The following is a 230686-nucleotide window of genomic DNA, read 5'->3' on the forward strand; positions in this document are numbered from 1 at the left end:
AAGGGCAGCGCAATGTCTGCCTGATCCCGACCTCGGCCCATGGCACCAACCCGGCCTCGGCCCAGATGGTGGGCTGGCAGGTTGTGCCGGTGCAGGCGGATGAGAACGGCAATATCGATGTGGCCGATTTCCGTGAAAAGGCGGAAAAGCATTCCGATCATCTGGCCGCCTGCATGATCACCTATCCGTCCACCCATGGCGTCTTTGAGACCACCGTGCAGGAGGTCTGCCAGATCACCCATGACCATGGCGGTCAGGTCTATATCGACGGGGCCAACATGAATGCCATGGTCGGTCTGTCGCGTCCGGGAGACATTGGCGGCGATGTCAGCCACCTGAACCTGCACAAGACCTTCTGCATCCCCCATGGCGGCGGCGGCCCCGGCATGGGTCCGATCGGCGTCAAGGCGCATTTGACCGAACACCTGCCCGGCCACCCGGAATACGGCACCGCCGTGGGCCCGGTCTCGGCGGCCCCCTTTGGCTCGCCGTCCATTCTGCCGGTCTCGTGGGCCTATGTGCTGTTGATGGGCGGTGCCGGTCTGACGCAGGCGACCAAAGTGGCGATCCTGAACGCCAACTATATCGCCGCACGGCTTAGCGAGGCCTATCCGATCCTCTACACCTCGGAAACAGGCCGGGTGGCGCATGAATGCATCCTGGACACCCGTCCCCTGGACGAGGCGGCGCATGTCAGCGTCGACGACATCGCCAAGCGTCTGGTCGATTCAGGCTTCCACGCCCCCACCATGAGCTGGCCGGTGGCCGGAACCCTGATGGTGGAACCCACGGAATCGGAACCCATGGCCGAGCTCGACCGCTTCTGCGACGCTATGCTCTCGATCCGAGCGGAAGCGCAGGACATCATCGACGGCAAGATCGACGCGGACAACAACCCGCTGAAAAACGCCCCCCACACGGTGCGCGATCTGGTCGGAGACTGGGACCGGCCCTATAGCCGCGAACAGGCCTGCTTCCCCCCGGGCTCCATGGGCGTCGACAAATACTGGTCCCCCGTCAACCGCGTCGACAACGCATACGGTGACAGAAACCTCGTCTGCACATGCCCCCCAATGGACGCATACAAAGACGCAGCTGAATAACAACACAAACACAACCCCCCGCCACAAAAAGGCGGGGGGGTCCACGAACCGCCCCGAGCATTTAGAAATAGCACGTTCCACTGGCAGAAAGGCATCGCAATGAAACATTACGTCCCTAACGATGCGTGCCTGGAACTGGCTGGATCAGTGTCGCCGCAGCCCCAAAAGCAGCGCGACGTTGACGTGTTTGTGGCAACCGATATTGCAGTCGCATCTACCGGAATGATTGCGGAATTCTTCCAGGCCCTCAACGCGTTTTCCGAAGACTATTCCTATCAGGTAAACATCCGCCAGATTGCACAGGAAAAACCGGGGAACCCGATCTTCTGGCACGGGCGGACCGCTATCTTCTGGGGGGATCTGGAAAATCACTGGACCTTGTCCCCCATGGAAAGAGCATGGACCGCGCAGGTGATCAGCCTGGCCCCCCGCACCATCCTTGTTGGAAGCGCCGTGTTGTTGCTGGCCGAAATCGGGCGTACGCACAAGAAATCCGTGGCGGTGCACCCGAACTTTGCCGCCGCCGCGCAGGAAAGTGGGTTGTGTATCTGTGGCCGCGACAGGCACCTGACTGCCGAGGGGCGCACGCATAGCGCCTCGACCCGGCTTGGTGCGTTGCGGTTGCTGGCTGATCTGGCGTCGCTGGATCACGGGGCCTATATCGCGGACACGCTGCGCGCGTATATTGGCCTGACCGAGCCGGAAGCGCAGCACAAAAGCACCTTGGCCACACGGTTGATCCAACGATCCGGCGCGGATCCGATGGTTTTGCACGCCGTTGATGCCATGCTGGCGCATATCGAGGACCCGCTGAAAATCCCCGATATTTCGCGCATTCTGGGAACCTCGACCCGACAGTTGCAGCGGCGGTTTCTGGAAAAAACCGGAACCAAACTGTTGTCGACCTACAAGGCCCTGCGGTTGGAACGGGCGCATGAATTGCTGCGCCACACCGATCTGTCACAGCGCGAGATTTCGGCGGCGACCGGGTTTTCGTCGGTCACAACGCTGACCCGGTCGTTTCGCGACCGCTATCGCCTGACCCCGGACGCGATCCGCAACCAGCGCTTTAGTGGCTGCCTCTAGCTGGGACATCCGAACCTGCCAGCAGATCGGCGGCGGCGCGGGCGATGACCAGTTCCTCATTCGTGGGGATCACCATTGTCACCACGCGGGACAGGTTGGTCGAGATGATCCGGTTGTTGTCTGCATTTGCGTCGGGATCAAGCTCGATCCCCAGCCAGCCCATCCCGGTACAGACCCGGTCGCGCACAAGGCGTGAGTTTTCACCGATGCCACCGGTGAAGACCAGCGCATCGATACCGCCCAGAACCGCCGCCATCGCACCAAGTTCGCGCCGCAGACGGAAGGTGAAATAGCTGATCGCCTGTCGGCTTTCATGAGTGTCGGCCTTTTCCAGCGTGCGCATATCATTGGACAGACCCGACAGGCCCAGCAGGCCGGATTTTCGGAACAGCAGATCCGAGATTTCTGTGGCGCTCAGCCCCTCTTGCTCCATCAGGTACAGCACGACACCGGGATCAAGCTGACCGCAGCGGGTGCCCATCGGCAGCCCGTCCAAGGCCGAGAACCCCATGGTCGATCCGACTGAGCGCCCGCCGATCATCGCGCACATTGATGCCCCGTTGCCCAGATGCGCGACAACGACCCGGCCTTCATGCAGCAATGGCGCGGTATCCGCCATATGGCCCGAGATGTAGTCATAGCTGAGGCCGTGAAACCCGTAGCGACGTACACCTTTGTCATAATACTCGCGCGGCAGGGCGAAGACGTCATTCTCCCACGGGTGGTTGCGGTGAAAGGCGGTGTCGAAACAGGCGATCTGCGCCGCGTCGGGAAACCGTTCCATCGCCGCCCGCACCCCGGCCAGGTTATGCGGCTGGTGCAGCGGCGCGAAGGGCGAGAGTTTGTCCAGCGCCGCGATCGAGTCTGCGGTCAATGGCAAGGGCGTGTCGATATCCGGGCCACCATGGACGACACGGTGCCCGACCGCCGACACCTGCGCGGACGGATAGGTTCGGCTGAGAAAGCCCAGAACCCAATCCAGCGCTGCTGCATGGTCCGGCGTCTCGCCCGGGCTGCCATTGGCCAGCGCCCTGCCGCTGGCCGATTTTGCCGTGACCGAGACGCTCGCCTCGCCGATGCGCTCGACGGTGCCGGTGCATTTCTCGACCGGGTCGCCGGGGGCAAGTTCGTAGAACCCGAACTTCAGCGACGATGACCCGGCATTCAGCGTCACAACATGGGTCATGCCCGCCCCTTCCCAACTGCTGAGATGCGCGCCTGATGCAGCGCCGCCACTGCGCAAGACGCAAGCCGCGCCTTGTCGTCATCCGCACGGCTGGTCAGGATGATCGGCACTTTGGCCCCCATGACCACCCCTGCCCCTTCGGCATTGGCGATATAGGTCAGTTGCTTGGCCATCATGTTGCCCGCATCCAGATTGGGCACGACCAGAATATCGGTGCGGCCCGCAACCTCGGACACGATGCCTTTGGTGCGTGCGGCGGCAAGGCTGACCGCATTGTCCATCGCCAGCGGCCCATCGACCAAGCCGCCTTTGATCTGGCCACGCTCGGCCATCTTGGACAGAAGTGCCGCATCGACCGAAGACCGGATCGCCGGGTTCACCGTCTCAATAGCCGACAACACCCCGGCGCGGGGCTGTTCGATGCCCAGCGACAGCGCCAGATCGATGGCGTTCTGGGTGATGTCGATCTTGGTCTCAAGATCCGGTTCAATGTTGATCGCCGCATCGGTCACAAGCAAAGGCCGCGGCTGGCCGGGTACATCCATGACAAAGACATGGGTAAAGCGCCGACCGGTCCGCAGCCCCTGATCCCGGCGCAACGCTGCCTTGAGCAGCTCATCCGTGTGCAAATGCCCTTTCATCACGGCCTGCGCCCGCCCTTCGGCAACCAGATCAACGGCGGTGTGTGCCGCGCCAAGGTGATCCATCACCGGCAGAATCTCGAACGCGTCCAGCGACTGACCGATCTCACGCGCAGCGGCGTAGATTTTGTCCGGGTCACCGATCAGGATCGGTTGAATAATGGTCTCACGCGCCGCCAGCAGGGCCCCACCCAATGAGTTCGCCTCTTCCGGGGCGACAATTGCGGTTGGCATCGGGTCCAATGGGCGCACCCGTTCCAGAAGGGCGTCGAAATGGCGATGACGTTTGACCACCAGGCCGGGCAGATCAACCTCGGCAAAGGTCATCTGTTTTTCAGGCGCAATCACGACGGCCTGCCCGCGCAGGATCACGGCCCCATCCGATGCCCGCGTGACGCTGGTGTCAAACACAACCTCGCGGTTGTCGCGCTTTTCCACAACGGTGACTTTCGAGGTCAATTCGTCACCCGCATAGGCTTGCGCGACAAACTCGAAACTCTGGGATTTATACAGGGTGCCAGCGCCCGGCAGAACATTGCCCAGCACCGCCGAGACCAGCGCGCCGACAAAGATCGCGGGGGCCAGCGCCTCGGGCTCATTGTCGCCGTCACCGTCTTCATGCGCCAGATGCAGCGGGTTGTGATTGCCCGAATTGTTGGCGAAGACATAGAAATCGTCGACCGAGCAGCTGCGCGTGATTTCGCCGCTGTCCCCCACCCTGAGCTGATCGTATGGTTTGTTGTGATATTGCATGTTTTTCAGTTACCTACGACCCCAAGGCCGCCCATTTCCAAACAATCCGACCCGAGCGTCTTGCATTGTGTCAGCCAAGTCCAGCCGGAAGCAACCCGGTCGCCGGCAGCGTAGCATTGGCTGCTTAACGAATTTGCGACGTGTCTGCCCTTTGTTCACGCCCTGCGCCGCGTGTCGCCGCCCTTCTTGCGCATGGTCAGGCCGATGCGTTTGCGCGGCACATCCACTTCGACCACACGCACTTTGACAACCTGCCCGGTCTTGACCACCTCATGCGGGTCCTTGACGAAACGGTCCGCCAGTTGGCTGACATGCACCAGCCCGTCCTGATGCACACCGATATCAACAAACGCCCCGAAGGCCGCGACGTTGGTGACGGTGCCCTCCAGCATCATGCCGGGTTTCAGATCAGTGATCTCTTCCACCCCGTCCGTGAACGAGGCCGTGACGAAACTGGGGCGCGGGTCGCGGCCGGGTTTTTCCAATTCGGCAAAAATATCGCGCACGGTGGGCAGGCCGAACCTGTCATCCACGAATTGTTCCGCCCGCAGGCGTTTCAGGGCACCCTCATGCCCCATGATCTGCCGGATGTCCCGGCCACAGGCGGCGACCACACGGCGCGCGACGTCATACGCCTCGGGGTGAACCGAGGAGGCGTCCAGCGGCTCAGCCCCGTCCCGGATCCGCAGGAACCCGGCGCATTGTTCAAAGGCGCGGGGGCCAAGGCGGGCGACGTCCAGCAGATCCTTGCGCGACCGAAATGGTCCATTGATGTCCCGGTGGCTGACGATGGCCTCGGCCTGCGCCGGACCCAGACCCGACACATGCGACAGCAGCGGGGCCGAGGCGGTGTTCAGATCAACCCCAACCGCGTTCACCACATCCTCGATCACGGTTGCAAGCGACTGCGACAGGCGGTGCTGATCCACGTCGTGCTGATACTGCCCGACGCCGATGGATTTCGGTTCGATCTTCACAAGTTCGGCCAGCGGGTCCTGCAACCGGCGGGCAATCGACACAGCCCCACGCAGCGAGACGTCCAGATCGGGAAATTCGCGCGCCGCCAGTTCCGAGGCGGAATAGACCGAAGCCCCGGCCTCGGACACCACAACCTTGGTGGGTGCTTTCACGCTCTTGGGCAACAGGCTGATCGCGTCGGCCACCATCCGTTCGGTTTCGCGGCTGGCGGTGCCATTGCCGATGGCAATCAGTTCGATCTGATGGGCCGAGATCAGGTTCACGATCGCCGCTTGCGCCCCGCGCAAATCGTTCTTGGGCTGAAACGGATAGAGCGTGTCCGTTGCCACAACCTTACCCGTTGCATCTACCACAGCCGCCTTAACCCCGGTTCGAATGCCGGGGTCCAGACCCAATGTAGGCCGCGCACCGGCTGGCGCTGCAAACAGCACATCCTTGAGGTTGCGGGAAAAGACCTGAATGGCCTCGTCCTGCGCCCGACTGCGCAGGTCGGCCATCAGTTCGACCATCATGCTGAGCGACAGCTTGACCCGCCAGGTCCAGCCCGCCACCTTGCGCAGCCACTTGTCGCCCGGCCCGTCGCCGCGCGTCTGCAAATGGGCGGCCACAATCGTCTCGGCCCGCCCTGCCCCAAATTCCGGTTCCGGCGCGATATCCAGCGTCACGATCCCCTCTTTCGAGGCGCGCAGCATCGCCAGCGCCCGGTGCGAGGGGACGTCTGCCCACAACTCGGAATGGTCGAAATAGTCGCTGAACTTGGCGCCTTCGTTTTCCTTGCCCTCAATGACCTTGGCACTCAGATACGCCTCGCGCTGCATGAAACTGCGTAACTCGCCCAAAAGGGCGGCGTTTTCGGTCAAACGCTCGGTCAGAATATCCCGCGCCCCGTTTAGCGCGTCGCGTTGCGTAGGCACGGCGTCAGTAATATACCCGTTTGCCAGCGCCTCGGGATCAGCGAACCGATCCGCAAGGATGGCATCAGCCAGAGGCTCCAACCCGTTTTCGCGGGCGATCATCGCCTTGGTGCGGCGTTTGGGTTTATAGGGCAGATAGATGTCTTCAAGCTGTGCCTTGGTGTCGGCCTGTGCGATGGATTTGGCCAGATCGTCGCTCAGCTTGCCCTGATCCTTGATCGATTTCAGAATCGTGTCACGCCGCGCCTCAAGTTCGCGCAGATAGGTCAGGCGGTCGGACAAGGTGCGCAACTGGCTGTCATCCAGCCCGCCTGTCGCCTCTTTCCGATACCGCGCCACAAACGGCACCGTCGCCCCGTCATCCAGCAGTTTGACGGCTGCATTCACCTGTTCGGGGCGGGCTTGAATCTCGGTGGCGATGGTGCGGGCGATACGGTCCAATGGGGCCTCCTGAAATCAAGTTGGACGCACTTCTTAGACAGCCCGTCCCACAAGGGAAAGAGGCCCCGAAACTTTTATCAGGAGCCCGCCTTCTGTGCTGCCTCGCGCATTTGGCTGAGGGTCTGGCGCGGGGTCAGCGCCTCAGCTGAGATGTTCAGATCCAAAACCGCCCCGCTGTCCGACGCCAGCGCCCGTTCGAACGCGGCCTCAAACTCCTCGGTCCGCTCGACCCGCTCAGCATGGTAGCCGTAGGACCGCGCGAGTGCCGCGAAATCCGGGTTCTCCAACGTCGTGCCCGAGACGCGGGCGGGATAGGCTTTTTCCTGATGCATCCGAATGGTGCCGTATGTGCCGTTGTTGAGGATCAAAACGATAGGCTGGGCCCCGGCCTGCATGGCGGTTCCAAGCTCTTGACAGTTCATCTGAAAATCACCATCCCCGGCAAAACAGACAACAGTCCGGTCGGGATGCGCGACCTTGGCGGCAACGGCAGCCGGAAGCCCATAGCCCATCGCCCCGGATTGCGGAGCCAGCAGCCGCTGGTTCGGGCCGTACTTGAAGAACTTGTTCGGCCAGACGGTAAAGTTGCCTGCGCCATTGGTCAGGATCGCATCCTCGGGCAAACGGTCGCGCAGATAAGCCGAGACCTTGCCCATATCCACGGGGCTGGGCAGGTCGGGCAGATCGAAAAACGCCTCATAATCCGCGCGGGCTCTGGCCCGCCAGTCCGCCCAGCTGCCTTGCACATCCTGTTGCGACATGGCCTGAGCAAAGGCATTCGGGCCGGATTGGACACCTAGGTCAGCAATGTAGACCTTTCCGATCTCGCGGTCCGAGGCGTGCACATGGATCAGCGTCTGATCCGGTTTGGGCACGTTTAGCAAGGTGTAGCCATCGGTTGTCATCTCTCCGAACCGCACGCCAATGGCCAGAATCACATCGGCACCCTGGATCTGTGCTCGGGTCGCCGGTGTCATGCCGGTCCCGGCGTCACCCACATAGCTGGGCGAGTGGTTGTCCAGGATGTCCTGAAACCGGAAGGCGGCGATCACCGGAATATCGGCGGCTTCGGCAAATCGCTGCAAAGCCGCGCTGCCCTCGGCCCGCCAGCCACCACCACCAATCAGGATCAGCGGGCTTTTTGCGGTCGAGAGTTTGGACACAACCGCCGCAATCGCGTCGGGCGTTGGGCCGGGTTCGTGAACCGGCGCAGGGCCCGTCAACGCGGGGACGTCTGTTACATCGGTCAGCATATCCTCGGGCAAGGCGACAACCACTGGGCCGGGGCGGCCTGATATTGCGGTGGTCCAGGCGCGGGCGATGATCTCGGGGATGCGGTCCACCGCCTCAATCTCGGTTACCCATTTGGCGACAGTGCCGAAATAGGCGCGATAGTCGATCTCCTGAAACGCCTCGCGCCCTTTCATATCCGTACCGACCTGCCCCACGAACAGGATCATCGGGGCGCTATCCTGCATCGCCGTGTGCACCCCGATCGAGGCATTGGTCGCGCCCGGTCCGCGGGTCACAAAGCAGATACCGGGCTGACCGGTCAGCTTGCCGTAAGCCGAAGCCATAAACGCAGCACCACCTTCATTCCGGCATAAGGTGAAATCCAGCGCGCCGTTTGTATCCCGCCTTGTGCTGCTTGTGTCATGCAGCGCATCCAGAACTGCCAGATAGCTTTCACCGGGAACGCCAAAACTGTGCCGCGCCCCAAGCGCCTGCAGGCATTCCACCAGTACCACACCGCCATTTCTTTGCGTCATCTCGGATCTGTCCCTCGAACCTGTCTGCGGCATTGCGCAGTCTCTGACGGGCAACTTGACCTAAGGACGCGGCATACGCAAACGGGGAAATTCCTGATTTTGCGGTTTTGATATTTGGGGTCGCATTGCGCGCGAGGGTTTCATCCTAAGGATCAAAAGGACTTAGAGCTATTTGGTTATTAATAATCATTATTTCGGATTTTTGCGCGCTACATTGGGCGGGTGTGTTGGACAGGCAAACCGGATGCAGGCGATTTACTCAAAGGCCTCTGGCTCCAGGTCCTGCCAAAAGGCAAAGATTGCCGCCGCGTTCAGACCAGAACGCCACCCATGTGCGCGGAAATGCTCTCGGTCCAGGTCATTGTCCAGGCCGGCCAGAAACAAACGCTTGTCGGCATCTCTCTGCGTGGGGTTTCGCCGCGAAACCAGCTCCTCGACGATCGAGAGTTTTCGCGCCCTTTCGGATCGCTCAGCCACCCGCGCGGCATAGGCGCGATCTTCCTCAGCCCGTTCTTCCTGACGCTGTTCCGCCGCGGCCAGAGCCTCAGGGCTTGGCTCTGGTTTCGGGTCCGGATCGGGTGGCTGGTAATCATCGCGCAGCGCAGCCGATAGGTAGCCCAGCGTTGATTTCACGCCCCCCTGCCCGCTTACATAGTCCAGCTTTTGCCGCACATAGTCTTCCCCATGTTCTGCAATCCATTGCCGCGCCAACCTGTCCGAGACCCCCTGATCGCGCAGTGTCTTGTAGATCGGCAGGTTGCGAACGCCGTCGCTGTCATCAATCTCGAACATCGCTTTCTGTGGATTGCCCTTGATACGGAATCGGATGTCCGTGACGGTGCGACCCTTCTTCTTGAATTCCGGTTCAATCAGAATGTCCGAGCTTTTGTTCACCTCGGCCACCGCCGGTTTGATGATCTTGGCGTTCAGATGCTTGAAGCTGCTGTAATAGTCGCTGCCATCCACGCCCATCAACTTGCGGAACACGTCCAGCGCCCACCACCCTGTCGAGCCCGTTCTGACGAAGCGATAGCAATTCTCATACAATGCCAGGCCATGGCCTGAGCTGAAATTCCTCTGAATCTGCACATTGATGAGGGCATAGATCTTGGGGTCATAAAGCTTCTGCGCCAACGCCGGGGAATAGGCATATTCGCACACCCCGTTCTTCAGCTTGGCAAAACTCAGCAAGGACGAGACGCCCCATTCCTGACGGCCCTGTTCATCCAGCATATCCCACTCGGCTACGGTTTCAGCCAAAGCGCGCAGGCTGGCGCGCAGTGTATCGAAGTCGTTGGAATTGTAGCCGACCATCATGGCCAGGGTTCTGGCATCGATCGTATGGGTGGGGGCTGAGGTCAGCGCATCATAGGCATTCAGCAACAACACGTTGGACAGCTTACGCTGCAACAGCGTTAGCTTGCCGCTGATATGAATCGCGGCGACATTCTTTTTAACCGTCTCGCGGCGCAGCGCACCAGAGAGGGTATCCATGTCCAATAATGTATCCGGCATGATTCTGCCTGACTGCTCGTTTTGATATTTGTGCCATGAAAGGTACCCAATGATCAATCTTCTTTGGGTGCCCAAATACAGGATGAAAGGAATCCCGTAGACAGGTACCTAATGACTCTGCACCGAGAGTTATCCCCAGGGCAGGGACTCGGCGAAGACTGGATGCCGCTCAAAACGACTCGTCAACCTGTTCCGAGGGGCAGGATTAGGCTCTGATTTCGCCTGTTTTTTCGAATACCGCGAATCGGGCCCCCTCTTCCCGGATTCTGGCGCTTTTCGTCCTGCAAACAGGAACCTATTGTCCTGAAAACGGGTTCCTTTCGTACCGTATTGAGGTCCGGTAGTACATTCATCTCATTGTTATTATTAGTAGTTTTGGGCCCAAAGAATCTAAAACTTCTAAATAGAATAAACTCTTTGTTGCGCCTTTTTCTGTTTTAAGAATTGGTTTCGCGACGAAACTCGGTCAATTGATGTATTTCTGTGGAAAAAAACGCAATCAAGGATAGCCGCCAGACAAAATGTTCGCTACATTTTGGAATATACGCTGGTAAGGCGAACATTATCCGAGGCATCGACAGTGAACAAATCCAACCAACCTCCCGTGCCGCCCTATTTGAATCTTGATCCAGAGGTCGCGGCAACCAAGTTGCCTGATCCTATCGGGACATCTCGATTCGCAAAAGCGGCCACATTCTGCGCCAAGGGACGAGAAGACCTTGCCCGCCGTGGCTATGCCCCTGACGGAGAGAAACGGCTGCGGCGGTTTTCCATTTGGGAAATCACCAAGTATCTTATTCCAGTCGCCCCCGCCCATCTGAGACGGGTTCTGAAGGCCAATCCCGACCTGCCCCAGGGTGAGGGTGAGGCCGGATCCAAATGGTTCACTTTGGAAGAGGTTCTGACCCTGCGCCAGCATTTCGCTGCTGAAGGCGTCAGCACAAAGGAATATCTGCCGTATCGTCCGGAGGGCCTTCCGGCAAAGGTTGTCGCCGTCGCCAACTTCAAGGGTGGTGTTGGAAAGACCTCGACCGCCGCTCATCTGGCAATGTCCGCCGCGCTGGACGGCTACAAGGTTCTCGTGATTGATTTGGACAGCCAGGGGTCCATGACCTCGATCCTTGGTGGTCGCGTCGCGGATGAGTGGCAAACGGTTTTTCCATTGATCGCCAAAGACTATGCGCGCGCCGTGCAAGAGGAAAACAGGGTTCGCAGCGCGGCGGGTCAACCCGAAATCCCCTTGGACGAAACGCTACAAGAGGCCCTGACCACCCTGCCCCGCGATGTCATTCAACAGACGCACTGGCCCAATATCGATCTGATCGGCGCGCAGCTGAACCTGTATTGGGCCGAGTTCCAGATTCCCGTCTGGCGCATGGGCCTGCGCAGCTGGCCTCTTTGGGATGGGTTGACGAACTTCCTGCAGGACGAGGGCGTTCTGAGTGATTACGACATCGTATTCCTCGATACCCCTCCTGCACTTGGGTACCTAACGATCAATGCGCTGGCCGCGGCGGATATTCTGCTGGTGCCCCTTGGGGCGTCATTCCTGGAGTTTGATTCGACGGGCCGGTTCTTCGACATGCTGTATACGACTTTTGCCAGCATCGAAGATGGCGAGAATGCCGCGCAACGGGCGGCAGGTTTACCCGAACTTAAGTTCGAGTGGGATGTAGTCCGGGCAATCATCACACGCTTTGACGCCAGTCAGCAGACCGACATGGCAAATGTCATACAAGCATATTTCGGGGACTTCATGAATGCCTACCGTCAGGATTATACCGCTTTGGTCGGGCAGGCGGGAGAGCAAGTGAACGGGATTTACGAAGCGGATTACCGCGATTTCAACCGCGACACCTATGTGCGAGGCCGCGAGACCTTTGACCGGACCTATGCGGAATTCAAAGAGGTTCTGATCGGGTGCTGGTGGCGCGATGCTCAGATGGGAGGAGAGGCAGATGGCTAAACGCAGAAGACTGACCGCCCCGGACACGGCGGAATTGGAACAGCTCGAGGCTGGTTTCGTTGCGAAACCTTCGATCAGCCCGTTTGATACAAAATCCCCGGCACCGCCGATTGCACAGGTTGCGGCCGAGGCTGCGTCTTTGAACGGGATGGCTGCGGTGACGGACCGGGTTGCACTGGCGCAGGACCAAACCGATGCCGCCGCCTGGCGCGATGCAAAAGACGCTGGTCTGGTGGCGCAAAAGCTGCCCTTGGACGATATTGATGCCGACTACATCCGACGGGACCGCATGGTCGAGGATGAAGAGGCGATGGCCGAGTTGCTGGAGTCCTTGCGCGTCCACGGCCTGCGCACACCGATCGAGGTTACACCGGACGGTGAGGGGTATGGCCTTATTTCCGGGTTTAGGCGCCTGGATGCCTTTCGGCGTCTGGCCAAAACCGATCCGAGATTTGCGGCGATCCCGGCCTTTGTGCGCAACGCCGAGACAGGGCAGGGTGCCTATGTTTCAATGGTCGAAGAGAACGAACTGCGCGCCAACCTGAGCCCGTATGAGCGCGGTCGGATCGCTGTTCTGGCCGCAGGGCAGGGGGTTTTCGACTCCACCGAAGCCGCAGTGGACGTCTTGTTTGCAGCGGCGTCCAAGGCCAAACGTTCCAAGGTGCGCAGCTTTGCCAGTGTTCACGAGGCGCTGGGGGATTTGCTGCAGCATCCCATCGCCTTGACCGAGAAGGCCGGTCTGAAGCTCGCGGCCGCATTGCGGGACGGGGCACAAGCCAAACTGCGGCAGGCCCTGGCAGGTGCAGATGTTCTGGATGCCAAGGCGGAATGGTTCTTGCTGGAAAATGCGCTCAGGGACGCGCCCGAGCCGTCCAGAGACAAAACGCGTGGCGGACGACCGCAGCAGGTTGAGCGTTTGGCACCGGTCAGTCTTCCGGGTGGTGGCGAAATTCAGGCAGAGGTCTCGGCAGGCGAACTGCGCCTTCGCATTCGCGGGCGCAACCTGTCTGCAGATGATGCGGCGCGGATCGTCGAGCAGATTGCAGAGCACATGCTCTGACCTCGGTTTCGCAACGAAACCAAGGGGCAATCTAGGCGACTAGTTCCAACCTGGTTTGGGCCCTTCATTGAAGGTTTCAAGTTGTGCGCATTAATGTCAGAAAAAGAGCATTATGTGCAGCGCCTCATTGTTTGAGAATGCGTCCCTAATGCCGGCGAAAGTTCAGCTCAAACCCTGTCGCGAAGCAAAAAAATGGAAAGCGCGGGGTGTGCTGCGCTGACTATCGACGCGACCATTCAATAAGGTCGTCGATACAAGTTTGAGCAAAAACTGGGCGAGTTGCCGCCATTCGCCCAGAATTTAAGCAGTTAGACATGAGAATCGGCAGGTCCAGGTCGTAGTTCATAGAGTTCACTGCGACAGGCGGCGACAAATTTCCCGCAGCCTTGAAGCATGAGCCGTTCCCATCACCCAGACCATCCCGATATCGCCCCCCAATATGGCCAATCCGCCCCGCGCCGTGGGCAGGGTCTTTTTGTCCAGCAAGGCACTGGGCCGCAAAACAGTCATCGACGGGTTCCAGCAGTCGGGCTCGTACAAGTGCATGTTCCCGCGTGCGCAGGATCTGGGTCTGGAGGCCGTTTTGCTCAACACGGCCGGTGGGATCACCGGAGGCGATCAGTTCCGCTTTACCGGGCAGATAGCCCCTGACACGACAGTGACTTTGACAACCCAAGCGTGTGAGCGGGTTTACAAGGCGCAGCCCGGACAAGTTGGTACAGTCAGAAACACGATCAAGGTGGGCGGGGGGGCGCGCCTGAACTGGCTGCCGCAAGAGACGATCCTCTATGACAACAGCGCTCTGAATCGGCGTCTGATCGTCGATCTCGATCCCGGCGCGCAGGCGCTGGTGGTCGAGCCGCTGATCTTCGGGCGGCAGGCCATGGGCGAAACCCTCGGCGATATACGCTTGTGGGACCACATCGAACTCCGCCTCGGCAATCAGCCACTGTTTCTGGACGCAATCCGGTTTGAAGGTGATCTGAATGCGCATCTTGGCAGGCCCGACATTGGGGGCGGGGCAGGGGCTATGGCGTTGGTCATTCTGGCCTCGACCTCGGCAGGCGGACTTCTGCAAGCAGTGCGGGAAATACTGCCGGACACCGGAGGTGCCAGCCTTATCCGCGAAGACCTGATGGTGATTCGGATACTGGCACCCAGCGGGTTCGCGTTGCGCCGCATTTTGCTGCCGGTCCTGCGACGGCTGAATTCCGAAACTCTCCCACGATGCTGGATGCTGTGACATGAATCTGACCCCGCGTGAAAAAGACAAACTGTTGATCGCCATGGCCGCCGAGGTCGCCCGCAAGCGTTTGGTGCGGGGCGTCAAGCTGAACCACCCCGAGGCGATTGCTCTGATCACCGATGCGGTGGTCGAGGGCGCGCGGGATGGGCGCTCGGTCGCTGACATGATGCAGGCCGGGGCCGAAGTCATCACACGCGATCAATGCATGGAGGGCGTGCCCGAGATGATCCACGACGTTCAGGTCGAGGCCACGTTTCCGGACGGAACCAAGCTTGTAACCGTCCACAACCCTATTCGCTAACCCATACAGGAGGTCCAAATGAACCGCATGCTGTTTCCCGCCCTTGTCCTGTCCGGCCCGGCGCTGGCCCACTCGGACACCCATATTCACGCTCATGGCAGCGATTACGTCGCGCTGGGTGTTGGGCTGGCCCTGATCGCGCTGGTCGCCATCACTCTGATATCCAAACTGCCCAAATGATCCCGGGCGAGGTCATTCCGGCGAAGGGGTCGCTGACGCTCAATGCCGGGCGCAGCAGTCGTTTGATTGCGGTTGCAAATACCGGTGATCGCCCGGTTCAGGTCGGCAGCCATTATCACTTTGCCGAGGCGAACTCGGCGCTTGATTTTGATCGCTATGCCGCATTGGGGATGCGGCTTGATATTCCGGCCGGGACAGCCGTGCGGTTCGAGCCGGGGCAAACGCGCGAGGTCATGCTGGTTCCGTACGAGGGGCGTCGGCACATTTACGGTTTCAACATGCATATCATGGGGGCTTTGAGAGATGCCGGGCAAGATCAGCCGCAGTGATTATGCCGCCATGTTCGGGCCAACGGTGGGCGACAGGGTGCGTCTGGCCGATACCGATCTGATTATCGAGGTTGAAAAGGACCTGATCGTGGATCGCGCGACAGCGGCCCGGTTCACCGAAACCGGGCATCGCGACGCGGTCTATGGCGAAGAGGTCAAGTTTGGTGGCGGCAAGGTCATCCGCGACGGGATGGGGCAGTCTCAGGTCACGCGCGCCGAGGGGGCCGTGGATACAGTCATCACCAATGCGCTGATCGTCGATCACTCGGGCATATACAAGGCGGATGTGGGCCTGAAAGACGGGCGTATTACGAAGATCGGCAAGGCCGGAAACCCGGACACGCAGCCCGGTGTCGACATCGTCATCGGACCGGGGACCGAGGTTATAGCGGGCGAGGGGCGCATTCTGACCGCCGGTGGATTCGACAGCCATATCCACTTCATTTGCCCGCAACAGATTGAAGACGCGCTGCATTCCGGTCTGACGACCATGTTAGGCGGCGGCACCGGCCCGGCTCATGGCACTTTGGCCACCACATGCACGCCCGGCCCCTGGCATATCGGGCGGATGTTGCAGACGGCGGACGCCTTTCCGATGAACCTGGCCTTTGCGGGCAAGGGCAACGCCTCGCTGCCCGCCGCGCTTGAGGAACAAGTCAAGGGCGGGGCCTGCGCGTTGAAACTGCACGAAGATTGGGGGACGACGCCCGCCGCCATCGACTGTTGCCTGTCTGTGGCGGATGCGATGGACGTGCAGGTGATGATCCACACCGATACGCTGAACGAATCCGGTTTCGTGGAAAACACGGTGGCTGCGATGAAAGGCCGGACGATCCACGCCTTCCACACCGAAGGCGCGGGTGGCGGCCACGCGCCGGACATCATCAAGATCTGCGGCGAGAATCACGTTCTACCCTCATCCACCAACCCGACGCGACCCTTCACGGTGAACACGGTCGAAGAGCATCTGGATATGTTGATGGTCTGCCACCACCTCGACAAATCCATCCCCGAGGATGTGGCCTTTGCCGAAAGCCGCATCCGTCGCGAGACCATCGCGGCCGAGGATATCCTGCACGACATGGGCGCGTTCAGCATCATTGCGTCCGACAGTCAGGCCATGGGCCGGGTGGGGGAGGTGCTGATCCGCACCTGGCAAACCGCCGACAAGATGAAGAAGCAACGCGGACGCCTGCCCGAGGAAACCGGCGAGAACGACAACCTGCGCGTCCGCCGCTACATTGCGAAATACACCATCAATCCGGCCATCGCACATGGCCTGAGCCATGAAATTGGCAGTATCGAAGAAGGCAAACGCGCCGATCTGGTGCTGTGGAACCCAGCGTTTTTCGGGGTAAAGCCCGAGATGGTCTTGCTGGGCGGCACCATCGCCTGTGCACAGATGGGGGACCCGAACGCCTCGATCCCGACGCCGCAGCCGGTCTATAGCCGTCCGATGTTCGGGGCCTATGGCCGCTCGGTCGAGCATTCGGCGATCACCTTTGTCTCGGCAGCGGCACAGGCCGACGGGATTGGTGACGCGCTTGGTTTGGCCAAACAAACGGTTGCCGTGCGAAACACACGAAACATCGACAAGCGGGACCTGTTGCTGAACGATGCAACCCCGCATGTCGAGGTCGATCCCGAAACCTATGAGGTCCGCGCAGATGGTGAATTGCTGACCTGCCAACCGGCCGAGGTTTTACCGATGGCGCAACGCTATTTCATGTTCTGAGATTGGAAGAGGCCCGATGACACCCGATATAAAAACCGCCCGCATCTATCACGATCACACCCATGCCCTTGCCCATGCGCAGGTTTCGCTGGACTATGACGGCAGGTTCCTGCGCCGCAAGATGCTGGCCACCGATGATGGTGAGGCGTTTCTGGTCGATCTGGCGCAGACACTGTCGCTGGATCACGGCGGCGTTCTTGTTCTGGAGGATGGGCGCGAGATCGAAGTGGTCGCTGCGCCCGAAGATCTGCTGGAAGTCAGCGGCGACAACCTGCTGCGCCTGGCCTGGCATATCGGCAACCGCCACACGCCCTGTCAGATCGAACCGGGCCGTTTGCTGATCCAGCGCGATCATGTGATCCGGGACATGCTGGACAAGCTGGGTGCCACCACGCGCGAGGTTGTGGAACCCTTCACCCCGGAAGGCGGGGCTTACGGGCACGGCAGGACCCATGGCCACGCCCATTGACGCCGATATCCTGACGCTGAACCAGTGGCTGTCACCCGCCTATCCGGTGGGCGGGTTCGCCTATTCGCACGGGCTGGAATGGGCCATCGATAGTGGGGGCGTGACGAATGCCAACAGCGCGGGCGCGTGGATTTCCGATGTGCTGAACCATGGCTCGGGCCGGAATGACGCTTTGTTTCTTGTGGCGGCTTATAATGCCAACTCGAAGAAGGAACTGACCGAGATCGACGCAACGGCACGCGCCTTCTGCGCCTCGTCCGAGCGGTTGATGGAAACGCGGCTTTTGGGTGAGGCGTTCTGTGGTGTCACTTCACAGGTTTGGGAGGTGGATCTGGCCGACCTGACCTATCCGGTTGCGGTCGGACGTGCCGCGCGTCTGCATGGTTTGCCTCTGCTCCTGACCACACAGATGTTCGTGCAATCCTTCATGTCGAACCTTGTGGCATGTGCCACGCGGCTGGTTCCGCTGGGCCAGACCGAGGCGCAGCGGCTGATCCGAGACCTGACACCGCTATGCTCCGGACTGGCGACCGAAGCGCAGGATCAAGGGCTGGAGGCGCTTAGCTCGACCGCGTTTCTGTCCGATATCGCGTCAATGAAACATGAGACCCAATATTCAAGGATGTTCCGAACATGACCCAGATGAATGGCCCTTTGCGGGTCGGAATCGGCGGCCCGGTTGGGGCTGGAAAGACAACGCTGACAGCCGCCTTGTCCGAGGCGTTGCGCGATACGCATTCGGTTGGTGTGATCACTAATGATATCTACACACAGGAAGACGCCGAGGCCCTGATGCGGATGCAAATCCTGCCGCAGGACCGGATTATCGGCGTGGAAACAGGCGGTTGCCCCCACACTGCGATCCGCGAGGATGCTTCGATCAATCTGGCAGCAGTGGCCGAGATGCAAATGCGCCACCCGGATGTTGAACTTGTGCTGATCGAAAGCGGTGGCGACAACCTGTCGGCGACCTTCAGCCCTGAACTGGCGGATGTGACGCTTTACGTGATCGACGTGGCGGCGGGTGAGGAGATCCCGCGCAAAGGTGGGCCAGCGATCACGAAATCTGACGTTCTGATCATCAACAAAACCGATCTGGCCCCGCATGTGGGCGCGTCGCTTGAGGTGATGGAACGCGACGCGACCAGAATGCGCAATGGCCGCCCGTTTGTGTTCTCATCATTGCGGCAAAGGGAAGGAATCGGTGCGATTGTCGAACTTCTTACGTCGATCGGCGGGCTCAGGGCGCCCGACGCGGCGTGATGGTCTGACCGTCGTGCTGACAGCGGGCCTGCAATAACTCTACAGCCAGATCAAAAGGCGCGACGTTGTTTTCCGCGCGGGCTGTCAAATGCGCGCCTTCCAGCAAGGCAAGGGTCGCGCGGGCCTCGGCCGGGGGGCGGTCCAAATTGCGGATGCTGTTGTCCTTCTGCGCAAGCTCAAAAATTCCCGTCAGACGGGCCACCATCATGGCGCGGAAGTCGTTGATTTTCTGGACGACCTCGTCTGACAGGCTTTCACGACTGCTGATCAGCGCGACACACAGGCAGAGCGTTTTGCCATCGTTCAACGCATCCCGGTACAATGCGATAACGGATAGCAGACGTTGCGCGGCAGTGGGGCAGGTTTCGTCGATCCGGTCGCATTCGTCTTGCAAGGTTGCGTGATAGCGCTCCATCAGGGCAACCGAGAGGGCGGCCTTGGTCGGAAAGTGATAGTGGATCGACGCCTTGCGGATACCGACTGCATTGGCCAGATCGGCATAGCTGAACCCATCGAAACCGCGCGCGCGGGCGGCGTGTTCGGCGACATCCAGAAGGGCGGTTTTGGTGTCTGGTCTCATAGTGTCTCAAACCTTTTCCTGCAAAAGCCGCGCGGCAACATGGTCTGCCGCTTCCAATGCGCCTTCCAGATAGCCGCCAAACTGCGGGGCCACTTCGGTTCCGGCAAAGATCAGACGGTTGTCCCAAAGCCGCTCCAGCGCATGGGGCAGACCATAGGTGGGGTGGCTGAACAGCGGGTGTTGATCCTCTTCCACGGCGGTAAACGGGTCGGCGGACCAGTCTTTGATCTGCACATCCAGCGGCTGCGCGGCCTCAGTCCCGAACAAGCGGGTCAGTTGTTCCGTTATCATCTTGCGCAGACGCTGTTGATCTGTGCGCGCATGCGACGGCGTTCCGATGAAGCCGAACACCGCATAAGGGCCGGTTTCAGCGGGCGAGGCATCGTGGATCTCGACCATCGGGCCCCGGCGGCTCATGGCATCACCCGACAGCCCGGCCTTGCGCCAAAACGGCGTGTCATAGATCGCAAGGGCCTTGGCTTGACCGGCCATCCACGTGGGGACGGCTGCCATTGCATTTGTGGCGGCTTCTGGCAGGGCTGGCGTGAAGGACATGCGCATCGCGACCCGAGGGGGCAGGGCCAGCACAACTTGCCTCGCGCCGAAGGTCAGACCGTTCCGGCTGGTGGCGATCACACCATCATCGGTGCGCTGCAATGTCTGGATTGGGGTCGCGCGATATATGCGGTCGGGATCAACCTGCTTCGCCAAGCCATCGATCAGTGCGCCGAACCCTCGGTCCACCCGCAAAGACCCCTGCATCGACGAAAACCCGCGCCCACGCAGGACACGGCCCTGCTCGTCCTCATAAGTCAGCTCGCCCGCGGAATACTGTTCGAATGCGACTAACCCCAACCGAGCGATCAGCGCTGCGATCCGGGGCTGCCCGGGCCAAAACCATGCTGGGCCAAGGTCAAACCCCGCGCTGCCGTTGTGGTGGGTCAGGATACGGCCTCCCAAACGGTCGCGCCCCTCGACCAGTGCAAAATCCTGCCCTTGCCGCGCCAGTTGCGCGGCAAGGCTGAGACCTGACAAACCTGCGCCGATGATCAGTGTCTGGGTGTCCAGCGTAAGGTTGTGCCTCACGGTTTCGGCCCCCGATCACACTGCAGGAGGTTGCGCAAAGGGCAAATGCCCGGTTTTCATCCAGACCTTCGCGCCGTCTGGGCCAGCAACCGCCGACAGGGTTTCACCTTCAGGCAAACGCAACCAGGCGTTTTTGGCCAGTTGGTCCCCACCCGCTGTAATCTGTCCATCGATCACCAGCACCTCATGCCCGCCGCTGGCGTCCGAGATCAATTCAGCGCCCGGATCAAGATGGCTATAGGTGACAACCTCGCGCGCGTCCTCATGCAGGGTTGCGGTTGCCACACCGTTGACGGGCGTTCCAAGCTCATCCGCCATGGTTTTGCGAAACTGCGTGCGGTCATCCATATCGAATTGCCAGAGTTTGACGAAGATCGTGCAGCCGGGGGCAGAGCCGGGCGTGTGGGATGAGGTCGGCGGGTTGCGCACATAGGTCCCTGCCGGGAAGTCGCCATGTTCATCCTGAAACACGCCGTCCAGCACGATGAATTCCTCTCCGCCCGTATGGGTATGGGCCGAGAACGAACTGCCGGGGGCATAGCGCACGATTGTGGTGGCGCGTGCCACTTCTCCGCCAATCCGGTCCAGCATACGGCGATCAACGCCTTTCATCGGCGAAGGCTGCCAGTCCAATTGATCAGAATGAACGACAACGCGGGCAGAGAAATCTGAGTTCAGTTCCATAACGGTTTTCCCTTTTTTGGACGGACCACGGCTGTGGGATATGTCTGAGATAAATTATCTACTACTAGGTAGGGAAATTTCAAGTATCAGTTCCAAAGCCTCACTTCCGACTTCAAAAACCTGTGGGATTGATCTCAGATCACCCGTGCGCGAGGGCTGCCGCCAGATGATCGATCAAAGCCCGAATGCGGGCCGTCAGGTGCCGGTTGGGCGGGTAGGTGGCATAGAGGCCCAAGACTGCGGTCTCCTGCGCCTCAAGGATAAGCTGCAACCGACCGTCCGCCAGAAAGGGCCGGGCAGTATAAAGTGGGACGCGACCGATACCCAGCCCGTCCGCCGCCATATTGGCCACTGCGCGCGGCGAGTTGGCGCGGAAATTGCCGGATACCGGCACCATGATGTCCCCGTCCGGCCCTTTGAACGCCCAGCTGTCGATCACATTGCCGGTCGTTTGCAACAGGCAATTATGCTCTGACAGATCCTCGGGTACATCCGGCGCGCCGAACCGGGCCAGATAATCGGGCGCGGCGCAGCAGACGATCCGCATATCTGTCAGTTTGCGCGCGACCAGGGTTGAATCCTTCAGCCCACCGAAACGGATGGCCAGGTCAAAGCCTTCATCCACCAATGAGACGTGGTGATCGGACAGGTGCAGCTCGATCACGACATTCGGATGTGCGTCCTGAAACGGTTTCAGAAGATGGACCAGTTCCGCCGACCCATAGCCGGTCGGGGCCGTGATACGGATGCGGCCTGCCAGCTCGGTCTGGCGTTGCTGCACCAGCCCCTCCAGCTCCTCAAACTGTTCCAACAAAGGCAGGCACCGTTCGAAATAGGCTTTGCCGGTGTCGGTCAGGGTCACGCTGCGGGTGGTGCGGTGGAACAGTTGCGCGTTCAGGCGCTGTTCCAGCTGGCCGACATATTTGCTGGCCAGTTTGGTGCTGATCCCAACCTGCCGCGCACCGTCGGTGAACGAGTTGTGGCTGGCCACGGCCACAAAGGTGCGCATTCCGATGATCGTGTCCATTGTCTACAAAACGTTCATAGTTATTCACCAGTTGAGTATATTATAGTTTAGATGCGGGCAAGTTAGCTTGGGGTTCAGTGACAATCGCCAAAATAAGGAATCCCCCATGTCCCAGACCCTCCGCATTCACAGCTTTCCGCTTTCGGGCCACGCGCACCGGGCCGTTTTGTTCGCAAATCTCGCCGGCCTGCCGCATCGGGTGATTGATGTGGACCTGCCGGGCGGGGCGCATAAACAGGATGACTTTCTGGCCATGAACCCGGCAGGGCAGGTGCCGGTTCTGGAAGATGGTGAGGTGATCATCTGCGACAGCAACGCCATCCTCGTGTATCTGGCGCGCAAATATGCGCCTGACTACCTGCCCAATGACCCCGTGCTTGAGGCCGAGGTGCAGAAGTTCCTGACCCTCGCCGCTGGTGAGATCGCCTTTGGCCCCGCAGCGGCCCGGTTGATCAACGTGTTCAACGCACCGCTGGACAAGGCGTTCACCCACGCGACGGCGGCCAGGGTTCTGGGCAAGCTGGACGCGCATCTGCAAGGGCGCGACTGGCTGGTGGGCGACCGCCCGACCATCGCCGACGTGGCGATCTACAGCTATACCGCCCATGCGCCCGAGGGTGACGTCTCGTTGGATCCATACCCGAATGTCCGCCGTCTTTTGGCGAATATTGAGGCGCTGGACGGCTTTGTCCCGATGCCCAAGACCGCAGCCGGTCTGAACGCCGCCTGATGCGGTTCGGACCCATGACAAAACCGGCCGTGCGATGCCACGGCCGGGCCCTCAAACCCATGCGAGGCCCCCGATGAATGCCACCGGACAAACCGCCAAATCCCCGTTTCACCGCGGCGAACGCGAGATGCAGACACGTATTGGCAAGCGCGAGCGGATGGAGAAAATCGGCCGCACCGTCATACGCCCCTACATGCCGGATCAGCATCGTGAGTTCTTCGGCAAACTGCCCTTTGTCGTGCTGGGCAGCGTTGATCCGCAGGGCTGGCCCTGGGCCTCGGTCCTGTCGGGGCGGCCCGGGTTTCTGTCCACGCCAACCGAAACTTTGCTGGACGTTCAGGCCCAACCGCATCCGGATGATCCGCTTAAAGCGGCCCTTGAAACCGCAGCACCGATCGGAGTGGTCGGGGTCGAGTTGTCGACCCGTCGGCGTAACCGGATGAATGCGACGGTGCAAGAGGTGTCGGAAATCGGCTTTTCGCTAGACGTGCTGCAATCCTTCGGGAATTGTCCGAAATACATCCAGACCCATGATGTCGATTTTATCCGCGACCCCGCGCCCGAGGGGGCACAGATCAAAAGCGAGCGGTTTGAAACTCTGGACAAGGCGGCGCGCGAGTTCATCGCCTCGGCCAACTCGTTCTTCGTGGCCAGTTATGCTGACACCGAAGGTGAGCGCAGCGTTGACGTCTCGCATCGCGGCGGGCGGTCGGGGTTTGTGAAAGTGCAAGGCAACAGCCTTGTTGTGCCCGATTTCCTTGGAAACAACTTCTTCAATACGTTGGGGAATTTCCTTGTCACACCGCGCGCGGGCCTGTTGTTCCCGGACTACCAGAACGGCGATCTGCTGATGCTGACCGGAACGGTCGAGGTGCTGGACACACATCACCCCGACATCGCCGGGTTCCAAGGGGCCGAACGGGGATGGCGGTTTGACATGGTTCAAGGCCTTCGGTTTTGTGACGCCTTACCCTTCCGGGGCGCGTTGACCGAGTTCTCGCCCAACAGCCTGAATACCGGCGACTGGAAAACAGTGACGCAGCAATAGCGGGACCCGACCCGCCCGACGTTGTTTGACCGCTGAATTGTCGCAAATGTGTTAGTGTCGCCGGGCAAACCACGGGACAAACAGGTATGAACCGCGTGTGTATCCTCAACCCTCTGGATCGTCGGGCCACGGGCTGCGACCTCGTTGCGATGTGTCAGTAATCGCCCTTTTGGGCATTTGACTGGCAGGATTGCAAACGAGGACGGACCACCACATGACACACGCGCTGCGATTGGCCATCGACATTGGCGGCACGTTTACCGACACGGTTCTGGTTGAAGGCGAAGACAGGATTCTGGCCTCGACCAAAACCCTGACCACCCATCAAAACCCGGCGGATGGCGCGATGGAGGGCGCGCGGCGGGTCATGGCCGCAACCGGGCGGTCGCTGTCGCAAGTGACGGGTTTCATCCATGGCACCACGCTGGCCACCAATGCTCTGATCGAACGGCGCGGGGCCGTGGTGGCGACGATCTGCACCGAGGGGTTCCGCGATATCCTCGATATCGGATATGAGCGGCGCTATTCCCAATACGATATCAATCTGGAAAAACCCGATCTTCTGGTCCCGCGCGAGCGGTCCTTTGTGATCCGCGAACGTATATCCGCCGAGGGTGCTGTGCTGATCCCGCTGGACGAGGCGCAGATCGATGACCTTCTAGCTGAACTTGACGCAAGTGGGGCCGGGGCAGTGGCGATCTGCCTGATGCATGCCTATGCCAACCCCGCGCATGAGCGGCGATTGCGTGACCTGCTGACCCGGCACCGCCCCGGCCTGACCGTCTCGATCTCATCCGATGTCAGCCCCGAAGCGCGGGAATTTGACCGGCTCTGCACCACAGTGGCGAACGCCTATATCCAGCCCCTGATGCAAAGCTATCTGGCCCGGTTCGTAGATCAGTTCGAGGCCGAAGGCGTGACATGCCCGATCTTGATGATGACCGCAGGGGGTGGCATGTGCACGGTCGAAACCGCCGCCCGTTTTCCGATCCGTCTGGTTGAATCCGGTCCGGCGGGCGGGGCCATTCTGGCTGCACGTATCGCGGCGCGGGCCGGTCTGGATCAGGTGCTGTCATTCGATGTGGGGGGCACCACTGCCAAGCTGTGCCTGATTGATGGGGCTCGCCCGCAGACCTCGCGCGCGTTTGAGATCGCCCGGGCGGCGCGGTTCATCAAAGGCTCGGGCATGCCGGTGCGTATTCCGGTGATCGAGATGATCGAGATCGGCGCCGGCGGCGGCTCGATTGCCGGGGTGGACCGTCTGGGCCGCTTGACCGTCGGGCCACAATCTGCAGGGTCCGAGCCGGGGCCAGTGGCGTTCATGCGCGGCGGCACCGAACCCACCGTGACCGACAGCGACATCACGCTGGGTTACATCGTCCCGGACACCTTTGCCGAAGGACATATCCGGCTGGACCCCGAAGGATCCAAAGCGGCGCTGGCCCGCGTGGTTGGTGAACGGCTGCAACTTGACGCCGTGGGCGCGGCAGATGGCGTCAGTCGGATTGTGGATGAAAGCATGGCCAGCGCGGGGCGGATGCATGCGGTGGAATCGGGCAAGGATCTGGGCCCGCGCACGATGATCGCCTTTGGCGGCAATGGTCCGTTGCATGCCAGCCGTGTCGCGCGCTCTGCTGGCGTGTCGCGCATCGTGATCCCACCCAATCCGGGTGTTGGGTCGGCGGTGGGCTTCCTGTTCGCGCCGGTTTCGTTTGAGATCGTCCGCTCGCGCTATTCGCTGCTGGACAGCATGGATTTGGACGGGGTGAATGCCTTGTTCGATACAATGATTGCCGAGGCGAAAGAGGTCGTGGCCCAAGGGGCGGGTGATGCGCAAACCCAGACCCTGCGCACCGCGTTTATGCGCTATAACGGGCAGGGGCATGAGATCGAAATCCCCCTGCCGGATCGTGCGCTGACGCCCGAAGACATTGCCCCGCTGACCGCAGCATTCGAAGAAGAATACCGCAAGCAATTTTCACGCCCCGTGCCGGGGATGCAGATCGAGATATTGAACTGGGCCGTGCGGGTGGCGACGCTGGACAACTCTGTTCCTTCGGTGCCTGATGCACCCGATCGCACCCTGTCCACCGCAACCGAGACGCGCCCGATCACCTGCGATGTGGATGGAACTGCGAAAAACGCCGCTTTCATTGCGCGCGCCGATCTGAAACCCGGTGATCACGTGTCGGGTCCGGCATTGATCCACGAACCGCAGACCACCACGCTCGTATCCGCCGATTTCTCGGCCCATATGGATGCAATTGGTAATTTGGTTCTGATCCAAGACCAGAAAGGAGGCGCGAGATGAACTCCGACCTTTCCCCCGCCCGCCTGCAAGTGATGTGGAACCGCCTGCTGGCGGTGGTTGAGGAACAGGGCCAGACCCTGATCCGCGCCGCCTTTTCCCCCATCGTGAGGGAATGCGGCGATATCTCTGCCGGAATCTTCGACGTCGATGGCCGGATGCTGGCACAGGCTGTGACCGGAACGCCGGGCCATATCAACACCATGGCCGAGGCCGTGTTGCATCTGCGCCAGCGCTTTGCCGTTCAGGACATGAAGCCCGGCGACATTTACATGACCAATGACCCGTGGCTGGCCTCGGGACACCTTAACGACTTCCTCCTGATGATGCCCGCGTTCAAGGATGGCAGGGTGGTTGGGTTTACCTCCTGCACCTCGCATCTGGTGGATCTGGGGGGCTTGGGCATGGGGCCGGAAGGATCGGATATTTACGACGAGGGCCTGCTGATCCCCCCTTGCAAACTGGTCGAGGAAGGCACGCCAAACGCGCTGCTGATGGACATTATCCGCGCCAACTCACGCGAGCCGATTGCTAATGAGGGGGACATCTACGCCCTGATCGCCTGTTGTGAGGCTGGGGTGAACCGGCTGGTGGCGATGATGGATGAGTTCGGGATCGACGATCTGGACTGTTTGGGCAATTACATTATCGACACCTCGCGTAAAGGCGCGCTGGAGGCCATCGCCGAGGTGCCCGAAGGCGTCTACAAGAACGTGTTGCGCATGGACGGGTACGAGAATGAGCTGGAGCTACACGCCACACTGACCGTTACCAAGTACGGGATGCATGTGGATTTCACCGGCACGTCGGGCTGTTCAAGAAAAGGCATCAACGTGCCGCTGAACTATGCCACGGCCTATACCGTGTTCGCCCTGCGCTGTATCGTCGGGCCGGATATTCCCAACAACGCCGGCTCGCTGGAACCGTTCACGGTGGACGGCCCCAAAGGCTGTATCCTGAACGCTCAACGCCCGGTTCCGGTGGCGATGCGCCACACGCTGGGGCAGGTGACACCCGATCTGGTGCTCGGCTGCCTGCATCAGGCGCTGCCTGACAAGGTTCCGGCCGAGGGTGCCTCGTGCATGTTCGACCTGCCCATGCGCCACGCGCCCGAGGTTGCGGCCAATGGCGGGCGCGAGTTTGCCATTGAACCCGTGCACAATGGTGGCACTGGCGCGCGGCCTCATGCGGATGGGCTGTCGGCCACGGCTTACCCGTCAGGCGTCTTTGGCTCTCAGGTCGAGATTACCGAAAGCGTGGCCCCGGTGATCATGTGGCGGCGCGAGTTGCTGCCGGATTCGGGCGGTGCGGGCAAATATCGCGGCGGGTTGGGGCAGAGGATCGAGATGACCTCGTCCAACAACGCGCCGTTCATCGTGTTCCTGTCGGTCGAGCGGCTGAAATTCCCCGCTTTGGGCCGGATGGGCGGGCAGCCCGGCGCGCCGGGACGGATCCGGTTTCGAGACGGGGTCAGCGACATCCCCGGCAAGGGCGAGCTACGGGTCGAGGACGGGGACTACCTGATCTTCGACACGCCCGGCGGTGGCGGGTTTGGTGACCCGGCAGATCGGGACCCGGATGCGCTGGCGCTGGATCTGAGGCGCGGGTTGGTGACGCCCGAAGGGGCCAGGGCCTATGGGGGCAAACCATGATCCGGGCGGTCGATCACATCCGTTCCATGGCCGCCTATGCGCTGGCCGATCTTGGGGATGCGGGCACCGTTTCGCTGGCTCAGAACGAAAGTGCCTTTCCAGCCAGCCCAAAGGCGATTGCGGCGGGTCAGGCGGTGATGGGTCAGATGCCGCTTTATCCTGACCCCGATTGGCCCGAGTTGCGCGCGGCAATTGCCGAGGTCCACAAGCTTGACCCCAACACGGTCCTGTGCGGTGCAGGCTCGATGGAGTTGATCGGTTGCCTAATCCGCACCTTTGCGGGGCCAGGGGACCGGGTGCTGGGTACGGATTATGGCTATGCCTATTTGGCGTCAGCCACGGTGCAGGTGCAGGCGGATTACGTGCGGGCGCGAGAGGTCGATCTGACCGTTTCGGTCGATGATATTCTGGCCGCCGTCACGCCCCAAACGAGGATCGTTTTTGTCTGCAATCCGGGAAATCCGACGGGGACGCTGATCCCTAATGCCGAGATCATCCGTCTTCGTGACGACTTGCCCAAGGATGTGCTGCTGGTTGTCGATCAGGCCTATGCGGAATTTGCGGATGAGGACCAGAACCCGGCCGAGGTTTTTGATTTGATCGAACGTGGAGATACGGTTGTGATGCGCACCTTCTCCAAGGCCTACGGGCTGGCGGGTGCGCGCGTGGGGTGGGGCGTGTTCCGGCCCGCGATTGCGGCTGAGATGCGGAAAGTGCTGAATCCGAACAACGTGTCGATCCCCTCGCAAGCCATGGCAACGGCGGCGATGCGGGATCAGGCGCATATGCGGGAAACGGTGAGCCAAACGGCTGTGATCCGGGATCGCTTTGCCGAAGGGTGCCGGGCGCTGGGTCTGTCGGTTCCGCCCAGCCATACCAACTTTGTGCTGATCCGGTTTGCAGATGTTGAAATCGCCCGGAAAGCCGATCAGGCCCTGCGGGCCGAGGGCTTGCTGATGCGCGGTATGGGCGGCTATGGGTTGGCCGATTGCCTGCGGGCCACGATCTGCCGAGAAGCGATCATGGATCGCTGTCTGGCCGTGCTCAGAAAGGTGATGTCATGAGCTATGAAACCCGCAGGCGCGCGAAAATCGGCGTTTTGGTGCCTTTCACCAACACCAACCTCGAAGCCGACATGATGCTGATGCGCTGCCCGGATACGACGGTGCATTTCCAGCGCATGGGGGGCTATGACGTGGATGAGATTCCGGGCTCGGACCAGATGGCCGGGCTGGGGGCCTCGGATATCAGCCATGATTTGCGGATGATCGCGGGTGTGCGGCCCGATGTGGTTCTGTACGGCTGCACCTCGGCCACGCTGACCCATGGCCCCGGTTTCGACGCGCAACTGGCGCAGGATATCAAGGCCGCCTCGGGTGCCATCACCTTCACCGCCGCTGGAGCACTGGTACAGGCGATCAAGGCGTTGGGTGTGTCGAATGTGGGTTTCTCTTCGCCCTATCTGGGGGAAATCAACGCGCAGGCAATGGGTTTTCTGGCTCAGAACGGGATCGAGACGGTGCGCTGCGCAGACATAGGGCGCGAACTGGGCAATTTCGGTCAGGGAGAGCTGACGCCAGAGGAGGTTTTTGACCTTGCCTGCCGGGCCGACGATCCCAAGGCCGAAGCCATTGTCCTCAGCTGCACCGATATGCGCGCGGTCGAGGCGGTTGAACGGATCGAGGACGCGCTTGGCAAACCGGTCGTGACCTCGAACCAGGCGATGATGTTTGCGTTGGTCCGGCAGCTTGGGCTGCCACCACATCCCGGGCTTCCGGGTCGGCTGTTCGACCGATTGTAAGGAAGGTTCTGATTTGTCGACATACAGATGCCCACAAAACCCCTTTTGCAGAAGGATTGCCGCGAAATGACCTGATGGATCAGCCCCTTGCCGCCATCGCTGACATTGGCGATGGTTTCCTTTGAGACACCGATCCCACATGGGCGCAGGCCATCGCGGCCCCGACACTTGGACGCAGTGACAGGAAGTACAACATGATCAAAGACAACCCCGGTCTGATCGCGGCGATCCGCGACCGTTTTGCCCATGTGGATAGCTGCCCGTTTCAGGGCGAGCGTGTTTTCTTTGAAAACGCAGGCGGCGCGCTGACGCTGAAGAAGGTGGCCGAGACCTCGGCTTTCTATGCAGCGATCCCGGATAATCCGGGGCGGATCAATCCGGCGGGGCAGGGCACACAAAACGTGATCAACAAGGCCAAGGCTGATCTGGGCGTGTTCATGAACGCCTCATCGGGCCAGTTCTTTGCCGGGGAAAGCGGGACTGAGTTGCTGTTCCGGCTGATCCGCACGGCCTGTCTGGTTGCGCCGAAAGGGGCGAAGGTGATCGGGTCCTCAATCGAACACCCGGCGACCCGCAGTGCTGCGCGTCGCTGGGCTGGGATTGCCGGGCTGGACTACGTGAACGTACAGCATGACGACGAAACCGGGCTGGTCACGGCTGAGGATTATGCCGCGCGGATGACTCCGGACGTGGCGGTGGCGACAATCCTGCATGCCTCACCCGTGACGGGGATGGGTATGGATGTGGCCGCGATCTCAGCCGCGATCCGGGCCGTTTCGCCCGACTGTCTGATCATCGTTGACGGTATTCAGCACGCAGCACACGGGCAGTTGGATCTGGATGCCTACAACGTCGATGGCTATGCGATCTCACCTTACAAAGTGTTCTCGCGCCATGGCTATGGCATCGCATGGATTTCCGACAAGCTGAGCGCGCTGCCCCATGACATGCTGATCGACGCGCCTGCAACAGGGTGGGAGTTCGGAACCCGCGACACCGGGTCCTACGCCACCATGTCCGACGTGATCGACTATTTCATCTGGCTGGGCGGCGAAGTGTCCGACGAAACTGAACCGCGCAAACGGATTGAGGCTGCGGGTCGCGCCATCCACGGCTACGAGACGCACCTGACGAACGCGATGATCAACGGGGTCGGAAACCTGCCGGGGCTGCGGGATATGGACCACATTCGCATTCTGGCCGGGGCGGACAACGCTGCGCGTGAGGGGTTGGTGTCGATTGTGGTAGATGGCATCCCGTCGGAACAGGTGGTCGAAACGCTCAATCAGCAGGGTATCCGCACCCATACCCGCAAGGCAGATCATTACTCGGGCAATGTGCTGACGCCGCTGGGCCTGTCGGATTGCATCCGCATTTCGCTGTGCCACTACAATACCGAGCAGGAGGTGGCGCAGTTGCTTACTGCTCTGAAAGATATGACCGCCTGAACAAAAAAGCCCGGCCAGAGGGCCGGGCTTTTGGTTTGATCGGATCGCGGCTTTAGAAGTGGGCCGATTTCGTTCCGGCGGGCGCTTGCACCGGCGGGGCGAATTTGGTCAGGTCGATGCCTTCGACAGCGGCCTTGTATTCGTCCAGCGTCGGGGTCCGGCCAAGGATGGCGGACAGTACTACAACCGGAGTCGAGCCCAGCAATGACTCACCCTTCTTGTCGGGCGCATCTGCCACGACGCGGCCCTGGAACAGGCGGGTCGAGGTGGCCAGAACCGTGTCACCCTTGGCCGCTTTCTCCTGGTTGCCCATGCAGAGGTTACAGCCCGGACGTTCGAGATAAAGGATGTTCTCGTACTCAGTACGGGCCTTTTCCTTCGGGAACAGGTCGTCGAATTCAAAGCCCGAGTATTTTTCGAGCACTTCCCAATCGCCCTCTTCCTTCAGTTCGTCGATGATGTTGTAGGTTGGGGCTGCAACCACAAGCGGTGCCTTGAATTCGACCTTGCCGGTTTCCTTCTCAAGGTTCTTCAGCATCTGGGCCACGATCTTGATGTCACCCTTGTGCACCATGCACGAGCCGACAAAACCCAGATCCACATGCTTTTCGGCGTTGTAGTACGAGATCGGGCGGATCGTGTCGTGGGTGTAGCGCTTGGAAACATCGGCGTTGTTGACATCCGGGTCGGCGATCATCGGCTCGACGATCTGGTCCAGATCGACGACAACTTCGGCGAAGTATTTCGCATTGTCATCGGGGCGCAGGGCAGGCTTTTCACCCGACCTGATCTGAGCAATGCGCGCATCGGCGATGTTGACCAGCTTTTGCAGCATGCCGTTTTCATGCTCCATGCCTTTTTCGATCATGATCTGAATGCGCGACTTGGCCAGTTCCAGCGAGCCGATCAGCGTCTCATCATCCGAGATACAGACCGAGGCTTTGGCCTTCATCTCGGCGGTCCAGTCGGTGAAGGTAAAGGCCTGATCCGCCAGCAGCGTGCCGATATGCACTTCGATCACACGGCCTTGGAAGACGTTGTCGCCATGCTGTTCCAGCATCTGCGCTTGGGTTGCGTGAACCACGTCGCGGAAATCCATGTGCTCGGCCATTTGGCCCTTGAAGGTCACTTTGACCGATTCCGGGATCGGCATTGAGGCTTCACCGGTGGCCAGCGCCAGCGCCACTGTGCCCGAGTCCGCGCCGAAGGCGACGCCTTTGGACATACGGGTGTGGCTGTCGCCGCCGATAATGACCGACCAGTCATCCACGGTGATGTCGTTCAGCACCTTGTGGATCACGTCGGTCATCGAATGATAGACGCCTTTCGGGTCACGCCCGGTGACGAGGCCGAAATCATTCATGAACTTCATCAGACGTGGCGTGTTGGCCTGTGCCTTGGCGTCCCAGACCGATGCGGTGTGACAGCCCGACTGATAGGCACCATCGACGCTGGGGGCCACGACGGTTGCGGCCATCGCCTCAAGTTCCTGCATGGTCATCAGACCGGTGGTGTCCTGAGAACCCACGATGTTGACCTTGACCCGCACATCCGATCCGGCATGCAGGGTCTTGCCCGGCGTGGCGCCCACGGCGTTTTTGTTGAAGATCTTCTCAACCGCGGTCAGGCCCTGACCCTCGTGGCTGATTTCCTTGGACAGGGCGAAGACCAAGGGTGCTTCGACGCCCAGTGTCTCGGCTGCAAATGTCTGCAGTTTCTTGCCGAAGACAATGGCGTATGAACCGCCCGCCTTCATGAATTCCATCTTTTGTGGTGTGAAGGACGACGAGACGTCGACCAGTTCGTCACCATCCTCACTCAGCAGCTTGTGGCTTTTGGTGTCGATTTTCAGAACCGTACCGGTCGCAACCGAATATTTCTGTTCCAGAACCGGGTTGCCGTCGTTGTTGAGGATGGCGTTGCCGTCCTCGTCCACCTTCTTGACCCAGTTTTTCAGGTCGATCCCGATGCCGCCGGTGACGCCAACGGTGGTCAAAAAGATCGGCGAGATGCCATTGGTGCCCGCCACGATCGGGGCGAAGTTGACGAAGGGCACGTAGGGGCTGGCCTGCTTGCCAGTCCACAGCGCCACGTTGTTGACGCCAGACATGCGGGACGAGCCCACGCCCATGGTGCCTTTCTCGGCAATCAGCATCACGCGCGCGTCGGGGTGCTGGAGTTTCAGCGCCTCGATCTCTTGCTGCGCCTTCTCGGAAATCAGGCATTTGCCGTGCAATTCCCGGTCAGCTCGCGAATGCGCCTGATTGCCCGGCGACAGCAGGTCGGTCGAGATATCGCCTTCGGCAGCGACATAGGTGACGACCTTGATCTCTTCGTCGATGTCGGGAAGCTTGGTGAAGAACTCGGCCTTGGCATAGCTTTCCAGGATGTCCTTCGCGACCGGGTTGCCAGCCTCGAACGCGGCTTTCAGACGGTCGGTGTCGGCATCATACAGGAAGACTTGTGTTTTCAGCACCTCAGCCGCTTTGCCAGCGATCGAAGCGTCCTGACCCAGGGCCAGATCCAGCAGAACCTTGACCGAGGGGCCGCCTTTCATGTGCGACAACAGCTCGAACGCAAAATCCTGCGAAATCTCTTCGACGGCGGCTTCGCCCAAAATGATCTCTTTCAGAAAGCCTGCCTTTTCACCGGCGGCGCTGGTTGTGCCCGGCAGGGTATTGTAGATGAAATAGTGCAGCGAATCCGCGCGATATTCGTTCTGCGGATCGCGGATCTGATCAATGATTTCTTTCGTCAAAGCCCCATCATCGATGGGTTTGGGGCTGAGGCCCTGTTCTTTGCGGGTTTCGATTTCGGCAAGATAATCTGTATAAAGGCTCATGGCGTGTTCCGACGGTTTGGGCGAGAGCGCGAGGTGCGTTTGGCACCTGGCCATTTAGTTTGTATGCCGCGGTATACGAAATGCCAGCCGGTTGCAAGCACTACAGCTGTGGCGCGTTGTCTCTACCCTGTAATCAGCGGATGATCGAAATCCAGACATCGCCAACGCGGAACCGGCTGTTCATGCCCAAACGCGTCGGTTTTTCCGGCCTGATCTGCCGTCCACCAATGAATGTTCCGTTCGACGAGCCCAGATCGCGCAGGTAGAGTTGGTTGCCCTTGGCGATCTGGATCACGCAATGTTGCCCGGACGCCTTCTTGCTACGCTCCAGCGACAGGTCGGCCCAGCCGGAATCGCGCCCAATCTTGATCTGGTGGGTGGACGCGATTCCCGGCACATCGCGGAAGACGATGGATTTGCCCTGATCCGGGCCGGACGAAACCGCCAGACGCCACATCTTGATCGGGCGCGGCGCCATGGGGCTGAACCATCGCACCTCGGCGGCCCGGTCATAGCGCGCGGCCGAGTTCGGGTTCAGGCCAGTCAGGCCAAGGGTCATGATCTTTTTCATCGCCCGCGACGACCGGCGCATTGCCGAAACCGGCTTGCCGCTTTTGTCACGCATGTTCAGGCGCATGACAAACCGACCGATGGTTGCGCCGCTCAGGATGCCTTCGCAGATCAGCCAGTAGATCAGCACCAGCGCCAGAAACAGGCCAATCGGCAGGGCAAGGCCCGCCTGATGCAACCGAAGCTCTTGCCGCAGTACGGGTTCAAGCGTGGCGACGACAAAACCCAGGAACATGAAATCCAGCAGGGCCGCCGCGCTAAGCAGGCGCGCGGCGTTCTTGTCGTCCAAAGGTCCGCCGATCATCATTATCGTGTCCCCAGCAATGTCAGAACCAGAAACAGGGCCGCGCCGATTGAAAACAACAGCAGCGCGTCACAACGCAACCTCAGCGCATGTCTGCCCCCGGCGTTGGAACTGCGAAAATGGAAACCCGCCACCCAAAGCGCCAGACCCATGCCCGCGACGGTGAACAGCAGGGTCTCGGACAGGATCTGCTGTCTGAGCGATACCGCCAGCCACTCGGCCGCGCCGACGATCATTCCGCCCCACAGAATGGCCACGACATAGGCCGCGAAGCTGAGGGATTCATTGTTGGACCGGCTTAGCCACGCGACCAGAGCGCCCAGCCCCCAGCCCAGTGCCGCCGCAATCAGAATCAGCAGCGTCATGCGAACCGGCAACGAGAGGCTGGCAACTTCAACATTAAAGACCACACTGGTGGTATTGTTCGCGAAATTCGAGCTAATGCCCAAAAGCGCAAACAGCGCGCCAATTCCTGCGGCAATGTGTCCGGCAAATGCAAAAATCTCGTTTGCCAGATTCATCTTGTCCCGAATACCAAGGGGTATTTTCATCTTTAAACTCTACCTATGAACGAATCTTCGAAAGTGTTTGGTCGAAAGTGTCCCGAATCAGTATCCTGTAATCACAAGACATTCGCGAATCGTTGATTGAAAATAAAAAACATGTGAGTTCATAATCAACTACGAAGAAAAATTTGTATTACGGAGTAACGAGATGCGTACAGCCGCAGTGTCCCTTTTTGCTGCTATTTCCCTTTTCATTTCAGCCTGTACCGAAGAGACGATCCAATCCGCGTCATCATCGTCGGTGGCTGGCAAGACCCAGCAGGAAAAGCAACTTGAAAAGCAAGTTCGCAGCCTGGATCAGGTCTCGAAGGACATCATTGTGAACAACACGGTTCAGGGTGCCGTTGCGGGTGCCATTGTCGGCTGCGGACTTGGACTGCTGCTGGGTGGTGACGCCGGTGATTGCGCTGCGGGTGCCGCTGCCGGTGGCCTGATCGGCGGTGTTGGCGGCAATCAGGTCGGCAAGCAGGCCGCAGCCAAAAACGTCGAGATTGTAAACAGTAAGGCGGTTCTGGCCAATCTGTCGAATGTCAGCAAACAGCTGAACTCGGTCGAAGCGAACCTGCGGTCGGTTCTGGCCTCGCAGAACGCAGAACTGAAGTCGCTGCGTCGTCAACTGGATGGCGGGCAGCTGTCGCAATCCGCGTATAACCAGCGGGTCAAGGCGATCAAATCCAACCGTCAGGTTGTCTCGACCGAGCTCAAGCGCAGCGAACAGAATATGGACAACACCATTTCCGAGCTTCGGACGGCCTCAAGCAAAGGTCAGCCCGGTCTGGGCGGTGCGACCAATGCGGCGGTCAGCAATAAAAACCGTCTGGCCCGGACCCGCGCATCCATTAATCTGCTTTAATTTCCTTTGACCCGCGTCTGTCTTTCAGGCGCGGGTTTTCCAATAGTAAGTGTGGTAAAATGACGTGTGATCTTTTCCGTTTCTCAAAACCAGTAGCTTTTGTTTCCTTGATTGCGATTGCCGGTTGTACCGGATCGACCGATCCGACAACGGCCACATTGTTCGACAATATCGCAAACCTGAATTCGGGCGAATATGACCGCCAGATCGCCAATAACAAGGCGCAGGCGGATGCCATTATTGCGCAAAACCGGGCAGCCGAGCAGCGCAACGCTCAATTGGCTGCGCAACGGGATGCCAATAGCACCGAAATCGCATCGCTGCGCCAGCAGATTGCCGAAGTGAAGGCGCAAGGTGCGCAGGCGCGTGCGGCCTCGGCCTCGGACCCGGTGAAGCTGCAGCAGGTGCAGGCGCTGGATAACCAGCTGAGCGCGGTCGAGCGTGACGTGAACAGTGGCGCAAGTGCGTCGGTCGTGTCGTCCGAACTGAACCGGATCAAAGCGGCCTATCGCGCGTTGTCGATTTAATACCAATCACGTCAGGTCGGCGCTTGTCGACGCATGCGACGACCGGGACGTCTTGCCTGAGGGGGGTCTTGGGATCGTGACCTACGGATTTTCACGCAGATTTCTGGCGCTTGCCGCCGCTTTGGTCATTTCGGGCGCAGCCCACGCGCAAGAGGGGAAGACCCGCGCACCAGCCACCGGGCTGGCCATTTTGGATTGCGCCCCGGAAGCCCCCGCGCCCGAGGATAGTTGTCTTGTGCGCGTCCCGTCCGGCAATGAACGCGGCGGTATGAGCTTTCGGTCACTGGGCGATGCACAGGCCGATTTCGAGTTCGTCAAATCTGTGGACGATTTGCCCGGCAATCTGACGCTGTCGGCCACGATGGTTCTGATCGACCTGTCGGTGGGCGACGGCAGTGGCCGCCTGCGCAGCTGGAACCGCGAACGCGAGTTGATCTCGCGCGTTGTCAGCAACCTGCCGACGGATGAGAAAGTGGCGATCTATGGGTTTGGCAACGACATTGTCGAACTGTCGCCCTTTTCGACCAGCCGTGCCCGCGCCGAGGATGTGATCGAAGACCTTGAGATTAAGGAGCAGAACACCCGCCTTGTCGCCAACGCCACCCGCGCCATCGAATTGCTGAGCCAGCAGGACGATGTGCTGCTGAAAAACCTGATCCTGATCACCGACGGCGATGAGGAAGGTCTGGCCACGGTCGAAGAAATCTCGGAAGCGGCTGAGCGTGAGGGTGTTTCGGTCTCGGCCCTTGGCATGTTCTGGCGGGCGCAGGGCAACGCGCGCACCACGCGTGGCATCGATGTTCTGAAACGCCTGACCGACCCGCAAAACGGGTTGATGGAGGAGGTATTCCTGCAGAACCAATCCAATGCGACCTCGGTCGTAGCGGATTTCATCCGGTCTTATGGCAACGCGGTCAAAGGCTCGGGCCTGATTGTTCCGGTCGGCGATCCCGCGCCTGCGCGGATCACTATCGACATGATCCAACCGGTCGTGGGCCAGCCTGGACAGACCGAAACCAAAAGCTACTCGGCCGAATTCCAGCCCGTGGTCGATCCCACGCCGACGCCGGAGCCAGAGGTGGAGCCGGTTGAAGAAGATCTGATTTTCGGCCTGCCAGCGCTGTATGTCTATATCGGGGCCGGGGTTCTGTTGCTGTTGCTGATCCTGTTGATCGTGCTGCTGACCCGGCGCGGATCGGGCGATGACGGCGATGATCTGGAAGCGGGAGAGTTCGACGATGGCGACATCACCGGCATGCGCCCGCCGCAGGATGACGCGCGCACCGTCGCCACTGCGCCACCACCGATTGCCTATCTGGTGCGGGTGGATAACGGGCATCGGTTCCCGGTGCCGTCCGGCCGCTCGACCCTTGGGCGCAGCAGTACGAACGGCGTGGTGATCCCGGATGGCGGTATCTCGCGGGTGCATGCAGAGCTTAGCGGCTCACCCGATGGGCGGTTCACGCTCAGCGATCTGGACAGCCTGAACGGGACGCTGGTCAACGAGCGCAAGATCAAGGGCGCACAAAGAGTGAATGTGGGTGACACGTTGGGCCTTGGGTCCGTTCGCCTGAAACTGGTCCGGGCATAACCCAGCGGCCAAACACACAGGAAAGGTGAAGAACATGGGCAACGACAACAAGACAAGCTGGCTGTTCGACAAGGACGAAGAAGACCTGAACGACGATATGGACTTCGGTTCGGATGACGGGTTTACCGAAAGCATTTCTCCGTCGGATGACGAGGCGACGCATGCGATGCCAAGCGGGTCGTCCTTCAGCGAAGCGCCGACGGAATATGTCGAGGATGACAAGACGCAGATCTATCACGGTGGCATGTCCAAGAATTTCTCGGACAAGGCCGAGTTCGACCCGATGGTGGATCCGATCACCGGCTGGCTGGTCGTGGTCAAGGGGCCGGGGCTGGGGCAATCGGTCAATCTGGGCTCGGGCATGAACACGCTGGGCCGCGACGGTGCTGAGCGTGTGTCGTTGGATTTCGGCGACAAGATGATTTCCGGCAATGATCACCTTCGGATCATTTTCGACGATGCCAACCGGGTGTTTTTTGCCGCCCCCGGCACGGGCCGCAACATCAGCCGGATCAATGGTCAGATTGTGGCCACGACCATGCCACTGGAAAACTACGCGTTGATCGAACTGTCCAAGCAGACGCATGTGCGGTTCGTCGCCTTCTGTAACGAGGATTTTGACTGGTCGGAACTGGCCGAAAGCTCTGACGACTGATCCAGATGACAATCATCAGCGGCAAACAGAGCCTGGGCCAGCGCGACAATCAGGAGGACGCGTTCGATCTTGTCTATCAGAACGAACGTGATCCCAAGTCCGACATCCTGATGCTGGTCGCCGATGGGATGGGCGGCCATGCCGGGGGTGAGGTTGCATCCAACCTGGCCCTGTCGGCGTTCAAAAAGCATTTTGTCGGGGGCTCGGACGCGCCGCGCCCGCGCGACCGGTTGCAAGAGTCGCTGACAGCGGCAAACGAGGCCCTGCGCCAGCGCATCGCAACGCAGCCCGACCTTAAGGGGATGGGCTGTACGCTGGTGGCGGCGCTCAAGCTGGGGGACCGGCTGATCTGGGTGTCGGTGGGCGACAGCAGCCTGTTCCTGTTGCGGGACGGGCGGCTGAAAAAGCTGAATGCGGATCATTCGCTTTATGGTGAATTGCTGCAGATGGTGGCGGCCGGAAAACTGTCGCAGGAGGAGGCCGACAGCCATCCGCGCCGCAACGCGCTGCGCTCGGCCCTGATGGGAGATCGGATTTCCCTGACAGATGTCAACGCGATCAGCCTGAAACCGGGGGATGTGGTCCTGTCCTGCTCGGACGGGCTGGATACCCTGTCGCAGGCCGAGATTCGCGAGATCCTTCAGAACGGCAAAAGCCGCGACATGCGCGGTGTCGCCTCGGATCTGCTGAACGCGGTCGAGGCGAAGGGAAAGCCGAAGCAGGACAACACCACGGTTGTGGTCTACGCCCATGTTCAGGACGGCATGAGCAGCCTGTTGCGGGGCAGCCAGTGGGCGTTCCACAATTCTGACGGGAACAGCAAATCCCTGAAATACGCGGCGATTGGTCTGGGTGCGCTGGCGGTTGTTGCAACGGCAGGGGCGTTGATTTTCGGCCGTGGCGGCGAACCCGAGGTTACGCAGCAAGAAGATCCTGCGCCAACCCCGCCCGTGCAGCAGGAAGAACGGCGCATCGGTGACAGTTCGGTCGACGAAGATCCGGCAGTGTCGGACCCGGATGGTGAGGGTCAGCCTCTGACGGAACCCGAGCCGGAGGGTCAGGAGGACCCGGATACAGGGCCCGCGACACGCTCGCCGGATGAAGCCGAGCCCGAAGCACCGGCCCCGGAAGCGCCGCAAGAATCGGAAACCCCGCAAGTGGAAGAGGAACCAGCATCCGAACCCGTCCCGAACAAGGACGAGGCAGAGGATGGTGAACCCCTTGGTGAAGGAAGGTAGTCCCAACAGTGTCCGTGCATCTGCCAAAGGGAGAGACCTTTGCCGGTTACGTTCTTGGCGACGTACTGGGGCAGGGGGGGTTTGGCATCACCTACCGCTCGCGCAATCGCGAAACCGGCGAGCGGTTCGCGATCAAAGAGTACTTTCCGGCGGATTATGCAGATCGCGGCCCCAACAATGCGGTGTCGCCCACATCCGAGGGGCGGCAACTGTTCCACATGGGGCTGGAAGCCTTCCTGCAAGAGGCCAACCTGCTGCGCGATCTGCCCCAGCAGCAGGGCCTGATGCGGGTACGCGCGGCGTTTCGCAAGCACGGCACGGCCTATTGCGTGATGGAATATATCCATGGCGATCCGCTGGACCGGATGATGGCGCGCATGATCGACGCGCGGGGGTCGGTGCCGCAGGACCTGGTGATGACCTTCCTGAAATCGATGCTGGGCGCGTTGGACGCGGTGCATGAGGTTGGCGTGGTGCACCGGGATATGAAGCCCGCGAATGTCATGATCCGCAAAGACGGTCAGCCGATCCTGATCGACTTTGGCGCGGCGCGGTTGATGGGGAAATCCAGCGGGCTGGCCTCGATGTTCACCCGGAAATATGCGGCGATTGAGCAATTCCCCGCGGAAAAGACGGGCCTGGCCGGGGGCGTTCACGAAGGCCCGTGGAGCGACCTGTTCGCCTTGTCCGTGATCCTGTACGAGATGGTCTCGCAAAGCTTGCCACCCAATGCCGAAGAGCGTTGGAAAGAAATGCGGGCCAGCGGGCGGGACCCTTATGTCCCGGTGCGCCAGAACCTGAAACGCAACCGCGTTCAGGCGCAATATGACGACGCGCTGTTGAATGCCATCGACATGGGCTGCAAGCTGCTGCCACGGGATCGCATCCGCACTGCCCGCGACTATGCGCGCGTTGTTGGTATCGACCTGCACGCGCCCCAAGCAGCCCCGCGCAATTCCGCGCCCGAACCGCGCAAAAATGGGACCAACCGCCCAACGCCGAAACCCCGAAAACAGGGTGGATCGCGGGCTGCGTCCGTACTGGTCTTGCTGTTGATCCTGGTCGTGGCTGCGGCCGTCATTGCATATGGAATCCTGATGTGAGTGTCGTGAAAGTTATCCGTTCCCTTGGCTTCGCTGCCGCCTGTTTGATCGCCATGGCTTGCGCGGCACCTGCCCAGATCGTCCCGGAAATTGTTGCCGAGGCAGATAAGGCGATGGGGCGGACCCTGGTGGATCGGGGCGGTGGCCGGGGTGGCACCGGATCGGGCTTTGTTCTGTCGGAACTGCCCGAAGGCAACGGGTATTACTATATCACCAACCATCACGTCATTGATGGCGGCCAGTACATTCAGGTCGGGTTCAAACAGGGTGATCGGGTGTTCTTTTACGATGCGCGGGTGCTGCATGCCTCGCGCGAGTTGGACTTGGCGGTTCTGCGGATCGTCCCGCAAGAAAACGGCGGGCACCGGCCCGGCATCCTGTCGCTGCGCGAAGGCAAGGCGCTGAAGGGCGAACAGGTTGCCGCCATCGGCTATCCGGGATCGTCAGATCAGATCAACGCGGGCGGCGATATGCTGCCGTTTCTGGAACCCACGCTGACTCAGGGCGCGATCAGTAAAGTGGCGCCGGGATCGTTTAACGAAACCGGACGGACGCTGGAAATTGTGCAGCACACAGCGTCGGTAAATCCGGGAAACTCGGGCGGGCCGCTGATCGACTATTGCGGTTCGGTTCTGGGGATCAACACGGTGATCTCGGTCTGGAGCTCGGATGGCGTTACACCCACGAACAACACGTTCTGGGCCTCGTCCGCGAACCCCATTGCCGGGTTTTTGCGGGATACGGGTATCCCGTTCACGTCCCATCAACAGGAATGCGATCCGGAGAACCCGGAAATGGTGAACCCCGCCGGGGGTGACAACAGCCTGCTGATCATTCTGGCGGTTCTTTGCGGGGCCGGGGCCTTGGTGATCGGCGGGATCTACTATGTTGCATCGCAAAACAAGGGCGATGACGGGTCAAAATCCCTGCGTGGCGGGGGTGTGAAATCCTCGGGCCGTGCGATTCTGGCTATCAGCATGGATGGCCAATCGGCCAAATTCAGCGCGTCGCAGTTGCAATCCGGCGTCACCATCGGGCGGGCCAGTAAAAACACGCTGACCATCACCGATCGCAACCTCAGCCGACGTCATGCCAGCCTGTCCTTGCAGGGGCGCAAAATGATGCTGACCGATCTGGGCTCGTCCAACGGCACCAAGGTCGATGGCCGGCGTCTGAAGCCGAATGACCCGGTGCAGATCAACACCAAGTCCAAGGTTGAACTCGGGGGGGTAGCGCTTGTCCTCAGACGTCCCTGATACGGTTCTGTCGATCCGCAACCTTGGGATCGAACGCGCCCCCGGTTTCTTCGTGGTGATCGAAGAGTTGGAGCTGAACGCGGGCGAGACCATCGTTCTGGATGCGGTCAGCGGCGCGGGCAAAAGCACGGCGCTTGGGCTGATTGCCGGGGCGTTGCCTCTGACCGACCTGCCGGACAGGCGGCATGTGATTGACGGGGTTCAGGTCACCCCCGACACCCCAAGGGCCGCGTTTGCCGGGCCGGACAAGCTGGGTTTTGTGCTGCAAACCAACACGCTGGTGCCCTATCTGAGCTTGCAGGAAAACATCGAACTGCCGGTGCGTGTTGCCGGGCAGGTGCCGGATGCCGAATGGCAGGATCACCTGATCCGCGCCATGGGGCTGCGCGATCTGACCGCGCGCAAACCGGGTCAGTTATCCGTGGGCCAACGCCAACGCGCCTCGGTCGCGCGGGCGTTGCTGGGGCAACCGGCGCTGCTGTTGCTGGACGAGCCTGTCTCGGCCCTTGATCCCGCCAATGTGGCCGAGGTCGAAGGGTTGATCGTGCATCTGGCGGCCGAGGCCGGATCGGCGGTGGTTCTGGCCAGCCATCAGGCGCAAACAGGTGAGTTTGCGGACACCCCGCGTGCCGATCACCGCATATTGGATCATCAGGGGCAGTCCTACTCGATCTTCTCAACCGCAGGCCGCGCGGCGGCGAGGGTGGCGTGATGGTGCGGATACCGACCATATTGGCCTTGCGCGAATTGCGCCATGACTGGCAATCGGCTTTGTGTTTCGTGGCCGCTCTGGCGGGCGTATTGGGCCCGTTGCTGATCATTCTGGCCCTGAAGAACGGGATCATCGGCACCATGGTAGGCCGGTTGATCGAGGATCCGTCGAACCGTGAGATTTTGGCCATCGGCGCCGAACAGCATGACGCGGCGTTCTTCGCAGCCTTAGGCGCGCGGCAGGATGTGGGGTTCATTGTGCCTGCCACCCGCTCGATCAACACATCGGCCAATGCGGTGCGGCATGAAGCACAGCGCAAGTTGGAGCGCGCGGTGCCGCTGATCCCCTCAGCCGCTGGCGATCCGCTGATCGACGGCGAAGCGGTTGCGCCGGGGCGTGTATGGATTTCCGACAAGCTGGCGCAGGACCTGTCGGTCGCGGCAGGCGATACGCTGGACATGATCATCGGGCGCGAGGTGGACGGCCAGCGCGAAAACGCGCGCCGCGATCTGCAGGTCATCGGCGTGCTGCCGCCCGAGATCTGGCCTCGCCCTGCCATCTTCCTGTCGCTGCCCGATCTTCTGGCGGTCGAACGGTTCCGGGACGATCTGACCTCGACCCCCGCGAACTGGACCGACCCGGTGGCCGAGCCCGAGACCTATGCCAGTTTCCGACTTTATGCGCGCTCGCTTGAGGATATCGGAACCCTGTCCGCGCATCTGTCCGAGATGGGGCTGCAATCGCGCCCACGGGCCGAAAACGCGGCTCTGTTGCTGTCCTTCCGGCGCAATCTGAACATTCTGTTCACCGCGATTGCGGCGCTGGCGATGTTTGGCTTCTGGGCGGCGATGTCGGCCAACCTGCGCGGCATGGTCGAGCGGCAGCGGGTGATCTTCAGCCTGTTTTCCATGCTGACCATGCCCGACCGGCAACGCTGTGTGATCCCGGTGGTGCAAAGCCTGACGCTGGTGCTGGGCGGTGTGATTGCCACGCTGATCATCATCCTGCCCTTCCTGCTGGCCATCAACGCAACGTTTGAAACCGCCCCCGGTGAATCCGTGGCGCGCCTTTATGTGGGAAACATTCTGGCGACGCTGGTCCTGGGGGCCGTGACAGCGGTGACCGCAGCGGTCTGGGCGGTGTTTGCCGTGCGCAATGTCGAACCTCAGGAGGTGTTGACCCATGCCTAAACTGACCCGCCTTGCCCTGGCCCCGCTGATCAGTCTGCTGACCTTGTCCGCAACCGCGCAGGCGCAGGACATCACATGGCGCGAGAAATACTATAACCCGCAGCCTGTGGATGGAGACTTGTCCCTGCCCATGCCCTGCGGCGGGGCCATGACCTTTCGAAAGGTGGCGACGCCCAATACCGATGGTGTGATCGGCGATGTTTCGGTCGTGCTGGGACAGGAAGGCAGCGATCAGCCCTATCTGAACGGTCTGCGCCGGGCCTTCGTTTCGGGCGCGTTTGCAGACCCGGAGGGCGCGGCCAAGGGCTATTTCTACATGGCCAAGTATGAGTTGGCGCAGGCCCAATGGGATGTGGTCATGAAAGGCTGCCCCGACAAGGAACCCCGCCGCCGAGGCTTTGTTCCGGCGGTTGGGCAGACCAAGCTGGACTATCAGCGCTTTGCCGAAGCCTACACCCTGTGGCTGATGGAGAACGCGCCGGACTCGCTGCCCAGAGTGGGTGATACCCGCGCCTATCTGCGTCTGCCGACCGAAGAGGAATGGGAATATTCCGCCCGTGGCGGTCTGGAAGTCGATCAGGCCCTGTTTCGGGCCCCTTTGCCACCTGTGCCCGAAGGCACGCCGCAGGATGAATACATTGCCCATGGCGGCACAGCTTCAGCCGGGGGGAAATTGCAGGTCGTGGGATCTCTGCGCCCCAATCCGCTGGGTCTGCACGACATGTTGGGCAACGCGTCCGAGATTGTGGGCGATCCCTTTGCGCTGGTGCGTCACGGGCGTTTGCATGGTCAGGCGGGCGGCTTCGTGAAGCGCGGTGGCGACGCGCGGACGCCTTTGGCTGACATCACATCCTCGACCCGGTTCGAGGTGCCGCCCTTTGACATCCTGTCCAACACAGCCTCGGCGGACCGGTTCACCGGCACGCGGCTGGTGTTGCAGGGTCTGGCGATTACCTCAGCCGATCAGGATCAGGCGCTGAAGGACGGGCTGGACCAGTTGGCGCGCCCCGATGAAGGGCTGGCGGTGGCAGCCAGCGAGCAAGAGGCGATGGACCTCTTGGACGAAATCTCGGCAGAGACCCTGTCGGATCGCACCAAAACGCAGCTTGCGGTGATCAAGGACACGCTGAACCGGGGCCGGGTCGAACGAAACGCGCAGCGGGACCAGTCGATCCGCCTGATCCTGACCTCGGGCGTGCTGGTCTGTGGTCAGGGCATCCGGCGCTACTTGAACGCGCTGATCTCATCCCTGACCATCGCGCCGGAACTGGACGCGCTTGAGGCGGAGGCGCGGCAAAGCGGGGATCAGGCTTTCCTTGATGAAGTGCTGGCCGCCAAGGAAGACGCCGCCGCCAAACTGGCCGAGCTGGAGGCCAAGGCCAAGGCGGATATCGTCGAATACGCCAACCTGATCGAGGGTCTGGTCGATCAGTACTCGCCCGTCCTGCTGCGCAAACAGATCGATTTCATCTACCCCACCGAGGCCGAGCGTGGCCGCGAACGGGCGACCTGTCTGGCGATGGTGCAGGATCACATCGGTGCCCGCACTGTGGCGGGTTATTCGGATTTGGATCAGATCGCAGATGATTTTCAGGCTGTGGCCCTGGGCTTTGTCGAAGAATGAATTGGAAAGGTTGAAGAATGCGGGATGTATTGAACAAATCGCTTGAAGTGCTGGTCTGGATCACGACCGGCATATCCATCGTTTTTTTCTGTTTTATCGCGGTGAATATGCTGCGGCTTTCGCCCTTGGGGCCGGATACAACGACCATCATTGCGGCGTTTCTGACGGTGGTGTTCGGGATCACATCCTCGCTGGTGTTTGCGGGCATCTGCTTTCAGATCATGGATATCCGCACCTTTAGCAAGCACAGCGCCATCAGCCTGAAAAACCGGAGATAACGACCATGGAGCACTCGGTACTTGGCCTGAAACCCGGCAGCGTTCTGCAGGACACCTACGAGATCAAGTCCCTGCTGGGTGAAGGCGGCATGGGGGCCACCTTTCGCGGGTTGAACCGGGCCAGCGGGCATGAGGTGGCTATCAAGGTCATGACGCCCAGCTTTGCCAAGAACAAGAAAGCGGTCGAGCTGTTCCGGCGCGAGGCGAACCTGCTGCGCACTGTGCGCAGCGATGCGGTTGTGCGTTTTGAGACCTCGATGCTGGACAAGGATGGCCGCCTGTTTCTGGTGATGGAGTTTGTGCCGGGCCACCCCCTGGCGCATTACCTGAAAAAGGGCGCCCGGCTGTCCTCGGACGATGTTCTGAAACTGGGTTTGCGCCTGTCGCAGGGGCTTGAGGCCATTCACAAGCTGGGCATCGTGCATCGTGACGTGGCCCCGGACAACGTCATGATCTCGCACGAGGATATCAATCAGGCCAAGTTCATTGATTTCGGCCTCGCCTCGGACAGTGTGGGCACGGACAAGTCGATAATCGGCGACAGTTTTGCCGGCAAGTTGCGCTATTGCGCGCCCGAGCAATTGGGCCTGTTTGGCAATGAGGTCTCAGCCGCCACCGACGCCTATGCGCTGGGGCTGGTCCTGATGCGGACATCGGGGCTGAAACTGCCGGGTGAAGGTAAGGGGTTTGCCGCCGTCGAAGATCGCAAGACGGACGTAAAGATCACCGATCCCAAGGTCGAGCCGGGCCTGAAATGGGCGTTGGAGCAGTTGCTGAAAGCCAACCCCAAGAACCGCCCCACCGATTTGCCCGGCCTGTTCCGCAAGGCGCTGAGTGGCGGGGCCAAGAAATCCGCCTCGGCTGGTGCGGCACCTGAAAAACAACCCGCCGCAACCCCCGAGGCGTCGGGCAGCAGCAAGCTGCCCCTTTTTGCGGCTGCTGTTGTTGGATTGGCCGTGATCGCGGGCGGCGCTTGGTATGTTCTAAACGGTGCGGGGGGGCCCTCGGCTGAAGTCAACGAATCTGTGGGCATCGCTCAGGATGCAGTTGCTGCCGACAACCCTCTGACCGCCGCTCGTGACCTATTGGCCGCGGGCGGGTCACAGAATCTGGATGCCGCGCTTGGGGCGTTGATCGCGATCAGCAATGATCAGGAACTGCCGCAGCAGGACAGGGCTGACGCCAATATCCTGATCGCCGAGATGTACGATCCCAAGACCCATAGCACAGTAACTTCACCCTTCCCGCGCCCCGACCCTTCTGCGGCGCGGCGCTATTATCAGCGTGCGGCTGATCTGGGCTCGGACCCTGCACGCGACGCCCTGAACCGCTTGGGCGAGTGAGGAGACGGATATGATGTTGAAACGGATAGCCCTTCTTGCAACTGCCTTGATGCTGACCGGGCCGGTGCTGGCGCAATCGAAATCGCCGCTGCCGATCGAGGGCAAAACCAGCCTGTTCCAACGGGTGCTGATCCGCGAACGCATCGACGCGCGGGTTGAGCCCGATAGTGAAGAAACCGCCACCGCCCTGTCGCCTTTGCAGGTGTTCTTTGTTTACGAACGGGACGGCGATTGGATGCAGATTGGCGCGACCGATCAGGGTGACGATCTGATGTGGGTGCCGCAGACGGCGACAGTTGACTGGAACCAGAACATCGTCGCGACGCTGGAAGGCAGCGACAATGTGGGGCGGGTTCTGTTCTTCAACGACATCGATCCGATCTACGACATCATCGAAAGCGAAAATCCAGCCGGGTTGGCCAAGGATGCCCGGGATGAGGCGCTGGCGGCGGAACAGGGCGGCACGCCGTCGGAAACCGTGATCGCCCTTGGCCCGCGTGAGACGATTGACCAGCGGCAGAACCTCTATGTCATGCCGATCCTGTCCACCGAAGAGGCGGTGTTCGATATCGGCCCCTTCGTCAATCTGTTGCAGGTCGCCGTGGCCAGCGCCAACGCGCCGAACCTGCCGGACGTGACCAGCCCCGACGCGACGGGTGACCTGAAAACAGCGGTGGTGTTTGTCGTCGATACAACGATTTCGATGGAGCCCTATATCCGTGCTACGCGGGATGCGCTGCAGGAAGTATATCGTCAGGCGGCATCCTCGGACGCGGCCAATGCGCTAAGCTTTGGGCTTGTGGGCTATCGCGACAGCCTGCAGGCGGCGCCGGGGCTGGGCTATGACGTCAAAACCTTTGTCGATCTGGAACAGGGCCTGAATGTCGAGAATTTTTTGGCCGGTATCGACCAGATGCAGGAGGCCGAGTCCAGCAGCAAGAACTTCCGCGAAGACAGCTATCGTGGCATCGAACATGCGTTGCAGGATATGGACTGGGGTGAGTTCGGCAGCCGGTTTATCGTGCTGGTCACCGATGCCGGGCCTCGTGAGTTCGATGATGAATACTCATCCACCGGCCTCAGCGCGGAAAGCCTGAACCGGCTGATCCGCGAACGTATTGGCGGGGCCATGGCAGTTATGCATTTGCGGACCGAGCGCGGGGCAAAAGATCATCCTTCGGCCGAGGCGGCCTATAAGCAATTGACCGCTTTCCCGAACTCCGCGCCCTTGTATTTCCCGATCGAGAATGGCGATCCAGCCATCTACAAGGATACCGCCCGTCAGTTGGGGCAGTTCGTGGCGCAGCAGGCGTCATCCTATCGGCGCAGCGGCGGCGATGAGTTGCTGAACGAGGACGCGATCATCGACGAAAGCGAAGGCGGGCTGTTCAGCGGTCTGAACACGGCCAGCCGCACCATGCAACTGGCTTATCTGGGCCGGACCGAAGGTGCAAAGGCGCCCGATCTGTTCGAGGCTTACGTGGCTGACCGTGATTTTGACCGCACGGGCCTGAAACCGCTGTCGATCCGGCTGCTGATTTCCAAGGCCGATCTGAGCAATCTGGAAGAGGCCCTGCGTATCATCGTGGATCAGGCCGAGCGCAACGTGGTGAACCCGGATCAGTTCTTTACGCAGGTTCTGGGTGTGGCCGCGGATATGAGCCGCCGACCCGATCAGGTGTCGCGCCAGTCCGATCCCAGTCTGGCCGAGGCGGTGGCGCTGGACGAATATCTGGCCGATCTGCCCTACAAATCGCAGATCATGGCGATTACCGAAGATGACTGGGTGCGCCTGCCGATCTCGGAACAGCAGACCATCGTTAACGGTCTATACGACAAGATCGAACGCTATCGCCGCTACAATGAGTCGACGGATCAATGGGTCGATTATCTGGGGGCCGGGCCACAGGCGGGCAATCTGCTTTATCCGATGTTGCTGGACGATCTGCCCTAGGGTCCTGCGACCAGCGTTAGTGTTCCGGGCCTCGGGAACAGACCGAGGCCGGGATACTCACCCGGCAATCGCTGCTTTTTCGTTGCCCTTCTTGAACTGCTGGTCAAACAGCTTGCGGAAGCTGCCATCGCGGGCCATCAGCTCGTCCAGATTGCCCTGTTCGATAACCGAGCCATCCTGAACCACCATGATCTTGTCAGCCTCCAGAACCGTCGACAGACGGTGCGCAATGACGATCACGGTCATGTCTTTGGTCAGGGAATCCAACGCTTCGCGCACAAGGTTTTCGGATTCGGCATCAAGTGCGCTGGTCGCCTCGTCCAGAAGCAGAATTTCCGCCTTGCGCAGGATGGCGCGGGCAATTGCCAATCGCTGTTTCTGACCGCCAGACAGGAATGCACCGTTCTCACCCACCATCGTGTCGTAGCCATCCGGCAGTTCTGTGATGAAGTCATGCGCATAGGCGGCGCGGGCGGCGTCATAGATCTCCTCATCTGTCGCATCCGGCGCGGCGAAGCGCAGGTTTTGCATGACGGTGGTCGAGAACAGGAACGTGTCCTGGCCCACATAGGAGATCTTCTTGCGCAGAGAGTCGAAGCTTGCGAGGCGCACATCGTGGCCGTCGATCTCCACGGTACCCTCCTGCGGGTCATAGAAGCGCATGATAAGACCGAAGATGGTGGATTTCCCGCCGCCGGACTGACCGACCAGAGCCGTGGTTTTACGGGCTTCGAAGGTCACATTCATGTCGTCGATCACCGAGATCGAGCCCTGGTAGCCAAACTTCACGTTCTTTAGCGCGATCTCACCCGGCCCGTCAGGCAGATCCTCGGCATCGGGGCTTTCGATCATGGTATCCTTCTGGTCAAGCAGGCCGAACAGGAGGCCAACGCCGACCATGGCTGCCTCGATCTGGACGCGCATTTTCGACAGTCGCTTTGCGGGTTCATAGGCCATCAGCAAGGCGGTGATGAAGGACATCAGTTGGCCGGCCGTGGGCTGCTCGGTTCCGGCAATGCCGAGGGTGCTGACAATCAGAATGCCTGCAATCGCCAAGCCCGCGAGGAATTCCATCAGCGGGCTTGCAATGGCCTGCAGACGGGCAATGTCATTGGCGCGTTTTTCAACTTTCCGAACGGCGGTATCCATCCGCTCGGTCATACGATCTTCCAGTGAAAGCACCTTGATGACCCGGATCCCGGCAGAGGTTTCCTGCAGCACGCGGATGATTTCGGCCATCGATTTGAATTCGGCCTTCATAATCGTCCGGACACTTTTCAAAAGGTACCGGACACCCAGCAAGGCCACGGGGCCCACGATCAGGAACATGACGGACAACAGCGGTTGCTGATAGACCATTACGATAACCAGCCCCAACAACGTAAGGGCATCGCGAATGAAGCCGGTCACCAGAACGTCGATCAGTTTACGGGCGGCCTGCGCGCCATTTGTCGTTCGCATCAAAAGTCCGGAGGATTCATTCTTGCCAAAGAAACCAACGCCATGCCGGATCAATTTCCGGTACACTTTTTGCTGTTGCGACGCGACAATCCGGTTCCCCGCCCGCGCAAGGTAAACCGCCTGCACGAACGAAGCCACCGCCTTGGCCAGGAACAACCCGATGACGCCGAACGCAATCAATGGGGCCCATTCGCGCATCTCGGGGCTGGTCATGGCATCTACGATGTATTCCATCATATAGGCCGACCCGGCAGTGGTGGCTGCCACGATGATCATCGCAACAATTGCGACAGCGTACATCCAGCCCTGAGCACGTAAACTTTCGCCCATCAGGCGGCCCATATAGCCGGATCGCCATTCATTCCAGGCGCGCTTAATCATTGCATTCTCCAGATCATGAAACCATGCGCTCGCTCAGATAACCTATAATCATTTCTGCCTAAAGGGCAGATTGTATCACGTGACAGAGTGACCGTTTTCGATGGACGAGCGTATGACGGCAATATTCGCCGCGTAGGGATGCTCAGCTAGGAATGATCGAGCAGAGTTGCAAGAGGTCGGCACATTGCCGTTTACCCCGTATGCGCAGCATATGAATGCGCAAAGGATCAGTTGGTCATCCGGTATTATGTGTCATATCGGTCACGCCGATCACCCAATATTACAAGGGAAAGCCGTTGCCGGACGCTATGTGGGGCGGTTTGATTAAGTCTCCGTTCAGCGAAAGTATTTTTGCATCTCACCAAGCGTAATTCGAAATTTGAATAAGCAGTTTCAGTGTGATAGCCTGACATTGGCCTATCGTGGTACATCTTTGGGGGACGGGCTTCTGAATATTTACGCCGGGCTTGTTGTTCAGCGGAAAACCGCCATTGGGCTCAGCGCACCCAACGGCGCATGCAGGTGCCGTTTTAACGCTTGTGAATGTCATGTATGGCCCTTAGAACCCCGGCAAATTTGATTAGGTGAAAGCAAGTGTCGATCAAAGCCGTAATTCTTAGTCTGCCAAAAGACGTAGACCGGCGACGCTCCTGCGAAGACGAACTTGCGCGCCTGGGTTTGCAGTATGAATTTTCGGACGCCCTTGCCGGTGATCAGCTGAACGAAACCGACCTGGGTCGTTACTATGACGCGGACATGAACCGAAGCAAGTTCAAACGTCCCCTCAGCGCAAACGAAGTGGCCTGTGCGCTTGGGCATCGGCAAATCTGGCAAGCTGTAGCCGAGTCCGAGGATCACGTTGTTCTGGTGCTGGAGGACGATGCGACTTTTGTGCAGGACCCGACGGCCTTTCTGAGAGCATTGTCGAAATGTTCCGAATGCTTTGAAGATGTCATGATCAAACTGGATGGCGTTTCAGGCCGAAATAATCAGATACTGAAACCCTTTGCTGATCAGAACCTTGTCTTGTCGGATTGTCTGCCGCCCAGAACCACGGGTTATATTCTGGGTCGCCGTGCTGCGGCACAATTGCTTCGGGTACACGCGCCGTTTGCGCGGCCTGTGGACATCGATCTCAAGTTTTATTGGGAACACAAAGTCCCAATCCTGACCCTGGCAGAGCAGATGGTGGCCGAGCGTGGGGTGTTTGACAGCAACATAGAAGCCTGCCGCACCAGCAAGAAAAGCGAGTCGTCCATCGGCCGGTTCGTGCGGAACCTGTTGTACCAGATCAAGTACACCTACGGGCGGCTCAGCCATCCCCTGAAGCCAGAGATGATTGAAGGGCTGGGCCCCTTGCTGCGCACGGATAACACGCTTCGGAACCGTATATGAAAAAGAACCTTGTCGTCGTCCGTGCGGGCGGCAAATCCCTCCATACCCGTTGGACGGAGATTCCCTATGAAGACCGGAACTATGACCTTCTGATCAGTTTTTTTTCGGACGAGGCTTTTGCGGCGTTCCAGCCAGAGCCTGGGGTCGAGGCGGTTCTGATCAAGGGCGGGAAATGGGACGGGCTGTTCGCAACCCTGTCAGATCGGGATTTGGATGCGTATGACTTCTACTGGCTGCCCGATGACGATCTGGACATCAGCGCGCAGGATGTGAACGCGCTGTTTGATGCGATGAACACGCATGGTCTGAGGATCGCGCAGCCCTCGCTCAGCCCCGAAAGCTATTTCTCGCATTTTGTGTTCAGCCAATGCCCCGGATTTGTGCTGCGATACACCAACTACATCGAGATCATGGCCCCCTGCCTGCACCGGGATGTTCTCAGGAAGGCCCTGCCTTTGTTCCGCGGCACCATGAGCGGGTATGGTCTGGACTATATCTGGTGCCGCTGGGACGAGGCCGGAGCATATCGCACTGCCATTCTGGACGGGATTGCAATGCATCATACCCGACCCATCGGCAAGAACCTGAAGGCGGTGATGGCTGAGACGGGCAACCTGAGCTCGGAAGAGGAAGAGGCGGTCTTGAAAGAGATGTTCGATCTGTCTCGCCGCACGGTCCCGATTGTCTTTGCCGGGATATTGCAGGGCGGTCAGCCAATCTCGGGCCGGGTACAGGTGGGCTGGCGCATGTGCCGGGGCTGGATGTCGGTTCTGCCGCGTTTTCGCAGCGCCAGCGAGGCCCGCGCCGGGATATTCAAAATCGCGCGGCGACAGCTGAGCAAACCGTTGGATATGACGACAATTTCCAAAAAGACCTGAGCGGGAACAGCAATGCGAGGGCAGAGTGCATCGGTGGAAGGGGCCCAACAAGACTCTGGTTGCAAGATATTCTGCAATCAAATATCGACACATACCGCCAACAGAAACCGAGAAGGCCGGGAATGTCTGGAAAATACTTGATGGTGGGCGCGGGCTTGTCCGGCGCTGTAATCGGTCGGCACCTGGCAGAGGCGGGCCACGACGTCACCGTCGTCGACTCGCGGGATCACATTGGCGGAAACTGCCACACGGCCCGCGATGAAAAAACCGGTGTGCTGCTGCATGTCTACGGGCCCCATATCTTTCACACAGACGACGCCGAGGTGTGGGATTACGTAAATCGGTTCGAGACCTTCCTGCCTTACAAGAACCGCGTCAAAACCACGTCGCGCGACGCGGACGGCAAACGCGGCGTATTCTCGCTGCCGATCAACTTGCACACGATCAACCAGTTCTTCGGCAAAACCCTGCGCCCGGATGAGGCTGAAGCTTTCATCACCCAAGAACAGGCAGACACCAGTATCGACGACCCCCGGACATTCGAGGAACAGGCCCTGCGCTTTGTCGGCAAGGATTTGTACGAAGCGTTTTTCAAGGGTTACACGAAAAAGCAATGGGGCCTTCATCCGTCGGAATTACCGGCATCCATCCTGAAAAGATTGCCGGTCCGGTTTAATTACGACGACAATTATTTCTTTCATCGCTTTCAGGGGATGCCGGAAAACGGTTACAGCGCGATGATCGGGGCCATTCTGGACCATCCCGGGATCACCGTGCATCTGAACACCCATTTCACCAAGGATATGGGCGCAGACTACGATCATGTGTTCTATTCGGGGCCGCTTGACGGGTATTTCGACTACCAGTTGGGGCGCCTTGGCTATCGCACGCTTGATTTCGAACGGTTTGACTATGATGGGGATTACCAAGGCTGTGCGGTCATGAATTATGGTGACGAGGACGTGCCCTATACCCGTATCACCGAGCACAAGCATTTTGCCCCATGGGAACAGCACGAAAGCTCGGTCTGCTATCGCGAGTTCTCTCGATTGGCAGAACCCGGTGACACGCCTTACTATCCAATCCGTCAGGTGAAGGAAAAGGAGTTGCTCGGATCCTACGTTGATCTTGCTCGTTCAACGGACGGAGTGACGTTCGTAGGCCGGTTGGGAACCTATCGCTACCTCGATATGGACGTGACAATCCGCGAAGCCCTCGACACCGCCCGCGCATTTGAGGCGAGTCTTAGCAAAGGCGAGAAAGCCCCTGCGTTCTTTGTTGCGCCGCTCTAAACGCCCGTTTTACAAAGCACAAAAATAAGGCTTCGGCTGCGTCCGCAAAGCTGTCGAAACATCTTGCACTGCGCTCTTGCTACTGCGTCAAAGCAGTCGGCATCGAACTCTTTTATGTGTGCCAGGTCACGGCGGACCACTTGCGAAGGGGGCTGGTGGACAAGGAGCATAGGACTCAAGCACCACTGAAACACGCAACGGCAGCTCTGCAAGCAGAATGATTGCGTAATTAGGGGACAACTTTGATTTTGGTCGGAGTGAGAGGATTCGAACCTCCGACCCCTGCCTCCCGAAGACAGTGCTCTACCAGGCTGAGCTACACTCCGACCGTGGCGGCGGGTCTATACCCGGTGTTTGGGATGTGCAAGAGGGATATTTCTATATCTCGCGGGCAACTTGAATAGGCAGGCGCACGGGCTGAACGCAGCAATGCGGGCCTTTAGGGCAGCGGGCCGGATTGGTAGAGTTTGATTTTCGTGCCGCCGTGATCGACCACTGGCCCGGCGGACAAATCAGGCAAGCGGGTGGATCGGGCGAGAGAAGGATTGCTGGTCACGATCCCCACGCGCCAGCCGGAAAAGCGCGCCAGCAGGGTCTTGCCCAGGCTGCCGTAAAGCGACCTGAGGCGTTTTTCATCGCCGATGCGGGCTCCGTAAGGTGGGTTGACGATGACCAGCCCGACGGGGCCTTCGGGTGGTTTTATGTCGCTGACCGCGCGTTGGGTAAATTGGGCCACGTCCGAAACACCGGCCTGATCCGCGTTTGCGGCGGCGGCTTCGATGGCGCCTGCATTCCGGTCCGAGCCGTAGAACCTGATGGACGTCTGTACCTCCGGCCCGGTATCGCGCAGCGCGTCAAACGCTTGTGCGTCAAAGCAGGCCAAGTCTTGGAACGCAAACCTGCGCGAGCGGCCGGGGGGCAGGCCAAGGGCGATCTCGGCGGCTTCGATCACGAAAGTGCCCGAGCCGCACATGGGGTCCAGCACCGGCTCGGTCCCGTCAAAGCCGCAGTTGCGCAGGAACATGGCAGCCATGGTCTCGCGCATCGGCGCTTTGGCGATGGCGGGTTTGTGGCCGCGTTTGTGCAAGGGCTCGCCCGAGGTATCCAGCGACAGGGTGCAGACGTCTTTGTCGATGCGCAGCATGACGCGCAGGTCTGCCTCGGATGAAATCGGCGCGCCCAGCGTTTCCGAGATGGCGCGTTCCACGCGTTGGCGCGCGGCCCCGGCATGATAGATGCGCGACTTGCGGCTGGTGGCCTCGACCTTCACGGGGATGTCGGGGCGCAGGAATGTGGCCCATGGAAATTTGCGGGCGCGTTTGTCCAGTTGTGCCAGATGAACAGCGGGGAAACTGCCGATCCGGACCAGAACCTTGTTTGCCCCGCGCAGGCACAGATTGGCGCGCCAGACCTCGGACCAGTTGCCCCGGCAACTGACGCCGCCCGCCACGCGATGGGCGTTTGCGAATCCGTTCTGAACGGCTTCGTCACAGAGCGGCGCCTCGAGGCCCGGGGTCGCCGCCAAAAAGATCTCGAACTGGTCAGATGTTGTCATTTCCGTTGCTTACACCGGATAGAAACCGGGCGCGACACGGTTTTTTTTATGCTAGATTGCTGCCATTGTGCCTGTTCACACAGAAAGTGATAGGGTTTCCGCATTTTCGGCGGTAACAGGTTTGCGTTTCGCGACAGGCGCGCGTAAAGGGTCCGTGATCGAAAGAACGCCAGCGGATTTTGGCAGGGAAATGGCGCTTTTGCCCTCCCTTGGATGAGACAATTCGCGCTATCTCGGGCCATGACCCGATGGCAGAGATGGTCGGCGCAGGTAAAGAGGCTTGGAAGACAGTAGCGACATGCAAACTTTCAAACTGAAGAAGGGGATGGAATTGCCGGTTCAGGGTGCGCCTGAACAGAAAATCCATCCGGGGCCGGAATTCAAAACCGTAGCGGCGTTGGGCGCAGATTATCTGGGGCTCAAACCACGCATGCTGGTGCAGGAAGGGGATGCTGTTCAACGCGGCACGCCCTTGTTCTGTCACAAGGATGCGCCCGATGCGATGATGGTGGCCCCGCTGACCGGCAAGGTCGTGGCAATCAATCGCGGTGCGCGCCGCGTGCTGCAAAGTGTGGTGATCGAGGTATCGGACCCCAATGATGCGGGCGTCGATTTCTCGGGGGTTGGCAATGTCGACAGTGCCGAAGGTGTGACCGAAAAGCTGTGCGCCGCCGGTTTGTGGACCGCGTTCCGCACGCGGCCCTATTCGAAAATGCCCGAACCCGGTACTAAACCCGCTGCAATCTTCGTGACGGCGATGGATTCCGAACCTCTGGCCGCAGATGCCGCTGTGATCGTTGCGGATGCGGGGGATGCGTTTGCTGCGGGTCTTGGGGCCATTGCAAAACTGACCGAAGGCAAGACCTATCTCTGCCACAAGGACGGCGACAGCGTTCCCGGTGCGGATGTGCCCGGTGTCGAAGCCGCCGCCTTCGCGGGCCCGCACCCGGCAGGTCTGGCTGGTACGCATATCCACTTCCTTGAACCTCTGGCAGGCGACAAACAGGTCTGGACCATCGGCTATCAGGACGTGATCGCCATCGGTCGTCTGGTGCAGACCGGTCATCTGGACCCGAATATCGTCATCGCGATCAGCGGCCCCGGCGCGCGTCAGCCGCGCCTGATCCGTACCGTCATGGGCGCCTCGACCGAGGATCTGACCCGGGACGAGGTCAATGTCGACGGCACGCCCCGGATCATCTCGGGCTCGATCCTGTCGGGAACGCAGGCCGATGGACCGACCGCTTATCTGGGGCGCTTTGCCCGCCAGATCTCGATCATTCGCGAAGATCACGACCAGCACACGCTGGGCTGGATCCTTCCGATGCCGTCGAAATTCGCGGTGCAGCCGGTTCTGGGGTCTGCCCTTGCCAAGAAGCTGTTTCCGCTGACCTCGAATCTGAATGGCGGACGCCGCGCAATGGTTCCGACCGGCACGTTCGAGCAGTTGATGCCGCAGGACTACCTGCCGACACAGCTGCTGCGCGCGCTGCTGGTGATGGACACCGACACCGCTCAGGCGCTGGGTGCTTTGGAGCTGGACGAAGAGGATCTGGGCCTTGTCGGCTTTGCCTGTCCGGCGAAATATGAATACGGGCTGGCGCTGCGCGACTGCCTGACCAAGATTGAAAAGGAGGGCTGAGCCAAATGGGTTTGCGCAGCTTCTTTGATCGGATCGAGCCGAACTTTACCAAGGGCGGCAAGTACGAGAAGTACTTCCCCATCTACGAGATGGTGGAAAGCTTTATCTACACTCCGAAAACCGTAACCACCGTCGCGCCGCATGCGCGGTCGTATATCGATATGAAGCGGATCATGACCTATGTCGTGTTCGCGACAATCCCCTGTATCCTGTGGGGGATGTATAACACCGGTTATCAGGCGAACTCGGCCATTGCTGCGCTGGGGCCTGACTCGGCGACCGGATGGCGGATTGCGCTGTTGCAGATGTTTGGGATTTCGCTGGACCCCTCCAGCGTCTTTGCCAATGTGATGCACGGGCTGATGTATTTCCTGCCGATCTACATCGTGACGCTGGTTGCAGGCGGTATCTTCGAGGTCATCTTTGCCACCGTGCGCGGGCACGAAGTAAACGAAGGTTTCCTCGTCACCTCAATGCTTTACACGCTGATCATGCCAGCTACTGCGCCCTTGTGGCAGGTGGCGCTGGGGATCATCTTTGGCGTTGTGATCGGGAAAGAGGTCTTTGGCGGCACCGGCAAGAATTTCCTGAACCCCGCTCTGGTGGGCCGGGCGTTCCTGTATTTCGCATATCCGGCCAGCATGTCCGGTGACACGGTCTGGACGCCGGTTGACGGGTTCTCGGGCGCGACTGCATTGTCCGTTTCTGCCTCGCAGGGCTTTCAGGCGCTGGCCGCGGATGGCATCACCTGGTGGAATGCGTTCTTTGGTTCGATTCAGGGCAGCTTTGGCGAAACCTCGACGCTGGCCTGTATGATCGGTCTGGCTTTCCTGTTGGCCACGCGGATTGCCAACTATCGCCTGATCATCGGCTGTCTGGCGGGCACCATTGGCTTTACCCTGCTGCTGAATCTGATCGGGTCCGACACCAACCCTATGTTTGCGATGCCATGGTACTGGCACATCGTCATCGGCGGCTACGCTTTTGGTCTGGCCTTCATGGTGACCGAGCCGGTCTCGGCCAGCCACACCAACATGGGCCGCTATATCTACGGCGCGCTGATCGGTGTCATGGTTGTGATGATCCGTGTCATCAACCCGGCTTTCCCCGAAGGCATGATGCTGGCCATTCTGTTCGGCAACGTCTTTGCACCGCTGATCGACTATTTCGTCGTTCAGGCCAACATCAAACGGAGGGCGCGTCGCCATGTCTGATACGCAATCCCCAGAACCCAAGGGCGCGATTGCCAAGTTTCTGGCGGCCTCGCCGGATTCGGTCGGCAAGACGATCTTCATCGCGGTCGCCGTCTGTCTTGTCGCCTCGATGGTTGTCTCGGCCGCGGCGGTCAGCCTGCGTCCGGTGCAAGAGGTCAACCGCCTGAAGGACAAGCAGATCAACGTGCTGCAGGTGGCAGGCGTTTATGAGCCGGGCACCGACGTGACCGAGGCTTTCGCCGCGTTCGAGCCGCATGTTGTGGAACTGTCCACCGGCGATTTCGTTGATGACCAGTTCGATCCGGCCACCTTCGACGACATTGCCGCCGCCAGCGATCCTGAGCTGAGCGTTGCGCTGGATGATGACCCGGCTGGCATTGGCCGCAAATCCAAGTACCGCGTAATCTATCTGCTGCGGGACGATGCGGGCGATCTGGACAAGGTGATCCTGCCGCTGCATGGCTATGGCCTGTGGTCCACGCTCTATGGCTTTATCGCGCTGGAAAATAACGGCAACGATATCTACGGCCTGCAATTCTATCAGCATGGTGAAACCCCGGGCCTTGGGGCCGAGGTGGACAACCCCCGCTGGAAAGCGCTTTGGAACGGTAAGAAGCTGCGCGATGACAATGGCGATCTTCAGATCACCGTGTCGAAATCCCAGCCTGCCGCCGGACCTGATTTCTATATTGACGCGCTGGCAGGGGCGACCCTGACCTCGGTCGGTGTCGATAACCTGGTGAAATTCTGGATGGGCGACGCGGGCTATGCTCCGTTCCTGGCCAAGCTGCAAGCAGGAGAGTTCTAATGTCTCAGACCAAGAAAGAGATGCTGGTCGACCCGCTTGTCGACAACAACCCGATCACCTTGCAGGTGCTGGGCATCTGTTCCGCGCTGGCGGTGACCTCGTCGCTGCAGGTGTCGATGGTGATGGCGCTGGCGGTGATCTTCGTGACCTCGTTCTCGTCCTTCTTCATCTCGTGCCTGCGCAACCAGATCCCGGGCTCGATCCGGATCATCGTGCAGATGGTGATCATTGCCTCGCTGGTGATCCTGGTGGACCAGATCCTCAAGGCTTATGCGTTTGAGATCTCAAAAACCCTGTCGGTCTTTGTTGGCCTGATCATCACCAACTGTATCGTGATGGGCCGCGCCGAGGCGTTTGCGATGAAGAACCCTCCGGTTGCGTCCTTCATCGACGGCATGGGCAACGGTATGGGCTATGGCCTGATCCTGTTACTGGTTGGTTTCATTCGTGAGCTGTTCGGTGCCGGATCGCTGTTTGGTGTGACCATCCTTGAAACCGTCAACAACGGTGGCTGGTACGTGCCCAACGGCATGCTGCTGCTGCCGCCGTCGGCGTTCTTCATCATCGGTCTGATCATCTGGGCCTTCCGCACATGGAAGCCGAACCAGGTGGAAGAGCGTGAATACAAAATTCAGCAGGTAGAGGCCCACTGATGGAAGGTCTGATCTCACTGGCCGTAAAGGCCATCTTTGTCGAAAACCTTGCGCTCAGCTTCTTCCTGGGGATGTGTACCTTCATCGCCGTTTCGAAGAAGATCTCGACGGCGCTGGGTCTGGGGATTTCGGTGATGCTGGTTCAGGCGATCACCGTGCCTGCCAACAACCTGCTGCTGAACTACCTGCTGAAACCGGGCGCGTTGGCCTGGGCCGGGTTCCCGGATGTGGACCTGACCTTCCTTGGCCTGATTTCGTATATCGGTGTGATCGCGGCGATGGTTCAGATCCTCGAGATGATCCTGGATAAGTATTTCCCGCCGCTTTACAACGCGCTGGGGATCTTCCTGCCGCTGATCACGGTGAACTGCGCCATTCTGGGTGGTTCGCTGTTCATGGTGGAACGCGACTATAACTTTGCCGAGGCGGCGACCTATGGTCTGTCTTCGGGCTTTGGCTGGGCGCTGGCAATCACCGCGATGGCGGGTGTGCGCGAAAAGCTGAAATATTCGGATATTCCGGACGGCTTGCAGGGTCTTGGCATCACCTTCATCACCGCGGGACTGATGGCTATGGCCTTCATGTCCTTCTCGGGCGTGAAACTGTAAGGAGGGCGCAATGGAAACCTTTAGCTTAGGCGTCATCCTATTCACTCTGATCGTTCTGGGTCTGGTTGCCATCATCATGGCCGCCCGCTCGCGTCTGGTATCGACGGGCAACGTCAACATCACGATCAACGGTGAGAAAACCGTATCCGTTCCGGCGGGCGGCAAGCTGCTGCAAACGCTGGCGGCCGAGAAACTGTTCGTTCCGTCGGCCTGTGGCGGCGGCGGTACTTGTGCGCAATGCCGGGTGCGTGTGCATTCGGGCGGCGGGTCGATCCTGCCGACCGAAGAAAGCCACATCACCAAGCGCGAAGCCGCCTGCGGCGACCGCCTGTCCTGTCAGGTCGCGGTCAAGCAGGACATGGATATCGAAGTTCCCGAAGAGGTCTTTGGCGTCAAGAAGTGGGAATGCACCGTTCGCTCGAACGAGAACGTGGCCACCTTCATCAAGGCCCTGACGCTGGACCTGCCAGAAGGTGAAGATGTGAACTTCCGCGCCGGTGGTTACATCCAGATCGAGGCCCCCGCGCACCAGTTGAAATACACCGATTTCGACGTTGAGGAAGAGTATCGCGAGGATTGGGACAAGTTCAATCTGTGGCAATACGAGTCCGTCGTGAATGAGCCGATCGAACGCGCCTATTCGATGGCCAACTATCCGGATGAAAAGGGCATGATCATGCTGAACGTCCGGGTTGCTTCGCCACCTCCGGGCTCCGAAGGGATCCCCGCCGGTCAAATGTCGTCGTATATCTTCAACCTGAAACCGGGTGATAAGGTGACGATCTCGGGTCCGTTTGGTGAGTTCTTCGCCCGCGAGACAGAGAAAGAGATGGTCTTCATCGGCGGTGGTGCCGGTATGGCGCCCATGCGCAGCCATATCTTCGACCAGCTCAAGCGTCTTGAGAACCGCAACCGCAAGATCACCTTCTGGTACGGTGCGCGTTCGAAGAAAGAGATGTTCTTTGTCGAGGATTTCGATCAGCTGGCCGAGGAGTTCGACAATTTCGAATGGCACGTGGCGCTTTCGGATGCTCAGCCCGAGGACGATTGGAAAGGCTACACCGGCTTTATCCACAATGTTCTGTTCGACGAATACCTCAAGAACCATCCCGCGCCCGAGGATTGCGAGTTCTACATGTGTGGCCCGCCAATCATGAACCAGTCGGTCATCAACATGCTGCTGGATCTGGGCGTGGATCGCGAAGACATCATGCTCGACGATTTCGGCGGGTAAGTTTAACGCAGGACCAAGATAAAAAAGCCCCGCTCATTCGCAGCGGGGCTTTGCTTTTTGGTGGTCTTGAGCAATTGCCGAGACGGCTTAGGTCTGTGTCCAGCCAGCCTTCAGCCAGGCCGCAAATTCCGTCTCGTCAACCTGACCCGCTGCAAGGTCCTCCATCATCTGGACACCTTTGACCGGGTCGGGGAGGAAGGCATATCCATTGAGCCTCAGAAAGGTCAGGGCGGTGACGAAAGCCGTGCGTTTGTTGCCGTCGATGAACGCATGGGCCTTGGCGATGCCGAACGCATAGGCCGCTGCGATTGCCGCCAGATCGGCGTCCTCATAGGCCGCCAGATTCATCGCCCTTGCGCAGCCCATCTCCAACAGCGCCCGGTCGCGCATACCGGGCGCACCGCCATGGCGCGAGATTTGTCGGTCGTGAATGGCGATGACTGCGGCCAGCGGAACCCAGATCCGCGGCTTCAAGCCAAGGCCTGCAGAAGGTCGCGGTTTTCATCCATGACGACCTCAGCCGCGGCCAGCGCCTCGGCCACCGAAGGGTCATGCGCCATGACTTTCAACGTGCCATCATCGCCGCGCAGCACAAAAAGGGTGTCCCCTTCCTTGGCATCGAGGATGGTCAGCATTTCGGTCGACAATGTCATAACGGCCGAGTTTCCGACCTTTCGGATCTTGGTTTCGATCATTTGGACCTCCGGTATATATGGATGTATATACTGAAAGCGGCCCCATTTCGCAAGCCTAGGGGCTTGAGGCCCCCAAGGCTTGTCGGATCTAGGCCTAAAGCCTCAGATCGCTGGCCTCACGCGGCAGGCAGGATTTGATGTCATAGACGATGCTTTGCGATTTGCCATAGGCGCGGAATTGGGCCGGATCGAGCGTTTTGTATTCCTCATGCGCGACGGCCAGAATGACGCCATCATAGGCCCCGTCCTGTGGCGTATCGATCAGGGACAGACCATATTCCGCCTGCGCCGCTGCCGGGTCGGCATGCGGGTCGTGCACATCGACGCTGACGCCATAGCTTTGCAGTTCCTCGATAATATCAACCACGCGTGTATTGCGCAGGTCCGGGCAGTTTTCCTTGAACGTCAGCCCCAGCACCAGAACCCGCGCCGCGCCGACATTGATACCGTCGCGCGTCATGCGCTTGATCAGTTGCGAGACCACATAACCGCCCATCCCGTCATTCAGGCGCCGCCCGGCGAGGATGATCTGAGGGTGGTGCCCCACCGCCTCGGCCTTGTGGGTCAGGTAATAGGGGTCGATGCCGATACAATGCCCACCGACCAGACCGGGGCGGAAGGGCAGAAAGTTCCACTTGGTGCCTGCGGCGCGCAGAACGGCCTCGGTGTCGATTTCCATCCGGCCGAAGATCATCGCCAATTCGTTCACCAAGGCAATGTTCAGGTCACGTTGCGTGTTCTCGATGACCTTTGCGGCCTCGGCCACGCGGATGCTCTCGGCCTTGTGGGTTCCGGCGGTGATGATCCGCGCGTAAAGCGCATCGACCAGATCGGCCACATCGGGGGTCGAGCCCGAAGTGACTTTGCAGATATCTGCAATCCGATGGGTCTTGTCGCCGGGATTGATCCGTTCAGGGCTGTAGCCTGCATAGAAATCGGCGTTGAACCGCAGGCCTGAGGCGCGTTCCAGCACCGGCACACAGTCTTCCTCGGTCGCGCCGGGATAGACAGTGGATTCGTAGATCACCAGATCGCCGGGTTTCAGAACCCCGCCCACCGTTTCGGACGCTGCCAGCAAAGGCGACAGGTCCGGCCGTTTGCCCGGTGTAATCGGGGTGGGCACGGTGACGATATAGGTGTCACAGTCGGCCAGATCCGAGACGTTGGTGGTAAAGCTCAGCCCTGAGGCGGCGGCAAGATCTTCGGGCTCGACCTCTTGCGTGGCATCATTGCCGCCGCGCAAGGCGTCGATGCGCGGCTGGTTGATGTCAAAGCCGACGACCGGACCGATCTTGCCAAAGGCCACGGCCAGCGGCAGGCCGACATAGCCCAGTCCAATAACAGCGATCTTGCGGGCATCCGGGTTTGTGTCCAGCATCAAGCTTTGCCCCTTATTTGCCGTGATACTCTCGGAACCACTCGACAAAGCGCGCGATTCCATCCTTGAAATCGGTTTGCGGGCGGTATCCCGTCAGGCGTTGCAGCAGGTCGGTATTGGCCCAAGTGGCGGGAACATCGCCCATCTGCATCGGCATGTAATTGCGGATCGCCTCTTTGCCCACCGCCTCTTCGATGGCTTCCACGAAGTCCATCAGGCGCACCTTGTCGCCATTGCCGATATTGACGACCCGATAGGGGGCGACCGGGGACAGGCTGTCGCCGTCCTCGATCTCCTCCGCGCTTGCGGGCCGGACCGGAGGCACATCGATCAACAATCGGATGCCGCGAACAAGATCGTTCACATTTGTGAAGTCGCGATACATGTCACCATGGTTGTAGATGTCGATCGGACGATCATCCAGAATCGCATCAACAAATTTATACAGCGCCAGATCGGGCCGTCCCCAAGTGCCATAGACGGTGAAAAAGCGGAACATGGTGGTCGGCAGGTCCCACAGATGCGCGTAAGAATGGCCCATCGCCTCATTCGCCTTTTTGGTGGCCGAGTAGATGGTCAGCTGCGTGTCGGCCTTTTCGACCTCGGTAAAGGGCATATCCTCATTCGCGCCGTAGACCGACGAGGTCGAGGCCATCAGCAGGTGATCGACCTTATGCACACGCGCGACCTCCATCACGTTGAAGGTGCCGACAACATTGGAGTTTATGTAGCTGCGCGGTTCTTCCAGGCTGTAGCGGACACCGGCCTGGGCGGCGAGGTGCACGATGACTTCGGGCTGAAACTCATCGGCGATTTTCATCAGTTGGTCGTGGTCTTCCAGCATGGCCTCGGTCGCGGTGAAGCCCGGCGTCTGCATCAGCATCTGATGGCGGCGCTGTTTCAGGGTGACGTCGTAATAGTCGGTCATCCCGTCATAACCATGCACGCGGAACCCTTCTGACAGCAGCAGCTTGGCCAGATGGAACCCGATGAAACCCGCTGTACCGGTAATCAAAACTCGCTTCATAAAACCCTCGAACACAATTAAACCCTAGGCATCAGGGATACTCTCCTTGCTGCAAGGTCAAGTAGAATCTCCCTTTTATCCGTCATAGCAAATCTGCAACCGGATTGGTCAACATCGTGCCATGGCCCGGAATTGCCGATTGTCCGAACGCATCAGGCCGGGTAGTGAAAGACTGTGATGGTTAGGAACTGGATCAAAGGGTTGTTCGGGCAGGGTGACGCGCAGACCGCAGAGGTTGACGCGCCGGAAATCGCGCCCGAGGAGCGGTTCATCGCGATCGGGGACATTCACGGGCGGCTGGACCTGTTACAGGATCTACTGCCTCGTCTGGATGATACGTGTCCATGGGTGTTTGTCGGCGACTACGTGGATCGCGGCGACAGCAGCGCACAGGTTCTGCATCACCTGCACCACCTCAGCGAATCCTCGGGCGGGCGGATCATCTGTTTGCTGGGCAATCACGAAGAGATGCTGTTGCGCTTTGTCGAAGACCCAAAGCGTGTGGGTCACCTTTGGCAGCAAAACGGCGGCGTTGAGACGCTGAACTCGTTCGGAGTGTCAGGCGGTGCCGAGGTGACAGAAGGAGAACAGGCCGTTGCTGTGGCCGAAGAACTGCGGCAAGCCATGGGGAATGAGTTGCTGAGCTGGCTGTCAAACCGCCCGCTCAGCTGGACCAGCGGGAATGTCACGGTTGTCCACGCCGCTTTGGACCCGCGCAAGGCGCTGGACGCGCAATTGCGCCAGATTTGCCTGTGGGGGCATCCGATGTTCCGGGTTCAGGCCAGACAGGACGGGCAATGGGTTGTGCACGGGCACACGATTGTCGCCCACGCGCGGGCGCAGAACGGGGTTGTCTCAATCGATACCGGGGCCTATTCAAGCAGCCGCCTGACGGCGGCTGAGATATTCAGGGGCGGGGTGCGGTTTACCTCGACCTAGCCCACAATCATCTGCTTCATGCGCAGCGCTTCGTATTCCAGTTCTTTCAGGCGGAAATGCACCACGTCGCCGATGGTGATCACGCCGCACAGGTTGCCGTCGCGCAGGACCGGCATGTGACGGAACCGGCCTTCGGTCATGGTTTTCAGAACTTCGTTCAACGGATCATCGGGCGAGCAGGTCTTGACCTCGCGCGTCATCAGATCCTCGACCGATTGCGGCAGGGTCTGGCCGGGCGTGTCTGCCATCCGGCGCACGATGTCGCGTTCCGACAGGATCCCCTGTAGCGCGCCGTTCTGATCGGTTACCAGAACAGCCCCGATCCGCTTTTCTTTCAGGGTGTTGACCACGGAATGGATCGTCTCGTTCGGGCGCACTGAAAACACCGAGTCGCCCTTGCCCTCAAGCAGTTTGGCCACGGTCGTCTGTGACTGCGCCAGATTGGACCCCGTCGTTTGGCTGTGCGTCGTCTTTTTGTCTTTATCGCCGCGCATCGGTGCCTGGTAAGAGGTTGGGGCCATAGGCAATCTCCTTCTTGGTTCTTGCAGTGTCTTTCCCTTTTACCTTAGCGCAGCTAAATGGCCTGTATAGGGTGCAAATGCCCTGATCGGCGAAAACCCGGAGTCTGACCTTGTGAGCGATCTGTACCTGACACCCCCCATCGCGGCGCTGATCTTCTTTGCGGTGGTCGTCTGCGGCCACAATTTCCGAATGGCGTGGAAACAACAGCCCGAGGGTTGGCAGAAACGCGCGTGGCTGTTCGGGCTTCCGGCGGGGATCGGCCTTTTGGTGCTGGGCTTTTTGCCGCTGAAGCTGTGAAGCCGGTTTGACTCTGACAGGGGGCGCTGGCATATGCCGGGCACTGATTTTCCCCGGAGACCGATCCATGCGTCTGTTGTCTGCACTGGCCCTTGCAACCTTTCTGACCGGCTGCCTGTTCGACAAGGAACCCGACGTGGTGCGCCTGTCGGGCGAGACGATGGGTACGACCTTCAACATCACCGCAATTGGCGAGGATCTGGACGAGGCCGCGCTGGCCGCATCGGTCGAACAGGCACTGGCCGAGGTCAACGCCAAGATGTCGAACTGGGACCCGAATTCCGAGGTTTCGACCTTCTCGGCCTCAACCAGCACCGACCCGGTGGCGATCTCTGACGAATTCGCGTTGGTCTTGGCGGCGGCAAATGATGTGCATGAGAAAACCGGCGGTACTTTCGACGTCACACTGGGCCCGCTGATCGAGCTTTGGGGCTTTGGCCCGCGCAAGCCCGAGGATCCGGTGCCATCGGATGCCGATATTCAGGCCGCCCTGAATGGTGTGGGGCAGGCGCGACTTTTGACGCTGGATGCCTCGGCTGGCACGTTGGCGAAATCTGATCCGTCTGTCGGGATCAACCTGTCAGCGATTGCCAAGGGCTATGGCATCGATGCGGTGGCCGAAACCCTGCAGGATGCGGGGATCGAGGACTATCTGGTCGAAATCGGCGGCGATCTGGTGACCAAAGGCCAGAACGATCAGGGCGAGGCCTGGCGGATCGGAATCGAAAAGCCCGAGGCCGGATCGCAGAGCGTGCAGTTGATTGTGTCGCTGGATGATCGCGGCATGGCCAGCTCGGGCGATTACAAGAACTTCTTCGAGCAGGATGGCGTGCGCTATTCGCATATCATCGACCCGACCACCGGGCGTCCGATCACGCATCGCACGACCTCGGTCACGGTTCTGGCCGAAAACGCGATGATGGCCGATGCCTGGGCGACTGCCATGCTGGCGCTGGGGCAGGAAAAGGGTCTGGAACTGGCCGAACAGCATAAACTTGCCGTGTATTTCATCTCGCGCGATGTGACAGGCGGCGACGATGCCTATATAACCGTCCACAGCAGCGCGTTCAAAGACGCCCTGGGAACCAACTGACCGGTAGGAACCGACATGAGCACCTTCATTCTGGCCTTTATTCTTCTGTCTCTGGTCATGGTCGGCATGTCGCTGGGTGTGATGCTGATGGGTAAGACCATCAAGGGCAGCTGCGGTGGTCTGAACGCGATCTCGGGCGCGGATAAATGCGTGGTCTGCCAAAAGGATGTAGACCCGAACAGCCCCCTGCGCGATCAGCTTCAGTGCAAGCGCGCCAAGAAGATGCTGGAACAGATGGAACGTCAGTCCTGATCTGCATTTGCGCAGCGCCGTTGGAACTGGCTAGATAGCCCCCGAACCAGTCGGGAGGCGCGCGTGGCCAAAGCCAGAAACATCCTGTTCATCATGTTCGACCAGCTGCGCTGGGATTATCTGAGCTGTTACGGGCATCCGCATCTGCACACTCCGAACATTGACCGTTTGGCCGCCCGTGGTGTGCGGTTTGACCGGGCCTATATCCAGTCGCCGATCTGCGGCAGTTCCCGCATGTCCACCTATACCGGGCGCTACGTGCATTCCCACGGCGCGTCGTGGAACGGCATTCCGCTGAAAGTCGGCGAGATCACGATGGGCGATCACCTGCGCAAGGCCGGAATGGACTGTTACCTTGTCGGCAAGACCCATATGCGCGCCGATGCCGAAGGCATGGCCCGATTGGGGCTGGAACCGGACAGCCTGATCGGGGCCCGCGTGGCCGAATGCGGCTTTGATGTTTTCGAGCGAGACGACGGAATGCTGCCCGAGGGGCCGGATGGTTTCTACGACCCGGATGGCGCGAAGGAATACAACAAGTACCTGAAATCCAAAGGCTATGAGAGCGACAATCCATGGCACGACTTTGCCAATTCCGGGTTGGATGCCGAGGGCAACGTTTTGTCCGGCTGGTTCCTCAAGAACGCAACCGAACCCGCGAATATTGCCGAAGAGGATAGCGAAACGCCCTATCTGACCGGGCGCGGCATGGAGTTCATGGAAACCCATGACGGCCCGTGGTGTTGCCATCTGAGCTTTATCAAACCCCATTGGCCCTACATCGTGCCGGAACCCTATGCCTCGATCTACGGCCCCGAGCATGTACTGCCCGTGGTCCGATCCGAGGCAGAACGCCAGACCGCGCATCCGGTGCTCAAGGCATTCATGGACACCAAGATCGGTCAGACCTTTTCTCGTCAGGAGGTCCGCGAGGCCGTGATCCCCGCCTATATGGGCCTGATCAAGCAGGCCGACGACCAGATGGGCCGCCTGTTCGACTGGATGGAACAGACCGGGCGGATGGACGATACGATGATCGTTCTCACCTCGGATCACGGGGATTTTCTGGGCGATCACTGGATGGGTGAAAAGACGTTTTTCCACGATGCCTCGACCAAGATGCCCATGATCATCTATGACCCTTCGTCCGAGGCTGATGCGACCCGCGGCACCGTCTGTGATGCGCTGGTCGAGTCCATCGACCTAGCGCCTACGTTCGTCGATGTGGCCGGAGGGGAAGTGGCCAACCATATCCTCGAAGGTCATTCCCTGCTGCCGATCCTGCATGGGCAGGTGCAAGAGGTGCCACGGGACGTGGTGATCTGCGAATACGACTATTCCGCCTCACCCATTGCTGAGCGGCTGAATGCTTCGGTCCGGGATGCAGTGATGTTCATGGTCGCCAACAAACGCTGGAAACTGATCCATTGCGAGGGCGGGCACCGCCCCATCCTGTTCGATCTGCAAAACGACCCGCAGGAACTGATCGATCTGGGCGACAGCGCCGATCATGCCAAGGTGATCGCCGAGATGTACGACCACCTGTTCGCCTGGACCCGCCGCCCGTCGCAGCGCACCACCCGGTCGGAACAGCAATTGATCGAGATGCGGAGCAAAAGCCGGGGCAGGGGGATTGTCTTGGGGGTTTACGACGAAAACGAGATGCCTCTGGACCTGACGGTCAAGTACCGCAACCGCAAGGCAAAACCCTACAAAGATTACCTGAAAGACTAGCTGCGCCGCGCTTTCCATTGCACATAGCGCGCCATGCCGCGTTCCAGCAGGTTCGGCGCTTTACCATCGTCCAGATGCAACCCGCCGCCGCCCGCGCGATACATCTCGGCAAACACATCCAGCACTTTGGATTTGACCATCCCGCGCAGGGGGACGTGGGCCATCATGCCATAGGTCGCAGCACCTCCGGTCTTGGCAAGCTCGGGATTGGCGCGCACGGCGGCGACGGCCTGCGTCAGATCAGACAGGTATTCATCGGCCACATGCAGGTGTTTGGCGGTGACCATGCAGTGGATGCCATCGGGGTTCTGCACCCGGTTGATGTTCCAACCCGCCCGTTCCAACTGATCCGCCACGGCGTAGATGTTCAGCTTCGGGTCGCTTGAACCATAAGCCAGCAACGGCCCCTGCGGGTTGCCAAGAATGCGCAGCCCGTCGATTGCTGTGATGCCTGCTTTCAGCTTTTCGACCGCCTCGGTCGTGTCTTTGGCCAGCCGACAATAGCCCTCGATCCCCAGCTTCTGCATCACCGCCCATGCGGCAGCATAGGCTCCGCCCGGTCTTGTGCCCAGCAGGGCGGGTGAGGCGAAGACGCCTCCGGGCCAGTCCTGACAGATGAACATCTGGTGTTTCAGCAGGTCCAGATCGCGATATAGGATGGTCGAGGCCCCCTTGGCCGCATAGCCGTATTTGTGCAGATCGGCCGAGATCGAGGTGACGCCCGGAACCCGGAAATCCCAGTCGGGCAGGTCGACCCCGTTCCGCTCCATAAAGGGCAGGATCAGCCCGCCGACGCAGGCGTCGATATGCAAAGGGATGCCTTTGGACTGCGCAATCGCCCCCATTTCGGCAATCGGGTCGATGGTTCCATGTGGGTATTCCGGGGCCGAACCCAGTATCATGACCGTGCCCGCGTTGATCTTTCGCTTCAGCCGGGAAATGTCGGTCGCATAATCCGGTGTCATTGGCAGCAGGCGCGCCTTCACCCCGAAATATTCTGCCGCCTTGAACCATGCCACATGCGCCGTCTTGGGCAGGATCATATTGGGCCGCGTCACCTTGCGCCGTTTGCGCGCCATGTCGCGATAGGTTTTGACCGCCATCAGGCAGCTTTCCGTCCCACCCGCCGTCACAACGCCGCACGTGTCCGGCCCGCCATGCAGCAACCCGGCCATGGTCGAGATGATCTGGGTCTCCATCCGTTTCAGGCTTTGAAACGCGGCAGGGTTCAGGCCGTTGGCGGAAGAAAACGCGCTGTAGGCCTTGGCGGTGAAGGCGTCGTGGTCGTCATCCAGATGGTAAACGAGGCTCCAGGTCCGGCCATCGCGGTAATTCGGGTCATCCTTGGCAAAGGATTTGAGCTGGTCCAGTATCTCACCCTCGGGGCGGCCCGTTTCCGGTAGTTTCTGATGGTCCATATCCTATCCCCCTTGGGCCAGCAGCAGCGCCAGTGAAATGCCCAGATAGTTCCCGATGGCAAAACCCAGAATGCCTGTCGCCATGCCTGACATCAAGATCGCCGGGTTGCGCAGGCTGCGCGATATCATGGGCACGAAAGCAGGTGACATGACGGCGGCGACCGAGGTGATCAGAAACGTGTCCCGATCCACCCCCGCCAATCGCGCCAGCAGCGCATGCAGGGCAAAACTGCCAAAGGTTGCGATCAGGACAAACCCCAGAACGGCCAGATCCAAGTCGCGCAGCTTTGCCAGATCCATCGAGGCCGCAACGCTGAACGAAAATACATAAAGCAGATACATCCCCATATGCGGCGCGGCCCGGTTTTGGCGTAAGGACGGGGCCAGGGACCCCAGAATGCCCAGCGTCGTCAGCAGAACGACGATCATCACCTGCGGCGCCGCAAAGGTGATGAAAGGGGCCAAGGTCAATGCCGCACCGACACACATCGAGGCCCCAAGCAACGCAATCAAACCCTGGGCGATCCAGTTGGGCCGGGTGGCCTCGGCCGATTCCGGGGAATTGGTTTCAACGCCTCCGGCAAAAGGTTTCAGGAACCGCCCAAAGACCACAGGGGCCAGCGTCAGCACAAACAGCAGGTAGGCCGCGCCGACAACGGTATCGACGGTGGCGAACAGCAGATAGCGACCCTCGGGGATATCCAGCGCGAGCTTGATCGCGCCCATATTGGCCAGCCCGCCAGTATACATACCGACGGCCATGCCCGATAGTTGCTCGGCCTGTTCGGTGCCACCTGCGTTGAACACGTAAAACAAACCGGTAGCCACAAGACTTACCGACAACACGGCCAACGCCATGGACAAAAGGGCTGATCCGGCGATCCGACCCCAGGCGCGCAGATTGACGCCAAATAGCAGCAGCGGAAGGGCAAGCCCCAGGCTGGCCTCGATCACGCTGTTGCGGATGTGCTGGGCTGTCTCGGGTTGCAGGCCCGACAAACCCAGCGCCAGACCACCCATATAGCACAGCACAATCGGCCCCAGCCGCCCGGCCAGCGCCCAATGCCGCGCCAACAGCATCAGTGCGGCAGGCGCCAATACGTAGATCGGTGCAAACACCGCAATCTCTGGCTGCATGTCCGTCCTCTCCCCTGTGGTCGAGACTAGGCAACCCGACCTCTTTGGCGCAAGGTGGCGTGACGTAAGGTTCGCTGCGTGTTGGGGTATGGAAATCCGGGCCTCTGTGCCCGATGAGCGGTTGATTAAATCTGCGCCAATTGCCGCAAAGGCGGTTCACCCCCCGGCGGTCAACGGGTAGAAGGTTCGCCAAGAGCAGTTACCGGAGAGTAAAATGGCCACGCCCAAACCCGTAGTCTTGTGCATTCTCGATGGTTGGGGATTGTCCGAGGACACGCAGGCCAACGCGCCTTATCTGGCGAAAACGCCCACCTTCGATGCGATCATGCAGGGCCCTCATGCCACGCTGATCACCCACGGCCCGGATGTGGGCCTGCCCAGCGGGCAGATGGGCAATTCCGAGGTTGGCCATACCAATATCGGCGCGGGCCGGGTTGTGGCGATGGATCTTGGACAGATCGATCTTGCCATCGAGGATGGATCCTTCTTCGACAATGAGGCGTTGCAGGATTTTATCGCCAAGGTGAAGGCGGCGGGCGGTACGGCGCATCTGATGGGTCTGGCCTCGGACGGCGGCGTGCATGGCCATGTGAACCACATCGTCGCCGCGGCCAAGGCAATCACCGACGCAGGTGTGCCGGTAGCGTTGCATGCGGTGACGGATGGGCGCGACGTGGCCCCGAAATCGGCTTTTGGGTACATCGCCGAGCTTGAGGATCGCCTGCCCGAAGGCGCGCGCATCGTCACCGTCAGCGGGCGCTACTTTGCCATGGATCGCGACAACCGGTGGGAGCGCGTGTCAGAGGCGTATAACGCCATGATCAAAGGACAGGGACGCGCGGCCAGTTCCGCGCATGGGGCGGTCGATCACGCCTATAACCAATCCGAGACGGATGAATTCATCACCCCGACGGTGCTGGAGGGCTATAAGGGTGTCAAAGACGGCGACGGGTTCTTTTGTCTGAACTTCCGCGCCGACCGCGCACGGGAAATCCTGCGCGCCATTGGCGAGCCGGGCTTTGCCGACTTCGATACCGGCCCACGCCCGGCGCTGTCGGCCTTGCTGGGGATGGTCGAGTATTCCGACGGTCACAACGGTTACATGACAACGGTGTTCCCGAAACGCGCCATCGTGAACACGCTGGGCGAATGGGTGGCCAAACAGGGCCTGCGCCAGTTTCGGCTGGCGGAAACCGAGAAATATCCGCACGTGACCTTCTTCCTGAATGGCGGCAAAGAGGTGCCCGAGGCAGGCGAGGACCGCTTCATGCCCAAATCACCCAAAGTGGCGACCTATGATTTGCAGCCCGAGATGTCCTCGGCCGAGGTGACCGCCAAATTCGTCGAGGCGATAAAGGCGGGCTATGACCTGATCGTCACCAATTACGCCAACCCGGACATGGTTGGGCATACAGGCGATTTGCAGGCTGCGATCAAAGCGTGCGAGGCGGTGGATCAAGGTCTGGCACAGGTTGTCGAGGCGTTGAACACCGCCGGTGGCGCGATGATCGTCACCGCCGATCACGGCAATTGCGAAATGATGGTCGATCCGGAAACCGGCGGGCCGCACACGGCGCATACGTTGAATCCGGTGCCGGTTGCTCTGGTCGGCGGCCCCGCCGGTGCCGCGTTGCGAAGCGGGCGATTGTCGGACCTTGCGCCAACGCTTCTGGACCTGATGGACCTGCCCAAACCCCCTGAAATGACCGGGGAAAGCCTGCTGTCATGAGAGGTCTGGCCGTCGCAGTCGCGCTGTGTCTCGCCGGTTCGGCGACGGCCCAAAGCAATCCGTCTGAGGCGGCGCTGGCGGCGGCCGAGATGCTGGAACAGGCCTCGGTTTCACTGACCGAAGCCGACAGCGCGCGGGATCGCGTGCGGGCCCTGACCCAGACGATCCAGGCCTATGAGGCCGGACTGTCCGCCATGCGCGACGGTTTGCGCATGGCCGCCACGCGTGAGGCGCAGCTGTCCGCCGAATTGCGCGCCCGCGAAAAGGATGTGGCGCAGCTGCTGGGTGTGTTGCAGACGATCGAGACCACCGCACCGCCGGTTCTGATGCTGCATCCCTCCGGCCCTTTGGGCGCGGCACGCACCGGCATGATGCTTTCCGAGGTCACACCGGGCCTGAACGCCAAGGCCGAAGCTTTGGCGCGTGATCTGCAAGAGGTTCAGACCCTGCGCCTGTTGCAACAGGACGCCGCCGAAACCCTGACCGAAGGCCTGACCGGTGTGCAATCGGCCCGCACCCGTCTCAGCGAGGCGATTGCCGACCGGACCGACCTGCCGCAGCGCTTTGCCGAGGATCCGATCAAGACGGCGATCCTGATCTCGTCGACCGAAACGCTGGACGGGTTTGCCAGCGGATTGTCCGAAATCTCGGAAGGGGAGATTGCGGCCACCAATGCCAGCGTCTCGGGTCGCAAGGGCGAAGTGCTGCTGCCGGTTCAGGGCATTCTTCTGCACAGGGCAGGGGAAACAGACGCGGCGGGCGTGACGCGCCCCGGTCTGGTCCTGGGCACACGGCCCCGCGCGCTGGTGACTGCGCCCACTGCGGCAACCATCCGCTATCGCGGCCCGCTGCTGGACCTTGGAAACCTGATTATTCTGGAACCGCAACCGGGGCTTCTGTTTGTTTTTTCCGGCTTGCAAGAGGTCTATGGCGACATCGGACAAGTGATCCCCGAAGGCACACCGGTTGGGCTGATGCCCGGTGAAACCCCGGAAATCGGCGCTATTTTGTCAACAACTGGTGATGGCACTGGAACTGACCGGTCAGAAACGCTCTATATAGAGGTAAGAGAAGACAACAGCCCCGTGGACCCGGAATCGTGGTTTCGGACCAGCAAGGATGGATAAACGAGTATGAAGAAATTTGTGATGGCCGGACTGGCCGGAACCGTGGCAGGCATCATTGCAACCACTCAGATTGCAGGCCCGCTGCTGGCGCAAGAGGCCGAAAAGAAGGCCGATGTGTATCAGCAACTGGACCTGTTCGGTGACATCTTCGAACGCATCCGCGCGCAATATGTCGAGGAAGTCGAACCCGAGGAACTGATCGAAGCGGCAATTGACGGCATGCTGACCTCGCTGGATCCGCATTCCAGCTACCTGTCCCCCGATGATGCCGAACAGATGCGCGTGCAGACACGGGGCGAATTCGGGGGCCTTGGCATCGAAGTCACGCAGGAAGAAGGCTTTGTCAAAGTTGTCTCACCCATCGATGACACGCCAGCGGATGAGGCCGGGATCGAAGCCGGGGATTTCATCACCCATGTGGATGGCGAAAGCATTCTGGGCCTGACATTGGACAAGGCCGTTGAGCTGATGCGCGGGCCGGTGGGCTCCGAGATCATCATCACCGTTGTCCGCGAAGGCGAGCCCGAACCCTTCGATGTCACCATCATCCGCGACACGATCAAACTGACCGCCGTGCGCGCCCGCACCGAGGGCACCAGCGTGGTGCTGCGTGTGACCACCTTTAACGATCAGACCTTCCCCAACCTGCAGGCCGGGCTAGAAGAACAGATCGCCGAAGCCGGTGGCATCGAAAAGGTCAATGGCGTGGTTCTGGATTTGCGCAACAACCCCGGAGGTTTGCTGACGCAAGCGATCCGGGTCTCGGACGCGTTCCTGAACGAAGGTGAGATCGTCTCGACTCGCGGCCGCAACCCGGAAGAGGGCGAGCGGTTCAACGCAACCCCCGGTGATCTGGCCGAAGGCAAGCCGATCGTTGTTCTGATCAACGGCGGCTCGGCCTCGGCCTCGGAAATCGTGGCCGGTGCCCTGCAGGATCACCGCCGCGCCATCGTGGTCGGCACCAAGAGCTTTGGCAAAGGCTCGGTCCAGACGGTGATGCCGCTGCGGGGTGACGGGGCGATGCGCCTGACCACCTCGCGCTATTACACGCCGTCGGGACGCTCGATCCAGGCGCTTGGCGTCAGCCCCGACATCATCGTCGAACAACCGCGCCCGCAGCCCGAAACCGAGGAGGAAGAGGAAAACCGCTTCACCCGGTCCGAGGCCGAACTGCGCGGCAGTCTGGACAATGACAGCCTGAGCGAGGACGAAATCCGCCAGATCGAAGAAGACCGCGCCAAGGCCGAAGCCACCGCTGAACTGCGGGAAGAGGATTACCAGCTGGCCTATGCCATCGACATCCTCAAGGGTCTGTCGGCCTTCAATCCGAACGGGCCTTCGCAGTAGGGCGCTTGGGCACTAGGGGCGCGGGGCGGCGTAGGGCCGAACCTTTGACCAAAAGTGTTGATCGTGTGCGATCGACTACGCTTGAATAGTGGCTGTGATCTCGAAGCGGCCATTGCTAAACCTCAGGCCGACTTTCGCTTGTCAGCAAGGAGGCAGAGACCATTGTATGACCTCTGCCTCATCACTTCACCTTTTGAAGAACTCAGCAACAGCGTCCGTCGATGCCTTTACCGCTTCGGGCTTATAGTAGAAGTCCACATGAGAGAACTCATCAAACGCCAGTTCCTCGTGTTCATTCGTTAGCTTTTCGACAAATTGGGTTGAGCAGGGCGCTGTGAATGCATTTGTGCCATAGATGGTCAGTGAGGGCTGCGCGATCTTGTCCGCATAGGCTTCACCGATGGAAATCAGCGACTGCATGGGCTGATCGCCGATGTGCATGTTCGTGAAAGTCGCAACCGCCACTGGACCTTTCGCACCATCGCGGCCGTAGTAATCATAGGTCTCGCCAGCCATGGCAGGGTAGGCGGCCGCGTCAACGAACTCCTCGCGGGACATTTCGTCGGTCAATCCGAACGGCGCAACGTAATCAGGCTCGCCGGTTTCATACATCTTTTGCGTTGACGCATTCGCGGAAGCGATCAACTGGTTCGCGGCGTCACGGTCGGTCCACTGGAACGCGTCCGCGGCCATCATGCCTGACACCATGGCGATTTTCTTGATCCGGTGATCGGTCACAGCAGCCGATGCAATGATCGAGCCGCCCTGGCAAACACCCAGCCCGTAAATCTCGTCAACGAAGGGCAGAGTGCCAAGGTAAGATACGGCGTCCCAGGTGTTTTCGATCAGACGGAACATGTAGCGCGACTGCTTGTGCTCTCCGGGCAGCGCAGGGGATGAGCCCATGCCGAGGTAGTCGAAACCAAGGTAGATGAAGCCCCGTGCGGCCATTTCCGGGCCGTAAGTGGCTGGAATCTGATCTTTGACCTGCGGGAAGGGGCTCGCCCCGACGATGGCCTTATAGGTCTTGGCTTCATCAAAGCCTTCGGGCAGGTAAAGATCGCCGGCCAAATCCACGCCAAAGGATTTGAAGGTAACTTCGTTCTTACCCGCTGTGAGATTTTGGGTTGTCATAATCTTGATCCTTTCGGGGTCAGGCAGCTTTGCGCCTTGCTAAAGTAAAGTGTTGTGTTTACTTATGGTGAGGAGGTGGCGTTTGTAAACACATCTTTTTACTTTTTGAGGAAAAAATCGTGAAGCGCACTGAAAAGAAAAGAAAAGATATCATCGATGCAGCCATCGACGAGTTCAAAGAGCAGGGGTTTCTGGGGGCAAAGACCACTTCAATCGCCAAAAAAGCGAACGTATCGAGTCGCACGCTCTACAATCATTTCGAGAGCAAGGAGGCCCTTTTCGAGGCGATCTCACAGATCATGCTGGAGCAGAACCGGAGCATGGAGCCAGTGCCCTATGATCCGGATCGCGACTTCGTTGAGCAATTGAAGGAAGCATTGTGGCGGTACATTGGAGTAATCACTGATGAGACAGCTATCGGATTGAACCGAATGGTGATCTCAGAATTGATCCGTGACCTTGACCGATCCCGGCAATTCTTCAGTGAAACCGCAACACATGACTACCCGATAACGAGGCTGATCAGCGAAGCCATGGACGCAGGTGTGATCCGAACGGCTGATCCGGGTTTTGCGACCAACCAACTTCTGGCGCTTGTGAAAAACTTCTTCTTCTGGCCAGAGTTCTTCCTCGGCGAGAACCCAACGCCGAAGAACGTTTTGGACGATTGCGTCGCGATGTTTCTCGCGCACTACAAGAAAGACGTTTGATCTGTTATCGCGAACGCTGGCTTTGTCCCGTACCGTCGCCATACCGATTACTGCACTCTCGGGTCAATCTGTAAGAGCGAAATTTCCGGTAGCCAGTTGCACTGTACTTCGCGTTTGGCCCGGCGACCTTTCCGGTAACACAAATGGCCCAGAACGCGGCCCATTGTTATTCCTCGATCTTGTGCAGTTTGCTTTCGTCCAGCCTCAGCGCCAGAAGAATACCGACCGAGACCGAGATGGTGGAAAAGACAAAGGCCATGCTCATGCCGCTGTTGAAGGCCGATGAAAGGGCGGATTTGACCGCTTCGACCTGATCCGCATCGAGCTTGGCTAAAACCGCGCGGGCCGAATTGGTATCGAGTGTGCCGCCGTTGATGGCGCGCAGATCGGTATCGGACAGGGTGATCTTGGCGGCGGCCAGTTTGTCGCGCAGGCTGGACAGGGACACCACATACATGATCGCGGTGGCGCAGGCGACCGAGATCGCTCCGTAGACAAGGTGGGTCATGAAACTCAGCCCGCCGACCAGACCGGCGCGTTCGGGCTTGACCGCACAGACTGCCGCGGTGCCCGACGGGCCAACCGTCAGCGTTGCCCCCAGCCCGATCATCGCCATGCCGGGCAGGATCTGGAAATACCCCAACCCGCCGGGCAGAAGGACAATGCTGGCCGAGCCGATGGTGGCCAGCATATACCCCCAGAACAACAGCCGCTTGGGCCCGAAATCATTGTAAAGCGTCCCCGACACGATCGAGCCGACCGCCAGCAGAACGGTCAGCGGCGCCAGCCCCAAAGCCGAGGCAAAGGTCGACCAGCCCAGCACCTTTTGCATGTATTGCGGGAAATACAGCAGCGCGACAAAGGCGGCGGAGACGTTGAACATATTTAGCCCCAGCGTGATCCGGAACTGTTTGTTCTGCATCATCTGCGGCAGCAGCAGCGGTTCCTTCACGCGTTTCTCGACCTTTGGGAACAGGAAAAACAGAACCGCGCTGACAAAGAACAAAAGCAGCAGCGGAACCGAAGTCCAGCCCCAGTCCGCGCCGACATCAAGCCCGTAAAGCAACAGCAGCACGGCCAGGGACAACAGGCCCATGCCTGCGAAATCGATATGCTCGCCCTGCTTGTGCTGAGTCTCGCGTTCCATCAGGATCAGCGCGGTGGCCATCGAGATGCAGGAAAAAATCACATTGGCCAGGAAGAAATAGCGCCACTCGCCCAGGTTTACGGCAAGCCCGCTGATCATCGGACCAAAGACATTGCCCGATGTGACGCCGGCCAGGATCAGGCCCATCACCAGCGCGCGGTGTTCCTGACGCGAGACTTTGGTGGCCCCGAAAGCCAGCGTGCAGGGCCAGACGCAGCCCGCGCCGATCCCTTGCAGCGCCCGCGCGCCGATCAGGAAATCGAGGCTGGGGGCCACAAAACACATAACCGACGAAAACAGAAAGATCGTCAGGCCGATGATCATGATCTTGCGGTGGCCATACATATCGCCAAGGCGGCCCCCGGCTACCATGGTCATGGCAAAGAACAGCGCATAGATATTCAGGACCCATTGGGTGCTGGTGATATCGGTGTCAAAGCTGTTCTCGATTGCCGGGACCAGCATCAGGGCGCCGGTAAAGTCGATCCCGATGCCGAAGGCGGTCACCATCAAAGCGATGACTTTTATGATGCTGCTCCGCTCCATATCCGCACCTTTTTCGATCCCGATGGGTCAATGATGCATGAAAAGGGCTGAAAAGATAGGGAAACCGGCCCGAGGCGGTCAGGCGTCGTCCCGGCAAATCCGGCGGAAGGCGCGTTTGAGCATCTCCAGTTCGGCACGCAGCAGCTCGACCTCGGCGCGCAGATCATCGGCAGCTGGCTCGCCCGCGATTATGGTGAAACCGCCCAGCTTCTGCGTGTTGGCCGTGTCGATGATGACAAAGCTATGAACGCCTTCGGACAGGGCGGCAACGGGAACAGGTACTGTGACGGTCCAACCGCCATCGGCGGGTGAGATCTCGACCCCAGACAGGGTTTCGCCCAGATAGCGGGCCTCGATCTGAGGCTGCGTGACTGCTTCAAGATGGCCTTGCCAGATGCCGTTTTCAAAGCTGGATGGGGTCAAGCTGGGCTGCGTCATGTCCTGTCGTCTCACAAATCGGCGCGGTGGCGGCGGCAGAAGGTCAGATCGCGCAGAACGATGCGGTTCATGCGCGGGTTTTCAAAGATCAGGTCCAGCCAGATCTTTTCGATCCGCCGCTCGTTCAGCGGCAGATGCGCCAGATCGAAATCCACCGCAACGGGGGATACGGATAAATCCATCTGCCGCAGCACCTGTTCGGTGTTTGGCCCGTGCTGGATGTTGAGGCGTGCAAAAACGCCCGAGTTCTGTTCGCTGTCAATCAACGTATCGACACGCATCAGATGTTGTTTGGTCAGATCCCGCGCAGCCTCGGGCGGCAGTTCGACGGACAGTGACAGGAATGAGCCCTCGAAGCTGAACGCCTCAACCGCCAGGCTAAACGGGGCCAGATCATCCTCGCCCCGGTTTCGGACTTGCCGAACCGCGATCTCGGATTGTGGACAGTCGTGGAACAGGGTGACCTGACCGTCAATCCCGGCCTTGCGCGGGGCCGAGGCCACACCCGGTCGGGTCAGAGGTCCGCGCCACAGGTCCGGCCGCCAGGACCAGTCGGTGCCGACGGGCTTAGGAAACTGAACCGAGCCAATCTGGGGACGGATAAGACGCCCATCGGCAATATGGATCAGCTTGTTCAGATGGGCCCGCAGCCCGCGGGCCTGATCGCGCTGAAGCCGCAGTTTGGACTGCGGCACATCCTGCGCCTGCTGCGCGGCGGTGCGCCAACGCTGCATGGCCCGTCGATGAATATAGCGATCCAGAATCCTGCCCATGGTCCCATCGTCCGAAGTTGTACCTCTTTAGTCAAAGACGCGGTGCGGGACAAACCCGGAATGGCACAGTAGGGGGCGAATATTCACCAATCCTGAAGACGCACCCCCGCAGGCCCCGATTTCGTGCCAAGAAACACCCCAAGCGTTCTTGTATTACGCGGGGCCAGTGCTTACCGTCTGCCACCTGACTTAAAGTGGGTCTTTCTTAGGAACCTCGGCGCAACAATTTCATTACAGACAAGGCCAGTGCATGGAACCCACTCTGTTTTCGTTTATTTGGAAATACTCGAAGAAACAGCAACTTGTGCTGCTGGTTCTGACCGTTTTGTCATTTCCGTTCCTGTATGCCTCGCTGGAATTGCCCAAGCAGATCATCAACGACGCCATTGGGGCGCCGGGGGATACGGTGACCCTGTTGGGGATCACCTTCACACAGGTCCATTACCTGCTGATCCTGTGTTGCGCCTTTCTGGCCACCGTGATCGCAAGCGGGTTGATGAAAATGCGCATCAACACGATGAAGGGCGTTCTGGCCGAGCGGATGCTGCGCCGGTTGCGGTTCACGCTGATCAACCGATCCATGCGTTTTCCAAAATCCTACTTTGCGACGACAAGCCAGGGCGAGCTGGTCTCGATGATCACCTCCGAGGCCGAGCCGATGGGCGGGTTGATGGGCGACGCCATTGCACAGCCGGTGTTCCAGTTCGGCCAGATGATGACCATCGTCACCTTCCTGTTCATGCAAAGCGTCTGGTTCGGGTTGGCCAGTATCGCCCTGATCCCTCTCCAGGCCTGGCTGATCCCCAAGCTGCAGCGCCAGATCAACCTGCTGAACAAGGACCGCATTCAGGAGGTCCGGCACCTGAGTTCCGAGATCGGCGAAAGCGCCGCCGGGATCAGCGATCTGCGCACCAATGGCGGCTGGCGCTATCGGCTGGCGCAGTTCAGCCACCGGCTGGGGAACCTGTTCGAGATCCGGTTCAAGATCTACAACAAAAAGTTCTTCATGAAGTTCCTCAACAATCTGATCACTCAGATGACGCCGTTTCTGTTCTATTCCGTCGGCGGCTATCTGGCGATCAAGGGCGAGATCACGGTAGGCGCTCTGGTCGCGGCCCTTGGGGCGTACAAGGATCTGAGTGGCCCGTGGAAGGATCTTCTGACCTATTACAATCAGGTGCAGGACATGTCGCTGCGCTGGGAAATCGTGACCGAGCGGTTTGCCCCGGACAACATGATCCCCGAGCATCTGTTTGACGGCGAACCCGAGACGATCCCGCATCTGAACGGCGATATCGAGTTGCGGAATGTAACGGTGCGGGATGGTGACGGCAAAACCATTCTAGAGGACCTTGATCTTGTCATCCCCAACGGCGCGCGCGTGGCAATCCAGTCCACCCACGCGTCCGAGCGCAGCGCCTTGGGTCAGCTGCTGACGCGCGAGATTCTGCCGGTTCAGGGTGACGTGATCATGGCCGGGCACGATTTGCGCGAATTGCATCAGTCGGTTATCGCGGCCCGCATCGGATATGCCTATTCGCGCCCATATCTGTTTGACGGAACGCTGGGCGACAACCTGATGATGCCCCTGCGAACGCATCCCCAGCCTCAAAGCGACGATAAGAAGGCCCCGACGCGGCGACAGATCGAATCCGCGCGCTCGGGCAACCCGACGGATTCGCTCAGCGATGAATGGATCGATCCGGGTCTCGCGGGGTTGGAGAATATCGACGATATCCGCAATTGGTGGTTCGAGCTGGTCGAGGCGATGGGCATTGACGAATTCATGTTCCGCCGGACGCTGGGGTCGCGCTTTGATCCCAAGCTGCATCCCGTTCTGGCGCAGGAAATCGTCAATTTGCGGGACACCATTGCCGAACGTCTGCGCGAAAAGGGGTTGGACAAATATGTCTATCGGTTCGATCCCAACCGCTTTAACCCGGCTGTCCCGCTGGGCGGCAACCTGCTGTATGCCGCCCCCACACGTCATATCTCGCCCGAAAGTCTGGCCAGTGACGGGCATTTCCTGTCCATGCTCAGGGCGCATGATCTGGCCGATGACGCGATGAGCATCTCGAAGGCGGTTCTGGATACGCTGAGCCGCACCTTTGGCCGGGACGGCACCGATCACCCGCTGTTTCTGCGACTTGGGATGAGTAAAGAGATGTACCACCGCTGGCTGGACATCGAAGATCGCCGCAAGGGCAAAGGCGACGGTGAGCTGAGCGATGAAGAAAGCGCATTGCTGCTGACCGTGCCCTTCCTTCTGACCGCAGAGCAGATCGGCGCGGATTTCCCCGATGAATACAAGGACAAGATCCTTGCGATCCGGCAGGGGCAGGGCGAACAATTGCGCAGTTCGATGAACGGTATGTTCCTGCCGCTGTCGCCGGATATCTATATCCCTATGCTGCCGGTTCTTGAAAACGCGCTCTACGGGCGGATCTCTCTGACCGCCGGCGTCCATGCGGGCGAGATCGAGGACGTTGTGGCCGAGGCTATGAACCAGGCCGGACTGCGGCGCCGCGCGGCGGCCATTATCTACGATCTGCCATCGGGTCTGGGCGGGAACAACCTGCCAACGGTGTTTCAGGAACGCGCCGCGTTTTCGCGCGCCGGTATCAAGCGGCCAGATGTTCTGATCCTCGACAAAGCGCTGGCCAGCCACGATTCGGAAAGCCGCCTGCGCACCCGCCTGAAACTGCGCGAGCTGCTGCCGGACTCGATCATGATCTTCATGGAGGATCACTTTGCCCATCCCGAAGCCTATGATCTGTTCATCGAGATCAAGGATGGCCGGATTGACGGCGTGTCCCGCACGCAGACCCTGCACGAAGAAAGCGTCTCGGCCGATCTGAGCCGTAAGCTTGAAATCATATCGTCGACCGAGCTGTTCTCGGGCATCGACGCGCGAAACCAGCGCCTGCTGGCATTTTCGGCGCAATGGTATGATGTCGCCGCTGGTCAGATGATCTTTTCGCGCGGGCAGGTTCCGGATGCGGCGTATCTGTGCATCAAAGGCAAGGCCAATCTGGATTGGTCCGACGAGGATGGAAACCGCCGCACGATCTCGATCATCGAACCTGGTCGTTTGATCGGTGACCTGTCGATCATCACCGGAGATCTACGGCAGCTTGATCTGACCGCCGCCGAGGATTGCACCTTCCTGCGCATCGGCGCGGAAGAATTGCGTGCCGTGATCGAAAGCGACGCCGGGGTTGCCGTGCAACTGTTGCAGACTGTGGCAGGTTATCTTTCCACGCTGTCCACGCGTATCAACAACGCCAAGGACCCATCGGAAATCTTCCCGGAAGTTGCGACGACGCTTCAGGATGAAAGTGCGGGCCCTGATGCCTGAGCCAACGGCCTATTCCGCGCATGAGCAACTGGTCAGCGATGCCCGTGCCCGGCCCGAGCTGTGGCGGCTGCTGGCCGGGCTGGTCATCGTCATGGCGCTGTATCTGGCACTGAACTCGGTGTTGTTTGCCTTGATCGGGGGCCTGATCCCACCGTCCGAGGTCGAGGGGTTCTTGTTGGGAACCTCGACATCCGGTGCGCTTCTTTTGCTGGCCAGCTTTGGCTTTCTGACCCTTGGCGTGGCCGTTGCAGCCCAGGTGATGCAGCACCGCCCGCTCAGCGCGATTCTGGGGCCGCGACGTTTGGCCGTTCATCAGTTCTTTCGCGTGTTTGTGGCCCTTGTGCTGCTTGGAATTGCGATGGCTGTTCTGCCGCCTTATGGCATGGGCGATCCGCTGACCCCGAATCTGCCGTTCTCTGTCTGGCTGATCGTGCTGCCTTTCGCCGCCTGCGCAGTGCTGATCCAGACCAGTGCCGAAGAGATCCTGTTTCGCGGCTACCTGCAACAGTCGCTGGCCGTGCGGTTCAGATCGCCACTGATCTGGATGGGGGTGCCATCGGCCCTGTTCGCCGCCGGTCACTACGCCCCGGGTCTTGCCGGTGACAACGCCCTGATCGTCGCGGTCTGGTCCTGTGTCTTCGGCTTGTTGGCCGCTGACCTGACGGCCCGGTCCGGCACCCTGGGCCCGGCTATCGCCTTGCACTTCTTCAACAATGCGGTTGCGCTGCTGTTTATCTCGCTACCCGACACGCTAAGCGGGCTGGCCCTGTACCTGCTGCCCTATGACATGTCCGAAACTGGCGTGTTGCGCCAATGGCTGCTGGTGGATTTCGTCGCAATGTTTGTCGGTTGGCTTACAGCACGGCTTGCCATCAGGCGCTGATTGCATTTCTTTCCGTAGCGTCTTATTTGACGTCAACGCCGCACAAGCAAGGTTCCGACATGAACTGGATCACAAACTACGTCCGCCCCCGGATCAACTCGATCTTCTCGCGCCGCGAGGTGCCCGAAAACCTGTGGCACAAGTGCGACGAATGCGGCACGATGCTGTTCCACCGCGAGCTGGCGGAAAACCAGAATGTCTGTACCCAGTGCGGTCACCACATGGCGATCACCCCGCGTGAGCGGTTCACCCATCTGTTCGACGGCGGTATCTTCACCGAGGTCGAGGTGCCCGCACCCAAAGACGATCCGCTGCACTTCCGCGATCAGAAAAAATACCCCGATCGCATGAAAGCCGCACAGAAAAAGACCGGCGAGAAAGAGGCGATGCTGGTGGCTTCGGGCGAAATCGGACGTACGCCGATCATTGCCGCCGCACAGGATTTCTCGTTCATGGGCGGGTCGATGGGCATGTATGTCGGCAACGCCATCATCGCCGCCGCGCAAGAGGCGGTGAAACTGAAGCGCCCGCTGATCCTGTTCTCAGCCGCTGGCGGCGCGCGGATGCAGGAAGGGATCCTTAGCCTGATGCAGATGCCGCGCACCACCGTCGCGGTCGAAATGCTGAAAGAGGCGAACCTGCCCTATATCGTTGTGCTGACACACCCGACGACGGGCGGCGTAACCGCGTCTTACGCGATGCTTGGCGATGTGCATATCTCGGAACCCAACGCCCTAATCTGCTTTGCCGGCCCGCGCGTGATCGAGCAAACCATCCGCGAGAAACTGCCCGAAGGCTTCCAGCGCGCCGAATACCTGCTGGATCACGGAATGCTGGATCGGGTGACCAAACGCACCGAGATGCGCGAGGAACTGATCACCATCACCCGGATGCTGATGAAACAGCCCCCTGCGATCAAGGGCGATCTGCCTGCACCGGAGCCCGAAGCCACTGCGGCTGATGCCCCGGCCGAGGATACGGACAAGAAATGACCGCGCAGACATCGGACGCCATCCTCGACCGGATGATGGCGCTGCACCCCAAGATCATTGACCTGACCTTGGATCGCGTCTGGCGTCTGCTGGACGCGCTGGATAACCCACAAACCAAACTGCCGCCGGTGATCCACGTGGCCGGAACCAACGGCAAAGGCTCGACCCAGGCGATGATCCGCGCGGGGCTCGAAGGGGCAGGGCTGTCGGCGCATGCCTACACATCACCGCATCTGGCACGGTTCCACGAACGCATCCGTCTGGCCGGAGAACTGATCTCGGAACCCGATCTGACGGCCGTGCTTGATGAATGCTACGCGGCCAATGGCGGCGAAAACATCACCTATTTCGAGATCACAACCTGCGCCGCCCTGCTGGCCTTTGCCCGCGCGCAGGCGGACTATACCCTGCTTGAGGTCGGCTTGGGCGGTCGACTGGACGCCACCAACGTGATCGAACAGCCCGCGGTCACGGTGATCACACCGGTCTCGATCGACCACGAACAGTTTCTGGGTAACACACTGGCGAAGATCGCGGCGGAGAAAGCCGGGATCATCAAGCGTGGTGTGCCCTGCATCGTCGGCCCGCAAGACGACGAGGCGATGGAGGTCATCGAACAGACCGCCGCCCGCCTCGGCGCGCCGCTGATTGCCCACGGCCAGCACTGGCATGTGGCCGAGGAAAACGGACGCCTGATCTATCAGGACGAAACCGGCCTGCGCGACCTGCCGCTGCCCAATCTGTTGGGCGCGCACCAGATCCAGAATGCAGGCGCCGCGCTGGCGGTTCTGCGGCACCTGAATCTGGGCGACGATGCCCATGAGGCTGCGGTGACCAAGGCCGAATGGCCCGCCCGGATGCAACGCCTGAAAACCGGGCCGCTGGTCGAAGCTGCCCCACAGGCCGAGCTTTGGCTGGATGGCGGGCACAACGCCGCCGCAGGTATCGCATTGGCGGACGTGCTGGCCAAACTGCCCAAACGCCCGACCCACATGATCTGCGGCATGCTGAACACCAAAGACGTGACCGGCTATCTCGCCCCGCTGGCGGCGCAGGCCGAAACCCTGACCGCCGTGTCGATCCCCGGTGAAACCGCCACGCTCAGCGCCGAAGACACCGCTGCGGCTGCGACGAAAGTCAGTCTGCCCGCCACCACAGCCAGCAGCGTTGCAGATGCGCTGAACTCCATCGTGGCCCAAGATCCACAAGCCCGCATCCTGATCTGCGGCTCGCTCTACCTTGCGGGCAATATCCTGCGCGAAAACGGCTGAGGCGATCCGCCCGCAGGGCTTCATCTGGCTAAAAATACCTCGGGGGAGCCGCCAAAGGCGGGGGGGGCAGAGCCCCCTAGGCCCCCCAATCCTCAGCCTGCATCTCCCTCAGGCGCGAGGCGGTGCGTTCGAATTCAAACGTCCCTTCGCCCTCGACATACAGCATTTCGGGCTCGGCGGCAGCGGAACAGATCAGCCGCACCTTCGCCTCGTACAAAGCATCGATCAGCGTGACAAAGCGCTTGGCTTCATTGAAGTTGTTGCGCGACAGGCGGGGGATGTCTTCCAGCACCAGAACCTTCACCTCGGCGGCAATGGCCAGATAATCCGCGGGGCCCAGCATCCGTCCGCAAAGATCATAAAACGAAGCCCGCGCGATCCCGTTGCGGAACTGCGGCAGCTCGACCGCCCGTCCCTTGACCTGCAACACCAGCGGATCAGCCGGACCACCGGCCAGATCGCTCCAGACCGCGCGGATGCTCTGCCGGGCTTCGGGGCCAATCGGCGTGAAATAGACCGGCGCACCTTCCAACCGGTTCTGGCGGTAATCGGTGGGTGAGACCAGCTCCCACACCTGTAGCTGCTCTTTGATATGCGCGATGAAAGGCAGAAACAGCTGCCGGTTCAGCCCGTCCTTATACAGTTCATCCGGATGACGGTTCGAGGTCGTCACGACCACAACCCCGCCCTCATGCAGCAGATCGAACAACCGCCCGACGATCATGGCGTCGGTGATATCGGTGATCTGCATCTCATCAAAGGCCAGCAAACGCACGGATTTCACGACCGCTTGCGCGACAGGGGCAAGCGCATCCTCAACCCCGTCCTGCCGCGCCTTGTGCATCCCGGCGTGAATTTCCTGCATGAAGGCATGGAAATGCACGCGCCGCGCGGGGATGTCCTGCAAACTGTCGACGAACATATCCATCAGCATGGACTTGCCACGCCCGACACCGCCCCACAGGTACAATCCCTGCGGTGCAGGTGGCGCCTTGCGAAACAACCCACGTTTCACCGGCGCGGCCAGCGCGGCGCGGATCCGTTCGAAATGTGGCAGAACAGCCTCTTGCGCGTCGTCGCGGGTCAAAATGCCTTCGGCAATGCGGGTGTCGTAAAGCGAGATCAAATCCGTCATAAACCCGAGCCTTACCTTTGACCCCCGGGCTTGAAAAGCGTCATTTCGGACAATGCATCAATTTTGCGGGATCGTTGTGGTGCCTAGGTGAATGGCCCGTCCAATTGCCAGAAGGTCACGGCGCAGGCGCAGGAATTTTGTTTCAGGCCAACATAACCCGACAGGGAAGAAATACCGAAACTACAGGTTTCGAACCCCGTCCGATGTCAGGGAGCTGACCAGATCGGCATAGTCTTCGCGGGCTTTTGCCCCCGCGCCGGAATTCCACATGTAATACCAGTTCAGCATCCCAAAGACAGACATGGTGGCTCCGCGCAGCTTGTCCTTGTCATCGCCAAAGGATTGAGGCGACAGGTCCTTCAGAATGTCGCGCATGAAATTCACCAAATCCATCTGATAGCCGCGTAGCCGCTTCTGTTGATCATGGGTCAGGGCACTCATGCCGCTGATCTGGACCCGGTGTTCGTCATCGGCACCCTGATAGGCGAACAGGATCTCGCGCACGGCCTTGCGCAGCTTTTCCTCAGGGTCCAAGCCGTCCAGATCAACGTTGCAAATTCGGTCGCGCAGTTCCCGCAGATAGGTTTCAAGGATGTCATACAGGATGGCATCCTTGCTGTCGTAGTAATGATAGATGTTGGCCTTTGAGATCCCGCATTCCTTGGCCAGCAAGGTCATCGAGGCGCGGTCAAACCCCTGATCGGCAAACACTTTGGCCGCCATTTTCAGGATTTGTTTCCGTTTCTGGTCGTGGTCTTTGGCAATTGTCCGGGCCACGGCTTATTCCTTGTCGCGATTGTCGATGACGCGCTTCGCCTTGCCCTGAGAGCGTTCGACGTCGCCGGGGTCACCTACAACAATTTCCGTGGAAACGCCAACGACGTCCTTGATCCGCTTGGTCAGCATTCGCGCCGCGGCAGTCTTGGACAACTCATCGGTGGAATCCAACGCCGCCTCGACAAAGACACGCATGGCGTCCATGCGACCGGATTTATAGAGTTCGATCTGGTAATAGGGCGCAAGGCCGCCGGTCGCCATCACCTGTTCCTCGATCTGGCTGGGGAAGACATTGACGCCGCGCAGGATCATCATGTCGTCGCTGCGCCCGGTGATCTTGGCCATGCGGCGCATGGACCGCGCCGTGCCCGGCAAAAGGCAGGTCAGGTCGCGCGTGCGATAGCGGATCATCGGCAGACCTTCTTTGGTCAGGGTCGTGAACACCAGCTCGCCGGTTTCGCCGTCGGGCAGGACCTCGCCGGTCTCGGGGTTGATGATTTCGGGCAAGAAATGGTCCTCCCAGATCACCGGGCCGTCCTTGGTTTCAACGCATTCATTGGCGACACCGGGACCCATGATTTCGGACAGGCCGTAGATATCGACCGCGTGCATGTCAAAGGCGGCCTCAACCTCGGCCCGCATGGCGTCCGTCCAGGGTTCTGCGCCGAATACACCCACCTTCAGCGAGCTTTCGCGCGGGTCCAGCCCCGCTTTGTGGAACTGTTCGAGGATATTGAGCATATAGGACGGCGTCACCATGATCCCGTCGGGCCGGAAATCATGGATCAGGCTGACCTGCTTTTCGGTTTGCCCGCCTGACATGGGCACCACGGTCGCGCCCAGCCGTTCGATCCCGTAGTGGGCCCCAAGACCGCCGGTGAACAGCCCATAGCCATAGGCATTGTGCACCATGTCCCCCTTGCGCAGCCCCGACGCGCGCAGGGACCGTGCGCCCAGATCGGCCCAATTGTCGATGTCGGATTTTGTGTAACCCACCACGGTCGGTTTGCCCGTCGTGCCGGATGAGGCATGCAGGCGAATGATCTCGCTGCGTGGGACGGCGAACAGGCCAAACGGGTAATTGTCGCGCAGGTCGTTCTTGTAGGTAAACGGAAACTTCGCCAGATCGGAGAGCTGTTGCAGATCGTCAGGATGCACGCCCGCCTCGTCAAAGCGCTGCCGATACATCGGAACGTTGTCATAGGCGTGGCGTACCGACCATTTCAGGCGCTCAAGCTGTGTGGCGCGGATTTCGTCGATCGAGGCGATCTCGATCGGGTCCAGGTCCGCCCGGTTCGGGGAAAGGTCTTCCATCGCGTGCCTCCTCTGGTCGCGAAGCTATTCTTCGAAATTCTGACCACCAATCGCGCGGGACATGCCACGAAACTCGGCGATCAGAGTGTTGTCCTGGTTGGTAACGCGGACGTCGTAGATACCGTTGCGGCCCGCAACGGTGACTTCGGTCGCGGTCGCGGTCAATTGGTCGCCCTTTTTTCCGGGGGCGAGAAAGCTGATCGTCGTATGCTGCGCGACGGTTGCCGTGTTGCGGCTGTTGCAGGCAAAGGCAAAGGCGCTGTCGGCCAGCGCATGGGTGACGCCCCCGTGGCACATGCCGTGCCCGTTACAGTGATGGGGCGCGATGGTCAGGGTCAGGACTGCGCGGCCTTCATCGACCTCGGCGATCTCCATCCCGAACCATTTGCTGGCCTCATCATTGGCCCACATCGCGGCGGCGGATTTTTCGGCGCGTTCCTTTGGGGTCATCCTTAGCGTCCTTGAAAATTCGGTGCGCGTTTTTCCAGAAAGCTGGAAACACCCTCGGCATAATCCGCGCTTTCGCCGCAGGTTTTCATCGCATCTGCTTCGATCTCAAGCTGATCGCTCAGGGATGTGGTGGCCGCCGTTTGAATGCAGTGTTTTGTCAGGCCAAGTCCAAGAGTGGGGCCGTTGGCGAGTTGCGCGGCAAGCGTGCGCGCCTCGTCCATCAGTTGATCATCGGGCAGCGCCTGCCAGATCAGCCCCCAGTCTTCGGCCTGTTTCGCGGTAAGCGGTTGCGCCGTCAGCGCCAGACCCTTGGCGCGAGCCTCACCCAAAAGACGGGGCAGGTGCCAACTGCCGCCGGTATCCGGGATCAGCCCGACTTTGGAGAAGCTTTGGATGAATTTTGCGCTTTCCCCGGCCAGAACCATGTCGCAGGCCAGTGCCAGATTTGCGCCCGCGCCCGCGGCGACGCCGTTCACGGCGCAGATCACGGGAAAGTCCATCGACCGTATTAAACGGACCAGCGGCGCATAGAAACTGCGGACCGTTTTGCCCAGATCGGGCGGGCCATCCATTTTCGACGGGTCGCGGTCGCCGAGGTCCTGACCGGCACAGAAGCCACGCCCGGCTCCGGTCAGCAGGATCGCCCTAGCCCGGCTGTCGCGCGCAGTTTCCAGCGCGCTCTGCAGGGCAAGGTGCATCTCTTCGTTGAACGCATTCAGCTTGTCGGGACGGTTCAGGGTTATTTCGACCCAGTTCCCGTTGTCTTGCACAAGAATCGTATCGCTCATGACTGTCCTGCCCGGTCCCGTTTCAACTTAATCATTGCATTAACCGAACGGTTGGTCAATATATAAACCCGAACCGATTCCGGGCCGATCAAAGGAATAGCTCATGTCGCTGGTGCGTGTTGATTTCAGGGGGGACGTGGCCTGGGTCACGGTTGACAACCCGCCGGTGAACGCAACCTCGACCGGGGTGCGGCAGGGGCTGTCCGACGCGGTTGACGCGGTCAAAGGTGCGCGCGTGGCGGTGCTGTGCTGCGCTGGCAGAACCTTTATCGCGGGCGGAGATATGTCCGAATTCGATGCGCCACCGGTTGAGCCGCATTTGCCGGACGTTGTGCAGAAAATCGAAGACAGTCAGGTGCCGTTCATTGCCTGCATGCACGGCAATGTGCTGGGCGGCGGGTTTGAGGTTGCGATGGCCTGCGCCTGGCGGACTGCCGCGCCAGGTACAGGCTTTGGTCTGCCCGAGGTCAATGTGGGCCTGATCCCCGGCGCAGGGGGCACGCAACGTTTGCCGCGTCTTGTAGGGATGCAGGCTGCTATCGACATGGCGTGCTCGGGAAAAATACTAAAAGCCGAGGCTTTGGCCAAACTCGGGGGCGTGGATCTTGTCGCAGAGGACCCCAAGGCCGCGATCCCTGACTTCGTCGCCAACCTGCCCGAACGTCCGATTCCTGTCAGCCAGCGCCCCGTGGCAGATTTTGCGCCTGACCTGCTGAACATCAGCCGCCAGGACCTGAAGAAACGCGCCAAAGGGCAGCAATCGCCGCTGGAGAACCTGACCGCGCTGGAATGGTCTGCCGAGCCGTTTGCAACAGCACAGCCGAAAGAGCGTGCCCGCCATCTGAAACTGCGCCAAAGCGCAGAAAGCCGCGCCCTGCGCCACGCCTTTTTTGCGGAACGCAGCGTGGCGAAACCCGCCGTGATCAAAGGCGCAACCGCGCGCGACATAAGTCGGGTCGCCGTTGTCGGCGGGGGGCTGATGGGCGCCGGAATTGCCACCGCTGCCCTGAGTGGTGGCCTGTCGGTCACTTTGATCGAACGGGACTCGGATGCGGCGGTAGCGGCGCACAACCGGGTCGAGGGTTTGCTGCAGGGGGCCGTCAAACGGGGTAAGATGACCGAGGTGCAGCTTCGGGATCGTCTGGCCGGTTTTCGGGCCGTGGACAAGTACGCCGAGGCCGCCGATGCAGAACTGGCGATTGAGGCGGTTTTCGAAGACCTGTCCGTCAAGCAACAGGTTTTTGCGGAACTGGCCCGCCATATGCCCCAAGACGCAATTCTGGCGACCAACACGTCTTATCTGGACCCGCTGGAGATTTTCGAGGGCATTGACAACCCGTCTCGCTGCATTGGCCTGCATTTCTTTAGCCCGGCCCATGTCATGAAGCTGTTGGAGGTTGTGCAAACCCCGCACACCTCGGCCGAGGTGGTCGCAACCGGGTTTGCGCTGGGTAAAAAGCTGCGCAAGATCTCGGTTCTGTCGGGCATTTGCGACGGGTTTATCGGCAACCGTATGCTGGCCGCTTACCGGCGCGAGGCCGATTATCTGCTGGCGGACGGGGCGCTGCCCTATCAGGTGGATCGGGCCATGCGGGCGTTTGGAATGCCCATGGGGCCGTATGAGTTGCAGGACCTGACCGGCCTTCAGATCGCCTGGGCCAATCGCAAGCGCAATGATGCAACCCGCGATCCGGGCGAACGCTATGTGACCATCGCGGACCAGCTGTGTGAAATGGACCGGTTTGGCCAGCGCACGGGCAAAGGGTGGTATCGCTACGAGGACGGCAAGCGCGAGCCGATCCGCGATCCCGAGGTTGAGGCGCTGATCGAAGCCTATTCCGCGCAGCAGGGCATTACTCGCCGCGCTTTTTCGGATGACGGGATCACCTCGCGTATACTCGCCGTGCTGGCCAATGAGGGGGAATTGATCCTCGAAGAGGGGATCGCGGAAAACACCGAGGCCGTCGATATGGTACAAATCCAAGGATACGGCTTTCCGCGCTGGCGCGGTGGGCCGATGGCCTATTGCAAAGAGATCGGGCCGGACGTCACCCGCGCAACCATGGCAACCGTCGCTGCAGAAAGTCCGGGGTCTTGGCGCATCGCGGAAGGGCTTGAGGGTCTTTAACATGTTGATGGTTACAAAAGCGACCATTAACGCATTTGCGAGTCATGTTTCACAGGGAGGAGACAGAACCATGAAACTTACCAAGTTGAGCACGCTTTTGGCCTCGGCCGCGCTGGCCGTTTCGGGCACCGTAGCGCTGGCGGCGGATTACACGCTGACCATTTCCAGCTGGGCCCCGCCGACCCATGGTATCAACGCCAAAATGTGGCCGAAATTCGTCGAGATGGTTGAAGACGCCACCGATGGTCAGGTCACTGCCGAATTGAAGCTGGGCCTTGCCCCTCCGCCCGCGCAGATGGACCTGATCATGGATGGCGCGGCGGATGCCTCGATCATCTTCCACGGCTATCAGCCGGGCCGGTTCGTCACCACCAAGATGATCGAACTGCCCGGATATGAAGGCTCGGCCGAGGATGCCTCGGTTGCCTATTGGCGCACCTATGACCAGCACCTCAAGGCAGCGGATGAACATCGCGGTGTGAAAGTGATCGCCCTGCATACCCATGGCCCGGCGCAGCTGCATTCCAGCAGCCCGGTGACCGCGCTGGACGAAGTCTCGGGCCTCAAGGTCCGTATTCCGGGTGGTGTTGGCGGTGACGTCGGTACGGCGCTGGGGGCAACCGGTATTCAGGTGCCTGCGCCGAAAGTATACGAAACGCTGGCCTCGAAAGCGGCCGATGGCGTGGTCATGCCCTTTGAATCCCGCAAGGGCTTCAAGCTGACCGAAGTGGCGCAGAACGTTTACGAAGTTCCGGGTGGTCTGTATCGCGGGTCGTTTGCTTTCATCATGAACGAGGATACCTTTGCCGATCTGCCCGCCGACCTGCAGGCCGCGCTGGAAGAGAACGTCTTTGGCGAACCGCTCAGCCGCGAGATCGGCAAGATCTGGGATGAGATTGACGCGATTGGCCGGGAAGCCACCGAAGGGACCGAGGGCAACGCGATCAACACAGCCTCTGCCGAGGATCTGGAAAAGTTCAATGCGATTGCAGTGGATGTGCGCGCCAAGGTGATTGATGAGGTCAACGGCACCGGCGTCGATGCGCAGGCCGCCTATGACATGATCGTCAATGAAATGGCTGCGCAATAACGCGCTTTGGCTGGCGGGATCGATCCGCCAGCCAGTTTCACCCACCGGGGACCAATCATGCAATCTCTCGTGACCTTTGCGCGTCGCGTCAGCATCATTCCAACGGTGCTGGCCTGTGTGGCGCTGTTCATCCTGATGGTGATGACCTTTTTCGACGTCATCCTGCGCTCTGTCTTCAATGCTCCGATTGAGGCCGCGACCGAGCTGACGCGGATACTGATGGCGATCCTTGTGTTCTCGGTTCTGCCGATGATCTCGGCGGGGAAGGGGCAGATCGCGGTGGACTTGACGGATGGGATATTCTCGCGCCTGCGGCTGAGCCGGGTGCGCGATGCGATTGTCTATCTGGTGTCCGGCATCATGCTGATCTGGCCGATTCAGCGGGTCTGGGTTCTGGCGGAGCGCGCGCGGGATTATGGTGATGTCACCGAATACCTGTCGATCCCGGTTTTCTACGTGGGTTGGTTCATCGCCGGTTTCACTGCGATCACCGCCGTTGCAATGATCATCACCGGCCTTCTGCAGATCTTCGCCCCCCACGCCTTGTCGGAGCACGCCTGATGACTGCCGCATTGATCGGTTTTGCCCTTGTTCTTGTCCTGGTGCTGCTGCGGCTGCCCATCGTGTTTGCAATGGGCCTGGTCGGGACGCTGGGCTTTGCCTATGAACGCGGCGGCAGCATCCTGTCCGAGCGTGGGTTAAAGGCCGCGATGTCGATGGTGGGTCGTCAGATCACCGATACGGCGCAGGATTACGGCCTGTCGGTTGTCCCGTTGTTCATCCTTATGGGCCTGTTCGTGAACAAAGGCGGTCTGGCGCGTGAACTTTATGCGGTTTCGAACGCCTTTCTGGGGCACTTTCGCGGTGGTATCGCCATGGCGACCGTCGCGGCCTGCGGCGGGTTCTCGGCCATTTGCGGCTCTTCACTGGCGACGGCTGCAACCATGTCCAAAGTCGCCATGCCGGAAATGCGCCGCTACCGCTATTCGGATGAGCTGTCGACAGCGTCGATTGCGGCAGGCGGCACGCTGGGCATTCTGATCCCGCCGTCGGTGATTCTGGTCATCTACGGCCTGCTGACCGAAACCTCGATCGGCAAGCTGTTCGTCGCGGGTATCATTCCCGGCGTGTTGGGCATTCTGTTCTACCTGTTTGCGGTGCGCTGGACGGTTTGGCGCAGGCCCGAGTCCGGTCCGGCGGGCGAACGCCATGGCTGGGGAGAGCGTCTGTCAGCACTGCGCTCGGTCTGGGCTGTGTTGCTGCTGTTCTTTCTGGTGATCGGGGGCCTGTATGGTGTGTTCGATTTCTACCCGCTGAACCTGACCTTCAGCCCGACCGAGGCTGCGGGCATGGGTGCAATGGGCGCGTTCCTGATCGCTCTGTCCCGTGGTGGGCTTACGCTGGCGTCCACCTTTGAGGTGCTGAAAGAAACCTCATTTACGGCGGCGGCGCTGTTCTCGGTCCTGATCGGGGCTCAGATCTTTTCGAATTTCATCAACCTTGCCGGTCTGCCCGAAGCCTTGATCGCCTTGGTCACGGCGTATGAGGTGGAACCCTTCGTGGTCATCCTGATGATCCTCGGCATCTACATCATTCTGGGCTGCGTCTTTGAATCGCTGTCGATGTTGCTGCTGACAGTGCCGATCTTTTTCCCGCTGGTCACGTCGCTGGGCTATGACCCGATCTGGTTCGGTATTGTCGTCGTTGTCGTCACCGAGATCAGCCTGATCACGCCCCCTGTCGGTTTGAACGTGTTCATCCTGAAAGGCGTGGTCGGCGATGTGTCGACAGGTACCATCTTCACAGGCGTCACACCGTTCTGGGTGGCGGACATCTTCCGCCTGGCCCTGATCGTTCTGGTGCCGTGGCTGGTGCTGGTTCTGCCCGAACATATGGGGGCGATGGGTCACTGATGTTCTCCCTGATCGCATTGCCAGAAGGGTTTCATGCCGACCCGTATCCAACCTACGCCACGCTGCGCGAGGACACGCCGGTCTGCTGGCAGCCCGACGGATCTGTGGTTCTGTCGCGATATGATGATCTGGATCTGGTGTATCGGGACACGGACCGGTTCATATCTGATAAAAAGGCGGTTTTTGGCCCCAAATACGGGGTCGACAGCCCTTTGTTTGAACATCACACGACCAGCCTGGTGTTCAACGACCCGCCCCTGCACACCCGTGTTCGCAAGGTGATGGTCGGCGCGATGAACCCGCGGGCTTTGGCGCAGATGGAGCCGGGGCTGATCCAGCTGGTCGATGGGTTGCTGGACGAGATGCAGGCGAAGGGCACGGTGGAACTGATCGAGGATTTTGCCGGTGCGATCCCGATAGAAATCATCGGCAACCTTTTGGGCATTCCCCGGTCCGAGCGGGGGCCGCTGCGCGATTGGTCTTTGGCCATTCTCGGCGCATTGGAGCCCAAATTGACGCCAGAGCAAGAAGAGTGGGGCAACCGCTCGGTATCCGACTTCAAGGATTTCCTGAGGCATATCGTAGAAGACCGCCGCGCCAATCCCGGAGACCCCGCGACGGATGTTCTGACCCGGCTGATGCAGGACGACACCGATGGCGGGCTGACCGAGGTCGAGCTGTATCAGAACTGCATTTTCATCCTGAATGCGGGGCATGAGACCACCACCAACCTGATCGGCAACGCGTTGGAGTTGCTGGACCGCCACCCCGACAAACGGGCCGAGTTGCTGGCCGGCCCCGATCTGATCACCACCACAGTTGATGAGTTTCTGCGGCTGGAAAGCCCGAACCAGTTTGGCAATCGTTTGACCACCCAAGACGTGCCGTTTCACGGAGAAACAATCCCGGCGGGGACCGACATTCATCTGTGCATCGGCGCGGCCAACCGCGACCCGCGGCAGTTCGACCGGCCTGATGATGTCCAGTTGAACCGCCGCCCCAACAAGCATCACGCCTTTGCCGGTGGACCCCATACCTGCGTCGGCCTGACCCTGGCGCGGATGGAGGGGCGCGTTGCCGTCGGGCGTTTTCTGACCCGGTTCCCCAACTATCGTATCACGGAAGGTGTCGAACGCGGCGGGCGGATCCGGTTTCGCGGCTTCGCACGACTGCCCGCGCAGGTTTGAGATGTTTGGTTCAGGGGTATCGGCTCGGGAATTTATTGACCGACCGTACGGTTTAAAATATCATTTCGTCAGACCGGCAAAGGGCTGCGCGAAGATCGCCATGCAGATGAGGAGACGCTCATGACCATCCAACAGATTTCCAGCTTCGCAGCCGGTGAGTGGGTTTCGCCCGGCGAAGGGGCCCGCACCATTGCCTGCGCTGTCACAGGCGAGGTGATCGCCACGGCGGGCAACAGCGCGTTGGACGTGCAGGCGATGTTGGACCACGCGCGCAACGTCGGCGGCCCGGCCTTGCGCAAGATGACATTTCACGAGCGGGCCAAGATGCTCAAGGCGCTGTCTCTGCATTTGGGCCAGCACAAGCAGGCCCTTTATGACCTGTCCTTCAACACGGGCGCCACGCAGTCGGATCACCTGATCGACATCGACGGCGGTATCGGCACGATGTTCGTCTTCGCTTCAAAGGGCCGGCGCGAGATGCCGGACGGGCATGTATATCTGGATGGTGAGGTCGAGCAGCTATCGCGCAATGGTACCTTTCTGGGTCAGCACATCTGCACCCCGCTGCATGGCGTGGCGGTTCATATAAACGCGTTCAACTTTCCTGTCTGGGGGATGTTGGAAAAGTTGGCGCCGACCCTGTTGGCAGGTGTTCCGGCGATTGTGAAACCGGCGACGAATTCCTGCTATGTGACTGAACTCTGTGTCCGGCTGATGTTGGACTCGGGCATTTTGCCAGCGGGCGCGCTGCAACTGGTCTCGGGCGGGCTGGGCGATATGCTGGATCGCCTGACCATGCAGGACGTGGTCAGTTTCACAGGGTCTGCCGATACTGCTCTGAACCTGCGGTCCAACCCTGTGATCTTGCAGAACTCGGTGCGGTTTGTGGCGGAACAGGACAGCCTGAATTGCTCGATCCTCGGCCCGGATGCGCAGCCGGGCACGCCGGAATTTGACCTGTTCGTCAAGGAAGTTCAGCGTGAAATGACCACAAAAGCGGGTCAGAAATGCACCGCAATCCGCCGGATCATCGCGCCCGAGTCGCAGGTGCAGGCGGTGATCGAGGCGCTGTCCGCGCGGCTGGCCAAAACGGCCATCGGAGACCCAAGGCTGGAGACCACGCGCATGGGCGCGCTGGTCTCGACCAGTCAGAAACGCGACGTTCTGGATAAGGCCGCGATCATCGGGCAAGAGGCCGAGCGTGTCTTTGGCAACCCGGATGATTTCACCGTCGATGGCGCGGATGCCGAGAAAGGCGCGTTTCTGCCGCCCATGCTGTACCACTGCGCCAACCCGGATGCGGCGCGGCGCGTGCACGACACCGAAGCCTTTGGTCCGGTCAGCACAGTGATGGGGTATCGCGATCTCGACCATGCGATCGAACTGGCGAACCGGGGGCAGGGGTCGCTGGTGGCGTCGGTTATCACCCATGACCCGGATGTGGCGCGGCAGGTTGCGATGGGGGCGGGGGCCTATCACGGGCGGCTTTACTTCAACAATCGCGACTCGATGACCGAATCCACCGGACACGGCTCACCCTTGCCGCATATGGTCCATGGTGGACCCGGTCGCGCCGGGGGCGGCGAAGAAATGGGCGGCGTGCGCGGCGTGAAACACTATATGCAGCGCACCGCCATTCAGGGTTCACCCGATCTGCTGACCGCAATTGGCGGCAAATGGGTGCCGGGTGCTACCGAGATCGCAGGCCCGGCCCATCCCTTTACCCGCAGATTCCACGAGCTTGCGATTGGTGAGACCATCCACACCGACCCGCGCTCCATCACGCTGGAGGACATCGAACATTTTGCCCATTTCACCGGTGATACGTTCTATGCCCACATGGATCAGGCAGCAGCGGAACGAAACCCGTTTTTCCCGGGCCGCGTCGCGCATGGATACCTTCTGCTGTCCTTTGCTGCGGGGTTGTTTGTTGAGCCGAATGAAGGGCCGGTTCTGGCCAATACCGGCCTGGACGGGTTGCGCTTCATGAAACCGGTCGAGGCGGGGGATACGATCAAGGTGCGCCTGACGGTCAAAAGCAAGACCAAGCGCAATGACGAATATGGCGAGGTTCGCTGGCATGTCACCCTGACCCAGCAGGATGATGATATGGTCGCAGAGTACGAATTGCTGACCATGGTCGCCTACTAGACCCACAAGGCCGGATGGAAATTCCGTCCGGCCCGATTATACTTGGCCTATGAAAGATACGGCTCCTGATTGGTTCGAAACCTGCGTCAGCCAACTGACAAACACGGGCACGCAGCGGGTGTGGTCGGTTCTGGTTACGATTTTTGGCGATCTTGCGCAGAACGGGTCGGATCAGGTGAGTGGTGCGCTGATTACCACGCTCACCGCTCTGGCCGGGATCAAGGCCGAAGCGACGCGTGTCGCGCTGCACCGGTTGCGCAAGGAAGGCTGGATCGAAAGTACACGGGTGGGGCGGAACAGTGTGCACAGGCTCACCGAATTCGGCCGCAGCCAAAGCGCCGCCGCCGCGCCGCGTATCTATGCCCGCGAAACGACTAGGCCTGATGTGTGGCATGTGCTGATTGCCAGCAATACCGAGAGTTCCCGGAAAGAACTGTCGGATTTGATGCTGACCGGGGACTATATCTCGGTGAGTCCCACAACAGCCATGGCGCCCGGCCCGATCCCGGACGGGCTAGAGGAGTTGCTGGGCATCGAAAGCAGCACCATCGCGGCACCCGATTGGCTGCGTGATCTGTGCGGGCCAGAGGCCCTGAAAACGGCGTATGACCAGTTCTGGAGCTCGATTCAGGGTGTCGAACACCTTCTGCCCGCAAAAGGCGTGAACGATGCGCTGCGAACTGCCGTGTTGCGCGTTTTAATCGTGCACGGGTGGCGGCGTCTGATCCTGCGCCACCCGGCCCTGCCACCTGCCTTTCTGCCTTCGGATTGGAAGGGGGAAGAGTGCCGCGAGGCGGTCTTTCGGTTGCTGGACAAGCTGCCCCGCCCCGATCTTGCAACATTGGAAGCCGCGCTGGACGATTGACGCAGGGCCGGTTGCCCAGACCTGTGAAGGCACAAAACCAGCGGCTTGGGTTGGTTCGACCATTGTGGCGGCATAGGCATGGATAATCATGTTACACAATATGCGAAGCAGGCGATGATATGGTAACATAAGGCTTGCCTCGAATCGGATCTGCATTTATTAACCGACCAGACGGTTAATGACGGTTCCTGCGAACAGGAGACATTACAGATGGACGCATTCATTTGCGACGCGACGCGCACTCCGATTGGACGGTATGGCGGAGCGTTGTCTTCTGTGCGCACGGATGATCTGGCCGCCATCCCGCTGGCCGCCCTGAAGGCCCGCAATCCCCAGGTTGACTGGGCCAGCGTGGATGATGTGATCTATGGCGACGCCAATCAGGCAGGTGAAAGCAACCGCAATGTGGCACGCATGGCCGCGCTATTGGCCGGGTTGCCGATTGACGTTCCCGGAACAACGATAAACCGCCTGTGTGCAAGCGGCATGGATGCGGTCGGAATGGCCGCGCGCGGGATCAAGGCGGGGGATTACGATCTGGCCATCGCGGGTGGTGTAGAAAGCATGTCTCGCGCGCCGTTTGTGATGCCCAAGGCGACGTCCGCCTTCACGCGCAGCAATGTGGTGTATGACACCACGATTGGCTGGCGCTTTGTGAACCCTAAGATGCAGCAGGATTACGGGATCGATTCCATGCCGCAAACCGCTGATAACGTGGCCGAGGATTACGGGATCAGCCGCGAGGATCAGGATGCCTTTGCCGCGCGCAGCCAGGCCCGTTGGCAGGCCGCGCATGCCGCCGGAGTGTTCAGCGACGAAATCACCCCGGTCTCGATCCCGCAGCGCAAGGGCGATCCGATCGTCTTGGACACCGACGAACATCCGCGACCGGGAACAACGGCAGAAAAGCTTTCGGGCCTCAAGGGAGTGAACGGACCGGACAAGACGGTTACGGCGGGAAATGCCTCGGGCGTGAATGATGGGGCCGCTGCGATCCTGATGGCGAATGAGGCGGCAGCGGCAAAGAACGATCTGACCCCAATGGCCCGCGTGGTAGGCATGTCGGTCGCGGGGGTAGAGCCGCGTGTCATGGGGATCGGTCCGGTGCCTGCCAGCCGCAAGGTTCTGGCCCGTGCGGGGCTGAGCATCGATCAGATGGACGTGATAGAGTTGAACGAAGCCTTCGCCTCTCAGGGGTTGGCGACACTGCGGGAACTGGGCGTGGCCGATGATGCACCGCACGTCAACCCGAATGGCGGCGCGATTGCGATTGGCCACCCCTTGGGAATGAGCGGCGCGCGGCTGGTACTGACCGCGGCCTATCAGTTGAAACGAACCGGGGGCCGCTATGCGCTGTGCACCATGTGTGTGGGTGTCGGGCAGGGCGCAGCCCTAATTCTTGAACGCGTGTGACGGAGGAGACGGAACATGTACGCTCAGATGGTAAAATCCGAAGCGTCGGACGACGATCCGGAAAAGCTGGCGGAATTTCAGGCGCGGATCGACGCGGATATCAAGATCGAACCCAAGGATTGGATGCCTCAGGCCTATCGCAAGACTCTGATCCGCCAGATCGGGCAGCACGCGCATTCCGAGATTGTCGGTCAATTGCCCGAAGGCAACTGGATCACGCGCGCGCCAACGCTGGAGCGTAAGGCGATCCTTTTGGCCAAGGTGCAGGACGAAGCCGGGCATGGCCTGTATCTGTACTGCGCTGCCGAAACGCTGGGCGTCAGCCGCGACGAGATCACCGAGATGCTGCTGGACGGGCGCATGAAATACTCGTCAATCTTCAACTATCCGACCTTGAACTGGGCCGATATCGGGGCGGTCGGGTGGTTGGTCGATGGGGCCGCGATCATGAATCAGGTGCCGCTGCAGCGCACGTCTTATGGCCCCTATTCCCGCGCCATGATCCGCATCTGCAAGGAAGAAAGCTTTCACCAGCGTCAGGGCTATGATGCGATCCGCAAGATGGCCGAAGGCACGCCCGAGCAGCGCAGGATGGCGCAGGACGCGCTGAACCGGTTCTGGTTCCCGTCGCTTATGATGTTTGGACCGTCCGACAAGGATTCCGTGCATTCGGCGCAGTCGATGGCGTGGAAGATCAAGATCAACACCAATGACGAACTGCGCCAGAAATTTGTCGACCAGACCGTGCCGCAGGCCGAGTATCTGGGCCTGACCATCCCCGACCCGGACCTGAAATGGAACGAGAACCGCGGGCATTACGATTTCTCGGAACCCGACTGGTCCGAGTTCTTCGACGTGCTCAAAGGCAACGGCCCCTGCAACGTGGATCGTCTGGCCGCGCGCAACAAGGCCTGGGATGACGGCCAGTGGGTCCGCGACGGGCTGCTGGCCCATGCCCGCAAGAAACGCGCTGGCAATCTGGCGGCGGAATAAGCTTGCCCAAAGGAGGAAACCCGATGAACAACGAATGGCCCCTGTGGGAAATCTTCATCCGCGGCCAGCATGGGATGAGCCACCGGCATGTCGGTTCGCTTCATGCGCCCGATGCGGAAATGGCGATCAAGAACGCGCGGGATGTTTACACCCGCCGCAACGAAGGCGTTTCGATCTGGGTGGTCGAAGCCAACAACATCTCGGCCTCGTCACCTAGCGACAAAGGCCCGCTGTATGAACCCAGCGAAAGCAAAGTGTACCGCCATCCGACCTTCTTCGACATTCCCGAAGACGTGGGGGCGATGTAATGAGTGTTTCGGTTTCCAACGACGCTTTGCTGCAATTCCTGCTGAGGATGGGGGACAATACCTTGATCCTGGGTCACCGCGTCAGCGAGTGGTGCGGCCATGCGCCGGTGTTGGAGGAGGACATCGCGCTGGCCAATACCGCGCTGGACCTGATCGGACAGACCCAGATGTGGCTTGGCCTTGCGGGCGAGGTTGATGGCGGCAAAAGCGCCGATGATCTGGCCTTTCTGCGCGATGCCTGGGATTTCCGCAATGTGCTGCTGGTCGAGGTGCCGAACGGCGATTTCGGTCGTACGCTGATGCGCCAGTTCCTGTTCGACGCGTGGCACTCGATCATGCTGGGGCGTCTGATGACATCCTCGGACGAGCGGGTTGCGGCCATCGCCGCGAAGGCCAGCAAAGAAGTTACCTATCATCTGGAACGCTCAGGCGATACGGTGGTGGGCCTTGGTGACGGGACCGAGGAAAGCCACGCAAGGATGCAGCAGGCGCTGGATTACCTGTGGCCTTACGTGGGTGAGATGTTTGTCAGCGACGATATCGATGCCCAGATGGTTGCAGCGGGGATCGCGCCGAACCCGTCCGATCTGCGCGCCGAATATGACGCTTTGGTTGAACTTGTTTTGACCAAGGCAACGCTGACCATTCCGGACAGCCGTTTTACCCATAAGGGCGGGCGCGATGGGCGGATGCATACCGAGCATCTGGGCCACCTGCTGACACAGATGCAATGGCTGCAACGCGCCTATCCCGGCGCGAAGTGGTGAGATGTGATGCAGGCCTCGACCGACCAGATCTGGGGCTGGCTGGATGCCGTTCCCGACCCCGAAATCCCGGTAATCTCGGTCGTCGATCTGGGCATTGTCCGTGACGTGCGGTGGGAGGCTGAAACGTTGGTCGTTACGGTCACACCAACTTATTCCGGCTGTCCGGCGACGTCGGTTATCAGCATGGATATCGAAACCGCCCTGCGCGATCACGGGATCGGGGATGTCCGGATCGAAACCAGCATCGCCCCCGCCTGGACCACCGATTGGCTGAGCGATAAGGGCCGTGCCCGGTTGGAAGACTATGGCATTGCACCGCCGCAACCGGCGGGCGGCCCGGACCGGTGCCCCCATTGCGGCAGCAAGGCGGTCGAGAAGGTCAGCCAGTTCGGCTCGACCCCCTGCAAGGCCCATTGGCGCTGCACCGATTGCCTGGAACCCTTTGACTATTTCAAGTGCATCTGAGGAGGAGCACCGGATGGCACGTTTTCATGATCTGAAAGTCACCGACATCCACAAGACCATCCGCGATGCGGTAGTGGTGACGCTTGAGCCCGTAAACGGTGCGGCGGATCAGTTCGACTTTACTGCAGGTCAGTACCTGACCTTCCGGCGTGATTTTGACGGTGAGGAACTGCGCCGTTCGTATTCGATCTGCGCGGGCAAGGATGACGGTGTTTTGCAGGTTGGGATCAAACGCGTCGAGGGCGGTGCCTTTTCAAGCTGGGCCAATGCAGAACTTACCGTTGGCGACGTCGTGCAGGCGATGCCACCTAAGGGCAGCTTCCACGCGCCCATCGATGCCGATGCAGAGAAACAGTATATTGGCTTTGCCGGCGGCTCGGGCATCACGCCGGTTCTGTCGATCCTGAAAACCACGCTGGCCCGCGAGCCCAAATCCCGTTTCACGCTGATCTATGCCAACAAAGGCATCAACACGATCATGTTCCGGGAAGAGCTGGAGGACCTGAAAAACCTCTATATGGGCCGCCTGAACGTGATCCACATCCTCGAAGCCGACGCGCAAGAGATTGACTTGTTCACCGGTCTGGTCACGCAGGACAAATGCGGCCAGCTTTTCAAGCATTGGATCGATATCACAAACGTGGACACCGCTTTTATCTGCGGACCGGAACCGATGATGCTGGGGATTGCCGCCGCTTTGCGCGACCACGGGCTGGAAGACAGCCAGATCAAGTTCGAGCTTTTCGCCAGCGCCCAACCGGGACGGGCCAAGCGCAAGGCAAGCGCGGCGCAGGCGGGCACGCAGGCCAACCAGACCAGTGCGTCGATCACGCTGGACGGGGCCACTCAGACCATGACCCTACCCAAGGATCAGTCCATTCTTGAGGCCGCGCTGGAAAACGCCATGGACGCGCCATACGCCTGCAAGGCAGGAGTTTGTTCCACCTGCCGCTGCCGCGTGCTCGAGGGCGAGGTCGAAATGCTCGCCAATCACGCGCTTGAGGATTACGAGGTCGAAAAGGGCTATGTCCTAAGCTGTCAGGCCTATCCGGTGACCGACCGCGTCGTCGTCGACTACGATCAGTGACAGGAGAGGATTGATGAGCGATACCATGACACTCGACAGCTATCTGGCCGCAGGCGGGGTGCTGACCAATCCAACCAATGTCCCGCCGCGATACCGGGCCGAACTGATGAAGCTGATGGCCACTTTCGTGGATAGCGAACTGGCCGGGGCCGCCGGGTTTGCCGACATTATCAATCAGGGGCCGGGCATCAAGGAACGCATCGCGGCCGCCAAGATCGTGCTTGAAAAAACCGACAACGCGGATCGCGTCCTGAAGATTATGGGTGAGTTCGGGGCAGACACCGAAAGATACGCCACCCATCACCCCTGGACCGCGCGTCTGGACCGTGATGCCGACATTGGCGCGACCCGCAGCAAACACGACATGCGCCTTGCGGTGTTCAACTACCCGATCAGCGGCTGGACAGATGCCGTCGTCATGAACCTGCTGATGAGCCGAGCCGTCGCCGAGCAACTGGCCGAGTTTTCGACGATCTCGTATCAGCCGCTGGCCGAGGCTTTCCGGATCATCGCGCCTATCGAGGCGAACCACGGCGATCTGGCCTTGGAGGGCGCAACCAAGCTGATCGCTGCGGGCGAGGCGGACGCGATGCAAAGCTCGGTCGATTATTGGTGGCCCCGCGTGGCAGCCTCGTTCGGGGGCGATGATCCGAAACGGTTCGAGCTTCTGAAATCCATGAACCTGAGACGCACCGAAAACCACATGCTGCGAGAGCGGTGGAACCATGCGATGGGCGAGACCTTGGCGACGTTGAACCTTAGAAAGCCCGTCTAGACCCTGTCGTCCGACTTGGCCGCCTGTAATTCGCGACCAGACGGCCCTTTGCTTTTGAGGTTGATTAGAGCATCAATATTTCTGATGCGTGACCGCAAATCTGTTGAATTGACGGGCCGTCTGAATCCGCTAACGTCTGCCGGATCAATGCGCCCCGAGGTCCCCATGCCGCAATCCGCCCGACTGTTGAATCCGATCCTGATCGTGGGGTGTATCATCATCACGGTCAGCTTCGCTGTGCGCGCCTCGTTCGGGGTGTTTCAGATCCCGATTGCGGATGAGTTCGGCTGGCTGCGCACCGATTTTTCCCTGGCCATTGCGATCCAGAACCTGGCCTGGGGCATTGGGCAACCGATCTTTGCTGCGATTGCCGAAAAGATCGGTGATCGAAAGGCGATCATCCTCGGTGCATTGACCTATGCCGCAGGTATGGTTCTGTCGGCCTGGTCGATCACGCCCTTTGGGCACCAGATGTACGCCTGGCTGGTGGGCTTTGGCATCGCAGGCACCGGGTTCGGCGTTGTTCTGGCTGTGGTTGGCCGCGCCTCATCGGACAAGAACCGGTCGATGTCTCTGGCGATTGTGACTGCTGCGGGCAGCTTCGGTCAGGTGATCGGCGCGCCAACTGCTGAATGGTTGCTCACCTTCCTGCCGTGGCAACAGGTGTTTATCGTGTTCGCCTTTGCGATCCTTGCGCTTGTTCTGACGCTGCCCTTCATGCGCGCGCCGCAACCGGTCAGCAAGGCCGAGTTGGAAGAAAGCATGAGCCAGATCCTGGGTCGCGCCTTCCGGGACCCATCCTACGCTTTGATCTTCTTGGGTTTTTTCAGTTGCGGCTATCAACTGGCCTTCATCACCGCCCATTTCCCGGCTTTCGTGACCGAGATGTGCGGCCCCATTCAGCCCGGAGGTGTTCTGCATTCGCTGGGTATCACCACCACTTCTGCCTTGGGCGCGGTGGCGATTTCATTGGTGGGTCTTGCCAATATCGGCGGCACGCTGTTGGCGGGCTGGGCGGGCAATCATTTCCCCAAGAAATACCTGCTCGCCGCGATCTACACAGCCAGAACCCTCGCGGCTGCGGCGTTTATTCTGATGCCGATCACGCCAACCTCGGTGATCGTCTTCTCAATCGTCATGGGATCGCTCTGGCTGGCCACGGTGCCGCTGACTTCGGGCCTTGTCGCGCATCTGTATGGGCTGCGCTACATGGGCACGCTTTACGGCTTCATCTTCCTCAGCCACCAGATCGGAGGGTTCCTGGGCGTCTGGCTCGGCGGGCGGATGTATGACGTCTATGGCGACTACACCATGGTCTGGTGGATCGGCGTCGCGGTCGGAGCGTTCAGTGCCATCGTCCATCTGCCGATCCGCGAAAACCGGGGCGCAACACCCGCAGCAGCCTAGCGCGCTTCTTCTTCGGTCAGCAAGCCTTCGGCCACCAGGCGATCCGCCCAGCCTTGCGGGCCGGTGAAGTGATGCGTCTGCCAACCACGGGACCGCGCGGTTTCGATGTTGTCGATCCGGTCATCCGCGAACAGCAACGCCTCGGGCGGCAGGCCACAATCGGCCTCGACCTGCGCATAGATCGGCACATGGGGCTTTACCATCTTCATCCGACCCGAGACATAGTGCCGGTCAAACTCGTTCAGAAACGGATAGACAGTGGTGGCATAGTCGAAATTCTGTACGCCGAAATTCGTCAGCGCAAAGACAGGCACGCCCTTGGCGCGCAAAGCTCGCTGCAACCGGACCGAATGCGGAATTTCAGGCGTGGCAAGTTCGATCCATTTGTCGTGCCACATGCGAATCTCGTCACGCCAGTTGGGGTATTTCTCGGCCCAGTTGTAGATCGTATCGGTGAAGTGATGGCCCTGATCCACCAGATCGTTCATGCCGTGCAGATCGACCTCGTCGAACATGGCGCGGCGGCGATCTTCTCCGATTACCCGGTCATAGTAACGTTCGGGTTGCCATTCGATCAGTACATTGCCGATATCAAAAATGACCGCTTGGATGGACATGTCGTGATCCTGTGTTTGGTTCCTGCCGCGCGCCGACTGAACCAAGCAAAGCGTTCAAGTTCAAGCACCAACCGCAGCGCGCAGCGCTGCCCGGCCCAACCGGAGAAGATGCATCTTTGATGCATCGCCGACGGGCGGGAGGGCTATGCCCGTTTTGCAGCCCTCAGTTCCCGTTCCAAGGCGTCCAGAAACCGGGACCGGTCGGCCTTGCTGAAGGGTTTGCCCCCGCCCCCTGCACCCAACGGATTTGCCGCGCGCAGGTCCGCCATCAGGTCGCGCATCGCCAGTTGCTGACCGATATTGGCGGTGGTGAACGCCTCGCCGTTGGGGCGCAGCACGCGGGTGCCGGCCTCGACACATTTTGCAGCCAAGGGGATGTCGGATGTGACCACCACATCGCCTGGCCCGCAGCGTTCGGCGATCCACTTATCCGCTTCGTCAGCCCCTTCCGAGACAATGACCACCTGCACCAAAGGGTTCGCCGAAGGCCGCAGCCCGCCATTCGACACCAGCGCCATCGGAACCTTGTGCCGTGTCGCCACCCGCTCGGCCTCGGCCTTCACGGGGCAGGCATCGCCATCGATATAGAGCGTTGTCACGCCTTCTTTGCCTCTTTCGTCGCCGCTGGCTTCTTTTTCACCTTGAACTCTTCCGGAATCGGCATTCGGTTGAATGCGTCCAGACCGGCGATCTTGTAGGCTTCGGCCAGCGTTGGATAATTGAACGTGTTCTGGACAAAGTAATCCACGGTGCCTTTCAGGTTCAGCACGGCCTGCGCGATATGGATCAGCTCGGTCGCGCCTTCACCGACGATCTGCACGCCCAGAACCCGGCGGGTTTTCAGCGAGAACAGCATCTTCAGCATGCCATGTTCCAACCCCATGATATGCCCGCGCGAGGTTTCGCGGAACCGCGCCACGCCGACCTCATAGGGAATGCCACGCTCCTGCAACTCCTCCTCGGACATGCCGCAGGTGGAAATCTCGGGTACCGAATAGATGCCATAAGGATACCAGGGGCTCTCAGGCAAGGTCGGTGTTTCCAGCGCGTGACACGCGGCAACACGCCCCTGTTGCAGCGAGGTCGAGGCCAGCGAGGGGTGCCCGATCACATCGCCGGTTGCGTAGATATGTGGCACCGAAGTTTGATAGGTCTTGCGATCCACCTTGATCCGGTTGCGGTGGTCTGTTTCCAGCCCGACCGCGTCCAGATTCAACGCCGAGGTCGCGCCCATCCGCCCGGCCGCAAACAACAGCATTTCGGCGCGAACGTGGCGACCGTTTTCCAGCGTGACTTCAACGTGGTCGCCGGTGTCTTCGATTTTCTCGACCGCAGAGCCCAATCGCAGATCGACACCGTTCTCGCGGATCTGATGGGTGAAATCGTGGATCAACCGGCTGTCGATGAAATCGAGGAAGGTTTCCCGTGGTTCGATCAACGTCACCCGCACATCCAGCGCCGAGAACATGGTGGCGTATTCCACCCCGATCACCCCAGCCCCGATGACGACCAGCGAGCGTGGAATCTCGGCCATCTCAAGAAAATCGTCACCATCCACGACGGTCTTGCCGTTGAAGGGCACATAATCGGGGCGATAGGTTTTGGTTCCGGTGGCGATCAGAAACTTGGCTGCGGTCAGGCGCGTTTTCTCACCGGCATCGGTGGCAACTTCGATCTCATGCGGGCCAACGAACGAGGCCAACCCGTTCAGGGTTTCCACGTGGTTGCGATTGAACTGGTGTTCCAGCACATCGACCTCATGATCCAGCGTCATATGCAGACGGGCCTTGAGGTCTTCGGCGCGGATCTGGTCCTTGACGCGATAGGACCGCCCATAAAAGCTGCGCTCGCGCCAGCCGGACAGGTTCAGCACCGTCTCGCGCAGGGTTTTCGACGGGATGGTGCCGGTATGGACCGACACGCCGCCAAACCGATCCTTGCGGTCGATCACCAACACGCGGCGCTTCAGCTTACCGGCCTGAATCGCGGCGGACCGCCCCGAGGGACCGGACCCGATGATGATCAGGTCGTAGTCATAATCGCTCATGCCTCAGTCTCCGTACAGCGCTTCGGCATGGAAGGTGATGTGGTCTTCCATGAAGGTGGACACAAAGAAATAGGAATGATCATAGCCCGGTTGCAGGCGATAAGTGGCCTGCTGGCGACGCTCGGCGATGGCGGCGGCCAGCGCTTCGGGGCGCAGCAGGTCGATGAACTGGTCGCTTGCACCGGTGTCGATCAGGATCGGGCCATCAAACCCCTTTTCCTTCATCAGCAGGGACGCATCATGTTTCGCCCAGGCCGCTTCGTCATCGCCCAGATAGGCTCTCAGTTGTTTGCGGCCCCATTCGGCCCCGGTTGGGTTCGAGATCGGCGCAAAGGCCGACACCGACCGGAAACGTCCCGGCAGGTTCATCGCCAGCGTCAGCGCACCGTGGCCGCCCATCGAATGACCGGTGATGGCTTGACGGTCCATGTCGATGGCAAAATTCTCGACCACCAAGGCGGGCAACTCCTCGGCCACATAATCCCACATGTTGAAATGCGGGGCCCAGGGGGATTGCGTAGCGTTCACATAGAACCCGGCACCCTGACCCAGATCGTAATCCTCGTGATCGGCCACACCTTCGCCGCGCGGCGAGGTATCGGGGAAGATGACCGCGATGCCCTGTTCAGCAGCCCAGGCTTGCGCCCCCGCCTTGGTCATCGCGTTTTCATGGGTGCAGGTCAGGCCCGACAGATACCACAGGATCGGAACCGGGCCGTCTTTTGCCTCGGCCGGAAGAAACAGGCCAAAGGTCATGTCGCATTGGCACGCGGTCGAGGCATGGCGGTAGACGCCCTGCACGCCACCGAAACAGGCATTTTCCGAAAGGGTTTCCATCAGGTCTTTTCCTTACGTTAGGGTTCGCCCATGGCTAACGGTCCAAGGCCCCTACGTAAAGTCCGGGCGCCTTCGTCGCGCGTATTTTTCGAAAAGGTGAAGATCAGAAGGTGGCGACCCATGCGATGACCACCGGAACGGTCAGGATGCTGGCCACAGTAGACAACAAAATCGCGGCCGAGGCGCGATGCGGGGCGACATTGTAATGAGCGGCCAGCATGTAGACATTGCCCGCCACGGGCAGCGCCGCCGCTGCGATTGCGACCGCCGCCGGAAAGGCATCGACGGGCACCAGCCAGATCACGGCCACGGCCACGCAGGCCGGATGGATGACCAGTTTGCAAAAGCTGAGCCAGGCGGCGATGTGGACGCGCTCGGCGGATTTTCCGGCCAGAGAGGCTCCGATGGCGAACAGCGCGCCGGGCGTTGCGGCCCCGCCCAGAATGGTCAGGAAATCATTCAGGGGGCCGGGTACCGGCACTTGCAAGGCTGACCAGATCAGACCGGCGGAAATGGACACGATCATCGGGTTTTTCAGCAAGCCGATCCCGATCAGGCGCAGCGTTGAAGGGGTTAGTTTTCCGTCCCGCCCACCGTTGATCAGAATGACAATCAGTGAGGAAAACACCACCAGATCAACCGCCAACACCAGCATCACCGGGCCAATCGCGGCCTCGGTCAGCAGCAGGGCCAGCATCGGCAGGCCCAGAAATCCGACATTGCCAATGGCGGCACATTGCGCCTCGACCGCTGCGGTGGGGATGTCCATGCCGCGCAACCACGCGACAAGGGTGGCAAGGGAATAAACCGCCAGCGTTCCGATCAGGTATCCTAGGATCAGGCGGCCATTGAAGATCTCGGCAAAGGGCAGGGTGGCCGCAAATCGGAACAACATCGCCGACAGTGCGAAAAAGAACACGAACTTGGTCAGATAGGCGGTGGCCTCGGCCGAGAAAAACCGGGTGCGCCCGGCCCAATAGCCCAGGCCGATGATCGCAAAGAAGGGCAGCGTGCGCAGAAAGACCTCGACCATGGGTCTTGTCCTAGCATGGTTTGGGCCTGCTGCAAGCCCGGTCTTGGGGCAGGGGCGACCGTACTGGAAGTGCCGGATTTCACAGGATCGTGACGTCAAACTGCGCGAAATGGCCAAGAATCCTTGTATCTGAACCGAACGGTTTATAAACTCGGACCACCTCAAGCATCAGGAGACGACATGACCCAGACCGCTACCATCCTGCGCACCGGCCGAAAATTCGACCAGGTTCTGCGCGGGGCCCGAGAGGTTTTCATGGCGGATGGGTTCGAAGGCGCAAGTGTGGACGACATCGCCCGTGCGGCGGGTGTGTCCAAGGCGACCCTGTACAGCTACTTCCCGGACAAGCGGCTTTTGTTTGTCGAGGTGGCACAGACCGAGTGCCGCCTTATGGCCGAGCGTGTTCTGTCGATGATCGATGAAACCAAGCCAGCACGTGAGGTGTTGACCATCACGGCAACACAGTTGGTCGGGTTTTTTGTATCGGACTTTAATCAACAGGTCTTCCGGGTCTGTGTCGCAGAACGGGATCGGTTCCCGGAACTGGGGCAGGCGTTTTATGAGGCCGGACCTCAGAACGGACAGCGCAAGATTGCCGAGTATCTGGAAAAGGCCGTTGTCAGAGGTGAACTTGCGATTGAAGATGTCCAGATTGCCGCCGAGCAATTTGCCGAACTGTGCAAGGTTCGGCTGTGGGTGCGCGCTGCCTTTGGCATCCAGAAAGAGTTCAGCCAGGCCGAGATTGACGAAGTCGCGCTGCATGCCGTGGATATGTTCCTGGCCCGCTATGGTGCCTGAAAATTGATGGCCTGCACCGGGGCTTGCGGTGCAGGCCATCCTTCACTCATTAAATTGGCACTCGGTAAGTATTGGGTCTAAGGCACAGGTCTTTGGAAATCCTTTATTCGATGAAAGTTCGTGCCAGCCGCTCGCTGATGGGTTGCGCCAGATAGGCGATCACCGTGCGCTCGCCGGTATTGACGAACAGATCGGCAGGCATGCCCGGAACAAGATCGAGCGCGGTAACTGGCGCGGGTTGATCCGCATCCAGCCTGACGCGGGCCTGATAATAGGGCTCGCCCGTCCGTTCATCCTCCAGCACGTCCGCTGATATATCGAAGATCTGGCCATGGGCTTCGGGTACATCGGCCTGCGCAAAGGCGGACAGGCGGATGCGCGTGGATTGTCCGACATGCAGCTTGTCGATGTCCGCGGTTTTCACCCGCGCTTCGACGATCAGCGCTTGGTCGGCAGGGACAATGTCCATGATATGCTCACCCGGCCGGATCACACCGCCCGTGGTCGAGGCAGTCAGGTTCACCACGCGCCCGCTGGCCGGGGCCACAAGCTCGATCCGGCTGCGCCGTTCGGCGGTGCCTGCATATTGCGGGCGGATCAGGTCCAGTTGCGCTTCGACCACCGCAAGTTCACCGACAATGACCTCATCGCGCAGCTTTTGCTGGCTGAGCAGGGTCAGTTGTAGCTCATGAATCTGGTTCTCAGCCTGCGCAATCTGCGTCCGAAGCGAGGCATCGACGCCCGAAAGACGCTCAAGCTCGATCTGCCGGGCGCTGACACGGGTTGCGGCAACCAGACCCTTGTCCAGCAAGCCCTGCAGGTTGTCCAATTCGACCTGCGTGATCGTGATCTGGTTTTGGGCGCTCAGGCGCTGTTCGGCCAGCCCGGCGATCTGATCGCGCAGCCCTGTGATGCGTTGGGCATTGATGTCGGCCTCGGTCCGGCGGGCGCGGGCTTCGGCGTCGAACAGTTGTTTCTGGGTCAGATAAGCCGGGAACCAGTGCAGCCGGTTCATGTTGGCAGAGAACTGGGCAAGGGCTGCGGCCTCGTCAAAGCTGTCCTCGCCCGTCATCTGCGCGATCAACCGCGCGCGGCGCACCGACAGCTCGCCCAACTGGCTGCCCAGTACATTCAGATCGACGTCGATCTCAGTGCTGTCGAGCCGGATCAGAGGTTGCCCTTGTTCGACGAAATCCCCGTCCGCGATCAGGATCGAGCGGATGATGCCGCCGTCCAGATGCTCGACCGTCTTGCGGTCGCCCTCGACCACGAAAGAGGCCGGGGCCACCACCGCCCCATCGAGTTTCGAGGCAAAGGCCCAGTACACACTGCCAGCCGCGAAAGCCACCATGGCCAAAAGTCCGAACAGGACATAGCGCGCGATGCCGGGCGATGTGTCGGTGATGTCGATCATCTGCCCGTCATTCAGGGTCAGAGTGTTCTGCGATTGGGTGTGTGGAACAAGCTGTCTCATTGTGCGGCTCCTGTGACTTGGGGTGCGGGGGCGGGCTGGTGTGTGGGTTTCGCTTGCGCCTCCAATACGTTGCGGCGGTTGACCTTCAGCACATCCTCTTTGTCACCAAACTGGGTCTGGGCCCCGTTGCGCATGACCATGACCTTGTTTGCGGCCTGAAGGGTGGCGGGGCGATGGGTCATCACGATGGCAACGGCACCCCGCGCTTGAGCGGCCAGAATAGCCTCACGCAATGCGTGTTCGCCTTCGGCATCCAGATCGGAATTGGGCTCGTCCAGGACCAGTACAAACGGATCACTATAGAGCGCGCGGGCCAGTGCCAGACGTTGCCTCTGACCACCGGACAGGAAGAATCCCTGACCGATGCGCGTTTCATAGCCGTCGGGCAGGGCGCTGATCATCTCGTGAATGCCCGCCTCGCGCGCGGCGCGCAGAACCTCGGCATCGTCGATGGCGACCGAGAAGCGCGCGATGTTTTCGCGGATCGTTCCGTCGAACAGCTCAACGTCTTGTGGCAGATAGCCGATCTGTTTGCCCAGATCCTCGGCATTCCATTTCGACATCGGGCTGCCGTCCAGCAGAACCTCGCCCCGTTGCGGGTGCCAGATCCCGGCCAGCATCTTGCCCAGCGTGGTCTTGCCCGAGCCGCTATGGCCGATCACCGCCAGCACATCGCCTGCGTCCAGGGCGAAATCGATCGACCGGATCGTGGCGTTGATGGCACGGGGCGGCCCGGCCTGTGCGATGCGGACGTTCAGGGATTTGAACGCGCGGGGCAGGTGCAGGTTGGGCGGGGTCTCGGCAAACTCATCGGTCAGGGCCTTGATCTTGGCATAGGACCCGCGCGCCGCCAGAAAGCCGCGCCATTGGCCGATCAACTGGTCGATGGGCGACAGGGCACGGGCCAGAACAATTGTGGCGGCGATCATCACGCCTGCGGTGGATTCTCCGGTAATCGCAAGGGCTGCGCCCAGTCCCAGAATGGCGGATTGCAGCCCCATGCGGATGGTTTTGGACATCACCGAAAAGCTAGCGATCCGGTCGGCGGCCTTGGTCTTGTGCCCGTGCGCATCGATCTGCAGCGCGGTCCAGCGGCGCACCAGATCGGACTTCATCCCCAGTGCATGCACCAGTTCCGCATTGCGGTCGCTGGTGTTGAACAATGCGTCCGAGCGTCCCCGCGCTTGCGACGCGTTCTGCATAGGCGCATGGGCGCGGGCGTTGTTGATCAGCGCCATGAGGGTCAGGGTTACGGCTCCGGCCAGCCCCAACAGACCCAGCAGCGGGTGCAAGACGTAAAGGACCAGCAGATAGATCGGGATCCATGGCGCATCGAAAAAGGCAGTCAGGGTGCTGCCCGAAATGAACTCACGAAATCCGTTCACGTCTTCGACCAGATTCTCACCGTCCTGACCGTCACCTTGAACCCGGCGGCGCATGGCGGCTCCCAGAACCGGGGCGCCAACGGCCATCTCGAACCGGGCGGCCAGACGACCCAGAATGCGCATCCGCATCAGGTCGAGGCAGGCGATCACGACAAACACGCCGCCCAACAGCAGGGTCAGTGCGATCAGCGTGTCAATGTTCTGGCTGGTCAGTACACGGTCATAGACCTGAAGCATGTAAAGCGGCCCGGCCAGCATCAGCAGATTCAGAAACAGGCTGAACAGCGCGACGGCGACAAAGCCTTTGCGCAGCGCGGCCCAAGCGGTTTCGACGGGGTTGGATTTCTTGAACATCGGATAGCCCTTTCCGGTTGATCAAAAACGGGGCGACCCGAGGGCCGCCCCGATTGGAGTTGGTTACGCGACGAAGTCGTCGTCACTCAGGTCGGTGCTGTTGACACCGGCCAGACGGACCGAGCCTTCGCCTCCGAACGAGATGACAGCGTCGTTGCCATCCTGCGCGACACTCAGCGCGCCGCCGAAGTCCGGACCGAAGTCACCGAACTGGAGCTGGTCGAGACCAACTTCGAAGTCCTGGATCACGTCGTTGCCGAAGTTCGAACCGAACGAGAAGGTGTCTGCACCTGCGCCGCCGATCAGGATGTCATCGCCACCCTCACCGTTCAGCAGGTCGTCGCCTTCGCCACCGTTCAGAACGTTGGACAGATCGCTGCCAAAGATCACATCACCATCGTCCGAGCCGATGACGTTCTCGATGGATTGCAGGATGTCTGTCTCGATCTGGTTCTCGATGACGTCCTGACCGATGACACCGATGCCACCCACGGCATTGACGTCCAGCGTGGCGCCCGCGTCCACCAGCGTGTCCTGCACGACCGGGCCATTCGCGCCCGCCGGTGCATTGTGCAAGTGGATGGCAGAGACAACACCCGGGATCGGCGTGTTCAGGTCGGCTTCGTTCAGACCCACAACGCTGAGTTCGCTGGAGTATGTGACCTCACCCGACGCCAGGTTCTGGGTGATGACAACGGTTGCTTCACCAGTGGCGTCGCTGTCCGAGATCGGATCAGGCTCTTGCGCTGCGTCCAGACCGCCGCTCAGCGAGACTGTGCGGATGCCGTTCTCGGTCACGTCGCTGTCGACCAGCAATTGCCCGCGGATTTCACCGCCCGGGAACTCAGAGGTGTGGATGTTGTAGTACAGGTTGCCCTGAACCGCTTGTTCCACGAACTGAGCGCCATCTTCGATAGCCGACCCGAACTGACCCGGTGCTGCGACAACCGCATCGACTACCGAGATGTTGAAGCCCGTATCGCGCGTGGCGGTGCCGTTGCCATTGGCGTCCAGACGCACCTCGACCGCGACATCCAGATCCGAGAAGTCGGCTGTGTCGATGCCGTCGCCACCGTCGATGAAGTCGTTGCCCAGACCACCGGTTAGAACATTGTCCGCATCGCCTGCGATCAGCACGTCGTCCCCTGCGCCGCCAACAATATCACCGTTGGTGGTGCCCAGATCGACAAAGATGTCGTCGCCATCGCTCAGCAGAACGTTGCCGTTGATCACACCTTCGTCGTCGTTGACGATGGTCACGCTGGCTGCGTCCGAGGCGTCGATTGCGTTGACCGTGCCGCGAATCTCACCTTCGTTCAGGATCGCACCCAGCAGGCTCAGGCCGCCATCAATACGAATACCGGCTGCCGCGTCCGAGTCCTCGGAGCCTGCGATCAGACCTTCGTTGACAACAACACCCGCGAAAGAGGCGTCATCCTGGCTGGTGAACAGGCGCAGACCGTCGCCGACCTGATTACCTTCGATCGCATCGCCACGACCTTGCAGCGTGCCTTCGTTCAGGATCGCGGCCGAAACCACATCGCCCGAGACGTCACCGGTTTGCAGCGATACGGCAGACCCGTTGTTGCCTTCGCCCGCATCCACCAGACCGGAGTTGTTGAAGGTGTAGTTGTCGGCGGTGCCATCAGCGTAGACAGTCCCGTTGCGCTGGTTGCCGGTGCCGAGGATGGTGCCTTCGTTGACAACCTCTAGACCTTCACCGTCGATATTCACCGCACGGCTGTCCGAGGTGACGATGCCTCGGTTCACAAAGGAACCGCCAGCGTGATCACCGGTGCCAAAGTACACACCGTTCTGACCACCTTCGAACAGACCGCCTTCTTCGTTGATCAGCTGACCCTGGAAGTTAACGTTGTTCACCGCGCGGAATGCGCCGACGGTGCCGTTAGCCCCTTCCGAGGCGACCACGCCCGCGTTGGTGATGGTGCCCAAGAAGGTCCCGGCGTTGCCGACATTGCCAATACGGATACCGTCACCGGCTGCGTTGGTGCCTGCGGCGGCGTTGCCACGGCCCTGGATTGTGCCGTCATTGTTCAGCTCGAAGGAATTCTCGCCTGCAATCTCGGCACCAAAGCCCGAACCTTCGTTGCCTTCGCCTGCGTCCACAACACCGGTTTCCAGGTTGTTGAAGGTGAAGTCTTGCGCGGTGCCGTCGGCGTAAACAGTGCCGTTGCGCTGGTTGTCGGTGCCGATAATGTCACCGGCGTTGTTCACCTCAAGGCCAATGCCATCGATGTTGAACGCCCGGCTGTCCGACGAAATGGTTCCGCCTTCCAGGTTGTTGAACACACCGCCGGTGTGATCCGCGCCTTCGCCTGCGACCGGGTTGCCGAAATAGACACCGTTCTGAACACCCGAGATGTCGCCCGAGTTGTTGAACTCACCCTGAAACGAAACACCGTTGACGAAACGCACACCCGCAACGGTTCCGTTTGCCCCTTCCGAGTCGATGGTGCCGGTGTTGTTGATGATCGCGTCGGTGGTGCCGACATTGCCAACATTGCCGATCCGGACGCCATCACCGGCAGCATTTGTACCCGCTGCGGCATTGCCACGGCCCTGAATTGTCCCGGCATTGTCCAGCGTGAACGAGTTCGCGCCATCTGCGGCCCCGCCGATTTCGACGCCAAAGCCCGAGCCCTGATTGTGCTCGCCCGCGTCGATGGTCCCGGTGGCCAGGTTGTTGACCGAGAAGTCGTCGGCTGTGCCATCGGCATAAACGGTGCCGTTGCGCTGATCGTCAGTGCCGAGGATGTCGCCGCCGTTGATCAGGTTGACACCGGTGCCGTCGATGTTCACCGCGCGGCTGTCCGACTGGATCGTGCCGAAGTTCAGCACATCCAGATCATGCGCGCCCTGACCGATATACAGGCCATTTGCAGCGCCTTCGATTACACCGGTCGAGGTGTTCAGGATCTCGCCTTCGGTGTTTGCACCGTCAGCGATACGGATACCCGCAGCGGTGCCTTGGGTGCTTTCCGAAGAAATCAGGCCGCTGTTGACGATCTCGGTCTCCAGAATGGTGCCTTCAGCGCCATTGTCGATGCGGATACCGTCGCCCGCCAGCGCGGTGTTCGACGCCGCCTGACCCCGACCCTGAATGGTCGCGCCAAAGCCGTTGAACACATCGGTTTCCACACGGTCGCCGATCTCATCCCCGATCTGAAGCGAAACGCCTGCGCCCTGATTGCCGTCACCGGCATCTACAGTCCCGCCGGAGAAGTTCGAGATCGAGATGTCTTCGGTGGTGCTGTTGGTGTAGATCGTGCCGTTGCGCTGGTCGCCGGTGCCGACAATGTCGCCGAAGTTGCGCACATCGATGCCTTGGCCTTGGATGTCCACCGCGCGGCTGTCGGAACTGATCACGCCGCCCCGGAAATTGTCCAGGTTGCCGGAACTGTCCGCGCCCAGGAATTGAACACCGTTGAAGTCGCCGGAAATGGCACCAAAGTTGCGCACAGCGGCGCTGCCGGTGACCTGAATACCGGTTGCCAGCGCGTCAGGGCCGCTATTGGCGTCGATCACGCCCGAGCGGAAGTTGAAGATATCGACATCCTGCCCCTGCGCCTGAACAGCGGCAACAGCGTTGTTGGTGACGATCTCGCCAAAGTTAAGCAGGCGCGAGAAATCATTGGCCAAAACAAAAGCGGGCGTGTCATCGACCACCGTGCTCTGGAAGAAGTTGTTGAAAAGGGTTTGGCCGTCGCGGGTCGCCTCTTGCGCCAGGGTTGACGTGGTCAAGAGACGGGCGCGCAGGCTTTCTACGAATTGGGACAGCATGGGTCACTCCGTCAGGTTTATTGCGTGGTGCAGGCGGCCCGAATGCTTGGGCCGCCGACGCATCAAAGGAGTAGGCCCCACCCCGAGGCGGCGGAAATTCATGGTCCAAATCGGGGCTATAACCGATGCAAATAGTCACAAAACGCGTGAGGTCTGAAACCTTCAACCCCCGAAAAACAAGGCGCTTCACGCTGACACGTCACGCGGGTCACCCTATTCATTTTCGAAAGTTGACAGATTTGTTAACGGAAGTGAGCGTTTATCCCCCCCGGATTTCGGGCGCAGGTCTTCTGAATCCGGCGCCTCAGGCGTATTTTGACGGCATGAATGTTCCCATTTCCAATTGTGACGTTTGCCAAAATGAATATCCGTGATCTGGAATACGTCCTTGCGATTGCCAAACACGGTCAGTTCAGTCAGGCCGCGCAGGCGTGCAACGTGTCTCAGCCGGCGATGTCCAACCAGATCAAGAAGCTTGAGAATGAGCTTGGCACGGAATTGTTCCTGCGGCTGAATAACGAGGTTCGCCCAACCGCCTGCGGCGCGCGGATCGTGGGCATCGCAGCGCGCATTCTGGCCGACGCGCAAAAGATCCGCGATACCGCGACCGAGTTCCGCGACCCCGAGGCTGTGCCCTTCACCATCGGCATGACCCCCACGCTGGCCCCCTATCTGACGCAGTATTTCTCAGAGCTGTTTAACACGCTGTTCCCGCGCATGCGTGTCACCATGATCGAAGACCTGCCGCAGAACATGCTGCAGATGGTCGAAGATCACGCGCTGGACATGGCTTTGGTGGCCAAGATCAATAACAGTGCTGCGTTGGATTTCACCTCGATCTGGTCCGAACCGCTGTTTCTGGCGCTGCGACAAGGGCATCCGCTGTGCACCTTACCCTCGATCGCACCGGAAGACGTGCCGCCGCATGATTTCATCCGCCTGCCGCACAGTTTTGGCTATGAGCTTGAGGAGCGGTTGCCCAAACATGACCCCTCAACCCGGATCAGCAAGCGCTTTGACCTGACTGCCCTGCGGTTCGAAACGATCTGCCGCCATATCTGCCATTCGGATGACTGCACCATTGTCTCGGCTTTGGCGGCCGAACAATTCAAGCGCGACAACTGGCCGTTGTGCTTTATTCCGTTCGACGCGCCCGGTCATCTGCGCGATCTGGGGGCTGCTACACGCCCCAATTGCCCGAGAAAACCGATGTTGGCGCGGATAGGGGAATACATCCGGGAAAAGCCGCCGGTTGGGGTTATTCCGACCTATCGGTCCGAGCTTCCCGCCGATCAGGGGCAGTGCCCCGCACTTGCCCAAGCCTGAGTTTTCTCGAAACCGATTGTTGACGCAGGGCGGAGGGCAGTTCTATCCGTTGACCCGTGGCAATTGGGGTAGGCAGATGGCAATGGACATTCGGAACGAAGGCATGCGCATCGGCGGGCAGGTGGTGTTCTCTGAGGCCACCATTCCGGTTCATTATCCCTACACGAACGAGGTGGTCGGCACTGTTCCCGCAGGCACGGTCGATCACGTTCGGCAGGCCTTCGAGATTGCCGCCAATTACACACCCCACCTGACCCGCTATGAGCGCAGTCAGATCTTGCAGCGTGCAGGCGACCTGATCGGTGAGCGGCGCGAGTACCTCGCGAAATGGCTGACGCTGGAGCTTGGGATTTGCCATCAGCACGCGATCTATGAGACCAAACGGGCGCAGGATGTGTTTCAGTTCGCCGCCGCCGAGGCGCTGCGCGATGATGCCGAGGTCTTTTCCTGCGACCTGACCCCCAACGGCAAGCCCCGCAAGATTTTCACCAAGCGCGACCCCGTTCGTGCGATCAGTGCGATCACGCCGTTCAACCACCCTTTGAACATGGTCGCCCACAAGATCGCGCCGTCGATTGCGACGAACAATTGCATGGTCTGCAAGCCGACCGAACTGACCCCTCTGACCGCGCTCAGCCTGGCCGACATTCTGTATGAGGCCGGTTTACCGCCCGAGATGTTTCAGGTTGTCACCGGCTGGCCGCAAGAGATCGGGGATGAGATGGTCACCAATGACCATATCGACATCATCACCTTCACCGGGGGCGTTCCCGTCGGCAAAAGTATCGCGGCCAAGGCGGGGTACAAGCGGCAGGCCTTGGAACTGGGCGGAAACGACCCGCTGATTGTGCTGAACGATCTGAGCGACGCCGATCTGGACCGGGCCGCGGCCATTGCGGTTGCCGGGGCAACGGGCAATTCCGGGCAACGCTGCACCGCCGTCAAACGTATTCTGGTTCAAAACAGCGTGGCAGATCGTTTTGTGCCCTTCGTGCTGGACAAGGCTAAAGCCATCCGTTTTGGCGACCCGCAGGACCCGGAAACGGAACTGGGCTGCGTGATCCATGCCGAGGCTGCGGCGCTGTTTGAAACCCGCGTGATGGATGCCGAACGGCAGGGGGCGCAAGTTCTGTATCACCCCGGACGTCAGGGGGCCTTACTGCCCCCAATCGTGGTTGATCACGTGCCTTACAATAGTGCGTTGGTGATGGAGGAAACCTTCGGCCCCATCATCCCCATCCTGCGTGTCCCCGACGATGACGACGCGGTGATGGCAATTTCCAATGGCACACCGTTTGGCCTGTCCTCGGGCGTTTGCACAAACGATCTGAACCGCGCGATTGCCTATGTCAACGGGCTGCACGTCGGCACCTGCAATATCTGGGAACAACCGGGCTACCGGATTGAGATGTCTCCGTTCGGGGGCATAAAAGACAGCGGCAATGGCGTGAAAGAAGGCGTCATCGAAGCGATGAAGTTCTTCACCAATGTCACAACCTACTCGCTGCCCTGGCCTCAGTAAGTGGTGCGCATCTGGTATCCCTGATGGAAGGTCATGCGCACGAATGTCACCGGTTTGGCCTGAAACCATGTCGTGCGCTCCAACTGGAACAGCGGCGTTCCGGGCGGGACGGACAGGAAGTCTTGCAAGTGCCCCGTGGCCGGAACCGCCGACAGGGCGATCTCCGCATTTGAAAAGGGCACCTCGGCCAGCAGCCATTCGTTGGGTCCGGTTGCAAGGAAATCCTCGTCCACCACATGGGGGACCGCCTCGACATTGATCCAGCGTTCCTCGAACTGAAAGGGGCGGTTGTCGGCGTGGTGCATGCAGTGCAGGTGAAGGACCTGAGCCCCCTCGGCCAGACCCAGCTTGGCCTGCAACCATGCGGGGCAGTCGATCAGGGTCCGACTGACCAGTGCATAGCGGTATTCGGCATTCATATCCTCGATGGTTTGGCGAACCACGGTGATCGGCAGCTTGGCCTGCTTGACCGGAGTTGTGACAACCCGCGTGCCACCCTTGCGCTTGCGGGTGATGATCCCTTGCTCGGACAGTTCCCGCAAGGCGCGGTTGACCGTCGCGCGGGCACAGCCGAATTCGGCAGCAAGCTCCAACTCGGTCGGCAACAGGCTGCCTTGCGGCCAGATGCGGGTCTGGATGCGGTTCAGAACCTCGTCGCGGATGTCCTGAAAGCCCATTGTCTTTGGCACGGTCACGGGTTGCTCACTTAATTTCTGCCTTTATTCATATAATGTCCGGATTAAATCTGGATGCAAAGCTATCAACCTAATCACAGCGCGGACAAAAGCCCCTCTATCGCGGTTCGGTAAGTGGCGATGATCCGGTCGCGATGGATATGGCGACCGTTGCGCACCTGAAGCCGCCCGGCGGACCAAAGGTCGGTCACGACCGAGTCCCTGGCCGCAAAGATCAGCCCGTCCAGCACCTGATCGGGTCGCAGCGCACACAGCGCCGGGTTTTGGCTGTCTATGGCGACCAGATCAGCCAGCTTGCCCTCGGCGATCTGTCCAGCATCGCGATCCAAAGCTTGTGCGCCACCCATGGCCGCGCCGCAATAGAGCGTTTGCCCGACCGAGCCTTCACCCACAACCAGCACATTGCGCGACAGATCACGCAGCCGCTGAGAATATTCCAATGTGCGTAGTTCTTCCGTCAAAGAAATCAGCACATTGGAATCCGAGCCGACCCCAAACGCCCCGTCAGCGGCCAGATAGGTCGGGCCGTTGAAGGGACCATCGCCCAGATTGGCCTCGGTGATGGGGCACAGGCCCGCAACGGCCCCGCTGGCGGCCATGGTGCGGGTCTCGGCCTCGGTCATATGCGTGGCGTGGATCAGGCACCAGTTGCTATCGACGGGGGCATTGGCCAGCAGCCATTCCACCGGGCGCGCGCCCAGCCCGGCCTGCACTTCGGCCACCTCTTTGGGTTGCTCGGCGATATGAATGTGGACCGGTCCGCTGCCCTGCGCGGCCACCACCTGTGCCAGATCGTCGGGTGAGGTGGCACGCAGGGAATGCGGCGCAATACCGATGCGGCAGTCCGGGGGCAGGTCGCCAAGCGCGCTGCGCGCCTGATCTACCAGAGCGCAGAAACGGCCCACATCATTGCCAAACCGCTGCTGGCCGGGTTCCAACGGTTTTTCCCCGACGCCCGCGTAGCTGTATAGCACCGGCAGGTGAGTCAGCCCGATCCCGGTCTCACCAGCGGCAGCCATGATCCGGTCGCTGAGTTCGGCAAGCCGGTCATAGGGCTGCCCGCCGGGTTGGTGATGCAGGTAATGGAACTCTCCGACCGCGGCGTACCCGGCCTCCTGCATCTCAAGATACACGAGCGCGGCGATAGCCTGCACCTGATCCGGGGTCAGATGCGCGGTAAATCGGTACATCAGCTCGCGCCAGGTCCAGAAACTGTCGCGACCCGCCAAACGGTATTCGGTCATCCCGGCCATCGCGCGCTGAAAGGCGTGGCTGTGCAGATTGGACAGCGCGGGCAGCAAGGTATCGACGCGGGTGTCGCCTTGCATGGCTGCCGCGTCCGTCGTCAGGCGTAAAATGCGCCCGTCCCGAACCTCCAGCCGCAGGTTTTCGGCCCATCCATCCGCCAGCAGAGCGCGGTTTGCGAATATGGTCGTCATATTTGCCTCCGGTTTTATGGATAGACATAAAGCATAAACACCTGTACCAGAAAAGAGAGAATTTCACGAGAGGGATTCGAATGCAGGCCCCCGACCACCTGTTCACTGACCTGAATGCCGCGACCATGGCGGGTGAGGCCGCATACGGGCTGATCCACGGGGCCGCGATTGCCGTTCAGGGCGGTCAGATCGCCTGGGTCGGGGCTCAAACGGAATTGCCTGCACAGTATTCGGCGCTGCCCAGAACCTCACTGGAGGGCCGTTTGGTGACGCCAGCACTGATCGACTGCCACACCCATGTGGTGCATGGCGGCCATCGCGCGGCCGAATTCGAAATGCGCCTGAACGGGGCCAGTTATGAACAGGTCGCGCGGGCCGGGGGTGGTATCATATCGACCGTGAAGGCGACACGCGCGGCCAGTGTCGATGACCTGATCGCGCAGGCGCTACCCCGCGTCGACGCGATGCTGGCCGAGGGCGTTTCGGTGATCGAGGTCAAATCGGGCTACGGGTTGGATCACGAAACCGAGTTGACCATGCTGCGCGCTGCTCGTGCCTTGCCTGAACATCGCCCGGTGCGGGTGGTGACCAGTTTCCTGGGTGCCCATGCAGTGCCTGCGGACTATGCCGGCCGGCCCGAGGATTACATCGCCGAAATCTGCATCCCGACCCTGCGTGCCACCCATGCCGAGGGTCTGGTCGATGCGGTGGATGCGTTCTGCGAAGGCATAGCGTTCCTGCCCGACCAGTTGGTGCCCTTGTTCGATGTGGCGCAGCAGCTTGGTCTGCCGATCAAATGCCACGCCGAGCAACTGTCCAATCTGGGTGGTGCAAAGCTGGCCGCTTCATATGGCGCGTTGTCCGCGGACCACATCGAATATCTGGATGAAGACGGCGTTCAGGCCATGGCTGAGGCAGGCACCGTGGGCGTCATCCTGCCCGGAGCGTTCTATACGCTGCGCGAGACACAAGCCCCGCCGATCGACCTGCTGCGCAAATACAATGTGCCGATGGCGCTGGCGACCGATTGCAATCCGGGCTCTGCCCCGATGACGTCTTTGCTGCTGGCGATGAACATGGCCTGCACCCTGTTCCGCATGACACCCGAAGAGGCCTTGCAAGGGGTCACCGCCAACGCCGCCCGCGCGCTGGGTCTGAGCAATTGCGGCCAGATCTCGCCCGGCCTGCGCGCTGATCTTGCGGTCTGGAACGTCTCGCACCCGGCGGAACTCGCCTATCGCATCGGCTTCAACCCGCTTCACGCCCGCATCATCGGAGGTGCGTTTTGACCACGCTGACACTGACACCCGGCGCTGTCTCGCTGGCGCAATTGGAACAGGTTTACCGCGAGGAATGCGCGGTGCGGCTGGACCCGGCCTGCCGCCCCGGTATCGAAGCGGCGCAGGCGCGCATTGCCGAGGCTGCGGCGGGTGAGGCTGCGGTTTACGGGGTCAACACGGGCTTTGGCAAACTGGCCAGCGTCAAGATCGCGGCTGAGGATACCGCGACCCTGCAACGCAATCTTATCCTGTCTCATTGCTGCGGAGTGGGTCCGGCGATCCCGCGCGCGGTCGCGCGGCTGATGATGGTGCTGAAGCTGCTCAGTCTCGGGCGTGGCGCGTCCGGTGTGCGGCTGGAACTGATCGACCTGCTTGAAGCCATGCTCGACAAAGGCGTCACCCCGGTGATCCCGGCGCAGGGCTCGGTGGGCGCTTCGGGCGATCTGGCACCGCTGTCGCACATGGCGGCTGTCATGATGGGCGCGGGTGAAGCCGAATATGGCGGCGAGATGATGCCCGGCCACAAGGCGCTGATCGCCGCTGGTTTGACCCCGGTGGAACTCGGCCCCAAGGAAGGGTTGGCGCTGATTAACGGCACCCAGTTCTCGACCGCTTTTACGCTGGCGGGTCTGTTTGGTGCGTGGCAAGCCGCACAAAGCGCGTTGGTGACTTCGGCGCTGACCACGGATGCGATCATGGGGTCCACGGCCCCATTGCAACCGGAAATCCACACGCTGCGTGGCCATCGCGGCCAGATCGAGGCCGGGGCCACCATGCGCGCCCTGTTGGCCGGGTCGGTGATCCGCGAAAGCCATCGTGAGGGCGACACGCGGGTTCAGGACCCTTATTGCATTCGCTGCCAACCGCAGGTCGTTGGGGCGGCGATGGATGTGCTGCGTCAGGCCGCAACCACGCTGGAGATCGAGGCGAATGCCGCCACCGACAACCCTTTGGTCCTGTCCGGGGCCGGTCTGATCGTCTCAGGCGGCAACTTCCACGCTGAACCGGTGGGCTTTGCCGCCGACATGATCGCACTGGCGGTGGCCGAGATCGGGGCGATTGCCCAACGCCGCATCGCGTTGATTGTGGATCCGGTCCTCAGCTTTGATCTGCCGCCCTTCCTGACGCCCAATCCAGGGCTGAACTCGGGCCTCATGATTGCCGAAGTCACCACGGCCGCGCTGATGAGCGAGAACAAGCATCTGGCCAATCCCTGCGTGACGGATTCGACGCCCACCTCTGCCAATCAGGAGGATCACGTCAGCATGGCCGCTCATGGCGCACGGCGTCTGGGGCAGATGGTGACCAATCTTGAACGCATTCTTGGGGTCGAACTGCTCTGCGCCACGCAAGGCGTCGAATTCCGAGCGCCGCTGCCCACCAGCGAGACCCTGCAGGGCGTGATGGCGCGCCTGCGTGCGGTGGTGCCGCCCTTGGGCGACGACCGCTATACTGCGCCGGATATCGAAGCCGCCTATGCTCTGATTGCCAACGGTGAGATTGCCCATGGCACAGGTATAGACATGCCGGAGCTTGGCGCATGATCGATCCGGTTGAGGTCACGCGGGGCGACAGCCCCATCGTGCTGGGCCTGCCTCATACCGGCACCTATGTTCCGCCCGAGATCGAGGCCAGGTTGAATGACCGGGGCAGGGGGCTGGCCGATACCGACTGGTATATCCATCAGCTTTATGACGGGTTGCTGCCCGGTGCCACAACGGTGCGCGCCACTTTCCATCGTTATGTGATCGACGCCAACCGCGACCCGTCGGGCGTGTCGCTTTACCCCGGACAGAACACCACGACGCTGGTGCCGCTGACGGATTTTGACGGGCAGGATATCTGGGATGATCCGCCGTCCGAGGCAGACATCGCAGAGCGCCGCGCCGCCTTCCACGCGCCTTATCACGCCGCCCTTGAGGCTGAACTGGCGCGGGTCAAGGCGATCCACGGTGTTGCGGTGCTGTATGATTGCCACTCGATCCGCAGTCATATCCCCTTCCTGTTTGACGGAACACTGCCGGACCTGAACCTCGGAACGAATGACGGCACGACCTGCGCGCCCGAGATTGAGGCCATCGCCCATGAGTTTGCGGCCTCATCGCCCTATAGCACAGTGCTGAACGGGCGGTTCAAGGGCGGCTGGACGACCCGCCATTATGGCCGCCCTGCCGAAGGGCTGCGCGCCATTCAGATGGAACTGGCGCAATCCACCTACCTGACCGCCGAGCGCCCGCCGTGGTCCTATGACGAACGCAAAGCCACGCGCCTGCGCCGCTGGCTGAAAGATATACTCGACGCTATCCACGACACCGCATTGGAGCTTGCCCGATGACTGACCCTCGCAAAAACACCCGTGACGTGTACCCGCCCACCGGGCCCGAACTGAACGCCAAAAGCTGGATGACCGAGGCTCCGCTGCGGATGTTGATGAACAACCTGCACCCGGATGTGGCCGAAAACCCGCATGAGCTGGTGGTCTATGGCGGTATTGGCCGCGCGGCGCGGACGTGGAAGGATTTCGACACCATCGTCGCCAGCCTCAAGGATCTGGAAGAGGATGAAACGCTGGTGGTGCAGTCCGGCAAGCCGGTGGCGATTGTGCGGACCCATTCGGATGCGCCTCGGGTGCTGATCGCGAACTCGAATCTGGTGCCGCATTGGGCGAACTGGGATCACTTCAATGAGCTCGATAAAAAGGGTCTGATGATGTACGGCCAGATGACCGCTGGCTCGTGGATCTATATCGGCACGCAGGGCATCGTTCAGGGCACCTACGAGACCTTTGCCGAGGCCGGGCGTCAGCATTATGACGGCGACCTGACCGGCAAGTGGATTCTGACCGGCGGTTTGGGCGGCATGGGCGGCGCGCAGCCTTTGGCGGCGGTCTTTGCCGGGGCCTGCTGTCTGGCGGTCGAGTGCAACCCGGACAGCATTGATTTCCGTCTGCGCACCAGATATCTGGATGAGAAGGCCGAGACGCTGGACGAAGCGTTGGAAATGATCGACCGCTGGACCAAGGCGGGTGAGGCGAAATCGGTCGGCCTGCTGGGCAACGCAGCCGAAATCTTCCCCGAAATCTATCGGCGGATGCAGGAAGGCGGCATGCGCCCCGACATCGTCACCGACCAGACCAGCGCCCATGATCCGGTCAACGGCTATCTGCCATTGGGCTGGACCATGGCGCAGTGGAAGGACAAGCGCGAAAGCGATCCCAAGGCGGTTGAAAAAGCCTCGCGCGTGTCGATGAAGCAACACGTGGCGGCGATGGTCGATTTCTGGAACGCAGGCGTGCCGACGCTGGATTACGGCAACAACATCCGGCAGGTGGCGCAGGATGAGGGGCTGGAAAACGCCTTTGCCTTCCCCGGCTTCGTGCCTGCTTATATCCGCCCGCTGTTCTGTCGTGGCATCGGCCCGTTCCGCTGGTGCGCGCTGTCGGGCGACCCGGAAGATATCTACAAGACCGACGCCAAGATGAAAGAGCTGTTCCCCGAGAACACACATCTGCACAACTGGCTCGACATGGCGCAGGAGCGGATCGCCTTCCAAGGCCTGCCCGCCCGTATCTGCTGGATCGGGTTGGGCGACCGCCATCGCGCCGGTTTGGCGTTCAACGAAATGGTTCGCAACGGCGAATTGAAAGCACCGGTGGTGATCGGGCGCGATCATCTCGACAGTGGTTCGGTTGCCTCGCCCAACCGTGAGACCGAGGCAATGAAAGACGGATCGGACGCCGTCTCCGACTGGCCGCTGCTGAATGCGCTGGTCAACACGGCCTCGGGCGCCACATGGGTCTCGCTACATCACGGCGGCGGCGTTGGCATGGGGTTCAGCCAGCACGCAGGTGTGGTGATTTGCGCTGATGGCACGGATGAGGCCGCAAAACGCCTTGGGCGGGTCCTGTGGAACGATCCGGCCTCGGGTGTCTGGCGGCATGCCGATGCGGGGTACGAGGATGCAAAAGCCTGCGCGCGCGAACACGGGTTGCGGCTGCCGGGCATTCTGGGCTGACACCCTGTTTCTCAATTGCGCACGAGATCGTCACAGAACGACGATGCGTCATATTGGGGTGGTTGGCGTATAGAGTGTTGCGTCAACGTATTTTATCGATAATAACTCCAAAGCAACGCAAGCTGCAGGAAATTTTATAGATAAAATGATCATCCCCCATTCCGGCTGGACCCGCAAAACTGCGCAAGCTGTCTATGACCTTCCGTTGATGGATCTTCTGTTCCGGGCACAAACCGTGCATCGCGAGAACTTTGATCCCAATAAGGTTCAGACCTCAAAGCTGTTGTCGATCAAAACCGGCGGCTGTGCCGAGGATTGCGCCTATTGCTCGCAATCGGCCCGCAACGGCTCGACCCTGCCGGCGTCGAAACTGATCGAGATCCAGCGCGTTCTGGCCGAGGCGAAGAAAGCCAAGGATGGCGGCGCGACGCGGTTCTGCATGGGTGCGGCGTGGCGCGAGCCCAAGCCCCGTGACATGCCTGCACTGGTCGCCATGGTCGAAGGCGTCAAGGCGATGGGCATGGAAACCTGCATGACGTTGGGCATGCTGGATGACACTCAGGTCGTACAACTGCGCGATGCGGGGCTGGACTATTACAACCACAATATCGACACCTCGGAACGCTATTATTCCGAGGTCATCACCACCCGCACCTTCAGCGACCGGATCGACACGATGAACCGGGTGCAGGAAGCCGGGATCAAGGTCTGCTCGGGTGGTATTCTGGGCATGGGTGAGCATTCGGGCGACCGCATCGACATGTTGCTGACGCTGGCCAACATGCAACCCGCACCGGATTCGGTTCCGATCAACATGCTGATGCCGCAGGCCGATACGCCCCTGGCCGATGCCGAGCCGATTGACCCGATTGAGTTTGTGCGGATCATCGCTCTGGCCCGGATCCTGATGCCGAAATCCTATGTGCGTCTGTCCGCCGGTCGCAGCGACATGAGCGATGAGATGCAGGCCATGTGTTTCTTTGCCGGTGCGAACTCGATCTTTGTGGGTGAGACGCTGCTGACGGCCGAAAACCCCGAAGAGGATGTGGATTCGATCCTGTTCGCCAAGCTGGGTATTCAGCCCGAGACGGCAGAAGATCACGCGCAGACGGAAGCTGCCGAATGACAGCAGTCGATCGGCTGGAGTCGATGCTTGGCACGCTGGATGCGCGCCATCGTCGTCGCCATTTGGCGGCGGCGAAAGGGCTGGACTTTGCGTCGAACGACTATCTGGGGCTGGCGAGCTCGCAACTGTTGCGGGACGCCGCGCAGGACGCGGTGGCGCGTGGCGTGCCAGTGGGGTCCACCGGGTCGCGCCTGCTGCGCGGCAACCACCCCGAACACGAAGTGCTGGAGCATGAGGCCGCCGCGTTTTTCGGTGCCGAGGCTGCCCTGTTCATGGGCGGCGGGTTTCAGGCCAATCAGGCGATCTTTTCCACCCTTCCGGCGGCAGATGATCTGGTTCTGCACGACGCGCTGGTCCATGCCAGCGCCCATGAAGGGATGCGCGCCAGCCGCGCGGATCTGCGATCGTTCCGGCACAATGATGCAAGCGATGCCTGGGCGGTGGCTGCAGAATGGCGCGCGGCAGGGGGCACCGGGCAAATCTGGCTGGCCGTCGAAAGTGTCTATTCGATGGAGGGTGATCTTGCCCCGCTATCGGACTTCGCGACCCTTGCAAAGGAGTTCGATGCGGTTCTCGTTGTGGACGAAGCGCACGCCACTGGCGTCTATGGCGCGCACGGAGAAGGTCTGGCGCATGATCTGGACGCGCAACTGTTGACATTGCACACCTGCGGCAAAGGGTTGGGTGTTGCCGGGGGGGTGATCTGCGGACCTCGGGTGATGATCGACGCGTTGATCAACCGCGCACGACCGTTCATCTTCGCAACCGCTCCTTCGCCGCTGAATGCAGCGCTGGTGCGCGCGGCTTTGCAGGCGCTGGTCTCGGACGAAGGGCTGATACAGGCCGCGAAGAACCGCATTCGCCATACGCATTCGGTTGCGCGCCAGCAGGGCGTCGCCGAAACCGCGCTGAACAGCCAGATCATCCCGGTCATTCTGGGCGATGAGGCGCGCACGATGGCTATGGCCTTGGCCCTGCAAGAGCGAGGCTTTGACGTGCGCGGCATCCGCCCGCCCACCGTTCCGCGCGGCACGTCACGCCTGAGGATCTCGATCACCGGCAATGTGGATCATGCCGACATCTCGGCCCTGTTCACCGCGCTGGCCCAACAGCAATCGGAGGCCGCATGAGCGCGCTGATCGTCACCGGCACCGATACGGGTGTCGGCAAAACCGTCTTCTCTGCCGGGCTGACCGCTGCCTTGGGTGCGACATACTGGAAGCCGGTGCAGTCGGGGCTGGAAGACGCGACTGACACCGACATCGTTCGGGACCTGTCCGGTGCCGAGGTTCTGCCCGAGGCGTATCGCCTGAACATGCCCGCCTCGCCCCACCTGTCCGCCGAGGATATGGGGCTGGAAATCGATGCAAAGCGCCTGTCCCTGCCGCAGGTTGACGGGCCCTTGGTTGTCGAAGGGGCAGGGGGCCTGATGGTGCCGCTGAACCGCAAGCTGTTCTATCTGGACCTGATCGCGCAATGGGAGGCCCCGGTTGTACTGGTCGCGCGGACCGCTTTGGGCACGATTAACCACACCACTTTGTCTCTGATGGCGCTGCGAAATGCAGGGTGCCGCGTGGTGGGCGTGGCTTTTGTGGGTGAGCCCGAGCCGGATGTGGAACAGACCATCGTCCAGATGTGCGATGTGCGCCATCTGGGGCGTCTGCCCATGCTGCCCGACCTGTCGCGTGACGCTCTGGCCAACGCATTCCAGGCCATCGATGTCGATGCCATCCGGGGGGCGCTATGACTCCGCTGGATTTTGACGCCCGCCACCTGTGGCACCCCTATACCAACGTGGCCGATCCCGGCCCGATGCACCTGATCGACCGGGCCGAGGGGGTGTATCTGTACCGCGAAGACGGGGCGAAGATGATCGACGCCATGTCCTCATGGTGGTGCGCGATCCATGGGCATAAGCACCCCGATATCACCTCGGCCATGCAGCACCAGCTGGAGAAGATGCCGCATGTGATGTTCGGCGGTCTGACCCATCACCCGGCCATCGATCTGGGGCGCAGGATGGTTGACATGCTGCCCGAGGGGTTGGACCGGATATTCTACTGCGACAGCGGCTCGGTCTCGGTCGAAGTGTCGATGAAAATGGCAGTGCAGTATCAGATGGCGCATGGCCGAACCGGCAAGGTCGAGTTTGCGACCGTGCGGGGCGGCTATCACGGCGACACCTGGAAAGCGATGAGCGTCTGTGACCCGGTCACCGGGATGCATGGGCTGTTCCGAGGTGCCTTGTCGATCCAGCACTTCCTGCCGCGTCCGCATGTGCGGCTGGATGAAGACTGGCCTGAGGATTCGGCGCAAAACGGGCTTGAGCCGTTGGAACGCCTGCTTGACGAAAAGGGCGACCAGCTTGCGGCACTGATCCTTGAACCCGTCGTGCAGGGCACTGGGGGGATGTATTTCTATCACCCCGAATGGCTGCGCGCGGCGCGGGCCTTGTGTGACGCCCACAACGTTCTGATCATCTTTGACGAGATCGCAACCGGCTTTGGCCGCACCGGCAAGTTATTTGCCATCGATCATGCGTGTGTAACACCTGACATCCTGTGTCTGGGCAAAGCGCTGACGGGCGGGCATATTTCGTTCGCGGCGACGGTGACCAGCGAGAAGATCGCCTATGGCATCGGCAACAGCGAGGCGGGCGTGTTCATGCATGGCCCGACCTACATGGCCAACCCGTTGGCCTGTGTCGCGGGTTCGGCCAGCCTTAGCCTTCTGGCCGAAGGTCATTGGACCGGGCAGGTGGCTGCCATCGAAAGCCAGATGCGGGCTGAACTGGAGCCCGCCCGCCACTTGCCGGGCGTCGCAGACGTCAGGGTTTTGGGCGCGATTGGCGTGATCGAGATGAAGGATACGGTTGATCCCCGGATCGCACACCGCCTTGCCCCGCAAACCGGCGTCTGGCTGCGCCCCTTTGCGCGCAACATCTACACGATGCCGCCCTACATCATCTCGGCTGATGAGCTGAGCCGCGTCACGGCGGCCATGGTTGCGCTGGCCGGAGGTGCGCAGTGAAGCATAAGTGGCTGTCACGTTCGAACGGAACCGACCTGACCCTTGTCTTCGGGGGCTGGGCACTTGGGGCTGCGCCTTTTGATGGTCTGACCGATGCGGACAACCTGTTGCTTGTTCAGGATTACACGCAGATCGATGCGCCACTACCGTTGGATGGGTTTGATCGCGTTCGCCTTCTGGCGTTTTCTTTCGGGGTTGTATCGGCAGCGCATTGGCTGGCGCAGACCGGTTTCCGGCCTGACCGGCTGGTTGCTGTCAGCGGGACGTTGAACCCGGCCAGCACCGAATTTGGCATCGCACCCGACCTGATCCGGGCAACGGCGGATAACCTGTCTGACGCGAGTTTCACCAAGTTCTGTCGCCGGGCCGGATTGGTCAGGTCTGTGCCCGCGCTGGACATTGCCGCCGCACGTGACGAACTGCTTGCCGTGATCGATCGGGGCGCGGCCCACGATCCCGGCTTTGACCGCATCTGGATACCTCAGCGGGATCGCGTCATCCCCACCACCGCGCAAGAGGCCGCATGGACGGATCGGTCAGACATTATCCGGCGCGTCGATACCCCTCATGTCCCGTTTGCAGCGGGTCAAAGCTGGGCGGAGTGGTTTGCATGACAGTCCATCTGACAGACAAGGTGCAACGCAGTTTCAGCCGCAGTTTTCACACCTATCACGATGCGGCAAACCAGCAGGCCTGGGTGGCCGAGAAGCTGGTGGACGAGTTACACCGGCTGGGCGCGCCCACTCAGTATCGGGCGGGCTTCGAACTGGGCTGCGGCACCGGTCATCTGAGCCGTTTGTTGCGCGCGCAGTTCTCGGTTGATCATCTGAGCCTGAACGACATCGCCCCGCAGGCCCGCGAAACGGCACATGCGGTGGATGCCGGATTTATCGAAGGTGACGCGCGGCAGGTATCCTGGCCCTCGCATATCGATCTGCTGGTATCTGCCTCGATGATCCAGTGGATGGAGAACCCGGCTGATCTGTTGCGCAAAGCGGCCAAGGCCTTGGCCCCCGGCGGTTGGCTTGCCGTATCCGGTTTTGGCCCGAAACAGTATCAGGAACTGCGGCAAATCGGATCCGCTGCGCAGGCACCGGGCCTGTTTGGGGCGGATGAAATGCGCGCAGCTATCGAAGATGTGCTGATCGTCAAATCCGCGGGTGAGAGTCTGCGGCCCTCCTATTTTGCCAACCCGCGCGACGTGCTGCGACACCTGCGGAACACCGGCGTGAATGGCCGCGCGCAACGTGCCTGGACCAAGTCGACGCTGGCCCGGTTCGAACAGGACTATTGGACGGAATTCGGCGACGGGCAGGGCGTGCCGCTGACCTACCATCCGGTCTGGATCATTGCCCAGAAACGCGAAGGCTAGTCCTTTATCACCAGATCAATTTCGTTCTCGGCCAACATGTCGCGAATGCCCTGCGACGGCTGGGTGTCGGTGAAAAACAGGTTGATCTTCGACGGAACCTCAAGCGTCACGGGGGCCCGTTTGCCCAGTTTTTCGCCATCGGCCACCACCACACGCACCTGAGCGTTGTCGATTGCGATCCGCGCCAGGTTGGCCTCTTGCAAATCATGCAGCATGAAGCCCAGATCGGCGTTTACCGCCCCGACCGACAGGATCGCAAAGCGGACGTTCAATCGCCTGATCAACTCCTGCGCTTCCACCCCGAATGCACCGCCGTCATGGGGGCGTAACTCACCCCCGGCCATGAACACGCGGTTGTTGTTATGCGCGGCCAGCGTGTTGGCCACGACAACTGAATTTGTCACCACAAACAGGTCCTTATGATCCCGAAGGGCCTGCGCCACATAGGCTGTCGTCGACCCGATATCGAGGAACAGGGAATCCCCGTCGCTGATGATCTCGGCGACGGCTTTGGCCAGCTTTTCCTTGGCGTCGACCTTGCTGTCCAACCGGCTTTCCAGCGAAGGTTCCAGCAGGTTTTCGACCAGATGAACGCCGCCATGGACTTTGCGGACGATACTGCGCTCTTCCAGATTGCGCACATTGCGGCGGATGGTTTCCAGCGTCACGCCAAGTTCATTGGCCAGCACGCTGACCCGACAGGATCCGCCCGACCGGAACAGGGCGCGCAAAATCTCATCTTCTCGCTGATTTGTGGTTTTTAGGTTCATTGGGTCCATGGTGATGGCAGTAGTTGGCACTAGGGGTATCACAACTACCACATAAAGCAACGCAATTGCCAGAATTTGCGCGGTTAGGTTTTGATTTGAGAGTAATTGTGTGGCTTAACGTGGTTTTTATTGACACAAAACCCCACAATGTGGTCGTCTTTCAATAATACCACCGATTCACAAAGAAAAACCACGACAGGGAGATGGTATAATGCAACTCAAACTGGGACTTAGCGTATTGGCTTTGGCGGTTGCGGGCGTGACCTCGGCGGGGGCTGTGGAATCCTCGGACCCGATCAAGCTGACGCTGCATGACTGGTCAGGGCAATTGATCAACACCAAGATCATGGGCTCGATCCTGCAAGAGGCGGGGTATAACGTCGAATATGTGCAGGCCGACTACATCGCCCAATTCGCGGGTCTGAAAACCGGCGATCTGCATCTGGCGATGGAGATCTGGGAAACCACCGGGCGCGAGGCGCTGGATGAGGCGACAGCCTCGGGCAATGTGGTCAATGTGGGCGAAACCGGCCTGATGGCGATCGAGGAATGGTGGTATCCGTCCTATATGAAAGACCGCTGCCCCGGCCTGCCCAACTGGGAGGCGCTGAAAGACTGCGCCGAGGAATTTGCCACCGCCGAAACCGCGCCGAACGGGCGCTATGTTGGTGGTCCGGTAACTTGGGGCGGGTTCGATGAAGAACGTGTCGAGGCGCTGGAGCTTGAGTTCGAGGTTGTCCACGCGGGCACCGATGCGGCCCTGTTTGCCGAATTGGAATCCGCCTATCAGCGCGAAGATCCAATCATGCTGTGGGTCTACGTTCCTCATTGGGCACCGGCAAAATACGACGGTGAATTCGTTGAATTCCCGCCGTTTTCCCCGGAATGCTACGCCGATCCGTCCGTGGGGGTGAATCCCGATCTGGCCTATGACTGCGGCAAGCCGCGCGGCCCGATCTGGAAGGCGGCCTGGTCCGGTTTGCAGGAAAAATGGCCGGGTGCCTATGACATCATCGAAGCCTACAGCATCAATAACGATGAGATGAGCGCGATGGTCGGCAAGGCAGATTTGGACGGCGTCGAGATTGATACCGTTGTTGCAGATTGGATGGGGGCCAATAAAGACCGCTGGTCTGGCTGGGTCTCCAAGTAATCTGCATTGGCCGGAGCGGTCACCCTGTTCTCCCCAACCGCTCCGGCTTACCCGGCCTTTCAATCGGACGTCCCAGATGACCCCCAAGACCAAATTGTCCTGCCGTAACGTGTGGAAACTCTACGGTCCGAATGCGGATGCGCTGCTGCGGCAAAATCCGAACCCGTCGGCTGATGACATCCGCAAGGCGGGCGTGATCGGCGCGGTGCGCAACGCCAATATCGACATCGCCGAGGGTGAGATTTTCATCATCATGGGCCTGTCCGGCTCGGGCAAATCCACCTTGGTCCGCTGCCTGTCGCGGCTGATCGAACCCACGGGCGGAGAGGTTCTGTTTGACGATGCCGATCTGCTGCGCGCCAGCGACAAGGAACTGATCGAGATCCGCCGCCACAAGATGGGCATGGTGTTCCAGCATTTCGCCCTGCTGCCGCATCTGACCGTTTTGCAGAACGTGATGTTCCCACTGACCATTCAGGCCACACCCAAGGCTGAGGCCGAGGTCAAAGCCCGCGAAGTGGTCGAACTGGTCGGGCTGAAAGGGCGCGAGGATTATTATCCGCGCGAATTGTCAGGCGGCCAGCAACAGCGCGTCGGCATCGCCCGCTCGCTGGTGACGGAACCGGATCTGTGGTTCTTGGACGAGCCGTTCTCGGCGCTCGATCCGCTGATCCGGCGCGAAATGCAGGATGAGTTTCTGCGCCTGCAGGAGCGGCTGCATAAGACAATCGTCTTCATCACCCACGACTTTGAAGAGGCTGTCCGTCTGGCCGACCGCATCGCCATCATGAAGGACGGAGAGGTGATTCAAATCGCCACGCCAGAAGAGCTGGTGATGCACCCGGCCACTGATTATGTGGCTGAATTTACGAAACATATACCCCGCTCGAAGGTTCTGACCGTTGGCGGCGTGATGGCCGCCGGTGCGGATGGTCAGGGCGACCCGATCCCGCAATCTACCCGCGTCTCGGACGTGGCGGAACGGATCATCGCGGCCGATGCGCCGATCCCGGTTTCAGACGACACCGGCCAGATCGTCGGGGCCATCGACCGCAAGGCCGTGGCGCATGTGCTGTTCGGTGACGGGGACGCCGCATGATCCGCCTGAGCCGCAGCCAGATTACCATCCTGTCGCTCGTGCTGATCACGATCCTGCTGGGCTGGTTCGGCCGCGATCTGGGCAAGGCTCTGGATGCGCGCTGGCTGACCAAGTTCCCCTCGGCCTGGGTGATCCCGTTCAAGACCTATATCTCCTCGGCAATGACCTGGCTGATCGAGGATGCCGCGATTGGCCCGGTCTCGTTCACCGATGTCACCCGCGCCATCGCCTGGCTGATCGAGCAACCCTATAATCTGGTGCTGGCCCTGCTGGCCGATGGGTTTGTCAGCGGTCAGGGCAATGACGCGCAGATCATCCTGCCCGCGATCAGCTGGATCGTGGTGATCACCGCCGTGATTGCCTTGGGTCAGTACTGCCGCGATTGGGGACTGGCCGCGCTGGTCGGGGCCTGTTTCATCTATCTCGCCGTCTTTGGACAATGGGACAGTGCGATGGTGACGCTGGCGTCCGTCCTGATCGCCGTGCCGATTGGCGCAGGCGGAGGGCTGTTGCTGGGCATTCTCGCCTATCGCCATCCGTTGTTCGAAAAGATCATCTCACCCATTCTGGACCTGATGCAGACGATCCCGATCTTTGCCTATCTGGTGCCGATCCTGTTCATGTTCGGCTTTGGTCCGATCTCGGCGCTGGTTGCTACGATCATCTACGCCACCCCGCCGATGGTGCGGATCACGACGCTGGCGCTGAAGGGCGTGGACCCCGAGATTTTGGATTTTGGCCGCATGGCAGGTACAACCCAGCGGCAGCTGATGTGGCGCGTGCTGGTGCCCTCGGCCAGTCACAGCCTGATGGTGGGCGTCAATCAGGTGATTATGCTGACGCTGAACATGGTCATCATCGCCTCGATGATCGGGGCCGGAGGGCTGGGGTTCGACGTCCTCGCCGCGCTGCGCCGTCTGGATATTGGAGCGGGGTTCGAGGCAGGGATTGCCATCGTGGTTCTGGCCATTGCCGTTGATCGACTGAGCCAGGCTTTCGCCGAGCGCATGGGGCAGGTGCATCATGAACAGCTGGGCGCGTGGATCGCGCGCCATCGCCGCACGGTTCTGGTGCTGATCCTGCTGGTGCTGACATGGGTGCTGGGCCAGTTCTCGCCATTGCTGCTGGAATATCCCGAAGGTCAGACCATCACGACGGGCGCGTTCTGGGACAACACGGTCGAATACCTGAACGTCAACTATTTCGACATGTTCGAGGCGATCAAGGTCTTTTTCCTGACGTGGTTCATGATCCCGATCAAGACGGTGCTGCTGGGCATCCCGTGGCCCTGGGCGATCGCGATGCTGACCCTGCTGGGCTGGCACGCAGGCGGCTGGCGGCTGGCGCTGCTCTGCGGTGGCATGGCCTCGCTGATCCTTGTGTCAGGCCTGTGGTCCAAGGCGATGGTGACGGTCTATCTGTGCGGCGCGTCGGTGATTTTGGCGACGTTGATCGGGGTGCCTCTGGGCGTGTTGGCGGCGTTGAACAAACGGGCGGGCGCTGTGATCAACCTGCTGATCGACACGCTGCAAACCCTGCCCAGCTTTGTCTACCTGATCCCCGTTGTGATGTTGTTCCGGGTCGGAGATTTCACTGCGCTGATCGCCATCGTCCTTTATGCGCTGGCCCCGGCGGTGCGCTATGCCGCACACGGAGTGCGTTCCGTCAGTGAGGAGTTGATCGAGGCCGGTCTGGTCTCGGGCTGCACCCGCGCGCAACTGCTGCGCCATATCCGCCTGCCTATGGCACTGCCGGAAATCCTGCTGGGCATCAACCAGACCATCATGCTGGCGCTGTCGATGCTGGTAATCACCGCCCTCGTCGGCACCCGCGATCTGGGGCAAGAGGTCTATATCGCCCTGACCAAGGCCGATACAGGCCGGGGTCTGGTGGCCGGTCTGTCGATTGCCTTCATCGCCATCATCGCTGATCGGCTGATCAACGCCAGCGCCCGTCAGGCCCGCATCCGCTTTGGACTGGAGAGTTGACATGAGCCAATCCGATCTGATGACCCGCATCCGCGCTCTGCCAATCTGGCAGGGCGAGATCGCCGCCGAACCACTGACCGGCGGCATCACCAACGTGAATTACAAAGTGACCGATGACAGCGGGTCCTATGTTGTCCGTGTCGGCGACGATATCCCACTGCATCAGGTGATGCGCTTTAACGAACTGGCCGCGACGAAAGCCGCCCATGCTGCAGGTCTTTCCCCTGCGGTGGTCCATGCCTCGGGCGATCTGACAGTGCTGGAATTCATCGAAAGCCGCACCCTGACCGAAGAGGATGTGCGCCACCCCGACATGCTGCCCCGTGTGCTGGATCTGGTGAAAGCCTGCCATACGGAGGTGACCAAACACCTGCGCGGCCCCTCGCTGGTGTTCTGGGTGTTCCACGTCATCCGCGACTATGCCGCTACACTCACGGAACGCGGCAGCGCCCACGTGGCCCTGATCCCGGAGCTGGTGCAAACGGGTAACGATCTGGAAACCGAGGCCGGGCCCTATGACATGGTCTTTGGCCATAACGATCTGCTCTGCGGCAATTTTCTGGACGATGGCACCCGCCTGTGGCTGATCGATTTCGACTATGCCGGGTTCAACTCGCCGCTGTTTGATCTGGGCGGGCTGGCCTCGAACAACGGGCTTTCCCCCGAACAGGAGGACTGGATGCTGGAGACCTATTTCCAGACCCCTGTCACCGACGACCTGCGCCACCGCTATACGGCGATGAAATGCGCCTCGCTGCTGCGCGAAACGATGTGGAGCATGGTGTCCGAGATCACCTCGGATATCGACTTTGACTATGCGGCCTACACGGCTGAAAACCTCGCGCGGTTCCGCGCGGCCCTTACCGATTTCAAAAATACCTGAGGACAGACATGACCGACCTTCCGAAAACAGCCAAAGCCGTCATTATCGGTGGCGGGATCATCGGCTGCTCGACCGCGTATCACCTGGCCAAGCTGGGCTGGACCGACACGGTGCTGCTGGAGCGCAAGAAACTGACCTCGGGCACCACGTTTCATGCCGCCGGGCTGGTGGGGCAGTTGCGCTCGAACGCCAATATCACGCAATTGCTGGGCTATTCGGTCGATCTGTATAACAAGATCGAAGAAGAAACCGGCCTCGGTACGGGGTGGAAAATGAACGGCGGCCTGCGGCTGGCCTGTAACGAGGAACGCTGGACCGAGGTCAAACGGCAGGCCACCACCGCGCATTCTTTCGGTCTGGACATGCAGTTGCTGACACCGTCCGAGGCGCAGGAGCTGTGGCCGCTGATGGATGTCTCGGACGTGATCGGTGCGGCCTATCTGCCGACGGATGGTCAGGCGAACCCCTCGGACATCACGCAGGCGCTGGCCAAGGGTGCCCGCATGGCCGGGGCGAAGATTTTTGAGGACACCAAGGTCACCGATATCGAGATCGAAGATGGCAAGATCCGTGCCGTGATCACCGAACATGGCCGCATCGAATGCGAAAAGGTGATCTGCTGCGCCGGTCAGTGGACCCGCACCTTCGCCGGGCGCTTCGGGGTGAACGTGCCGCTGGTGCCGATGGAACATCAGTATATGGTCACGGAACCCTTTGACGTGCCCGGGAACCTGCCGACCCTGCGCGACCCCGATCGGCTGACCTATTACAAGGAAGAAGTAGGCGGGCTGGTCATGGGCGGTTATGAGCCGAACCCGATCCCATGGGCCACCAAGGGCATTCCGCAGGGCTTCCACTACACGCTGCTCGACAGCAATTTCGACCATTTCGAACAGTTGATGGAACTGGCGCTGGGTCGTGTGCCCGCTTTGGAAAACGCAGGGGTGAAAACCCTGACCAACGGGCCGGAAAGCTTTACCCCCGATGGCAATTTCATCATCGGCGAAGCGCCCGAATTGAACAATTTCTTCGTCGGCGCGGGCTTCAACGCCTTTGGCATCGCAGCCGGAGGTGGCGCGGGTATGGCGCTGGCGGAATGGGTGCATAAGGGCGAGCCGCCGTTCGACCTGTGGTCTGCCGATATTCGCCGCTTTGGCCGCCCGCATTTCGACACCGATTGGGTGCGTACCCGCACGGTCGAGGCCTATGGCAAGCACTACACAATGGGCTGGCCGCATGAGGAGCATGACTCGGGGCGTCCGTGCCGGAAATCGCCGCTCTATGACACGCTGAAATCGCAGGGCGCGTGTTTTGGCGAGAAACTGGGGTGGGAGCGTCCCAATTGGTATGCGGATGCGTCGTTGGGTGAGACACCCAAGGACGAATACAGCTTTGGACGACAGAACTGGTTCGCCGCCGTGGGCCGGGAACACAAGGCAACGCGTGAGGCGGCGGTGCTGTTTGACCAGACCTCATTTGCCAAATTCGCCCTGAAAGGCCCGGATGCGCTGGCGGCGATGAACTGGATCTGCGCCAATGACGTGGACAAGCCGGTGGGTGCGCTGACCTATACCCAGATGCTGAACGACAAGGGCGGGATCGAATGTGACCTGACGGTGGGCCGCGTTGCACATGATGAGTTCTACATCGTCACCGGCACCGGCTTTGCCACCCATGATTTCGACTGGATCAGCCGCAATATCCCCGAAGGCATGAATTGCCAGCTGTTCGACATCACCTCATCCAACGCCGTGCTGTCGCTGATGGGACCAAAGGCGCGGGATATACTGGCGGCGGTGACGCGGGATGATGTCTCGAATGACGGGTTCAAATTCGGCACGATCCGCACCATCGGCATCGCCGGTTGCCCGGTCAAAGCCCTGCGCGTGACCTATGTGGGCGAACTGGGGTGGGAGTTGCACCTGCCGGTGGAATACGCCCAGACGGTATACGCCGCGCTGATGCAGGCGGGTCAGCCCCATGGTCTGGTAAACGCGGGCTACCGCGCGATTGAATCGCTGCGGCTTGAGAAAGGTTATCGCGCCTGGGGGGCCGAGATCGGGCCGGATCACACCCCATTCGAAAGCGGTCTGGGTTGGGCCGTGAAGCTGCGCAAGGATGTCGATTTCAAAGGCCGCGCGGCGTCTGAAAAACAAAAGTCCGACGGCGTCAAAAAGATGCTGGCCTGTTTCACCGTCGACCCGGATGTAGTGCTGCTGGGGCGCGAGACGATCTATCGCGACGGTAAACGCGTCGGTTGGCTGACCTCGGGCGGGTGTGGCTACACGGTGGGTAAATCCATCGGCTACGGCTATGTCCGCAATCCGGATGGGGTCGATGCGGAGTTTGTCACCTCTGGCACTTATGAGCTTGAGGTTGCGACCCGACGCGTGCCGTGTCAGGTCTCGCTACAGCCGCTTTACGATCCGAAAATGGAGCGGATCAAGGCGTGACCCGAATGCAGTCAAAAGGAACCTGACATGCTGGATGCCATGGCGCTTGAAGACCACGCAAAGGCGATCTCGGATATCGCATCGCAGGCGGCGATGCGGTACTTCCGGGGCACGCTGGGGGTGGAATTCAAACAGGATGAAAGCCCTGTTACCCAGGCCGACCGGGGCGTGGAAGCCGAAGTGCGGGCCTATCTGCGTCAGCACTTCCCGGAACACGGCATATTCGGTGAGGAACAGGGCAAGGAAGCCGGTGATGGACGACATCTATGGGTGATTGACCCGATTGACGGCACACGTTCGTTCCTGTCCGGGCATCCCCTGTTCGGCTTCCTGCTGGCGCATCTTGTCGATGGTCAGCCGCAGCTTGGCATCGTTGGTATGCCTGCGATGAATGAAACCTTTGTGGGCTCGCGTGGCAGCGGGGCCACGCTGAATGATCGGGCCATTCAGACCTCGGACGTGACACGTCTGGAACAGGCGATCCTGTATGTGAATGAGGGCGACAAGATATACCGCGATCAACCGTCGGTCTTTGACCGTCTGATGCAGGCCGGGCAGACCCGCCGCTTTGCGTATGATTGCTACCCTCATGCGCTGTTGGCTGCGGGGCATGTGGATGCAGTGGTGGATTATGAGCTTCAACCCTATGATTACCTTGCACTCTGCCCGCTGATCGAGGCGGCAGGCGGGGTGATGACCGATTGGAAGGGGCAGGCCCTGACCATGCAATCTGACGTGGCGGTTGTTTCAGCCGCAACGCCCGAATTGCACGCCGAGCTTTTGAGCCTGCTGAACGCCTAACCGATGGAGCCAAGATTTGAAAAGCCGCCCTACTGTTGAGATCATTAACCCCGATGGGGCGGGGCGCGTGGTGTTGCTGTGCGAACATGCCAGCGCGTTTATCCCGCCGTATTACGAAGGGTTGGGACTGGCCGAAGCGGATCGCGACAGTCACGCTGTCTGGGATCCCGGTGCGCGCGACCTGACAGTACGGTTATCACAAGCGCTGGATGCGCCCGCTGTGGCCTCGACCGTGTCGCGGCTGGTCTATGACTGCAACCGCCCGCCTGAAGCCGCCAGTGCCATGCCGGTGAAATCCGAGCTGATCGAGGTGCCGGGCAATGTTGATCTGAGCCCGGAACAACGCAGGTTGCGCACGACAACCGTGTATGATCCGTTCTGCGACGCCGTCGCGCGGGTTCTGGGCATGCGCGGGCCTGAAACGGTGCTGGTCACGGTCCATTCGTTTACGCCCATCTATTTCGGCCAACCCCGCGCCGTCGAAATCGGCTTGCTGCATGATGAGGACAGCCGTCTGGTCGATCTGATGCTGGATCACGTGGATCAGGTCTCGGGCCGCCGGATCGAGCGGAACGAACCCTATGGGCCGTTGGACGGTGTGACCCATTCCCTGCGCCTGCACGCGATCAGCCGGGGACTGGCGAATGTCATGATCGAAGTGCGCAACGATCTGTTGCGTTCGGATCAACAGGTTGCCACGGTGGCGGATGAAATACTGGCGCTGCTCAGACCCGCCATTCAGGAACTCAGGGAGGACGCATCTTGACCGCAACACTTACCTTCGAACATCACAAGACGCAGGTCGCTGCGGGCGAAGTGGATACGGTTCTGGTCTGCATGGTCGATATGCAGGGCCGCCTGATGGGCAAGCGGTTCCATGCGGGCCACTTTGTTGCGGGCGCGTGGGAAGAGACCCATTGCTGCAATTACCTGCTGGCGACCGATCTTGAGATGGGCACACCGGACGGCTACGCCTCGACCAGTTGGGAGAGGGGCTATGGCGATTATGTCATGAAGCCGGACCTGAGCACGCTGCGCCCGGTGCCGTGGCTTGAAGGCACCGCAATGGTTATGTGCGATGTGCTGGATCATCATACGCATGAAGAGGTGCCGCACGCGCCGCGTTCGATCCTGAAGAAACAGGTGAACCGCCTGAAAGCCATGGGCTATGAGGCAATGTGCGCGACCGAATTGGAATTCTTCCTGTTCGAAAAGAGTTTTGACCAGATCCGCAAGGAAGGGTTTCGCGATCTGGAGCCGATATCGGGTTACAACGAAGATTACCACATCCTTCAGACCACCAAGGAAGAGCATGTGATGCGCCCGATCCGCAACCATTTGTGGGATGCGGGCATTCCGGTCGAGAACTCGAAAGGTGAGGCCGAGACCGGGCAGGAAGAGTTGAACATCAAATACGCACCGGCGATGGCGACAGCGGAATATCACTCGATTGCCAAAAACGCGGTGAAAGAGATCGCGTGGCAGCATGGGCACGCAGCGACCTTCCTGCCGAAATGGCATCATGAAAAGGTGGGCAGTTCTTCGCATGTGCATCAGTCGCTGTGGAAGGATGGGCAGCCTGCGTTTTATGACCAGTCGGATGCGTTGGGCATGTCGGCGCTGATGAAAAGCTACATGGCGGGTCTTTTGAAATACGCCGCCGATTACACTTATTTCATGGCGCCTTACATCAACAGCTATAAGCGGTTCATGAAGGGGAGCTTTGCGCCGACGCGGATCATCTGGTCGGTGGACAACCGCACCGCCGGATTCCGTCTGTGTGGCGATGGCACCAAGGCGGTGCGGGTGGAGTGCCGGATACCGGGGTCAGACATGAACCCCTATCTGGCGATGGCCGGGATGCTGGCCGCCGGGATTGCGGGGATCGAAGAAGGTTTGGAGTTACAACCGCCCGCCACAGGTGACGTCTATCAGGGCGATACGGGCATGATCCCGGGCAACCTGCGCGCGGCGCGGGATGCGTTGCATGGGTCGGCCATGCTGCGGGCTGCCATGGGGGATGAGGTGGTGGATCACTATGCGCGCGCGGCTGAGGTTGAGATCGAAGAGTTCGAGCGTGTGGTGACCGATTGGGAAATTGCGCGCGGGTTTGAGCGGGCGTAAAGGGCAGGAGCGAGGGGCCAGCCCCTCGCACTCCCCGAGGTATTTTTGAACAGAAGAAGCAGGGGACCCTGCGTTTCTGGTAGATGGAGTGGATATGGGGCAGATGTTGCGATGTGTCTCGCCGATTGATGGATCGGTTTTTGCGGAACGCGAGGTGTTGTCGCCGGAGGCGGCGTTTGAGGTTGCTGGCCGGGCACGGGCGGCGCAGGCTGGCTGGGCGGCGCGACCATTGCAGGAGCGAATTGATCTGGTGATGGCCGGTGTCGCCGCTGTCGGCGCGATGAATGAGCAGATCGTGCCGGAACTGGCGCATATGATGGGCCGGCCGGTGCGCTATGGCGGTGAGTTTGGCGGCTTTAACGAGCGGGCCAGCCATATGGCGGAGATTGCTGAAGCGTCTCTGGCGGATATCGCGGTGGGCGAGGATGAGACGTTCAGGCGCTATATCAAGCGCATTCCGCATGGGGTGGTGTTTGTGGTGGCGCCCTGGAACTACCCTTACATGACCGCGATCAACACGGTCGCTCCGGCGTTGATCGCAGGCAATACGGTGGTGTTGAAACACGCCACGCAGACCCTGTTGGTGGGTGAACGTATGGCGCAGGCCTTCCATGCGGCGGGTGTGCCCGAGGATGTGTTCCAGAACGTGTTTCTGAGCCATGACGTGACCAATGATCTGATCGCAGGCAATGCGTTTGATTTTGTGAACTTCACCGGCTCGGTCGGTGGTGGTCAGGCGATGGAGCGCGCGGCGGCGGGGACATTTACCGGCGTCGGAACCGAGTTGGGCGGCAAGGACCCCGGCTATGTCATGGAGGATGCCGATCTGGATGCGGCGGTCGATACGCTGATTGACGGGGCGATGTTCAATTCGGGCCAGTGCTGTTGCGGGATCGAGCGGATTTACGTGCATGAGAGTCTTTATGATGATTTTGTCGCCAAGGCGGTTGAGATCGTAAAGGGCTATGAGCTGGGCAATCCGCTGGACAGCGAGACCACTCTGGGTCCGATGGCGAACGTGCGTTTTGCTGATGAGGTGCGGGCGCAGATTGCCGAGGCCGTGGCCGATGGCGCTGTGGCCCATATCGACACTTTCGCCGAAGATGATGGCGGTGCGTATCTGAGCCCTCAGATTCTGACCAATGTGACCCACGATATGCGGGTGATGCGGGATGAAAGCTTTGGTCCCGTGGTGGGCATCATGAAAGTGTCCGGCGACGAAGAAGCGATCGCGCTGATGAATGACAGTGAGTTCGGCCTGACCGCCAGCCTCTGGACCCGCGACGTGGATCGCGCGGCGCGGGTAGGGGACCAGATCGAGACTGGTACCGTGTTCATGAACCGGGCCGATTATCTGGATCCCGGCCTGTGCTGGACCGGCTGCAAGAATACCGGGCAGGGCGGTGGCCTTTCGGTCATCGGCTATCACAACCTGACCCGCCCCAAATCCTACCATCTGAAGAAGGTGACATCATGAGCCTTGTTGGAAACTGGTCTTACCCGACCGCGATAAAATTCGGTGCTGGCCGCATCCGGGAGCTGCCCGAGGCCTGCGCGGCGGCCGGGATGAAGCGCCCTCTGCTGGTGACCGACAAGGGGTTGGCGGATCTGCCGATTACCGTCGCAACGCTGGATATCATGGAGGCCGCCGGTCTTGGGCGCGGGTTGTTTGCGGATGTGGATCCGAACCCGAGTGAAAAGAACCTTGACGCCGGGGTTGCAGCCTATCAGGCGGGTGGCCATGACGGGGTGATCGCGTTCGGCGGTGGCTCGGGGTTGGATCTGGGCAAGATGGTGGCCTTCATGGCCGGTCAGACGCGCCCGGTCTGGGATTTCGAAGACATTGGCGACTGGTGGACCCGCGCCAATGCCGACGTGATTGCGCCGATCATTGCGGTGCCGACCACCGCCGGGACCGGGTCCGAAGTGGGCCGCGCCAGTGTCATCACCAATTCCGAAACCCATGTGAAGAAGATCATCTTCCATCCCAAAGTGCTGCCCTCGGTGGTGATCTGCGACCCGGAACTGACCGTGGGGATGCCCAAGTTCATCACAGCAGGCACCGGTTTGGATGCCTTTGCCCATTGTGTCGAGGCGTTTTCCAGCCCGCACTACCACCCGATGTCTCAGGGTATCGCGCTAGAGGGGATGCGGCTGGTCAAGGACTACTTGCCGCGCGCCTATGCCGATGGAACCGATATCGAAGCCCGCGCCCAGATGATGAGTGCAGCGGCCATGGGCGCGACCGCATTTCAGAAGGGTCTGGGTGCGATTCACGCCATGAGCCATCCGATCGGCGCGCATTTCAACACCCATCACGGCACCACCAATGCGGTCTGCATGCCCAGCGTTCTGGAGTTCAATGCCCCTGCTATTGCTGACCGGTTCCAGTCGGCCGCAGCCTATCTGGGCATCGAAGGCGGGTTCTACGGGTTCCGGGATTTTGTGCAGGAATTCAACGACTCGCTCGGTATCCCACGCACGTTGTCCGAACTGGGTGTGACCGATGCGTCGATCCCGGAACTGGTCGAAGGTGCGATCATTGATCCGTCCTGCGGCGGCAATCCGATTGAACTGACCAGGGAAAACCTGACCCAGCTGTTCAAAGCGGCGTTGTAAAGCACAAGGCCCGGCGTGTTTCCCCGCCGGGCCTTTCATGTGATGCGGTTATTCCGCTGCGATGGCGTTTTCTCTGATCTCGGAATTCACCATAGGGACCCATTCAAGGTCTTTCGTGTAGCGCCAGGCAAGATCGCCGTTTTCGTCCATGGCGATCAGGTGCAGCCAGCGGTTGTCGAACAGCTCTTTGACGCTTTGATGGCGTCTCAGGATGTCGTTCATTGCTTCACGCGGGGCTTCGATGACCACCGACAGGCGCAGCGGGTCGTGCTGATAGGCTTCGCCGTCATGCACCGATTGCCAGGGCAGACCGGGGCGCAGCGCGCCGCCATTGCCTTCGACCACGCCGATGCCCCCGACCACGTTGTGCAGCAGCTTGTTGCCGCCGCCGAACAGGGTCGGCGCAACGGTCGAGCCATAATATTGCAGGCTGATCCAGCTTGCGACCACGACCGGGGCGGTCATGATCAGTTCCAACACGCCAAACCCGGTATCGTCCCGCCAGTCATAGCTGTGCAGGAAGGTTTGACCTGACAGGCCGGTCCCATCCGTCCTGGACCGGGGTGCAGCGATGAAGGCCCGGCATCCGGCCAGACCCCATTCGGGGCGCAGTTCGGCCCAGTCGGTGGCGCGGCGGGCGATGTCGCGAGCCCCTCGGGCCCGAGGCAGACGTGTTGAGCGTTCGGTCCGGGCAAGCCGCCCAGCCGATTGCAGCCACATCTTCAGTTGCGCGATATTCTGCGCCCATTGGCCGGTCGACTGGTCCTGATCGAACAGTGTCACCTCATCCGTTGTCGTGTGGTGCATGGCGGCCAGGAACAGCGTGTCCCTGGGGATGTCGATCCCTTCTTCGCGCAGCCCGTTGCGCACGGCTGGATCGTTCAAAAGACCTGCCAGAAGGCGGGCGCTGACATCTCCGGCATGGCCGCCGCACGCACCGCATTGCAAGGCGCTTTCATGCGGGTTGTTGGTCACATCCGCGCCATGACCGGTCAGCATGACGATGTGGCCAAGGTTGCTGGTCAGGGACATGGCACCAAGGATGGCTTTTGCCGATGCGATCCGTGTGGGCAGGTCAATTGATGGGTCCAGCTTGGGTGCAGGATCGAACGTAGACCCACCATGTCCTTTCCCCAGCGCATCCCGCAGCAGCTTTCCGGCATAGACCGGCCCCGTCGCCTCGACAAAGGCAAAAGAGGACACCGCGGCCAGCTTAAACCGGCCCCAGGCGCGCTTGGCCCGTGCGGAGTAGCGGCGGTTGAGGTCGGCCTGCGTATCCTCAGCCGCATGCGAGCAGACACCGGGGTTCAGCAGCACGGGACCCCGCAATTCGGTCACATCCGAACCCGCCGCCTTGTGGGCACTGGCGAGGCCGAAGAAGCCTGCGAACCCGAGGGTTTCGATCCCTTCGCCCTGCGCTTCCAGGGCGCGGCGAAAGACCTCTGACCGGACGTCGATGCAGAACGCGGCCTGAACCATCGGGCGGCCCGCGATCTTGCGCGGTTGCCGCTTGGCAAGCGACAGTCCCAACTGGCGTTGTTGCGCGCGTTCAGCGGCATCCTGCAGCACCGCGTCGATCACCATATCGCGGGATGGTGTAACCGGAGTTTCATGTTGCGCGACGGTCTCGGCCCAGCGTTCGGCAATCTGATCGCGATAAAGGTCGAACAGCGCCTCTTCAAACACCATGCGGATGGCCAGCAACTCGGTCGTGGTGGTGTCGGTCTTGCCTTCAAGCTCGGCCTGCCACAGCAGATAGCGCGCATATTGCGCCCATCCGCCCAGCGTCATCAGCCAGCGGTGGAAGGCGGTTCCAGCGGCTTTGGGCGTCACCCCCAGCGCCTCGGACGCCCGGCCAATCGCCCGCCATTGCGAGCGGTTGGTGCCGGCGACAAAAGCACCAAAACCTTTCAGGCCGTGTATCTCGAGCGTCAGATCACGTGTGGCGAATTCACGCCAGGCAATATAGGCCCCGCCGGTGCGGTTGGCCTGCCACAGCGCCTGACCCTGATCAAAGTGGCTGGCGGCCCAGGCTCCGATCCGTTCGTCAATCAGGCCGGGCCAGTCGATCCCCGAAACTTCTGCGGCCAGATCGGCGACAGTGGGCAGAGGTGCGGGATGTGCCGCCTGGGTTTCAAGCGCTGCTGCCAAATCCTCTGGCGACGGTGTGTCAAACGGGCTGTCGATATGGGCCAGTGCATCAAGCAGATCGGCTTCGGTGATCTCTCCGGCGTTCAACTTTTCTGCAAACGCCGTGCGATCCGGCGTGATCCGCGTTCCCGCAACCCGGCCAAGTCGGGCGGCGGTGACGGCCAAAGGCTCGTTGGTTTGCCCAAGAAACGGGTTCACCGCGACATTCGAGGACAAGGGAAACAGCGGCGGGATCTGACGGGCCGCGTCATTGGCCAGTGCGACCAGTTCCAAAAGCGCTGCGGGATAGCTTTCGTGCTTCATGTACATCTTGAGAACCCCTCTTACACAGTCTGCCGCTTGGACCATCCGTCCAGCAGCCGATCAAAGATTGCATTGGCATAGAGCCCGTTCGACAAATGCACCCGGATGCCCGCCGCAGCAGGATGCGAGGCCCAAAGCGGGAAGGTGGATTGCGCCAGCGCGACCGCGCCAAAGCTGATCAGGGCGAGGATGATCAGCGCCCATTCCAACGGTCCCGGAACCGGGGTCGCGGGCAGGGTACCTGCGGTCAGTTTTTGCGCGATGATTTGCAGCACGAAGTAGCTGACCGAGGTGACGCTGGCGTAGATCACCGTGCGACGGGTCAGTGCTCCGGGCGCTGCATCTGCAAAACCCTGCGCCAGCAGGTAAGCGACACCGAAGATCAGGATGACGCCAAGTGCAATGGCCTGGACCGACTTGCCGTCGATGCCAAACACCGCCGCCACGATGCCGTAGATCAGGATGCCCGTGGCAAAGGCCAGCACCACATTCCGTGCGCTTGGCACCGCAACCGGGCCGGGGCGGCGAATTGCGGCCACGTTCCGCACGGCCTCACCCGCGCTGAGAAAGGCGTGCGCCTTGTACAGTGAGTGCGCCACGATATGCAGCAGGGCCAGCGGGAACAGCGCCAGACCGCACTGCATGATCATGAAGGCCATCTGCGCGATGGTGGACCACGCCAGCGAGGTTTTCACAGCCGGTTGCGTCAGCATGACCAACCCGCCGAACAGCGCGGTGAATCCACCCAGCATGACCAGCATTGCCATGATCCCCGGGGCGACCAGCATGACGTCGGCGAAGCGGATCAGCAGGAAGCCACCGGAATTGATGACGCCTGCATGCAACAGGGCGGATACCGGGGTCGGGGCCTCCATTACTTCGGTCAGCCAGCCGTGGATCGGGAACTGGGCCGAGGCCATGACCGCAGCCAACGCGATCAGCAAGGCCGCGACGATGGTCAGGGCGTTTCCTTGGGCCGAAGACAGGATCGTCGCAATGTCGGTGGTGCCGTAGCTGGCAAGCAGCAGTACGACCGCAACGGCCAGCGCGCCTTCGCTGATCCGCGCCACCACGGCCTTTTTACGAGCAGCACGTCGAGCGGTGGTGCGTTCTGGATAAAACAAAAGCAACTGGTGCAACATCAGGCTGGTCGCGATCCAAGCCGCCAACAGTTGGACCAGATTGCCCGACATCACCAACAGCAGGACAGCCGCGAGCGTGGCAGACATCCAACCGGTGAACGCACCTTGCCGTGCTTCGCCGTCCATATAAGTGGCCGAGTAACGCAACACGATCCAGCCGATAAAGCTGACCAGCACCAGCATGATGGCGCTGACTGCATCCAGTCGCACTGATAACCCCAGGCCCAAAAAGCCAATCAGCGGCGATGTGCCGGAACCCTGCGTCACCAGCAACAGCGCCGAGATAGCAGCCACCGCAAAGGCGGCCAGGGCGGCCCATTCGGACAGTTTCGCGACATTGCCCGGCCGCAACCCCGGATGGCGACTGGCGTAATACGCCGATGCCAGCAGAATCAGCGGGCTTAACAATGGAAGAAACAGATGAAGCATTTTGCGCGTCCCTTTTGGTCTTGGGCTGACTCGGCCTGTTTCGCAGGACATATTGCGCGTGCAGCCCAATGAAAAATTCATTGTTCTGAGGTTTTCGTTCAGTTAAATAGAACGATATGCCGTTGAACTATCATCACCTGCGCTATTTCTGGGCCGTTGCCCATGATGGGAACCTGACCCGAACAGCCCAGCGACTGAACCTGTCGCAATCGGCGCTTTCGGTTCAGATCAAAGAGCTGGAGGAGAGGCTGGGCCACCCGCTGTTCGAACGGCGCGGGCGCAAGCTGCACCTGACCGAGGCCGGGCACATCGCCCTGGACCACGCGGACGCAATTTTTGCGGCAGGGCAAGAGCTTGTGGCAACGTTGCAGGATGCCGGAAACGCCAGGCAGGCGCTGCGTGTCGGCGCACAGTCGACCTTGTCGCGCAACTTTCAGATCGGGTTTCTGCGGCCCATTCTGGCCCGTACGGATGTCGAGGTCATCTTGCGTTCCGGCAGCCCCAGTGAGTTGCTTGAGGGGCTTGAGACGCTGAATTTCGATCTGGTCCTGATGAACCACGAACCGGCCAGTGACAGCCTGACCAGTTTCGTCACCCATCATCTGGCGGAACAACCGGTCAGCATTGTCGGCACCCCGGCGCGGCTGGATCCCAAGCGCCCCATCAAGGCGCTGCTCGAAGAACAACCGTTCATCCTGCCGACCAGCAAAAACAGTGTGCGCACGGCTTTCGACGCAATGGCCAGCCGGATGTCCGTTCGCCCGCAGGTGGTGGCCGAAGTGGATGACATGGCGATGATGCGCCTGCTGGCACGTGAGGACATCGGGTTGGCCCTTGTGGCCCCTATTGTGGTGCGGGATGAGTTGTCCTCGGGCCGGTTGATCGAGGCGCAAGAGCATCCGCGCATCAAAGAGAACTTTCACGCAGTCACGTTCAAGCGGCGGTTCCCCAATCCGCTTGTGCAGGAATTACTGTCGAACAGTCAGGGGCTGGACGGCGCAGCAGTGCGGGAAAAGGCCGGGGGTTGACCCGGCCTTTGTCCAAATCGTCTAAAGGCTGGCGCGACACCAGACGCAGTCATGATCGGACAGGGGCGTGCCCTCATCCGAGATTGATGTCAGCAACCCTTTGTCGATGCAGCTTAGATCCCGTCCTGCGAGCCAATCAAGTTTCATCACCCGCTGCGGGTGCGGGGTGATCAGGCTGGGCCGTGTGGTGGGGCCATCGATCGTAAAACCCCAGTCGTATCCGTGCGTTTCGGCCAAGCTGAACAGGCTTTCGTCCTGCCAGTTGAAATCCGGGGGCAGGTGGTTGCCGGTGTTCAGGTCGCCACCGATCAGAACCGGCAGGCCCGGTGCAAACCTGTCGATTGCATCAAGCATAAGAACGAATTGGGTGTGCCGGTGCGCAGCATCCGCATTGCTTTCCAGATGGGTCGAGATCACACAGATCGGTCCGTCTTCGGTCGGCACGATGGCGGCGAGTGCCATGCGGCCCCCGACGCGTGGCTGGTCGGGGTCGGCAGCTCCTTCGTCGCAGGAAAACCAATGGCCGTGATCGTCCAGACGGATCAGGGCCGTGCGCTGGAACGGAACCGAAGACAGAATGGCGTTGCCATGCCAACCCAGCGTGTTGAAGTCGTCTTTGCAAAAACTGCGTTCGGTCGGGCCGCCAAGGTCCAGTTCGTGGAATTCGACACCAAAGGCATAGACCATGCCCAAGGCCTCGGCCATGGCTTCGGTCGTGTGCCGTTGCGAGGTGCGGGCCATGCCGTGATCAACCTCGGACAGCAAAACAATGTCCGGTCGGATCGGGCGCAGCTGGGCTGCGGTGGCCTCGGGGAAGAGGCACCGTTCCACATTCCATGCCGCGACATTGAATTGTGCCGGCAAACGCGTGGCGGTTGCCTGACCGCCCATTTGCAATGCGTTCATCGCGGGTATGTCACCCAGCAATTCGCGATGCGCGGCAGCCGTGCGGGGTGCCGACAGGATGCGCGCCCGTTGATCCGCTGTCACCGCGGGCAGGGCGTCCAAAACGTTTGTAATCAAATGACTTTTCCCGTTTCCACATCAAACAGACGCAGCGCGTCGGGTTTCAGGGTGATATGTGTTTCGCCTGTCTGTGCATCGTGGTCCTTGCTGACCAGAACGGTAAAGGGCTGCCCGCCCAACTGACCGTGCAGCAGCCGGTGCGCGCCCAGTTCCTCAAGGATGTCGACCTGAAACGGAACCGAGCCCTGACCGTCGAGTTCAATGTCTTCGGGCCGGATGCCCAGCGTCACAGGGCCATTGGCCGAGGCCGGGGCAGTCATGATCCCGTCATAGCCATTGATCCGCACCTGACCCTGATCCACTTGCGCCTCGATCAGGTTCATTGGCGGCGCGCCCATAAACGAGGCCACGAAGGTCGAGGCCGGGTTGTGATAAATCTCGGACGGGGTGCCGATCTGTTCGATCTTGCCTGCGTTCAGCACGATGATGCGGTCGGCCATGGTCATCGCCTCGACCTGATCGTGGGTCACGTAAACCGCCGTGGTACCAAGGCGGCGTTGCAGGGCCTTGATCTCGATCCGCATCTGATTGCGCAGTTTGGCGTCTAGGTTCGACAAGGGTTCGTCAAACAGGAACAGCGCCGGATCGCGCACGACCGCGCGCCCCATGGCAACGCGCTGCCGCTGACCGCCCGACAGTTGCGCCGGTTTGCGATCCAGATACTCGGTCAGGTTCAGCATCTTTGCCGCGTCTTCGACCTTGGCCGCGATCTCGGAGGCAGGCGTGCCTCGGTTTTTCAGCCCGTAGCCGATATTCTTCCGCACGGTCATATGCGGATACAAAGCGTAGTTCTGGAACACCATCGCAATGTCGCGATCCGCTGGGTCCACATCGTTCACCACCCGGTCGCCGATTTTCAGCGTCCCTTCGGTGATGTCTTCCAGCCCCGCGATCATCCGCAGAAGCGTGGACTTGCCACAGCCCGAGGGGCCGACCAGAACGACAAACTCACCGTCCTGAATGGTGAAATTGGTGGTCTCAACGGCCTGAAAACCGTTGGGATAGACCTTGCGGATGCCCTCTAACGAGACCTGAGCCATGCGCGTGTTTCCTTATTTATCGGATTCTGTGAGGCCCTTGACGAACCAATTCTGGAAGAAGATGACGATGGCCACCGGCGGGATCATCGCAACGATCGCCAGCGCCAAGGCCTGCCCGTGTTCGGGGATCTGACTGTCGGTATAGGTCAGCACGATCTGCTTGATGCCCCGGACCAGCGTGAAGAAGCTTTCATCCGTAGTGATCAGCGTCGGCCACAGATACTGGTTCCAGCCGAAGACGAACATGATGATGAAGATCGCGGCGATCATCGTCCGGCTGAGCGGGACGAGGATGTCGATGAAGAACTTCCACGGCCCCGCGCCATCGATCCGGGCGGCCTCGGCCAGTTCCTCGGGGACGGACATAAAGAACTGGCGGAAGAAGAACGTGCCTGTAGCGGACGCGATCAGTGGGACGATCAGGCCGGTATAGGTGTTCGTCAGGCCCAGTTTCTGGATCGCTTCGTAGGAGGGCAGGATCCGCACCTCAAGCGGCAGCAGCAGCGTGGTGAAGATGATCCAGAAGGCCAGCGTGGCAAAACGCAGGCGGAAATAGACAATGGCATAAGCGGCCATCATCGAGATGATGATCTTGCCCACAGCAAAGCCAATGCCAAGGATGAACGAGTTCATCAGCATCAGCGTGCCATCGACGGTTTGGGTAAAGCCGCCTTTCTCGAACATGGCGGCGTTGAAGTTCTTGCCGAGATCGTCGCCAAGGCCCAGTTGAATGCCCTGCCGGTGGATGGTCACCGCATCATGGCTGGCCGTGGTCAGCGCCAGCAGCGGTGGCAGCATCATCAGCAGCGAGCCCAGGATCAGGACGGTGTGATCGCCAACCGCGCTCCATTTGATCTTGCGGCGGCGGCGGGTGGTTTGGGTTGTCTCAAGGGTTGTGTCAGCCATTTTGCGCCCCCATCACGTATAGTGGATCCGGCGTTCAACCAGCCGGAACTGAAAGACGGTCAGGATCAGAACAAGAACCATCAGGACAACGGATTGCGCGGATGAGCCGCCAAGGTCATTGCCCCGGAACCCGTCCAGATAGACCTTGTAGACCAGCGTCATCGGGTTGTTCCCCGGCTCGCCCTTCATCAGCGCATCGATAATGCCGAACGTGTCGAACAGCGCGTAGGTGATGTTGATGATCAGCAGGAAGAAGGCGGTCGGGGCCAGCAGTGGAAAGGTCACCTGCCAGAACCGACCGGTGGCCGAGCGGTTGTCGATCATCGCCGCCTCGCGGACCGAACGCGGGATGGATTGCAGGCCGGACAGGAAGAAGATGAAATTGACCGGAATCTGCTTCCAGACGGCGACGATGATCATCGCGGTTGCGGTGGCGTTGTAGTCGACGCCCAGTTTGAAATCCCAACCAAACATCTGAAAGAACTTGGTCATCGGGCCGGTGCTTTGGTCGAAGAACAGGATGCCCAAAAATCCTGCGACCGGCGGCGCGATGGCATAGACCCACATCAGAAGCGTGCGATAGGATTTGGCGCCCCGGATCACCTTGTCGGCCTTGACCGCCAGCAGCAGGGCGATGGACAGCGAAAAGAATGTCACCAGGACCGAGAAGACAATCGTGAACCACGCGATGCGCTTGTACTGATCGTTACCCAGCAACGAGGTGTAGTTGTCCGCCCCTACAAAGGTCGAACCGAAGCCAAACGGATCCTGCAGAAAGAAGGACGATTGCAACGCCCAACCCGCAGGCCAGTAGAAGAAGATTGCGATGATCATCAGCTGTGGCAGCAGCAATGCCACAGGAAGCCAGATAGTGTCGAAGCCCGCGCGTTTCATGACCCGTCCAGTTGCGAAAATGGGGGATGGCCGCGCCCGAAGGCGCGACCATCTTGGGGGTGATCCCGGGGTTTAGCCCTGGGTTTTTGCGAAGCGGGCCAGCAGTTCGTTGGCTTCGTCTTCGATTGTCTGGAACGCAGTGTCCACGTCGGTTTCACCGGTCAGGATACGGCCATATTCGCGGTTCATGATGTCGCGGATCTGAACGTAGAAGCCCATGCGGTAACCCTTGGTGTTGTCACCGGCTTTCGCCTGCAACTGGTTCACACCGACTTCGGCTGCCGGGAAACGGTCATAGTGGCCGTCTTTCTTGGCAACGTCATAGGCGGCCTCGGTGATCGGCACATAGCCGGTTTCCTGATGCCAGAAATATTGGGTGTCGGGCGCAGTCAGGAAGCGGAAGAACTCGGCAGTCGCCTTGTTTTCTTCGTCCGATTTGCCAGCCATCGCGAACAGGGCAGCGCCACCGATGAAGGTTTGCGTCGGCTCGGGCGTTACGGCTTCCCAATAGGGCAGTTCAACCGCGCTGAATTCAAAGCCCAGATCTTTCTGCAACAGGCCACCGAACGAACCGGACGAGCCCAGCCACATGGCAACCTTGCCTTCTTCAAACGGCTTGGCGTTGTCGCCCCAACCGGTGCCGTACCACTCGAACAGGCCATTGTCCTTCCACTCGGTCACAGCGGTAAAGTGCGCCTTGATCGCGTCGTTGTTCACCAGAATTTCGGTATCCATGCCGTCATAGCCGTTGTTGTTGGTCGCAAACGGCAGGTTGTGGCGCGACATGAAGTTCTCGGTGAAGATCCAGGGCAGGTGCGACTGGCTGAGCGGGATATAGCCCGCCTCTTTCAACGCCGGGGCGGTGGTCGTCTGGAATTCTTCCCATGTCTTCGGCGGGGTCACGCCAGCGGCTTCCAGCGCGTCGACATTGTAGTACAGAATCGGGGTCGACGAGTTGAAGGGCATCCCGATCATCTTGCCATCGCTGTCGGCATAAAAATAACGCACACCGGCGATGTAGTCGTTGATGTCGAACTCAACACCATTGTCGGCCAGCAGGTCCTGAACCGGAACGGTTGCGCCCTTGGCGGCGATCACGGTGGCAGCGCCCGCGTCAAAGACCTGCATGATGTTCGGTTGTTCACCGGCGCGGAAGGCCGCGATACCAGCGGTCAGCGTCTCTTCGTAGCTGCCTTTGTAGATCGGAGTGATTGTGTATTCGTCCTGCGACGCGTTGAATTTCTCGGCCACCTTGTTGACGGTTTCCCCCAATTGTCCGCCATGGGCGTGCCACCAGGTAATTTCTGTTTCTGCAAAAGCCGCAGTCGCGGTAAACGCGAGGGCAGCAGCCGTTGCGCAAAACTTCAGATTGGTCATGTTTTCCTCCGGTTCGGTGTCGGCCCCTTGCAGCTAAGAGACCGTTGGCACTTTGTGCCAGTTTATTGTGCAGGCTCCCCTGCGGCGTATGTCGCGCGCAGCCTCCGCCCCGCATTGCATGGGCACGTCTGGATTCTGCACACGTGCCCACATAATGTTAACGTATGACAGTTCGGTGAATGATTTCTAGCAATATTGACAAATTCCACCAAATCGAAGGACAGGTTGAGCGTGGTTCAGGATCGTGACAAACCTACCGAAAGGCGCCGCAGGGTCACTGCGCAGGCCGTCGCAGATGCGGCCGGTGTGTCCCGTTCGGCCGTTTCCCGCGCCTTTACGCCCGGCGCGTATCTTGATGAAAATAAAAGAAAAATAATCGAAGATATGGCCGAGCGTATGGGCTATCAGCCAAACGCATTGGCCGCCGGTCTGAAGGACGGACGCTCGCACCTTGTGGCGGTGTTTGTCGGAAATATGCGCAGCGATTTTGATTCCGAATTTGTGCGCACTTTGGTCGGGAAACTGAACGCGTTGAACAAATGGCCGATTCTCATCGACGGTGGGGATCAGCGTGCAGAAGACGCGATCGAGCAGGTTTTGCGCTATCCGCTGGATGCTTTGATCCTTCGCGGGGGCAGTATGCCTCAGGCGCTGGTCAAACGGTGCAGCAAGCTGGGCGTGCCAATGATTTCTGCCGGGCGCATTGTGCAGGCGCCAGGGGTCGACAACGTGTGCTGCCGCAATGCCGAAGGTACGCGACTTGCGACCGAGGCGTTGATCCGGAAAGGTCGGACACGGTTTGGATTTCTGGGTGGTGCACCCAGTTTCTCATCCTCGGCCGAGCGCAGGGCAGGTGTGATCGAGGTTCTGGAACGCGCGGGCCTTGGGCTGGTGGCGGAAGAGACCGGAGATTTCACGGTTGAGACCGGGCGGGACATCGCGCTGACCTTGCTGGGGCAGCACAGGCTGGACGCGCTGATCTGCGCCAATGATGCCAGCGCAATCGGGGCGCTGACAGCGGCGCGCGAGATGGGTCTGGACGTTCCAAACGCGCTGTCGTTGGTCGGGTTCGACGACATCGAAATGGCCAGATGGCCGATCTTCAACCTGAGCACGGTCAACAACCCGATTGCTGGGGCTGTCGATCAGGTCATTGCGCTGCTGGAACGCAGGCTGGCCGATCCCGCCAAAGCCAGCGAGACGATCATGGTCGATCCCTATTTCGTGCCACGCGGCACGCATTAGGCTTAGTCGTTTCGGGCGGATTTGAACAGGTACAGGAAGACGAACAGCGATCCGATGGATGTGGTGACGATGCCCACCGGCAATTCCTGCGGGGCCAGCAGCAAGCGCGACAGGATGTCGGAGAGCGTCAGCAGGATCGCACCCACGATGGCCGAGGTTACCAACAGATTGCGGTGCAGCGTTCCGGCAATGCCTCGGGCGATGTGAGGGACCATCAGGCCGACAAAGCCAATGACGCCCGCGACCGAGACAAAGCTTGCAGTGGCCAGAGCAGCAACAAAGAACATGCGAAACCGCAGGCCCTGAACCGGAATACCCAGCGTCGCTGCGGTGAAATCCCCGGTCAGCAGCGCGTCCAGCCAGCGGCTGCGATAGAGCGAATAGCCCAGGATCATCGCAAGCCCGATCAGGACAAGGGGAAAGGTCTCCCACCGCGCGAGGCCAAGACCGCCCAGCATCCAGAAGATCACTGAATGCGCAGCACGACTGTCGCCGGAAAAGATCAGATAGTTGGTGATGGCAGAAAACAGGAACGAGACCGCAAGCCCGGCAAGGATCAGCTTTTCGGGCGCGCTTGTGCGCAGGCCCTGAACCAGCGCCAGAACGATGCCTGACGCGATCAGACCGCCACAGAAGGCGGCAAGCGGCAGGGTCCAGAAACCAAGCACGTCCCCGGTTACCGTGATGACCAGAACCGCCCCGGCGGCGGCGCCCGAGGACAGGCCAAACAGGAAGGGGTCGGCCAGATCGTTGCGTGTGGTGGTTTGCAGCACCACGCCGACCACACCCAATCCGGCACCGATGACGGCCGCGAACAAGGCGCGGGGCAGGCGCAGGTCAAATACGATCCGGTGCAGGGGCGACATCTCGCCTTCGGTCAAGCCGGTGCCCAGCATGATCGCTGTCGCCACGTCGGCGACGGGAATGGATGTCGTGCCATAGACGACCGACAGCAGCAAAAGGGCGGTCAGAATGACCGCCCCCAGCAGGACCGCGCGGCCCGTTTGAGCCATGTTAGTTCAGCTCCGGGTGCATGGCCGAAACCATCTTTTCGATGGCGTCTATGTTTGCCGGTCCCGGCGTCAGCTCTTCATAGCGCAGACCGATCCAGCGTTCGTTCTTGACGGCATCGGTCAGGGACATGGCCGGATGCTCCTGCAGAAACTTGAACGTGTCCTCGGCACCGTTCCCGGTCTGATAGTCCAGTAGGACCAGAAATTCGGGGTTTGCGGCGGCCACTGCTTCCCATGAGGTGCGACCCCAGCTGGTGTCCATGTCATGGGTGACGCTGACACCGCCCGCAGCCTCGATCATGGCGTCTGGAATGGCGAATTTACCGGCGGTAAAGGGCGCATCGGCGGGACCGTCCAGCAGGAAGACGCGGGGTTTCGGCAGGTCTGCGGTTTTGGATTCGATGGCCGCCAGCTGGTCTTTCCAGCCCGAAACCAACGCTTCGGCCTTGTCTTCCACATGCATCACCTTGCCCAGACGCAGCACGTCATCGAACAGAAGGTCCATGCTGGCTTCGGGGCGGTCCTTGTTCAGGTGAACGCAGCTTTCGGTCAGGACCATGGTTTTGATGCCAAAGGGTTCCAGCGTGTCGGGGGTGACTTCGCCACCCGGCTGCATGCCGTAATACCAACCGGCAAAGAACATATCCGGCTCGACCGCGACCAGATTTTCGACGGTGGGGTATTTGGGCGCCAGTTCCGGGATGTCACCGCGTTTTGCATCGAAATCCGGGCTGGTCTTGTACCAGCCGGTAATGCCGGTCAGGCCGACAATCTTGTCCTGCAAACCCAGCGCAAAGGCCATGTCGGTCATGTTCATGTCGTGCACGACAATCCGCTCGGGCGTGCCGTCGAACACCAGTGGTTCGCCGCAATTGTCGACGGTCACTTCATGCGCCGCCGCACCACTTGCGAGGCCCGAAACAAGGACCACGGACCAGAATTTCTGCATTATCAAATTCTCCTGTTATGATGACAGCTTTCGTTTTCGGATATCCAGCGCAGGGATCACGCGCCCTTCGTGCTGGAAACACAGGTAGTCAACGCCAAACGTATCGCGCACACGCTCGGGTGTCAGAACTTCGGGAACCGGGCCGAAGCCGGTCATGCGGGTTGCCTTCATCAAAGCGACATGGGTGGCGAATTCGGGGATCATGACCAGATCATGCACGATCATCACAACCGTCACGCCTAGTTCGGCCACCAGCGACAGCATGTGGCCCTTGGCGTCGGGGTCGAGGTGGTTTGTCGGCTCGTCCAGAAACAGCAGCGATGGCCTTTGCGCCAGGGCCCGTGCGATATGCGCCCGCTGACGTTCGCCGCCGGACAGACGTTGCATCGGTTTATCGGCCAGCGGGACCAGTTCGGTGATCTCAAGCACCCGCTCAAGATCGGCCTTATGATCCTCGGCTGACCGGTCGGCCTGAATCGGGATTTGCCCAAGGGCCACATAGTCGCGCAGTTTCAGCCTGCCGTCAGGCAGTTCCTGCTGCCCGACCACAGCGATGGTGCGTGCCCGTTCAGGGGCAGATAATTGACGCAGGCTTCGCCCCTTGATCGTCACATCGCCCAAGGCCAGACGTTCGAGGCCACAAAGCAGGTTCAACAGCGTGGTTTTCCCGGCCCCGTTTGGCCCGGCAATGGCCAGGATCGACCCCTCATCCAATGAGAAGGAGACATCCTGTAGCAACACATCCCCATTCAGGGCGTAGTATTCGAGCCCCTTGGCAACCAGAAAACTCATTTCTCGCCCTCTGTCGAAAGGCGCGGCAGACGGGCCAGAGTTTTGAAAAGCAGGGCAAGGGGCCGATCGGTTGCACTGGTCCAGCCGTCGTCACTGTCGCGGAATTGGCGGGCGAAGGCGGCAATCGCGTCCAGATCGGCGGGGCTTTGGATATCGCCGAACAGATACTGCGCCTTGCCTTCGGCTTGCAGCCCAACGGTCATGGGGCGTTCGCACCCTGCCATGCAGGCAATCATTCGGGTCGCAAACCCCGGTGGTAGGGTTGCGTCCAAACTGGCCTTGGCTGCCTTGGCTTCGATTTCACCCTGACAGGTCGAACAGATCAGGACGAAGTGGTCAGCTTGGGATGACATGGCTGTTCCCGCTGCGGAAACCGCGCGAAAAGAAAAAGCCACGCCCGCAGGCGAAAAATTGAGCCATCAAATCCTCCTTCCAGGACACCCCGCCCCGGGTTGGTTGCACAGGTGATGGCAGGTCTCCTGACTTGCGGGTCGTGGCTTGGCCAACCTTCCCGACCTGTTCAGGCCAGTGGTGATTTGGCGTCGCTCTGCGCTTACAGTTGCGGGGGCAGTCACGGATTTGGCCGCAGGGCCGCACCGTATTCCCATTTTCATCCCGCAGGCATCGCTACGGGAACCATCGCTGGTCAGCTAGTCTGTCGCGGATTTAATTGTCAAGCGCTCTGGTCGAGATTTTGGCGGCGCGGACTGAGTGTTTAGTAATCCGCAACCAGCAAAAATTCCGGCGCTGCGTCCTCTTCAATGGTCGCGAACCGGGGGATCGGTTGCTCGAACACATTGTCGGTGCGGTCGTCATTGACGGTTGAGACTTCACCGATCAGACAATCCCCACGCTCGGCCCAGAAGGCATGCCAGATACCGGGCATCAGGGTCACGCTTTCGCCGGGTTTCAGGCGCAGCAATTCGCCGGGCGTGATCGTCACGTCGCAGCCATCGCTGGGCACAACCACCGGATTGTCGCGATCAATGCCGCCTTCGGGGTCCGAGGCGTAGATCTCCATCACCAGATCACCGCCGCCCCGGTTGATAATGTCCTCGGCCTTGATGATATGGCGGTGCATCGGAGATAATTGTTTGTCTCGCGAAATCAGCAGTTTCTCGGCATAGAGCATACCGCGACCCTGGTTCAGATCATTCACGTCGCCATTGCGCAGGGTGAACAGGAACAGGCCCAGCTCATCAAACTTGCCCTGACCGTAATCGGTAATGTCCCAGCCCAACCCTCGGGCGCGGATCGTGTCGGCCTTTGCGCTGCGCATCTGATCAGGGGACCAGTCGGCGAAGGGCGGCAGGACCGCGCCGAAGGATTTGATGAAGGCCTGCGCCTCGGTCTTGATGTCGTTGATGTCGGATCGTTTCATGTCGGTTCCCTCGGGGGATCAAAGCTCATGCGCCCAGGGCGGGTTTGCCCCGGCGCGGGATACGGTGACGGCGGCGACTTCTGCGCCCAGGGACAAAGCCGCGCGCAGGCTATCAGGCGTCAAGGCGCGCAGGCCCTCTTTGCTCAGGTGCCCGGCGCGGTGGAGTTCGGCCAAAACGCCCGCGTTGAACGTATCGCCGGCGCCCACAGTATCGACAACCTGCACCGGTTTGACTGCCACCGAGGTCTCGGACCCGTCCGCCAGATAGCCCGAGGCCCCCTGACCGCCCCGCGTCACGATCACCACGGACGGTCCGGCCTTCAGCAACAAGGGCACCTTCTCGGCATGGGTTTCCGGCCCCGGAATGATCCAGTCCAGATCCTCGTCCGAGACTTTGACAATATCGGCCTGCGCGATCATGCGATTCAAGCGGGTGCGATAGCGGGTCTGGTCCTTGATGAATCCCGGCCGGATATTTGGGTCCAGCATCACCGCGCGGTCGCCGCCATGACGGTCGAGCAGCGCGGCATAGGCATCGGCACAGGGTTCACAGGCCAGACTGATCCCCCCCAGATACAGGGTCGAGGTCGCCAACAATTGCTGCGGCATATCCTCGGGCTGCAACATCCGCCCGGCCGTGTTTTCATCAACAAAATTGTACGAGGCATGCCCATCCACCAGCTTCACGAAGGCCAAAGTGGTCGGGCGGTCGCTGGCAATCACGTGCGAGGTGTCCACATGGCTTGCCTTCAGCGTGTCCGCCAATTGCGCGCCAAACATATCCGAGGACAGGCCTGTCAGCATCCCCACCGGCGCGCCCAAGCGCCCAAGGGCGATGGCCGTGTTGAAAATTGCGCCGCCGGAATGGGGCACATAGCCCTGTGCGCCAGACGTGGTCGGTTCGGCGATCATGTCGATCAGGGCTTCGCCACAACACAGGATCATCCCGCGGTCCTTCTTTGGAAATGGTCACACGGTTTTACCGCATGAGCGCATTTTTGCAGAAGTTGTTAGCGCCAACAATGCCAAATTCGACCTGTTCCGAGATATAAAGGTTCATCCCTTGCCGCAAATCGCTGAATCGACCGCCTTGATTGAAGGCGTCCAGAAAACGCTCGCCAAACAGCCAGCGGTTCTTCTCAGCCACGCCGCCCACCAGGAACACGCCGCCCCGGGGGATCAAGGTGACGGCCAGATCACCCAGCAGAGCGCCCAGATGGGTCGTGAACATCTCTGCCGCTTTGATGGCATGCGCATCCGATCCGTTGCGGGCGTCGTGAAGAATGTCCTTTGCCGGGCGGTGCGCTGCGTCAGTCTGACCGGCGGCCAGTGCGATGGATTGATAGAGGACAGGCAGCCCCGTGCCGCTCAGGAACATTTCAGCTTCAAGCGTCAGGCTATCGCCAAAGAAACAGTCCGGCGCGATGTGGCGGGCGGCTTCGAAAATATCAACCTCGTCCCGGTGACGCGGGGAGACACCGACATGACCGCCTTCGCCCGAGGCTGTGTGGTAATGTCCTTCCGAATACAACAGCGCCCCGACACCCAGCCCGGTTCCCGGGCCAACGACCAGACGGGTGCCGGTTGGCGGTGTAGGGTCGCCCTGCAGCACGGCCACATCGGCCTTCGTTGCCTCGGCCACGGACCATCCTGCAGCGGTGAAGTCGTTGATCACATAGGTATGCCGCGCACCTGTGGCCTTGGCTAACTCAGCCTCGGACAGGTCCAGATGGGCGTTTGTCAGTTGGATCACGCCATCCCGAACCGGGCCCGCGCCTGCGGCGACAACGGCCTGAGGGTCGGTGCCGATGTCATCGCGCAGGCTGTGGAACGCGTCAAGCAGGTCGGGCAGAGTCCCTGTCGGATGCTTGCGCAGATCCGTCAGCTCTCCGTTTGTGATGACCCCAAGCCGGGTGTTGGTGCCGCCGATATCTGCCACCAGGTTCCAATGCGCGTGCACCGCACCTGCCGGTTGTGCCAAGGGCACCGAAACGGGTTCACCCTGCGCCAGCGCCGACTTCAGCGCGTTAAACGAGGCTTTGGGTCTGCGCTCCAGCGTGTCGAAATCCACATCAACCAACCCGAACCGCTTTTCATAGCCGAACGCCCATTCGTAATTGTCCAGCAGCGACCAGATGAAATAGCCCTTGACCGGAACGCCCTGATCCAGCGCAGTTTGCACCGCCGTAAGATGCTGATTCAAATACTCTATCCGGTCGTCATCCTGCTGCCGCTCGGGGCTGGCCATGCCGTTTTCGGTGACATAGATCGGCAGATCCCCGGTGTAGTCCCGCGCCGTGCGGGTCAGAAAACGAGAAAGGGCCGTCGGCTCGATCTCCCACCCCATCTGCGTTTTTGGCAGCGGGCCGGGCATCTCTTTCAGGCTGGGCCATGCGGTGTCGGACGGGGCGATCAGCTTGCGGGTGTAATAGTTCAGCCCACACCAATCGACGGGCGTTCCGATCGTTTCGAAATCGTCCTGCCAACCGGTTGGCAAGTGCTGTTCCAACCCGTTCAGCACATTCTGCGGGTAGGCTTTCTTGAAGACGCCACCCAGAAAGAACCGGTTGTAAATCCCATCATAAAGATCGGCGGCCTCGCGCGCCTTTGGGCTGCTGTCGGCGGGTTCGGCCCATTCCAGATTGAACACCGCACCCAGATTGTTCATCCCCAGCCCCCGCATGGCCTGAATGGCGCGCCCATGGGCCAGCAGAACATGGTGCATGGCGCGCGCGGCCGCACGAATGTCGCGCATGCCGGGGGCGTGGTGCCCTTCGAAATGGCTCAGCCAGCTCACGCACCAGGGCTCGTTGATCGGGGCGACGCTGTGCATGCGGTCACCGATGCGACCCATGATGACCTCGGTGAAATCGGCGAACCACCCGGCAATATCGCGGTTGCGCCAGCCGCCGAGGTCGGCCAGGGCCGAGGGCAGCTCCCAATGATAAAGCGTGGCGCAGGGGCGGATGCCGCGATCCAGCAGCGCATCGGTCAGCCGGTCGTAGTAGTCCAGCCCGGCCTGATTGACCTGACCGCGCCCCTCGGGCATGACCCGCGCCCAGCTGGTTGAAAAGCGATAGCAATCAAACCCGGCCTCGCGCACCAGATTGAAATCTTTCGGGAACCGGTTCAGGTGATCGCAGGCCAGATCGCCGTTTTCGCAGCGCACGACATTGCCGGGCGAGGCGGCGAAGGTATCCCAATGGGTCTGGCCAGCGCCGCCCTTCGCGTGGCCTTCGATCTGATAGGCCGAGGTTGCCACACCAAAGAGAAAATCCTTGGGGAAATCAGCGCGGGTGTATTTCATTTTGTTACCTGCTTGGCACCGGGCCGGTTGATCTGCCCACGACCAGTTCCGCCTCGAGCAATTTGGTTTTGGTCGGATCGTTCGGGGACTTGATGCGCTCGATCAGCATGTCGGCGGCCAGTTCCCCTGCCTGACGTACGGATGAGCGCGTGGCTGTGAAAATGGGCACGTCCTGCCCGTTCTTGAGGTAGGACAGGTCGTCATCATGGGCAATCACGGATACATCGCGGCCCATCTGCAAGCCAGCCTCCTCCAAAGCGCGGCGCACACCAATGGCCGAGATCATTGACGAAGTCAGAATTGCGGTGGGTGGATTGTCCAGCGCCAGCATGGCGCGGGTTTCGTGATGGCCGTAAACCTCGGTCATTTCGGCGCTGCGCATCAGATCGGGATCCAGCTCCAGCCCGGCCTGCGCCAGCGCAGCAAGATACCCGTCGCGGCGGCGATGGGCGAAATCCATATCCTCAAGCCCATTGATCAGCGCGATGCGGCGATGGCCCAGATCCAGCAAAAACCGGGTCGCGCGCTGAAAAGAACTTTTGTTATTCACGTCGATCCAGTCATAAGGCAGGTCCACCCCAGTTGAACGTCCGTGCACGATAAACGGCACGGACATGCGGCTGAGCACTGAAATCCGATGCTCGTTCACCTTGGGACCTTGCAGCACGACCCCGTCCACCGCGCCGCGTTGAAACAGGCTGCGATAAGCTTCTTCGATCGAGGTGTCGTCGGCGTTTGTGAACATCATGTCATAGCCATGCTCGGCATATTTCTTTGCAGCACCGGCGACGAAATCCCCAAAAATCGGGTTCACCATTTCATGCTGGGATGAGCTGGGGATCACATGCCCGATCACCATGGACTTGCCCGTCGCCAGCCCCTTGGCCCGGCTGTTCGGTCGGTATCCATGTTTCTGCGCAGCGGCCTGAACCCGGACCCGCGTATCCTCGCTCACCTCCGGATAGCCGTTCAGCGCGCGGCTGACGGTTGTCTGTGAAAGACCCAGGGTTTCCGAGAGCTGTTTCAGGTTCATGAGCGGTTCAAAGCGCCTTCAAATGAGGTGTTAGACTTGTTTTGTGACCAAATCGACCATTCGTCAACCTGTATTCCGTCAATTTGAACTCTGCCAAACATAGTGCAGTATCAGAAACAGATTGTTGACAGAGACTGAATGTTAGCGGATAAAGTTCCGCATCCAAAGCGCTTTGAAAATCGAATCTCAGAAGCGCGTTGTTGTCTTGGGAGGATTATTGATGAAACACTCGCTATATGCAGGCGCGGCGGTGCTCGCCCTGATGGCCGGGTCCGTGCATGCCGAAGGTGAAATGATTCACGCGGTCGGCGATGGAAACTTTGATTGGGATGGGTTGCAGGCTTTTGCCGATGCTCATGACCTGACCGGTCAGGACCTGACGATTTTCGGGCCATGGCTGGCGGGTGAGGGCGATTCTTTCGAGAACCTCGTGGCCTATTTCATCGATGCAACCGGCGCCAATGCCAGCTATGTCGGGTCGGATTCGCTGGAACAGCAGATCCTGATTGACGCTGCCGCCGGGTCGGCCCCCAACCTGACTGTCTTTCCGCAGCCCGGCCTTGCCGCCAACATGGCAAAGAACGGGTATCTGACACCTCTGGCCGAGGGTTCGGCGGATTGGATCAAAGAGAATTTTGCCGCCGGGCAGTCCTGGGTTGATCTTGGGACATTCGAGAATGCCGAAGGTGAAGACGAGTTCTACGGCTTCTTCTTCAATGTGAACGTGAAATCCCTGGTCTGGTACATCCCCGAGAATTTTGAGGATTTCGGCTACGAAGTGCCCCAGACCATGGAAGAGTTCAAAGCACTGATGGACCAGATGGTCGAAGATGGCGAAACGCCGCTTTGCGTTGGTCTGGCGTCTGGTGGTGCCACCGGCTGGCCTGCAACCGACTGGGTCGAGGATCTGATGCTGCGCACCCAGCCGCCCGAGGTTTATGACCAGTGGGTTTCGAACGAAATGAAGTTCGACGATCCGCGCGTGATCGCCGCGATCGAGGAATATGGCAGCTTCACCCGCAATGACGACTACGTCGTGGGTGATGCCGATGACACCGCCGCGATTGATTTCCGCGACAGCCCCAAGGGTCTGTTCGACAGCCCGCCGGCCTGTATGATGCACCGTCAGGCCTCGTTCATTCCGGCCTACTTCCCGGAAGGGACCGAGCTGGGTGTGGATGCTGATTTCTTCTACTTCCCGGCCTATGCCGAGAAGGATCTGGGCACCCCGGTTCTGGGTGCGGGCACGCTGTTCACCATCACCAACCCGAACCCGGCGGCCGAGGCATTCATGGAATTCCTCAAAACCCCCTTTGCGCATGAGATCATGATGTCGCAGGACGGGTTCCTGACCCCGCATCTGGGCGCAAACCCCGAAAATTACGCCAATGACACGCAGCGCGGACAGGGTGAGATTCTGACAAACGCCACCACCTTCCGCTTTGACGGCTCGGACCTGATGCCCGGTGCGGTCGGCGCGGGGACGTTCTGGACCGGTATGGTCGACTATTCGTCGGGTGCGAAAGATGCCGCCACGGTTACCGGCGAAATCCAGTCCTCGTGGGATGCCGCGAAGTAACTGATGTTATGGGGTGGCCCACCGGCTGCCCCGTTTCCAAACACATGAGGGCGTCATGACACCGGCACTTCAGGGCCTGCTGACCATCATCATCGGTGTGTCGGGTTGCGTGGGCTACTTCTACCTCTCGAACCAGTTTCTGGACAAAGTCCTGTTCCCGCCGCGCGGGCCGAATGCGGGACGCAACATCAACCGCGCGAACATGATCCGGCCCTGGCTGTTTCTGTTTCCCGCACTGGCCGCACTTGGCCTGTATCTGGCCTATCCGGTGGTTGAAACATTGCGCCTGTCCCTCACGGAACGCGTGCCCGGCGGCGGGTATAGATGGGTCGGGCTGGAAAACTACGGCCAGATGGCAGCCGAGCCGAAATTCTGGGAGGCCATGCGCAACAACATGCTGTGGCTGATCGTGGTGCCTGCGATGTCCACGGCCTTTGGTCTGCTGGTTGCGCAACTGACCGACCGCATCCGCTGGGGCAATCTTGCCAAGTCGCTGATCTTCATGCCGATGGCGATTTCCTTCGTCGGTGCATCGGTCATCTGGAAGCTGGTCTATGACGCCCGGCCAGCCGAACAGGACCAGATCGGCATCCTGAACGCGCTTTACATCTTCTTTGGTGGGACCGAGCCGCAGACATGGCTGACCGTTCCCTTCTGGAACAGTTTCTTCCTGATGATCGTCCTGATCTGGATCCAAACCGGCTTTGCCATGGTGATCCTGTCGGCAGCCCTGCGCGGTATTCCCGAAGAAACGATCGAGGCCGCCATTCTGGACGGGGCGAACCCGTTTCAGATTTTCTTCAAGATCAAGGTGCCGCAGATCAAGACAACCATTCTGGTGGTCTGGACGACGATCACGATCACTGTGCTGAAGGTCTTCGACATCGTTTTTGCCATGACCAACGGGCAGTGGGAGACGCAGGTCCTGGCCAACTACATGTATGACAAGCTGTTCCGGGGCGATGACTGGGGGGTCGGTTCGGCCTCGGCCATGGTCATCATGCTGCTGGTAACCCCGATCCTTGTCTGGAACGTGCGCAATGCGCGCAAGGAAATGGAGTAGCGGGTATGAGCGATATTGCAGGAACCAAACCCGCCCTCAGATGGGTGGTTCATGGCTCGGTCATTTTTCTGGTCGTGCTGTGGCTGGTGCCGACGCTAGGGCTGTTGATTTCTTCGTTCCGCACGGCGGATCAGATTTCCAGCAGCGGCTGGTGGCGCGCCATGTTCCCGTCGGAACAGAATCTGACCATCCGTGCCGCCGCGCCCGACACTCAGGTGCAACAGGGTGATCTCTACGTGATCGAGGGCAACCTGTTCGACGAAGCGCAGCAGGCGACGATTTCAAAATGGGGGATCAGCGCGCGTGAGATTGATGCCTTTGCACCCGGCGATGTGGCGGAGTTGCGCAGGGGCGGTACAATCACCGTGGACGCAGAGGGCAACTACCGAATGGAGAACTCCGAGGCGTTCACCGGCAATCGTGGCGCGCGTGTCTTTGTCACCGCCAAAGTACCGTCGGAATTCACGATGGAGAATTACGGCACCGTATTGCTGAGCAACAGCGGTGACGACAATATGGCCAAAGCGTTCTTTAATACGCTGACGGTGACGATCCCGGCGACGATCATCCCGATCCTTGTGGCGGCTTTTGCAGCCTATGCGCTGGCGTGGATGGATTTTCCGGGCCGGGCGCTGCTGATCGCGGCGGTGGTGGGCCTGCTGGTTGTGCCGTTGCAACTGGCGCTGATACCGCTGCTGAAATTCCACCTGAACATCGGGATCGGCAAAGGCTATCTGGGTGTCTGGCTGGCCCATACGGGCTTTGGGATGCCGTTGGCGATTTACCTGCTGCGCAACTACATGGCCGGATTGCCGCGTGATCTGATCGAAAACGCCCGCGTCGATGGCGCGACCGAGTTCCAGATCTTCACCAAGCTGATCCTGCCGCTGAGCTTCCCGGCGCTGGCTTCATTCGCGATCTTCCAGTTTCTGTGGACATGGAACGACCTGCTGGTCGCCAAGGTTTTCCTGATCGATGCAACCGGTCAGACCACCGTAATGACCAACCGGATTGTCGAGCTTTTGGGAACAAGGGGCGGCAATTGGGAAATCCTTGCGACAGCGGCCTTTGTGTCGATCTTCGTGCCGCTGGTCGTGTTCTTCGCAATGCAAAAATATCTGGTCCGGGGCCTGTTGGCCGGATCCGTCAAATAGAGGCGTCTGATGAACGTGCAAAACATCGTGGACATTTCCAAATCGACCAAAGCAACGTCCGAGTGGTGGCGCGGCGGTGTGATCTATCAGATCTATCCGCGCAGCTTTCAGGACAGCAATGGTGACGGGATCGGGGATCTGAAAGGCATCACCCAACGGTTGGATTACATCGCGTCGCTTGGCGTGGATGCGATCTGGATTTCGCCCTTCTTCAAATCCCCGATGAAGGATTTCGGTTACGATGTAAGCGACTATCGGGACGTGGACCCGATGTTCGGCACGCTGGCCGATTTTCAGGACCTGCTGGCCAAGGCCCATGCCAAGGGGCTGAAAGTCATGATCGATCTGGTGTTGTCGCACACCTCGGACCAGCATCCGTGGTTCAGCGAAAGCCGGGCCAGCCGAGACAATCCGAAATCCGATTGGTTTGTCTGGGCCGACCCCAAGCCGGACGGCACGCCGCCCAACAACTGGCTGTCGATTTTTGGCGGCTCGGCCTGGCAATGGGATTCCCGTCGTCTGCAATATTACCTGCACAACTTTCTGACCTCGCAGCCGGACCTGAATTTCCACTGCGTTGAAGTACAGGACGCGCTGCTGGACGTTGCCCGGTTCTGGCTGGATATGGGCGTTGACGGGTTCCGCCTGGATACCATCAATTTCTATTTCCACGACAAGCAGTTACGGGACAATCCGGCGCTGCCCGAGGATCAGCGCAATGCCTCGATCGCGCCTGCAGTGAATCCGTATAACCATCAGGATCACCTGTTCTCAAAAAGCCAACCGGAAAACATCGCGTTTCTGGAACGTCTCCGCGCCCTGACCGACGAATACGAGGGCCGCGCCTGTCTGGGTGAGATCGGGGATGCCCAACGCGGGCTTGAGATCATGGGCGAATACACAACCGGCGATAAGCGAATGCATATGTGCTACGCGTTCGAGTTTTTGGAGAAGCGCGCGCTGACGGCCGACTACGCCAAGCAGGTCTTTGATCAGTTGGAAACGAAAGCAGGCGACGCCTGGCCCTGCTGGGCGTTTTCGAACCACGATGTCGCCCGCCATGCCTCGCGCTGGAACCTGACCGAGGCTGCCGCCCGGCAACATGCTGTGTTGATGATGTGCCTGCGCGGTTCAGCCTGTCTGTATCAGGGTGAAGAGCTGGGTCTGCACGAAGCGGATGTGCCCTTTGAAAAACTGCAAGACCCTTACGGCATCGAGTTCTGGCCCGAATACAAGGGACGCGACGGTTGCCGGACGCCGATGGTCTGGGCCGCTCAGGATGAACATTCCGGTTTCAGCGCGGCTGAGCCATGGCTGCCGGTCAGCATGGCGCAGGCTGAACAGGCGGTGGATCGGTTGGAAAATGATCCGATGTCGATGCTGAACCACTATCGCCGTGCCATTGCCTTGCGTCAGTCGCATTCCGCGTTGGCCTCGGGCACGCAGACGCGGATGGAGCAGACCGGACCGATCCTGACTTTCCTACGTGAAGATGAAACCGAACAGGTGTTCTTCGCCTTCAATCTGGGCTCGGACAGCGCCGATCTGCGTCTGCCAGAAGGTGACTGGCGGCCAATTGGTCAGGACCTTGGCGCGGTGGATGGCACCGGGCAAGTCACACTGAACGAAGCACAATTCTGCCTGATGATCAGGGAAAAGGGGTAAAGCCATGTCTGAACTCAAGCTGACGGACGTTGCCAAGTCCTATGGTCCTGTTGATGTCCTGAAACATATCGATCTGGACATCGAACAGGGTGAGTTGATTGTCTTCGTCGGCCCCTCGGGCTGCGGTAAATCCACCTTGCTGCGGATGATCGCAGGGTTGGAGAAGATCTCTGGTGGCACGCTAGAGATCGAAGGGCAGGTCATGAACGAAGTCCCGCCTGCGCAGCGCGGCATCGCCATGGTGTTCCAATCCTACGCGCTCTATCCGCATATGACCGTGCGTGAGAACATGGCCTTTGCCCTGAAGATCGCCAAGATGCCAGCCTCCGAGATCGACGCCTCGGTCGAGCGTGCCGCCAAAATCCTTCAGCTCGAACCGTTTCTGGATCGTTTGCCCAAAGCGCTGTCAGGCGGTCAGCGGCAACGGGTGGCTATCGGGCGCGCGATTGTACGTGATCCGAAGGTGTATCTGTTCGATGAACCGCTTTCGAACCTCGATGCCGCCCTGCGCGTGGCCACAAGGATCGAGATTGCGCGTCTGAAAGAGGCGATGCCTGACAGCACGATGATCTATGTGACCCACGATCAGGTCGAGGCCATGACGCTGGCCAGCCGGATCGTGGTTCTGGCCAACAAAGGGATTGCGCAGGTCGGAACTCCTTTGGAGCTTTATGAAACGCCGGACAATGAGTTTGTGGCGCAGTTCATCGGCTCACCCTCGATGAACCTGTTGCCGGGCACGATCACGGGCACCGGGCAGATGACCACTGTTTCGCTGGCCTCTGGTGGCACGGCGGTTTCGACAATCCCGACCGAGGCTGGGGACGAAGGCAAACAGGTCAATATTGGCGTTCGGCCCGAAGATTTTGTCCTGACCGACAGCGATCCGATCCTGTCCGGCACCGTCGATTTCACCGAAGCCTTGGGCGAGGTCACACTGCTTTATTTCGAGAAATCCGAAGGGGCAGAATCGGTCATCGCCAAACTGCCCGGCGTGCAACGAAACCTGCGGGGCCAGACCGCGTCGGTGACCGCCGCCCCGGACAAGGTGCATTTGTTCCACAACGGAATGTCGATGCGAAAATAACCGAAAACAAGGGCCGTGCGGGGTGCTTGACAAGCGCGCCCCTCGTATTCCACCATATTTGAAACGTTTCAATGGTAGGATATGCGTATTTCCGCGCAACTTTACACAGTCCGGCATTGCGGGGGTCTGGCCGATCAGCTGGACATGGCGGCGACCTGCGGTTTTGCGGATGTCGAAACGACGGGCTTACACGAACTGACGCCGTCCCAGATGGCAGAGATCGTTCAACGCTCGGGCCTGCGGGTGCGGTCTGCCCATTTTGACTGGGAAGAGTTCGAAGACCGGTTTGATGAGGTCTCAGCGGTTCTGAACCTGTTGGATTGCCCGGTGGCGATCATGCCCTGGCTGTCACCAGAGATGCGCCCCAAGTCTCGTGAAGGCTGGTCCAAGGTGGCGCATCAGCTATCAGAGTGGGCCACCCGTTTGGCCGCGCAGGGCGTCAGGCTGGGGTATCACAACCACGATTTCGATCTGCAGGGCGAGGCAGGTGACACCCCGCTGGATTTGATCCTGTCGCAAGGCAACATCTACTGGCAGCCCGATATTGGCTGGGTTGTGGCGGTGGGTCTGGATCCTGTGGACATGGTTCAGCGCCACGCGGGTTCGATCCTGTCCATCCATGCCAAGGATATCGATCCGACCGAGCAAGGCGATGATCGCTGGCGCGATCTGGGGCAGGGCGTTGTTGACTGGGGGCCTTTATTGGCGGCCCTTGCACGCACAGGCTGCGCGGATTTGTTTGTCGAACATGACGAAAGCCCCGACCTCAAGACCACACTGGAAACCGGGCGCAGGTTTCTGGAACAACAGCTGAGGACAGCCGCGTAATGGCGCGGGCGACGATCAAATCGATTGCGCGGCAGACGGGCTATTCGGTCGGAACCGTCTCGAACGCCTTGCGCGATGACGCATCTGTCAGGCGCGAAACGCGCGAGGCGATCCAGAAGGTTGCGCAAGAGCAAGGATACCGGGTCAATCTGGACGGCCTGAAATTGCGTACCAACAAATCCTATCGCATTGCGGTTCTGGTTGGCGTCTCGGCTGATGAGTCTGAGGAGTGGGAAGGCGTTGAATTCACACGCATTCTGTCCGGCATATCGGGCGCCTTGCAGGGCTCACGCTATCAGCTGAGCGTATTCAGCGTCTCGAACTTGAACGGCGCCATGACCACTTTGCGCAATATCGTGCAAGAGGGTCTGGCCGATGGGGTGATCTTTTCGGGTACGCTCAGGAACGATCCGCGCATTGCGTATTTGCAAGCACAGAACTTTCCCTTCGTGACATATGGGATGAGCGATGCCACCCAACCCCACCCCTATGTTGATTTCGACAGTCAGGCGGCAGCATTTGATGCGACCCGGCGACTGATCCGTTTGGGGCACCGCAGGATCGCGCTGGTCAATCCACCGTCCGAGTTGATCTATGCGTCGCAGCGGGAAGAGGGGTATGTGCAGGCCCTCACCGCTGCGCAGATCGGATTTGCCGAAGACCTTGTATTCAACGGGCCGACCACCGCGTTGTCAGGTGAAATGGCTTTCCAGACATTTGCGCGGCTTTCAAACCCACCCACAGCAATCATCTGCGCCAATGAGGCGATGACGCTGGGCGTTTTGTCCTCGGCTGCCAAATCCGGCGTGCAGGTCGGGCGGGATGTGGTGGTAATATCGACCGACGATCTGCAACTCAGCCAGTATTTCGTGCCGCCGCCCAGCACCTACTACCTGCCGATCAGCGAAACCAGCCGTCTGCTGGGCGAGTTCATGCTGAAATCCCTGGACGGGGCCGACCCGTCCGAGACCCAGAAAAAGATCAGGGCCACCTTAATCGAGCGGCAACCTGACACCCCCGCGCCAGAACTGGCGCAATCCAACTGATCCAACAAAGGAGAAACCGAACATGTTCAAACATCTATTTGCCGCAGCGGCCCTTGCCGCGATGACCGCGCCCGCAGCTTTTGCCGATGATCTTGAAGGCCGCGTGCTGAAGATCGGGACAGATGCCACTTATCCGCCGATGGAAACCGTGGATGAAACAACGGGTGAGATCGTGGGCTTCGACGTGGATGTGATGAATGCGATCTGCGCCAAGGTCAATTGCGTGCCCAACTTCGTCAACACCGCCTGGGACGGCATCTTTGCCGCGCTTCAGCAGGGTGAGTTCGATCTGGTGATCTCGGGCGTGTCGATCACCGATGAACGCGAAGAGACCATGGATTTTTCCGAACCCTACATCATCGTCAGCCAGGCCATCCTGCTGCAGGTGGACAATGGCGACATGACGCTGGATGACTTCAAGGCCGGGGGTCAGAAACTGGCCGCGCAGACCGGCACCACCAACGCACAACTGGCCGAAGAACTGGTCGGGCGCGAGAATGTCAGCCTGTATGACAACTTCTCGGCCGCCATTCTGGCGCTGCAAAACGCCGATGTGCAGGGCGTGATCATCGACGGCACCTCGGCTTCGGCTTACGAGCAGGAGTTCGCCGGAGAGCTGACCGTGGGCATCACCGGCCTGCAATCCGACCCGCTGGGCATCGTGTTTCAGGAAGGCGACCCGACCGTGGATGCGATCAACACCGGGCTGGCCGCCATTCAGGAAGACGGCACTTTGGACGAACTGAAAGCGAAATACTGGGGCACCAACTAATCCCATAAGACACGAACAGCCCCGGCGGACCCAATCGCCGGGGCTTTGACTTAGCGGAGAACCCCATGTCGCGCCTCAGCTCGATCCGCCCGAGCAACCTTGTGTTGCTCGCCGCCGCGCCGTTTATCATTTACCTGTTCGCCACGTCGTCGAAATACCTGCGGTCCCTGGTGGCCATTCTGGGGATCGGCAACAATGCGGGGCCGATCTTTGTGGGCTTTCTGCTGGTCCTGACGGCCGCGATATTGGGGTATCTCTGCGCCCGGCATACGCGGTTTCAATCCCAAGCCCCCCTGTGGTTGCGCCTCACGGCGCTTGTCGCGTTTCCGGTGGCGGTTGGCTTGTCGATACTGGCCTTTGTCGCTCCGCAATTGCTGATGCCTTTCGCCGAATCCGTGTTCTTTCATGCCCTCAGCGAAAACACCTCGACCCTGATTGACCGGTCCAACCAAACCTGGGTGCTGTTCCCCGAGGTGGTCGCGCAGGTGCAGACGGGTTTACAGGTTCTGCTGGCGGCTTACGCAGTGATCATTGCGGCGTGTTCGGTCTCGGGCCGTTTGCCCAATCCGATGCGCGGGTATGTGCAGTTGGGGTTTGAGGTCCTGACCGGGGCCGCATTGTTCTATCTGATGTTCATGGCCCATTGGCAGTTTGCCACCGGCGTCGCCATCACATTCCGCGCGGCGATTTTTGCCTATATCTTCGCCGCCATCCTTGGGCTGATCTGGGTGGGGCTGCAATCGTTCAAGGCCAGGGCGCGCACGACGATGATCTACGGGGCGATCAGCCTGTCGTTGCTGGCCATATCGACGTTTTTCTTCATGCAGCCAAAGGTGAGCTATATCCTCGTCGGCAGCACCGAGGCGCGGATCGCCATCGTGCGCGGCACGCCGCAAGCGCAGGCCGATATCATCCGGTTTGGCGAATTCGACGGCGGAGGAGATCAACAATACCGCATCCGCAGCGCAACCGATGCGGCCAGCGCGTTGGAGCAGATCGAAACGGTCGACAGCGTCTCGGGCGCGTTTGTGCCGGTCGAGGCGCATACGCAGGGCTACCCGGTGTTGTGGCAGACCAGTTTCCTGCCCGACACGTACCGCAACCCGGCGCTGGCCTTTGCGGTGTTTGGCTTTCTGCTTCTGACCCTGACCATCGGCGGCGCGCAGCACAAACTGCATCCGCTTGCGGTTGGGGCTGAGTTCTTTGTGGACACGATCCGGGGCATTCCGATGTTGGTGATCATCCTCTATATCGGTTTGCCACTGGCCGGGGCCGTGAAGGATGCGACCGGCGGCGGTATCGACATGACCAACATGACCCGCGGGATAATCGCCATCTCGGTTGGGTATTCCGCCTACATGGCCGAGATTTTCCGGTCAGGGATCGAAGCCATCCCCAAAGGGCAGTTAGAGGCAGGCAGTTCGTTGGGCCTGTCCCGCTGGCAAACCGCGCGCCTGATCGTGCTACCACAGGCGCTGCGGATCGTGACACCGCCCTTGGGCAACGAATTCATCGCGATGATCAAGGACACCTCGCTGCTGTCGATCCTGTCGGTGCGTGACATGACTCAACGGATGCGAGAGTTTCAGGCCGCCAGCTTCCTGCCCTTTGCGCCCTTCAACACGGCGGCGATCCTGTATGTCGTGATCACTTTGGGCTGCGCCAGCTTCCTGAAGTGGATCGAACGCCGCACCGCGAAGGACACCAGATGAGCCGGTTAGAACTTGGGGTTTGCTACTACCCCGAACAATGGGACCCGTCCCAATGGCGTGACGATGCGGCCCGAATGGTCGAAATGGGGCTGGATTGGGTGCGCATTGCCGAATTCACCTGGGGGCTGATCGAGCCCAAGCGTGGTCAGTTCGAATGGGGCTGGCTGGATGAGGTGATCGGTATTCTGGGCGATGCGGGCCTGCGTGTGATGATGTCGACACCGACAGCCTCGCCGCCAAAATGGCTGATAGATGAGCACCCCGAGATCCTGCCCGTCGGCCCTGACGGCCGCGTGCGTGGGTTCGGGTCGCGCAGGCATTATTGTTTCTCCAGCGAAGTTTATTTGGAAGAAGCCCGCCGCATTGCGACCGAATACGCGCGGCGGTACGGCCAGAACCCGCATGTTCATGCGTGGCAAATCGACAATGAATACAATGACCACGACACGGTGCTGAGCTATTCGGACGCCGCCCGCGACGGGTTCCGCTGCTGGTTGCGGGATCGCTATGGCTCGATTGAGGCGCTGAACGAAAGATGGGGTACGGTGTTCTGGGGGATGCTCTATTCCAGTTTTGACCAGATCGAACTGCCTAGTGGGCTGGTTGCGACGCCGAACCCGACCCATGCGCTGGATTTCGCGCGCTATTCCTCGGATCGGGTCCGGATTTTCAACAAGGCGCAGGCGGATATTCTAAGGGAACATGCGCCGGGACGGGACATCACCCACAACTTCATGGCAGGTAGTTTCGAGTTCGATCACCACGCCGTTGCCAAAGATCTGGATATTGTCGGGTTTGACAGTTACCCGCTGGGCAACCTGTTGGGATCGACCCTGTCGGACGCGGACAAGCACCGCTATCTTCGTAGCGGCGCGCCGGATTATCAGGGGTTTCACTGCGACCTCTATCGCTCGCAGGGGCGGGGGCGGATGTGGGTGCTGGAACAACAGCCCGGCCCGGTGGACTGGGCCGAGAAGAACCCTTCGCCTGCGGATGGCATGATCCGGCTATGGACATGGGCCGCGTATGCCCATGGCGCGCAGGCCGTGATGTTCTTTCGCTGGCGGCAGGCCCGCTTCGCGCAAGAGCAATATCACACCGCGCTGCTTCGTTCCGATGGCAGCGCGGATCAGGCGGCAATTGAACTGGCGCAGGTGGCGGTCGAGCGCGATGCGCTGCCTCCGGTACAGCGGGAAAGGGCGCAGGTGGCAATATTGCTGGATTATACCTCGGTCTGGGCCGCCGATATTCTGCCCCATGATGACGCCTTTCCAAACGCCCATATCCTGCGGGAATGGTATGCCGGATTGCGCGCGCAGGGCGTTGATCTGGATTTTATAGGGCCAGATGACGACCTGTCCGGGTATCGCCTGATCGTGATCCCTCAGGTCATGATCGTTTCTGTTGCACTGGCGGAAAAGCTTCAGGCCAGCAAGGCCAAACTGCTGATCGGCGCGCGCGCCGGCAGCAAGACCGAGGACATGCACACGCCATCAAATCTGGCGCCTGGCGTGTTGTCCGATCTGGCGGGTGTCCGGGTTCTGCGGGTGGAATCGCTTCCCGATCTGGCACAGGAATCCGTCCGGATGCCCGATGGAACAACGTATCCCTTCACGGGCTGGCGCGAGGTCATCGAGACCGGCGATCAGGTACTTGGCTGTTTTTCAAGCGCTTACCGGGATGGAAGCCCGGCGATTGTGCGGTCGGACCAGGCGACTTATTTGGCCATGATCCCGCGCGGCGACCTGCTACAGGCTGTTTTGGCAGACGTTCTGGACTGGGCCGGACTACGGAAAACTGACTGCGGGCTTGATCTGCGAATCACCCGCCGGGGTGATCTGGGCTTTGCCTTTAACTACGGCCCCGATGAACAGGTTCTTAAATTCGACGATTCACGCCAGTACGTTATTGGTAGTTCGAGAATCCCGCCCTATGGTATCGCTGTCTGGCACGAGTCGTGACACCCTCACGGAAAACACCGGACGTGGCTGCAAACTGGACTCATGGAAACTGGCAACTGTCACTTTTGGACAAAAAGCTCTGCCGCAACATTCTGGCCTGCAATCACATAACAAAAACAAACGTCCAACTATGGGAGACATCAAAATGGTAGAACGGAAATCCCTTTCCAGACGCACGGTGCTAAAAGGCGCAGGCGCGGCTGCATTGGCCGCACCGCTTTTCAGCAAAAGCGCGCTGGCGTCGTCGGGTGAGATCAATATCCTGATGTGGTCGGACTATCTTCCGCCCAGTTTCATTGAAGAGTTCGAGACCCTGACCGGGATCAAGGTGAACTACACCGGTATCGGGTCGAACGAAGAAATCATCAACAAGATGAAGGCCACCAAGGGCCAGGGCTTTGACATCGTGTCGCCCACCAACAACCGCTCGCTTCAGTGGGAGCCGCTGGAACTGCTGCAACCGTTCGACATGAACAAGGTTCCGGTTGATCTGGTGAACCCGGCGATGGCCAAGATCGGCACCGACGCGTGGAACTTTGGTGACAGCGGCGCACACTGGCTGCCGCATATCTGGGGCACCGAAGGCATCGCCTATCGCACCGACCTGTGGCTGCCGGAAGGCGACGCACCGTCCTATGGCGACGTCTGGTCGGAAGAGAACGCGGGCAAGACCATGGGCCGTGCACATTCGATGATGCTGGGCGCGGGTCTCTATATGGAACGCTCGGGCGAGATGGAGCCTGGCTCGGTCTGGGCCGCTTATGGTGACGAAGACACCATGCGCAAGGTCTGGGGTCAGATCACCGACTGGTGCGTGGCGCGTAAGGATCGGATCAAGCTGATCTGGAACGACGCAGATACGCAGAAAAACGGCCTGCTGAACGAAGGCGTTGTGGTTGGGCAGACCTGGGACGGCCCGCCGCTGGCCCTGAAATCGGCCGGTGAGCCTGTGCACTATCAGGCACCGGTCGAAGGTGCGATGGCTTGGGTTGACGGCATCTCGATGCCGACGGGTGCTGCCAATATCGATCAGGTCTATGCCTTCATCGACTTTGCCTATCAGGCGAAACCGGCCGGTGTTGCGATCGACAGCCACGGGTACAACTCGCCCGTTCTTGGTGCCGACCAGTATTCGGGCGACACCTACAAGAAGAACTTTGCCGAGGCCTATCCGGGCGACTCACTGGCCAACCTCAACCCGTGGCCTGCCGAAGCGCCCTGGTATGCGGAAACCCGCACCGAGTTCGTCAACAAGTTCAAAAGCGCCTAAGCGTTTCGAACCCCGGCCCCTTGCAGATGCGGGGGGCTGATCCCTGCGCGCCCTTGTGGCGCGACAGGCCTATCAGGGTGCGAAAATCATGTGCCCCAGACGGAGATATCTAAAATGAGTGCAGGGGTCGGAGTAGATCTGGAAAACCTGTGGATCCGTTTCGGCGATTTCGTCGCCGTGCGCGATGCCAATGTGAACATCAACGGGGGCGATTTCTTTTCGTTTCTTGGCCCCTCGGGCTGTGGCAAGACAACGATCCTGCGCGCGGTTTCGGGGTTTCTTGACCCCAGCGAAGGCAAGGTGCTGATCGGTGGCAATGACATGCGCGGGATCGGACCCAACAAACGCCCGACAGCACTGATCTTCCAGAACCTCGCGTTGTTCCCGCTGATGAAAGTGTGGGAGAACATCACCTTCTCGATGGAGATCAAGGGGGCCAGCGCCGCGCAACGCCGCAAGCGCGCCGATGAGTTGCTGGACATGATCGCTCTGCCGGGACAGGGCGACAAACTGCCCAGCGAGCTTTCGGGCGGTCAGCGTCAACGCGTCGCCATTGCCCGCGCGCTGTGCGCTGAACCCGACGTGTTGCTGCTGGACGAACCGCTTTCTGCGCTCGACCTGAAACTGCGCCAGCACATGCGCACCGAGCTGCGCGAAATTCAGCAGCGCGTCGGCATCACCTTCATCTACATCACCCACGATCAGGGTGAGGCGCTGACCATGTCGGACAATATCGCCGTCATGCGCGCCGGGGTGATCGATCAGATCGCGGACGGCAAAACCATCTACAACGACCCCAACACGGCCTTTGCGGCCTCATTCGTGGGCGAGAACAACGTGTTCCGTGGCAAGATCAAGCAGGTGATGGGCAACGAGGCGCTGATCGCGACCAACCGCTCGGGCGATTTGGTGGCGCGGATTTCGTCCGCCAATCAGGGCAAGATGAAAGAAGGCGATGACGCAATGATGTTCATCCGCCCCGAGGCCTTTGCCATTGCCCCGGATGGCGCAACCGGAGACCATTTCGTCACCGCCCGCGTCAATCACGAAGAATTCGAGGGCAACGTTTTCAACATCTTCACCGAAGGGGATGGCGGGAAAGAGATCAAGGTATCTCTGCCAAACCTGGGGCAATCCTTCGAAGATCACACCGGCCAGACCATCACGCTGGAATACGAGGCCCGCAATGCGGTTCTGGTTCCCGCGGGTGAACTGGCGGCAGAGTAAGGGGTTCAACAGATGCCCCGATTTCTGAAAGATTTCTTCAACCGCAATGGCACCGGCATGGGGTTGATGATCCTTGGTCTGGTCCTGTTCTGGACCATCGGCCTGATCATCCTGCCGCAATTGTCGATGCTGGATTTTTCGTTCCGTCCCAACCTGCCGCCGCCTGAAATTGGTGGCCCCAAGGACGTTTACACGCTGGAGAACTACAAATACCTGATCTACGGCCCCGAAGGCGGCAGTCAGGCTTACAACGCGGTCGATCTGCGCGTGTTCTTCCGCACGTTGCTGGCGGCGGTCTGTGTGACGATCTTCAACCTGATCCTGTGCTACCCGATTGCCTATTACCTGGGTCAGTCCAAGGGCAATCACATCCGCATTTTCGCGATCATGCTGATCATCCCCTATTGGATCAACGAGATCCTGCGCGCCTTTGCCCTGCGGATCATCTTTGGTGAGACCGGGGTTCTGAACACCCTGTTCATGGGTCTGGGCATCTGGGACACGCCGTTTGATTTCATCCGCAACGACATCGCGCTCTATGCCGGTTTGGGCTACGCCTACATCCTGCTGATGATCTTCCCGATGTATAACGTGATCGAAAGTCTGGACGGCAATCAGATTGAGGCCGCGCGCGATCTGGGTGCCCCATGGTGGCGCATTCACTGGCGGGTCGTGATCCCTTATGCCAAGCCGGGCATCAGTTCGGGCTGTACCATGGTGTTCATGCTGTCCGCCGGTGCGCTGGCCGCGCCGCAAATTCTTGGCGGGCCGTCCAGCCTGTGGTTCACGCAGCTGATCTATCAGCAGTTCAACGACAACAATGACTGGCCACAAGGGGCCGCCTACGCCATCGTGCTGCTGGTGACCTGTATCCTGTTCGTGCTGGCCGTGATGCGCCTGTTCAAGGTGAACATGGGGGATATCGGGAAATGAATAATTCCTTCCTCCGCATAAGTATCTGGGTCTATCTGACGATCTTCTTCCTGTATCTGCTGGGACCGCTGGTGATCATGTCGATCACCGCCTTCAACTCGCCCAGCTTCCCAAGGATGAGCCCGTGGGAATGCCTGACCTTCCAGTGGTTCGGAGAGCTGTTTCAGGATCAACGCATCCTGAACGGCATCAAGAACTCGCTGATCATCGGGGCCGGGACCGTCGTACTGTCGGTGGCGATGGGTTTGGCCGGGGCGCTGCTGCTGACGCAGATCTGGCCCAAGCTGCGCGCCACCTACTACACGATCATCATCGCGCCGATCCTGATCCCGGGCGTTGTTCTGGGTATCTCGACGCTGGTGTTCTGGGACCGGATCAACCGGATGCTGGGGCTGGGTGCGGACAGTGTGTTGTCGAACGGGATTTTCCTGACGGTGATCGGCCAATCCACCTTTATCGCCAGCTATTGCATGCTGGTTCTGGTGGCGCGTCTGCAACGCTATGACGTGGCCCTGACCGAGGCGGCGCTGGACCTGGGTGCAACCCACGCACAGGCGTTTCGTAAAATCCTGCTGCCCTTCATGCGCCCGGCGATTGCGTCGGCGGCGGTGCTGGCGTTTCTCGCCTCGTTCGAGAACTACAACACCACCACCTTCACCTTTGGCGAATACCCGACGCTGACCATCGAACTGGCGCAGAAGGTGCGTTATGGCATCACGCCTTCGATCTCGGCGCTGGCCTTTATCATCGTGGTTCTGACGGTGTTCTTTGCCCTGCTGAACGAGGCCAAGCTGAAGCGTCAGGAACTGGTGGCCGCAGCGCGCAAGAACGCCACCGTTGAGGAACTGGCAAGCAAGATCAAACTGCCCAGCTTCTTCGCGGGCAATATGGCTGCGGTTCTGCTGGTGGTCTTCGCGGTTGCGTCGATCACGGTCGTCGGCACGGCTACGGCCTACAACCCCGGTCAGTGCATCGCCGACGTGCGCGAGCAAAAACAGCTGGAAGCCGAACAGCGCATTCAGGAACTGCGAAAGCAGCGCGAGGAGCGCCGCAAACAGCGCGAGGCGGAAGAGGCCGAACAAGGCACAACGCAAACCGCGCCGAAACCGTCGAACAACAGCGGATTCGGAAACGTGTTTGCCCCCAATGCGCTGGGTGGCGGAGAGGCCGAAAACGATGAGTCAGAGACCGAAGAGCAGCCATCAAACAATGGCGGCTTTGGCGGCGCCTTTGACCCCAACAGTCTGCAAAGCGACTAGTCGCAGGCGCTGAAAAACAGCCTCGGCCCGGACGGAAACTAGATCCGTTCGGGCCGTGCGCGTTTCAGGATCAGGACATCGCAACCCGCAATGCGGTGACCGTTCCATTCAACCGGGTCGGCGTTGTAGTTGATCAGGAAAACGTGCTGGGCCGTTTCACGCTTTCGCAACCCGTCGGGCAGGGGATGCAGGGTCAGCCCTGTCGTCTCCGCAGCCATCGCAATGACGCGGTCCCACAGCGCCTCATCCGGGAACCCGGCCAGATACCACAATCCGCCGTCCCCTTTCAGGGCAGGGGTTCCATCCTCAAAGCTCAGCAGGTCGGGGGCGGCACCGGATACCCGGTCAATCCAGTGCTGCGCCGATCCGCCACCTGCCACAGGGCGCTGGATATTCGGTGGCAGCGTCTCGACCAGATCGACGTCGCAGTCCAAACCGTTCAAACCGGGGCGGCCCGTCGTGGGGATTTGGAAATCGCCGGTGATGGCCCCGGCTCGCGGGCCGAGAATGGCCAGATCGCAGGCGTCTGACAGACGCTGTTCCAGGCCCTCATCGACCGTTGCCAATCCCGGTGCAAGGATCATCGCGTAGCCGTCGGGAACAGCGTTCGCCGGGACGAAATCCACCGACACCCCGGCCCGCCGCAACGCGCGATAGGCCGAGAACACCAGTCGGAAATAATCAAACCCGGCACCCTGAGGTTGCGTCACCCAAGCCCAGTCCGAGGCATAGTCGAACAGGATCGCCACGCGGGCCTGTTCCTGCTGAACCTCGCCCAAGGTGGCCAGATCATCGACTGTCTGGCGCGCCTCGGCCAAGGCCGGGGCAGGGCGATTGCCTGGCGTCAGTAATCCGGCATGCATCTGTTCCTGCGCAAAGGGTGCTTGTCGCCAGCGGAAGTAACTGACCACTTCGGCCCCATGCGCCACGGCCTCAAGCGACCACAGACGGACCATGCCGGGAAGGGGGGCTGGGTTGTACGGGGCCCAGTTCACCGGGCCGGGTTGCTGTTCCATCACCCACCAGCGACCCCGTCCGACAGCGCGATACAGGTCATGATGGAAGGCCTGCATATCCGGGTCGCCCTGTTGCAGGTATTTGGTTTTGTGCTCCGCACCGTCCTCCAGCCGATCCGACAGGAACCCAAGCGGATAGCTGTCCCAGGTGGCGATATCCAGATCGGCCCCCACATCGAAATGGTCGAACTCCAGCACGCGGCCCATATAGTTGTGCAGCAGGGGCGCATCTGTCAGATCCCGCAGCACCTCCACCTGCGCCTTGTTGAACGCCACCACCTGATCCGAGCTAAATCGGCGGAAGGCCAGAACATGGGCCGGATTGGGTTCCGTCACGGTCAGGTTGGGCAGGTCGATTTGGTCGAAACTGCTGTATTCCATCGACCAGAACACATTCCCCCACGCTTCGTTCAGCGCCTGGACCGAGCCATAGCGATCCGCCAACCAGCGCCGAAACGCGTTCAGGGCGGGGGGGCTGTAGCTGAGCGTGGTGTCATGACAGCCATATTCATTGTCGATCTGCCAGGCCGCAACATGCGGATTTCGGCCATAGCGCTCACCCATGATCCGGGTGATCCGCGCGCAGTCCTCAATGTATCCACGATGGCTGAAACAGTAATGCCGCCGCGAGCCGAACTTGCGAACCTGACCCTGAGCATCGACGGCCAACATATCCGGGTGTTTGTCCAGCATCCAGCGCGGGGGCGTGGCTGTTGGCGTACCAAGAACAACCTTCAGGCCCGCCGCGCCCAGCGTATCGATAGCGCGATCCAGCCAGTCGAATTGCAGGTCGCCCGGCGATGGCTCCATCCGGCTCCAGGCGAATTCACCGATCCGCACCCAGCGCAAGCCCGCCTCAATCATGCGCGCAACGTCTTCGGCCCAAACAGCCTCGGGCCAGTGTTCGGGGTAATAACAAACGCCAAGTTCTGGCTTCATAAGAGGACTCTGTGTTCTGCCTGACCCTGACCGGCATTCAGCGCGGTAAAGGTCATTCCGTTGGAAGGTTGGGTTTGGATCGCCTCGGCGCTCAGCCCTTCGCGGGCTGTGGTGCAAAAAAGCGTTGTCAGTTCATCGCCGCCAAAGGCCGGGCATGAGGTATGGGCCGCATCGAAACGCACCGAATGCAGGTATTTGCCCGAGCGGTCATAGGCGGCAACCCGGTGGTCGCCCCATTGCGCGATCCAGATATTGCCCGCCGCATCGACCACAGCGCCATCCGGGTTCAGCCTGTCGGTCCACAGGTTCAGAAACACCGACGCCTCGCCTTCGGGCCATCCGGTTTCGGCGTTCAAAGGCCAGCGCATGACCTGCCGCGTCTTGGTGTCGGCATAGAAGGCGCATGACCGATCCGGCGCGAAACAGATCGCGTTCGAGATGGTCACATCGGGAACAAGGCGGCGCAACTCGCCCTGCCAAAAGCGGTAAATCGAACCGGCACCCGGCTCGGCCCGCTTGCCCATGGTGCCGATCCAGAACCCACCCCACGGGTCCGCGCGCCCGTCATTCGACCGGGTGATCGGGTTGTCGGCCTCCAGCGCCACCACCAGATCCTTGCGCCCCGTGGTCAGGGAAAACCGCCACAGCCCGGTTTCGGACGCGATCAGCAACGTATCGTGATCCACCCAACCCGCGGCTGAGACATGTTCGGAAAAGTCCCAACTTTTCTGTTCGCCTGCTTCCTGGGTCATCAGACGCTTGTTCAGGATATCAAACCAGAAAAGCTGTTGCCGCTCGGGATGCCACAACGGGCCTTCGCCCAATTCGCAGGGGCGGTTGTCGAATATGGCGCTCATCCCACAGCCTCGTCATAGGCTGCAACAATCCGGATGGCCCGTTCCGAGATTTCGGCGATGTCCATACCCGGCTTGAACAGGGCCGACCCAATGCCGAACCCGTCTGCGCCTGCGGCGAGCCACTGATCGAAATTCTCGGGCCCTGCACCGCCGACGGCAAAAACCAGTGTCCCTTGCGGTAGAACCGGGCGCAGCGCGGCCAGACCGGATGGTCCGGCGGTGACACCCGGAAACAGCTTCAACCCCGTAGCCCCGGCCTTTAAGGCGGCAAAAGCTTCGGTCGGCGTGTATACACCCGGCCAGCTTTGCAGGTTCAGCGCAATCGTGCGCGCAATCACCTCGGCGTCGAAATTCGGTGACACAATCAGTTTCCCACCGGCCTGTGCGACATCCTCTACCTGTTGAACGGTCAACACCGTCCCCGCACCTATTAACGCCTGCTCTCCGAAGGCAGAGGCCAATCGGACGATGCTGTCCAGCGGGTCGGGTGAGTTCAGCGGCACCTCGATCCGGTCGATGCCCGCCTCGATAATGACACGGCCGACGGTTTCAGCCTCCGATGGCTTCAATCCGCGAAGAATGGCGATGATCGGACGGCTCATGCGGTTTCCTTCGTCAGCGTGCGGGCCAGTGCCAGACCGGCCAGAGTGGAGAGCGTGGCATCCGCCGTCTCGACGAATGCGCCCTGTTGCTGCAGGGCTTGCGCATAGATCTTCGAGACCTCGTCCGCACCGATTATGGCCAGTTGCTGGCCCAGCCAATAAGGCCGGGTCGCCGCAAGCTCGGCCCCGATCAACAGGCCGGACAGACGCGCCCGGGCAATGGCCCTGTCCTGCCCCTGCAACAGGTCCGCTGCGCGCAGACCAAACAAACGTCCAGCCAGATTTTCCGGTTTTGACAAAGTGTCTGCCACAGCCTCGGCAAAGGCCGGATCGTCCCAACCTTCGCCGACCGAATGTTTCAGAACCGATTGCCCGCACAGCAGGTCAAACATCTCACCCGTCATGAAGGTGCGGAAGCTGATCACTTCGCCCGCGCTGATCTGAACCCATTTGGTATGGGTGCCGGGCAGACACAACACGCCGTCCCAGTTCTGATGCCCGGCCAGAAATCCGGCGATCTGGGTTTCTTCGCCCCGCATCACATCTGGCGGCGCCGCTTGTTTCAGACCCGGCACGATAAAGGCCCGAATACGCGGATCGGTGCCGGGAACACGAACCGGCGCATTTGGTACGGGGGCCGAGGGCACAGCGGCATAAGGCGCTTCGGCCCAGCCTTGCCGCGCGCCAACCATGCCACAGGCGACGACATCGACGGGCGCATCGCCCAGCCAATCTTGCACCAGCGCCAGCAGCGCAGATTGAAACGCGCCCGGCGCAACTCGGGCCATGCCCAGATCACACTGCGCCTGATCCAGCACCGTGTCGCCCTGCATGGCCCAGGCCCGTAAGTGAGAGGTTCCCCAATCGACAGCAATCCATTCGGTCTTCATCGCGTCACCCCGATACCACTACGCCGCCGTCAACGGCCATGCACTGCCCGGTCATGGCGCGGCTGGCCTGAGACGCCAGAAACAGGGTCGGTGCGATCATGTCCTCGGGCGTCAGGTGTTCTTTCAGGCATTGGCGATCCATATGGGCGGCCAGATCTTCGGGCGTGGCCCACATATCCAGTTGTTTCTGCGTCAGTACCCAGCCCGGGGCCAAGGCGTTGACGCGGATGTTCTGCGGCCCCAATTCGCGCGCCAAGGACCGCGTCATGCCGGTGATCCCGGCATTCGAGGTCGTGTAGATCGGATAGCCCGCATTGCCCATCATGTAACTGATCGAGCTGAAATTGACGATGGCACCGCCCTTATCCTGCATTTGCCGCGCGGCTTCCTGACAGGCGAAGTAATAGGCCTTGAGGTTGACCTCGATCATCCAGTCCCAAAACTCGGTTGTGGTTTCTTCCAGCGAGTGGCGTTTGTCATTGGCCGCGTTATTGATCAGCACATTCAGGGGTCCATGCGCCTCGGCGGCTTTTTGCATGGTGGCGCGCAGCAATTCGGTGTCGGTCATGTCGCCCTGCATGAACAGCGGGGCGCGACCGTGTTTATCACGCATTTCTTCGACAAAAGCGCTGGCGTCCGAGCGGCCGATGAAGGCAACGTTTGCCCCTTGCGCCAGGAACCCATCCGTTAGGGCTGCACCGACGCCCGAGCCGCCGCCGGTGATATAGACAGACGCCCCGTTCAGGTCATGGAATGTGGCGGGTTGGGTCATCAATGGCTCTCTCTGGTCACAAGGCGGGTATCTTTGCCGACAAGAAAATCAAGGTCTGCGCCCTGATCGGCTTGCAGCACGTGGTCGATATAGAGTTTTGCATAGCCGCGGGTGTAGTGCGGGTCGTCCGGTTGCCATGCCGCGCGGCGGGCGTCCAGTTCCTTTTCATCGACCAGAAGTTCCAACTCGCCCTTACTGGCCGAAACGCGGATGCGGTCGCCGGTTTTGACCAACGCCAGAGTACCGCCCGCCTGCGCCTCGGGGCTGACATGCAGAATGACAGTGCCATAGGCGGTCCCCGACATGCGCGCGTCGGAAATGCGGATCATGTCGCGCACGCCTTCTTTCACCAGCTTGGCAGGGATCGGCATATTGCCGACTTCGGGCATGCCCGGATAACCCTTGGGGCCGCAGCCTTTGAGCACCAGAATGGTCTCAGGAGTCACCGGCAGGTCATCGCGGTCGATATTGGCTTTGAGGTCTTCGATATTCTCAAAAACGTAAGCCTCAGCTTCGGTTTCCAGCAAAGCGTCTGTGGCCGCCGAAGGTTTCACGATGGCCCCATTCGGTGCCAGATTGCCCCGCAGCACGCGTAGGCCAGCAGCGGGTTTCACCGGGTCGTTGGAAGGGCGGATCACGTCTGAGTTGAAGCATTCAGCACCTTCGTAATGGGCCGAGATGTCCTTGTTCAAAACCGTTTTTGCCGGGCGCAGGAAGGGCTTGAGTTCGTTCAGAACCACCGGCACGCCGCCTGCATAACAGAAATCCTCCATCAGGTACTTGCCCGAAGGCATGCAATTGACCAGCAGGGGGATTTCGGAACCGATCTCAAAGTCTTTCAACGTCAGATCGACGCCGACACGACCCGCCAACGCGAGCAGGTGAACCACCGCGTTGGTGGAACCTCCAACGGCTGCGTTGGCGAGGATGGCGTTTTCAAACGCCTCTTTGCTCAGAATGTCGGAGGGTTTGAGGTCTTCATCCACCATCTCGACAATCCGCTTGCCGGTCAGATGCGCCAGCGCCATGCGGCGGGCGTCAACTGCGGGCAGGGCGGCATTGGTGGGCAGGGACATGCCCATCGCCTCGACCAGCGACGCCATAGTCGAAGCCGTGCCCATGGTCATGCAAACCCCGGCGCTGCGCGACATGCCGGATTCGGCGTTCATGAAGTCCTGCAGCGTCATCTCTCCGGCGCGCACGGCCTCGGAGAATTTCCACACATCGGTGCCCGAGCCGATATCCTGACCGCGATATTTGCCGTTCAGCATCGGGCCGGAACTGACGACGATTGACGGCAAATCGACCGATGCCGCGCCCATCAACTGGCCCGGCGTGGTCTTGTCACACCCGCCCAGCAGGACAACGCCGTCGATGCCATAGGCGCGGATCGATTCCTCGACATCCATCGCCAGCAGGTTGCGGAACAGCATGGCGGTGGGTTTCATTTGCGTCTCGCCCAGCGACATGACCGGGAACTCGACCGGAAAACCTCCGGCCTCCCACACGCCGCGTTTGACGCCCTCGGCCAGATCGCGCAGGCCCGAGTTGCAGGGGGTCAGTTCGGACCAGGTGTTGCAGATGCCGATGATCGGTCGCCCGTCGAAGGCGTGATCGGGGAAGCCCTGGTTCTTCATCCAGGACCTGTGGATGAACCCGTCCTTGTCGAGCTTTCCGTACCAATGCGCTGAGCGGCGTTTCTTTGTCATTCTTGTCAGCCTTCTACTCTTGGGGTCAGGCGGCCTTGGCGGGTTTGCACCAGTCCGGCAGCCAGTCGGTATGCGCAATCAGCAGATCGTCAACTAAGTTTCGGATCTGGCGCAGGTCCAACTCGGCAGCGGTGTGGGGGTCCATCATGGCAGCATGATAGATATATTCCGGGTTCTGATCGGCCAGAGCGCGCACCGTTAGTTCCTGCACATTGATCTGCGTCCGCATCAGCGCGATCAGTTGCGGCGGGATATCGGTCACGACCGAAGGCTGCACCCCGTTGCTGTCCACCAGACAGGGGGTCTCGACCGCAGCGCCAAGGGGCAGTTGCGGGATTTGACCGGTGTTGGGCAGGTTGCCATAGGCCACATAGGGCGTATCGGTGACGATAGCGTTCATCAGATCGGCGGCGAATTCATGGCTGCGGGTGACAGTGATATCACGGCCATCGGTCAGCGTCTTGGCCTGCTCTTTCCAGTTGGCGACCTGTTCGATGCAGCGGGTGGGGTATTCGTCCAGCGGGATCGAGAATTGCTCGATCAGGTCCGCGCGCCCGTCCTTGATGAACCACGGAACGTATTCTGCCAGATGTTCCGAGCTTTCGGTGCAGAAATAGCCAAGATGGTCCATAACCTCATAACGCACCTTGTTGGGACAACGCGGCATCAGCAATGGCGGTTTGGGCAGGCGACCGCTGGCATAGCCTTGCCGCAGTGCGGGGTAAAGGTCGCGGCCTTGATGTTCCAGTTTCAGGAAGAAAGCGACGTGGTTGACGCCCGCAACCTTGTAGCGGAATTCGTCCTTGGGCAGGTCCAGATCATGGGCCAGTTCCTCGGCCGTGTTCTGGACCGAGTGGCACAGGCCCACCTGTTTCAGCGCCGGGAAATGTTCCGCCAGCGCCCATGTGTTGATCGCCATCGGGTTGACGTATTGCAGCAGCGTCGCGTTGGGGCAAAGCTGCATCATATCGCGCGCCACGTCCCACAGAACCGGAACCGTGCGGAGCCCGCGCATGATGCCACCGACTCCCAGCGTGTCGGCAATGGTCTGGCGCAGGCCGTATTGTTTGGGAATCTCGAAATCGGTGACCGTGCAGGGCTCATATCCGCCGATCTGGAAGGCGGTGATGACAAAGTCGGCCCCGTCCAGCGCGGCGCGGCGGTCAATATGCGTTGAAACGGTTGCGCCCGTACCGACCGAGCGGATCATGGCGCGGGCCACCGTTTCGCTTTCGGCCAAACGTTCGGGATTGATATCCATCAGCGCAAAGTGGCTGTCGGCCAGCGCAGGGGTCAGCAGCGCGTCGCCCACGATGTTCTGCATGAAGATCGTCGAGCCCGCTCCGACAAAGGCGATTTTGGTCATTTTGCAAACCTTTGGTTTGACGTTATTTTACGGCACCGAGGGTCAGGCCCGCGATGAAGTGTTTCTGCATCAGGAAGAACATGGCCACCGGCGGCAGGGCCGCGACGATGGAACCGGCACTCATCAATTGATAGGCGGCGCGGAATTGCGCGTTGAAACTGGTGATGCCTGCGGTGACAGGCTGGCTTTCTGCGCCCTGGGTCAGGACCACGGCCCAAAAATAGTCGTTCCAGATAAAGGTGAAGATCAACACGCTGAGCGCCGCGATCGCAGGCTTCATCAGCGGCAGAACCACGTACCAGAAGATACGCCATTCGCTGATACCCTCGACCCGCGCAGCCTCGATCAGTTCAAAAGGCAGGGCGCGGATGAAATTGCGCATGAACAGGGTACAGAATCCGGTTTGAAACGCGATGTGGAACAAGACCAGCCCGGTTTTGGTGTTGTAGAGACCTAATTCCAGCGTCAGGTCGCGTACGGGAACCATCAGAATCTGGAACGGCACGAAATTGCCCGCGACAAACATGAAGAAGATCCAGAGGTTCGATTTGAACTTGTAAATCCCCAGCGCGAACCCGGTCATGCAGCTAAGCGCGACACATCCGATCACCGTTGGGATGGTGATCAGGAAAGAGTTCATCAGATAGCGCGGCATGTCCGAGTTGAAGAAGACCTGGCCGTAGTTGAACGCGCCTTCAAAGCTCGACGGCATGCCCCAGTAGTTCGCATTGGTAAAATCCGCAGCGGGCTTGACCGAGAACAAGGCGACCGCCAGCAGCGGCCCCAGCCACAACAGAAGGGCGACTGGCAACATGGCCTGATAGGTGATCTGCGCTGCGCGGGGTTGTTTTTCGATGGGTTTGGGAAACATCTCAGTGCCCCCTTTCTTCGCGATACATCGACCACAGGAAGTAGGCGATGAAGCAGAGCATGATCAGGAACAGGATCACCGCGATGGCAGCGCCGTATCCCATGCGGAAGCCGTATTCGGACAGGGCGACCTCGAACATATAATAGGCCAACACGCGGGACGACCCGAACGGCCCCCCTTGGGTCATGATCGAAATCAAGTCGAACGACCGCAGCGCTCCGATGATGGTGACAACGAAGGCGATAAAGGTGGCCGGGCGCAGTTGCGGCAGGATGATGTGCCACAGCATACGCCCGCCTTTTGCACCGTCCAGCCGTCCGGCCTCGATCTGTTCGGGGTCCACGGCGTTCAGGCCGGTCAGGTAGAGGATCATGCAGTACGCGGTCTGCGGCCAAAGGCCCGCGAAGATGATGCCGTAGGTGACGAACCTCTCATCGCCCAGCACGTTGAGCGGGCCCATGCCAAAGAAGCCAAGGAACTCGTTCAGCAGGCCAAAGGTCGGATCATAGAACCATGTGAAAACGAGGCCGACGACGACCTGAGAAATCACAAACGGAAAGAAGAACAGCGATTTATACAGGCGGATGCCCCAGACCGTCTGGTTCAGGAACAGCGCAATGAACAGGCCCGCCGGGATGGCCAGCAAGTAAAGGAGCAGCCAGATCAGGTTGTTTTTCAGCGAGATATAGAACGCATCCCGATCAACCCATTCCCAGTAAAGGTCCTCGTAGTTGCGGAAGCCCACATATTCCGCAGCCCCCAGCCCGTCCCATTCATAAAGCGACAGGTTGAAGGACTGGAAAACCGGGATGATCACATAGACCATAAAGAACAGCAGACCCGGGGCCAGAAACAGCCACGGCGCGATACGCTGTTGGTTGCGGTGGAACCAGCTTTCCTGTTCTGGGGCGTCTGCGGCAATGGTCATGGCGGCATTCCGGCTGAGGGGTGGCGGGCTGATGCCCGCCTTACATTTGCAGTTTGGCGTAGGCCGGGCTTCAGCCCGGCCCTGTCCGTTTAGTTGTCGTAGATGCGCTGACGTGCGCGCTCCAGCTTGGCCAGGATACGATCAGCATTGTCCGGCTTGACCATGAATTCCTGGAAGCCTTCCATCGACACCTTGGCCATTTCGGCAGGCGCGTCACGATCCCAGAACTGGGCAACGCCGCCCGGGCTGTTCGACGACAGCATAGTAAAGCCCTGCTGCAGGAACTTGTCATCATCCACAGCAGACTGTGCGTTCACCGGCAGCTGCCCGAGGTTTGCACCGTTGTTGATCTCGGTCTGTTCATCCGCCGAAACCACAAAGCGCAGGAATTCACGCGCGGCTTCCTTGTTCGAGGCATTGGCAGGGATGTGGAACGTGTCGGTTGGCGCATCTTCGGCCAGTTCGACATCGGGGTTGATGGCGACGAACTGGTAGAAGTCCAGTTGATCGTCCGTCAGGCCTGCCTCGCGCAGCGGAGCCACGGCGAAGTTACCCATCAGATAGGCCGTGGCCTCGCCATTGACCATGAAGGGCAGGGCCTCTTGCCAGCTATAGGTCTGGTGGTTGTCGATGAACGCACCCATGTCGATCAGCTGCTTCCAGTTGGCGAAGGTCTGCTTGACCCGGTCGTCCTCCCAGCTGATCTCGCCATTGGCGAGCTGGTTGTGGAAGTCGAAGCCGTTGGTGCGCATGTTCAGGTAGTCGAACCAGCCACCGGCGGTCCACAGGAACTTGGTGCCGATGGTATAGCAGGCACGACCGGAATCGACGATCTTCTGACAGTTGGCCAGTTCTTCTTCCCAGGTGGTCGGCTCGGTCAGGCCCAGTTCATCAAAGATGTCTTTGCGATAGTAAACGCCCCACTGGTAGTAGGTATAGGGCACGCCCCACTGCTTGCCGTCGATGGTCATCGCGCCCTTGGTCGAGGCCAGATTTTCGGCAATCTCAGGCTCGGCCCACAGGTCCGAGACATCTTCAAACAGACCCGCCTCGACATAAGGTTTCATCCGGTTGGCCGCGTACCAGGTGGCCACATCAGGCGTATCCGCCGTCAGGAAGTTGCGGATCTGGGTCTTGTAGGCTTCGCGGTCGATCACGGTGGTCTCGATCTCCAGCCCCGGGTGCTGCTCTCCGAACCGCTCGATCATCGCTTCCATCGTCGCGCGCGGCGCCGGGTTCGATGTATCGAGGAAGATTCGCAGTTCACCGGTCAACTCGGCCGCAACAGGCGCGGCAAGTGCCACACTGGCCGCCAAAGCAGCCGCAGTGCGCTTGAACATGGAATGCATGGTTTCCTCCCTTAAGCTTCCATTTTGTAGTTCCAAATATTGAAACCTAGTTTTATATATTGAAAACTACACATCGACTCGGCTAGTCTTGTCAAGACCCTGATGAGGATGGCGGCGGTCAAACGGAGGAGAACAGGCACCCGTGGCTGGTGACGGAACAATAGGCAAAGCATGTGATGTGCTGGATCAGGTGGCGTCGTTCGGGCGCCCCGTGCGGTTTGCGGAATTGCTGGACCGCAGCACCTTTCCCAAGGCGACACTGTATCGGTTTCTGCAAACCCTGACCAATCAAGGCATGCTGTCGTATGAGCCCGAGCGTCAGACATATACCCCCGGTTTGCGGCTGGTGCGGTTGGCACATACCGCCTGGACCCAAAGCTCTCTGGCCCCGATTGCGCGGCCGTTTTTGGATGCGCTCAGCCAGGAAACGGGCGAGACGGTGCATCTGGCGCAGCTTGATTCCAGTCAGGTCCTGTATGTCGACAAGCGCAACGCCGCGCAGCCGGTCGAGATGTATTCGCAGGCCGGCAAGGTTGGACCGGCCTATTGCACGGGCGTCGGCAAGGCGATGATGGCCTTTCTGGACAACGAAGCGCTGAACAAAGCGGTGTCGCAGCAAAGCTATCACCGTTTCACGGACAAAACGCTTGCGTCCGAGCAGGCGCTGCGGGCTGATCTAGACCTGATCCGCCAGCGCGGTTTCGCCGTGGATGACGAAGAACACGAGCCCGGCATTATCTGTATCGCTTGCCCGATTTTGACCTCGGGCGGGCGGATGCTGGGCGCGATTTCCGTGACCGGTTCAACAGATCGAATGAATTTTGAGCAATTGGAAGCCTGGGTTCCCCGGGTTCGGCGCGTGGCCGAACAGATCGGGGCCGAGGCGCAGGCGTGGCGGTTCCCCGAAACCCGCCGGGATGCCTATAGCGATAGGATGCAAGGGACATGACAGGTGTAACTCTGAACCAGGCGATCAAGCGGTATGGCCAGACTCAGGTCATTCACGGCATTGATCTGCAGATCGAAGATGGCGAATTCTGCGTGTTCGTCGGCCCCTCGGGCTGCGGCAAGTCCACGCTGTTGCGGATGATCGCTGGGCTTGAGGAAACATCCGAAGGCCAAATCCATATCGGCGCGCGCGAGGTGACCCATATGGACCCAGCCAAGCGCGGCGTGGCAATGGTGTTTCAGACCTACGCGCTCTATCCGCATATGACTGTGGCCGAGAATATGGGCTTTGGGCTGCGCATGAACGGCGTGGCCAAGGGTGAGATCGACAAGAAGGTTCAGGAAGCCTCGAACATCCTGAAGCTGGATCAATACCTGAAACGCAAACCCAAGGCCCTGTCCGGCGGGCAGCGTCAGCGCGTTGCCATCGGTCGTGCGATCGTGCGCGGCCCCGAGGTGTTTCTGTTTGACGAACCGCTGTCGAACCTCGACGCCGAATTGCGGGTCGAAATGCGGGTCGAAATCGCCCGTCTGCATCAGGAAATCGGCGCGACGATGATCTACGTAACCCACGATCAGGTCGAGGCGATGACAATGGCCGACAAGATCGTCGTTCTGCGCGATGGCCGGATCGAGCAGGTGGGTGCCCCCATGGACCTGTACCGCGATCCTGATAACCGCTTTGTTGCCGGTTTCATCGGCTCGCCCGCAATGAATTTCCTGGACTGCGACTATGCCGACGGCCATGTCACGCACCCCGCACTTAGCCAGCCCTTGCCGGTTTCCGCCTCGGTTCCTGCTGGTCTGTCCAAGGTCACCTTGGGCATGCGCCCCGAACACATCCAGATCGACCGCTCTGCCGAAACCTGCACGGTTGATCTGACCGAAGCACTGGGTGGGGTGTCGTACTCCTATCTGCTGACACCCAATGGCGACAAACTGATCGTCGAGGAACGCGACGACCAGCGCAGCACAACGGGCGAGCGCATCGGCATCTCGGTCCAGCCCGAACGTGCGATGGTGTTTGATCCTGAGACAGGTCAGCGGTTTCGCCCGTAGTTCGTTGCGCGACCCGGCGCCTAGCCTATCCAAACGTGATTTCGATTCCGACGTCGGCAAGGTTGAATACCCCGGTTCCAACTTTACCGGACAGCTTCCATTCTTTCGGCGTCATCAAGCGGCTGAGCAACTGCCACAGGCGCCCACAGATCGACTTGAGCCAGTTTATCACAACTTTGAGCTTGTCTTTTATCCTCTGGCCGATCTGGGCAAAGCCGGGATTTTGCTGAACTTGGCGTGCTGTCATCAGACTGATTTTCATATCGACCTGATTGGCAAGGTCCAAGAGCCGCGTCAGAAGGGCTTGAAGCGCAAGAATCTCGTTATTGACCTGAGTGCCGTCGCCTTCACGCAACTGGACCCTCAAATTCGCGAGCCTTGCAAGAATAAGTTCTATCAACTGGTTGATGCGATCTCTGATCGCGTTCAAATCGTCGGCTTCGTCAAACTCATTCAAGGCATTTCCTGCGGTTTCAGGGCTTTCGGGTTCCAATTCTCGGTGCAGTTCAGTTGCGGAACGGCGAAAACTCTCTTCAATTTCCACGACTTCCTGTTCCAACTCTTCCATCTTAAATCTCCCGTTCAATGCGTTTTCCAATCTTGGAAGGATACCACGTCATTGCCAGAAAATCACACGGGTATCCGCCGGCTCAATCTTGGGCTGATTCATTGAGCTGCGCCGGTTTTTGCGAGATCCTGCCACCCGTGGCAAAACGCGCGCCCATGGGTGATTGATTCCAATCCAAACCTCATTTATGGGAGGCCCTGTCAAAACAGAGTCACCCAGGGGCGATAGTATTGGTCTGCCCCTACCGCGCCACGCTGATGTGGCCCCAACTCTTGGATCGCACGCCCCGAAAGGCTTAAAAAAGGTAAAAGAATATGGCAGATAAATCGAACTTCGACATATTGTATACCATTGTAGACGAAGCGCCTGAACTGGCCAGCGCGTCGTTTCTGCCCATCATTCGCAAGTTCGCCTCGGCGGCGGGTGTCAGTGTTGGCACCAAGGATATTTCGCTGGCGGGCCGTATTCTGGCAACCTTCCCGGAAAACCTGACAGACGCGCAGCGCATCACCGATGATCTGGCCGCTCTGGGTGAGTTGGTGAAGACACCGGATGCCAATGTGATCAAACTGCCGAACATCTCGGCCTCGGTGCCCCAGCTTGTGGCGGCCATCGAGGAACTGCAATCGCAGGGCTATGACATTCCGAACTACCCCGAAGAACCCTCGACCGATGAGGAAAAGGCGATCCGCGCGCGCTATGACGCGATCAAAGGCTCGGCCGTGAACCCGGTTCTGCGCGAAGGCAACAGCGACCGCCGCGCGGCGCGGGCGGTGAAGAACTATGCCCAGAAGAACCCGCATTCGATGGGTGAGTGGTCATCGGACAGCAAAACCAAAGTGTCGTCGATGCCGGGTAACGATTTCTACGCAAACGAGAAATCGGCGACCATTACTGCGGCACAAGCCGGTGATGCCAAGATCGAGTTCGTGGGAAAAGACGACAGCGTGACCGTTCTGAAAGACGGCTGGCCGCTGGCTGAGGGCACCGTGGCCGACGCGACGTTCATGTCGGTCAAGGCGCTGTCCGCGTTCTTGGCGGACGCGATCGAGGACACCAAGACAGACGGCACCATGTTCTCGCTGCACATGAAGGCCACGATGATGAAGGTCAGTGACCCGATCATCTTTGGTTATGCGGTCAAGGCGTGGCTGGCCCCGGTGTTCGAAAAATTCGGTGCCGAGCTGGACGCGTTGGGCGTGAACCCGAACTCAGGCCTTGGTGATCTGCTGGAGCGTGTTCAGGGCAACGCCGACATCATGGCGGCCATTGACGCGATCAAGGGCGACCGCCCGTCCATGTATATGGTCGACAGCGACAAAGGCATCACCAACCTGCACGTTCCGTCGGACGTGATCATCGACGCCTCGATGCCCGCCGTGATCCGCGCGGGCGGCAAGGGCTGGGACGAGACCGGTGCCAAGGGCGACACCAACTGCGTGATCCCCGACCGCTGCTATGCGTCGGTTTACGATGAATCCATCAAGTTCTTCAAAACCAACGGCGCGCTAAACCCGGCCACTGCCGGTGCGGTCGCAAACGTCGGCCTGATGGCACAAAAGGCCGAAGAATATGGCTCGCACCCGACCACATTCCAGGCCCCTGCTGATGGCACCATCCGCATCGTTCTGGCCAATGGCGAGACGCTGCATTCGCATGATGTGGAACAAGGCGACATCTGGCGGTCCTGCACCGTCAAGAAGGCCCCCATCGAGAACTGGATCCAACTGGCGATGGATCGTCAGCGCCTGACCGGGTCCGAGGCGATCTTTTGGCTCGACGCAAACCGCGCCCATGACGCCGAGCTGATCAAATACGTGACGCCCGTGCTTGAGGCCGCAGGCGTTGCCGACAAGTTTCAGATCATGGCCCCACGCGAGGCGACCCGCCAGTCGTTGGAAACCATCACGGCAGGCAATGACTCGATTGCCATCACCGGCAACGTGCTGCGCGACTACCTGACCGACCTGTTCCCGATCCTGGAACTGGGCACCTCGGCCAAGATGCTGTCCATCGTCAAGCTGATGAATGGCGGCGGTCTGTTTGAGACCGGCGCGGGCGGCTCGGCCCCGAAACACGTGCAGCAGTTGGTTGAGGAAAACCACCTGCGCTGGGACTCGATGGGTGAATTCTGCGCGCTGGGTGAATCCCTGAACTTCCTGGCCGACAGCAAGGGCAACGCCAAGGCGGGTGTTCTGGGTGCCGCAGCCGAGGCCGCGACGCAGGGCATTCTGGACAACAACCGCTCGCCCAGCCGCAAGGTCGGCCAGCCCGACAACCGCGACAGCCACTATTGGTTTGCTCGCTACTGGGCCGAAGCACTGGCCGCGCAGTCGGACGATGCGGAACTGGCGGCAGAGTTCGCACCCATCGCGGCAGACCTGGCAGCGAAGGAGGAGCAAATCCTTAGCGAATTGGCCAACGCGCAAGGCGCAGCGGCTGACTTGGGCGGTTACTATCACACCGACCCGACAAAAACCGCTGCCGTGATGCGCCCCAGCGCAACACTCAACGCGATCATCGGCTAAACCAAAACCGACCGGATAACCGTGCTTCGGCCCGGTCACTGATCGAGCAAAACCAAAGAGGGTGGGCCTTTATCGGCCTGCCCTTTGTTTTTCGTTTCCAAATTAATTAAGATTTAAGGAAAAAGCACAACTCAAGGTTCAGTTTGGCAACACTCACGCAGCCGTTGAACAAGCTTGAACGACTTGTCTTGCATTTCAGGAATGCGTGCAGATTATCAGAGACTTAACGCCCATGCGCCTCGGTCGCTGGGCCAAGGGCAGAGTTTCTACATGAACGGGAGCGATCATTTGGACAGCGTTGGGCGTGGCGAACGGTTAGGCCGGATTCTGTGCTTGATCCCGGCATTGTACTTTTTTGCCACGTCGGCTTACGCGCTGGTCAACTTCGCCGAATACGCCGCCGGCACCGCACGGTTGCTGCGCTATGTTCTGGTTCCGGCTGCATTGGGCCTGTTTTTGGTGCTTGCCGCAGTGTTCACACGACGCGACACACGGCTGATGGTCGGGATTTGCATGTCCACCTTGTTGGCGACGCTATTTCTGTTCGAAGGCTATATCAGCGTCAAATCTCTACAAGGCGAATTGGGGTCGGTCGGCATTGTGAAGGACGATGTTGATCTGGCACCGTATCTGCAAAACCTACCGCCCGCTGCGACGTTGAAAAGCGTCAACAACGCGGTGGAACTCAAACAGTTGAGCAAGGCGGTTTTGGCACCGCAGCCCAAGAACCAGATGTTTCTGTGTTCGCTGGATGGCCAGCCGGTCACGTATGAGCCCGACAGGTTAGGGTTCCGAAATCCCGACTCTGTCTATGATGGCGACATTGAGGTGTTGGTGCTGGGGGACTCGTTTGTTGAGGGGTTCTGTTTGCAAGATGGTGAACACCTTGCGGACCAGCTGCGCGCCTATTCTCCCAACTTGTTGAATCTGGGGCACCGCAGCGCCGGGCCCTTGTTCGAACTAGCGGTTTTGGGGCGCTATGGCCCGGCCTTTGAGCCGGATTTGACGATAATGGTGTTCTTTGCAGGCAATGACTGGCGAAACCTGAACCGCGAACTGACAATGCCGTGGCTTGCACAAGCTCTGGAAGACGGGGTGGATTTCGGGCCTGTCGCCAAATCGGATCAACAGCTTGCAACGCTGACAGATCAGATTGATCACCAGTGGGGCAGCATGGACTTGTCCCTGAGCCACTATTTCCAATCCAGACGTGTTGTTCGAAATTTCCTTGCCTTGCAAAAAACTGCCAAGCTGTTGGGGCTTCACTACCCGCAGGCGGTCGCGCCACAACCCGAGTACAAGGATGTTCTCAGCCGCGCTGAGGAGATAGTGGCGCAATGGGGGGGCGAGCTTGTTATCGTCTTCGTGCCCCCGGTCGATCGTTTTAGTGGTTTGATATCGCAGGACTTCCTGCACGACCCGCTCAGAGACTTGGTTCAAAGCGCCGCCGACGAGGTTGGGCTGGCGGTGATCGACCTGACAGATCAGTTTGAAGCGCATCCCAGGCCAAAGGATTTGTACGCGTCAGACGCGCATTTCAGCCCGGCCGGGGCGTCGCTGGCGGCCGGGGCCATCGCAGCAGGATTGCAGCAAAGGGGGTTTATGAACTGAGTCATTGGTGACGGTGCCGCTTATGGAAGCGCACATAACGTTTTAAGTATTTGTAATTAATTGTCAATTTCTAGTCGATGTAAGTTCAGATAGGTGAAGCTGACGATCAAAGTAGATTCGAAATGATTGAAGCTATTTCTTCAACAATAATCTGGAAACCGCACTTTCCGTCACAAACAAGTGGCAATCCAAGACTTCGCAGGCTCATTCTTTAGAATTGTGAACTACATCATTGTTCCGTTGTTTGATTTGTAGCAGGTATTTTTAATGAAAGTTGTTCATGTGATTACGGGCACCAATGTTGGGGGTGCCCAAATTATGTTGCAAAGATATTTAGCGGCGTTGGGATCTGACGCCCGCGATCATTCGGTGGTCTCGTTGATGGGTGACGGTGTTATTGCAGAGCCGATCCGCTCTTTGGGGGTCAATGTCACTTCGCTGAATTTGCGGGAAGGGCAGGTGACGCCGGGCTCGCTGGTGAACCTGCGCCGTGCGGTCAGGGAACACGCTCCGGACGTCGTGCATGGATGGATGTATCACGGATGCATGGCGGCCTGGGCCGCAATTGCCGGGCGCATCACTTCGAAACCCGGGCTTGTCTGGGCGGTGCACCATTCCTTGCAGGACATTCAGAACGAGAAATGCTCAAACCGCATTCTGATACGCGCGCTGGCCAAACTGTCAGGCTTCGCCGGGCAGATTACCTATTGTTCGGACGTATCGCGCAAACAGCACGAGGCTATTGGGTTCTCGGGCGCGAATTCGGCGCTTATCCCCAATGCGATCGACACCAATATGTTTCGCCCGGACGATGCGGCGCGCAAGCGGCTTGAGGATCTGTGCGGCGTGAATGACGGCAGGTTTTTTGTCGGCAATTTTGCCCGCAGCCATCCGATGAAGGATCATGTTTCGATGGTCAGGGCAACGGCAAAGCTGCTTGAATCCGGCTACGATGTGCATGCGGTGATCTTTGGGCAGGGCACCACGACAAGCCCTGCGGTGGCCGAGGCCAACGCTTTGGGCATCAGCGATAGGGTCAGCGCCTTCGAAGGCCGACCCGATGTGGAAAAACTGGTGCCGGGTCTCGATATTTTTCTGCTGTCCTCAGCCTGGGGCGAAGCCTTCCCACTGGCGGTGGCCGAGGCAATGGCATGCCAGGTTCCCTGCGTCGTAACGGATGTGGGTGACAGCGGCTTTCTTGTCGGCAACTCCGGGCTTGTCGTTCCACCGGCTGATCCGGACGCTCAGGCCGGGGCCGTGGCGCAACTTCTGGATGCGGGACCGGACAAGCGCGCGGAGTTGGGCCAACTGGCCCGTGAAAGAATTAAGTCGGAATTTTCTGCCGAGAGGTATATACAGTTGCACGAGGATGCCTATCTTAAGGCGATGTATGTTAAGGCGTCGAGCAATAGTGGTTTGTCGAAGTCTGCCTAGGTTTGTGTGAACTCAGGCTGGCGGGCTCGGTTTTTCGGCAAATGCACGTTCGAGCCCCGGAAGTTTTAAGAGTGAGTGTACCGCTATTGCGGTAAAAGGGTTTGAATATGACGGTTCAAGAGAGAATTGAACATACAGTTGTGTCGCAAAGTGAAGGTCGCGTCGGATTAGATGGCGTTTCGCACATTGTGCGAAGACATATGCCAATGATGCTGGCCATTGTTGCGGTGGTCGTCGGGATTACATTCCTGGCGGTTCGCCTGCTCGAGCCACGCTACCGCACAGTTTCAACCGTTGTCATGACGATGCTCGAGACCCGGGTCAGCGCGACCGAGGTTGAACTGGAAACCTTTGAACTGACCCGCGCGGTTATCGAAACCGAGATGGATATTCTGCGGTCCCGCGAGTTTGCGGCGGATGTGGCCGAAGCAATGTCATTGTTCAATGATCCGACCTTTGTGCCATATGCAGACCCTGGAACGCCCGGCTCAACAGCAGATCGCAGAGAAAAGGTCATCGACAAAACGCTGGGGTCCTACAAGGTGGTTCGCCGGGGCGAAAGCCTGGCCATCGAGATTATCGCAACATCCAACGACCCGCTTCTGGCCGCCAAATTCTCGAACACCGTTGCCGAGACCTACATCCTAAGGTCAAAGCTGAAGCGGACCGAGTTGATTTCGGACTCCATCACCTTCCTGCGGACGCGGGTCAGTGAATTGGGCGAAGAACTCTCGCAATCCGAACTGCAACTGGCGGCGTTCATTCGGCAAAACAAACTGGATGATTTGACCCTGCCTGACAGGTTGCGTGCCGAGAACGACCGTCTGTCTTCGATCTATGATGCCGTCAAGGACGACGAGGCGCTGAAAGACGAATCCGACCGTGTGGCGAAGGAACTGGCCGAGATTCAGGTGGCGCTGCATGAACGCACACGCTCAGAGCTGGCCTTGATGCGGATGGAGCGGTCGATTGAACTGCTGCGCCTCAGGTATCAGAACTCAATCGAAAAGCTGAATGAGCTTGAGACACAGTTGGAGTTTGCCGGTCAAGGCGCGCGTCAGGTCTCATTCGCGCGCATTCCTGTTGAGCCGTATTGGCCAAACCCGCGTGTTGCGGTTGCGGTCAGCGGTGTTGCCGGTCTGGCCTTGGCCTTTATCGCAGCGCTGTTGCTGGAAGGCCTGAACTACCGTCTTTGGAGCGAACGCCAGACCGCCCGAATTTCCGGCCTTGCGAATTTTGGGTTCCTGCCAAGCATCAAGGAACGCACATTTTTCAGTCGCGAGAATACGTCGTCCTGGTTCCTTGAGGGCGACGCGACGCCGTCCTTCTTTCAGGCGCTGCGCGGGTTCCTGACGCTTTGGTTCAATCTGGTCACGGATGGCAAGATCGTCATGATCACATCCGGCCTTCCCGGCGAAGGTAAATCCACGGTCGCCGTTTCCATCGCTGCGGCCGCTGCAAAAGAGCAGATGAAAGTTCTGGTCCTTGATCTGGACAACCACAAAAGAGGCGCGACCAAGCTTGTTGGATCGGATGCAAAACCGGCCAGTGCCGCGGATGTTTTGGCAGACAAAGTCGTGCCTCAGCCGGTTGTCGTCAACGGCGAGACTGCGTTCCACCTTCTGTCGCTGCACATGCTGGACGATCAGTCGCCGGCCAATGCAAAAAGCACGCTCAAACGCCTGAACACCAAGCTGCGCAAGCATTTCGATCTGGTGATCGTGGACACTCCGCCAACTCTGATCGTGCATGATGCGTGCCGGCTGGGCGACCTTGTCGACAAAACCCTGATCGTTGTGCGTTGGGGCAATACCAGCGAGGCCGTCCTGCGTGACACCGTGGACAAGCTGGAGCGTAACGGAATTGACGTCACGGGAACAATTATCAACGACGTGAACACCCGCAAGCACAGGAGATATGGTTATGGCGGTGGCGCCGACTATTATTCCTACAATAAGTCAGGCTACTACTAAGCTGATTGCGCGCGCGTCGACCGTCATTGCCCTGAGCGTTGCTTTGTTTTTGGCGCAAGATGTCGCGGCAGAGTCTGCCTTTCCGGGTGCCGTAGGCTATGGCGCTGGTGCTGTCGGGTGGAAGGGCGGCAGTGTTCTGACTGTGACCAACCTGAACGACAGTGGTCCGGGGTCGCTTCGGGATTGTGCCGAAGGCAACGGCCCCCCGCGCGTATGTGTCTTTGCGGTTAGCGGGACTATCGACCTGACGAACGCGATTTGGGTTGGACCAAACACCTATATCGCCGGACAGACTGCGCCCGGGGATGGCATACAGCTGCGGATTGTCGAAGGGAAAGTCGGCACGCTGATATTGAAGAACGTGAACGATGTCGTGGTGCGCTTTCTGAAAGCGCGTCCCGGGGTCACGGATGAACAGTCATCGGTTGTGGATGCGGTAACGGTAGAAAACGGTCAGCGCGTCTATCTTGGCAACCTGTCCCTGGCGTTCGCCTCGGACGAGACGGTCAACATTCACGTATCGAACGCGACCGCGCAGGACATAACACTGGCGGACAGTATTGTTGCGCTTAGCCTGGATCGTTCGAACCATCCCAAAGGGCGCCATTCAAAAGGGGCGCTGATCTGCTCGGACGAAGGCCCCACGAATGCGTGCGGCCGGATCTCGTTGATCCGAAATCTGTTTGCGCATCACCGTGACCGGCAGCCGGACATCAAGGCAACTGATATTGGCCCGGTCGAGGTCATCAACAACGTTTTCTACAATCCTATCAGCCAGTTTGGCGAGTTCTACGACCTGCTGGGCGACGCTGCTGTCGCCTATATCGGGAATGTCGCCCTGACCGGCCCCGATACCATCCGCAAAACGCCCGAAGCCGTTCAGGTGTTCGAGTGGGAGGATGACTATGCCGTTGCCCTTTGGGCCGAGGGCAACATTGCAGGCACGCCCGACGGCTGCCGCGCGCGCCGGTTCGAGGTTTTGGACGTGGTCGCCATGCAGCAACAGGTTCCTCCCGGAAGCTGGCCTTTGACGACAGATCCCCTCCCGGCCGCCGAAGCGCTTGAAACGGTGCTGAGCCGTTCAGGGGACCGGATCGAAGGGCACCGCGAACCGGATAAGCTGGATGCGGCTATCATCGGGGATGTTCAAAACTGCACCGGTCAGATCATCGACAAGGTCGAGCAAGTTGGCGGCTGGCCCGATATTGCGTCTGCCAATCCGGTCGCCGACAGCGATCTGGACGGTTTGCCCGATGCTTGGGAAGAAACCCGCGATGGGCTGGATCCCAACCGCATTGATGATCCGTGGGCTTTGGATCCGCAAACGGGGTTGAGCCATGTTGAAACATGGCTTGCCATCATGGCCGGAGACCTGTCTTGACTGCGCGCCTGTCATCCGGGCTTCGCGATGAGCCGTTGAAAAAGCGCCTTCTGCGCAATCTCAAGTGGATTTTCTCGGCACAGGTTGCGGTTGCTCTGCTTGGAATGGTCTATCTTGCCTTTGGCGCGCGCGCATTGGGTGCGGCGGGGCTGGGGCTGATTGCTGTTCTGGAGGCCTACAGCCGAATTATGGCCAGATTGCTGCATCTGGAGCCGTGGCAGGCCGTCATTCGACATGCCAGTACGGCGCTGGAAAACGATGAGGTGGATCGCTTCGGACGGCTGATCGGCCTGTCCGTGCTCGTGGACTTGGCTGGCGGAGTGCTAGCGGCCACCGTGGCGTTTCTTCTCGCGCCCATTTTGGCACCATTGCTTGGACTGGAAGACACCTATTTCTGGCTGTTGCCGGTCGGGGCCGCAGCCTGTGTCCTGTCGCTGAGGGCGACAGGCATTTCACTGCTTCGCATCTATGATCGCTTTGACATTCTGGCCAAACTGGACAGTGCAACAGCCGCGTTTCGGGCGTTTCTGGCGATCATGGCCTGGGCTTTCGACCTTGGTCTGGTTGGGTTCGCAGCGATTTTCGTTCTCATAAGTCTGCTGGACGGCACATTGGCCTATCTGGTGGGGCTGACCCAGATGCGAAAACGCGGGCATCGGTTGCAGTTTGGCGGTATCCGGGAAACGCTGGCCGAGAATCCGGGGTTCCTGCGGTTCATGTGGAACAGCAACCTCTCGGTCATTTTACGCCAAACTTCGCAACGGTTGGACGTGATTATTCTTGCCGCGATGGTTCCGGCAACTGCGGTTGGCTACTACCATATCGCGCGGCGCTGCGGAGATGCAGCACTGCGACTGGGTCGCCCGCTCAGCCAAACGATCTACCCGGAATTCACGCGGCTTTCGGCACGCGGACAAGTCGCGAAGCTGGGGAAAATCCTGCGCAACATAAGCGCGGGGTTTGCGGTGGTGCTGGTGCTGGTGCTGACACCGGTCATCTGGCAACTGGATAAGATCATACTGGCGTTCTTCGGGCCGGAATTCGGCCCTGCGGTTCCTGTTGTTGCAATTCAGGCCGTGGCCGTTGGGTTCTATCTGTTTGGCTGCATCGTCAACCCCGCGCTGCTGAGCCTGGAACAGGACCGCGCGATGGTCAGGATCGGCGCCCTAATTACCGGGCTGTTTTTTGTCGTGATCTACCCGATGGTCACAACTTTCGGAGTAGCCGGGGCTGCGGCGTCGCACTTGATTTGTAACGCCATTTGGTTGGTTTTGTGTAGTATCGTGTTGAAACGGGCTGTCAGTGCAGCCGTCAACAAGGGGGTGCCTCGTGAAAGCTGACGCTTTGCACCAACCCGTCAAACCGGCTCAACACGGCAGTTTTCAGGTGCCGGATGTCTTCGGTTTCAGACGCGCCGGGTTGACCGGGCTGGAAGGGTTCTTTCTGTTCCTTGTGGTTGCTTTGGCACCCATCAATTACCTGCGCTTGCAAGCGGTCTATTTCACAGCCTCTGACGCCTGCGCGGTGATCGCCGTTATTGTTCTGGTGTCTCAGCAACGTCTGCCTCTCAACTACTTTGGCCGCGCCAGTGGCATGTGGTATCTGTCCTTTTTCCTTTTCGCCGGGGGGCTGACCATAAGCTCGTTGGTAAACGGCAATCCTGTCGAACTGGTGACTGTGGTATCGCAGTATTTCTTTTCGCTGATGCTGCTACCCTTGTTGCTGGGGGCACGAAGCTACCCGCAGGTGATCGCATTGCTGCGGGTGCTGATCGTGTCCATCACCTTTGTGATGGTATTCGGCGCCTATATCGTTCACTTCGTCGAAGACGCGGGGCCGCGCCTGCTGTCTTACAACGGCAGGATGCGATCACTGATCGAGCGTGAAAACGAATGTGCCACTCTGGCCGCAATCGCGATCATCCTTACATTGGGCTTGTACTATCTGAAAGAAATCAAGGCCATCTGGTTGGTCATATGTCTGCCGGCGCTCTATTACGGGGTCATCCTGACCGGATCGAACAGTGGCCTGTTGATCAGTACGCTTGGCACCATCATCATCGTTTTCCTGTGCGGAACGCGGCGCAGCATTGTGATTACCCTGGTCGGGTTCTTGATCGCCCTGTTCTCGATGCTTGAATTTGGCCAGTATTTCCTGCCCGAAGTGTTTCAGGACCGGGTCCTTGGCGCATTGGTTGATGGCGACATCAGCGAAGCCGGCACATTCGATGGCCGGTATTTCCTGATCCAAGAGGCATTGCATGTCGCGCAGGATACTCTGTTCCTGGGGCTGGGTGCCGAACAATACCGGACCGTCAGCGACCATGGCGCACCGGTTCACAGCATGTATCTTCTTGCGCTGACCGAGGGTGGGTTGATCTCGCTCCTCGGGCTTGTCGGTTTTATCCTGACGGGCATCTATCTTGCATGGCTGGCATTTGCATCCAACGGGTCCCGCAAGGTGCCCGCGATCACGCTGACCATCCTGATGGTCTACAGCGTCATGCTGAACATGTTTCCGGCCTTTTATCCCCGGTTCTGGAATGTTCCTCTGATCCTTGCACTATCGCTAAGCGCATCGTGCATGGCCGAGTTCAGAACCGGTTTGGCCAATCACCAAAACAATACTGCAACACCGCGTACCGGGAGGATCACGCATTGAAATTCATAAGACTTATTTTGTGCTGCGCCCTGATGTCGATTGGCTACGTCCCGGCAGTTGCGCATGCTGAAAGCTATGAGCTTCTTGAACATGACCGCCTGTTGCTGCGCGCGATGCGCTGGGATCCTGTCGTGTCGTCATTTGTTCAATGGGACGGGGTCTCGGGCGAATACAAAATCGGCCCGGACGGAACCCTGATGGTGCCGCTGGCGGGACAGATTCAAGCCAGTGGGAACACGCTGGAGTCCTTGTCCAAACTGATCGAAACGCGTTTGCGGCGGCAGGTGGGACTTGCTGAACCGCCACATGTCGCGATTGAGGTGATCGACCATCTGCCCGTCTATGTTCTGGGCGACGTTACGGCGCCCGGCGCCTATCCGTTCCGGCCCGGTTTGACGGCACAGCAGGCTTTGGCCCTGGCTGGTGGCCCCTTGCGACCGCCATTGCAGCTGGGGTCCGGGAATGATTTTCAGACTCTCAGCCTGGGCGGCGAGATCCGTTTGCTGACCACGCAAATCGCAGCTTTGGAAAACGAGCGCGAGCGTCTTACGACCGATCTCGATGCCCTGTCTTCCGAGGATCAGGATGGAACCGCCGAGATCGGCGGGCTGGAAGGTCAAATCCTTGCAGCCACCCAGACGGCCCGCAGCGGGCAGGGGGTCAGCCTTCGCGAACTGCAGGAGGTTCAGGAGCAGCAGATCAAAAGCCTGGAAGAACAGCTGAAGCTGCGCGAAGAACAGATCGAGTTTACGCGGAAAGATCTGGAAAGCGTGAATGAACTGAAGGAACGTGGGCTGGCGGTCAACGCGCGGGTCACGGCGCTGAATATCTCGCTCAGCAACCTGATATCCGAGCGACTCAATCTGGAGATTGCGTTGCTGAATGCCAAGCAACAGCTCAACCGCGCGCAACGGGACGAATTGGCTCTGGTAGATACGGCCAGATCGCAGGCCCTAACCCGTCTCAATCAGGTTGAACAAGAATTGCTCACGTTGCGCACGCGGCTTGCGACGGCACAGACCCTACATAATGAGGTGGTCGCGGCGGGTCTTGCAACTGATGCCGAGCCGGTGGGTGAAACCGTTATTGAATACAGTGTCACCAGAGAATCCAAGCTGTTGTCCGACGCGTTTGATGCTGTTGGCGCATTGCTTCCCGGCGACACATTGGTCGTTAGCCGGACCGTTATTTTATCACCAAACACTGAATAGTCAGGAATATTGTTATGCCAAATCCCATCCGGGTGTTTTTCCCCTATGTCGGCGGGGATCAGATCGGGGGCAGTCATATCTCATCGCTGAGCCTTGTGGCGGCCCTTGATCGCGCGCGGTTTGAACCCATCATTGCCTTGCATCGCGAAGCCGGTGATCTGGGGGAATATATCTCGTCCCTCGGGCTGGATTATCAGTTGATCACAGAGCCTGGCATTATTGCACCGTCTTACAGCCGCTCGGACAGTGACGCCTCGCTGCCGAAATATCTGACCCGCTCGGTGCCCCGCTTTGTTCGAATTCTGAAACAGCTTAACATCGACATCGTCACCACAAATGACGGGCGCATGCATGCCAACTGGGCGCTTCCGGCGCGTTTGGCGGGGACCCGGTTTGTTTGGTATCACCGACAGGGCCCTGATGCCTCGGGCATCAACAAGATTGCGCCGATCTTTGCCAACAAGATCCTCTCGGTTTCCGAATTTGCCCGTCCCATTAAACCGATCCGGCCAATAGATGACCGGTTCGAAGTTGTGCGCAGCCCGTTCGATTTTTCCAGCGATCCGCCCGAACATTCGACCTGTCACGCAGCCTTGTGCACGGAATTGGGCCTGCCCGAGAATGCGGTCTTGCTGGGGTATTTTGGCCTGCTCAACACAAGAAAACGGCCAGATCACTTCGTCAGCGCAGTGGCAGAGATTTCTGCCGCCATTCCGGACCGCCCCGTGCACGGGGTGGTGTTTGGTCAGGAAGAGACAGCCGATATAGGTTTGGCAGACACATGCCGGGATTTGGCGCGCACTTTGGGCATTACCGAACAAATCCACCTGATGGGTCACAGGTCGCCCATTGCTGAGGCCATGGCAGGTGTCGACGCGCTGTTGGTCACGGCACTGGACGAACCCTTTGGCCGGACATTGATCGAAGCCATGCATCTGGGAACACCTGTTGTGGCGACCAACCATGGCGGCAATCCCGAGGCAATCGAAAACGGTCGCAGCGGGTTTTTGGTGGATCCCTATGACCCGTCCGCATTTGTTGACCCCGTACGACAGCTTCTGGAGTCGCCGGACCTGAAAAAGTCAGTGACGGCAGCGGCACGAGATAACGTGCACCAAAGCATGAGCCGCGATGTGCATGTCGCTCGGGTCAGTTCAATTTATGAAAGCATTGTTAAGCGAAGGGGCCTGATTAATGCCGCTTGAAAGACAAATGGATTTTCTGATCATCGGTGCCGCAAAATGCGCGACGACCTGGTTGCAGATGTCGCTGATGGAGACGGAGGAAATTTTCATGCCGGATCCGGAACTGCATTATTTCTCTCGTGAATACGAACGCGGGCCGGATTGGTATGGCAGTTATTTTGAGGCCACGGGCGGCGCTCAGCTGGTTGGTGAGAAATCGAACTCTTATATGACGGCACCCAAGGCGGCCGAGCGGATCAAACGCGATTGTCCGGGTGTGCGGCTGATCGTTCAGATGCGCGATCCTGTGCAACGTGCCTATTCGGACTATTGCATGCTGTTTCGTCGGGGTGAGGTGAATGACGACATCTACGCTCATCTGGACCCGGACCGCGCCGCCGATCAACGGTTTTTGAATGACGGGCTATATGCCTTCCACCTGCGGCGCTTTTACGAACTGTTTCCGGCAGATCACGTTTTGCTGCTGGCTTACGAAGACGTCCGGACCGCTGCGCAAGAGCAGCTGGCAAAGGTCAGCGGCCATATCGGATTTGCGGGTACGCTGAACCCTCCGCTACAAACGCGCGTGAAGGATAAGGAAATTCCCTTGGTTCCGCGCGGGTTGCGCCGGGTGCTTGGCCCGGTAAGGCCGTTGCTGGATCCTGTCCGAAATACCTGGCCGGTGCAGGCCGTGCGCAATGCCGTGGCGCGAAAGGTGGAATACCCCCCATTGCCGGCCGATCTGTCCCGGAAAATGGCAGAGTTTTTTGCCAAGGACGCTGATGAACTGAATGGATATATGCCGGGAATATCGCGGCAATGGACCAGCCTGCAGGAGTTTGTGAAAACCGACGAGCCAGCGGTTCGCTCCGGTTCCCCTGACCCTTCGGTTGCTTAACAGGCTCTACGCCTCGTTTGCCGCCATTTGGATCGACAGTCCTGATGGCGGCAAGCTTTCGTGTTCGCTCATCAGTCCCATTTTCCGCAGCAATATCGTGTTGACCCGCGCGACATCGAACTCATTTTCCGCCCGATGACGCGCCTCACGACCCATAGTCGCAATCAGGCCCTGGTCTTCGACAAAGCGCTGCATCGCGTCAGCAAGTTTCTGAGAGTTCCGCATCGGAACAATAAAGCCCGTTTGCCCGTCAGACACCGCATCTTCACAACCCGGCGCATCGGTAGTTATGACCGCACGCCCGGTTGACATCGCCTCGAGGATCGAACGCGGAATACCTTCGCGATACGCCGTCGGCAGCACAAAGACCGAGCAATCCCGCAGATAGGGGCGTACGTCATCCGTTTCCCCCAGATATTCAATATCTCCGTCCTTTTGCCATTGGGACAATTGCTCGGCACTGACCGAATTGGGGTTGTCGTCCAGCGGGCCCAAAAGCTGGCACCGCGCATCCGGGTATTTCTGCCGCAGCATCCGGGCGGCCTCGACATATTCGAACACGCCTTTGTACCGCAGCAGGCGCGCAACCATTAGAAAGACGGGCGGGCCGCTGGGTGGTTCAGAATGCTGGTAATGTTCCAGATTGACGCCCGAGCCGGGAATCTGAAGCATGGGCACGTCAGCCGCGATCAGGCGTCGGGATCGAAACTCTGCCGCGTCGACAGAGTTGTAGACAAAAACCTCATCCACGTCTTTCAGTGAAATGCGGTACAGGGCGACGGACAGTTTGCGCAACAGATTTCGGAAGAACGATTGATCGTCTTCCGAGAACACATATCCAAGCCCGGTACACATCGCATAGTTTTGCGGCACACCGGTCAGCCGCGCGGCAAGCCCGCTAAAGATCATCGGTTTCATGGTGTACGAGACCACCATGTCCGGCCGTTCGTCCCGGCAGATCCGGATCAGGGACCGAAGCGACGACAGATCCTGAAACGGGTTCAACCCGGCTCGCGACAAAGGAAATTGTCGGAACTCAATTCCCAAATCGGCCAAGGTAGCTTCGGTCTTGGGGTGCCGTTCCGGGCCGCAGGCAATAACATCTGCGCGTTGGGACAGTTCCTTGAGAATGTCATAGCGGAAGTTGGTCAGCGACGTCGTCAGGCTGCCGACGAACACGATTTTGGGTTTTCTTGTATGTGAATGCGGGCCCGCTGACGGATCACAACCCGAACCGGGCGAGAGGTTAGAAAAGTCACTCATCAACAAATGTTCACACTAAGATCTGACGTTAATTTAATGCTGGTTTAGGCTGTCTTTCATGTCAAGCGAACCAAGTATAGGGCCGAGTTCACAGTTAGGCGAACATCGCGAAAAAAGGCAGCGCACGAACAGATCGCAGCCCGCATCAAGCTTTTGGATCGCGTCGATTTCTTGTTCAAAAACAGAGCGATGGGAATATGACCCGAGCAGGCGAAAATCAGCTGAACTTGGATCAGTATCGATTTGACGGTTCACGCGATTGTTAAGTCTTCGGAGACAGCGCCGCGCCTTCTTCGGATTGTTGAAACGGTGCCGCCCGATTTGCGAACATTGTCCTGCTATTCCCACTTGGATGATTTAAGACTTGGCGTTTATGCTGCACGCAGGCAATTCTATTAGCCGTTGTGTAACGTATAGCGTTTGAAGTTGGGAAAGCCTTCGGTCGTCCCGGGTCTTTCAGTTTCATAGGAAGAGTAATGAGTCAGATTTGGCCAGTTTTTGATGAAGAACAGATCTCTGCGGTTGAACGGGTTCTGCGGTCCGGGCGCGTCAATGCGTGGACGGGACCGGATGTAAACGCCTTCGAGCAAGAGTATCGCGCCTACACCGGTTCATCCCATGCGATTGCCATGGCAAATGGCACCGTGACGTTGGACGCAGCCTTGCAGGTGCTTGACGTGCAGCCGGGCGACGAAGTCATTGTGACGCCCCGCAGCTTTATCGCCTCGGTCAGCACCGTGCTGATGGCCGGGGCCACACCGGTTTTTGCGGATGTGGACCGCGACACTCAGAACCTCTCACCCGAGACGATTGCAGCGGTGCTGACGGAAAAGACACGCGGCATCATATTGGTCCACCTTGCGGGTTGGCCCGCGGATATGCCCGCAATCATGGAGCTTGCGAAAGCTCACAACCTGTGGGTGATCGAGGATTGCGCGCAGGCGCATGGCGCGATGATCGAGGACCGTCACGTCGGAACATTCGGCACGTTTGGGTCTTTTTCCTTCTGTCAGGACAAGATCATTTCGACCGGGGGTGAAGGCGGTTTGCTGGTCACGGATGACGATGATCTGTGGTCCCGCGCCTGGAGCCATAAGGACCACGGCAAAAGCTATGATCAGGTCCATCGCAAGGACCATCCTCCCGGCTTCCGTTGGCTGCACAGTGCCGAACCGGGGACAAATTTGCGGATGACCGGAATGTCGGCGGCCATAGGCCGGGTGCAGCTGAAAAGGTTGGACGGCTGGCGCCAGCACAGGACGGAAAACGCAGCGATTCTGGCAAACGCTTTGGCGGCCTGTCCGGCGTTTCGTGTGCCGATGCCCCCGGAGGATCTGACGCATGCCTACTATCGGTTTTATGCGTTTGTCGAACCTCAGGCCCTGAGCGCCGGCTGGAGCCGCGACAGAATAATCGCGGAAGTGTCAGAGGCCGGGTTCCCCATATTCAGCGGAAGCTGTTCAGAGATTTACCGGGAAGGCGTTTTCGAAAGATACAACTTGACGCCTGACAAACCGCTACCGGTGGCGCAGGAACTGGGACAGACCAGTCTGGCGTTTCTGGTGGACCCGACCTGGTCGCCGGATCGAACCCACCAATTGGCGGAAACCGTGGTGAAGATCGGCAATGCGGCGTTACGGCAAAGCGTGAACGCTTAGGTCACGGACCGAACCAGAACAAACCCCTCGGCGGCGTGGCGATGTACGGTCGCGCCGCGCAAGGTCGCCAATGCTCTCAAACTGGCCACGGAACGCTCATGCGGTGGCTGTTTGACCTGACTGGCAAAGCACTGGAATGCATCAAGCTTGCGCTCCAGCGTGTCTGAAATGTCCACAAAAACGTTGGGAACAAAGGCCGGTGTCAGGTAGGGCGCGTTCCAGTTGGTTTCGGACAGCGTCTCATATGCTGCAATGGTCGCCGGATACGCGGATTGATACGGGCGACTTGCAACCAGGGTCGACAGGAACGTCAGTTGGTGATCCAGATGAATGTCACCCGGATGTGGCGCCAAAACAAGTGAAGGGTCGAGATTGCGAATGAGCTCTCCCAGCCCCGCATTCAATGCACCATGCGGATGTTCGGCCAGTTCTGCTGCAGGGAAGTCCATCCAGTGGGTCTCGGTCACGCCCAGCACATTATGGGCGGCGCGCGCCTCGGCCCTCACGCCAGCGATTTGTTCTTCGCTAAAACGGGGGGGTTGGCCCTTGGTTACGATGGCAACATGAACGGCGCGGCCTTCATCAGCTAGCCGGGCAATGGTGCCGCCCGCGCCCAGCACCTCGTCATCGGGGTGGGGGGCAACGACCAGAACGGGCCCTTGGTCTGCGGTTGAAAATCCGGGGAAACTCATACTTTAAATCCAAGTTTTGAATGAAGGGCAGGGGGTGTCTCGGCACCCGACCAGCCGGTTATGTCCAGACACTGACCATCGCCGCAATAGACGGTGAACACATGCCCATCGACAGCCTGAACCTGCCCGGGCAGGCCGATATAATACCCTTTAAGGGGTGAAAAGCGGGCCTCGGTAATGACCAGTTCAGTATCGTCCGAGCCATGCGTGAACGCCCCCGGGTAGGGGGGACCAACGGCCCGAATCAAACGATGGATCTCTGCGGCGGGTTGGGTCCAGTCGATCCGGCCATCTTCCGGACGACGACGGGCGCAGATACTGATCCCTGTTTCGGGCTGAGGGGCTGCCGGAACATCCCCTTCCTCTATTTGAGCCAACAGCTTTGGCAGCAACTCTGTCAGGGCTTGCAGGGCGCGGTCATAGAGCTCGCGCGCGGTGACCGTGTCCGGGTCCACGGCATACCGGGCCTGGGCTGCAATCGGGCCATCATCAGCCCCTTCACCCAACCAGAACAGCGAGGCACCAACATCGCGTTCCCCCAGCAAGACGGTCCAAGGAATGACACCCCGTCCCCGCAAACGCGGCAGCGCGGAGGGGTGAAAGCCCACGCACCCAATCTTGGCCAGAGCGCGAAATTCCGGCCCACAGAGCTGCGACCATCCGATCACCAGAATCAAATCGGGGTTCACCGCGCGGATCGCATTCAGGGTTCCGGCAGAATCGCTTTTGGCGGTGTAGTGAACCGGAATGTCATAGCGCTCGGCCACCGGGGTCAGGTCCGCGAAATCGGAATGCCGATGCGCCAGTTCGCGCGGCAGTGTCACCACCATTTCCGGAACAAAGCCGGTTGCGCAAATTGCTGACAAGGCGACGTGGGATCCTTCGACCGCACCAACAAAAACAGTTTTCATGCGGTCGTCTCCTTCAATTCAAAGGACGTACTGGCGTTGACCCAGGATTCGGCGGCCTGAATTCGATCAGGGCGGCGATGTTCGCCCCGGATCGCCACACGGATTGTTTCGGCCATGATCTGAAGGTCCAAACCAAAAGATCGGTGGGCGACATACCACAAATCAAGCTGCAGTTTTTCCTGATTGGACAGTGTTGTATTGCCGCTTACCTGCGCCCATCCGGTCAGCCCCGGTCTTTGGGTGCACCGCATCTGCCCGGCTTCGCCAAAGGCTTGGATCGTTTCCGGCAGCAACGGGCGCGGGCCCACAAGGGCCATATCGCCGCGCAGGATCATCAGCAGCTGCGGCGCCTCATCCAGCCGCAAGCGCCGCAACATGGCCGTCGCACGGGTTTGCCGCTCGCTGTCGGGCAGCAGATTACCTGCCGAGTCGCGGTCGTCTGTCATTGTCCTGAGTTTGTAGATGCTAAAAACCCCGCCCGACTTACCGGCGCGTGTTTGCTTGAAAAACAAGGGAAAGCCCAGATTCATCATAACGATCAGGCAGGCAATGACGAAGAACGGTGCAGCCAGTAAAGCAGCCAGAATGCAAACGAAGACTTCGAAAACTCTATTCACGACCAAGCTCACTGTTTCACTACGGCGGAACGCCTAAATAACTAGCACACGGATCAATTTAATTTAAACGTCGACCTTCACAGCGGTTTCGTCCAACAAAGTGACTCGAACTGCGTGTTACCTTGTCCGCAAAGTGGAAGGCCTTGCAAGGTTCTCGTGAATTCAAGGCGTGGAAATTTTCAGTCCGGCCAGCGCAGCGTGAAAGACACTGAGTTCGCCCGAGGACATTACCTCTTTCGCAAGAGACAATTAAGTTGTTGACACGATTTAATAAAATAACGGCCGCCGCAGGGAGAGATGCCCGTAAACCTTTGGCTGCCGAGTCGCCCAGTGGCCTAAAAAAGTGACACATGGCACCCCTGTTTCCGGAAAGGAAACGGACCCGGCCAAGCATCAAAACTGTTCTCGGCTTCTTTGAGCAAATCATATTCAAAAACGCTCTTTGAATGACCAAAAATCAGACATAAAAGTGTTCTTTACCAGTGTTTTACGTCAAATTTTCAAGGTCCGACCCACTTCCGGGTCCTTGTGTGAAAAAATTACTTTTTGTTCCGCCTTGCCCTGTGGTAACGTCAGAGCATAGTTAGAACCAGAGATGGTTGTTTGTAAGCCGATTGTCGGCAGCTGCGAGTGAGATGGTTAATCAAGCCTGGGCGAGGATTTTAGGGCGCACAGGTGGAGGGGGTAAGACAGTACGATTCATAAAATCGACCAGCTGGCGTTTAGTCGGTTGTTTTTTTTGAGTTCTATGTCTGCGGTGCGAAAATTGCACCAATACCAATATCCGTCAAACCAGCAGTAAGAGGTGTGTAGCAGCGCGGGAGCGTTCGTATGAGTGACTTCGATTATGTTTCTTCCGGGGCTGGGTCTCAGGGAAATAAATTTAAAGAAAGTGGGGGATTGCTGTCGGGGTTCCAGTCTTGGCAGTCTCAAATCTTCAACGAGCTAAGAGCAAATCACCGGCTTGTCATCGGTGACCTTGTCGCGTCCGCATTTGCGGTGATTGTCGCGCTGAACCTGGCCGGTGGCGGGTCCATCGCTGAAAATCTGGTTCCGGCAACCGGACCGTTGGCGATTCTGTCATGTATTATTGGCTTGGTGGTTTTCCCCTTGGCCGGTGTCTACCGTCGTCATGCGCGCTCGACCTCGCTTCGGGATATTGTGCTGATCATGCGTGGCGCGGGGCTGGCAGCGTGCTGTCTTGCGGCGATCGGGTCGATCCTGACCGTCACAGCAAGCGTTCCGTTTGCGGTTTACGTCATTCAGTTTGGTGTCATGATCCTGTGCTTCAGCGCATTGCGGGTTGTCGCGCGCAGCCGTGAGTTGACACGGCAAAACGCCAGCCTGATGGCCCATTGCCAGGCGCAGACGAAAGTGCCGGTTCTTCTGGTCGGAACGGGCGCTGCTTGCGACTTGTTTGTTCGGTCCCTGCGCAACACTGACTCCAAATTCCAGCCGGTTGGCATTATCGATGACGCCCGCAACACACAGGGCCTGTATTTCCACGATGTGCAGATCATTGGCACCTTGCTGGACTCTGAGAAAGTCATCGAGAAACTCGAATCCTGGAACAATCTGCCCCGTCGCCTGTTTCTGACCGAGCCCGTGACGCATTTCGAAAGCGACGGCATTCGTCGGATCACACGTTGGTGCGAAGCCAACGGGATTTCCGTTTCGCGCGTTCCCGGGTTGGAAGATCACGACACCGGAAAGGGTCAGGATGTTGACCCCGAAGAAATCCTGGATCGTCCGCAAAAAGAAGTCGAACGGTCGATGCTGCGCGAGATGTTCAAGGGCCGTCGCGTTCTGGTGACGGGAGCGGGCGGATCGATTGGCAGCGAACTCAGCCGTCAGATCGCTTCGTTTGATCCGGCCGAGCTGGTCATGATCGATAACTGCGAATTCAACGCCTACTCTATCGACATGGATCTGTCGCAGAACTTCGCCGACGTTCCGCGCCGGATGTATGTCGCCAGCATTCGCGACAAAACCCGTGTGAACGCAATCTTCGAAAGGCACCGCCCGGAACTGGTGTTCAACGCCGCCGCGCTGAAACATGTGCCCATGGTCGAGTTGAACCCCTGCGAAGGCGTTCTGACGAACGTGATCGGCACGCGCAACGTGGCCGACGCAGCCCGCAATGTTGGCGCAATTGCCATGGTTCAGGTCTCGACCGACAAGGCGGTCAACACGACCAATGTCATGGGCGCGACGAAACGGGTGGCTGAATTCTATGTTCAGGCGCAGGACAGAATTACCAATGAGACGGAAGAACAATCCCGGTTCTTCTCGGTCCGGTTTGGCAACGTTCTGGGGTCGTCCGGCTCGCTCATCCCGCTGTTCCAGCGGCAAATCTCGAACGGTGGACCGCTGACGGTCACGGACAAGCGCATGGAGAGATACTTCATGACCATCCGCGAAGCTGTGCAGTTGACTCTGGTCGCGGCTGCCAGTGGCCTGAAACAAGACACAAGCCATGGCGAGATCTTTGTTCTGGATATGGGTCGCCCGGTGAAAATCGTTGATCTGGCCGAGCGGATGATCCGTTTGGCAGGCCTGAAGCCGTATGAGGACATCGACATCAAGTTCATCGGTGCCCGTCCGGGTGAAAAACTGTTCGAAGAACTGTTTGACGCTTCCGAACAGCGCCATGACAGCGGTATTCCCGGTGTCGGTTCCGCACGCCCGGAAGGTGTTCCGGCTGCAAGACTGCGGGCCATGATCCGCAAGCTGGAAGCGGCGGCAATCGAATGTGACGAGCTGACCGCCAAGCGGCTTCTGAAAGAGCTTGTGCCGGGCTATGGTGTGAACGGGCTGCGCCCGATTGACGTCTCGGACCTGAAAAACAAGCCGGCCCGTGTGCCTGTTGCACCTGCTGTCGCTGGTCTGAAAGGGAAGGCTCCTCTGCCTCAAACTGGGGAATTTGCTACTACGGGCAGCTGATTGGCTGCCCGGTTTTTTGTTCTCGTCATAGTTTTGACGAATATTGGTTAAATGGTTTGAATACGTTGTTTAGTGATCGTAGCAAAACTGCAGGATCCTATCTGAGTCCAGTGGAGTCACCGCCGGAAATGCGATCCAGGCTCATACGGTTCTTGGGAAGCGGTGTGGTAAACACAGCGTTCGGGTACCTTGTGTTCGCCGCGCTGGTTGTTCTGAACGTCCCGGCCCAGCTTGCGCTATTGCTGCAGTTCACCCTGTGTGTCTTGTGGAATTTCCGCATTCACAAACGCTATGTCTTTGGCGTGCAGGGATATGGACGTCTTCCCTATTATGCCTCTTCTTATGTTCTGATATACTTTGTGAACGCAGTGTTGCTGCACTGGCTGATGCAAGCGGGACTTGACGCCTATCTGGCTCAGGCAATCGCGTTGGGTCCGATTGTGGTGATGTCCTACCTCTTGATCTCATGGGCGCTGCAGGTCCGAGCTTTCGGAGAAGACCCGTCATGAGCGATCTTCAATACGAGACCTCAGGTGCAAGGGTTGCCCCTTCACGGCTGAACATTTGGCGTCTGCTGCTGAACCTGGTGACAATCTCGGGCTTGGTGTTTCTGCTGGTCTCAGTGTTTGGTCGTTTGATGAGCTACGGGCTGCGCAGGGACGAGTTGATGTTTGTCCCCCCAAGCAGCCTGATGCAGGATCAAAGCCTGTATTCCGATTTTTTCTACAACCATGTGCCGTACTCAGCCTGGTACTTTCTTGGGTTCAACACGCTGTTCGAAGGGTTTGGCCTTTTGGGTTCGGCTCGGTTCGGGGTGTTTGCCGCGTGGCTGTTGCTGTTGATCGGCACAGGATGGCTGACCTACCGTTTGACCAGATCAGGATTTCTGGCGACGTTTTCACTGGTTGCTCTGCTCACAAGTGAATCGTTCTTGACCGAGGCCGGGATGGCCGCAACCAACAACCTTCTGCCATTGCCCTTTGCGGTTTTGGGTATTGGGCTTTTTGTCTGCGAGACGCTGGAAACCGAACTCAGACCCTGGCGCTTGGTGTTGGCTGGTGTCCTGTTGTCGATTGCGGCAGGCATGAAGGTCAGTGCGGTGATGCTCATTCCGCCGATCGCAATCGCCGCGTTCTTCCTGCCCGCAGGTTTCACGTTCAGCGAACGTCTGAAACGCGTTGTTCTGCCGTTGTTGGTTGGCGGATTGCTGGGGGCTGTGCCGTTGTTTTGGTACCTGCTGTCCGATCCTCAACTGTTCATCGCGCATGTCCTGAAGTTTCACACAGGCCCCCATATCGCGTATTGGGAGGCCAACGCCGCGTCCGAGCCGGAACTGGCGCTTGGGTTGGCAAGCAAGCTTCAACTTGCCTATTCCGCCTGGCTGTCGGGGTCATCCCTTGTCCTGACAATGGCGCTGCTAACCTTGGTATTGATGGTGGCAAGCCTGAGGGTGTCCTCGGGGGCGCTGGCAAATTCCGGGATTGGACAGGCCATTGTTGTTCTGGCCATCATGTGCCTTACGGCGGTGTTTGCATTTGTGCCGACGCCGGGCTTTCCGCAATATTATGTCCAGCCGATCGTGTGCATTCCGATCCTGTTGGCGCTGATTTACCGGCTTTTGCCCGCCGCCAGCCGTCAGCAAGTCGTTCCAATGATCGGGGCGGGCATCCTTGTGATGCTGGTGCTGGGATTGCCGCGTCTTGGGTTGGGGATGCTCGCGGCCACAAACCCAAGCAAATTTACACCCCAGAAATTCGTCGAAGGCGGAGCCGCCCTGCAACAAGCCATCGCGCAAAGCGGTCAACCCGAAGGGCCTGTGGCAACATTGGTGCCGCTATACCCGCTGGAAGCGGATCTGCCTGTCTATCCTGAATTCGCGACCGGTCCATTTGCGTATCGCATCGCGCAATTTACGCCAACCGAGTTGGCGCAGCACTACCAGATTGTTGGTGACGACCAGATTGAAGATTTGTTTAACGAAACCCCGCCTGCCGCTTTCGTTTTAGGATACGATTCAACGCTGGAAGCATCATTGTTGCAGTACGCGTTGACGAATGGGTACCAAAAGGCCGAAATCGCGGGTCTTGATAATCGCTACGGCCAAGGTGTGGTATACTTGAAGCCGAAGGAGGCGGGTCAATGAGCGTGAAAGGCTCGATTCGTTTCCCACGAAGTGACGATGTAACCGACGCGTCGGGCATCCTTCTGGGTGGTTCTCGATTTTTTAAGTTGATTTTAACAAGGAAGGAAAAACGATGAAAACGGTGCTTCTGGCTGGTGGACTGGGCTCACGTCTGGCCGAAGAGACGGTTTCGATCCCGAAACCCATGGTCGAGGTAGGCGGTCGTCCTATCATCGCGCGGGTCATGGATATTTACAGTCATTTCGGCCACAAGGATTTTGTGGTTGCAGCGGGCTACAAAGCGTTGCTGCTGAAACAGTTTTTCGCAAATTACCATCTTATCGCAAACAACATCTCGGTCGCTCTGGATACCGGAGAGCTCAAGCTTGTACCCTCGGCCCCCGGCGGCTGGAACGTGTCGGTCGTCGACACGGGTGCGCACACGATGACAAGCGGCCGAATTCGCCGGCTGAAAGAATGGCTGGACCCGAATGAGCCGTTCATGTGCACCTATTCCGACGGGCTGGGCAATATCGACATCAATGCGCTGATCGATTTCCACAAAAGCCACGGGAAACTGGCGACTGTGACGGCCGTTCAACCTCCGGCGCGTTTTGGCAACATCGAAATCAAAGGCGACCGGGTCGAGGCGTTCACCGAAAAGGTGCGCAAGCGCGATACCTGGATCAATGGCGGCTACTTTGTTTTCGAACCCGGCGTTCTGGACTACATGGTCGACGACAATGAACCGCTGGAAATGACGCCGCTGACCCAGATGGCCCGCGACGGAGAGTTGATGGCCTTCCGCCATGACGGGTTCTGGCATCCGATGGACACCATTCGCGACCGGAACACGCTGAACGCCTTGTGCGACGATGAACTGCCGCCCTGGATGAATTTCAGCGACGAGGGCGACGAAAGCTATCCTGCACTGGCGATTTGAGATCGGAACATGACGGACCAAGTCGATCCTCAGTTTGACGCCGCTTTTGCCGGGCGGCGGGTTCTTGTAACCGGGCATTCCGGTTTCAAGGGCGGGTGGATTTGCGCCTGGCTCAGAAAGCTGGGGGCAGACGTCGTCGGACTGTCCCTGCCGCCTGAGCCGGGGCCGGGGTTCTTTGACCTGTGCAAGGTCGACGGTTTCACCGACAGTCGGTTTGCCGATATCCGCGATGCGGCAGCGGTTGACAAAGCGCTTGCGGATGTAGATGCCGATCTGGTTATTCACATGGCCGCGCAACCTTTGGTTCGCCGGTCTTACCGAAGCCCGGCGGAAACATTTGCCACCAACGTCTCGGGCACGGCGCATGTTCTGGATGCCGCGCTGCGGATGAAATCCTTGCAGGCGGTTGTCGTTGTCACCAGTGACAAATGCTATGACAACAAGGAATGGGTTTGGGGGTATCGCGAAAACGATCCCATGGGCGGCAAAGACCCCTATAGCGCCTCCAAGGGCTGTACCGAGCTGTTGGCGCAGTCCTACGCGCATTCCTTCTTTGCCGACCCAGACGGCCCGCGTCTGGCCACCGTGCGGGCGGGCAATGTGTTTGGCGGCGGGGATTGGAGCGAGGATCGTTTGATCCCCGACATCATCCGCGCCACGGCAGAGAACACGCCGGTTCATATTCGCAACCCCAACAGCATCAGACCCTGGCAACATGTGCTTGAGCCGTTGTCAGGCTATCTGGCCCTGGCGGCACGGCTGCTGGGGTCCGGTCAGGATTTTGCGGGCGCGTGGAACTTCGGGCCGGATGTATCCGGCACAGTGAATGTCCGTAGCCTGTCGCAGATAATGACTGAGACCTGGGGGGACGGCGCGCCCAAGTTTACCTTTGGCACCCCGCCGGATGATTTGCACGAAGCCGGGCTGCTTCGGCTGGATAGCACCAAGGCCCAGTCACAGTTGGGCTGGCGGCCACAACTGGACCTGTCCGAAGCCATTCGAATGACGGTTGAATGGTACAAGGCTCAGCTTTCGGGCGAGGATATGGTGCATCTGACAGATGCGCAGATCGATCACTACAGCAATTTGATGTCGTCGCAGCGGTACGCGCAACCGCCGCTTGCGGCCCAGTAGCAGTTTTCTAAGGAGACGACTTTAATGAGAGTGAATTACGGGCAAACAGT

General features: G+C 59.8%; 198 protein-coding genes, 1 tRNA gene, 1 pseudogene and 1 riboswitch (1 of these 201 cut by a window edge). Of the genes and pseudogenes, 127 read left to right on the plus strand and 73 right to left on the minus strand.

Translation table 11 applies throughout. The features are described from left to right. Positions 1 to 1103: aminomethyl-transferring glycine dehydrogenase (locus tag ACR0LW_RS06530; RefSeq protein ID WP_480881987.1), on the plus strand; the 1103-nt coding region annotated here is incomplete at its 5' end. Positions 1104 to 1202: 99 nt separating this feature from the next. Continuing rightward, entirely contained in the window at positions 1203 to 2189 is a 987-nt protein-coding gene (locus ACR0LW_RS06535) for a helix-turn-helix domain-containing protein (protein WP_480881988.1), read from the plus strand. On the opposite strand, the gene ACR0LW_RS06540 is transcribed toward ACR0LW_RS06535, so the two are convergent. From ACR0LW_RS06540 to ACR0LW_RS06560, 5 genes are all read right to left on the minus strand, one after another. Continuing rightward, a complete protein-coding gene (locus tag ACR0LW_RS06540; protein ID WP_170454001.1) occupies positions 2173 to 3375 on the minus strand; it encodes an acetate/propionate family kinase in 1203 nt (400 codons plus the stop codon). The genes ACR0LW_RS06535 and ACR0LW_RS06540 overlap by 17 nt on opposite strands. After that, on the minus strand, positions 3372 to 4769 hold the full coding sequence (locus ACR0LW_RS06545) for a bifunctional enoyl-CoA hydratase/phosphate acetyltransferase (RefSeq protein WP_480584973.1): 1398 nt from the start codon (positions 4767 to 4769) through the stop codon (positions 3372 to 3374). Before ACR0LW_RS06545 ends, ACR0LW_RS06540 begins: the two co-directional genes overlap by 4 nt. A gap of 155 nt (positions 4770 to 4924) precedes the next feature. Beyond that, positions 4925 to 7102, minus strand: coding sequence for a Tex family protein (locus ACR0LW_RS06550; RefSeq protein ID WP_480881989.1), 2178 nt, complete (start codon positions 7100 to 7102; stop codon positions 4925 to 4927). A gap of 77 nt (positions 7103 to 7179) precedes the next feature. Further along, the gene (locus ACR0LW_RS06555) at positions 7180 to 8871 is read right to left on the minus strand and encodes a thiamine pyrophosphate-binding protein (RefSeq protein WP_480881990.1); all 1692 of its coding nucleotides are present in this window, start codon (positions 8869 to 8871) and stop codon (positions 7180 to 7182) included. 255 nt (positions 8872 to 9126) lie between these two features. Beyond that, entirely contained in the window at positions 9127 to 10386 is a 1260-nt protein-coding gene (locus tag ACR0LW_RS06560; protein ID WP_170735865.1) for a replication initiation protein, read from the minus strand. 580 nt (positions 10387 to 10966) lie between these two features. Here ACR0LW_RS06560 and ACR0LW_RS06565 point away from each other — a divergent pair. The 10 genes from ACR0LW_RS06565 (at position 10967) to ureG (ending at position 18935) form a co-directional block, all read left to right on the plus strand. Then, positions 10967 to 12352 (plus strand): AAA family ATPase, encoded by a 1386-nt coding sequence (locus ACR0LW_RS06565; protein WP_480584964.1) that lies wholly within the window; start codon positions 10967 to 10969, stop codon positions 12350 to 12352. Next, entirely contained in the window at positions 12345 to 13412 is a 1068-nt protein-coding gene (locus ACR0LW_RS06570) for a ParB/RepB/Spo0J family partition protein (RefSeq protein WP_480881991.1), read from the plus strand. The genes ACR0LW_RS06565 and ACR0LW_RS06570 overlap by 8 nt, the downstream gene beginning before the upstream one ends. 475 nt (positions 13413 to 13887) lie before the next feature. Continuing rightward, the gene (locus tag ACR0LW_RS06575) at positions 13888 to 14655 is read left to right on the plus strand and encodes an urease accessory protein UreD (RefSeq protein ID WP_480881992.1); all 768 of its coding nucleotides are present in this window, start codon (positions 13888 to 13890) and stop codon (positions 14653 to 14655) included. 1 nt (position 14656) lies between these two features. Continuing rightward, positions 14657 to 14959: an urease subunit gamma gene (locus tag ACR0LW_RS06580; protein WP_480881993.1), complete on the plus strand. Its 303-nt coding sequence runs from the start codon at positions 14657 to 14659 to the stop codon at positions 14957 to 14959. A gap of 18 nt (positions 14960 to 14977) precedes the next feature. Further along, positions 14978 to 15139, plus strand: a complete 162-nt coding sequence (locus ACR0LW_RS06585) for a hypothetical protein (RefSeq protein WP_170524637.1) — start codon at positions 14978 to 14980, stop codon at positions 15137 to 15139. Then, a complete protein-coding gene (locus tag ACR0LW_RS06590; protein WP_170735874.1) occupies positions 15136 to 15468 on the plus strand; it encodes an urease subunit beta in 333 nt (110 codons plus the stop codon). Before ACR0LW_RS06585 ends, ACR0LW_RS06590 begins: the two co-directional genes overlap by 4 nt. Next, positions 15443 to 17203 carry an urease subunit alpha gene (ureC, locus tag ACR0LW_RS06595; RefSeq protein WP_480881994.1) on the plus strand — a complete coding sequence of 587 codons (1761 nt, stop codon included), beginning with the start codon at positions 15443 to 15445 and terminating at the stop codon, positions 17201 to 17203. The genes ACR0LW_RS06590 and ureC overlap by 26 nt, the downstream gene beginning before the upstream one ends. 16 nt (positions 17204 to 17219) lie before the next feature. Beyond that, on the plus strand, positions 17220 to 17672 hold the full coding sequence (locus tag ACR0LW_RS06600) for an urease accessory protein UreE (protein ID WP_480881995.1): 453 nt from the start codon (positions 17220 to 17222) through the stop codon (positions 17670 to 17672). Further along, positions 17656 to 18309 (plus strand): urease accessory protein UreF, encoded by a 654-nt coding sequence (locus ACR0LW_RS06605; protein ID WP_480881996.1) that lies wholly within the window; start codon positions 17656 to 17658, stop codon positions 18307 to 18309. The genes ACR0LW_RS06600 and ACR0LW_RS06605 overlap by 17 nt, the downstream gene beginning before the upstream one ends. Next, positions 18306 to 18935 carry an urease accessory protein UreG gene (gene ureG / locus ACR0LW_RS06610; RefSeq protein ID WP_170524648.1) on the plus strand — a complete coding sequence of 210 codons (630 nt, stop codon included), beginning with the start codon at positions 18306 to 18308 and terminating at the stop codon, positions 18933 to 18935. The genes ACR0LW_RS06605 and ureG overlap by 4 nt, the downstream gene beginning before the upstream one ends. Here ureG and ACR0LW_RS06615 read toward each other — a convergent pair. From ACR0LW_RS06615 to ACR0LW_RS06630, 4 genes are all read right to left on the minus strand, one after another. Next, entirely contained in the window at positions 18913 to 19515 is a 603-nt protein-coding gene (locus tag ACR0LW_RS06615; RefSeq protein ID WP_480881997.1) for a TetR/AcrR family transcriptional regulator, read from the minus strand. The two genes, ureG and ACR0LW_RS06615, sit on opposite strands and share 23 nt — an antisense overlap. Positions 19516 to 19521: 6 nt before the next feature. Continuing rightward, positions 19522 to 20601 (minus strand): flavin monoamine oxidase family protein, encoded by a 1080-nt coding sequence (locus tag ACR0LW_RS06620; RefSeq protein WP_480881998.1) that lies wholly within the window; start codon positions 20599 to 20601, stop codon positions 19522 to 19524. 15 nt (positions 20602 to 20616) lie between these two features. Beyond that, on the minus strand, positions 20617 to 21285 hold the full coding sequence (locus tag ACR0LW_RS06625) for a cupin domain-containing protein (protein ID WP_480881999.1): 669 nt from the start codon (positions 21283 to 21285) through the stop codon (positions 20617 to 20619). A 139-nt stretch (positions 21286 to 21424) separates the two neighbouring features. Next, positions 21425 to 22312 (minus strand): LysR family transcriptional regulator, encoded by an 888-nt coding sequence (locus ACR0LW_RS06630; RefSeq protein ID WP_170524658.1) that lies wholly within the window; start codon positions 22310 to 22312, stop codon positions 21425 to 21427. A 106-nt stretch (positions 22313 to 22418) separates the two neighbouring features. Between ACR0LW_RS06630 and ACR0LW_RS06635 the strand changes: the two genes are divergently transcribed. From ACR0LW_RS06635 to ACR0LW_RS06665, 7 genes are all read left to right on the plus strand, one after another. After that, positions 22419 to 23042: a glutathione S-transferase gene (locus ACR0LW_RS06635; protein ID WP_170453967.1), complete on the plus strand. Its 624-nt coding sequence runs from the start codon at positions 22419 to 22421 to the stop codon at positions 23040 to 23042. A gap of 73 nt (positions 23043 to 23115) precedes the next feature. Then, the gene (locus ACR0LW_RS06640) at positions 23116 to 24090 is read left to right on the plus strand and encodes a pyridoxamine 5'-phosphate oxidase family protein (RefSeq protein ID WP_480882000.1); all 975 of its coding nucleotides are present in this window, start codon (positions 23116 to 23118) and stop codon (positions 24088 to 24090) included. 214 nt (positions 24091 to 24304) lie between these two features. Beyond that, positions 24305 to 26401, plus strand: a complete 2097-nt coding sequence (locus tag ACR0LW_RS06645; RefSeq protein WP_480882001.1) for a hydantoinase/oxoprolinase family protein — start codon at positions 24305 to 24307, stop codon at positions 26399 to 26401. Beyond that, positions 26398 to 28050, plus strand: coding sequence for a hydantoinase B/oxoprolinase family protein (locus ACR0LW_RS06650; RefSeq protein ID WP_480882002.1), 1653 nt, complete (start codon positions 26398 to 26400; stop codon positions 28048 to 28050). The genes ACR0LW_RS06645 and ACR0LW_RS06650 overlap by 4 nt, the downstream gene beginning before the upstream one ends. Further along, positions 28047 to 29114, plus strand: a complete 1068-nt coding sequence (locus ACR0LW_RS06655; RefSeq protein ID WP_480882003.1) for a pyridoxal phosphate-dependent aminotransferase — start codon at positions 28047 to 28049, stop codon at positions 29112 to 29114. The genes ACR0LW_RS06650 and ACR0LW_RS06655 overlap by 4 nt, the downstream gene beginning before the upstream one ends. After that, entirely contained in the window at positions 29111 to 29851 is a 741-nt protein-coding gene (locus tag ACR0LW_RS06660) for a maleate cis-trans isomerase family protein (RefSeq protein ID WP_480882004.1), read from the plus strand. The genes ACR0LW_RS06655 and ACR0LW_RS06660 overlap by 4 nt, the downstream gene beginning before the upstream one ends. Before the next feature lie 194 nt (positions 29852 to 30045). Next, a complete protein-coding gene (locus ACR0LW_RS06665; RefSeq protein ID WP_480882005.1) occupies positions 30046 to 31299 on the plus strand; it encodes an aminotransferase class V-fold PLP-dependent enzyme in 1254 nt (417 codons plus the stop codon). A gap of 52 nt (positions 31300 to 31351) precedes the next feature. Here ACR0LW_RS06665 and ACR0LW_RS06670 read toward each other — a convergent pair whose 3' ends face one another. The 3 genes from ACR0LW_RS06670 to ACR0LW_RS06680 form a co-directional block, all read right to left on the minus strand. Beyond that, on the minus strand, positions 31352 to 34141 hold the full coding sequence (locus tag ACR0LW_RS06670) for a bifunctional aconitate hydratase 2/2-methylisocitrate dehydratase (protein WP_480882006.1): 2790 nt from the start codon (positions 34139 to 34141) through the stop codon (positions 31352 to 31354). Between the two features lie 133 nt (positions 34142 to 34274). Further along, positions 34275 to 35018, minus strand: a complete 744-nt coding sequence (locus tag ACR0LW_RS06675) for an FHA domain-containing protein (RefSeq protein ID WP_170453953.1) — start codon at positions 35016 to 35018, stop codon at positions 34275 to 34277. Beyond that, entirely contained in the window at positions 35018 to 35566 is a 549-nt protein-coding gene (locus ACR0LW_RS06680; RefSeq protein WP_170524687.1) for a sensor histidine kinase family protein, read from the minus strand. The genes ACR0LW_RS06675 and ACR0LW_RS06680 overlap by 1 nt, the downstream gene beginning before the upstream one ends. Positions 35567 to 35729: 163 nt before the next feature. Here ACR0LW_RS06680 and ACR0LW_RS06685 point away from each other — a divergent pair, with 163 nt between their 5' ends. The 13 genes from ACR0LW_RS06685 to ACR0LW_RS06745 all read left to right on the plus strand — a co-directional run bounded on the left by ACR0LW_RS06685 (position 35730) and on the right by ACR0LW_RS06745 (position 49905). Then, the gene (locus ACR0LW_RS06685) at positions 35730 to 36434 is read left to right on the plus strand and encodes a hypothetical protein (protein WP_170453949.1); all 705 of its coding nucleotides are present in this window, start codon (positions 35730 to 35732) and stop codon (positions 36432 to 36434) included. Between the two features lie 107 nt (positions 36435 to 36541). Continuing rightward, positions 36542 to 36961, plus strand: a complete 420-nt coding sequence (locus ACR0LW_RS06690; protein ID WP_170735905.1) for a hypothetical protein — start codon at positions 36542 to 36544, stop codon at positions 36959 to 36961. A gap of 76 nt (positions 36962 to 37037) precedes the next feature. Continuing rightward, entirely contained in the window at positions 37038 to 38552 is a 1515-nt protein-coding gene (locus ACR0LW_RS06695) for an FHA domain-containing protein (protein WP_480882007.1), read from the plus strand. Between the two features lie 34 nt (positions 38553 to 38586). Continuing rightward, positions 38587 to 39207, plus strand: a complete 621-nt coding sequence (locus ACR0LW_RS06700; RefSeq protein ID WP_480584907.1) for an FHA domain-containing protein — start codon at positions 38587 to 38589, stop codon at positions 39205 to 39207. 5 nt (positions 39208 to 39212) lie between these two features. Further along, on the plus strand, positions 39213 to 40445 hold the full coding sequence (locus ACR0LW_RS06705) for a PP2C family protein-serine/threonine phosphatase (protein WP_480882008.1): 1233 nt from the start codon (positions 39213 to 39215) through the stop codon (positions 40443 to 40445). 14 nt (positions 40446 to 40459) lie between these two features. Further along, the gene (locus ACR0LW_RS06710) at positions 40460 to 41548 is read left to right on the plus strand and encodes a serine/threonine protein kinase (protein ID WP_480882009.1); all 1089 of its coding nucleotides are present in this window, start codon (positions 40460 to 40462) and stop codon (positions 41546 to 41548) included. Between the two features lie 5 nt (positions 41549 to 41553). Continuing rightward, entirely contained in the window at positions 41554 to 42804 is a 1251-nt protein-coding gene (locus ACR0LW_RS06715) for a trypsin-like peptidase domain-containing protein (RefSeq protein ID WP_480882010.1), read from the plus strand. Then, the gene (locus ACR0LW_RS06720; protein WP_170453934.1) at positions 42785 to 43516 is read left to right on the plus strand and encodes an ATP-binding cassette domain-containing protein; all 732 of its coding nucleotides are present in this window, start codon (positions 42785 to 42787) and stop codon (positions 43514 to 43516) included. Before ACR0LW_RS06715 ends, ACR0LW_RS06720 begins: the two co-directional genes overlap by 20 nt. After that, positions 43516 to 44706 (plus strand): ABC transporter permease family protein, encoded by a 1191-nt coding sequence (locus ACR0LW_RS06725; RefSeq protein WP_480882011.1) that lies wholly within the window; start codon positions 43516 to 43518, stop codon positions 44704 to 44706. The genes ACR0LW_RS06720 and ACR0LW_RS06725 overlap by 1 nt, the downstream gene beginning before the upstream one ends. Continuing rightward, positions 44699 to 46330, plus strand: a complete 1632-nt coding sequence (locus ACR0LW_RS06730; RefSeq protein WP_480882012.1) for a formylglycine-generating enzyme family protein — start codon at positions 44699 to 44701, stop codon at positions 46328 to 46330. Before ACR0LW_RS06725 ends, ACR0LW_RS06730 begins: the two co-directional genes overlap by 8 nt. A 17-nt stretch (positions 46331 to 46347) precedes the next feature. Then, on the plus strand, positions 46348 to 46608 hold the full coding sequence (locus ACR0LW_RS06735; protein ID WP_170453926.1) for a hypothetical protein: 261 nt from the start codon (positions 46348 to 46350) through the stop codon (positions 46606 to 46608). A 5-nt stretch (positions 46609 to 46613) separates the two neighbouring features. Then, positions 46614 to 47951, plus strand: a complete 1338-nt coding sequence (locus ACR0LW_RS06740; RefSeq protein WP_480882013.1) for a protein kinase domain-containing protein — start codon at positions 46614 to 46616, stop codon at positions 47949 to 47951. A 10-nt stretch (positions 47952 to 47961) separates the two neighbouring features. After that, positions 47962 to 49905 carry a vWA domain-containing protein gene (locus ACR0LW_RS06745; RefSeq protein WP_170453924.1) on the plus strand — a complete coding sequence of 648 codons (1944 nt, stop codon included), beginning with the start codon at positions 47962 to 47964 and terminating at the stop codon, positions 49903 to 49905. A 57-nt stretch (positions 49906 to 49962) separates the two neighbouring features. Here the strand turns inward: ACR0LW_RS06745 and ACR0LW_RS06750 are convergent, their stop codons facing one another. Further along, complete coding sequence (locus tag ACR0LW_RS06750; protein WP_480882014.1) at positions 49963 to 51747, minus strand: ABC transporter ATP-binding protein; 1785 nt, start codon at positions 51745 to 51747, stop codon at positions 49963 to 49965. A 594-nt stretch (positions 51748 to 52341) separates the two neighbouring features. On the opposite strand from ACR0LW_RS06750, the gene ACR0LW_RS06755 reads away from it, so the two are divergent. From ACR0LW_RS06755 to glf, 3 genes are all read left to right on the plus strand, one after another. After that, the gene (locus ACR0LW_RS06755; protein ID WP_480584881.1) at positions 52342 to 53142 is read left to right on the plus strand and encodes a glycosyltransferase family 25 protein; all 801 of its coding nucleotides are present in this window, start codon (positions 52342 to 52344) and stop codon (positions 53140 to 53142) included. Then, positions 53139 to 54020: a hypothetical protein gene (locus ACR0LW_RS06760; RefSeq protein ID WP_480584879.1), complete on the plus strand. Its 882-nt coding sequence runs from the start codon at positions 53139 to 53141 to the stop codon at positions 54018 to 54020. Before ACR0LW_RS06755 ends, ACR0LW_RS06760 begins: the two co-directional genes overlap by 4 nt. Before the next feature lie 122 nt (positions 54021 to 54142). Continuing rightward, positions 54143 to 55312 carry a UDP-galactopyranose mutase gene (glf, locus tag ACR0LW_RS06765; RefSeq protein WP_480781253.1) on the plus strand — a complete coding sequence of 390 codons (1170 nt, stop codon included), beginning with the start codon at positions 54143 to 54145 and terminating at the stop codon, positions 55310 to 55312. A 249-nt stretch (positions 55313 to 55561) separates the two neighbouring features. Here glf and ACR0LW_RS06770 read toward each other — a convergent pair. Continuing rightward, positions 55562 to 55638 (minus strand) — tRNA-Pro (locus tag ACR0LW_RS06770). Positions 55639 to 55751: 113 nt separating this feature from the next. Then, positions 55752 to 56867: a THUMP domain-containing class I SAM-dependent RNA methyltransferase gene (locus tag ACR0LW_RS06775; RefSeq protein ID WP_480882015.1), complete on the minus strand. Its 1116-nt coding sequence runs from the start codon at positions 56865 to 56867 to the stop codon at positions 55752 to 55754. Positions 56868 to 57165: 298 nt separating this feature from the next. Here ACR0LW_RS06775 and ACR0LW_RS06780 point away from each other — a divergent pair, with 298 nt between their 5' ends. The 6 genes from ACR0LW_RS06780 to nqrF are packed head-to-tail and all read left to right on the plus strand — an operon-like array spanning position 57166 to position 63026. Then, complete coding sequence (locus tag ACR0LW_RS06780; protein WP_480882016.1) at positions 57166 to 58509, plus strand: Na(+)-translocating NADH-quinone reductase subunit A; 1344 nt, start codon at positions 57166 to 57168, stop codon at positions 58507 to 58509. 5 nt (positions 58510 to 58514) lie between these two features. After that, positions 58515 to 59723, plus strand: a complete 1209-nt coding sequence (locus tag ACR0LW_RS06785) for an NADH:ubiquinone reductase (Na(+)-transporting) subunit B (RefSeq protein WP_170622244.1) — start codon at positions 58515 to 58517, stop codon at positions 59721 to 59723. Then, positions 59716 to 60531, plus strand: a complete 816-nt coding sequence (locus tag ACR0LW_RS06790) for a Na(+)-translocating NADH-quinone reductase subunit C (RefSeq protein WP_170522537.1) — start codon at positions 59716 to 59718, stop codon at positions 60529 to 60531. The genes ACR0LW_RS06785 and ACR0LW_RS06790 overlap by 8 nt, the downstream gene beginning before the upstream one ends. Next, positions 60531 to 61184 (plus strand): NADH:ubiquinone reductase (Na(+)-transporting) subunit D, encoded by a 654-nt coding sequence (locus ACR0LW_RS06795; protein ID WP_152460184.1) that lies wholly within the window; start codon positions 60531 to 60533, stop codon positions 61182 to 61184. The genes ACR0LW_RS06790 and ACR0LW_RS06795 overlap by 1 nt, the downstream gene beginning before the upstream one ends. After that, positions 61184 to 61792 carry an NADH:ubiquinone reductase (Na(+)-transporting) subunit E gene (gene nqrE, locus ACR0LW_RS06800; protein WP_170453916.1) on the plus strand — a complete coding sequence of 203 codons (609 nt, stop codon included), beginning with the start codon at positions 61184 to 61186 and terminating at the stop codon, positions 61790 to 61792. Before ACR0LW_RS06795 ends, nqrE begins: the two co-directional genes overlap by 1 nt. Positions 61793 to 61802: 10 nt before the next feature. Then, positions 61803 to 63026 carry an NADH:ubiquinone reductase (Na(+)-transporting) subunit F gene (gene nqrF, locus ACR0LW_RS06805; RefSeq protein ID WP_480584868.1) on the plus strand — a complete coding sequence of 408 codons (1224 nt, stop codon included), beginning with the start codon at positions 61803 to 61805 and terminating at the stop codon, positions 63024 to 63026. Positions 63027 to 63113: 87 nt separating this feature from the next. On the opposite strand, the gene ACR0LW_RS06810 is transcribed toward nqrF, so the two are convergent. The 4 genes from ACR0LW_RS06810 to ACR0LW_RS06825 all read right to left on the minus strand — a co-directional run bounded on the left by ACR0LW_RS06810 (position 63114) and on the right by ACR0LW_RS06825 (position 66126). After that, on the minus strand, positions 63114 to 63500 hold the full coding sequence (locus tag ACR0LW_RS06810; RefSeq protein ID WP_480584865.1) for a type II toxin-antitoxin system death-on-curing family toxin: 387 nt from the start codon (positions 63498 to 63500) through the stop codon (positions 63114 to 63116). Then, a complete protein-coding gene (locus ACR0LW_RS06815) occupies positions 63497 to 63721 on the minus strand; it encodes an AbrB/MazE/SpoVT family DNA-binding domain-containing protein (protein WP_170622240.1) in 225 nt (74 codons plus the stop codon). The genes ACR0LW_RS06810 and ACR0LW_RS06815 overlap by 4 nt, the downstream gene beginning before the upstream one ends. A gap of 94 nt (positions 63722 to 63815) precedes the next feature. Then, on the minus strand, positions 63816 to 65099 hold the full coding sequence (gene tviB / locus ACR0LW_RS06820) for a Vi polysaccharide biosynthesis UDP-N-acetylglucosamine C-6 dehydrogenase TviB (RefSeq protein WP_480882017.1): 1284 nt from the start codon (positions 65097 to 65099) through the stop codon (positions 63816 to 63818). Between the two features lie 13 nt (positions 65100 to 65112). Then, entirely contained in the window at positions 65113 to 66126 is a 1014-nt protein-coding gene (locus ACR0LW_RS06825) for a GDP-mannose 4,6-dehydratase (RefSeq protein ID WP_170522550.1), read from the minus strand. 177 nt (positions 66127 to 66303) lie between these two features. Between ACR0LW_RS06825 and ACR0LW_RS06830 the strand changes: the two genes are divergently transcribed. Then, positions 66304 to 67065 carry a metallophosphoesterase gene (locus tag ACR0LW_RS06830; protein ID WP_170632533.1) on the plus strand — a complete coding sequence of 254 codons (762 nt, stop codon included), beginning with the start codon at positions 66304 to 66306 and terminating at the stop codon, positions 67063 to 67065. Here the strand turns inward: ACR0LW_RS06830 and ACR0LW_RS06835 are convergent. Beyond that, the gene (locus ACR0LW_RS06835) at positions 67062 to 67586 is read right to left on the minus strand and encodes a CBS domain-containing protein (protein WP_170453910.1); all 525 of its coding nucleotides are present in this window, start codon (positions 67584 to 67586) and stop codon (positions 67062 to 67064) included. The genes ACR0LW_RS06830 and ACR0LW_RS06835 overlap by 4 nt on opposite strands. 112 nt (positions 67587 to 67698) lie before the next feature. On the opposite strand from ACR0LW_RS06835, the gene ACR0LW_RS06840 reads away from it, so the two are divergent. The 4 genes from ACR0LW_RS06840 (at position 67699) to ACR0LW_RS06855 (ending at position 70963) form a co-directional block, all read left to right on the plus strand. Next, positions 67699 to 67884, plus strand: a complete 186-nt coding sequence (locus ACR0LW_RS06840) for a hypothetical protein (RefSeq protein WP_170453909.1) — start codon at positions 67699 to 67701, stop codon at positions 67882 to 67884. A 67-nt stretch (positions 67885 to 67951) separates the two neighbouring features. Further along, entirely contained in the window at positions 67952 to 68977 is a 1026-nt protein-coding gene (locus ACR0LW_RS06845) for an FAD:protein FMN transferase (RefSeq protein WP_170522556.1), read from the plus strand. 15 nt (positions 68978 to 68992) lie between these two features. Continuing rightward, positions 68993 to 69229 (plus strand): (Na+)-NQR maturation NqrM, encoded by a 237-nt coding sequence (gene nqrM / locus ACR0LW_RS06850; RefSeq protein WP_170453907.1) that lies wholly within the window; start codon positions 68993 to 68995, stop codon positions 69227 to 69229. A gap of 63 nt (positions 69230 to 69292) precedes the next feature. Next, positions 69293 to 70963: a sulfatase-like hydrolase/transferase gene (locus ACR0LW_RS06855; RefSeq protein ID WP_480882018.1), complete on the plus strand. Its 1671-nt coding sequence runs from the start codon at positions 69293 to 69295 to the stop codon at positions 70961 to 70963. Here the strand turns inward: ACR0LW_RS06855 and ACR0LW_RS06860 are convergent. Together ACR0LW_RS06860 and ACR0LW_RS06865 are read right to left on the minus strand one after the other, a co-directional pair. Then, the gene (locus ACR0LW_RS06860; protein ID WP_480882019.1) at positions 70960 to 72381 is read right to left on the minus strand and encodes a pyridoxal phosphate-dependent decarboxylase family protein; all 1422 of its coding nucleotides are present in this window, start codon (positions 72379 to 72381) and stop codon (positions 70960 to 70962) included. The genes ACR0LW_RS06855 and ACR0LW_RS06860 overlap by 4 nt on opposite strands. A gap of 3 nt (positions 72382 to 72384) precedes the next feature. Further along, positions 72385 to 73518 carry a DUF819 family protein gene (locus ACR0LW_RS06865; RefSeq protein WP_480882020.1) on the minus strand — a complete coding sequence of 378 codons (1134 nt, stop codon included), beginning with the start codon at positions 73516 to 73518 and terminating at the stop codon, positions 72385 to 72387. A 214-nt stretch (positions 73519 to 73732) separates the two neighbouring features. Between ACR0LW_RS06865 and gpmI the strand changes: the two genes are divergently transcribed. Genes gpmI through ACR0LW_RS06880 form a run of 3 tightly spaced genes read left to right on the plus strand, consistent with a single transcriptional unit; the run spans position 73733 to position 77721 of the window. Then, complete coding sequence (gene gpmI / locus ACR0LW_RS06870) at positions 73733 to 75247, plus strand: 2,3-bisphosphoglycerate-independent phosphoglycerate mutase (RefSeq protein ID WP_480882021.1); 1515 nt, start codon at positions 73733 to 73735, stop codon at positions 75245 to 75247. Continuing rightward, positions 75244 to 76374 (plus strand): murein hydrolase activator EnvC family protein, encoded by a 1131-nt coding sequence (locus ACR0LW_RS06875; protein ID WP_480882022.1) that lies wholly within the window; start codon positions 75244 to 75246, stop codon positions 76372 to 76374. The genes gpmI and ACR0LW_RS06875 overlap by 4 nt, the downstream gene beginning before the upstream one ends. A gap of 6 nt (positions 76375 to 76380) precedes the next feature. Beyond that, the gene (locus ACR0LW_RS06880; RefSeq protein ID WP_170522571.1) at positions 76381 to 77721 is read left to right on the plus strand and encodes a S41 family peptidase; all 1341 of its coding nucleotides are present in this window, start codon (positions 76381 to 76383) and stop codon (positions 77719 to 77721) included. Positions 77722 to 77907: 186 nt separating this feature from the next. Here the strand turns inward: ACR0LW_RS06880 and ACR0LW_RS06885 are convergent, their stop codons facing one another. Next, complete coding sequence (locus ACR0LW_RS06885) at positions 77908 to 78855, minus strand: alpha/beta hydrolase (RefSeq protein ID WP_480882023.1); 948 nt, start codon at positions 78853 to 78855, stop codon at positions 77908 to 77910. A 119-nt stretch (positions 78856 to 78974) separates the two neighbouring features. Between ACR0LW_RS06885 and ACR0LW_RS06890 the strand changes: the two genes are divergently transcribed. Beyond that, on the plus strand, positions 78975 to 79565 hold the full coding sequence (locus ACR0LW_RS06890; protein WP_170522577.1) for a TetR/AcrR family transcriptional regulator: 591 nt from the start codon (positions 78975 to 78977) through the stop codon (positions 79563 to 79565). A 166-nt stretch (positions 79566 to 79731) separates the two neighbouring features. Here the strand turns inward: ACR0LW_RS06890 and ACR0LW_RS06895 are convergent, their stop codons facing one another. From ACR0LW_RS06895 to ACR0LW_RS06905, 3 genes are all read right to left on the minus strand, one after another. Beyond that, positions 79732 to 81258 carry an MFS transporter gene (locus ACR0LW_RS06895; protein WP_170735997.1) on the minus strand — a complete coding sequence of 509 codons (1527 nt, stop codon included), beginning with the start codon at positions 81256 to 81258 and terminating at the stop codon, positions 79732 to 79734. A 78-nt stretch (positions 81259 to 81336) separates the two neighbouring features. Continuing rightward, positions 81337 to 81696: a hypothetical protein gene (locus ACR0LW_RS06900; protein WP_480882024.1), complete on the minus strand. Its 360-nt coding sequence runs from the start codon at positions 81694 to 81696 to the stop codon at positions 81337 to 81339. An 11-nt stretch (positions 81697 to 81707) separates the two neighbouring features. Then, positions 81708 to 82469, minus strand: coding sequence for a DUF6478 family protein (locus ACR0LW_RS06905; RefSeq protein WP_480882025.1), 762 nt, complete (start codon positions 82467 to 82469; stop codon positions 81708 to 81710). Between the two features lie 250 nt (positions 82470 to 82719). Here ACR0LW_RS06905 and ACR0LW_RS06910 point away from each other — a divergent pair, with 250 nt between their 5' ends. The 4 genes from ACR0LW_RS06910 to ACR0LW_RS06925 are packed head-to-tail and all read left to right on the plus strand — an operon-like array spanning position 82720 to position 88973. Continuing rightward, positions 82720 to 85827, plus strand: a complete 3108-nt coding sequence (locus ACR0LW_RS06910; protein WP_480882026.1) for an ABC transporter transmembrane domain-containing protein — start codon at positions 82720 to 82722, stop codon at positions 85825 to 85827. Continuing rightward, positions 85820 to 86710 carry a CPBP family intramembrane glutamic endopeptidase gene (locus tag ACR0LW_RS06915; RefSeq protein ID WP_480882027.1) on the plus strand — a complete coding sequence of 297 codons (891 nt, stop codon included), beginning with the start codon at positions 85820 to 85822 and terminating at the stop codon, positions 86708 to 86710. The genes ACR0LW_RS06910 and ACR0LW_RS06915 overlap by 8 nt, the downstream gene beginning before the upstream one ends. 59 nt (positions 86711 to 86769) lie before the next feature. After that, on the plus strand, positions 86770 to 87702 hold the full coding sequence (gene accD, locus ACR0LW_RS06920; RefSeq protein WP_480882028.1) for an acetyl-CoA carboxylase, carboxyltransferase subunit beta: 933 nt from the start codon (positions 86770 to 86772) through the stop codon (positions 87700 to 87702). Continuing rightward, positions 87699 to 88973, plus strand: coding sequence for a bifunctional folylpolyglutamate synthase/dihydrofolate synthase (locus tag ACR0LW_RS06925; protein ID WP_480882029.1), 1275 nt, complete (start codon positions 87699 to 87701; stop codon positions 88971 to 88973). The genes accD and ACR0LW_RS06925 overlap by 4 nt, the downstream gene beginning before the upstream one ends. A 76-nt stretch (positions 88974 to 89049) precedes the next feature. Here the strand turns inward: ACR0LW_RS06925 and zapE are convergent, their stop codons facing one another. From zapE to paaG, 5 genes are all read right to left on the minus strand, one after another. Beyond that, positions 89050 to 90108: a cell division protein ZapE gene (gene zapE, locus ACR0LW_RS06930; protein WP_480781241.1), complete on the minus strand. Its 1059-nt coding sequence runs from the start codon at positions 90106 to 90108 to the stop codon at positions 89050 to 89052. Between the two features lie 180 nt (positions 90109 to 90288). Beyond that, positions 90289 to 90885, minus strand: coding sequence for a TetR/AcrR family transcriptional regulator (locus ACR0LW_RS06935; RefSeq protein ID WP_480882030.1), 597 nt, complete (start codon positions 90883 to 90885; stop codon positions 90289 to 90291). A 3-nt stretch (positions 90886 to 90888) separates the two neighbouring features. Then, positions 90889 to 92199, minus strand: coding sequence for a phenylacetate--CoA ligase PaaK (gene paaK / locus ACR0LW_RS06940; protein ID WP_170736007.1), 1311 nt, complete (start codon positions 92197 to 92199; stop codon positions 90889 to 90891). A gap of 24 nt (positions 92200 to 92223) precedes the next feature. Beyond that, complete coding sequence (gene paaI, locus ACR0LW_RS06945) at positions 92224 to 92649, minus strand: hydroxyphenylacetyl-CoA thioesterase PaaI (RefSeq protein ID WP_170453890.1); 426 nt, start codon at positions 92647 to 92649, stop codon at positions 92224 to 92226. A gap of 2 nt (positions 92650 to 92651) precedes the next feature. Further along, positions 92652 to 93437 carry a 2-(1,2-epoxy-1,2-dihydrophenyl)acetyl-CoA isomerase PaaG gene (gene paaG, locus ACR0LW_RS06950; protein ID WP_480882031.1) on the minus strand — a complete coding sequence of 262 codons (786 nt, stop codon included), beginning with the start codon at positions 93435 to 93437 and terminating at the stop codon, positions 92652 to 92654. A gap of 103 nt (positions 93438 to 93540) precedes the next feature. Between paaG and ACR0LW_RS06955 the strand changes: the two genes are divergently transcribed. The 15 genes from ACR0LW_RS06955 to ACR0LW_RS07025 all read left to right on the plus strand — a co-directional run bounded on the left by ACR0LW_RS06955 (position 93541) and on the right by ACR0LW_RS07025 (position 109986). Next, positions 93541 to 95565, plus strand: coding sequence for an FAD-dependent oxidoreductase (locus ACR0LW_RS06955; protein ID WP_480882032.1), 2025 nt, complete (start codon positions 93541 to 93543; stop codon positions 95563 to 95565). Between the two features lie 70 nt (positions 95566 to 95635). Then, positions 95636 to 96655 carry a TRAP transporter substrate-binding protein gene (locus tag ACR0LW_RS06960; protein WP_480882033.1) on the plus strand — a complete coding sequence of 340 codons (1020 nt, stop codon included), beginning with the start codon at positions 95636 to 95638 and terminating at the stop codon, positions 96653 to 96655. A gap of 57 nt (positions 96656 to 96712) precedes the next feature. Beyond that, positions 96713 to 97216: a TRAP transporter small permease gene (locus tag ACR0LW_RS06965; RefSeq protein ID WP_480584814.1), complete on the plus strand. Its 504-nt coding sequence runs from the start codon at positions 96713 to 96715 to the stop codon at positions 97214 to 97216. Continuing rightward, positions 97216 to 98568 carry a TRAP transporter large permease gene (locus ACR0LW_RS06970; RefSeq protein WP_480882034.1) on the plus strand — a complete coding sequence of 451 codons (1353 nt, stop codon included), beginning with the start codon at positions 97216 to 97218 and terminating at the stop codon, positions 98566 to 98568. The genes ACR0LW_RS06965 and ACR0LW_RS06970 overlap by 1 nt, the downstream gene beginning before the upstream one ends. Further along, on the plus strand, positions 98568 to 99755 hold the full coding sequence (locus tag ACR0LW_RS06975; RefSeq protein WP_480882035.1) for a cytochrome P450: 1188 nt from the start codon (positions 98568 to 98570) through the stop codon (positions 99753 to 99755). The genes ACR0LW_RS06970 and ACR0LW_RS06975 overlap by 1 nt, the downstream gene beginning before the upstream one ends. A gap of 120 nt (positions 99756 to 99875) precedes the next feature. Then, complete coding sequence (paaZ, locus tag ACR0LW_RS06980; protein WP_480882036.1) at positions 99876 to 101906, plus strand: phenylacetic acid degradation bifunctional protein PaaZ; 2031 nt, start codon at positions 99876 to 99878, stop codon at positions 101904 to 101906. Between the two features lie 49 nt (positions 101907 to 101955). Next, the gene (locus ACR0LW_RS06985; RefSeq protein WP_480882037.1) at positions 101956 to 102771 is read left to right on the plus strand and encodes a PaaX family transcriptional regulator C-terminal domain-containing protein; all 816 of its coding nucleotides are present in this window, start codon (positions 101956 to 101958) and stop codon (positions 102769 to 102771) included. 210 nt (positions 102772 to 102981) lie between these two features. After that, positions 102982 to 104184: a 3-oxoadipyl-CoA thiolase gene (gene pcaF / locus ACR0LW_RS06990; protein ID WP_480584801.1), complete on the plus strand. Its 1203-nt coding sequence runs from the start codon at positions 102982 to 102984 to the stop codon at positions 104182 to 104184. 15 nt (positions 104185 to 104199) lie between these two features. Beyond that, entirely contained in the window at positions 104200 to 105177 is a 978-nt protein-coding gene (gene paaA, locus ACR0LW_RS06995) for a 1,2-phenylacetyl-CoA epoxidase subunit PaaA (RefSeq protein ID WP_170736023.1), read from the plus strand. A 23-nt stretch (positions 105178 to 105200) separates the two neighbouring features. Next, a complete protein-coding gene (gene paaB / locus ACR0LW_RS07000) occupies positions 105201 to 105485 on the plus strand; it encodes a 1,2-phenylacetyl-CoA epoxidase subunit PaaB (protein ID WP_170453879.1) in 285 nt (94 codons plus the stop codon). Further along, a complete protein-coding gene (paaC, locus tag ACR0LW_RS07005) occupies positions 105485 to 106252 on the plus strand; it encodes a 1,2-phenylacetyl-CoA epoxidase subunit PaaC (protein WP_480584796.1) in 768 nt (255 codons plus the stop codon). The genes paaB and paaC overlap by 1 nt, the downstream gene beginning before the upstream one ends. A gap of 6 nt (positions 106253 to 106258) precedes the next feature. Next, a complete protein-coding gene (gene paaD / locus ACR0LW_RS07010) occupies positions 106259 to 106717 on the plus strand; it encodes a 1,2-phenylacetyl-CoA epoxidase subunit PaaD (protein ID WP_480584794.1) in 459 nt (152 codons plus the stop codon). A gap of 13 nt (positions 106718 to 106730) precedes the next feature. After that, positions 106731 to 107804, plus strand: coding sequence for a 2Fe-2S iron-sulfur cluster-binding protein (locus ACR0LW_RS07015; protein ID WP_480882038.1), 1074 nt, complete (start codon positions 106731 to 106733; stop codon positions 107802 to 107804). 13 nt (positions 107805 to 107817) lie between these two features. Beyond that, positions 107818 to 108579 (plus strand): Phenylacetic acid catabolic protein, encoded by a 762-nt coding sequence (locus ACR0LW_RS07020; RefSeq protein ID WP_480584791.1) that lies wholly within the window; start codon positions 107818 to 107820, stop codon positions 108577 to 108579. Positions 108580 to 108744: 165 nt separating this feature from the next. Beyond that, a complete protein-coding gene (locus tag ACR0LW_RS07025; protein WP_480882157.1) occupies positions 108745 to 109986 on the plus strand; it encodes an MFS transporter in 1242 nt (413 codons plus the stop codon). On the opposite strand, the gene ACR0LW_RS07030 is transcribed toward ACR0LW_RS07025, so the two are convergent. The 5 genes from ACR0LW_RS07030 to ACR0LW_RS07050 form a co-directional block, all read right to left on the minus strand. Then, positions 109983 to 110603: an HAD family hydrolase gene (locus ACR0LW_RS07030; RefSeq protein WP_480882039.1), complete on the minus strand. Its 621-nt coding sequence runs from the start codon at positions 110601 to 110603 to the stop codon at positions 109983 to 109985. The genes ACR0LW_RS07025 and ACR0LW_RS07030 overlap by 4 nt on opposite strands. A 143-nt stretch (positions 110604 to 110746) precedes the next feature. Continuing rightward, a complete protein-coding gene (locus ACR0LW_RS07035) occupies positions 110747 to 111202 on the minus strand; it encodes a YaiI/YqxD family protein (protein ID WP_480626657.1) in 456 nt (151 codons plus the stop codon). Next, positions 111199 to 112650 (minus strand): Si-specific NAD(P)(+) transhydrogenase, encoded by a 1452-nt coding sequence (gene sthA, locus ACR0LW_RS07040; protein ID WP_170632466.1) that lies wholly within the window; start codon positions 112648 to 112650, stop codon positions 111199 to 111201. Before sthA ends, ACR0LW_RS07035 begins: the two co-directional genes overlap by 4 nt. Before the next feature lie 3 nt (positions 112651 to 112653). After that, positions 112654 to 113487, minus strand: a complete 834-nt coding sequence (fghA, locus tag ACR0LW_RS07045) for an S-formylglutathione hydrolase (RefSeq protein WP_480882040.1) — start codon at positions 113485 to 113487, stop codon at positions 112654 to 112656. 103 nt (positions 113488 to 113590) lie between these two features. Further along, positions 113591 to 114520 carry an AEC family transporter gene (locus ACR0LW_RS07050; RefSeq protein WP_480882041.1) on the minus strand — a complete coding sequence of 310 codons (930 nt, stop codon included), beginning with the start codon at positions 114518 to 114520 and terminating at the stop codon, positions 113591 to 113593. Between the two features lie 180 nt (positions 114521 to 114700). Between ACR0LW_RS07050 and ACR0LW_RS07055 the strand changes: the two genes are divergently transcribed. Continuing rightward, positions 114701 to 115318 carry a TetR/AcrR family transcriptional regulator gene (locus tag ACR0LW_RS07055; protein ID WP_170453869.1) on the plus strand — a complete coding sequence of 206 codons (618 nt, stop codon included), beginning with the start codon at positions 114701 to 114703 and terminating at the stop codon, positions 115316 to 115318. Positions 115319 to 115421: 103 nt separating this feature from the next. On the opposite strand, the gene ACR0LW_RS07060 is transcribed toward ACR0LW_RS07055, so the two are convergent. From ACR0LW_RS07060 to ACR0LW_RS07070, 3 genes are all read right to left on the minus strand, one after another. Beyond that, the gene (locus ACR0LW_RS07060; protein WP_480882042.1) at positions 115422 to 116792 is read right to left on the minus strand and encodes an HlyD family type I secretion periplasmic adaptor subunit; all 1371 of its coding nucleotides are present in this window, start codon (positions 116790 to 116792) and stop codon (positions 115422 to 115424) included. Next, positions 116789 to 118531 carry a type I secretion system permease/ATPase gene (locus ACR0LW_RS07065; RefSeq protein WP_480882043.1) on the minus strand — a complete coding sequence of 581 codons (1743 nt, stop codon included), beginning with the start codon at positions 118529 to 118531 and terminating at the stop codon, positions 116789 to 116791. Before ACR0LW_RS07065 ends, ACR0LW_RS07060 begins: the two co-directional genes overlap by 4 nt. Positions 118532 to 118594: 63 nt before the next feature. Beyond that, positions 118595 to 122332: a beta strand repeat-containing protein gene (locus tag ACR0LW_RS07070; protein WP_480882044.1), complete on the minus strand. Its 3738-nt coding sequence runs from the start codon at positions 122330 to 122332 to the stop codon at positions 118595 to 118597. 360 nt (positions 122333 to 122692) lie between these two features. Here ACR0LW_RS07070 and ACR0LW_RS07075 point away from each other — a divergent pair, with 360 nt between their 5' ends. Further along, a complete protein-coding gene (locus ACR0LW_RS07075; protein WP_480882045.1) occupies positions 122693 to 123658 on the plus strand; it encodes a LysR family transcriptional regulator in 966 nt (321 codons plus the stop codon). Between the two features lie 76 nt (positions 123659 to 123734). Continuing rightward, positions 123735 to 125180 carry a phosphonoacetaldehyde dehydrogenase gene (gene phnY, locus ACR0LW_RS07080; protein ID WP_480882046.1) on the plus strand — a complete coding sequence of 482 codons (1446 nt, stop codon included), beginning with the start codon at positions 123735 to 123737 and terminating at the stop codon, positions 125178 to 125180. Here the strand turns inward: phnY and ACR0LW_RS07085 are convergent. Both ACR0LW_RS07085 and ACR0LW_RS07090 read right to left on the minus strand, forming a co-directional pair. Beyond that, on the minus strand, positions 125174 to 125875 hold the full coding sequence (locus tag ACR0LW_RS07085) for a GntR family transcriptional regulator (RefSeq protein ID WP_480584762.1): 702 nt from the start codon (positions 125873 to 125875) through the stop codon (positions 125174 to 125176). The two genes, phnY and ACR0LW_RS07085, sit on opposite strands and share 7 nt — an antisense overlap. 74 nt (positions 125876 to 125949) lie before the next feature. Further along, positions 125950 to 127314, minus strand: coding sequence for a formimidoylglutamate deiminase (locus ACR0LW_RS07090; protein WP_480882047.1), 1365 nt, complete (start codon positions 127312 to 127314; stop codon positions 125950 to 125952). 80 nt (positions 127315 to 127394) lie between these two features. Between ACR0LW_RS07090 and hutI the strand changes: the two genes are divergently transcribed. The 10 genes from hutI to ACR0LW_RS07140 all read left to right on the plus strand — a co-directional run bounded on the left by hutI (position 127395) and on the right by ACR0LW_RS07140 (position 138136). Continuing rightward, positions 127395 to 128603 carry an imidazolonepropionase gene (hutI, locus tag ACR0LW_RS07095; protein WP_480882048.1) on the plus strand — a complete coding sequence of 403 codons (1209 nt, stop codon included), beginning with the start codon at positions 127395 to 127397 and terminating at the stop codon, positions 128601 to 128603. Continuing rightward, entirely contained in the window at positions 128600 to 130138 is a 1539-nt protein-coding gene (hutH, locus tag ACR0LW_RS07100; RefSeq protein ID WP_480882049.1) for a histidine ammonia-lyase, read from the plus strand. The genes hutI and hutH overlap by 4 nt, the downstream gene beginning before the upstream one ends. Beyond that, positions 130135 to 130929 carry an N-formylglutamate deformylase gene (gene hutG, locus ACR0LW_RS07105; RefSeq protein ID WP_480882050.1) on the plus strand — a complete coding sequence of 265 codons (795 nt, stop codon included), beginning with the start codon at positions 130135 to 130137 and terminating at the stop codon, positions 130927 to 130929. Before hutH ends, hutG begins: the two co-directional genes overlap by 4 nt. After that, positions 130926 to 132608 carry a urocanate hydratase gene (hutU, locus tag ACR0LW_RS07110; protein WP_480882051.1) on the plus strand — a complete coding sequence of 561 codons (1683 nt, stop codon included), beginning with the start codon at positions 130926 to 130928 and terminating at the stop codon, positions 132606 to 132608. The genes hutG and hutU overlap by 4 nt, the downstream gene beginning before the upstream one ends. Before the next feature lie 145 nt (positions 132609 to 132753). Further along, positions 132754 to 133734 carry a biotin synthase BioB gene (bioB, locus tag ACR0LW_RS07115; RefSeq protein WP_170453854.1) on the plus strand — a complete coding sequence of 327 codons (981 nt, stop codon included), beginning with the start codon at positions 132754 to 132756 and terminating at the stop codon, positions 133732 to 133734. Further along, the gene (locus ACR0LW_RS07120; protein WP_480882052.1) at positions 133731 to 134864 is read left to right on the plus strand and encodes an 8-amino-7-oxononanoate synthase; all 1134 of its coding nucleotides are present in this window, start codon (positions 133731 to 133733) and stop codon (positions 134862 to 134864) included. Before bioB ends, ACR0LW_RS07120 begins: the two co-directional genes overlap by 4 nt. Continuing rightward, complete coding sequence (bioD, locus tag ACR0LW_RS07125; RefSeq protein ID WP_480882053.1) at positions 134861 to 135481, plus strand: dethiobiotin synthase; 621 nt, start codon at positions 134861 to 134863, stop codon at positions 135479 to 135481. The genes ACR0LW_RS07120 and bioD overlap by 4 nt, the downstream gene beginning before the upstream one ends. Next, on the plus strand, positions 135478 to 136764 hold the full coding sequence (gene bioA / locus ACR0LW_RS07130) for an adenosylmethionine--8-amino-7-oxononanoate transaminase (protein ID WP_480882054.1): 1287 nt from the start codon (positions 135478 to 135480) through the stop codon (positions 136762 to 136764). The genes bioD and bioA overlap by 4 nt, the downstream gene beginning before the upstream one ends. Next, positions 136761 to 137378 carry a pimeloyl-ACP methyl esterase BioG family protein gene (locus ACR0LW_RS07135; RefSeq protein WP_480873807.1) on the plus strand — a complete coding sequence of 206 codons (618 nt, stop codon included), beginning with the start codon at positions 136761 to 136763 and terminating at the stop codon, positions 137376 to 137378. Before bioA ends, ACR0LW_RS07135 begins: the two co-directional genes overlap by 4 nt. Next, complete coding sequence (locus tag ACR0LW_RS07140) at positions 137375 to 138136, plus strand: methyltransferase domain-containing protein (RefSeq protein WP_480882055.1); 762 nt, start codon at positions 137375 to 137377, stop codon at positions 138134 to 138136. Before ACR0LW_RS07135 ends, ACR0LW_RS07140 begins: the two co-directional genes overlap by 4 nt. On the opposite strand, the gene ACR0LW_RS07145 is transcribed toward ACR0LW_RS07140, so the two are convergent. Further along, complete coding sequence (locus ACR0LW_RS07145) at positions 138133 to 138915, minus strand: DeoR/GlpR family DNA-binding transcription regulator (protein WP_480882056.1); 783 nt, start codon at positions 138913 to 138915, stop codon at positions 138133 to 138135. The genes ACR0LW_RS07140 and ACR0LW_RS07145 overlap by 4 nt on opposite strands. Before the next feature lie 202 nt (positions 138916 to 139117). On the opposite strand from ACR0LW_RS07145, the gene ACR0LW_RS07150 reads away from it, so the two are divergent. The 10 genes from ACR0LW_RS07150 (at position 139118) to ACR0LW_RS07195 (ending at position 152026) form a co-directional block, all read left to right on the plus strand. After that, positions 139118 to 140059 (plus strand): ABC transporter substrate-binding protein, encoded by a 942-nt coding sequence (locus tag ACR0LW_RS07150; RefSeq protein WP_480882057.1) that lies wholly within the window; start codon positions 139118 to 139120, stop codon positions 140057 to 140059. A 76-nt stretch (positions 140060 to 140135) separates the two neighbouring features. Beyond that, positions 140136 to 141158 (plus strand): quaternary amine ABC transporter ATP-binding protein, encoded by a 1023-nt coding sequence (locus tag ACR0LW_RS07155; RefSeq protein ID WP_480781220.1) that lies wholly within the window; start codon positions 140136 to 140138, stop codon positions 141156 to 141158. Then, positions 141155 to 143146 (plus strand): ABC transporter permease, encoded by a 1992-nt coding sequence (locus tag ACR0LW_RS07160; RefSeq protein ID WP_480882058.1) that lies wholly within the window; start codon positions 141155 to 141157, stop codon positions 143144 to 143146. The genes ACR0LW_RS07155 and ACR0LW_RS07160 overlap by 4 nt, the downstream gene beginning before the upstream one ends. A 1-nt stretch (position 143147) precedes the next feature. After that, positions 143148 to 144029 carry a phosphotransferase gene (locus ACR0LW_RS07165; RefSeq protein ID WP_480882059.1) on the plus strand — a complete coding sequence of 294 codons (882 nt, stop codon included), beginning with the start codon at positions 143148 to 143150 and terminating at the stop codon, positions 144027 to 144029. A gap of 8 nt (positions 144030 to 144037) precedes the next feature. Further along, a complete protein-coding gene (locus ACR0LW_RS07170) occupies positions 144038 to 146482 on the plus strand; it encodes a GcvT family protein (protein ID WP_480882060.1) in 2445 nt (814 codons plus the stop codon). A 27-nt stretch (positions 146483 to 146509) separates the two neighbouring features. Continuing rightward, positions 146510 to 147283 carry an inositol monophosphatase family protein gene (locus ACR0LW_RS07175; protein WP_480882061.1) on the plus strand — a complete coding sequence of 258 codons (774 nt, stop codon included), beginning with the start codon at positions 146510 to 146512 and terminating at the stop codon, positions 147281 to 147283. A gap of 16 nt (positions 147284 to 147299) precedes the next feature. Then, on the plus strand, positions 147300 to 148049 hold the full coding sequence (locus ACR0LW_RS07180; RefSeq protein WP_480882062.1) for an N-formylglutamate amidohydrolase: 750 nt from the start codon (positions 147300 to 147302) through the stop codon (positions 148047 to 148049). Between the two features lie 71 nt (positions 148050 to 148120). Then, positions 148121 to 149407, plus strand: a complete 1287-nt coding sequence (locus ACR0LW_RS07185; protein ID WP_480882158.1) for a glutamine synthetase family protein — start codon at positions 148121 to 148123, stop codon at positions 149405 to 149407. A gap of 94 nt (positions 149408 to 149501) precedes the next feature. Beyond that, positions 149502 to 150884 (plus strand): aldehyde dehydrogenase family protein, encoded by a 1383-nt coding sequence (locus ACR0LW_RS07190; protein ID WP_480882063.1) that lies wholly within the window; start codon positions 149502 to 149504, stop codon positions 150882 to 150884. Then, positions 150881 to 152026, plus strand: coding sequence for an iron-containing alcohol dehydrogenase (locus tag ACR0LW_RS07195; RefSeq protein ID WP_480882064.1), 1146 nt, complete (start codon positions 150881 to 150883; stop codon positions 152024 to 152026). Before ACR0LW_RS07190 ends, ACR0LW_RS07195 begins: the two co-directional genes overlap by 4 nt. Before the next feature lie 48 nt (positions 152027 to 152074). Here the strand turns inward: ACR0LW_RS07195 and ACR0LW_RS07200 are convergent, their stop codons facing one another. Both ACR0LW_RS07200 and ACR0LW_RS07205 read right to left on the minus strand, forming a co-directional pair. Further along, positions 152075 to 154486: a YbcC family protein gene (locus ACR0LW_RS07200; RefSeq protein ID WP_480882065.1), complete on the minus strand. Its 2412-nt coding sequence runs from the start codon at positions 154484 to 154486 to the stop codon at positions 152075 to 152077. 14 nt (positions 154487 to 154500) lie between these two features. Further along, positions 154501 to 156051 (minus strand): proton-conducting transporter transmembrane domain-containing protein, encoded by a 1551-nt coding sequence (locus tag ACR0LW_RS07205; RefSeq protein ID WP_480882066.1) that lies wholly within the window; start codon positions 156049 to 156051, stop codon positions 154501 to 154503. Positions 156052 to 156167: 116 nt separating this feature from the next. Between ACR0LW_RS07205 and ACR0LW_RS07210 the strand changes: the two genes are divergently transcribed. Further along, positions 156168 to 157079: a LysR family transcriptional regulator gene (locus ACR0LW_RS07210; RefSeq protein ID WP_480781209.1), complete on the plus strand. Its 912-nt coding sequence runs from the start codon at positions 156168 to 156170 to the stop codon at positions 157077 to 157079. A gap of 21 nt (positions 157080 to 157100) precedes the next feature. Here ACR0LW_RS07210 and ACR0LW_RS07215 read toward each other — a convergent pair whose 3' ends face one another. The 5 genes from ACR0LW_RS07215 to ACR0LW_RS07235 all read right to left on the minus strand — a co-directional run bounded on the left by ACR0LW_RS07215 (position 157101) and on the right by ACR0LW_RS07235 (position 162322). Continuing rightward, entirely contained in the window at positions 157101 to 158102 is a 1002-nt protein-coding gene (locus ACR0LW_RS07215; protein WP_480882067.1) for an endonuclease/exonuclease/phosphatase family protein, read from the minus strand. Continuing rightward, the gene (locus tag ACR0LW_RS07220; protein ID WP_170453824.1) at positions 158099 to 159145 is read right to left on the minus strand and encodes a sn-glycerol-3-phosphate import ATP-binding protein UgpC; all 1047 of its coding nucleotides are present in this window, start codon (positions 159143 to 159145) and stop codon (positions 158099 to 158101) included. The genes ACR0LW_RS07215 and ACR0LW_RS07220 overlap by 4 nt, the downstream gene beginning before the upstream one ends. Before the next feature lie 12 nt (positions 159146 to 159157). Beyond that, positions 159158 to 160051, minus strand: coding sequence for an ABC transporter permease subunit (locus ACR0LW_RS07225; RefSeq protein ID WP_480882068.1), 894 nt, complete (start codon positions 160049 to 160051; stop codon positions 159158 to 159160). A gap of 12 nt (positions 160052 to 160063) precedes the next feature. After that, positions 160064 to 160945: an ABC transporter permease subunit gene (locus ACR0LW_RS07230; RefSeq protein WP_170453821.1), complete on the minus strand. Its 882-nt coding sequence runs from the start codon at positions 160943 to 160945 to the stop codon at positions 160064 to 160066. Positions 160946 to 161017: 72 nt separating this feature from the next. Further along, positions 161018 to 162322, minus strand: a complete 1305-nt coding sequence (locus ACR0LW_RS07235; RefSeq protein WP_480882069.1) for an extracellular solute-binding protein — start codon at positions 162320 to 162322, stop codon at positions 161018 to 161020. A 231-nt stretch (positions 162323 to 162553) separates the two neighbouring features. Between ACR0LW_RS07235 and ACR0LW_RS07240 the strand changes: the two genes are divergently transcribed. Next, positions 162554 to 163567, plus strand: a complete 1014-nt coding sequence (locus ACR0LW_RS07240; protein ID WP_480882070.1) for a LacI family DNA-binding transcriptional regulator — start codon at positions 162554 to 162556, stop codon at positions 163565 to 163567. Between the two features lie 2 nt (positions 163568 to 163569). Here ACR0LW_RS07240 and ACR0LW_RS07245 read toward each other — a convergent pair whose 3' ends face one another. The 9 genes and pseudogenes from ACR0LW_RS07245 to ACR0LW_RS07285 form a co-directional block, all read right to left on the minus strand. Then, positions 163570 to 164580, minus strand: a complete 1011-nt coding sequence (locus tag ACR0LW_RS07245) for a FecCD family ABC transporter permease (protein ID WP_480882071.1) — start codon at positions 164578 to 164580, stop codon at positions 163570 to 163572. Position 164581: 1 nt separating this feature from the next. Then, positions 164582 to 165529 (minus strand): ABC transporter substrate-binding protein, encoded by a 948-nt coding sequence (locus tag ACR0LW_RS07250; RefSeq protein WP_170454017.1) that lies wholly within the window; start codon positions 165527 to 165529, stop codon positions 164582 to 164584. A 15-nt stretch (positions 165530 to 165544) separates the two neighbouring features. Further along, on the minus strand, positions 165545 to 166321 hold the full coding sequence (locus tag ACR0LW_RS07255; protein ID WP_480882072.1) for an ABC transporter ATP-binding protein: 777 nt from the start codon (positions 166319 to 166321) through the stop codon (positions 165545 to 165547). Continuing rightward, positions 166318 to 166674 (minus strand): DUF1636 family protein, encoded by a 357-nt coding sequence (locus ACR0LW_RS07260; RefSeq protein WP_480882073.1) that lies wholly within the window; start codon positions 166672 to 166674, stop codon positions 166318 to 166320. Before ACR0LW_RS07260 ends, ACR0LW_RS07255 begins: the two co-directional genes overlap by 4 nt. Positions 166675 to 166773: 99 nt before the next feature. After that, positions 166774 to 166977, minus strand: a riboswitch (cobalamin riboswitch). 59 nt (positions 166978 to 167036) lie between these two features. Next, the gene (locus ACR0LW_RS07265) at positions 167037 to 167702 is read right to left on the minus strand and encodes a D-lyxose/D-mannose family sugar isomerase (RefSeq protein WP_170453815.1); all 666 of its coding nucleotides are present in this window, start codon (positions 167700 to 167702) and stop codon (positions 167037 to 167039) included. 18 nt (positions 167703 to 167720) lie between these two features. Next, positions 167721 to 168647: a carbohydrate kinase family protein gene (locus tag ACR0LW_RS07270; protein WP_480882074.1), complete on the minus strand. Its 927-nt coding sequence runs from the start codon at positions 168645 to 168647 to the stop codon at positions 167721 to 167723. A 34-nt stretch (positions 168648 to 168681) separates the two neighbouring features. Continuing rightward, positions 168682 to 169689 (minus strand): glucokinase, encoded by a 1008-nt coding sequence (locus ACR0LW_RS07275; RefSeq protein WP_480882159.1) that lies wholly within the window; start codon positions 169687 to 169689, stop codon positions 168682 to 168684. A 21-nt stretch (positions 169690 to 169710) separates the two neighbouring features. Next, positions 169711 to 171009 (minus strand): annotated as a pseudogene (locus ACR0LW_RS07280) (GH1 family beta-glucosidase); the annotation flags it as partial. Positions 171010 to 171013: 4 nt separating this feature from the next. After that, positions 171014 to 172042 carry a LacI family DNA-binding transcriptional regulator gene (locus ACR0LW_RS07285; protein ID WP_480882075.1) on the minus strand — a complete coding sequence of 343 codons (1029 nt, stop codon included), beginning with the start codon at positions 172040 to 172042 and terminating at the stop codon, positions 171014 to 171016. A gap of 220 nt (positions 172043 to 172262) precedes the next feature. Here ACR0LW_RS07285 and ACR0LW_RS07290 point away from each other — a divergent pair, with 220 nt between their 5' ends. From ACR0LW_RS07290 to ACR0LW_RS07355, 14 genes are all read left to right on the plus strand, one after another. Further along, on the plus strand, positions 172263 to 173621 hold the full coding sequence (locus ACR0LW_RS07290) for an ABC transporter substrate-binding protein (RefSeq protein ID WP_480626687.1): 1359 nt from the start codon (positions 172263 to 172265) through the stop codon (positions 173619 to 173621). A 55-nt stretch (positions 173622 to 173676) separates the two neighbouring features. Then, positions 173677 to 174684, plus strand: a complete 1008-nt coding sequence (locus tag ACR0LW_RS07295) for a carbohydrate ABC transporter permease (RefSeq protein ID WP_170453810.1) — start codon at positions 173677 to 173679, stop codon at positions 174682 to 174684. A 5-nt stretch (positions 174685 to 174689) separates the two neighbouring features. Continuing rightward, the gene (locus ACR0LW_RS07300; RefSeq protein ID WP_480584676.1) at positions 174690 to 175838 is read left to right on the plus strand and encodes a carbohydrate ABC transporter permease; all 1149 of its coding nucleotides are present in this window, start codon (positions 174690 to 174692) and stop codon (positions 175836 to 175838) included. Between the two features lie 9 nt (positions 175839 to 175847). Beyond that, positions 175848 to 177503, plus strand: coding sequence for an alpha-amylase family glycosyl hydrolase (locus ACR0LW_RS07305; RefSeq protein WP_480882076.1), 1656 nt, complete (start codon positions 175848 to 175850; stop codon positions 177501 to 177503). Between the two features lie 4 nt (positions 177504 to 177507). Then, entirely contained in the window at positions 177508 to 178590 is a 1083-nt protein-coding gene (locus tag ACR0LW_RS07310; protein WP_170453807.1) for a sn-glycerol-3-phosphate ABC transporter ATP-binding protein UgpC, read from the plus strand. An 81-nt stretch (positions 178591 to 178671) separates the two neighbouring features. Continuing rightward, positions 178672 to 179418: a sugar phosphate isomerase/epimerase family protein gene (locus ACR0LW_RS07315; protein WP_170453806.1), complete on the plus strand. Its 747-nt coding sequence runs from the start codon at positions 178672 to 178674 to the stop codon at positions 179416 to 179418. Beyond that, complete coding sequence (locus ACR0LW_RS07320; protein WP_480882077.1) at positions 179418 to 180464, plus strand: LacI family DNA-binding transcriptional regulator; 1047 nt, start codon at positions 179418 to 179420, stop codon at positions 180462 to 180464. Before ACR0LW_RS07315 ends, ACR0LW_RS07320 begins: the two co-directional genes overlap by 1 nt. A gap of 22 nt (positions 180465 to 180486) precedes the next feature. After that, positions 180487 to 181236 (plus strand): basic amino acid ABC transporter substrate-binding protein, encoded by a 750-nt coding sequence (locus tag ACR0LW_RS07325; protein ID WP_480882078.1) that lies wholly within the window; start codon positions 180487 to 180489, stop codon positions 181234 to 181236. Positions 181237 to 181301: 65 nt separating this feature from the next. Continuing rightward, a complete protein-coding gene (locus ACR0LW_RS07330; protein ID WP_480882079.1) occupies positions 181302 to 182948 on the plus strand; it encodes an amino acid ABC transporter permease in 1647 nt (548 codons plus the stop codon). Next, on the plus strand, positions 182945 to 184909 hold the full coding sequence (locus ACR0LW_RS07335; RefSeq protein ID WP_480882080.1) for a beta-galactosidase: 1965 nt from the start codon (positions 182945 to 182947) through the stop codon (positions 184907 to 184909). Before ACR0LW_RS07330 ends, ACR0LW_RS07335 begins: the two co-directional genes overlap by 4 nt. A gap of 145 nt (positions 184910 to 185054) precedes the next feature. Then, a complete protein-coding gene (locus ACR0LW_RS07340) occupies positions 185055 to 186179 on the plus strand; it encodes an extracellular solute-binding protein (RefSeq protein ID WP_480882081.1) in 1125 nt (374 codons plus the stop codon). A 114-nt stretch (positions 186180 to 186293) separates the two neighbouring features. Beyond that, on the plus strand, positions 186294 to 187406 hold the full coding sequence (locus ACR0LW_RS07345; RefSeq protein ID WP_170453800.1) for an ABC transporter ATP-binding protein: 1113 nt from the start codon (positions 186294 to 186296) through the stop codon (positions 187404 to 187406). A gap of 12 nt (positions 187407 to 187418) precedes the next feature. After that, positions 187419 to 188339, plus strand: coding sequence for an ABC transporter permease (locus ACR0LW_RS07350; RefSeq protein ID WP_170453799.1), 921 nt, complete (start codon positions 187419 to 187421; stop codon positions 188337 to 188339). Continuing rightward, positions 188336 to 189598 carry an ABC transporter permease gene (locus ACR0LW_RS07355; protein WP_480882082.1) on the plus strand — a complete coding sequence of 421 codons (1263 nt, stop codon included), beginning with the start codon at positions 188336 to 188338 and terminating at the stop codon, positions 189596 to 189598. The genes ACR0LW_RS07350 and ACR0LW_RS07355 overlap by 4 nt, the downstream gene beginning before the upstream one ends. A gap of 38 nt (positions 189599 to 189636) precedes the next feature. Here the strand turns inward: ACR0LW_RS07355 and ACR0LW_RS07360 are convergent, their stop codons facing one another. The 10 genes from ACR0LW_RS07360 to ACR0LW_RS07405 all read right to left on the minus strand — a co-directional run bounded on the left by ACR0LW_RS07360 (position 189637) and on the right by ACR0LW_RS07405 (position 200897). Beyond that, positions 189637 to 191553, minus strand: coding sequence for a beta-galactosidase (locus ACR0LW_RS07360; RefSeq protein WP_480882083.1), 1917 nt, complete (start codon positions 191551 to 191553; stop codon positions 189637 to 189639). Further along, on the minus strand, positions 191550 to 192410 hold the full coding sequence (locus ACR0LW_RS07365) for an SMP-30/gluconolactonase/LRE family protein (protein WP_480882084.1): 861 nt from the start codon (positions 192408 to 192410) through the stop codon (positions 191550 to 191552). The genes ACR0LW_RS07360 and ACR0LW_RS07365 overlap by 4 nt, the downstream gene beginning before the upstream one ends. Further along, on the minus strand, positions 192407 to 193012 hold the full coding sequence (locus tag ACR0LW_RS07370) for a 2-dehydro-3-deoxy-6-phosphogalactonate aldolase (RefSeq protein WP_170736094.1): 606 nt from the start codon (positions 193010 to 193012) through the stop codon (positions 192407 to 192409). The genes ACR0LW_RS07365 and ACR0LW_RS07370 overlap by 4 nt, the downstream gene beginning before the upstream one ends. Beyond that, entirely contained in the window at positions 193009 to 193902 is an 894-nt protein-coding gene (locus tag ACR0LW_RS07375; RefSeq protein WP_480882085.1) for a 2-dehydro-3-deoxygalactonokinase, read from the minus strand. Before ACR0LW_RS07375 ends, ACR0LW_RS07370 begins: the two co-directional genes overlap by 4 nt. 4 nt (positions 193903 to 193906) lie before the next feature. Continuing rightward, positions 193907 to 194674 (minus strand): SDR family NAD(P)-dependent oxidoreductase, encoded by a 768-nt coding sequence (locus ACR0LW_RS07380; protein WP_480882086.1) that lies wholly within the window; start codon positions 194672 to 194674, stop codon positions 193907 to 193909. Next, a complete protein-coding gene (locus tag ACR0LW_RS07385; protein ID WP_480882087.1) occupies positions 194674 to 196383 on the minus strand; it encodes an IlvD/Edd family dehydratase in 1710 nt (569 codons plus the stop codon). Before ACR0LW_RS07385 ends, ACR0LW_RS07380 begins: the two co-directional genes overlap by 1 nt. Before the next feature lie 25 nt (positions 196384 to 196408). Beyond that, on the minus strand, positions 196409 to 197749 hold the full coding sequence (melA, locus tag ACR0LW_RS07390) for an alpha-galactosidase (protein ID WP_480882088.1): 1341 nt from the start codon (positions 197747 to 197749) through the stop codon (positions 196409 to 196411). Positions 197750 to 197771: 22 nt separating this feature from the next. Continuing rightward, positions 197772 to 198620, minus strand: coding sequence for a carbohydrate ABC transporter permease (locus ACR0LW_RS07395; protein WP_170453790.1), 849 nt, complete (start codon positions 198618 to 198620; stop codon positions 197772 to 197774). A 1-nt stretch (position 198621) separates the two neighbouring features. After that, a complete protein-coding gene (locus ACR0LW_RS07400; RefSeq protein WP_170522817.1) occupies positions 198622 to 199548 on the minus strand; it encodes a carbohydrate ABC transporter permease in 927 nt (308 codons plus the stop codon). An 89-nt stretch (positions 199549 to 199637) separates the two neighbouring features. Further along, on the minus strand, positions 199638 to 200897 hold the full coding sequence (locus ACR0LW_RS07405) for an ABC transporter substrate-binding protein (protein ID WP_480882089.1): 1260 nt from the start codon (positions 200895 to 200897) through the stop codon (positions 199638 to 199640). A gap of 142 nt (positions 200898 to 201039) precedes the next feature. On the opposite strand from ACR0LW_RS07405, the gene ACR0LW_RS07410 reads away from it, so the two are divergent. Further along, positions 201040 to 201846: an IclR family transcriptional regulator gene (locus ACR0LW_RS07410; protein WP_480882090.1), complete on the plus strand. Its 807-nt coding sequence runs from the start codon at positions 201040 to 201042 to the stop codon at positions 201844 to 201846. Next, positions 201843 to 202904 carry an ABC transporter ATP-binding protein gene (locus ACR0LW_RS07415; protein WP_480882091.1) on the plus strand — a complete coding sequence of 354 codons (1062 nt, stop codon included), beginning with the start codon at positions 201843 to 201845 and terminating at the stop codon, positions 202902 to 202904. Before ACR0LW_RS07410 ends, ACR0LW_RS07415 begins: the two co-directional genes overlap by 4 nt. A 25-nt stretch (positions 202905 to 202929) precedes the next feature. Here ACR0LW_RS07415 and ACR0LW_RS07420 read toward each other — a convergent pair whose 3' ends face one another. Next, positions 202930 to 203472, minus strand: coding sequence for a hypothetical protein (locus tag ACR0LW_RS07420; RefSeq protein WP_480882092.1), 543 nt, complete (start codon positions 203470 to 203472; stop codon positions 202930 to 202932). A 314-nt stretch (positions 203473 to 203786) separates the two neighbouring features. On the opposite strand from ACR0LW_RS07420, the gene ACR0LW_RS07425 reads away from it, so the two are divergent. From ACR0LW_RS07425 to ACR0LW_RS07470, 10 genes are all read left to right on the plus strand, one after another. Further along, on the plus strand, positions 203787 to 206000 hold the full coding sequence (locus ACR0LW_RS07425) for an NADP-dependent isocitrate dehydrogenase (protein ID WP_480882093.1): 2214 nt from the start codon (positions 203787 to 203789) through the stop codon (positions 205998 to 206000). 201 nt (positions 206001 to 206201) lie between these two features. Beyond that, positions 206202 to 207611: a GDSL-type esterase/lipase family protein gene (locus tag ACR0LW_RS07430; protein ID WP_480882094.1), complete on the plus strand. Its 1410-nt coding sequence runs from the start codon at positions 206202 to 206204 to the stop codon at positions 207609 to 207611. Positions 207612 to 207878: 267 nt separating this feature from the next. Continuing rightward, positions 207879 to 209045 (plus strand): glycosyltransferase, encoded by a 1167-nt coding sequence (locus ACR0LW_RS07435; protein WP_480882095.1) that lies wholly within the window; start codon positions 207879 to 207881, stop codon positions 209043 to 209045. Between the two features lie 206 nt (positions 209046 to 209251). After that, positions 209252 to 211018 (plus strand): polysaccharide biosynthesis tyrosine autokinase, encoded by a 1767-nt coding sequence (locus ACR0LW_RS07440; protein WP_170453782.1) that lies wholly within the window; start codon positions 209252 to 209254, stop codon positions 211016 to 211018. Between the two features lie 49 nt (positions 211019 to 211067). Next, positions 211068 to 212399, plus strand: coding sequence for a pectate lyase family protein (locus tag ACR0LW_RS07445; RefSeq protein WP_480882096.1), 1332 nt, complete (start codon positions 211068 to 211070; stop codon positions 212397 to 212399). Beyond that, the gene (locus ACR0LW_RS07450) at positions 212396 to 213739 is read left to right on the plus strand and encodes a lipopolysaccharide biosynthesis protein (protein WP_480882097.1); all 1344 of its coding nucleotides are present in this window, start codon (positions 212396 to 212398) and stop codon (positions 213737 to 213739) included. The genes ACR0LW_RS07445 and ACR0LW_RS07450 overlap by 4 nt, the downstream gene beginning before the upstream one ends. After that, positions 213729 to 215060, plus strand: coding sequence for an O-antigen ligase family protein (locus ACR0LW_RS07455; RefSeq protein ID WP_480708490.1), 1332 nt, complete (start codon positions 213729 to 213731; stop codon positions 215058 to 215060). Before ACR0LW_RS07450 ends, ACR0LW_RS07455 begins: the two co-directional genes overlap by 11 nt. 32 nt (positions 215061 to 215092) lie before the next feature. Beyond that, positions 215093 to 216271 carry a polysaccharide biosynthesis/export family protein gene (locus tag ACR0LW_RS07460; RefSeq protein WP_480882098.1) on the plus strand — a complete coding sequence of 393 codons (1179 nt, stop codon included), beginning with the start codon at positions 215093 to 215095 and terminating at the stop codon, positions 216269 to 216271. A 14-nt stretch (positions 216272 to 216285) separates the two neighbouring features. Next, on the plus strand, positions 216286 to 217476 hold the full coding sequence (locus ACR0LW_RS07465; protein ID WP_480882099.1) for a glycosyltransferase family 4 protein: 1191 nt from the start codon (positions 216286 to 216288) through the stop codon (positions 217474 to 217476). Positions 217477 to 217483: 7 nt separating this feature from the next. Beyond that, positions 217484 to 218353: a sulfotransferase family protein gene (locus ACR0LW_RS07470; RefSeq protein ID WP_480882100.1), complete on the plus strand. Its 870-nt coding sequence runs from the start codon at positions 217484 to 217486 to the stop codon at positions 218351 to 218353. Between the two features lie 6 nt (positions 218354 to 218359). On the opposite strand, the gene ACR0LW_RS07475 is transcribed toward ACR0LW_RS07470, so the two are convergent. Further along, complete coding sequence (locus ACR0LW_RS07475) at positions 218360 to 219616, minus strand: glycosyltransferase family 4 protein (RefSeq protein ID WP_170736139.1); 1257 nt, start codon at positions 219614 to 219616, stop codon at positions 218360 to 218362. A gap of 476 nt (positions 219617 to 220092) precedes the next feature. Between ACR0LW_RS07475 and ACR0LW_RS07480 the strand changes: the two genes are divergently transcribed. Then, positions 220093 to 221274, plus strand: coding sequence for a DegT/DnrJ/EryC1/StrS family aminotransferase (locus tag ACR0LW_RS07480; RefSeq protein ID WP_480882101.1), 1182 nt, complete (start codon positions 220093 to 220095; stop codon positions 221272 to 221274). Here the strand turns inward: ACR0LW_RS07480 and ACR0LW_RS07485 are convergent. The 3 genes from ACR0LW_RS07485 to ACR0LW_RS07495 are packed head-to-tail and all read right to left on the minus strand — an operon-like array spanning position 221271 to position 223494. Further along, positions 221271 to 221966, minus strand: coding sequence for a PIG-L deacetylase family protein (locus ACR0LW_RS07485; RefSeq protein WP_170522852.1), 696 nt, complete (start codon positions 221964 to 221966; stop codon positions 221271 to 221273). The two genes, ACR0LW_RS07480 and ACR0LW_RS07485, sit on opposite strands and share 4 nt — an antisense overlap. Beyond that, positions 221963 to 222877: a formyltransferase family protein gene (locus ACR0LW_RS07490; RefSeq protein WP_170736143.1), complete on the minus strand. Its 915-nt coding sequence runs from the start codon at positions 222875 to 222877 to the stop codon at positions 221963 to 221965. Before ACR0LW_RS07490 ends, ACR0LW_RS07485 begins: the two co-directional genes overlap by 4 nt. Further along, positions 222874 to 223494 (minus strand): sugar transferase, encoded by a 621-nt coding sequence (locus ACR0LW_RS07495; protein WP_480584610.1) that lies wholly within the window; start codon positions 223492 to 223494, stop codon positions 222874 to 222876. Before ACR0LW_RS07495 ends, ACR0LW_RS07490 begins: the two co-directional genes overlap by 4 nt. 999 nt (positions 223495 to 224493) lie before the next feature. Between ACR0LW_RS07495 and ACR0LW_RS07500 the strand changes: the two genes are divergently transcribed. From ACR0LW_RS07500 to ACR0LW_RS07525, 6 genes are all read left to right on the plus strand, one after another. Then, positions 224494 to 226437 (plus strand): polysaccharide biosynthesis protein, encoded by a 1944-nt coding sequence (locus ACR0LW_RS07500; protein WP_480882102.1) that lies wholly within the window; start codon positions 224494 to 224496, stop codon positions 226435 to 226437. A 128-nt stretch (positions 226438 to 226565) separates the two neighbouring features. Then, positions 226566 to 226946: a GtrA family protein gene (locus ACR0LW_RS07505; protein WP_480584606.1), complete on the plus strand. Its 381-nt coding sequence runs from the start codon at positions 226566 to 226568 to the stop codon at positions 226944 to 226946. Next, a complete protein-coding gene (locus tag ACR0LW_RS07510) occupies positions 226943 to 228580 on the plus strand; it encodes a hypothetical protein (protein ID WP_480882104.1) in 1638 nt (545 codons plus the stop codon). Before ACR0LW_RS07505 ends, ACR0LW_RS07510 begins: the two co-directional genes overlap by 4 nt. A gap of 112 nt (positions 228581 to 228692) precedes the next feature. Next, positions 228693 to 229502, plus strand: coding sequence for a glucose-1-phosphate cytidylyltransferase (rfbF, locus tag ACR0LW_RS07515; protein ID WP_170453768.1), 810 nt, complete (start codon positions 228693 to 228695; stop codon positions 229500 to 229502). Positions 229503 to 229511: 9 nt separating this feature from the next. Continuing rightward, positions 229512 to 230636 (plus strand): CDP-glucose 4,6-dehydratase, encoded by a 1125-nt coding sequence (rfbG, locus tag ACR0LW_RS07520; RefSeq protein WP_480882105.1) that lies wholly within the window; start codon positions 229512 to 229514, stop codon positions 230634 to 230636. A gap of 24 nt (positions 230637 to 230660) precedes the next feature. Beyond that, positions 230661 to 230686: the 5' portion of a DegT/DnrJ/EryC1/StrS family aminotransferase gene (locus ACR0LW_RS07525; RefSeq protein ID WP_170453766.1), read on the plus strand. It continues 1183 nt past the right edge of the window; only the first 26 of its 1209 coding nucleotides appear in the window; its start codon is at positions 230661 to 230663; its stop codon lies off the right edge, out of view.

The organism is Ruegeria sp. N4 (genome assembly GCF_056531425.1).

Excerpts from the sequence above, each read along its gene's own strand:
- ACR0LW_RS07300 (WP_480584676.1), top strand. The coding sequence starts at position 174,690 with ATGAGCGATATTGCAGGAACCAAACCCGCCCTCAGATGGGTGGTTCAT.
- ACR0LW_RS06650 (WP_480882002.1), top strand. The coding sequence starts at position 26,398 with ATGAACTCCGACCTTTCCCCCGCCCGCCTGCAAGTGATGTGGAACCGC.
- ACR0LW_RS06760 (WP_480584879.1), top strand. The coding sequence starts at position 53,139 with ATGAAAAAGAACCTTGTCGTCGTCCGTGCGGGCGGCAAATCCCTCCAT.
- hutG (WP_480882050.1), top strand. The coding sequence starts at position 130,135 with ATGATCGATCCGGTTGAGGTCACGCGGGGCGACAGCCCCATCGTGCTG.
- ACR0LW_RS07090 (WP_480882047.1), bottom strand. The coding sequence starts at position 127,314 with ATGACGACCATATTCGCAAACCGCGCTCTGCTGGCGGATGGATGGGCC.
- ACR0LW_RS07200 (WP_480882065.1), bottom strand. The coding sequence starts at position 154,486 with ATGTACATGAAGCACGAAAGCTATCCCGCAGCGCTTTTGGAACTGGTC.
- pcaF (WP_480584801.1), top strand. The coding sequence starts at position 102,982 with ATGGACGCATTCATTTGCGACGCGACGCGCACTCCGATTGGACGGTAT.
- ACR0LW_RS06615 (WP_480881997.1), bottom strand. The coding sequence starts at position 19,515 with ATGAGACCAGACACCAAAACCGCCCTTCTGGATGTCGCCGAACACGCC.
- phnY (WP_480882046.1), top strand. The coding sequence starts at position 123,735 with ATGGCAATGGACATTCGGAACGAAGGCATGCGCATCGGCGGGCAGGTG.
- bioA (WP_480882054.1), top strand. The coding sequence starts at position 135,478 with ATGACTCCGCTGGATTTTGACGCCCGCCACCTGTGGCACCCCTATACC.
- nqrE (WP_170453916.1), top strand. The coding sequence starts at position 61,184 with ATGGAAGGTCTGATCTCACTGGCCGTAAAGGCCATCTTTGTCGAAAAC.
- ACR0LW_RS06975 (WP_480882035.1), top strand. The coding sequence starts at position 98,568 with ATGTTCTCCCTGATCGCATTGCCAGAAGGGTTTCATGCCGACCCGTAT.
- ACR0LW_RS07150 (WP_480882057.1), top strand. The coding sequence starts at position 139,118 with ATGCAACTCAAACTGGGACTTAGCGTATTGGCTTTGGCGGTTGCGGGC.
- ACR0LW_RS06655 (WP_480882003.1), top strand. The coding sequence starts at position 28,047 with ATGATCCGGGCGGTCGATCACATCCGTTCCATGGCCGCCTATGCGCTG.
- ACR0LW_RS07425 (WP_480882093.1), top strand. The coding sequence starts at position 203,787 with ATGGCAGATAAATCGAACTTCGACATATTGTATACCATTGTAGACGAA.
- ACR0LW_RS07175 (WP_480882061.1), top strand. The coding sequence starts at position 146,510 with ATGCTGGATGCCATGGCGCTTGAAGACCACGCAAAGGCGATCTCGGAT.
- ureG (WP_170524648.1), top strand. The coding sequence starts at position 18,306 with ATGACCCAGATGAATGGCCCTTTGCGGGTCGGAATCGGCGGCCCGGTT.
- ACR0LW_RS07440 (WP_170453782.1), top strand. The coding sequence starts at position 209,252 with ATGATGCTGGCCATTGTTGCGGTGGTCGTCGGGATTACATTCCTGGCG.
- ACR0LW_RS06845 (WP_170522556.1), top strand. The coding sequence starts at position 67,952 with ATGCGTCTGTTGTCTGCACTGGCCCTTGCAACCTTTCTGACCGGCTGC.
- bioD (WP_480882053.1), top strand. The coding sequence starts at position 134,861 with ATGAGCGCGCTGATCGTCACCGGCACCGATACGGGTGTCGGCAAAACC.
- ACR0LW_RS07325 (WP_480882078.1), top strand. The coding sequence starts at position 180,487 with ATGTTCAAACATCTATTTGCCGCAGCGGCCCTTGCCGCGATGACCGCG.
- ACR0LW_RS06775 (WP_480882015.1), bottom strand. The coding sequence starts at position 56,867 with ATGACAACATCTGACCAGTTCGAGATCTTTTTGGCGGCGACCCCGGGC.
- paaD (WP_480584794.1), top strand. The coding sequence starts at position 106,259 with ATGCAGGCCTCGACCGACCAGATCTGGGGCTGGCTGGATGCCGTTCCC.
- ACR0LW_RS06925 (WP_480882029.1), top strand. The coding sequence starts at position 87,699 with ATGACCGCGCAGACATCGGACGCCATCCTCGACCGGATGATGGCGCTG.
- ACR0LW_RS07470 (WP_480882100.1), top strand. The coding sequence starts at position 217,484 with ATGGATTTTCTGATCATCGGTGCCGCAAAATGCGCGACGACCTGGTTG.
- ACR0LW_RS06960 (WP_480882033.1), top strand. The coding sequence starts at position 95,636 with ATGAAACTTACCAAGTTGAGCACGCTTTTGGCCTCGGCCGCGCTGGCC.
- ACR0LW_RS06875 (WP_480882022.1), top strand. The coding sequence starts at position 75,244 with ATGAGAGGTCTGGCCGTCGCAGTCGCGCTGTGTCTCGCCGGTTCGGCG.
- ACR0LW_RS07120 (WP_480882052.1), top strand. The coding sequence starts at position 133,731 with ATGACAGCAGTCGATCGGCTGGAGTCGATGCTTGGCACGCTGGATGCG.
- glf (WP_480781253.1), top strand. The coding sequence starts at position 54,143 with ATGTCTGGAAAATACTTGATGGTGGGCGCGGGCTTGTCCGGCGCTGTA.
- melA (WP_480882088.1), bottom strand. The coding sequence starts at position 197,749 with ATGACCAAAATCGCCTTTGTCGGAGCGGGCTCGACGATCTTCATGCAG.
- ACR0LW_RS07140 (WP_480882055.1), top strand. The coding sequence starts at position 137,375 with ATGACAGTCCATCTGACAGACAAGGTGCAACGCAGTTTCAGCCGCAGT.
- ACR0LW_RS06970 (WP_480882034.1), top strand. The coding sequence starts at position 97,216 with ATGACTGCCGCATTGATCGGTTTTGCCCTTGTTCTTGTCCTGGTGCTG.
- ACR0LW_RS07185 (WP_480882158.1), top strand. The coding sequence starts at position 148,121 with ATGGTCGATATGCAGGGCCGCCTGATGGGCAAGCGGTTCCATGCGGGC.
- ACR0LW_RS07395 (WP_170453790.1), bottom strand. The coding sequence starts at position 198,620 with ATGTTTCCCAAACCCATCGAAAAACAACCCCGCGCAGCGCAGATCACC.
- paaZ (WP_480882036.1), top strand. The coding sequence starts at position 99,876 with ATGACCATCCAACAGATTTCCAGCTTCGCAGCCGGTGAGTGGGTTTCG.
- ACR0LW_RS07190 (WP_480882063.1), top strand. The coding sequence starts at position 149,502 with ATGGGGCAGATGTTGCGATGTGTCTCGCCGATTGATGGATCGGTTTTT.
- nqrF (WP_480584868.1), top strand. The coding sequence starts at position 61,803 with ATGGAAACCTTTAGCTTAGGCGTCATCCTATTCACTCTGATCGTTCTG.
- ACR0LW_RS07270 (WP_480882074.1), bottom strand. The coding sequence starts at position 168,647 with ATGATCCTGTGTTGTGGCGAAGCCCTGATCGACATGATCGCCGAACCG.
- ACR0LW_RS07340 (WP_480882081.1), top strand. The coding sequence starts at position 185,055 with ATGGTAGAACGGAAATCCCTTTCCAGACGCACGGTGCTAAAAGGCGCA.
- ACR0LW_RS06725 (WP_480882011.1), top strand. The coding sequence starts at position 43,516 with ATGGTGCGGATACCGACCATATTGGCCTTGCGCGAATTGCGCCATGAC.
- ACR0LW_RS07330 (WP_480882079.1), top strand. The coding sequence starts at position 181,302 with ATGTCGCGCCTCAGCTCGATCCGCCCGAGCAACCTTGTGTTGCTCGCC.
- ACR0LW_RS07160 (WP_480882058.1), top strand. The coding sequence starts at position 141,155 with ATGATCCGCCTGAGCCGCAGCCAGATTACCATCCTGTCGCTCGTGCTG.
- ACR0LW_RS06635 (WP_170453967.1), top strand. The coding sequence starts at position 22,419 with ATGTCCCAGACCCTCCGCATTCACAGCTTTCCGCTTTCGGGCCACGCG.
- ACR0LW_RS06705 (WP_480882008.1), top strand. The coding sequence starts at position 39,213 with ATGACAATCATCAGCGGCAAACAGAGCCTGGGCCAGCGCGACAATCAG.
- ACR0LW_RS07435 (WP_480882095.1), top strand. The coding sequence starts at position 207,879 with ATGAAAGTTGTTCATGTGATTACGGGCACCAATGTTGGGGGTGCCCAA.
- ACR0LW_RS07060 (WP_480882042.1), bottom strand. The coding sequence starts at position 116,792 with ATGAGACAGCTTGTTCCACACACCCAATCGCAGAACACTCTGACCCTG.
- ACR0LW_RS06735 (WP_170453926.1), top strand. The coding sequence starts at position 46,348 with ATGCGGGATGTATTGAACAAATCGCTTGAAGTGCTGGTCTGGATCACG.
- ACR0LW_RS06685 (WP_170453949.1), top strand. The coding sequence starts at position 35,730 with ATGCGTACAGCCGCAGTGTCCCTTTTTGCTGCTATTTCCCTTTTCATT.
- ACR0LW_RS07485 (WP_170522852.1), bottom strand. The coding sequence starts at position 221,966 with ATGAGTTTCCCCGGATTTTCAACCGCAGACCAAGGGCCCGTTCTGGTC.
- ACR0LW_RS06670 (WP_480882006.1), bottom strand. The coding sequence starts at position 34,141 with ATGAGCCTTTATACAGATTATCTTGCCGAAATCGAAACCCGCAAAGAA.
- ACR0LW_RS07250 (WP_170454017.1), bottom strand. The coding sequence starts at position 165,529 with ATGCAGAAATTCTGGTCCGTGGTCCTTGTTTCGGGCCTCGCAAGTGGT.
- ACR0LW_RS06560 (WP_170735865.1), bottom strand. The coding sequence starts at position 10,386 with ATGCCGGATACATTATTGGACATGGATACCCTCTCTGGTGCGCTGCGC.
- ACR0LW_RS06885 (WP_480882023.1), bottom strand. The coding sequence starts at position 78,855 with ATGACAACCCAAAATCTCACAGCGGGTAAGAACGAAGTTACCTTCAAA.
- ACR0LW_RS07355 (WP_480882082.1), top strand. The coding sequence starts at position 188,336 with ATGAATAATTCCTTCCTCCGCATAAGTATCTGGGTCTATCTGACGATC.
- ACR0LW_RS06955 (WP_480882032.1), top strand. The coding sequence starts at position 93,541 with ATGTCGCTGGTGCGTGTTGATTTCAGGGGGGACGTGGCCTGGGTCACG.
- ACR0LW_RS06590 (WP_170735874.1), top strand. The coding sequence starts at position 15,136 with ATGATCCCGGGCGAGGTCATTCCGGCGAAGGGGTCGCTGACGCTCAAT.
- ACR0LW_RS07460 (WP_480882098.1), top strand. The coding sequence starts at position 215,093 with ATGTCGATTGGCTACGTCCCGGCAGTTGCGCATGCTGAAAGCTATGAG.
- ACR0LW_RS06700 (WP_480584907.1), top strand. The coding sequence starts at position 38,587 with ATGGGCAACGACAACAAGACAAGCTGGCTGTTCGACAAGGACGAAGAA.
- ACR0LW_RS06660 (WP_480882004.1), top strand. The coding sequence starts at position 29,111 with ATGAGCTATGAAACCCGCAGGCGCGCGAAAATCGGCGTTTTGGTGCCT.
- accD (WP_480882028.1), top strand. The coding sequence starts at position 86,770 with ATGAACTGGATCACAAACTACGTCCGCCCCCGGATCAACTCGATCTTC.
- paaB (WP_170453879.1), top strand. The coding sequence starts at position 105,201 with ATGAACAACGAATGGCCCCTGTGGGAAATCTTCATCCGCGGCCAGCAT.
- ACR0LW_RS06580 (WP_480881993.1), top strand. The coding sequence starts at position 14,657 with ATGAATCTGACCCCGCGTGAAAAAGACAAACTGTTGATCGCCATGGCC.
- paaK (WP_170736007.1), bottom strand. The coding sequence starts at position 92,199 with ATGGAAGACCTTTCCCCGAACCGGGCGGACCTGGACCCGATCGAGATC.
- tviB (WP_480882017.1), bottom strand. The coding sequence starts at position 65,099 with ATGCTGGACACAAACCCGGATGCCCGCAAGATCGCTGTTATTGGACTG.
- ACR0LW_RS07385 (WP_480882087.1), bottom strand. The coding sequence starts at position 196,383 with ATGACAAAGAAACGCCGCTCAGCGCATTGGTACGGAAAGCTCGACAAG.
- ACR0LW_RS07380 (WP_480882086.1), bottom strand. The coding sequence starts at position 194,674 with ATGACCCAACCCGCCACATTCCATGACCTGAACGGGGCGTCTGTCTAT.
- ACR0LW_RS07155 (WP_480781220.1), top strand. The coding sequence starts at position 140,136 with ATGACCCCCAAGACCAAATTGTCCTGCCGTAACGTGTGGAAACTCTAC.
- ACR0LW_RS07020 (WP_480584791.1), top strand. The coding sequence starts at position 107,818 with ATGAGCGATACCATGACACTCGACAGCTATCTGGCCGCAGGCGGGGTG.
- ACR0LW_RS06535 (WP_480881988.1), top strand. The coding sequence starts at position 1,203 with ATGAAACATTACGTCCCTAACGATGCGTGCCTGGAACTGGCTGGATCA.
- ACR0LW_RS07510 (WP_480882104.1), top strand. The coding sequence starts at position 226,943 with ATGAGCGATCTTCAATACGAGACCTCAGGTGCAAGGGTTGCCCCTTCA.
- ACR0LW_RS06540 (WP_170454001.1), bottom strand. The coding sequence starts at position 3,375 with ATGACCCATGTTGTGACGCTGAATGCCGGGTCATCGTCGCTGAAGTTC.
- ACR0LW_RS07375 (WP_480882085.1), bottom strand. The coding sequence starts at position 193,902 with ATGAAGACCGAATGGATTGCTGTCGATTGGGGAACCTCTCACTTACGG.
- bioB (WP_170453854.1), top strand. The coding sequence starts at position 132,754 with ATGATCATCCCCCATTCCGGCTGGACCCGCAAAACTGCGCAAGCTGTC.
- paaI (WP_170453890.1), bottom strand. The coding sequence starts at position 92,649 with ATGACCCCAAAGGAACGCGCCGAAAAATCCGCCGCCGCGATGTGGGCC.
- ACR0LW_RS07420 (WP_480882092.1), bottom strand. The coding sequence starts at position 203,472 with ATGGAAGAGTTGGAACAGGAAGTCGTGGAAATTGAAGAGAGTTTTCGC.
- ACR0LW_RS07345 (WP_170453800.1), top strand. The coding sequence starts at position 186,294 with ATGAGTGCAGGGGTCGGAGTAGATCTGGAAAACCTGTGGATCCGTTTC.
- ACR0LW_RS07075 (WP_480882045.1), top strand. The coding sequence starts at position 122,693 with ATGAATATCCGTGATCTGGAATACGTCCTTGCGATTGCCAAACACGGT.
- hutU (WP_480882051.1), top strand. The coding sequence starts at position 130,926 with ATGACTGACCCTCGCAAAAACACCCGTGACGTGTACCCGCCCACCGGG.
- ACR0LW_RS07225 (WP_480882068.1), bottom strand. The coding sequence starts at position 160,051 with ATGGCTGACACAACCCTTGAGACAACCCAAACCACCCGCCGCCGCCGC.
- ACR0LW_RS07295 (WP_170453810.1), top strand. The coding sequence starts at position 173,677 with ATGACACCGGCACTTCAGGGCCTGCTGACCATCATCATCGGTGTGTCG.
- ACR0LW_RS06880 (WP_170522571.1), top strand. The coding sequence starts at position 76,381 with ATGAAGAAATTTGTGATGGCCGGACTGGCCGGAACCGTGGCAGGCATC.
- ACR0LW_RS07475 (WP_170736139.1), bottom strand. The coding sequence starts at position 219,616 with ATGAGTGACTTTTCTAACCTCTCGCCCGGTTCGGGTTGTGATCCGTCA.
- ACR0LW_RS06865 (WP_480882020.1), bottom strand. The coding sequence starts at position 73,518 with ATGCAGCCAGAGATTGCGGTGTTTGCACCGATCTACGTATTGGCGCCT.
- ACR0LW_RS06910 (WP_480882026.1), top strand. The coding sequence starts at position 82,720 with ATGGAACCCACTCTGTTTTCGTTTATTTGGAAATACTCGAAGAAACAG.
- ureC (WP_480881994.1), top strand. The coding sequence starts at position 15,443 with ATGCCGGGCAAGATCAGCCGCAGTGATTATGCCGCCATGTTCGGGCCA.
- ACR0LW_RS07230 (WP_170453821.1), bottom strand. The coding sequence starts at position 160,945 with ATGAAACGCGCGGGCTTCGACACTATCTGGCTTCCTGTGGCATTGCTG.
- fghA (WP_480882040.1), bottom strand. The coding sequence starts at position 113,487 with ATGGAAACCCTTTCGGAAAATGCCTGTTTCGGTGGCGTGCAGGGCGTC.
- ACR0LW_RS07025 (WP_480882157.1), top strand. The coding sequence starts at position 108,745 with ATGCCGCAATCCGCCCGACTGTTGAATCCGATCCTGATCGTGGGGTGT.
- ACR0LW_RS07210 (WP_480781209.1), top strand. The coding sequence starts at position 156,168 with ATGCCGTTGAACTATCATCACCTGCGCTATTTCTGGGCCGTTGCCCAT.
- ACR0LW_RS06740 (WP_480882013.1), top strand. The coding sequence starts at position 46,614 with ATGGAGCACTCGGTACTTGGCCTGAAACCCGGCAGCGTTCTGCAGGAC.
- gpmI (WP_480882021.1), top strand. The coding sequence starts at position 73,733 with ATGGCCACGCCCAAACCCGTAGTCTTGTGCATTCTCGATGGTTGGGGA.
- ACR0LW_RS07195 (WP_480882064.1), top strand. The coding sequence starts at position 150,881 with ATGAGCCTTGTTGGAAACTGGTCTTACCCGACCGCGATAAAATTCGGT.
- ACR0LW_RS06745 (WP_170453924.1), top strand. The coding sequence starts at position 47,962 with ATGATGTTGAAACGGATAGCCCTTCTTGCAACTGCCTTGATGCTGACC.
- ACR0LW_RS06825 (WP_170522550.1), bottom strand. The coding sequence starts at position 66,126 with ATGAAGCGAGTTTTGATTACCGGTACAGCGGGTTTCATCGGGTTCCAT.
- ACR0LW_RS06985 (WP_480882037.1), top strand. The coding sequence starts at position 101,956 with ATGAAAGATACGGCTCCTGATTGGTTCGAAACCTGCGTCAGCCAACTG.
- ACR0LW_RS06895 (WP_170735997.1), bottom strand. The coding sequence starts at position 81,258 with ATGGAGCGGAGCAGCATCATAAAAGTCATCGCTTTGATGGTGACCGCC.
- ACR0LW_RS06625 (WP_480881999.1), bottom strand. The coding sequence starts at position 21,285 with ATGGAACTGAACTCAGATTTCTCTGCCCGCGTTGTCGTTCATTCTGAT.
- ACR0LW_RS07070 (WP_480882044.1), bottom strand. The coding sequence starts at position 122,332 with ATGCTGTCCCAATTCGTAGAAAGCCTGCGCGCCCGTCTCTTGACCACG.
- ACR0LW_RS06905 (WP_480882025.1), bottom strand. The coding sequence starts at position 82,469 with ATGGGCAGGATTCTGGATCGCTATATTCATCGACGGGCCATGCAGCGT.
- ACR0LW_RS06900 (WP_480882024.1), bottom strand. The coding sequence starts at position 81,696 with ATGACGCAGCCCAGCTTGACCCCATCCAGCTTTGAAAACGGCATCTGG.
- ACR0LW_RS06645 (WP_480882001.1), top strand. The coding sequence starts at position 24,305 with ATGACACACGCGCTGCGATTGGCCATCGACATTGGCGGCACGTTTACC.
- zapE (WP_480781241.1), bottom strand. The coding sequence starts at position 90,108 with ATGACGGATTTGATCTCGCTTTACGACACCCGCATTGCCGAAGGCATT.
- ACR0LW_RS07170 (WP_480882060.1), top strand. The coding sequence starts at position 144,038 with ATGACCGACCTTCCGAAAACAGCCAAAGCCGTCATTATCGGTGGCGGG.
- rfbG (WP_480882105.1), top strand. The coding sequence starts at position 229,512 with ATGACGGACCAAGTCGATCCTCAGTTTGACGCCGCTTTTGCCGGGCGG.
- ACR0LW_RS06675 (WP_170453953.1), bottom strand. The coding sequence starts at position 35,018 with ATGATGATCGGCGGACCTTTGGACGACAAGAACGCCGCGCGCCTGCTT.
- ACR0LW_RS07015 (WP_480882038.1), top strand. The coding sequence starts at position 106,731 with ATGGCACGTTTTCATGATCTGAAAGTCACCGACATCCACAAGACCATC.
- ACR0LW_RS07055 (WP_170453869.1), top strand. The coding sequence starts at position 114,701 with ATGACCCAGACCGCTACCATCCTGCGCACCGGCCGAAAATTCGACCAG.
- ACR0LW_RS06570 (WP_480881991.1), top strand. The coding sequence starts at position 12,345 with ATGGCTAAACGCAGAAGACTGACCGCCCCGGACACGGCGGAATTGGAA.
- ACR0LW_RS07430 (WP_480882094.1), top strand. The coding sequence starts at position 206,202 with ATGCGTGCAGATTATCAGAGACTTAACGCCCATGCGCCTCGGTCGCTG.
- ACR0LW_RS07465 (WP_480882099.1), top strand. The coding sequence starts at position 216,286 with ATGCCAAATCCCATCCGGGTGTTTTTCCCCTATGTCGGCGGGGATCAG.
- nqrM (WP_170453907.1), top strand. The coding sequence starts at position 68,993 with ATGAGCACCTTCATTCTGGCCTTTATTCTTCTGTCTCTGGTCATGGTC.
- ACR0LW_RS06680 (WP_170524687.1), bottom strand. The coding sequence starts at position 35,566 with ATGAAAATACCCCTTGGTATTCGGGACAAGATGAATCTGGCAAACGAG.
- ACR0LW_RS06555 (WP_480881990.1), bottom strand. The coding sequence starts at position 8,871 with ATGACGCAAAGAAATGGCGGTGTGGTACTGGTGGAATGCCTGCAGGCG.
- hutI (WP_480882048.1), top strand. The coding sequence starts at position 127,395 with ATGCAGGCCCCCGACCACCTGTTCACTGACCTGAATGCCGCGACCATG.
- ACR0LW_RS06630 (WP_170524658.1), bottom strand. The coding sequence starts at position 22,312 with ATGGACACGATCATCGGAATGCGCACCTTTGTGGCCGTGGCCAGCCAC.
- ACR0LW_RS07285 (WP_480882075.1), bottom strand. The coding sequence starts at position 172,042 with ATGAACCTGAAACAGCTCTCGGAAACCCTGGGTCTTTCACAGACAACC.
- ACR0LW_RS06585 (WP_170524637.1), top strand. The coding sequence starts at position 14,978 with ATGAACCGCATGCTGTTTCCCGCCCTTGTCCTGTCCGGCCCGGCGCTG.
- ACR0LW_RS07320 (WP_480882077.1), top strand. The coding sequence starts at position 179,418 with ATGGCGCGGGCGACGATCAAATCGATTGCGCGGCAGACGGGCTATTCG.
- ACR0LW_RS06860 (WP_480882019.1), bottom strand. The coding sequence starts at position 72,381 with ATGGACCATCAGAAACTACCGGAAACGGGCCGCCCCGAGGGTGAGATA.
- ACR0LW_RS07490 (WP_170736143.1), bottom strand. The coding sequence starts at position 222,877 with ATGAAAACTGTTTTTGTTGGTGCGGTCGAAGGATCCCACGTCGCCTTG.
- ACR0LW_RS07235 (WP_480882069.1), bottom strand. The coding sequence starts at position 162,322 with ATGACCAATCTGAAGTTTTGCGCAACGGCTGCTGCCCTCGCGTTTACC.
- ACR0LW_RS06965 (WP_480584814.1), top strand. The coding sequence starts at position 96,713 with ATGCAATCTCTCGTGACCTTTGCGCGTCGCGTCAGCATCATTCCAACG.
- ACR0LW_RS07145 (WP_480882056.1), bottom strand. The coding sequence starts at position 138,915 with ATGGACCCAATGAACCTAAAAACCACAAATCAGCGAGAAGATGAGATT.
- ACR0LW_RS06750 (WP_480882014.1), bottom strand. The coding sequence starts at position 51,747 with ATGATTAAGCGCGCCTGGAATGAATGGCGATCCGGCTATATGGGCCGC.
- ACR0LW_RS07305 (WP_480882076.1), top strand. The coding sequence starts at position 175,848 with ATGAACGTGCAAAACATCGTGGACATTTCCAAATCGACCAAAGCAACG.
- ACR0LW_RS06790 (WP_170522537.1), top strand. The coding sequence starts at position 59,716 with ATGTCTGATACGCAATCCCCAGAACCCAAGGGCGCGATTGCCAAGTTT.
- ACR0LW_RS07415 (WP_480882091.1), top strand. The coding sequence starts at position 201,843 with ATGACAGGTGTAACTCTGAACCAGGCGATCAAGCGGTATGGCCAGACT.
- ACR0LW_RS06665 (WP_480882005.1), top strand. The coding sequence starts at position 30,046 with ATGATCAAAGACAACCCCGGTCTGATCGCGGCGATCCGCGACCGTTTT.
- ACR0LW_RS07260 (WP_480882073.1), bottom strand. The coding sequence starts at position 166,674 with ATGTCATCCCAAGCTGACCACTTCGTCCTGATCTGTTCGACCTGTCAG.
- ACR0LW_RS06545 (WP_480584973.1), bottom strand. The coding sequence starts at position 4,769 with ATGCAATATCACAACAAACCATACGATCAGCTCAGGGTGGGGGACAGC.
- ACR0LW_RS06730 (WP_480882012.1), top strand. The coding sequence starts at position 44,699 with ATGCCTAAACTGACCCGCCTTGCCCTGGCCCCGCTGATCAGTCTGCTG.
- ACR0LW_RS07065 (WP_480882043.1), bottom strand. The coding sequence starts at position 118,531 with ATGTTCAAGAAATCCAACCCCGTCGAAACCGCTTGGGCCGCGCTGCGC.
- ACR0LW_RS06795 (WP_152460184.1), top strand. The coding sequence starts at position 60,531 with ATGTCTCAGACCAAGAAAGAGATGCTGGTCGACCCGCTTGTCGACAAC.
- ACR0LW_RS06830 (WP_170632533.1), top strand. The coding sequence starts at position 66,304 with ATGGTTAGGAACTGGATCAAAGGGTTGTTCGGGCAGGGTGACGCGCAG.
- ACR0LW_RS07335 (WP_480882080.1), top strand. The coding sequence starts at position 182,945 with ATGAGCCGGTTAGAACTTGGGGTTTGCTACTACCCCGAACAATGGGAC.
- ACR0LW_RS06785 (WP_170622244.1), top strand. The coding sequence starts at position 58,515 with ATGGGTTTGCGCAGCTTCTTTGATCGGATCGAGCCGAACTTTACCAAG.
- ACR0LW_RS06605 (WP_480881996.1), top strand. The coding sequence starts at position 17,656 with ATGGCCACGCCCATTGACGCCGATATCCTGACGCTGAACCAGTGGCTG.
- paaC (WP_480584796.1), top strand. The coding sequence starts at position 105,485 with ATGAGTGTTTCGGTTTCCAACGACGCTTTGCTGCAATTCCTGCTGAGG.
- ACR0LW_RS06835 (WP_170453910.1), bottom strand. The coding sequence starts at position 67,586 with ATGGCCCCAACCTCTTACCAGGCACCGATGCGCGGCGATAAAGACAAA.
- ACR0LW_RS07165 (WP_480882059.1), top strand. The coding sequence starts at position 143,148 with ATGAGCCAATCCGATCTGATGACCCGCATCCGCGCTCTGCCAATCTGG.
- ACR0LW_RS07505 (WP_480584606.1), top strand. The coding sequence starts at position 226,566 with ATGCGATCCAGGCTCATACGGTTCTTGGGAAGCGGTGTGGTAAACACA.
- ACR0LW_RS07360 (WP_480882083.1), bottom strand. The coding sequence starts at position 191,553 with ATGAAGCCAGAACTTGGCGTTTGTTATTACCCCGAACACTGGCCCGAG.
- ACR0LW_RS06780 (WP_480882016.1), top strand. The coding sequence starts at position 57,166 with ATGCAAACTTTCAAACTGAAGAAGGGGATGGAATTGCCGGTTCAGGGT.
- paaA (WP_170736023.1), top strand. The coding sequence starts at position 104,200 with ATGTACGCTCAGATGGTAAAATCCGAAGCGTCGGACGACGATCCGGAA.
- ACR0LW_RS07255 (WP_480882072.1), bottom strand. The coding sequence starts at position 166,321 with ATGAGTTTTCTGGTTGCCAAGGGGCTCGAATACTACGCCCTGAATGGG.
- ACR0LW_RS07400 (WP_170522817.1), bottom strand. The coding sequence starts at position 199,548 with ATGACCATTGCCGCAGACGCCCCAGAACAGGAAAGCTGGTTCCACCGC.
- ACR0LW_RS07310 (WP_170453807.1), top strand. The coding sequence starts at position 177,508 with ATGTCTGAACTCAAGCTGACGGACGTTGCCAAGTCCTATGGTCCTGTT.
- ACR0LW_RS07245 (WP_480882071.1), bottom strand. The coding sequence starts at position 164,580 with ATGGCTCAAACGGGCCGCGCGGTCCTGCTGGGGGCGGTCATTCTGACC.
- ACR0LW_RS07350 (WP_170453799.1), top strand. The coding sequence starts at position 187,419 with ATGCCCCGATTTCTGAAAGATTTCTTCAACCGCAATGGCACCGGCATG.
- ACR0LW_RS07370 (WP_170736094.1), bottom strand. The coding sequence starts at position 193,012 with ATGAGCCGTCCGATCATCGCCATTCTTCGCGGATTGAAGCCATCGGAG.
- ACR0LW_RS07480 (WP_480882101.1), top strand. The coding sequence starts at position 220,093 with ATGAGTCAGATTTGGCCAGTTTTTGATGAAGAACAGATCTCTGCGGTT.
- paaG (WP_480882031.1), bottom strand. The coding sequence starts at position 93,437 with ATGAGCGATACGATTCTTGTGCAAGACAACGGGAACTGGGTCGAAATA.
- ACR0LW_RS06640 (WP_480882000.1), top strand. The coding sequence starts at position 23,116 with ATGAATGCCACCGGACAAACCGCCAAATCCCCGTTTCACCGCGGCGAA.
- ACR0LW_RS07315 (WP_170453806.1), top strand. The coding sequence starts at position 178,672 with ATGCGTATTTCCGCGCAACTTTACACAGTCCGGCATTGCGGGGGTCTG.
- ACR0LW_RS06815 (WP_170622240.1), bottom strand. The coding sequence starts at position 63,721 with ATGATCGAAACCAAGATCCGAAAGGTCGGAAACTCGGCCGTTATGACA.
- ACR0LW_RS06600 (WP_480881995.1), top strand. The coding sequence starts at position 17,220 with ATGACACCCGATATAAAAACCGCCCGCATCTATCACGATCACACCCAT.
- ACR0LW_RS07265 (WP_170453815.1), bottom strand. The coding sequence starts at position 167,702 with ATGAAACGATCCGACATCAACGACATCAAGACCGAGGCGCAGGCCTTC.
- ACR0LW_RS07030 (WP_480882039.1), bottom strand. The coding sequence starts at position 110,603 with ATGTCCATCCAAGCGGTCATTTTTGATATCGGCAATGTACTGATCGAA.
- ACR0LW_RS06915 (WP_480882027.1), top strand. The coding sequence starts at position 85,820 with ATGCCTGAGCCAACGGCCTATTCCGCGCATGAGCAACTGGTCAGCGAT.
- ACR0LW_RS07220 (WP_170453824.1), bottom strand. The coding sequence starts at position 159,145 with ATGGCTCAGGTCTCGTTAGAGGGCATCCGCAAGGTCTATCCCAACGGT.
- ACR0LW_RS07205 (WP_480882066.1), bottom strand. The coding sequence starts at position 156,051 with ATGCTTCATCTGTTTCTTCCATTGTTAAGCCCGCTGATTCTGCTGGCA.
- ACR0LW_RS07050 (WP_480882041.1), bottom strand. The coding sequence starts at position 114,520 with ATGGTCGAGGTCTTTCTGCGCACGCTGCCCTTCTTTGCGATCATCGGC.
- rfbF (WP_170453768.1), top strand. The coding sequence starts at position 228,693 with ATGAAAACGGTGCTTCTGGCTGGTGGACTGGGCTCACGTCTGGCCGAA.
- sthA (WP_170632466.1), bottom strand. The coding sequence starts at position 112,650 with ATGAGCGATTATGACTACGACCTGATCATCATCGGGTCCGGTCCCTCG.
- ACR0LW_RS07365 (WP_480882084.1), bottom strand. The coding sequence starts at position 192,410 with ATGAGCGCCATATTCGACAACCGCCCCTGCGAATTGGGCGAAGGCCCG.
- ACR0LW_RS07405 (WP_480882089.1), bottom strand. The coding sequence starts at position 200,897 with ATGCATTCCATGTTCAAGCGCACTGCGGCTGCTTTGGCGGCCAGTGTG.
- ACR0LW_RS07290 (WP_480626687.1), top strand. The coding sequence starts at position 172,263 with ATGAAACACTCGCTATATGCAGGCGCGGCGGTGCTCGCCCTGATGGCC.